Here is a 228,831-nt window from a genome sequence, read left to right on the forward strand (position 1 = left end):
AGCGGGAGACTCGACCTGTCCGGCCCCCAGGGCGCCCAGCTGCGCACGGCGATCGCGTCCGTGCACCGGATCTGCCCGGAGTTCGCCCCGGTCCAGGTGCTGCGCCGCAGCGGACGCTCGGTGCTGCTGGTCGGCACGACCGGCCGCAGCACGGCGGTCGCCAAGTGTTTACTCGACCACTCCCCCGTGTGGGCCGAGCAGATCCGGCACGAAATAGCCGCGTACCGCACGTTCGTCCGGCACCGCCCTCCGGTACGGGCGCCGAGACTGATCGCGGCGGACCCGGACAACTGCACACTGGTGATCGAGCGGATGCCGGGGCGGGTGGCGGCACTCCAGCTGCACCCCACCGAGGCCCCGCCGCGGGCGGACGTCCGGGCGGCACTCGGCGCGGTCTGCCGGCTCAATGCCTGGCGGCCGCCGGCGGGGACGTTCGACGCCCCGCTGGACTACGCCGCCCGTATCTCCCGCTACCACGAGCTGGGTCTGCTCACCGACCGGGACATGGGCGACCTCCAGAAGCTGCTGCACGGCATCGCGGCCACCGCGGGCCGGCAGGGCATGGGCCAGTTCTGTCACGGCGACGCCCTCCTGTCGAACATCCTTCTCTCACCGGCCGGTCCAGTGCTGGTGGACTGGGAGCACGCGGGTTGGTATCTGCCGGGCTACGACCTGGCGACACTGTGGTCGGCGCTGGGCGACGCGCCGGTGGCGCGCCGTCAGATCAGCCAGATCGCCCAGTCGGCGGGCCCGGCCTCGCGTGACGCCTTCCTGGTGAACCTGATGCTGGTCCTGACCCGCGAGATCCGCACCTACGAGACGGCCGTGCAGCGTTCGATGCACGACGTCGCCGCGACGGCCCCGGGAGCCCATCCGGGTGGCGCGCCGTCCGGCGAGGAACAGCGCCTGCTGCTGCGACGGCTGCACGACGACTGCCAGCTGGCCCGCCGGGCCGTACGCGCGGCGGTCGGCACTCGCTGAGGGGACGGGGGTCCGCGGTTGCGCCTGAACGGCGGCGCGCCGCGGACCCCCGGGGTGCGTCAGCGGTGTCTTGACGAGGGAAATCTCCTGTCTGTGGGCATGATTGACGGGTTGTCGGAAAGCCGGTGACAGTTGGTTCCTGTCCGGCCCCGCATCGCCCCGCCCGCTCGTCCCAGGAGGCCGCATTGCGAAAACCCGTCACTCCCCCCGGACCTGGCAGACACACCCGTAGAGCCGCAGGCGCCATGGCGTCGGCGGCTCTGCTGCTCCCGTTGCTCGGCGCGGCCTCCCCGGCCGAGGCCACGGATCCCTCGACTTCCCGAGCTGCCGAAGCGACCAGCCTCCGGCGGGCCTTCGCCGCCGCGGCCGCCGAGTACCACGTGCCGCGGAGCCTGCTGCTGGGCGTCTCCTACCTCCAGTCCCGCTGGGACACGCACGGCGGAGCGCCCAGCGTGACCGGCGGCTACGGGCCGATGCACCTCACCGACGCCCGTACGGCGCTCGCCGAGGCCCCGCACCACAGCCAGGGCGCGGAGGACGCCCGCGGCGACTCCGCCCGCCCGGCCCGTGTCCCGGAGACGCGGCTCCCGGCCGGCGACGAGATCCCGGCCCGGCTGCGGACGCTGCCGAGGGCGGCGGAGCTGACCGGCCTCAGCGCCGAGGAGCTGCGCACGGACCCCGCGGCCAACATCGCGGGCGGCGCCGCGCTCCTCGCCGCCGCGCAGCGGAGCCTGGGCGAGCCGCTGAGCGCCGACCCGGCGGACTGGTACGGCGCGGTGGCGCGCTTCTCGGGCGCGGACGACAGCGCGACGGCCGCCACCTACGCCGACGACGTGTACGACGTGCTCCGCACCGGCGCGGAGCGCACCACGGACGCCGGTGGGCCGGTCGCCCTGGCCGCCGTGCCGGGTCTGGCCCCGCGGACCGCCCAGCTACGGGAGACCGGCCTGCGCACGGCCTCCACGACTGGCACCGAGTGCCCGACGACGGTGTCCTGCGAGTGGATCCCGGCGCCGTACGAACAGTTCGGCGACAACGACTACGGCAACCACGACCTCGGCGGTCGGCCTGTCGCGCCGAGCATCAAGTACATCGTCGTGCACGACACCGAGGGCGGCTGGGAGGGGGTGCTGAACATGGTCCAGGACCCCACCTATGTGTCCTGGAGCTACACCCTGCGCTCCACCGACGGGCATGTCGCCCAGCATGTGAAGGCCAAGGACGTGGCCTGGCACGCGGGCAACTGGTACGTCAACGCCAAGTCGATCGGCCTGGAGCACGAGGGCTTCCTCGCCCAGCCGGACTCCTGGTACACGGAGGCGATGTACCGGTCGTCGGCGCGGCTGGTGAAGTACCTGGCCGCGCGGTACGGCATCCCGCTGGACCGGCAGCACGTCCTGGGCCACGACAACGTGCCCGGGCCGACCACCGCGACCGTCTCCGGGATGCACACCGACCCGGGCCCCTACTGGGACTGGCGGCACTACTTCGAACTGCTGGACCGGCCCTTCGCGGCGACGGCCCGCAGGAGCGGCGGCGGTCTGGTGACGATCCGGCCGGACTACCTCGCCAACCAGCCGGTGTACACGGACTGCGTCACCAAGGGCCGGCCGTGCGCGGCCCATGGTTCCGGCGCGGTGCGGCTGTACTCCGACCACGACGAGAAGTCGGCCCTGATCAAGGACATCGGCCAGGGCTCGGCCCCGACCACGGGCGTGAACGACATCTCCTCGCGGGTGTCCACCGGCCAGCAGTACGCGGTCGCCGACCAGTGGGGTGACTGGACGGCGATCTGGTACCTGGGCCAGAAGGCGTGGTTCCACAACCCGAAGGACCAGCCGACGGCGGTACCCGCGGCGGGCCAGGTGATCACTCCGAAGGACGGCCGCGACAGCGTTCCGGTCTACGGCCGCGCCTACCCGGAGGCGTCGGCCTACCCGGCGGGCGTCCCGGCCCAGGCGGTGTCACCGCTGCCGTACACCCTGCCGAAGGGCCAGAAGTACGTCGTCGGTGACAAGGTGCCGGGCGAGTACTACTACGCGGTCACCTTCGCCACCGGCTCGCACCAGGTCGTGATCGGCGAGGACCAGTACTACGAGATCCAGTACGGCCACCGGGTGGCGTTCGTGCGGGCCGCGGACGTGAAGCTGGTGTCGTCCACGTCGTAGGCGCGCCTCAGCCCTGCTGGAACAGCTCCGCCGGGAGCGGTTTCAGCAGGGCGTACAGATCGTCGGTGATGGGGCGGTCCCAGGCGGCGATGGTCACCAGGACGTTGTCGCTGCGGTCGAACTGCACACAGGAGATCCGGCCCTCGGAGAGCTTGAGGCGGCGCACGATCAGGAGGTTGTCGCCCTGCATCACCGGCATGTCCTCGGTGCCGACGACGGTCACCTCCTCGTCGTTCTCCAGCGCGAGCAGGAGCTGGGCGACCTCGAAGGGGACCTCCCCCTCCTCCACCTCACGGGCCGGGGAGCCCTCGGGAAGATTGCCGATGATCATCGCGGGGCCACGACCGCCGAAGAGGTCGTAGCGCAGGAAGACGCCCTGGCAGCTGCCGTCGGGGGCGGGCAGCAGCCCGGCGCCCAGATTGCCGGGCCAGTCGCCCGGATCCATGGCCAGGACGTCGAAGTCGGGCCCGGCGGGAGTGGCGCTGCGGCGGCGGAGGAACGACATGCCGCCATGGTACGTGGACAGCGCCGTCCGGCGACCGCCGGGAGGGACGCGGTTCGTCGTCCCGGGGCCGTCACTCCCCGGGTGGTGGCGGCCGACGTCGCCTGCCCGCCCGGGCCCCGCCCGTCCCCCCGTCCGGGCAGGCTCCCGGTGCCGGCCGTCCGGCCGACCCCGGTCTCAGGTCAGGTCGAACTCCCCCTCCCGCGCCCCCGACACGAACGCGCCCCACTCGGCGGGCGTGAAGATCAGGGAAGGGCTCTGGGGGCTGCCACTGTTGCGCATCGCGATGAATCCCTCGACGAAGGCGATCTGGACATCCCCCCGCCCCCGGCTGCTGGACTGCCACTCGGCGTTGCTGAGGTCCAGCTCCGGCTTGTCCCAGCCCGTGAGCGGCTGCTGCTGGATGGTGCTCTCGGCCACGTCCGTGCTCCTCCCGGTTCGTCGTCCGCGGGCCAGCCTAGCGATCGGTTCCGGAGCCCGACAGAGCACGTGAGGGGGACCTTTCAGGACTCCGGTGGCCGCGCTCCCACGAGCCACATGGAGAAGAACTGCGAGCCACCGCCATAGGCGTGCCCGAGGACCTTCCCGGCCCGCTCCACCTGGTGCTCCCCGGCCTGGCCGCGCACCTGGAGCGCCGCCTCCGCGAAGCGGATCATGCCGGAGGCGCCGATGGGGTTGGTGGACAGGACACCGCCCGACATGTTGACGGGCAGGTCGCCGTCGAGCTCCGTCACCCCGGCCTCGGTCAGCTTCCAGCCCTCGCCCTCGTCGGCGAAGCCGAGGTTCTCCAGCCACATGGGCTCGTACCAGGAGAACGGTACGTACATCTCGACGGCGTCGATGTCCCGGCGCGGGTCGGTGACGCCGGCCTGCCGGTAGACGTCGGCGGCGCAGTCCTGGCCGGCCCGCGGCGACACGGCGTCCTTGCCGGCGAACAGGGTCGGTTCGCTGCGCATCGCGCCGCCGAGCATCCAGGCGGGCGGCCGGGGCGCACGGGCGGCTCCGGCCCGGTCGGTGAGGATCATCGCGCAGGCGCCGTCGGAGGAGGGGCAGGTCTCCGAGTAGCGGATCGGGTCCCAGAGCATGGGCGAGGCCTGGACCTTCTCCAGCGTGATGTCGTGCTCGTGGAGGTGGGCGTAGGGGTTCTTCAGCGCGTTGCGCCGGTCCTTGTACGCCACCAGTGAGCCGACGGTGTCGGGGGCGCCGCTGCGCCGCATGTAGGCCCGCACATGTGGCGCGAAGAATCCGCCGGCCCCGGCGAGCAGGGGCTGCTGGAAGGGGATCGGCAGGGAGAGGCCCCACATGGCGTTGGACTCGGACTGTTTCTCGAAGGCGAGGGTCAGCACGGTGCCGTGGACGCGGGCCGCGACGAGATTGGCGGCGACGAGGGCCGTGGACCCGCCGACGGACCCGGCCGTGTGCACCCGGAGCATCGGCTTGCCGACCGCGCCGAGCGCGTCGGCGAGGTAGAGCTCGGGCATCATGACGCCCTCGAAGAAGTCGGGGGCCTTGCCGATGACGACGGCGTCGATGTCGGCCCACGTCAACTCGGCGTCCTCGAGGGCGCGTAGGGCGGCCTCGCGGACGAGCCCCGCGATCGACACGTCCCGGCGGGCCGCGACGTGTTTGGTCTGGCCGATCCCGACGACGGCCACGGGCTCCTTGCTCATCGCGGTTCCCCTTCGAGTACGGCGACCAGGTTCTGCTGGAGACACGGGCCGGAGGTGGCGTGGGCGAGGGCGCGGTCGGACTCGCCCCGGTGGATACGGGCGGCGGCCTCGCCGACGCGGACGAGGCCGGCGGCCATCATCGGGTTGGCGGCGAGGGCACCGCCGGACAGGTTCACCCGCACGCTGTCGTCGAGCCGCAGCGCCTTGCGCAGGACGACCTCCTGCGAGCTGAACGGAGCGTGCAGCTCGGCGGTGTCGACGGGCCGTTCGAAGGCCCCGGCCCGTTCGGCGGCCAGGCGGGTGGAGGGCGAATCGGTCAGGTCGCGCACGCCGAGCGCGTGGGCCTCGATCCGGTGGTCGATGCCCCGGATCCAGGCGGGCCGGGAGCACAGCTCGCGGGCCCGCGCCCCGGCCGCGAGGATCACGGCGGCGGCGCCGTCGCCGACGGGCGGGCAGTCGCCGGTGCGCAGCGGCCGTACGACGTAATCCCCCTGGGGGAGCGAACCACGGAGCTGAGCACGGGAGTTGAGGGTCGCGACGCGGCGGCTGCGGACACCGATCGCGGCGAGGGCGCTCTCGTCGGTGTCGCCCGCGTCGATCAGGGCCTGCGCCTGGAGGGCGGCGAGGGCGACGGAGTCGGGCCACAGCGGGGCGACGTAGTACGGGTCGAGCTGACGGGTGAGCACGTCGCGCAGGGAGCCGGGCGAGGACTTGCCGTAGGAGTAGACGAGTGCGGTGTCGGCGTCGCCGGTGAGCAGCTTGGTCCACGCCTCGTACAGCGCCCAGGCGCCGTCCATCTCGACATGGGACTCCGAGATGGGCGGCCAGGCACCGACGCCGTCGAGCGCGAGGGTGAAGGAGAAGGCCCGGCCGGCGAGGTAGTCGCTGGAGCCGGAGCAGGTGAAGCCGATGTCGGCGGTCTTCAGGCCGGTCCGGTCCAGGACGCTGTGCAGGACCGGCATGAGCATCTCGACCTCGGAGAGCTCGTCGGTGGTGCGCAGGACGTCGGTCTGCGCGAAGGCCACCACCGCGATGTCCCGGGTCATAGCAGCTCCTTGTAGGCGTCGTAGTCCGCGTCGGGTTCGCCGGTCGGCCGGTAGTGGTCGGGGTAGCGGGCTCCGTCCGTCCACACGGGTTCGACGCGCAGACCCATGCGCACCTGGTCGTAGGGAATGCCGCCGATGCGGGCGTGCAGCGCGAGGTCGGCGCCGTCGAGGGCGATGTGGGCGTAGACGTAGGGCACCTCGATGTCGAGGTTCTTCGCCTTGATGTTGACGATGCAGAAGGTGGTGACGGTCCCGCGCGGTCCGACCTCGACCTGCTCGGCGGTCGGGACGCCGCAGGTGGGGCAGGCTCCGCGCGGCGGGACGTACACCTTGCGGCAGGACGGGCAGCGCTCGCCGACGGTCCTGCGGTCGACGAGGGAGTTGATGTAGGCGGTCTGGGCGCGGCCGGGCGAGTAGGTGTAGTCGAGCCGCGCGGCGGCGACGATGCCGCCGACCGGGTCAGCGAACTCGCCGGTGCTGCCCGTGAGTTCGGCCGGTTCGCCGTCGTACGGCTCGAAGCAGGCGATGTCGGTGATGGCGCCGGTGCGTTCCCCGGCCCAGCGGATCCGGACGCGCATTCCGGTGTGGACGGCGTCGGGGCCGGGGGCGTCGAGGGCGTGCAGGAGGGCGGTGTCGGCGCCGTCGAGGCGGACCAGGACCCAGGCGAAGGGGGTGGTGAGGGGCTGCCCGCGGCGGGGCGCGTGGTTCCAGGCCCAGGTGGTGACCGTGCCGGTGGAGCCGACCTCGACCAGGTCGCGCAGGTCGTCGGCGGTGACCGGGTCGTACTCGACGGGCGGGACGAGGGTGCGGCCGTCGGTGGTCGTCACCCCGAGAACGACCCGCTCACGCAGGCCTGTGAGAAAGGCACTCTGGACGGGCCCGAGAGACCGGGTGAACGGAAACTCGACAACAAGCGGAGCTTTGAGAACTTCGGGCATCGGGGCTGCCTCCTCGGGAAGCCGACGTCAAGGGGGGCGCCCCGCAAGGGGCGCGGGGAACTGCGCGACCAGCCATGACGGCCCCGCAGACCGCGAACGACATGCACCACCCGCTCACCCGGCGGAGCGTCACGCACGCTTGTAGACCGGCGCCCGCTTCTCCGTAAAGGCACGCGCGCCTTCCTTCGCGTCGTCGGTGTCGAAGACCGGCCAGCCCCGGGCGAGTTCCGCGGCGAGGCCATCGGTCTCGGTGAGATCGGCGGCCTCGTACACCGACGCCTTGACGGCTTCGACGGCCAACGGCCCGCAGGCGTTGACGCGTTCGGCGATCTCCAGGGCCCGCTCCAGGGCGGTGCCGTCGGGGACGACATGCCCGATCAGGCCGATGGCCGCGGCCTCCCGTGCGCTGTACGACCGGCCGGTGAGCAGCATCTCCAGAGCGTGGGTGCGCGGGATCTGGCGTGGCAGCCGGACCGTCGAGCCGCCGATCGGGAAGAGGCCGCGTTTCACCTCGAAGAGGCCGAAGGTGGCGGACTCGCCCGCGACGCGGATGTCGGTGCCCTGGAGCATCTCGGTGCCGCCCGCCACGCAGTACCCCTCGACGGCGGCGATCACCGGCTTGCGGGGGCGGTGGTGGCGGAGCATCGCCTTCCAGTGCAGGTCGGGGTCGGCCTTGAGCCGGTCGCGGTGCCGCTCGCCCTCCATGCCGCGGCCGGCCAGGGCCTTGAGGTCCATGCCGGCGCAGAAGGAACCGCCCGCGCCGGTGAAGACGATCGAGCGGACCGAGTCGTCCGCGTCGGCCTCGAGCCAGCCGTCGTACAGGCCGACGAGCATGGCGATCGAGAGCGCGTTCCTGGCCTCCGGTCTGTTGAGCGTGAGCACGAGTGTGGCGCCTTCGCGGCGCACGGTGAGGTGTTCGGTGCCGCCCATCGCAGGTCTCCCCTCGGAAAGAACGAGAACAGGTTGCAGGAGGCGTGATGGCACTTCAAGGGTTTTCTGACAGTCAGTCAGATTTATTGGCGCGAGCCCTTCCCACTTGCCGCCCCCTTTGCTCAGATGACCGACGAACCGTCGGAGAACCAGGCCCCCCGGTCAGGAGGAGCGGTGGAGTACAACCTTGCCGACCTGTTCGAGTCGGTCGTCGACGTGGCGGCGGACCGTGAGGCGCTCGTGTACGTCGACCACCCCGGCACGGGCGCGGAACGCCGTCTGACGTACGCGGAGCTGGACGCGGCGGCCAACCGCGTCGGCCACCACCTCCTCGACAGCGGGATCCGCCCCGGCGAGCACCTCGGCCTGCATCTGTACAACGGCGTCGAGTACCTCCAGACGGTGCTCGGCTGCCTCAAGGCGCGGATCGTGCCGGTCAACGTCAACTACCGCTATGTGGAGGAGGAGTTGGTCTACCTCTACCGGGACGCGGATCTGGTGGCGCTCGTCTTCGACGCGGAGTTCACGGACCGGGTGGCGGCGGCGCTGCCGCAGACGCCGGCGCTGCGGCACCTGATCCGGGTGGGCCCGCCGGGCGAGGGCATCACCTCCTTCACGGACGCCGAGGCGAGCGGCTCCCCCGCGCGCGGGTTCCCGGACCGCTCGGGCGACGACCAGTTCATCATCTACACCGGCGGCACGACAGGCCTGCCCAAGGGGGTGATGTGGCGTCAGGAGGATCTGTTCTTCTCGGGGCTGGGCGGCGGCTCACCCACCGGTGAACCGGTGAAGAAGCCGGAGGAGATCGCCGAGCGGGTCGCGGCCGGCGGTACGGGGATCACCTTCTTCCCCACCCCGCCGCTGATGCACGGCACCTCCACCCTCACCGCCTTCATCGGCTTCAATTTCGGTCAACGCGTCGTGATCCACCGCAAGTTCGTGCCCGAGGAAGTACTGAGGACGATCGAGAAGGAGAAGGTCACCAGCATCTCCCTGGTGGGCGACGCGATGCTGCGGCCGTTGATCGACGCGCTCGAAGGCCCCCTGAGGGGCACGGACTGTTCGTCGGTGTTCAGCGTGTCCTCGTCCGGCGCGATCATGTCGGACACGGTCCGCCGCCAGTTCCGGGCGCTGATGCCGAACGCGATGCTGCTGAACAACTTCGGCTCCTCGGAGTCCGGGTTCAACGGCACGGCGACGGAGGACTCGGGGCCCGAGCGCGGCTTCCGGGTCCGCGTCAACTCCCGTACACAGGTGGTCGATCCCGCCACCCACGAGCCGGTCGCCGCGGGCGAGGTCGGGCGGGTCGCCCAGCGCGGTCATGTGCCGCTCGGCTACTACAACGACCCGGCGAAGACGGCCGAGACCTTCTTCCGCAAGGACGGCGAACGCTGGGTGCTGCTCGGCGACATGGCGACCGTCGACGAGGAGGGCGTGGTCGTGGTCCTCGGGCGCGGCTCGCAGTGCATCAACACCGGGGGCGAGAAGGTGTACCCCGAGGAGGTCGAACAGGCGCTGAAGTCTCATCCGGACGTGTACGACGCCCTGGTGGCCGGGGTGCCGGACCCGACGTGGGGCAACCATGTGGCGGCGGTCGTGCAGGTGCGCAGCGGCGCCGCGCGGCCCTCGCTGGACGACATCCAGCGTCATTGCCGCTCCCGGCTCGCCGGCTACAAGATCCCGCGTCAGCTGGTGGTCGCGGAGTCCATCCGCCGCTCGCCGAGCGGGAAGGCGGACTACCGGTGGGCGCGCGAGGTGGCGGTCGCCGAGGACCGCTGACCCGGCGGGGCGTCAGCTGCGGGGCGTCAGCCCCAGGGCGTGACCGTCAGCCGGATGCTGGCCCCCTCCCCCAGGATCGGCGCCGCCGTCGCGGGGAGGGGGATGTGGGCCAGCCAGACGCCGCTGCGGGGGTCTTCGTCGCCGCACGGCGTGCCGGTGGGCCGGTGCTCCCAGATGGCGCCGGGGAGGTCCGAGTTCCAGACGGCCCAGACACCAGGGCCCGGCTCGGCGGAGCCGACGTCGACGACGAGGATGTCGGCGAAGTCCGCGGTCTGTTCGAGGTGGTCGGTGAAGCGCAGGATTCCGTCCCGCTCCCGCAGGGACAGGATCCGCAGGTGCAGCGCGTAGCGCAGCGTGGGGGTCTCCGGGGGCCGGGGCGCCTTGCTGTTGAGGAACGTCGTCGCCAGCGGGACGGGCTCGGCGGCCGTGCCGTCGCCGTGCGGCTCCGGCAGCTGGATCGGGCACCAGTGGGCGGACAGCTGTTCGTGCATCACGCTGGGCAGCCCGCGCACGGCCAGCCGCACCTCGGCCTGCCAGCTGGTGCCGCGGCTCTCGCGGGGCAGCCGGAGGCCGACCAGTTCGGCCTGGACCCGCAGGTCGCCGAAGAGGAAGCGCTGGAGGTTCTGGTAGCCCTCCTCGGAGTTGACGAGTCCGTAGCGCCCGCTGTGACTGCGGTGGACGAACGCCCGGTGCGCGTGGGGCACCTGGGCGTTGTCGATCTGCACCAGCCCGTCGCTGCGGGCGCCGACGGCACGCGCGGACAAGCCGTGGGCGACGTCGTAGTCGGTGGGATCCGTGCCCACCAGGCAGAAGACCCGGTGCGGCGGGAATCCGCCCTCGGGAATCTCCCGCGGGTCCCAGTTCTCCGGCGGGCCGTCGTCCTCCCGCAGGGAGTCGGGCGTGAGGTACTCGTACATGCGCCGGGGGGCGAAGACGTCGGCGCCACTGATGCCGGTGGCGGCCATCAGCCGCTCGACGAGACCGAACCCGACATCGAAGGCGATGCCTCCGTGCGGGGTGCCGTAGGTGAAGAACCTGTCCACGTGGTCCGCCGGGTCCTCACCCAGCTCGGGGAGGATCTTCTGGACCAGACAGCGGCAGACGAGGCCGCCCATGGAGTGGGCCACGAGGTGGACCCGCGGCGCGCCGCTCTTCTCCTTGAGCCTCCTGACGAGGCGGAGCAGATCCTCGGCCGCGTCCTCGAGGCGGAACTTCCTGGGGCTCGTGCTCCAGGTGCTCGCCGAGGCGTCGTAGAAGCGGTGGATCCAGATGCTGTCGGACGGGATCTCGTCGTGCGTGTCCAGGTACGTCTCCTGGCCGCCCTGCACCAGGATCCGGTACCCCTCGTCGAGATGCAGCCGCAGCAACGGGCTCTCGAACTGGTGGAACGCCGGCTTGTCGTCCGGTCCGACGCGCACATGCGTCGATCCCTCGTTGAAGCCGTAGAAGGGGTCCTGGACGACGTTGTTGATTCCCGAGGTGTCGCCCGCGAATCCCCTCACGTACACGATGGGGAGCTTCGGCTGGTCGGGCATGGCCCACTCCGCGGCTCGAGTTCGCTGGTGGAGGCACACTCAGTTTAGGCGGGCGGCACCGAACCGGCGACCGGTGTGCCGGCGAGGAAGGCGGCGGCGCGTCCGGCGAACCACTCCGGGTCGTCCAGCCACGGGTAGTGGCCGGCACCTGGCTGTACGGCGAACTCGGCGTTCGGGAAGGCGTCGGCGAGGAGCCGGGCGAGTTCGGGGCGCGGCCCGCCGTCCACCTCTCCGGCGAGCACCAGTACCGGGGCGGCCAGGTCCGCGAGGGCGGCCCGCAGGGCGGGCGGGTCGAAGGCCTCCGGGTCCAGGAACGCCTTCTCCGCCTCGGAGTTGGTCTGCTCGTCCGCGGCGGCGTCGTGGGCGCGGGCGGCTGCGTCCCACCGGCCGTGGAAGAAGGCGCCGACGACCTCCCAGTCGGGATCGTCCCCGCCCGCGAGCCACGCCTCGAACGCCGGGTACGCCGCTGCGAACCAGGGTTCGTCCGTGCGCAGCCGAGCCGCCGTCAGCCGGTCCTCGGCCGTGGCCGGCCGACCCAGGGCCCACGGCGTGGCGGTGATCAGCGCGAGCCGCGACACCCGGTGCGGGTACCTGGCCGCGTACAGCAGCGCGAGGCTGCCGCCCGCGGAGTGGGCGAGCACGTCGATCCGCTCATGTCCCAGATGGACGCGCAGCGCCTCGACGTCGTCCACCTGCCGGTCGCAGCGGTACGTCGCCGGGTCCGCCGGGACGGCGGAGTCGCCGGTGCCGCGCAGGTCGAGGAGGACAAGGCGGCGGTGGGCGGCGAGACCGCCCAGGTCGCCGAGGTAGGCGGAGGCGCGCATGGGGCCGCCGGGCAGTACGACGAGCGGCTCGCCCTCGCCCCGTACGTGGTAGGCGAGCTCGGTCCCGTCCGGGGCGGTGAAGGTCGGCATGCCCCGATCCTCGACGCGGGCCGGACCGGTCCGCAACGGAGTTCTCCGGGCGAAAGTCACGGCCGCCCTCTTGCCTGCGGCCGGCCGGCCTGGATTACTGATCCCGAGGAAGATCTACCGAATGATCGGTCGTCCGTATTGGCATGGTTCGAAGGCCGTGCCGGCATGGTTCGACGAGGGTGACGAGGGAGAGAGTCCGATGGCGGATGCGAGGAACCTGCTGGACGAGGGCGAGCGCCTCGACGCGGATGCCCTGCGCGCTCTGCAATTGGAGCGGCTGCGGGCCTCGCTGCGCCACGCGTACGCCAACGTGCCCTTCTACCGCGAGTCCTTCGACAAGGCGGGCGTCCACCCCGACGACTGCCGCGGCCTCGGCGACCTGTCCCGCTTCCCCTTCACCACCAAGGCCGACCTGCGCGAGCACTACCCGTACGGGATGTTCGCCGTCCCCCGGGACCGGGTCCGCCGCATCCACGCCTCCAGCGGCACCACCGGCCGCCCCACGATCGTCGGCTACACGGAGGCCGACCTGTCCCTGTGGGCGGACCTGGTGGCCCGTTCGATCCGCGCGGCGGGCGGCCGGCCCGGGGACACGGTCCATGTGGCCTACGGCTACGGCCTGTTCACCGGTGGCCTCGGCGCCCACTACGGCGCCGAACGCCTCGGCTGTACGGTGATCCCCGCGTCCGGCGGCATGACGTCCCGTCAGGTGCAGCTGATCCAGGACCTCGAGCCCCGGATCATCATGGTGACCCCCTCCTACATGCTCACGCTGCTCGACGAGTTCGAACGCCAGGGTGTCGACCCGCGCTCCACCTCACTGCGCGTGGGTGTGTTCGGCGCCGAGCCGTGGACGGAACGGATGCGTCAGGAGATCGAGGGCCGGTTCGCGATCGACGCCGTCGACATATACGGGCTGTCGGAGGTGATCGGCCCCGGGGTCGCGCAGGAGTGCGTGGAGACGAAGGACGGCCTGCACATCTGGGAGGACCACTTCTATCCCGAGATCGTCGACCCGATCACCGGCGAGGTCCTGCCGGAGGGCGAGGAGGGCGAGCTGGTCTTCACCTCGCTCACCAAGGAGGCGATGCCGGTCGTCCGTTACCGCACCCGGGACCTGACCCGGCTGCTGCCGGGCACGGCACGCGTCTTCCGGCGGATGCGGAAGGTGACCGGGCGCAGCGACGACATGGTCATCCTGCGCGGGGTGAACCTCTTCCCCACCCAGATCGAGGAGATCGTGCTGCGCACCCCGGGCGTGGCACCCCACTTCCAGCTCCGGCTGACCCGCGAGGGCCGCCTCGACGCCCTCACGGTCCGCGCGGAGGCCCGCCCCGACGCGACCCCCGAGGACCGCGACACGGCCGCGCACACCATCGCGGCGGCCGTGAAGGACGGGATCGGTGTTTCGGTCGCCGTCGAGATCGTCGACCCGGAGTCGCTGGAACGGTCGGTGGGCAAGATCAGACGGATCGCGGACCTGCGGGAGTCATGACGCGAACCGTTCGCGCAGCTCCCGCTTGAGGATCTTGCCGCTGGCGTTGCGCGGCAGTTCCTCCACGAACAGCACCCGCTTCGGCGCCTTGAAGTGAGGAAGGTTCTCGCGGGCGTGGGCGACGAGTTCCTCCTCGGTGACCTCGCCGCGCGGGACGACCACGGCCGTGATCACCTCGATCCACTTCTCGTCGGGCAGGCCGATCACGGCGGCCTCGGCGACGGCGTCGTGGGTGTACAGCGCGTCCTCGACCTGGCGGGAAGCGACCAGTACCCCACCGGAGTTGATGACGTCCTTCACCCGGTCGACGATCGTGAAGTAGCCGTGGGCGTCGCGCACGGCGAGGTCGCCGGAGTGGAACCAGCCGTCGCGGAAGGCGGCGGCGGTCTCCTCCGGCTTGTCCCAGTAGCCCTCGCACAACTGCGGGGACCGGTAGACGATTTCGCCGGCCGTGCCGTCGGGCACGTCCTTGCCGTTCTCGTCGACGACCCGGGCGTCCACGAACAGGACCTGGCGCCCGCAGGAGTCCAGCCGGCCCTTGTGCTCGTCGGGGGCGAGGACGGTGGCGAGCGGACCGATCTCGCTCTGCCCGAAGCAGTTGTAGAAACCCAACTTGGGGAGACGTTCCCGCAGCCGCTCCAGCACGGGCACCGGCATGATCGACGCCCCGTAGTACGCCTTGCGCAGCCCGCTCAGGTCGCGGGTGCCGAAGTCGGGGCGGTTGGCCAGGCCGATCCAGACGGTCGGCGGGGCGAAGAGGCTGTCGACGCGGTCCGCCTCGATCAGGTCGAAGAGAAGGTCGCCGTCGGGCGCGTCCAGGACGATGTTCGTCGCGCCGACCGCGAGGTACGGCAGCAGGAACACGTGCAGCTGCGCCGAGTGGTACAGCGGGAGCGAGTGCGCGGGGCGGTCGCCGGCGCTGAGGTCGAGGGCGGTGATCGCGCTCAGGTACTCGTGCACCAGGGCGCGGTGGGTCATCATCGCGCCCTTGGGCAGCGCCGTGGTGCCCGAGGTGTAGAGCAGCTGCACCAGGTCCTCGGAGCGCGGCTCGGGACCGTCGTACGCGGGAGTCGCGGGCAGCCGGGCGAGGAGTGAGTCGTCCGCGTCCCGCAGTGCCAGCGTCCGGGTGCCGGCGGGGAGCCGGCCGGCCAGGTCCGGGTCGGTGAGGACCAGCGCGCTGCCCGACTGGCGGACGATGTACGCCAGGTCCTCGCCGGTCAGGTTCTGGTTGACGGGGACGTGCACCAGGCCCGCGCGGGCGCAGGCGAGGAACGCGATGAGGTAGGCGTCGGAGTTGTGGCCGTAGGCGCCGACCCGGTCGCCGGGGGCGAGACCCTCGCCGAGCAGGACACTCGCCGCGCGCGAGACGGCCTCGTCGAGTTCCTCGTAGGTCCAGGTGCGGTCGCGGTACTCCACCGCGACGCGTGCCGGGGTGCGGCGGGCGCTGCGCCGCAGCACCCCGTCGACCGTGCTGCCATGTCCGGGCGTCATGACTCATGATCCTCGGGCGGCGGCCGGGGCGGGTCAAGTCGCCGGCGGCCCGGGATGCCGGTCGGGCCGTCGTGGTGGCGCCCCTCCGGTGAAGGGGCGCCACCCGTGTCGCCCGGGGCCCCGCTCACACGGGACGCGTCCGTCCCTCCCAGTACGGCTCCCGGAGCCGCCGCTTGTAGAGCTTGCCGTTGGGGTCGCGGGGCATCTCGGTGATGAAGTCGATGCTCCTGGGGCGCTTGTAGCCGGCCAGCCGTTCGGCGCAGTGGTCGAGGAGGGCGGCCGCGAGGTCGGGTCCGGGTACGCGGCCGGGGGCCGGTTCGACCACGGCCTTCACCTGCTCGCCCCAGTCGTCGTGCGGGATGCCGAAGGCGGCGGCGTCGGCGACGGCGGGGTGGGCGAGCAGCGCGGACTCGATCTCGGCGGGGTAGATGTTGACGCCGCCCGAGATGATCAGGTCGATCTTGCGGTCGCGGAGGAAGAGGTAGCCGTCCTCGTCGAGCACGCCGAGGTCGCCGACGGTGAAGAAGTCGCCGATGCGGTTCTTCCTCGTCTTGTCGTCGTCCTTGTGGTAGGCGAAGCCACCGGTCGTCATCTTCATGTAGACCGTGCCGAGTTCGCCGGGCGGCAGGCGGTTGCCGTCGTCGTCGAAGATCGCCAGTTCGCTGATGGGCCAGGCCCTGCCGACCGTGCCGGGCTTCTTCAGCCAGTCCTCGGCCGTGGCGAAGGCGCCGCCGCCCTCGCTGGCCGCGTAGTACTCCTCCACGCAGGTGCCCCACCAGTCGATCATCGCCCGCTTCACATGGTCGGGGCAGGGCGCGGCACCGTGGATGGCGTGCCGCATGGACGACACGTCGTAGCGCGCCCGGACGTCCGCCGGGAGGGCCAGCAGCCGGTGGAACTGGGTCGGGACCATATGGGTGTGGGTGCACCGGTGGGTGTCGATGAGACGGAGCATCTCCTCGGGCGTCCACTTGTCCATCAGGACCAGTGGGTGGCCGATGTGCAGGGACGCGCCCGCGAACTGGAGCACCGCCGTGTGGTAGAGCGGCGAGCAGACGAGATGCACGTTGTCGTCGAACGGCCGGACGCCGAAGATGCCGAGGAATCCGCCGAGGTACGCCTCCTCTGGCAGCTTGCCGGGCAGCGGGCGCCGGATGCCGCGTGGGCGGCCCGTCGTGCCCGAGGTGTAGTTCATGACCCAGCCGAGGGTGCGGTCGGCGGGCGGCGACTCCGGTTGTCCGTCGAGGAGTTCGGCGTACGGCCGGAAGCCCTCGACCTCGCCGACGGCGTACCGGTGGGTGGCGGGGAGACCGGCCTCGTCGGCGGCCCGGCGCGCCTGGTCGGCGAACCGCTCGTGGGCGAGGAGGACCTTGGCGCCGGAGTCGGAGACGATCCAGGCGATCTCGGGGCCCACCAGGTGGTGGTTGACGGGGACGAGGTAGAAGCCGGCCTGGGTGGCGGCGAGATGGGCGGTGAAGAACTCGGCCGAGTTGGGCAGGACGACGGCGAAGGCGTCACCGCGCTCCAGACCGGCGGCGCGCAGTCCGTGCACGAGCCGGTTGGCGGCGGCGTGCAGGCGTCCGGCGCTCCATTCCGCTCCGTCCGGCGCGATCAGGACCGTGCGGTCGGGATCCTGGGCCGCCTGGGCCCAGAAGCCCGCGGGGGGTGTGCTGGTCATGTGCCGCTCCTTCCGGCGATGCGGTTGACGCGGTCCACGGCCCGCTCGAAGCCGCGGGTGAGGTCGTCGAAGACGGCCTGGACGCTGCGGACGTCGTTCATCCGGCCGACGATCTGGCCGACGGGCGTGCCGAGCAGGGGGTCGACCTCGTACTTCTGGATGCGCGAGACGGCCTCGGCGACGAGCAGGCCTTGGAGCGGCATGGGAAGGGTGCCGGGCCCGTCGTCGGCGTCCCAGGCGTCGGTCCATTCGGTACGCAGCTGGCGTGCGGGTTTCCCGGTGAGGGCGCGGGAGCGGACCGTGTCGCCGGAGCCGGCCGCGAGGAGTTTGCGGGTGAGGGCGGACGAGTGGAGGTCGGCCTCGGCGGTGGTCAGCCAGACCGATCCGAGCCACACGCCCTGGGCGCCCAGCGCGAGGGCGGCGGCGACCTGCTGTCCGCTGCCGATGCCGCCGGCAGCGAGGACCGGCAGCGGGTCGACGGCCTCGACGACCTCGGGGGTGAGCACCATGGAGGCGATCTCGCCGGTGTGGCCGCCCGCCTCGTAGCCCTGGGCGACGACGATGTCGATGCCGCCGTCCTGGTGTTTGCGGGCGTGCCGGGCGCTCCCGGCGAGGGCGGCGACGAGCACGCCCTGTTCGTGGGCGCGGGCGACGATGTCGGCGGGCGGGGAGCCGAGGGCGTTGGCCAGCAGCCGGATCGGGTAGTCGAAGGCGACGTCGAGCTGGCTGCGGGCGACCTGTTCCATCCAGCCGGTGATCCGCCATCCGGACGCCTCGCCCTCGGCCAGTTCGGGCACCCCGTACTTGGCGAGGGTCTCCCGCACGAACTGCCGGTGCGCGGCGGGGATCATCGCCTCGACGTCCGCCTCCGTGACGCCTTCGACCTTCTTCGCGGGCATGACGACGTCGAGTCCGTACGGCTTGCCGTCGACGTGCGCCTCGATCCAGTCGAGGTCGCGTTTGAGGTCGTCGGGCGCGGTGTAGCGGACCGCGCCGAGCACGCCGAAGCCGCCGGCGCGGCTGATGGCCGCGGCGACGGCGGGGAACGGCGTGAAGCCGAAGACGGCGTGCTCGACTCCCAGTTGATTGCTCAGCTCCGTCTGCATGGGCGCAGGATGCCGCAGCCGGTGCGACGACGGAAGCCTCTTTCTGATACTCCGTCAGATTTGCTGTCCTCAGCCGGGCACGGTCATCCGCTGGGTGCCCACGACCGACAGCAGCCGCAGCGCCTCCTCGGACGGCGAGCCCGGGGCGGCCGTGTAGATGACCACCCGCTGGTCCCGGTCGGTGATGTCCAGGACATCGCAGTTCACGGTGACGAGTCCGACGAGGGGGTGGTCGAAGGTCTTGCACAGCGTGGGCCGCGCGGCCACGTCGTGGGCCGCCCACAACGCGGCGAACTCGGCGCTGCCGGCGAGGAGTTCGTCGATCAGCGCGGTCAGTTCGGGGTCGCCCGGGTAGCGGGCGGCGGCGCCGCGCAGGTGCTGGGCCGCGGTCCGGGCGAACTCGTCGGCGTCGGACACGCTGTACAGCCTCGTACCGCCGCGCCAGGGCTCCAGGAAGGCCCGCCGGACGAGGTTGCGGTCCCGCCGCGGCAGGGCGGAGAAGTCCTCCATGAGGGCGGCGGCCAGAGCGTTCCAGGCGATGACCTCATAGGTCGCCGACATGACGATCGCCGCCGCCTGCGGCAGCCGGTGCAGCAGGTCGACGATGCTCTGCCGCACCTCGCGCGAGGGGCCGGGCGGGGGTCCGGGCGGTGTGCCCGCGAGGTGGTGGAGGTGGTCGCGCTCGGCGTCCGACAGCCGCAGGGCGCGGGCTATCTGGGCCAGCACCTCGCGGGACGGGTGCGGGGCGCGGGCCTGCTCCAGGCGGGTGTAGTACTCGGTCGAGATGAACGCCAGCTGGGCCACCTCCTCGCGGCGCAGCCCCGGGGTGCGCCGGCGCGAGCCGGCGGGCAGCCCCACGTCGGCAGGGGTGATGCGCTCGCGTCGGCCGCGCAGGAAGGCGGCCAGTTCTCGTCGGTCCACGTCCCCAGTGTGCGCGGACCACCGTGCGCCCAGCCAGGTACCGGCTGTGCCTGGATGGGCGGCGCGGCCGGGCGCAGGCTCGTCGGCATGACCCACAACACAACGACCAGCACTTCTTCCCACCCGGCCTCGGGCCTGCTCGCCGACAAGGTCGCCTTCGTCAGCGGCGCCGGTCGCGGCATCGGCGCCGCCGCGGCACGGCTGTTCGCCCGGGAAGGCGCCCGGGTACTCCTCGCGGCCCGCACGGAGACCCAGCTCAAGGCGGTGACCGAGGAGATCCGGGCGGCCGGCGGCACCGCGGAGTACGTGCGCTGCGACGTGGCCGAACCGGCGAGCGTCCGCGCCGCCGTCGACCGGACCGTGGAGCTGTACGGCAGGCTCGACGTCGCCTTCAACAACGCGGCGACCATCCAGCAGCCCGGCCCCATGGACCAGCTGCCGGAGACCGACTTCGACCACGTGCTCGCCGTCAACCTCAAGGGACCCTGGCTCGCGATGCAGGCGCAGATCGCCGCGATCCGCGCCACCTCCGGGACCGGCGCCATCGTGAACACCTCCAGCGTCGGCAGCCTGATGGCCAACCCGGCGCTGCCCGTGTACGGCGCGGCGAAGCGGGCGCTGAACAGCCTCACCGCGTCGGCCGCCGCCACCTACGGCCCCGAGGGCATCCGCGTCAACGCGATCGCGCCCGGTACGACGCTGACGGAGATGATCGACGCCTGGGAGGCGGACACCCCCGGTATCGTCGATCACCTCAACGCCCTGACCCCGCTGGGCCGCGCCGCCGCCCCGGACGAGGTCGCCCAGGCCGCGGCCTGGCTGCTGAGCGACCGGGCGTCCTACGTCACGGGCACGGTCCTGCGGGTCGACGGCGGCATGCGGGCCTGACCCGGGAGCCCCTCAGCCGCCGGCCGGCTGCTCCAGGACCGCCATCGCCGCGTTGTGTCCCGGCACCCCGCTGACCCCTCCCCCGCGCACCGCGCCCGCGCCGCACAGCAGCACGTTGGCGTGCCGGGTCTCCACGCCCCAGCGGCCGGCCCCCTCCTGGGCGTACGGCCAGGCCAGGTCGCGGTGGAAGATGTTGCCGCCGGGCAGCCCGAGGTCGCGTTCCAGGTCCAGCGGGGTCCTCGCCTCGATACAGGGGCGGCCGTCGGCGTCGGTGGCCAGGCAGTCGGCGAGCGGCTCGGCGAGGTGGGCCTCGAGCTGGGCGAGGGTCGCCCTCAGGAGCTCCTCGCGCACGGCGTCGTTGTCTTGCTCGAAGAGCCGGGCGGGTGTGTGCAGACCGAACAGGGTCAGCGTCTGGTAGCCCCGCGCCACGAGATCCGGCCCCAGGATGGTGGGGTCGGTCAGGGAGTGGCAGTAGATCTCGGAGGGCGGGGCGGCGGGCAGTTCACCGGCGGCCGCCTGGGCGTGGGCGGCGGCGAGCTGCTCGTAGCCCTCGGCGATGTGGAAGGTGCCGGCGAACGCCTCACGCGGGTCGACGGAGCTGTCCCGCAGCCTGGGCAGGCGCTTGAGCAGCATGTTCACCTTGAGCTGGGCGCCCTCGGCGGGGGTGGGCGGCTCGTCGCCGGTGAGGGCCGCGAGCGCCTGCGGGGAGGCGTTCACCAGGACGTGCCGGGCGGTGGCGACGCCCTCGCCGTCGGCGGTGCGATAGGTGACCTCCGCCGTACGGCCGTCCGCGTCGATGCGTACGGCCTCGTGCCCGGTGGCCAGGACGGCGCCCGCCTCCCGGGCGGCGGTGGCGAGGGCGTCGGTCAGGGCGCCCATCCCGCCCACGGGTACGTCCCAGGCGCCGGTGCCGCCGCCGATCACGTGGTAGAGGAAGCAGCGGTTCTGCTTCAGGGAGGGGTCGTGGGCGTCGGCGAAGGTCCCGATGAGGGCGTCCGTCAGGACCACACCCCGCACCAGGTCGTCCGTGAAGCGCTGCTCGACGGCGACGCCGACGGGCTCCTCGAACAGGGTCCGCCAGGCCTCCTCGTCGTCGACGCGACGGCGCAGTTCGTCCCGGGTGGGCAGCGGTTCGGTGAGGGTGGGGAAGACCCGCCGGGCGAGGCGCCCGGTCATGCCGTAGAAGCGCTCCCAGGCCGCGTATTCGCGCTCGCCGCCGGTCAGCCGTGCGAACGCCTCCCGGGTGCGTTCCTCGCCGCCGCCGACGAGCAGTCCGGTGGGCTGCCCGCCGCGCTCCACGGGGGTGTACGAGGAGATGGTGCGGCCCTGGACCCGGAAGTCCAGCCCCAGGTCCCGCACGATCTTCTGCGGCAGCAGGCTGACCAGGTACGAGTAGCGGGACAGCCGGGCGTCCACGCCGGTGAACGGGCGGGTGGAGACGGCGGCGCCGCCGGTGTGGTCGAGCCGTTCCAGGACCAGCACGGACCGGCCGGCCCGGGCCAGATAGGCGGCGGCGACCAGGCCGTTGTGGCCGCCTCCGACGATGACGACGTCATGGGCGCGGTGTCCCCGGTGATCGTCGTGTCCCTCGTGTCCCTCGTGTTCAGGCATGGTTCTTCGTAACACGAGCCGATCAAGGTCGGCCAGGGGTGGTCACGGCCGCTCACGGCCGGCGCAGCCGGACCGCCAGGAAGGTCGGCGTGCGGTGTGTCTTGTCGTACCTGCGGGAATCGACCGCCCGCGCCTCCTCCGTGGCCCGCGGCTCCACCAGCCGCTCCAGGACGTACCCGGCCCGCAGCAGTTCCCCGAGGAAGGTCTCCAGCGTCATCCGCCGGTAGCTGAGGGCGTGCCCGTTGCCGAAGGGCAGGGTGACCCGGTCCTCCGTGAAATAGGAGCCTCCGCAGTACTGCCAGTCGCCGGTGGGGTGGGTGGTGGACACGAGCAGGGTGCCGCCCGGCCGCAGCACGCGCCGGATCTCGGCGAGCAGCCGCTCCCGGTCCTCGACGTGGTGATAGACCAGCGCCAGCACCGCCAGGTCGAAGACCCCGTCCGCCAGAAAGGTGAGCGGCTCCTCCAGGTCGTGGTGGTGCAGGTCGGCCCGGTCGCCGAGCCGCTCCCGCGCCACGCGCAGCAGGCTCTCGCTGCCGTCCACGCCGACGACCGTCGCCGCGCCCCGCTCCAGCAGCTCGGCGGCGTAGTGCCCCGCCCCGCAGCCGAGGTCCAGCACCCGCAGCCCGCCGACGTCACCCGCGAGCCCCAGCATGGCCGGACGGTCGGTGTAGCTGTTGTAGACGCTCCTCGTGACCTGGGCGGCGAACTCCTCGCCCATCTCTCCGTGATACGCGGTCTCGGCTCCCATACGATCATGATGGCCTCAAGTGCGCCGCACCGCGCCCGTGTTGGACCCGAGGGGGAACGCATGACCACCGAGCCCGAGCCCGGACCCGAGCCCCGCGGGACAGCCGCGCCCGTCCCGCGGCCGCCCGTACGGCAGACGGTCCTCAACGTCGTCGGCGTGCACCTCCATCTGGAGCGCGACGGCAAAATCCTGCTCGGCCTGCGCCACCCCGACTCGCCCTTCGCGCCCCTGCACCACCACTTCCTGGCCGGTCACTGCGAGCAGGAGTCCGCCGTCGCCTGTCTGATCCGCGAGGCCCGGGAGGAGGCCGGCCTGGAGATCGCGGCGGCGGACGTCCAACTGGCTCATGTCGTCCATGTCGTCGACTCGCCCGGCGGCCGACCGCGTATCCAGCTCGTCTTCCGCGCCGCGCGGTGGCGGGGCGAGCCGCGGCTGCTGGAGCCGGACAAGTGTCTCGGCTGGAACTGGTGGCCCCTGGACGCGCTGCCGGAGCCGATGGTCGGGTACGCGCGGGCGGCGGTCGCCGGGATCCGCGCCGGGCGGCTGTACACGGAGCTGGGCTGGGCCTGAGGAGACCTACGCTCCGCCGGCCGCCCGCTGCTGCTGGAGCACCGCCACCCTCCGGTACAGCTCGACCGCTTCCTGGCCCCGGCCGAGCCGCTCCAGGCAGTGGGCCTCGTCGTTGCGGCCGGCGAGCGTGTCGGGGTGGTCGGCGCCCAGCACGTGCTCGCGGGCCGCGGCCACCCGCCGGTACTCGGTCAGGGCGTCGGTCCAGCGGCCCAGCCAGCCCAGGCCGACGGCGACCTCCCGGCGGCTGACCAGCGTGTCGGGGTGGTCGGCGCCGAGCACGCGCTCACGGATGGCGCACACGTCCCGGGACTCGGCGAGAGCCTCCTCCCAGCGGCCCAGCCGGCCGAGATTGACGCCGAGACCGTGGCGGGCCCGCAGGGTCTCGGGGTGCGCGGGGCCGTGGATGCGGGTGCGGTCGTCCACAAGGTCGCGGTAGAGCTGGAGCGCCTCCGCGCTGCGCCCGAGGCGGCCGAGGCTTATGCCGGTCTCGTAGCGGGCGGCGAGGGTGTCGGGGTGGTCGGGACCGAGGGCCTGCGCGCGGGCCGCGGCGACCTCGCGGTAGGTCTGGAGAGCCTCCGGCCAGCGGCCCAACTGACCTAGCGCGTAGGCGACTTCGTAGCGGGTGACCAGCGTGTCCGGATGGGCGGAGCCCAGGACGCGGGCGCGGGCGACGGCCACCTCGCTCGCCATCCGGTAGGACTCCTCCAGACGGCCGAGCCTGCTGAGGTTGAAGGCGAGGTTGTGGCGGCAGCGCAGGGTGTCGGGGTGGTCGGCGCCCGCCGTGCGCACCCGGGCGGCGAGGACCGAGCTGTACACCTGGTGGGCGTCGAAGTGACGGCCCAGCCGGCCGAGCACGTAGGCCATCTCCTGCCGGGTGGCGAGCGTGTCGGCGTGGTCGGCGCCGAGCACCCGGGTACGTGCGGCGGCCACGTGCTGGTACTCGCGCAGCGCGTCGGCGGCGCGGCCGGTGCGGCTCAGGGTGAAGGCGACCTCGTAGCGGCTGGCGAGCGTCTCGGGGTGGTCCGCGCCGAGCAGGTGCGCGCGTTCGGCGGCGACGGCGCGGTGCACCTCCCCGGCCTCCGCCCAGCGGCCGAGCCGCCCCAGGCTGAGGCCGGCGCTGTGCCGTCCGGCGAGCGCGGTGAGCGCCTGCGGGGACGGCGTGTCCGGGGCAGGCGGGGCGGGGACCGCGCCGAGCGCCGGCCGGGGGATCCACTCGCCGGTCAGGGCCGCCCCGGCGTCCGGCGGCGTGACCCGCAGTCCGGCGCCGGTGGCCTTGTGACCGGTGGTCATGCCCTGCGTCCAGGACGGCAGCCGCGACTCGCGGCCGGCGGGCTCGGACGGCCGCGGTTCGGGCCGGGGCGTCACCAGGGTCGGCACGTACCCGGGCGGCGTGGTGCGGCCTGCGGCGATGCGCCGGACGATGTCCCGGGCATCCTGGGGACGCTGGTCGGGCCGTTTCGCCAGCAGGTCCAGGATGATCCGGTCGAGGTGGTCGGGCAGGTCGGGGCGGAGTTCGCGCGGCGGCCGGGGCGGGGTGTCCCGGTGGCCGACGAGGATCGCCCAGGGGTCCTCCAGGTCGAACGGCGGGGCCCCGGTGGCGATCTCGTACAGCACGCAGCCCAGCGAGTAGAGGTCGCTGCGCCGGTCGACCTCCTCCCCGCCGATCTGCTCCGGCGACATGTAGTGCGGGGTGCCCATGGCGATGCCGGTGCCGGTGAGACGGGAGGTGAACCCGATGTCGTGGCCGAGGCGGGCGATGCCGAAGTCGCAGATCTTCACCGTGCCGTCGGCGAGCCGCACGATGTTCGCGGGTTTCAGGTCGCGGTGCACGATGCCCTGCCGGTGCGTGTAGGCGAGGGCCGCGGCGACCTGGTCGGCGATCTCCACGACGTCGGAGACGGGCAGCGGCCGGCGCTCGTTGTCGTCCAGCAACTGGCACAGGTTGCTGCCGTCGAGCAGCTCCATGACCAGGAAGAGGACACCGTCGCTGTCGCCGAAGTCGTGGACGACCGTCACCCCGCGGTGCTGGAGCGCGGCCGCGACGCGGCCCTCACGCCGGAACCGTTCCCGCAGGACGCGCCCGGAGGACGGGTCGTGGTGCGGGGCGATCGGTTTGAGGCACTTCACGGCCACCTGCCGACCGAGGGACTCGTCACGGGCCCGCCACACCTCGCCCATGCCACCGCGCCCGATCCGGTCCAGCAGCCGGTACCGGCCCTGGATCAGCCTGCTCTCCGCCATAGTGTGCCGCCGCCCCCGTTGCTTTCCGGCCCTCCCCTGGCTGGTCCAGTATGGCGGCCTATCGCCCGACTTTGAACGGGGCCGGGCGAGCTTCGGGGCCGAGCCTCGCCATGGCCCGCAGGACGTGTTCGGGCGGGAGTTGCCACCGCAGACGTGCGGGAACGCAGCGCAGCAAGGTACCCATGGCACGCAACTCCCTGGTGACGGTGGCGGGTTCCGGGGCCCGTCTGCCGTACAGCTGATGGGCGTACGGCGGCAGGGAGGCGTACGCCAGGTGCGCCACCCGCCGCCACAGCAGGGCGCGCGCCGGGACGAGCAGGGGGTGGACGGGCGGCCGCCGCAGGAAGTCGTCCACCTCGTGCGCCTCCGACCCGGCGGCGAGTTCGGGGCGCAGCTTCTCGAAGTACGCGTCCATTGCGGTCCGGTCGGCGGGTACCGCGTCGGGGTCGAGCCCCACCAGTCGGGCGCTGACGCGGTGTTCCGCGAGGTAGCGGTCGGCGGCGGCGTCGGTCAGGGGACAGCCGGAGCGGCGCAGGACGTGCAGGTAGGAGTCGATCTCGGCGCAGTGCACCCACAGCAGCAGCGCGGGTTCGTCGACGCCGTACCGCTCCCCCGTGTCCGGATCGGTCGCGGACAGCATGCGATGGATCTTGCGGACCCGGGCGCCGGCCTTCTCGGCGGCCTCGGCGGTGCCGTACGTCGTGGTCCCGACGAAGTCGGCGGTGCGCATCAGCCGGCTCCAGGCGTCGCGCCGGAAGTCGGAGTTCTGCATGACCCCGCGCACGGCACGCGGGTGGAGCGCCTGGAGGTAGAGCGCACGGACCCCGGCGACCCACATCATCGGATCACCGTGGAGCTGCCAGGTCACGCTCGTGGGGCCGAACAGCCCCGGGTCGGCCTTCATACCGGCAGTATGACCACGAGTTCGGGTTCGTCGCACAGGGAAACCGAACGGGGAGTCGCGCGGTGCAGGGTCACCCGGCCGGCTCATCACCGGGCCGGGTGAGATCCGGCGGGTCAGCCGGTCAGCGACCGGATCGTCTCGGCGGTACCGGACGGAACCATGTGGTCCCACGGCAGAGAATTCCGCCATCGCCGACGCACCTCCGTGCCGGTGACGAGTTTCTCCGTTCTCTGCCAGAGCACCAGGACGTCATAGCCGGCGGCTTCGGCCAGAGCCTGTTTCTCACGCCCCCAGGCGTCATAGACGGTGAGTGCCACGAGGTCGCACGGGCCGAGTGAGGATCGCAGCGTGGTGGGGGATCGCAGATCGCAGGGCACGATGCGTGGACGAAGGTGCGGAGTCAGCCGCGCCAGGCTGGTCGAAATCATCGCGGAGCGCTGCTCGTAGGTGAACGGGTTCGCCTCGTCGCTGGAGCGTTTCGGGTCGGTGCCCGTGTGCCGGGTCCGCTCCGCCGAAGGATTGGTGATGCCGACGGTGAGACGGGCGCTGTGCCGACCGGCCTCCGTCAGGTACTCGAAGTGGCCCCAGTGAAAGGGCTGAAAACGTCCCATGACGGCGACCTCCGGCACCAGGCCTCCTATTCCGCCACTGCCAGAGCGAAGAGCCAGTCGACATTGCCGGACGAGCGCGGCTCGACGGCCTCTTCCATCTGAACGATGGAGAAGGAGTGCCGTTCCAGCAGTTGCCTGAGAAGGGTGGGGGTGAACAGCTGGAAGAACCTTCCGCCGAGGCCTTCCCCCGTATCGATGACGTTCACCCCGGAGCCGGCCTTGACCAGCACGTAGAGCACTCCGCCGGGGGCGAGGACGCGCCGGAACCCGGCCACGGCCGCGTCCGCTCCCAGCCCGTGCGACACCAGGGGCAGATGGTGGAGCGTGGCGTGGTTGCGGATGCAGTGGAAGCAGCCGTCCTCGATCCCGCCGAGGTCACGCATGTCCGTGACCAACACGCCATCCGGGCCGATGCGTCCTTCGTCCTGGGCACGGCGCAGATACTCCACGAAACCGTCGGCGTTCTCCAGGGCGACAGCCTCGATGTCGGGTTCACCGGCGAAGCGCAACACGTCCCGCCCGTAGCCCGCCCCCACGTCGAGCAGCCGCCACTGCGGCGCTGCCCCGAGCGAGAGGCTTCCGTCGGCGATCCTCGAACGCACCCGTTCCAAGAGCGTCGTGGTCAGATATTCGTCCCATTTCCAGGGCTGGGCCTCGCGTGCTTGCTCGTAGGACGCGCTCTGCTCGGTGTACGCCGCCGCGGTCGCCCTGACGACTTCGTCAACGGCCGCGGACACGACGTCTCTTGTGAGAACGCCGGGGTCGGCCTGGTCCTGCTCGATCACCCGCATGGCGTCCTGGAGATTGCCCATAGGTCTCTCTCTTTCTGTCTGGCTCAGGTTTGGGCTCGTGAGAGTGCCGCCGCACCCAGTGCAGCCGACAAGCTGACATCACCAGCCGGGTCGACAAGCGTGACGCCGGAAGGAAGCAAGGCAAGTTCGTGCCGTACGAGTCCCGTGAACATCTGACGGTAGGGCAGTTGGCGAAGGTTCCTGCCGCTCAACACCAGGTCGGCCGGCGACCAGAGAGTGCTCACCAGGTGCGCCAGCTCCGCGACGGTACGGGCTGCCGACCGGGCCAGCCTCATCGCCACAGGGTGCCGGCGCACAGCCGCGAGGCAGTAATCCTTGTAGTCGGCCTGCGGCAGGTCGGCGAGCCGCCTGTAGGCCTCCGTCACACTGGCGGCCCCCAGGGCGTCACGTGCCGTGCCGTGGAGCCCGGTCATGGGATGGGCAAGACACTCGGGCGGAGGACTCGCGGGCAGGCACTTGGCCAACTGCATGGGCAGGGCCGACACCTGGTGGGTTCCCAGGGCCAGTCCGGAAGCGAACGACGTACCGAGTTTGAGAGCGAGCAGTGAGCGGCCCTCCCCGGGGGGCCGGGCGAGGGCCTCGGCGGCCGCGACCCCCTCGCCGTCGTTCCAACTGTGAACCGGGCATCCGAGGGCCTTGGTCAAAGCGCTGTCGAGTTCGCCCGCATCCAGCAGGTCGAAGACTTCGCCTCCGCCTTCCGTCAGGATCGACATCGCACGCAGACCGATCGACGTGCGGGGTGCCGACCATGCGATGCCCACGCCTCGGACACCGTGGGAGAGTTCGTCGCCGGTCAGCAGTTCGACGAACGACCGGAGCGAGATTCCGGACAGTGCGGACCCCTGCCCCGTGCCCAGCCTCGTCTCCCGGCTGCCGACCACCGTGCCGCCGCAGACGCGGACCAGTCTGAGGTAGTGCCCGCCGACGTTGATCCCGAGCAGGGGATCAGGACCTGCTTCCCCTTCGAGCGGGCTGAATCGGTGCACGGGCATGGCCACGGTGCTCGGCACACCCTCGCTCAGCCTGACGGGTACACCCGATGCCCGGTACCACCAGTCGCGCCAGCTGCCCGTGGGATCCGCCCGCTCGAGAGCGGCACTCACCGGGTCCCGCCTTGACGCCGGGTTGATCACGATCTCCCCGGAGCCCTGCACATTGACCAGGTTCACCAGGCCCCTGGCGGCGTCCGCCGCGGTTCCGTCGACGGTGAGAGACGCGTAGCGTCCCGTCATCCGCTGTCCTGTCGCTTCCACATCGCGTCCTAGGGAACGGCTTGGAATGTTTCGGTGTGACCCCACAGGTAGTCGAATGACGCCTTCAGCATGTGGTAGCCGTGGGACCCGGAACGGAAAAGGATCATCGGCAGTCGAACCGGTGCCTCCGGCGCCAAGATATTCGGGGAGAAGAACGCGACACTGGGGAATATGACGACGGTGCAGTAGGGCGCCGGCATAAAGCGACGAAGAGTGATGTAAGGCCCTGAGGTCGCGCATACGTTGAGCACCGTGGCGATGGTGGATTCCGCGTCCCGCTCAGTCTGAGGCTTCTGCCCAGCGGCGAGATTCGGCTCCTCGATCGACGTCCTCTCCCACACTGCCGGACTGTCTGACCGTTCGATCAGCGCCCGCATATGGACAGCGCCGTTCGCGTTCCGCAACATGCGCTCGATGTCCCGGTAGAAGGGACCCAGCGGATTGAAGAACACTCGCAGGGTCGGCCCCATGATGCATATCTCGCCGCTCTGATGCGAAAGGAATTCCTCGGAAAGTCTTTTCTGAGCGTTGTCCTGGTTCGAGTTGGATTCGCGGTCCTTGTACACCCGGGTGATTCCTGCATCCGACAGTTCGTTGAAGAGGCGCCATACCTCGTCCCCGAGCCACCGCTCTTTCAGCTTGTCGTACGCGAAGGAGACCAGGATGGGGAAAAGCACCGCAGAGCCCAGTGACTGGAGTGTCACGGAGACGGTGGTCCACACCACACCCTCCGTGGCAACGGAAATGGCGACACCGACCGTGAACACGAGGAGACCCGCGACGGCACCGATGACGAGAATCCGGCGGGGAGGAGCTCCTGCACTCATGCGTTGCCCACCTTCGGCGCTGTCGAAGCGATCACCTGTTCACGCCCTCACTCGGACGGCTCCGGGCCTTCCCGATGTCACTGTCCCGATGACCGCCGCGAACTGCCGTGCCTTCGAGCACGCTTCGAGGAATCGCGCCGCGACTTCTGGAGCCGCGGCGAGCAACAGCCCCCCGGACGTCTGCGGATCGCTCATGAGGAAACGCATGGCCAACGGCGTTCGCCCCCAGTCGATCTCCTTTTCCAGCTCGAAGTAGTTGCGCTCCGCGCTGTTCGGGACCACGCCGTGCTCCTCCAGCAGCCGCTCCGCCGCGGGCAGGGCGGGAACGCGGTACAGATCGATGTCGGCGGCGTGCCCTGACGCGCTGAGCATGTTGTGCAGATGCCCGGTGAGGCCGTAGCCGGTGACATCGGTGGCGGCCCGCACGCCGGCCGACACGGCCAGTTCGGCGGATGTCCGGTTCGATGACGCCATGACCGCTTCCGCGGCCGAAGCCGTCTCCGGCCCGACCACCCCTGCCTTCACCGCCGCCATGACGATTCCCGTGCCGAGCGGTTTCGTCAGGATGAGTAATTGCCCGGGCTGTGCGTTGCGAATCAACATCACCTCTCCGGGTCTCGCCGTGCCGACGACGGCGAGCCCGAACAGCGGCATGCTGGAAGTGATCGTGTGTCCCCCGAGAAGCACCGCCGACGCCTCGGAAAGAGCATCGACGGCAGACCGGGTGAGCGCCACCATCTGCGCCTTGCCGACACCCTCAGGCCACCCGAGGACACTCAGGGCGACAAGAGGGGTCGCCCCCATGGCAAATATGTCGGAGAGGGCATTCAGGGCCGCGATACGACCCCAGGTGGCGGCATCGGCAGACACCGGCGTCCCGAAATCCACGGTGACCGCCAGCAGCCGGTCCGGCGCTATTTCGTACAGGGCGGCGTCATCACGGGATCGGCCGTCGGTATGCACACGGCGCGTCGAATTGAGCGTTCCGACCATGTCGTCCACAGCGGACATGAAACCGCTCAGCTTGCGCATGGGTACCTTGCAGCCGCACCCCGCTGCGGGCGAAAGCCCCAGTAAATCGGCTGCCCTTGCGTCAGTCACCGCACCCCCGCCTGCCCACCCGATCCTGCACGCCCCCGACCTGCAACCCGGCTGGGACAGGATGGCACACCGATGACCTCCGGCGTAAGAAGTCGTAAAAAGCCGACTCTGTCCGCATCAAGATCGCATCGATGGCCCGACTTTGTCAGTGGGCTCTGTGCCTCGGCTCGCGCGTGAATCGCCCTTCCAGGGCGTTGCTGATCCCGTGGGGCCGAATCGCTCGGAGCCGTGCGTGGCCTTCGGGACGCGCATCCCCGGCACCGATCAACGCGCCTGAACCACACGCCTCAGAATGCTGCCCGTCTTCTTCCGAATACCGACGACGATGTGCCTGCCGACCGTCTCTCTTCGGGCCACCTGAGAGTCCTCGTCGAGGCAAGCAGGTGACACCCTGCTCGCCGACAGGGGCCAGGACCATCCGGCCCCTCGCGAGCAGATCCACCGCTCACCACCGCCGCGTTCACGCGCGACCAGGCGAACATGGCCGCCGCGTTCCGACGCATGAACGTCTCCCCTGACTTGTCAAGAGCCCTGGCCCAGCGATCCCTTGGCTTCGACCGTGCCGGCGGCCACCACCACGCCAGACAGCACGTGCCCTCACCCCAGTGCCCATACGGAATCGAGCATGTCCCCGCTCCCGTGCCGGAAACCTGCATCACAGCGCACTTCGGCGATCCGACGTCCCAGGAGAGTTCGTAACAAGATCTTGTTGAGGTGCCTGCCCTGGTCTGGCGTAACCGATGTGATGATCCGGCCGTTTGCGTCGTGTGACGACGGCGACCCCAGTCCGTCCTGGGCGGCAAGGCGTACGACTCATACGCTGTGCGCCGTGAACTTCGGCGCCGCCGGATCCTGCCGGTGATCTCCCGCAGGGGCGCCCCGAACATCAAGGGCCTGGGCTTTGCACCAGTTCAAGAGCCTGGCCGTGCGGTGGGCGACGCCTCGACCTCCACAATGCCTTCGTCTCGCCGGGCTGCGGCCTCATCTGCCGGCGACAGCTCAAGAAGGCTGCCGACCATGATCGCAGAAGCCCCCGTGGCGGCAAGTACGCCGGAGCACCCTCTACGCGCTCGCTCGCTACTCACCTGTCTCGTGCTCCGAACGATCCATGGCCGGCGGCTCGTTGTAAGTGATCACGATCGGCGCGTTTGCCTCGGCCCGTACGCGGTCCGACGCCGTCGCGATCTCCTCGTAGGTCCATTCCCTGTGCAGGCGCTCCCCGTGGGCATCGGTGATGTCGATGACCACGCTGGTCCACTCCTCGGCGGGCTGTTCGGGGACGAGTCCCAGCTCGTACGTAGCGTCCTGGAGGAGGGACTCGGTGACACGTATGCCGGTGAGTCTCTCGGCCAGAGCAAGGACGGCCGCCTTCGGGTCGACGTCCGGGGCGCTCTCGTCATGCTCCCCCTCGGAGGTCAGAGGGAAGCCGACTTCCCGCAGCAGGGGGACCAGTTCATCGGGGGTGTTGCCGTCGCGCGACGAGGGGCCCTCGAACGTCGTACGGAGCTCACCGTCCTCGAACCAGTGGAAGAGGTGGATGGGCTTGCCGCCGTTGGTCGAGTGCGCCACGACCCGGCCGCCCTTCGACAAGGTCTCCACGTACGGCGCCGCAATCCCCAGGCCACCGTCGAAGCCGAGGACGAGTGTCCAGTCGCCGTTCTCGCCCGGAGCGCTGAAGGCGCCCGCGACGTAGGACTCGTCCCAGTAGTCGTAATCCACCTCGGCGCGGTGAGCGTCGTCCGCCTCGATCAGCCCGGCCGTTCCCTCCCCAGTGCCGCGTGGTTCCGCCTCCATCGCGCGCAGCACCTCGCACGGGGTCCGCCCCCGTATCAATGTCAGGGTGTATCCGCTCTCCATCATGTGGCGGAAGAGCGGCGAGGTGCGAATCCAGGCGTAGTCGTGCGCGGTCACCAAGTTCATACGGCGCAGTGTGCCTGATGCCTCTGACAACGCCCGGTGCAAGCCGGTTCTTACAGCTGGAGGCACTACGAGCAGTTCTCGCGTCCGACATCGTGTCCGCGTCACAGGCACGCGAGCAGCTCTGCGCCGCGGTGCAAGCCATGGTGAGAAGGTCCGCAGACCCGACGTCAGGCCTTCCGGATCCGGTCGGCGATCTCCGGCCTCGCCGCGAAACCGGCCGCCTTGTACGTGGCGACGCCGCCGACGTTGGAGCTCGGCGTGCACACGCGCACGCTTGACGAGCCCACCTCCCGCAGTGCGGCCGCCCCGGCGACGGTGATCGCCCGGCCATAGCCGCGGCCGCGGTGGTCCGCATGGACGCCCATCGGCTCGACCAGTCCTGGTTTCCCCGGGCCGGCCGACCAGACCGTCACCACCGCCGCGGGGTTGCCCTGGTCGTCGTAAGCACCCAGGCAGCGGGCGTCGGCGTAAAACGGTGCCGCGGACATCTTGTGCCGGTACTCGCGCGTGGGCTTCGTGGTGTCGAACGCGGACCGCAGGACGTCGGCAAAGTCCTGTGCCTGCTCCAGGCCGATCTCCTTGATCCGCACGCCGGGGTCCTCCACCGCTTCGGCGAGGTCGCGGAAGAGCGGCGTCCACGGCTCGTCGACGCCCCAGCCCTCCTTGGTCAACAGGTCGTGGAGCAGCAGGCCCTGCGGCGCCTCGATGCACACCGCTCCTTCCGGCAGCACGCCGCGCTCAGGCAGCGAGAAGTCCTCGACGAGTCGCCGCGCCAAGTCCTCGTCCTGGAACGAGTCGGGAGCGACCGTCATCCGCACCACCGTCGGAGAATCCAGCATCCCGACAGCGAGGATCCGTCCGTCCCGGCTCCAGGTCCGGACCACCGCGGCCGTCTCGGCCGTTCCGAACCGGTAGTTCCAGCCGATGTCCCCGGGATGCAGCTGCATCGGCGCTTCGTCATGCTGCCACTCCCGCAGCGCCGCAATAGCCTCGCGCACCCCGTCGGCCGTCGGCGTACTCAGCACAATCGTCATAGCCGGGATCTGACACCCCGTCTCGGTGGCGTTCAACCGATTAACCGACCAGGCGCTTCAGGGTGATGAGGGCGGGAGGTCGATGGCGAGTCCGGTCCCGGCGAGGAAGCCGTCGAGGACGTCAGGGCGGTACTGGAGGCGCTTGAGTCGGTTGCGCACGAGCGCGGCGAGTCGGTCGAGGGCGACGCCGGCGAGGTTCGCGAGGCTGTGTTTCACGTGGGCCCACAGGTACTCGACCGCGTTCAGCTCGGGTGCGTAGGCGGGCAGGGTGAACACCGTCAGCCAGCTGCGTGCGTCGATCAGGTCGCGCATCTTGTGGGAGATGTGGGTGTTCAGGCGGTCCCACACGAGCACGATCGGCGCGCCCTGACCAGTTGGTGCACGCCGTCGACGAGGGCGACGCAGTCGCGCTCGGACAAGCTGCGGCGCTCGACCTTGCGTCCGGTGTGGCGTCGCAGCCGGTGGCACAGCCGGGTCCGCGAGCCCGGACGCATCGCGATCAGCCCGGCGACCGAGACCCGCCCGGAGCCGCGGCCGTTCACTTTCACGACCCGGGGTGATGCCGCGCCGTCCCCAGGTACGTCCGGTCGGCGGCCTGCGGGTGAACCCCACCTCGTCCTCGAAGCAGATCCAGCCGCCGCAGGCCGCCCGGGTGGTTCTACCTCCGCCCATGTCACCTCCTTCCAGGAGGTGACGGCCTCCTCGTCGCATTCCGCGGGCCTGCGGACCGGGACCTGCGGCGTGAACCCGATCCGGCGCATCAGCCTCGTCGCACCCAGGACGCTGTAGGAGACGTGAAACTTCCTGCCGATCAGCGTCACCACCCGCGCCCCAGTCCACACCTGGTCCTGGTCCCAGCCGTGCGCGGCCGGCCCCTGCTCCAGGTAGCCGGCCGGCTTCTCCCGACACTGCGGCGACAGCGTGCGGCGCTGCCCGCTCGCGCCCCGGGAGGCCAACGCCTCGGCCCCGCCTTCCCGCCAAGCCTGCTGCCACTGGTAGGCAGACTTCGAGCTGACCCGCAACTGGCGGGCGACCTCTGGCGGGACGACCCCTTCCGCATAGCGCATACCAACGAAGTGCCGCGCAAATCACCGTCAGTCAGCCGCACAACCCAGCCAACCACCTCGAAGCCGAAGTCAGTAACCCATTTTCTGTGCTCGTCTCCTCGGTGGGGTCGCCAGACGAAGCGACCAGATGCCCCCTGGCAGTGAGCTCGATGGCGCCGGTCGCCTCGCCGGAATCTTCCCCCCTTTTCCCGAGCGCGGCAAAACATTGTCGGCATCCAAGCGGCGCGCACGCCATAAGGCAGGCGGGCACCGGGAGCGCAATTGGCGATATACGGAACGACGGAATGCATGATGCGCCCTACGGTCAGCCGTCATGGATTCAGTCACAGGGCCATGGCTTGCCAAGTAAGTCAAGACTTACCTTTAGGGAACTTTGACCGTATGGTGTGGCTCGAATCGAAGGAGCCTCCTGTTGTCGAAAATGAATGATCCCGCTGTGCGTGCGGTTGAATCGGAGCGGGATTATGTGTCCTCCTTATATGAGTTGCTCACCGAGCGGCTTTCCGAGGCGCGAGTACACCGAGCGAGCGTACTGAAAGCCCCGGCGGAAAACGCCGGTGAGGCATACGAGAGAGAAATCGCCGCCGAGCGTCTGGCCAAGGAAATCGGCCGGCTGGAGGGTGCCGAAAAGGGGCTGGTCTTCGGGCGCATCGACCGGACGGATGGCACGGCCCTGCGCATCGGGCGGATCGGACTGCATACGGAGGAGGACGACCTGCCTCTGCTCGTGGACTGGCGCGCGAACGCGGCGCGGCCCTTCTACGAGGCGACACCGGTCCACCCGATGGACCTGCGGCGGCGCCGGCACCTGCGCCTCGAGGAGCGCACGGTCATCTCGGTGAGCGACGAACTGCTGGACGGGACCGCCCCGACCGACGAGGACGTCGTGGGGGACGGCCCGTTGACCGAGGCTTTGTCGGCACGGCGTACGGGCAGGATGCACGCGGCCGTCGCGACGCTCCAGGCCGAGCAGGACGAGATCGTCCGCTCCGCCCACCGCGGGGTGACCGTGGTGCAGGGCGGGCCCGGCACCGGCAAGACGGTGGTCGCCCTGCACCGGGCGGCCTATGTCCTGTACGCGTTCCCGCGCGCCGCGGAGGAGGGCGTCCTGGTGGTGGGCCCGAACGCCCGGTTCCTCGACTACATCTCCCAGGTCCTTCCCTCACTCGGAGAGAACGACGTCGTTCTGGCGACCTGCCGGGAACTGGCCGGAGTGTCCACGGACACGGTGGACCCGTTCGATACGGCACGCCTCAAGGGCAGCTCCGACCTCGCCGACGCCTTGGCCGGCCTGCTGCGCGTCCACCAAGCCCCCGCCGGTGACTTCACCGTGCGGGTCGGACGGGAACTGGTTCACCTGTCCGGCGAGGAAGTCGCCACGGCACGCGACGCCGCCGTGGCAGCCGCACCGGGGCACAACCCCGCGCGCCAGGTGTTCAGGGAGCTCTTGGTCGACGCCGTCACCGACGCGATACAACGGGACATGGGCGACCTCCTGGAGCAGATCGACGCCGATGCCGAAAGGATGACGGGCATCAACCTCGACCGGTTCACGGGAGCCGCCCAGCGCCGTGCCGAAGGTGCGGCCGACTCGGGTCCGGTCCACGAGCTGGACCTGGACGCCATCCGAGCCGATCTCCTCGACGACGCCGGCGTCGACCGAGCGGTCGAGGTGTTGTGGCCGCGGCTGGTACCCGGTGACCTCGTGAAGGCGCTCCTGACGAACGCCGACGCTCTCGCCGAGCACCTGCCCCGCCTGACCGCGCAGGAGCGGTCCCTTCTCCTGCGCGGTCCGGACGACCCGTGGACCGATGCCGATGTGCCGTTGCTGGACGAGGCGGCGAGCCTGGTCCACGGCTCCCCCGAGCGGACGTACGGGCACGTCGTCGTCGACGAGGCGCAGGAACTGACCGCCATGCAGTGGCGGATGATCGTCCGCCGCTGCCCGGCAAGGGCGATGACGCTGGTGGGTGACTTCGCCCAGGCAGGCCCGGTCACGACAGCATGCGACTGGAAGGAAGCACTGAGCCCTAACGTCGGACCGCGGTTCAAACTGCACCACCTGACCGTCAGCTACCGCACCACGCAGGAGATCCTGGAGAGCGTCCGGGACCTGCTCACGCGGATCGCTCCGGACCAGAAGCCCACACGGTCACTGCGAAGCGGTGAGAGCCCTCGCACCGTGACCACATCTCCGGACGGGTTGGTCACCGCCGTCGTTCAGGAACTCCGCGCCCAGAGCACCGCGCAGCCGGGCGAGCTGCTGGGAGTGATCTGCGCGGACACCAGGGTGCGCGAGCTGACGGCCCAGGGCATCGCTCACCACGCACGCGTCGTGCCGGCGTCCGAAGCACGCGGCCTGGAATTCGACGGGGTGGTCGTCATGAACCCCGAGGAAATCATCACGGCCCGCCCCGGTGGGGAAAGGGACTTGTACGTAGCCCTGACCCGGGCCACCAAGCGCCTCTGCACAGTCACCGTCCAGCCCGCCTGACGACTTGGCGCCCGCGTCGTCGCCGCGGGCGCACGCGGCGCGGTACAGACACCGGCCGGCGCGCAGGGCTGCTCGCCGCCTCACCGGATCCTTGGCCCACCACCGAGATCACCTGCTGATCGTAATATTACGTATGTCAGGCCATGGATTAGTCTGGAGTGCGAGGCAACGGCCTTACGGAGCGAATGGAGGAAGCTCGTGGTGCGTTACGCCAAGGAGCACAAGCAGGTGACGCGGCAGCGCATCATCGAGAAAGCCGGCCAGCGATTCAAGCAGGACGGCATCGACGGCTCGGGCGTCTCCGTGCTGATGTCGGATGCAGGGCTCACCAACGGAGCCTTCTACGCCCACTTCGCATCCAAGGACGATCTCGTCGCCCATGTCGTGGCCGCCGAACTGCGCACGCAGGTCGCGAAGTACGACACCCTCCGGCCCGGCCGCCCGGGACTCGAGGACCTTGTTCGCGAGTACCTGTCTCCCGAGCATCGGGACCACCCCGGCCTCGGATGCCCCTCCGCCGCCCTGCTCGACGAGATCGGCCGCTGCGAGGACGGGACCAGGCAGGCCTACAGCGACGGCGCGCGGGCCATCCTGGAGGAGATCTCCGCCCGCCTGACACCCGAGGACCCGCGGTCCGCTCAGGCCAAGGCCATCGGGCTGTTCACCATGCTGGTGGGGACGATGCAGCTGTCCCGCGCCCTGTCCGACCAGAAGCGCGCCGATGAGGTCCTTGAGCTGGGGATCGAGAACGCTCTCGCGTTCATGGGGTGAGACGGAAGGCGAGGTCGCATCAGTGAACGGGTACCTCGAACCGCTCACCCAAAAGGCGCCACGGCCCTGAGGCGCCACCCTCGGCCCAGACTACGACCGCACCACACGCCTTTTACCGCTCGAGGAATTCGAGAGCCGTCTCCACGAACTGCCCGTGGAACTGGAAGATGCCGCCATGGCCGGCGTCGGGGTAGAGGACCAACTCGCCGTTCGGCACTCGCCGCGCCAGGTCGACCGAGTTCCGGGTCGGAACCATCCTGTCGCTCTCGCCGTTTGCGACGAGCACCGGCTGGTGGATGACCGAGAGGTCGTGGGGCCGCTCCAGCCCCCAACGGTGAATGGCCTTGAGCTGAGCGCCGTACGACGTGAGAGAGATCGCCTTGTCCCTGCCTTGGGTGCGCTCCTTCAGGCGGGCCAGGAACGCCTTCCCGGCCCGACGCCCATTGGCGGTACGGGTGAAGAAGAGGAACTGCTTCGGGTCCTGAAAGGTGAGCAGCCCCCGAACGGTGTCGAGATGGGACAACCGGGTCACGTCCTTGATGCCCTCGCCCCCCGCCGGACCGGTACCCGTGAGGATCAGCTTGCGGACGAGGTCCGGATCGGTCTGCGCGATCACCTGGGCGATCATGCCGCCCATCGAGAAGCCGTGGAGATCGACGTACTCGAGCCCGAGCGCCCGGATGAACGTGACGGCGTCCTTCGCCATCGCCTGGACGGTGCGCGGCGTCGAACCGCTGGAAGCACCGACACCCCTGTTGTCGAAGGTGACGACATGACGCTTGGCGGCGATGCCGTCGACGACCCGGGGGTCCCAGTTGTCGAGAACCGCGGCGAGGTGGGTGAGGAAGACCACCGGGACGCCGGACCGGGGACCGAGCTCGCGGTAGGCGAAGGTCACCCCGTCGGCGGTGATGGTGCGGGTCGGTGCGTTCTTGTACGACGTCACGACGTCGCCTCGTACTTCCTGTGAGTCATTCACGGTCGTGCCCTTCGGCGCGGGGGTGTTCCCCTGGCGTCTCCCGGCTGCGGATGCAGTCTGCGGGGGTCGACGGTCAAAGGCCGCGGACATCGGAACCCTGAGCGGTCGAGCCTCTCAGCATCACGTCGACCATTGAAGTATGACCGTAATTCTATTAGACCGCAAGCCTGCGAGTTCCAGAGATGACGTCTTCGTCGGAGTCGACTCTTCAGGAACCTTCACGACCGCTCGATGTCCGGGCGCACCGTGCCCGACCTGTCGCGCCAGACCTCGGTGCATGACGGCACCAAACATGAGCGAAGGGTGCGTGGGCGACCCGCCTCGAGGCGTCGAGATCCCAGAGGAATCCGGCGCCCTCGGGACAGCGACGTATCGGAGGGCGAAGAAGGAAGGCCCTGGCGGAAGCAGACCGTCGCGCACGCCACGGGCGATGGGGGCGGGCCCGTTGGCGCGCTCCCCGCGCTATGCCGTCGGCGACGATACGGCGGAGCACCGACACGGCCGGCCGCCGGTTCGGGAGACCACGTCGGCGGCCCGGCGCTCATTTCGTACGCGGGCCGAACAGGCCAGTCAGGTCGGGGGTCGGACATCTCCGCGAGGTCCCGGCGGGGACACGGAGTCGGCCACCAGGTCCCGTGGCGGTGACGTTCGCCCATCGCGCGAGCGCCGCCTCACACAAGCCGTGAGGCGGCGCCGCCACGATGCCTCGGCCCCGCCGCCGCCCCGCGTTGCGGGGGCGGCGGCGGGGCCGGTGCGGTCAGGCGGCGAGGAAGTCGGCCACCTGCCTGGTGAAGGCCTTGGCGTACTGGAACAGGAACGCGTGGCCGGCACCGGTGTAGAGCACGAGAGTGGCGTTGTCGAGGTGCTGGACCGCGACATAGGAGTTGTGGGCGGGGATCATCACGTCGTGCAGGCCGTTGGCGTAGAGGACGGGCTGCTTGATCGCCTCCAGTTCCGCCACCACCTCGTCGAAGGGCGCCGCCAGAAGGGTGGCCGCCGCGGTGAGCATGCCCTGGGCCGCCGCCTCGGAGACCGCGGGGCCGCCTGCGGCGAGCCGGGTCGCGACGTGGTCGAAGTGCTCGCGCCCGGAGGCGCGGGCCGTCTCCGTCTCGGGGTAGAACAGGTAGAGCATGTCCTCCAGGTCGGCATCGGGCTTGGCCATGATGCCCAGGACCTTCTCACTGAAGGGCGGAGCGTCGGGCACCCAGCCGGCCGGGCCGCTGCCCGCCACGACGACCTTGCGCACCAGCTCGGGGCGCCGCACGGCCACCCGCTGGGCCACGATGCCACCCAGGGACCAGCCGAGCAGGTCGGCCTGCGAGAGGCCGAGTGCGTCGATGAACTCGATGGCGCCCTGGGCGAATCCCTCGAGGGAGTCACGCGGCTCGCCGTCGGTGTAGCCGACGCCGACGTTGTCGAACACGATCACGTCGTGGTCGGCGGCCAGGTAGTCCAGGAACTCCGGGTCCCACCAGTCGATGGTGCCGCGGAAGCGGTTCAGCAGGACCAGCGGGACACCGCCCTGCGGACCCATCCGCCGGTAGGTGAACCGCGCGGAGGGGCCCTCGACGATGAGGTCCTCGGCCTTGTCTGCCAGATAGGTGCTCATGATGTCCTTTTCCTCTTGACGGGTGCGCGTGACATCTCGCGGGTCTGCTCGCGCGGCACACCGCAGACGTGCCGGAACGGCGGGACGGAGTTCTCTTCGCCGGCGCCCGATGCACTGCACCGGCACTGTCGACCAGGTCACACAGCGGCGGGTGCCGACCCATGCCTGCCGGCTCGTTCCGATCACCCCGGCATCCGCCTCGCCGAGCACTGAGGCGGCGCTGGCCGGGGGCAATTGAATTACATTCATAATACTATGCACGGAGACGATGGACCGCAAGCGAGCCCTCACAGCCGGCCGCACTCCGCGACGCGCAATGAACCCCCGAGCGAGGGGACACGGCGCCACCCGGCACGGCGCCTCGCCGCCGAACGGGCAGCCGTCGGTGCCTCGAATCTATTAAAGTACGATCGCAATACAATATGACGAGGGCGCCCGGCAAGAGCAAGCAGCCCCTCCGACGAGCAAAGGAGCGCGCGGTGCGCTACGGGAAAGAGCACAAGCAGGCGACCCGGCAGCGGATCATCGAGGCGGCCGGACGCCGGTTCAAGCGGGACGGCATCGACGGCTCGGGCATCTCAACCCTCATGACGGACGCGGGGCTGACCAACGGCGCCTTCTACACCCACTTCACATCCAAGGACGACCTCGTCGCCACCGCAATCGCCGACCAATTGCAGGCGCAGAACGCGAGCATCGTCGCGCAGGCGGCACCCGGCCGCGCAGGACTTGAGCAGATCGTGCGCCGGTATCTGTCCGCCCAGCATCGCGACAGCTCCGACGACGGCTGCCCCTCCGCCGCCCTGCTCGACGAAATCCGGCGCTGCACAGACCCGACCAAGCAGGCTTACACCGACGGCGTACTGATGGTCATCGACGGCATCGCCGCCCGCCTGACACCCGACGATCCCCTCTCGGTCCGCACCAAGGCGCTCGGCGCCTACGCCATGATGGCCGGGACACTCCAGCTCTCCCGAGCCCTCACCGACCGGCAGCTTGCCGACGAACTGCTCGAACAGGGCATCCACAACGCCTTCGCCCTGCTGGGCGTGGAACACGGGCACTCCGGACCCGCGATGTGACACACCCGCACCCCCTTGCGGTCCACCGACCCGGCACATGACATTACGATCATAATCTCAAAGGTTGCGACGTCCGGCCGACACCCAGGGAAGCCCTGGATGCCCAGGAATCCCGCGATGCACATCACCCCCGTCCACTTGCGGACGAGACACGGAGACGACGATGAGGGCCTTCACGGTAGAGCACTACGGCGACAAGGCCGGCGTGCGGGCCGGTGAGGTGCCGGACCCGGAGGTGGGCGCGGACGACGTGCTGGTCCGGATCCATGCCGCGAGCGTCAACCCGCTCGACCGCATGATCCGGGACGGGGAGCTGAAGGCGATCCTGCCGTACCGGCTCCCGGTCGTCCTGGGCAACGACCTCGCCGGAATCGTGGTCGAAGTAGGCGCGGCCGTCACGCGCTTCGCGGTGGGCGACGAGGTCTTCGCGCGGCCCGACAAGGACCGGATCGGCACCTTCGCCGAACTCATCGCGGTGCACCAGCGCCGCCCAAGGTCGTCCTGCACCGCGGCCGGCGACGACATCGGTTCCCATGAACACGCAGTTGCGAGCTTCCAGCGATGAGGCGGCGGCCACCGGGTCGGCCGTACGGACCACGGCGTTGCTCTCGCCGGTCAACGGAGCGTTGGTCGCTGTCAGCTCGTGCGCCTCGACCACCCGGCAGTCCGCCGGCACCGCGTCCCCGGCTTCCAGCACCACCATGTCGCTTCGTCCCAGCCTGGCAGACGCACGTTGTCGGGCTGCCGCGTGCGGCGACAGGCGGAGCGACACCGCGGGGGATCAGTGCCGCTCCTGCTCACCCGGTGCGATGAATCGTCCATGCGGCTGACGGCGGTGATGGCCCCACCTCCTGGGGCCGAACGCCCCCGAGCATGTCAGCGGCTGTCGCTCCCTTCCGTCGCGGGCAGGGCGGCCCTGCCGGCCTCCAGCCGCGCCACCGGGACACGGAACGGGGAGCAGGAGACGTAGTCCAGGCCCGCCGCATGGAAGAAGTGCACGGACTCGGGGTCGCCGCCGTGTTCGCCGCAGACGCCGATCTTCAGGTCGGGGCGTGCGGCGCGGCCCTCGTCGACCGCGATCCGGATGAGTCGGCCCACTCCGTCGCGGTCGAGGGTCTCGAAGGGGGAGGTGGCGAAGATGCCCTTGTCGAGGTAGGCGGAGAAGAACGCGGCCTCGACGTCGTCGCGGGAGAAGCCCCACGTGGTCTGCGTCAGGTCGTTCGTGCCGAAGGAGAAGAACTCGGCCTCCTCGGCGATCCGGCCCGCGGTGAGCGCCGCCCGGGGAAGTTCGATCATGGTGCCGACGGGGCAGTGCAGGGGCACGCCCGTCTCGGCGGTGACCTCGGCGAGCACCCGCTCCACCTCCTCGCGGGCGAGCCTGAGTTCCTCGACCGCGCCGACCAGCGGCACCATGATCTCGGCCTCGGGGGAGCCCCCTGCCCTCATTCGTGCCACGACCGCCTCGGCGATCGCCCGTACCTGCATGGCGACCAGTCCAGGCACCACCAGGCCCAGCCGCACGCCCCGCAGACCGAGCATCGGGTTCTCCTCGTGCATGCGGTTCACCGCGTCGAGCAACTCGACGTCGTGCGGGTCCGGTTGCTCGCCGCGGGCCTCGGCTGCGGCGATCCGTACGGCGAGTTCGGTGTGGTCGGGGAGGAACTCGTGCAGCGGCGGGTCGAGCAGGCGGATGGTCACGGGCAGGCCGTCCATGGCCTCCAGGATGCCGGCGAAGTCCTGCCGCTGAAGTGGGAGAAGAGCGTTCAGCGCCTGGTCGCGTTCGGCGTCGGTGCGGGCCAGGATCATCCGCTCGACCAGCTTGCGCCGCTCGCCGAGGAACATGTGCTCGGTACGGCACAGACCGATGCCCTGCGCGCCGAAGCGGCGGGCGCGGGCCGCGTCCTCGGGGGTGTCGGCGTTCGCCCGGACCTCCAGCCGCCGTACGGAGTCGGCGTGCTGGAGGGCGCGGGCCACCCCGGCCACCACGCTGTCGGACTCTTCGCCGGTCTCCAGGTAGCGCATGGCGGCGGAGGCGACCAGCGGGACTTCACCCGCGTACACGGCGCCGACGGAGCCGTCCACCGAGATGACCGTGCCCTGCTCGACGACGGTGCCGTCGGGGGTGGTGAACCGCCGGGCCTCGGTGTGCACGGTGAGTTCCTCCGCGCCGCAGACGCACACCTTGCCCATGCCGCGGGCGACGACGGCCGCGTGGCTCGTCTTGCCGCCCCGGCTGGTCAGCACGGCTTCGGCGGCCACCATGCCGGGCAGGTCGTCCGGGGTGGTCTCCTGGCGGACGAGCACCACCTTCTCGCCGGCCGCGGCACGCCGTACGGCCTCGGCGGAGTCGAACACCGCCGCGCCGACCGCCGCACCCGGGGAGGCCGGAAGCCCGTGGGCGAGCGCGTCGCCGGTGACGGCGGTGTCGAAGCGGGGGAACATCAGCCGGGCGAGGCCGTCCCCGCCGACCCGGGCCAGTGCTTCCTCCGGCGTGATCTGCCCTTCGTCCACCAGTTCGGCGGCGATGGCGAACGCGGCTTCGGCGGTCCGCTTGCCGACCCGGGTCTGGAGCATCCACAGCGTGCCGCGCTCGATCGTGAACTCGATGTCGCAGAGGTCGCGGTAGTGGCGCTCCAGGGTCCCCATGTGGTCGAGCAGCCGCCGGTACGAGTCCGCGTCCAGCCGCTCGAGATCGGCCAGCGGCACGGTGTTGCGGATGCCGGCGACGACGTCCTCGCCCTGGGCGTTGGAGAGGTAGTCGCCGTAGAGGCCGGGCCGCCCGGTGGCGGGGTCGCGGGTGAAGGCGACACCGCTGCCGGAGTCGGTGCCCCGGTTGCCGTACACCATGCGCTGTACGGTGACGGCGGTGCCCAGGTCGTCGGGGATGTGCTCGCGCCGGCGGTACAGCCGGGCCCGTTCGCCGTTCCAGGAACGGAAGACCGCGAGGATCGCCAGGCGCAGTTGCTCGGCGGGGGACTGGGGGAACTCCTGTCCCGTCTGGTCGTGGATCAGCCGCTTGTACGTCTCGACGAGCCAGGCGAGGTCGTTCGCGTCGAGGTGCAGGTCGTCAGGGGCTTCGCGGGTTTCCTTGAGCAGGGTCATGGCCTCGTCGAACAGGGCCGAGTCGACCCCCATGACCGTACTGCCGAACATCTGAACGAGTCGGCGGTAGGAGTCCCAGGCGAAGCGGTCGCTGCCGGACGCCTTGGCCAGTCCGAGGACGGATTCGTCGTTGAGGCCGATGTCCAGGACGGTCTCCATCATGCCGGGCATGGAGAACCGTGCTCCGGACCGGACGGACACCAGCAGCGGATCGTCACGCTGGCCCAGCAGGCGCCCGGCGGACTTCTCCAGGACGGAGAGGTGCCGGGACACCTCCTGCAGCATGCCCTCCGGTTCCGAGCCGCTCGCCAGGAAGGCCCGACACGCCTCGGTGGTCACGGTGAAGCCCGACGGGACCGGCAGGCCCAGCCGGGTCATCTCGGCCAGGTTGGCCCCCTTGCCGCCGAGCAGGTCGGCCATGTCACGGCCGCCGTCTGTGAACTCGTACACGTAACGGACCATGACGCCGGTCTCCTCGCTGTGTCTGCGGACTCGGTACGACTACAGCGTCCGGCGGGGATCGGCGGCGGGGACAGGTGCTGTCCGTCCCGTCCGGTGGGCCGACCGGCCCCCTTTGCACGACAGGGTCCGGCCTGTGGCGGGCACGCCGACGGGCGTGGCGACTCGGCCGGTTCCGCTTACACCCCGGACTGGCGACCGTTACCGTGGCACATGGTCGGACCAGTGGGTGTCCGTTCGGTGAGCGGACTTGGAGGAACACAGGTGGGAAGCCCCGGGGAAGCCCGTGTACGGCTGCCTCAGCTCAGGCTGGACGAGCTGCTGGAGGAGTTGCAAGCACGGCTGGACGCCGCGCGAGGCACTCGGGACCGGGTGCACAGCCTGCTGGAGGCCGTGCTCTCGGTCGGCCGGGAGCTAAACCTTGAGCAGGCCCTCCACAGCATTGTCGAAGCGGCTGCGGTGCTCGTCGACGCGGAGTACGCCGCGCTGGGCGTGATCGGTCCTGACGGCAAGCGGTTGTCGGCCTTCCACACCATCGGGGTCACCGAGGAGCAGATCGCCGCGATCGGCCCCTACCCCGAGGGACACGGCATCCTCGGAGAGCTGATCCGCCACCCGGAGCCTCTTCGGCTCGCGAAGATCTCCGAGCACCCGGCCTCGTACGGCTTCCCGCCCCACCACCCGCCGATGAACACCTTCCTCGGCGTCCCGATCCGGGTCCGCGACCAGGTGTTCGGCAACCTGTACCTGACCGAGAAGCGCGGCGGTGGGCAGTTCGACGAGGAGGACATCTCCGTCACGCTCACCCTGGCCGTCGCGGCCGGCGTCGCCATCGACAACGCCCGGCTGTACGCCGAGTCCCGGCTGCGCGAGCGCTGGCTTCGGGCGAACGCCGAGATCACCCACAGCCTGATGGCGGGTGGTGGGCGCACCGAGGTCCTTCGCCTGATCGCCGAGCGGGCGGGCGAGATCACCGAGGCGGCGCTGGCGGCGGTCGCCCTGCCCATGGAGGACACCGGGTCGCTCGGCGTCGAGATCGCCGTCGGACTGGACGCCGACGCGCACCGGGGGCTCGTCCTGTCGATGGACAGGAGCCTGATGGGACTTGCCTTCTCCGGAGCGGCTCCGGTCACCAGCGAAGACGTCGCCCACGATGAGCGGATCTCCCTGGAGCCTCCGCGCTTCGGGGGGCTGGGCCCCGCCGTGGCCATGCCCATCGGTACCGGCGACGCGGGTGTGCGTGGTGTGGTGCTGCTGGCGCGGGAAGCCGGCCGGCCGGTGTTCACCACGACGGAGACCGAGACCTTGCAGGTATTCGCCGCGCAGGCCGCCGTCGCGATGGAGCTGGCGGAGCGCCGTCAGGACGCCGAGCAGATCGCCGTGCTCACGGACCGCGACCGCATCGCACGCGACCTGCACGACCTCGCGATCCAGCGGCTCTTCGCCACCGGCATGACGCTGCAGAGCGCGGGCCGCTTCATCGAACATCCCGAGGCTTCCGAGCGCGTGGCGCGGGCTGTCGACGACCTCGACGAGACCATCAAGATCATCCGCTCGACGATCTTCGGCCTCCGCACCCGCGAGGGAGCCGACGGCACCGGACTGCGGGCCCGCGCGATGCGGGTCGTGGGGGAGGCGGCGCCGGTCCTGGCCTTCGCCCCCAGTGTGCGGATGGAGGGCCTGCTGGACACCGATGTGCCGAAGGAGGTCGCCGATCATGTCGTGGCGGTCCTCTCCGAGGCTCTGACCAACATCGCGCGTCACGCCCGTGCCGACCGGGCCGAGGTGGTCCTCACGACCGACGGGCGCGAGGTGCGGTTGTCGATCACGGACAACGGCGTCGGCATTCCGCCCGAGGGCCGCCGCAGCGGACTGCGGAACATGGCGGAGCGGGCCGAGCAGCTGGGTGGTCGCCTCGAACTGGCGAAACCTTCCGGCGGTGGCACCTCGCTGATGTGGCGGGCACCGGTGCAGGAAGGTTAGGCGTCCGTCCCACACCGCTGCGGCGCGACGCCGTAGGGCGCCGATCGCTCGACGAGGTACGTCACAGCAGGTCACTCCGCTCCGAGGCGTGCGGAGAGGTGGCAGCGGACGTCGACGACGCCCTCGACGGCCCGCGCCAGGCGTTCGGCCACCGGTACCAACCGCGGGCCGTCCACCCATCCCGTGAGGGTCACGACGCCCTCGGCCACCTCGACCCGGATGTGGTCGGCGGACAGCGGGAACAGGCGGTCGACGACCTCATGGCGCACCTCCTCGGTGAGCTCCTCGTCATTGCGCAGGAACACCTTGAGCAGATCCGAGCGGCTGACGACGCCCTGGAGCATGCCCTCGTCGTCGATCACCGGCAGCCGCTTGACGCCGCGCCGGGCCATGATGCGGGCCGCCTCGGCCAGAGTGGTGGTGCCGTGCACGGTGATCGCCGGGCTGCTCATCAGTTCCTCGGCAGTCACCGCGCCGGCCTTGGCCAGGTCGGACAGCCTCCGCTGCTGGGTGAACCGGTCCGGATCGCTGTCCCGGAACTCTTCCTTCGGCAGCAGATCCGCCTCCGAGACGACGCCGATCACCCGGCCCTCGCCCTCGAGCACGGGGAGGGCGCTGACCTTCCAACGCTCCATGAGCTGGACGATGTCCTTGAACAACGCGTCGCGGCCGACGGCGATGACGGCGCGTGTCATCACGTCGCTCACGACGTGCGGGCTGCTGTTCATGGTCTCCTCCTCGAAGGGTCGGATGAGGCCAGGAGACGCGGGCCGAGCCGCAGCTGCGCCCCGCGTCCTCGCGCGTGGCCGCCTGCCCGGGCTCGGCGTCGTCCCTGCCTCGCTCGCGTCGCGCACGCCGACCGCTGGGACGATCCGGCTGCCGTTCGGTGTTCAGGACCATCGGCAGACCCGGTCTCCGGCGCACTCGGTCTCCGGCGCCGGATGTCCGGGCCAGGTCCAGAAGGCGCCGCGAACACAGGACGGGAAGGGCGTCACCCGCTTCTCGCGGATCCTGATTGCGCGGTGCACGACCGCCGTCGATCGCTTCTCCGCGTCTGTGTCGCGCCCCTCCCGTCGTCTCCACCACACCACGGAGGGCCGCCCGGCCACCAGGGCCGATCGGCCCCGAACGATCTCCTGGAGTTGCTCGTCGGGGGAACAGGGCGATGACGGGCCGGACCTGGGAGTACGAAGGCTACGGCCCGGCGGACGAACGCCCGCGGGAGTCGCTGTGCACGCTGGGCAACGGATACTTCGCCACTCGCGGGGCGTTGCCGGAGTGCACGGCGGACGACGTGCACTACCCCGGCACCTACGTCGCCGGCTGCTACGACCGGTTCACCACGGACGTCGCGGGACGCCGGGTGGAGAACGAGGACATGGTCAACCTCCCGAACTGGCTGCCCCTGCGGTACCGCCTCGCCGGGCAGCAGTGGCTCGGCCCCGACACGGCCGAGGTCCTCCACCACCGGCAGGTGCTGCATCTGGACTCCGGACTGCTGGAGCGCAGTACGCGGTACACGTTCGGCGAGGGCCGGTCGCTCACCGTCCGGCAGCAACGTCTCGTACACATGGCAGACCCCCATCTGGCCTGTCTGCGCACCGACTTCAGGGCCGAGGGCTTCTCCGGAGACCTCGAGGTCGAGGCGGCTCTGGACGGCGGAGTCGCCAACGCGGGGGTACCGCGCTACCGGGAACTGGACGGCCACCACCTGACCCACGTGCACACGGGTACCGCCGCGCCGGACACCGTGTGGTTGCGCTGCCGGACCCGCACCTCCGACGTCCGGATCGGCATGGCGGCCCGGCTGACCGCCGAAGCGCCCGTCGTCACCGCCCGGCACAAGGGACCGCGCGCCGGTCGGCGAGTGCGCGTGAGTCTGCTGCCGGACCCGTACGGTCACCGTCGTCAAGACCGTCGCTCTGCACACCTCCCGGGACCCCGCGATCAGTGACCCGCTGGACGCCGCGATCCAACGGGTGGGCGCGGCACCCGCCTTCGACGAGTTGCTCGAAGCACACCTGACCGCCTGGGACCAGCTGTGGCGGAGGGCGGAGCTGGACGTCCCCGGCGAGGCGTACCGCGGCCATGCCTCAGCGTCGGTGAGGCACCGGGCCCGGCCCTGAGTGCTCAGGAGCCGAGGTCCACTCCGTACAACGTGTGTCCGCCGACGAGTTCACGCCCCCGGACCAGCTCCGGGTCGATGCGGACGAAGACCTCCCGCGGCGCGGGCACCCAGGACCGCGGCCCCGCGCTCAGGAGCCGCGTGTGCTCGGCCGGGTCGGTGATCAGGGTGGCGGTGCCGGTGACCACGACGCTCCAGCCGGAGTGGGCGGCGGCATCGACCGCGTCGGCCTCGAAGGCGACCACCGCCCCGTCGATCGCGCCCACCAGCTCCGACGTCGCGGAGGTTCGCAGCAGGATCGCGTCGTCGCCGTCCAGACAGAAGTTGACGGGCAGCACTGCGGGCAGCGCCTGCCGGGTGTGGACGATACGCCCCACGGGGACCGTGCCCAGCAGGCGTACGCACTCCTGTCGGTCGAGTTCGCGGAATCCGTCGTTGGCGTACATCTGCCTTCTCTTCTCTCGCATCTGATGACGCGCACCCGATGAGGGGGCGCACCGCCGCGTCCATGGTCGGACCGCACGGCACGCCGTGGCCAGGGGCCATCGGTCCCGGGCCGCCCTGAGAAGGGCCCGGTTCAGACGGTGATCCGGCGCCCGGTGACGGAGTACGGATCGATCCGCACCCACATGTCGCGCCGGCCGCCCGCCCATGGTGTGCTGTGCGCCCGTGCCGCGAGGCGGTTCGCTTCGTGGACGTCCGTCACCAGGCGCGCGCGTCCCCGCACCAGTACGCTCCAGCCCTGGCTGAACGCCGCGTCGATGCGGTCGATCTCGAAGGCCACCGAGCAGCCGGCCGCCAGCGCCGGCGTCGCACCGCGGGCGGTCCTGAAGACGATCGTGCCGTCGATGACGCTGTAGTTGACGGGGACGATCACCGGCCCGGATGCCGTGGGCACCGCGAGCCTTCCCACACCGTGGGTCGAGAGCAGGTCACCGCACTCGGTCCTGCTCAGCTCGGTGAATTGTGGATCATGCCCGGCCTGTCCGGGTCCGGGGGGCAGATCGGCGTCGCCTCCGGTGAGCGCCGAGAGCGTGGTCTCCAGAGCAGCCGCCAGCTTGAGCAGTGCGGCTCGGCTCGGGGCGGCGTCGGAATGCTGCTCCAGGTGACGCAGATAGCCGGGGTCCATGTCCGCTCGGGCGGCCGTCTCCTCGTGTGTCAGTCCGAGTTGGAGTCGGCGTGCGGCGAGTCGGCGACCCAGGTCACCCGAAGGGAGCCGCTCCGTCGCACTCGCGTGTGTCTGTTCGGCCATGGCTCGTCACGTCCTCTCGTCAGGCCGCCGGGACGGCAACTTCCTCGTGCGGCTGTTCGCCGAGCACCACCTTGAGCGCGCCGGTGTCGGCGGCCCGGGCGAAGACGTCGTACGCCTCCTCCATGCGGTCCAGCGGGAAGGTGTGGGTGACCAGCTGTGCGGTGGGCAGTCGGCCGGCGGCGGCCATGCGCAGCAGGGTCGGGGTGGAGTGGGTGTCCACCAGGCCCGTGGTGATCGTGACGTTCTTGATCCACAGGTCTTCCAGGTGGAGCGTGGCGGGCTTGCCGTGGACTCCGACGTTGGCCACGTGACCGCCGGGGCGCACCATCCGCGTGCAGAGCTCGAAGCTCTCCGGCACGCCGACCGCCTCGATGACGACGTCGGCGCCGAGCCCGTCGGTGAGGTCGGCGATCAGCTGCTCGGGGTCCTCGCGCGCGTCGGCCACGGCGTCGGCGCCGAGCCGCCGGGCCGCTTCCAGCCGGGACGCGGCCAGGTCGACGGCGACGATCCGCTCGGGCGCGAACAGTCGCGCCGTGATGATCGCCGCGAGGCCGATGGGGCCCGCTCCGACGACGGCGACGGTGTCGCCCGGGCGTACGTGGCCGTTCAGGACGCCCACCTCGTACGACGTCGGGAAGATGTCCGCCAGCAGGACGGCATCCTTGTTCTGCACCGCGCTGGGCAGGGCGTGCACGGACAGATCGGCGTAGGGGACGCGGACGTACTCGGCCTGAGTGCCGTCGATCAGGTGGCCGAGGATCCAGCCCCCGCCGCCCCGGCACTGGCCGTAGGCGCTCTCGCGGCAGAAGCGGCAGCGCCCGCAGGCACTGATGCAGGAGACCAGCACACGGTCGCCCGGACGGACGGTCCGGACGTCGCCGCCGACCTCCACGATCTCGCCGACGGCCTCATGCCCCAGGACCGTGCCCGGGCGCACCTCGGGGACGTCGCCTTTGAGGATGTGCAGGTCCGTGCCGCAGATGGTGACGGCGTCGACCCGCACGATGGCGTCGGTGGGCTCCTTGACGGCCGGGTCCGGGACGTCCTGCCATGCGGACTGCCCGGGACCGTGGAAGACAAAGCCTTTCATGACCTTCCTCACCCTCGTCGGTCTCGTGCGTTGCGGAGCCGGGAGGAGCGGTGGTGGTCGCCGCCCCCTGCGGACCCGGCGTCGACTTGAGCGCCGGGATCGCCCCGCGGGTCCAGCCTGTCCGGTGCGGAGGTGCGACGCTTGGGCCGTCCGGCCCCCATGGCCTGCCGAACGGGTCCACCAGCGGTCGGCGGCCCGCGGTCACGCCCCTACTCCCGCGTCAGCTCGCGGGCCACGCCCGCCGCCCACGTCTCGATCGCGTCGAAGTTGCGGAAGTCGCCGCCCTTTCCGGAGCGGAGGATCATCCCGGCCACACGCCCCTTCGCGCCTTCCTCGAGACAGCCGCCGAAGGTGACGTGCTCCCGGACGGACACGCGTGTCATCGCCCGCCTCACACCGCGCACGGGCGGGATGTCCCGTTCCGATGCCGATGCGTCCAGCGGACCGCTGCTGAAGAACCAGACCGGTCGCTCCGCGAGAAGACGGCGGTGGCGGCGGACGAACCGGCGTGCGTCTTTCTGCCAGCGCCCGGCGTACAGCCCGCCGCCGACCACCACGGCGTCGTACGACGCCACGCTCGGCACGGCGCCTGCCGGCAGTGCGTCGACCGTCAGCCCTTCCTTCCGCAGTACCCCGGCGACCGCTTCGGCGATCTGCGCTGTCGATCCGTTCGTGGATCCGTAGGTGACCAGCACGGTGTCGGTCATGGTGATACGCCTCCTCTCACAGCCGGCCCGGCCGGTCGTCGGCCGCGCCGTGCAACGCCTGCGCCGCGTCGGGACCTGGCAACGGCGATCTCCCTCCTCAGCGCAGTCGGCGCAGGTAGGGGTCCTGGGGGCGGCGCGGCAGAAGTCGCACCCGCGCGTCGAGCACGGTGACACCGCCGGGCGCCGCCAGAACCGGGTTGAAGTCGACCTCGGCGAGCTGCGGAAGGTCGGAGGCCATCCGGGACAACCGCTGGAGCAGCTGTTCCAGCTCCTCCAGGTCGACGGGGGCGCTTCCGTTCGCGCCCAGCAGCAGCGGGGCACAGCGTGGCGAGGTGATCAGTTCGTGCACGTCGCGGTCGGTGAGCGGGGCGAGGCGGGCCGCGTGATCGGCGAGCACCTGCGTCGCGGTACCGCCGAGCCCGAACAGGACGAGCGGGCCGAAGACCTCGTCCTGGACGACGCCCGCGAACAGCTCTGTGCCGCGAGCGGCGAGCGGCTGTAGGACCACTCCGGTCATCAGTCCGTCGAAGCGGGTCGCCAGGTCACGGAAGGCCGATCGCACCTGGGAGTCGCCGCGCAGGTCGAGGTGGACGGCGTGCTGTGCGCTCTTGTGGACGAGTCCGGGCCACTGGGCCTTCATGACCACCCGGCCGTCGAGCCCGTGCAGCCGCTCGGCGGCCAGGACGGCCTCGTCCTCGGTCTCGGCCCATGCCCAGGGGATCTGCGGAATGCAGTAGCAGGCGAGCAGGTCGGCGCAGGCGCGGGGGTCGAGCCAGCCGCCGTCGGGTGTCAGCGCGAGGTACTCCTCGACGACCGTTCGGGCCCGCACGGTCTCGACGTCGTCGAGGACCGGGACCACACCGGCGGGCCTGGCCAGCCAGGCGGCCCGGTCGGCGGCGCGGGCGAGGGCACGGGCCGCGGCCTGCGGTTCGGCGTAGGAGGGGATCGTGCCGCCGTCGGCGGCGGGCAGCAGTCTGATGGACCGGTCCTGCTCCAGGCGTACGGCGAGCACGGGCATCGCCCGCCGGCCGGGAGCGGCGGTGACGGCCCGCACCAGGTCGTCACCGGTGGCCACCGCGACCGCCGTCGGGACGAGGGCGACGACGACGGCGTCGATACCGGTGCACCGGGTCAGACGGTCGACGCATGCGGTCAGCTGTTGCTCGGACACGGCGGCGGTGGCGTCGACGGGGTTGCCGATGGCGGCGCCGTCCGGCAGCACGCCGAGCAGTTCCTCGACCATGGCGGGGGTGAACGGGGGAAGGGCCAGCCCCGCCTCCGCGCAGGCGTCGGCGGCCAGCACTCCCGCGCCGCCCGCGTTGGTGACGATCGCGACGCGGGTGCCTTCCGGCAGCGGCTGGGAGTGCAGCAGGGCCGCGGTTTCGAGGAGCTCGCCGACCGAGCGGGTCGCGGTGATGCCGGCCTGGGTGAACAGCGCGCCGCGGGTCATGGTGCGGGTGGCGGCGGCAGCGGTGTGCGAGGCGGCCGCTCGGCGCCCCGCGTCCGTGCGTCCGGTGTCGACGGTGAGCACCGGGATGCGACGCGTGACGCGGCGGGCGGTACGGGAGAAGGCGCGCGGGTTGCCGAAGGACTCCAGGTGCAGCAGGGCGAGGTCGGTGCGGCCGTCGCTCTCCCACCACTGGAGCAGGTCGTTGCCGCTGACGTCGAACTTGTCGCCGAGCGAGACGAAGGACGAGACTCCGATGCCCAGCCGGGAGAGCCCGTCGAGCAGGGCGATGCCGACGCCTCCGGACTGCACGGCGACACCGGCCGTCCCGGGTCGGGGGTGTTCGGCGGCGAAGGTGGCGTCGAGGCTCAGCTCGGGGTCCGTGTTGGCGACACCGAGGCAGTTGGGTCCGACGAGCCGCATGCCGTAGGTGCGGCAGGCGTCCAGCAGGGACCGCGCCTGGGTGCGGTCGAGTCCGGCGGTGACGACGACGAGCGCACGCACCCCGGCCCGGCCGCACTCGTCGGCGACGGCCGGGACCGCGCCGGCCGGCACTGCCACGATGACGAGGTCGGGGGTCTTGGGCAGGGCCGCGACGGACGGGTGGGACGGCACACCGAGCACCGAGGTGACGCGGGGGTTCACGGCGAAGAGCCGCCGGGTGAAGCCGCCCTGGTGCAGATGGTGGAGGATCGCCCGGCCCACCGATCCCGGCGTGCGTCCGGCACCGACGACGGCGACGGCGTCCGGGCGCAGCAACGGCAGGAGGCTGGCCACGTCGGCGGCGCGGCCCCTGGCCTCGACGGCCGACAGGTAGGTGTCGTCCTGGTCGAGGTGGACGGTGCAGCGCACCTCCGGTCCCTCGAAGCGGCGGGAGGTGCGCAGGCCGAGGTCGGCGAAGAGACGGAGCACCTCGTGGTTCTCGCTCAGCGCGTCGGCCGTGAAGGTGGTGATGCCCTCGGCGTGCGCCGCCGAGACGAGGTGCTCGACGAGCAGGGTGCCCACGCCCCGGTGGTGCAGACCGTCGGCGACGGCGATGGACACCTCGGCGTCGTCCTTCTCCCCGGCGGTGTCGTACTCGGCGAGGCCGATCACCCGGCCGTCCGCCTCGGCCAGCAGGGCCCGGTAGCCCGGGCGGGTCGGGGCGCAGGCCCGGTCGGCGGCCGTGGCGGCCGACCGTCGGCTCGCCGAGAAGAACCGCAGGCGGAGGCTGTCCGCCGACATCTCCTCGTAGAACCCTTGCAGCTGGTCGTGGTCACTCGGCCGCACGGGCCGTATGCGCACGGTGGTGCCGTCGGCGAGCAGGGCGTGGACCGTGGGCCGGTCGATCAGGTCGTCCGTCATCGCAGGTCTCCTCCATGGCTCTCGACACTTCGATCGTCCGGCAGACCGGAGGGCGGTCCCATGGGCTGTCCGGGGCGGAACTGGGGGCCGATCGGCCCCCCGTTCCGCTGATGGTCCCGGGGCGGGCGGCGTCGTCGGGCCGGGTCAGGCCGTCCAGGTCCAGTCGGCGACCTCGGGCAGGTCGGTGCCGTGCTCCCGGATCCAGGCCTGGTGACGGGTGCGGGCGTCGGCCATCCGCTGGCGTACCGCGGCGGCCCGCACGGCGAGGCCGGGGACGCGGTCGATGACGTCCATGACGAGGCGGTAGCGGTCGAGGTCGTTGCGGACGACCATGTCGAACGGCGTCGTCGTCGTGCCGGACTCCTTGTAGCCGCGCACGTGAAGGTTCCTGTGCCCGGTGCGGCGGTAGGCGAGGCGGTGGATCAGCCAGGGGTAGCCGTGGTAGGCGAAGATCACCGGCTTGTCCTGGGTGAACAGTCCGTCGTACTCGAAGTCGCTCATCCCGTGCGGGTGTTCCTCGCGCGGGAGGAGCCGGGTCATGTCGACGACGTTGACCACGCGCACGGCCAGGTCGGGCAGATGCCGGCGGAGCAGCTGCGCGGCGGCCAGCACCTCCAGGGTGGGCACGTCGCCCGCGCAGGCGAGGACCACGTCGGGTTCGCGGGTGCCGTTGTCGGTGCCGGCCCACTCCCAGATGCCGGCCCCGCGGGCGCAGTGGGCCCGGGCGGCGTCCATGGAGAGCCAGTCGAAGCAGGGCTGCTTGCCCGCCACGATGACGTTGACGTAGTCGCGGCTGCGCAGGGCGTGGTCCGCGACCGACAGGAGCGTGTTGGCGTCCGGCGGGAGGTAGACGCGGACGACCTCGGGGCTCTTGTTGAGGACGTGGTCGACGAAGCCGGGGTCCTGGTGCGAGAAGCCGTTGTGGTCCTGGCGCCAGACGTGCGAGGTGAGCAGGTAGTTGAGGGAGGCGATGGGCGCGCGCCAGGGCAACTCCCTTGCCGTCTTGAGCCACTTGATGTGCTGGTTGACCATCGAGTCGACGATGTGCACGAACGCCTCGTAGCAGGAGAACAGGCCGTGCCGGCCGGTCAGGAGATAGCCCTCCAGCCAGCCCTGGCAGGTGTGTTCGGAGAGGATCTCCATCACCCGGCCGTGGCGTTCGAGGTGCTCGTCGACCGGCAGGTGTTCGGCCTGCCAGGCCTTTCCGCTGACGTCGAAGACGGCCTGAAGCCGGTTGGACGCGGTCTCGTCCGGGCCGACGAGGCGGAAGTCCCGTCGCTCGCCGGTGTCCTGCATCACCCGGGCGAGGAGGTCGCCGAGAACGCGGGTCGGTTCGTGCAGGGTGGTGCCCGGCTTGTCGACGGGTACGGCGAAGTCGTCGAGCGGTGGGACGGGCAGGTCGCGCACGAGCAGGCCGCCGTTGGCGTGCGGGGTGGCGCCGAGCCGCTGGGCGCCGTCCGGGACACAGGCGAGGACGTCGGCGGTGGGACGGCCGTCGGGCCCGAAGAGTTCCCGGGGTCGGTACGAGCGCAGCCACGCCTCCAGCTGCCGCAGGTGCTCCGGATTCTCACGGACCCCGGACAGGGGCACCTGGTGGGCGCGCCAGGTGCCTTCGACGGGTTCGCCGTCCACCACGGCCGGTCCGGTCCAGCCCTTCGGGGTGCGCAGCACGATCATGGGCCAGTGCACGCGCTCGGTGACACCGTCCTCGCGGGCGGTGCGCTGCATGACGGCGATGCGGTCGAGTGCGTCGTCCATCGCTGCGGCCATGGCCCGGTGTACCTGGGCCGGGTCGTCGCCGGTCACGTGCAGGGGCTCGTGGCCGTAGCCGCGCAGCAGCTCGTCGAGTTCGGCCTCCGGGATGCGCGAGAGCACCGTCGGGTTGGCGATCTTGTAGCCGTTGAGGTGCAGGATCGGCAGGACCGCGCCGTCGTGGACGGGGTCGAGGAACTTGTTGGAGTGCCAGGCGGCGGCCAGCGGCCCGGTCTCCGCCTCGCCGTCGCCGATCACGCAGGCGACGAGGAGGTCCGGGTTGTCGAAGGCTGCGCCGTAGGCGTGGGCCAGCGAGTAGCCGAGCTCGCCGCCCTCGTGGATCGAGCCGGGGGTCTCCGGGGCGACATGGCTGGGCACGCCACCGGGGAACGAGAACTGGCGGAACAGCCGGGCCATGCCGTCCTCGTCGCGCGTCACGTCCGGGTAGGTCTCGGTGTAGCTGCCCTCCAGCCAGGAGTTGGCGAGGATCGAGGGACCGCCGTGGCCCGGACCCCATACGCACAGCGCGTCGAGCCCTCGGGTCTTGATCACCCGGTTGAGGTGCGTGTGGACGAGGTTGAGACCGGGCGAGGTGCCCCAGTGCCCGAGCAGCCGCGGCTTGATGTGCTCGGGTCGCAGCGGCTCCCGCAGCAGCGGGTTCGCCATCAGGTAGATCTGTCCGGCGGCCAGGTAGTTGGCGGCGCGCCAGTGTGCGTCCAGAGTGCGCAGCTCTTCGTCGGTGGGTGCGGTGGCGTCCTGGTGCCGGACGGTGGACATGGTGACTCCGAAGGCGTCGAGTGGTCGGTCGGGTCGCTGGGCGCTCACGCCTGCTCGGGCACGATCGCGACAGGGCAGGCGGCGTGGTGCAGGACTCCGTGGGCGACACGCCCGAGCTGGAGCCCGAGGTGCCCGGGGTTGCGCCGGGCACCGACCACCAGCAGGCCGGCGTCGCGCGAGGCGTCGAGCAGGACTCTGCGGGCGGGTCCCTCGACGGTGCGTCGGTGCAGTTCGACGTCCGTCGGGGCGTCCTTCAGGGCCTCTTCCAGAGCTTCGGCGGCGTGTTCCTCGTGCAGTCGCGCCGGCTCGCCGGCGAGGAGAGGGTGGTCCACGCTCTCGTGTGCGGGGCACCGCCACGCGCGCACGGCGTCCAGGGGTGCGGCGCGCAGCCTCGCCTCCTGGAAGGCGAAGCCCGTCGCCGCGGAGTCCTTCCCCGTCTCCCCCACGCCGAGCACGACGCGCCCCCGCGACTCCGCGCCCACCCGGTTGTCGTGGCTGCCGCGCAGCACGATCACCGGGCAGTCCGCGTGTGCGGCCACGGTGAGGCTGACGGACCCGAGCAGCATCTCGACGAGGCCGCTGCGGCCCCGGGTGCCGAGCACCAGCGCGGAGGCATTGCGCCCTTCCCGCACCAGCGCGTACTCCGGCTCCTCGGGCAGCACGTCCGCGGAGACCTTCAGGCCCGGTCGACGGCGGAGGGCACGCCGCGCGGCGGCCCCCACGATGTCGTCCGCCCTCACCTCCTCCGACGGCTTGCCGACGTCCGAAGCGAGTGCGCTGCCCTCATAGCGCTCCCAGAGGGAGGCGTACACCACCTTCAGCGCCACGGCGCGCAGAGCTGCTTCGTCGGCCGCCCAGTCGACGGCGCGCAGGCTCGGCTCGGAGCCGTCCACACCGACGACCAGGGGCAGTCCCACCGTGTTCACCGCTGCGCTCCGAGGTCGAAGACGATGCGTGCCTTGACCTGGCCGCGCAGTACCTCGTCGATGGACTCGTTCACCGAGGCCAGAGGTCGGGTCTCGTAGATGACCTTCGTGCGGCCGGCCGCGTGCAGCTGGAAGACCTCGGCGAGGTCCTGCCGGGTGCCGACGATCGAGCCGATCACCGAGGTGCCGTTGAGAACGGTGTCGAAGATGGGCACGCGGACCGTGCCGTGCGCGGGCAGGGCCACCATGACCAGCTTGCCGCCGCGCCGCAGCCCGGAGTTGACGGCTTCGAAGGCCGCGTCGTTCACCGCGAGCGCGATGGCGGTGTGGGCGCCGCCGTGCCGCTTGAGCACCTCGCCGACGTCCTCCTTGCGGGCGTCGATGACGATGTCCGCGCCGAGTTCCGCGGCCAGCCGGAGCTTCTCGTCGGTGACGTCGATCGCGGCGACCGTGGCGCCCGCGATCTTCGCGTACTGCACGGCCAGGTGGCCGAGCCCGCCGATCCCGGAGATCGCGACGAGCTGAGCGGGCCTGACGTCGGCGACCTTCAGCGCCTTGTACGTCGTCACGCCCGCGCAGGTCAGCGGGGCGGCTTCCAGGGCGCTGATCCCGTCGGGTACGGGCTGGGCGAAGTCGGCCCAGGCGAGCATCTTCTCGGCGTAGCCGCCGTCGCAGCCGTAGCCGGTGTTGATCTGCTGCTCGCACAGGGTCTCCCAGCCGGACAGACAGTGCTCGCACCGCCCGCAGGCCCTGCCGAGCCAGGGCACGGCGACGCGCTGCCCGACGGCGAGATGGGTGACGCCTTCGCCGAGCGCCTCCACCAGGCCGACACCCTCGTGCCCGGGAACGAACGGCGGGTTCGGCTTGACCGGCCAGTCGCCGTGGGCCGCGTGGATGTCGGTGTGGCACAGCCCGGACGCCTCCACCCGGACGCGGACCTGGCCGGGGCCGGGCTCCGGGTCGGGGCGCTCCTCGATGACCAGTGGCTCGCCGAACGCGCGTACGACCGCTGCCTTCATGGGTCTCTTCTCCTCAGGGTGAATCAGCTGTGCGGGACGACGGCGACGGGGGCGGTGGAGTGGTGCAGGATCGCGTGGGTGACGTGCCCGACGTGGGCGCCGAAGGAGCTGTGGCGAATGCGCCGGCCCACGACGACCAGGGATGCGTGACGGGAGGCCTCCACGACGTGGATCGCGGGGCTGCCGTAGCGGGACTGCTCGACGACCTCCACGTCCGGGAACTTCTTCCGCCAGGGGGCCACGGCCTCGGCCAGCGCCTCGGCATCACTCAGGGCCAGTGCCTCGTGCAGTGCGGGGTTGGCTGGTGTGCCGTACGCGTAGTAGGGCGGCGGGTTCCAGCCGTGGACGACCCTCAGGGACGTCGCGCGGCGCCTGGCGGCGTCGAAGGCGAACTCGATCAGCGTCTCGTCCGGGTGCTCGACGTCGAGTCCGAGCACCACCGGCCGGAACGGGGTCGCGGTGGAGGGAACGCCTGCCGGGTCCGGCTCGTGCTCGTCGGCGGCCTGCTCCAGCGCCCGCACCAGCACCACGGGGCGGTCCGTGTGGGCGACGACGGACAAGCCGACCGAGCCGACCATGAACCCGCCGATCCCGCCGAAACCACGAGAGCCCAGGACAAGCAGTTCGGCACTCTTCGCCACCTCGGCCAGCGCATGGCCCGGGTGTCCGGAGAGCTGCTCCCTGATCACCTCGACGCCCGGGTGCCGCAGACCGATGCCCTCGGCTGCCTCGCGGGGAATCCGCTCGGTCCAGTGCTGCTGGGTCTCCGCCCCGAGGAGCGGGGCCTCGGCCATGGGCTCCGGCACCGGCTCCCAGACGTGGACGATCTTCAGGGGCAGGTCGCGCAGCTTTGCTTCGCGAGCCGCCCATTCGGCGGCTGCCCGGCTCTCCTGCGAGCCGTCGAGACCTACGGTGATGGTGCGGAGCATGATCTCCACCTCCTGGGGCGAGGGATCCGATTCCAGCGTCGTCTTAGGGGGGTTCGTTGTGCAGGGGCCACTGGTCCCGGATCGGGACCGGACGGCCCAGGAGAGGGCTCGGCGCGGCGGGCCGGGGCCGGGTGACGGGCCCACCGCGCCGCCTGCGTTCAGCGCAGCCAGCCGTGGTCACGCACGATCGGCAGCCGGGCCCAGAGCCGACCCGCGCCGAGGGTGTCGCCGGCCGCGGTGGCGGCCAGGACGATCAGGGCGACGGCGTAGATCAGGTGGTAGTCGGCGAACGGGTTCGTCGACATGCTCAGCGAGCCGTCCGAGATGTGCCGCGCGGGCGGCCACTCGGCGACCCACATAAGGATCATCATCGCGGTCCCGGCGACGGCGGCGATCCGCAGCGCGACACCGAGGACAAGCGCGAGGCCGATCCCGAGCAGACCGAGCATGAACAGCCAGTTCGCCCACGGGTCGCCGGCCCAGGAGTGGAAGGTGGACTCCATCGGCCCGACGGCGACGGAGCCGAGGAAGCCCTTCGTCGGCGATCCGCCGTCGATCCAGCCCTTGCCGGACGGAGTCGCGTAGCCGAGGCCGAAGGTCTTGTCGAGGAAGGCCCACAGGAAGACGAACCCGGTGAGCAGGCGCAGGGAGGCGAGGACGTAGGCCCGCACGGTGTGCGTGCCGGTGTCTGACGACACTGCCGACTCGGCGGACTCGGATGCGGTGGCGGCCGGGTTCCCGCGCAGTGACGGCAGGTGGAAGCCGGTGCTCCGGTGCGGGTGCTCGTGCACGGACATGGTGGGTTTCCCTTCGAAGACGGTCGGGTCGTTGTCTGACGTGACTCACTCTGGTCCTGTGCACCGGACGGCGCCGGATGCCGAAGGTCCGCGACCATGGGGCTGAACGGCCCTGTCTTGAGGGGCTGTTGGGCATCGACACGGCACGCCCGACACACGGAGTGCGCCGGGGCCTCGGGCACCTCTCCTCGACGAACCGTGCCGCGAACTCGCCCGGCACGAAGTCGTGTTCGCCCTCACCCGTGTGACGCAGCGCCTGCGGGACGACTCGGACGCACACGGCCTGCCTGACGGAGTCAGCGGGCGGGGACTGATCTTCCCTGCCCCGCCCACTGCCGTGGACGCGTACCGGAGGTGGCGCGGCGAGCGGTGGACACCCGGCCCCGGGGTCAGTCGTGCGGCACCACCGCGACCGGTGCGGAGGCGTGTTGCAGCACGGCGTGTGTCACCGGGCCGACGCGGCCGCCGACCGCCGCACGGCGGTTCTTGCGGCCGACGACGACGAGCGCCGCGTCCCGCGAGGCGTGCACGAGATGACGGCCGGCGCCACCGATCACGGCCTGCTCATGCAGTTTGACCCCGGGGAACCTGTCCTTCCACGGCCGCAGGACGTCGCTCAGCCCGTTCCGTGTTTCCTCGGCCAGCTCTTCGTTGAGTCCCGCGTCCACGGCGGCGGCGTAGCCGTAGACGGCGGCCGGGTTCCAGCCATGGACCACGCGCAGACCGGCCGCGCGCTGCTGAGCGGCCCTGAAGGCGAACTCGATGACGGTATCGCTCGGCTGTTCCAGGTCCAGCCCCAGCACCACGTCACGGTACGGAGTGGTGGTCGCCCCGGCGCCCGCGGCGTCCGGCAGGTGCTCGTCCGCTGCGTGCTCAGTGGCCCGAACGAGGACGACGGGTCGTACGGTACGCGCCACGACGGCCTGTGCCACGGAGCCGACCAGGAACCCGGCGACGGTACCCAGGCCCCGGGACCCCAGGACCAGCAGATCGCTGTCCGCGGCGGCGGCCAGCAGTGCGGGGACGGCCTGGTCTCCGGTGAGCCGGCTGGTGATCAGCAGACCGGGGTGGCGCCGTGCGAGCCGGGACTCGGCCTTGCGCAGCAGATCCGCGGCCCACTCGTGTTGCCCGTCGATCGCGCCGAGCGACGGAACGCCACCGAACGGCGCGTAGGGAGGGGGCGGGTCCTCGGCATGAACGAGGTGCAGGAGCGCCTCTCGCTGTACCGCTTCCCGAGCCGCCCAGTCTGCGGCGGCGAGACTTGCGGGCGAGCCGTCGAGACCGACGGTGATGGTGGGCATGTGCGGACCTCCTTGGGGGATGCACCGTAAGTCTCCGAGCCCCGTGATCCGAGGCAGAAGAGGCCGGAGGGTCCCTCCTGAGGGCCGACCGGCCCACGAGAGGGGCGAACGCCCCGCGTCCACAGGGTGGCGGCGGGGTCGCGCGGAGAGGCGGGTGCCGGCTCACACCGCCCGCACCCCGTGCTCGCGGAACTGTGCACGGACCCGCTGGACGAGGTCCCGGTCGGGCGTCGGGGTGTCCTTGAGCGGGAAGGGGATCCCGAGGGCCTCGTACTTGTGGCTGCCGAGATTGTGGAAGGGCAGGACGTCGACCCGGTCGACGTTGCCCAGCCCGGCCAGGAACGCGCCCAGGCCGTCGACGGCGGTCTCGTCGTCGGTCCAGCCGGGGACCAGGACGTAACGGATCCACACGGGGACGCCGAGCCGGTCCAGGCGAGTGGCGAAGTTGAGGGTGGGGGCCAGCTCACCGCCGGTCAGCTTGCGATACGTGCCGATGTCGAAGGACTTGATGTCCAGGAGCACCAGGTCGGTGTCGGCGAGGAGCGTGTCGTCGGCACGGACGCCGAGAAAGCCGGAGGTGTCGAGGGCGGTGTGCAGCCCGAGTTCCTTGCAGCGATGGAGCACGGCAGCGGTGAAGGCGGACTGGAGAAGGGGCTCGCCACCGGTGAGAGTGACTCCGCCGCCTGCCGTCGTGACGAAGGCCCGGTACTTCTCGATCTCGGCCATCACCTCCTCCACCGTGGTCTCCCGGCCGTCGCGCATGTGCCAGGTGTCGGGGTTGGCGCAGTACAGGCAGCGCAACGAGCAGCCGCTGACGAAGAGCACGAACCGGGTCCCGGGACCGTCCACGCCGGTGGAGAGGTCCCAGGAGTGGATCCGGCCCTTGATCATCGTGCTCACAGCGAACCGTGGAAGGTGCGGCTGATCACGTCGAGCTGCTGTTCACGGGTCAGCCGGACGAAGTTGACGGCGTATCCGGAGACCCGGACCGTCAGCTCCGGATACTTCTCCGGGTGCTCCATTGCGTCCTCCAGGGTCGCCCGGTCCAGGACGTTGACGTTCATGTGGAAGCCGCCAGAGGACATGTACGCGTCCAGGATCCCGGCCAGGTGATCCGCGCGCTCGTCCGGGTCGTGCCCCAGGCCTTCCGGAGTGATCGTCGTGGTCAGCGAGATCCCGTCCCGCGCCTGTTCGTACGGCAGCTTGGCGACGGAGAGGGCGGAGGCGGCCACGCCATGGCGGTCGCGCCCGTTCATCGGGTTGGCGCCGGGCGCGAAGGGCGCGCCGGCCCTCCGGCCGTCGGGGGTGTTGCCGGTGTGCTTGCCGTAGACGACGTTCGAGGTGATGGTCAGTACCGACTGGGTGTGTTCGGCGTCCCGGTAGGTGGGGTGCTTGCGGACCTTGGCCATGAAGGACTCCACGAGGCCGACGGCGATGCTGTCGGCGCGGTCGTCGTTGTTGCCGTAGGCCGGGAACTCCCCCTCGGTGCGGAAATCGACGGCGAGACCGGTGGCGTCGCGGAACACCTTCACCCGCGCGTGCTTGACGGCGGACAGGCTGTCGGCGGCGACCGAGAGTCCGGCGATCCCGCAGGCCATGAACCGGTGCACCGGATGATCGTGCAGGGCCATCTCGATGCGCTCGTAGGCGTACTTGTCGTGCATGAAGTGGATGACGTTGAGGGTGTTGACGTATGTCTCCGCCAGCCAGTCCAGGACGCGGTCGTAAGCCGCCGACAGCTCGGCGAAGTCCAGGTACTCACCCGTCAGCGCAGGTGCCTCGGGGGCGACCTGTTCGCCGGTCATCTCGTCCCGGCCGCCGTTGACGGCGTACAGCAGTGCCTTGGCGAGGTTGACCCGCGCCCCGAAGAACTGCATCTGCTTGCCGACGGCCATCGCCGAGACACAGCAGGCGATCGCGGTGTCGTCGCCCGTGCGCGGGCGCATGAGGTCGTCGGACTCGTACTGGATCGCGCTGGTGTCGATGGAGACCTGGGCGCAGAACTTCTTGAAGCCGGCGGGGAGTCGCGGCGACCACAGCACGGTCAGATTGGGCTCGGGGGCCGGACCGAGGTTGTACAGGGTCTGAAGGAAACGGAAGGAGGTGCGGGTGACCAGCGTGCGGCCGTCGTCGCCGATGCCGCCGATGGACTCCGTCACCCAGGTGGGGTCGCCGGAGAACAGCGCGTCGTACTCGGGGGTGCGCAGGAACCGCACGATCCGCAGCTTGATCACGAAGTCGTCGATCAGTTCCTGGGCACGCGTCTCGTCGATGAGCCCCGCGACCAGGTCCCGCTGGAGGTAGACGTCCAGGAAGGTGGAGGTGCGGCCCAGCGACATGGCGGCGCCGTTCTGCTCCTTCACCGCGGCCAGGAAGCCGAGGTAGAGCCATTGCACGGCCTCGTGGGCGGTGGCGGCGGGGCGGGAGACGTCGCAGCCGTAGGTGGCCGCCATCTCCGCCAGTTCCCTCAACGCCCTCATCTGCTCGGCGAGTTCCTCGCGATCACGGATGACGTCCGAGGTGGAGGGCTGTGTGTCCAGCAGGGCCTTCTCGGCCTGCTTGGCCTCGATCAGCCGGTCGGTGCCGTACAGGGCGACCCGCCGGTAGTCGCCGATGATCCGGCCACGGCCGTAGGCGTCCGGCAGGCCGGTGATGATGCCCACCTTGCGTGCGGTGCGCATTTCGGGAGTGTAGGCGTCGAAGACACCGTCGTTGTGGGTCTTGCGGTAGGTGCCGAAGACCCGGGTGACAAAGGGATCTGCCTGGTAGCCGTACGCCTTCAGCCCGTTCTCGACCATCCGCAGGCCGCCGTTGGGCATGATGGCCCGCCGCAGCGGGGCATCGGTCTGGAGGCCGACGATCAGCTCGCGGTCACGGTCGATGAAGCCCGGCCGGTGCGAGGTGATCGTGGACGGATTACCCGGGTCGGCATCGAGGATGCCCCGGCGCCGCTCCTCGGGAAACAAGGAGCTCACCTTCTCCCACACCGCGCGCGTGCGCTCGGTGTGGCCGGCCAGGAAGGCCGCGTCACCCTCGTACGGCGTGTAGTTCGCCTGGATGAAGTCGCGGACGTCCATCCGCTCGCGCCAGCCTGCGCCGGCGAAGTCCCGCCACGCCTGCGGCGTCCGGGGTCCAGCCGTCACCGTTACCGTCATCGCCGGTCTCTCCTCGGTCCGCACGGTTGCTCCTTCTGTACTGCCGATCCTTCTCGTCGGCCCCGGCTGCCGGGAGGGTCCGTCGGCACACCTGCGGGCGGCCACCGGCCCCTCACACCCGGGCCGATCGGCCCTTCGTCTCAGCCCGCTGCCATCTCGGGGCGGACGAGCGTGCCCGATCGGCCGTGGACGATCTCGTACGCCGCGTCCAGGGCGCCGATCGCGGCCAGTCCCCCCGTGCGTTCCACGAACCGGGCGCACGCCTCGGCCTTGGGGCCCATCGAGCCTTCGGGAAGGCTCCTTCGCCGCAGCTCGGCAGGGGTTGCGTCGAGTACGGGCTGCTGGGCCGGTGTGCCGTAGTCCTCGTACACGCAGGGGACGTCGGTGAGGACGAGCAGGAAGTCGGCCTTGAGGTCCTCGGCGAGCAGCGCGGCCGTGAGGTCCTTGTCCACGACGGCCTCGACCCCGGTCAGCGCCCCGGTGACCTTGTCGGCGGTGACGGGAACGCCTCCCCCGCCGGCGCAGATCACCAGAGCTCCGCCGTTCAGCAGTTCGTGGACCGTGTCGGTCTCCAGGATCCGTTCCGGTACCGGGGAGGGCACCACGCGGCGCCAGCCGCCGGTGTCCCGGGCGATGTGCCAGCCCCGCTTGCGTGCCAGGGACCGAGCCGCCTCCCGGGAGTAGGTCTGTCCCACGAATTTCGTGGGTCGTGCGAAGGCCGGATCGTCGGCCCGTACGAGGGTGTGGGTGACGAGCGTGGCGATCCGGCGGCCGGGCAGGGCGTCGTGCAGGGTGCAGGCCAGCAGGGAGCCGATCATCCCCTGGGTCTGGGCGCCGAGCAGGTGCAGCGGATAGGGGGCGCTGAGGGCGGGGTCGGACGCGCTTTCCATGGCGAGCAGGCCGATCTGGGGGCCGTTGCCGTGGGTGAGGACGACCTCGTGCTCGTGTGCCAGAGCCGCCAGGGCGGTGGCCACCCGGTCGATGTTCGCCTGCTGGACGGCGGCGTCGGGGCGCTCGCCGCGGTGGAGCAGGGCGTTGCCGCCGAGGGCGACGACGATACGCATGGCTTCAGCCCTCCAGGGTGGCCACAAGCACGGCCTTGATGGTGTGCAGCCGGTTCTCGGCCTGGTCGAAGACGATCGACGCGGGCGAGGAGAAGACGTCGTCGGTGACTTCCAGTCCGTCCAGGCCGTAGGCGTCGAAGAGGTCCTGCCCGAGGCGGGTACGGCGGTCGTGCAGGGCCGGCAGGCAGTGCATGAACTTCACGTCCGGGTTGCCGGTGGCGGCCAGCGTCTTGTCGTTGACCTGGTACGGCAGCAGCAGCTTGATCCGCTCCCGCCAGGTCTCGGCGGGCTCGCCCATGGAGACCCAGACGTCGGTGTGCAGGAAGTCGGCGCCGCGAACGCCGTCTCGACGTCCTCGGTGAGGGTGATCCGGGCGCCGCTGCGCTCGGCGAGTTCTCGGCACCTGGTCACCAGCGCCGGGTCCGGCCAGAGGCGGGCGGGCGCGGCGATCCGTACATCCATGCCGAGCAGGGCGCCCATGGACAGCAGGGAGTTGCCCATGTTGTTGCGGGCGTCGCCGAGGTAGCAGTAGCCGATGTCAGGCACCGGCTTGAGGCTGTGTTCGCGCATGGTGAGGACGTCGCACAGGCTCTGGGTGGGGTGCGCGGTGTCGGTCAGGCCGTTGTAGACCGGGACCCCGGAGTGGGCGGCCAACTCGGTGACCAGCGAGTGGGCCGAGCCCCGGTACTCGATGGCGTCGAACATACGACCGAGCACACGGGCGGTGTCGGCGATGGACTCCTTGACGCCGACATGGGTGTCGCGGGGGCCCAGGTAGGTGGTGGCGACGCCCTGATCGGCGGCGGCGACCTCGAAGGCACAACGGGTGCGGGTGGAGGTCTTCTCGAAGATCAGCGCAAGGTGCCTGCCGGTGAGCCGGGGCCGCTCGGTACCGGCACGCCTGGCCGCCTTGAGGTCGGCTGCGAGGTCGAGGAGATGGTGGATCTCGCGGGCGGTGAAGTCGAGTTCGCTCAGACAGGAGCGGCCTCGGAGGTCGACGGTCATGGTGGAATCCCTCCCTGGGGCGGTCGGTCGCGGGTCAGGCGACCGGGTCGCGCTCGATGGGGCAGCTCATGCAGCGCGGGCCACCGCGTCCTCGGCCGAGTTCGGCGCCGGCGATCGTGACGATCTCGATGCCCTGCTTGCGCAGATAGGTGTTGGTGGTGACGTTGCGCTCGTAGCCGACGATCACGCCGGGAGCGAGGGCGAGGAAGTTGCTGCCGTCGTCCCACTGCTCGCGCTCGGCGTTGCGGATGTCCTGCGGGGCGGAGAACATCCGGACCTTGTCGAGGTCGAGTGCCGCGGCGAGTGCGGTGGCGAGGTCCGAGTTCGGCGCGACCTCGAAGCCGCACTCCCGCGTGTCGCTCGGGGTGAGCGTCCAGGAGCGCAGCGAGTCGGCGAGGCCCGGATAGACGACGAAGGTGTCGCGGTCGACCATCGTCAGCACGGTGTCGAGGTGCATGTACGCCCGTGTGGCGGGGAGTTGGACGGCGACCAGCCGGTTTGCCGTGCCGTCGGCGAAAAGCCGGGCGGCGAGGTTCTCCACGGCCTGGGCGGTGGTCCGCTCTCCCATGCCGACCATGACCGCCCCGCCCCCGAGGACATGGACGTCACCGCCTTCCAGCGTGCCCACGGGGCCGTCGAGAAGCGGTACGGGCGCTGCGTCGGCGAACATCGGGTGGAACCGGTAGATGGCTTCGGCGTGCAGGCTCTCGCGACGGCGGGCGGGCTTGGCCATGGGATTGACCGAGAGCCGGTCGTAGACCCAGCAGGAGTTGTCGCGCGGAAAGAGGTGGTTGGGCAGCGGGGCGAGCGCGAAGTCCTCGGCGTCGAGCGCGTTCCAGACCAGGCTGTGCGGGCTGGCCAGCGGCAGATCGCTCTTGAGCAGCCCGCCGATGAGGTGTCCGGCGAGGGTGTCGCCGTCGAGTTCGGCGCACAACTCGCGGACCGGGTCGAACAGGGCAGGTCCGACGGTGGCGGGGGTGATCACTTGGTCGAGCAGCCAGTCGCGGGCCTCGGGAAGGTCGAGGGTCCGGGCGAGCAGGTCGGCGAAGTAGTGGACCTTCGTTCCGTGGTCGCGCAGCACCTGGGCGAAGGCGTCGTGCTCCTCGCGGGCTCGCTTGGCCCACAGGATGTCGTCGAAGAGGAGAGCGTCGACATTGCGCGGGGTCAGTCGGGAGAGTTCGATGCCGGGGCGGTGCAGGATCACCTGGCGCAGCGAGCCGACCTCGGAGTCGACGTGGAACGTGTTCATGGCGTGGGTTCCTCTGTCGGGAGGTGGGGTGGTCATTCCTGGTGAGGGTGATCACTCGTGGTGAGGCTGGACGTTGCGCTTACGCAGGGAACCGGTGCCGCTGCCGCGCGGGCGCGCCCGGGGCGGTGTCGGCGTCTTGGGCGCCCGCTCCTCCCGGGGAACGCGGGCGGCGGGAATCGGCAGGTCGGTACCGCCGTAGACGCCCTCGCCCCGCTTCAGCCAGACGTAGACCGGAACTCCGAGCAGCAGCACGAACAGCCCGTAGTAGACGGTCTGGTAGCCGCTGCCCTGGATCGACCAGTAGGAGAAGACGAGTGCCAGACCGGCGACGGTGACATCGCGAGCCAGGCGCCGGGGGCCGACGCTCTCCCGGCCGCGCACCAGGAGCCAGTACAGCTGGGCGGCGGCGGAGAACAGGTACGGGATCACCGCAGTCAGCACGCTCAGCAGCACGATCTTCGTGAAGACGTCCTCGAAGCGCGAGTAGCTGAACACCGTGATCAACGAGGCCAGCACGGTCGAGGCGACGATACCGAACGCCGGGACACCGCTCTGCCCGCGAAGCCTGGCGAAGGAGCCGGGAAAGAGACCGTCGCGGGCGGCGGCGTACGGCATCTCGGCGCACAGCATGGTCCAGCCGTTCAGGGCGCCGATGCCGGAGATGACGGCGGCGACAGCCACGACGTCCCCGGCCCAGGTACCGCCGAAGATGTTGTTCGCGGAGTCGGTGAACGGCGCGGAGGTGGCGCCGAGCTCACCGTGCGAGACGGTGCCGAACACGGCGAGGGTGCCGAGGATGTAGAGGACGGCGCACAGGAGGGTGCCGTACACGGTGGCACGGGGCACGTTCCGCTCCGGATCGCGCACCCGGCCGGCGACCACGGAGGCGGCCTCCAGGCCGAGGTAGCTGAACAGGGCGATGGCGGCCGCTGCCGAGATCGCGCCGACGGCGGACCGACCGCCGGCGTTGAAGGTGCCGAAGTTGTCCGGGTCGATGAACAGCAGCCCGACGGTGGCCATGAAGACGAGCGGGACGAACTTCAGCACGGTCGTGACCACCTGGAACGCGCCCATGTTGCGGACGCCGGTGAGGTTGATCGCGGCCGCGGTCCAGAGTCCGCCGAGGGCGAGCCCCATGGAGATCCACGTCTTGTGGCCCGTGTTGACGAACACCTCGACGTAACCGACCCATGCCACGGCGATGGCCGCGTTCCCGGCCCAGGCGGTGATCCAGTACGACCACGCGTTGAGGAATCCGGCGAACTCCCCGAACGCCTCGCGGGCATAGACGTACGGCCCGCCGCTCGCCGGCGCCCTCTTCGACAGGGCTCCGAAGGTCAGTGCCAGCGCCAGCGCGCCCAGCGTCACGACGACGAACGCCACCAGGGAGATCGGTCCGTACGGTGCCAGGGCGGCAGGCAGGGCGAAGATCCCCGTGCCGATGATGGTGCCGATCACGAGCGAGGACGCGGCGGGCAGACCGAGTGACGGTCCCGGCGCCGCTCGCTCCCCTGTCCTGGTGGTCCTGGGCATGGCTGTGCTCCTTGTGCGGTTCGGTGCGGATGGGTCGATCCGTGAACGATCTTTCTGCGCCGTGCCGGGCGCAGGCAGCGGCCACACGGCCCGAAGCGGTGCCGAGAGTCCCGGGCCGCGAGGGCCGACCGGCCCGGGGTGGCCCGAAGGTCCCGGCCAAGGGACCGGGTGGCCCCTGCCCTGCTCAGGGGCTTATCGCACACGCTGGCCGTGGAACGTCGTACAGCCCTCGCGGAGGCACGCCATGAGCCCTTCCCCCACCCCCACCATGCTTCGCTCCCTGACCGCAGAACACCGCGAGCGGTTGATGCGGTTCGCCCGGGAGGTGTCCATTCCCCAGGGAACCCGCCTGTTCGAGGAGGGATCGCGCGCCGATCGGTTCTGGATCATCCGCACCGGCAGGATCGACCTCGACATGCGCGTCCCCGGCCGACGCCCCGCCGTGATCGAGAACCTCGGCCACAACGAACTGGTCGGCTGGTCCTGGCTCTTCCCGCCGCACGCGTGGCACCTGGGCGCCGAGGCGACAACACCGGTCAGGGCCTACGAGTTCGACGGCGCGGCGGTCCGTTCCCTGTGCCAGGACGACGCCGCCCTGGGCCGGGACGTCTCCCAGTGGGTGGGGCAGGTCCTTGCCCACCGGCTCCGTTCGGCCAGGACGCATCTGCTGGACCTGTACGCCCCGTACGGCGCCGGCAGCTCCGTCTGACCCCGCCGGCTCCCGGACGAGGAACGAAGGAGTGACCATGCACGGCACCCCGCACATCGTCAGCGATGTCATGACCCACACGGTCGCCGCGGTCGGCCGCGGGGCGGCCTTCAAGGAGATCGTCCAGCTGATGCAGGAGTGGAAGATCAGCGCCCTGCCCGTGATCGAGGGCGAGGGCCGGGTCGTCGGCGTGGTCTCCGAGGCGGATCTGCTGCCCAAGGAGGAGTTCCGCGACGGCGATCCCGACCGCTATACGCAGCTGCGGCGTCTCAAGGACCTGGAGAAGGCGGGTGCGCTCACCGCTGAGCAGCTGATGACATCCCCTGCCCTCACCGTCCACGCGGACGCCACCCTCGCACAGGCGGCTCGCACCATGGCGCGCGCGAAGGTCAAGCGGCTGCCCGTGGTCGACGCCCTGGGCATGCTCGAGGGCGTCGTCAGCCGCGCCGACCTGCTCAAGGTCTTCCTGCGCGACGACGAGGAGATCGCCGAGGAGGTACGGCGCGAGGTCGTGTCCTACCTCTTCCCCCCACCGAAGTCGGCCGTGCTCGTAAGCGTGCGGGACGGGGTCGTACAGCTCACCGGCCGCGTCCGGGACACCGCACTGGTGCCGGTGGCAGCACGTCTGGCCCGTGCCGTCGAGGGCGTGGTGGACGTGGAATTCGACCTCGCTCCCCACGGAGGGCCGCCCGAGCCGGAGGAAGCCGCCGCGCCGCGGTGACGCTCACCGGCGGAGTCCACTGCCCTCGCCCATCTGGGCGCGATCGGTGGCTCGCCGTCCCCCTTCGTGCACCACCGCGAGCAGGCGCCTCATGACTGCCGCCGTGATCAGGGCGACCTGACCGCGAGCGACACCCCCACTGTGCCCGCGGCCCGCAAGGAACGGGCTGCCGTCGGTGCAGGCTTCGCCCGCCACCAGACGCGGGGAACCGCGCACGCCCCGCCGAGAAACCCGTCGTGCCGAGGTCACGCGAGGTCGAGGACCTCCCCCACCGCGCGCCGAGGCGTGACCGGCCCGCGCGGGCCGTAGCCGAGTCGCAGCACCATCTGTACCTGGCCTGTGCCCTCTCCGGGGTCTCGGGCCAGCAGGCGCAGGTCGCGGGTCTCCAGCGCGTGAGAGGTCAGGGAGGTGGCCAGGCCGGCCAGGGTGGCCTCCAACAGGACGCGTTCCAGTGCCTGCCCCGCGCGCAGCCAGTCGTCGGAGCCGTCGCCGGGGGTGCTGAGCAGGGCCAGGTGCGGGGTGTGTTCGAAGGTGGTGGTGCCACGGTCGGCCACGCGCCGACGGCCGGCGAAGTCCCGTACGGGAGCCTTGCCGTCCCGCTTGAGGGGACCGAAGGCGTACTCCGGGACGCCGTCGACGGCGATGTCCGCTTCCGGCCCGAGCCGCGTCCAGCGCACCAGGTCCTCGTCGGAGCCGGGGTCCATGACGTCGCGGCTCTCGGCGTCGCGGACGAGGTCGAGAACGGTCTCGGTGTGCCAGGGGCCGGGGAACAACAGCTCGGCGCCTTCGCGTGCCGCGGCCTCGCACAGGGTGGCCTGCACGTCTTCCGGGACGGCCTTGTCCGCGAACGGGTGGCGGCTCGTGTGCCGTTGCTGGATCCCCGGGTGCAGCCGCACCAGGTCGTCGTCCCCAAGACGCCCGACAGGGTCGAGCAGACGTACGGCCGCAAGCAGCGTCGGGTCCTGCGGATCGGGCGACAGTGCTGTCTCCGCGACGAGGTCCGCATGCGCGGCGGCGACGCGGAGGTTGAACAGCGCCGCCCCGCAGCCGATGTGCAACGCCCGGTTGCCGGGGTCCGAGCGGGGCATGGCCCGCTCGAGATCCGCGTACAACAGCATGAGGCGTTCACCGGTCACGAAGCGGAACCGCCACGGCTGCGCGTTGTGCATGGACGGCGCCGCCGTGGCCTCGGCCACCAGCTTCGCAACCGTCTTGTCGTCGAGTCGGGATGCCATGGCATCCTCCTCACACGCTCGGGATACGCGGCGAGTCCGGCCCGTCGGTCGTGACGGGCGGGGCGCCGCACACGCGGGCTTCTTCGAAGCGGTGTGCGTTCCCGCCGGCCGACGCCCGGCGGGAACGCGCAGCTCTGTACAGGTGTGCCCTACCTCCATTCACCACGTCCGAACACAGGACGCAAGGCCAGGTCGCCCCTGGCCCCCGCATGTCCGGAGAGGTCATCGCGTGCGACCAGGCTCGTCAGCTCTGCGAAAGCCGGGCCGCGACGTACTCCGTGAGGTCCAGCAGCCGGTTGGTGTAACCCCACTCGTTGTCGTACCAGCCGAAGATCTTGACCAGGTCACCGTGTGCCTGGGTCAGCGGGGCGTCCAGGACGCACGAGGCGGGATCGCCCACGACGTCCCGGGAGACGATCGGGGCGTCGGACACCCGCAGGATGCCCTTGAGCGGTCCGTCGGCGGCCTCACGGAAGGTGGCATTGACCTCGTCCGCGGTCACGGGCCGCTCCAGGACCACACTCAGGTCGGTCAGCGAGCCGTCCTCGACCGGCACCCGCACGGCGATGCCGTCCAGGGTCCCGGCCAGCTCCGGCAGCACCAGACCGACGGCACGCGCGGCCCCGGTGCTGGTGGGAATGATGTTGACGGCGGCGCTGCGGCCACGGCGCAGGTCCTTGTGCGGGCCGTCCAGGACCACCTGGTCGTTGGTGTAGCCGTGGATGGTGGTCATCAGGCCCTTGACCAGGCCGAAGTGCTCGTCGATGACCTTCACCATGGGCGCCACGCAGTTGGTGGTGCAGGAGGCGTTGGAGACCACGTGGTGGCGCTCCGGGTCGTACGTGCCTTCGTTGACGCCGATCACCACGGTGGCGTCGACGTCCTTGCCCGGCACCGACAGCAGTACCTTGCGGGCGCCGGCCTTCAGATGCAGTCCCGCCTGCTCGCGGGTACGGAACCGGCCGGTGGACTCGATGACGACATCGACTCCGGCGTCACCCCAGGCCAGAGCTGCCGGGTCGCGCTCGGCGGTCACGGCGATCCGGTGCCCGTCGACCGTGAGCGAGGTGTCGTCGTGCTCGACCACGCGGTGCAGCCGGCCGTACGTAGAGTCGAACTCCAGCAGATGGGCCAGCGCCGCCGGCGAGGTGAGGTCGTTGACCGCGACGACCTCGACCGATGTGCCGGCCGAGGTCTCCGCGCGCTCCAGCACGCAGCGCAGGTAGTTGCGTCCGATGCGGCCGAAGCCGTTGATGCCGACGCGCACGCTCATGTCCGTCATCCTCCCGATGAGTACCGTCCGCTGATGTCCGGGTGCGCTGCCATCCTGACGGCCGGGAAGGGGATCCGGCTTGGGCCGCACGGGGCTGGGAGGAGGGCCGTTCGGCCCGGTGGAGCCGGCGTGCGGACGGGCTCAGCGGCCTTGCTGCCTGAGCCGGTCCTGGGCCTGGGTGGCGATGACGGCCGCCTGGATGCGGCGCTCCACGCCGAGTTTGGCCAGCAGCCGTGAGATGTGGTTCTTGACCGTCTTCTCCGCGAGGTAGAGCCGCTGACCGATCTGCCGGTTGGTCAGTCCCTCACCGATGAGGGCCAGGATCTCCCGCTCCCGGTCCGTCAGGCCCGGGATGGCGTCGGGCTCCGGCTCCGGCTCCGGGCCCTGGCGCAGGCGGGCCATCAGCCTGGCGGTGGCGCTGGGGTCGAGCAGGGACTGGCCGGCGGCCACGGTACGGACCGCCGAAACCAGGTCCGATCCCTGGATCTGCTTCAGGACGTATCCGGAGGCGCCGGCCATGATGGAGTCGAGCAGTGCCTCCTCGTCGTCGAACGAGGTCAGCATCAGACAGGCCAGCTCCGGCATGCGCGACCGCAGCTCCCGGCAGACGGTCACACCGTCGCCGTCCGGCAGGCGGACGTCGAGCACCGCCACCTGCGGGCGCAGCGCGGGGACACGCACCAGTGCCTGTTCCACGGTGCCCGCCTCACCGACCACGTCAATGTCCGGCTCGTCGTTCAGCAGGTCGCGCACCCCGCGGCGTACCACCTCGTGGTCGTCCAGCAGGAAGACCTGGATCGGATCGTCGGGTCCGGGCCGCTTGCCGTCCGCCATCGAATGCTCCTCGTTCTGCGCCGTCTCGTACCTGCGCCTCGTACCTGCGCCGGAAGACGCCCACCGCGTGCCCCGGTCCCTGCCTACCGTAGATCGTGCGCGTTCCAGGGCCGAAGGGCCAGGGCCGGTCGGCCCTACACTGCTGCGGACCGTCGAACTCCGGTGTCGAGCAAGGCCCTCGCCGCGTTGCTCGGACCACCCGTGGGCGGCGGGAGATCGTCGACGATCTCCCTTCCTGCGCGCCCCTGCGCCCGATCGCGCGCATCCCGAAGCGGCGGATTGCGCAGGTGACAGGGCCGGATTCCTGGAGTCGGGGCATTCGGTCCCGGCTTCGGGACGGTTGGCCCCTGCCCCGGCGGCTCGTCGTGCCGGACGCTGGATTCGTACCGGGGGCCGGTTCCCCGGGACGGCCCGTAGGGACATCGACGGCCGGCGGCCGACACAGCCCGTGCGCTCCGGCCCCGGTGCGTCCACGGACGACCTGCCGCACAGGGCTTCCGGCCTGTGGGCGTCCGGGCACAACACCGTCCGCCGCGCTTGTCTCGCGGATGGTCGATGGAAGGAGTGGCGTGATGACCCGCATCGTCGGCGAGGTGATGACCAGCGAGGTCGTCGAAGCGCGCCGGGAGACACCCTTCAAGGACGTGGCACGCCTGCTGGACCGGCACCGCATCAGCGGCGTGCCCGTGGTGGACGACGACGACAAGGTCCTCGGGGTCATCTCCGAAACCGACCTGATCCGCCATCAGGCGGCGCGGCCCCCTCACGGCCGCGTCCGGCGTGGCCGCGAGTCCGCGCGCGGCGCCACCCCTGACGCGACGGCCGCGGCCCGGGCCACGACCGCGGGCGAGCTGATGTCGACGCCCGCCATCTCCGTGCACCCCGAACAGCGCGTCGCGGACGCCGCACGCATCATGGAACGCCGCCACGTGGACCGGCTTCCCGTGGTGGACGAGGAGGACCGGCTGATCGGCATCGCCACCCGACGGGACCTGTTGCGCGTCTTCCTGCGCACGGACGAGGAGATCGGCCGGGAAGTGCTCGAGGACGTGCTGACGCGGGCCATGTGCGTGCCGCCCCACACGGTGGACGTCTCGGTCCGGGACGGCATGGTCACCTTGCGGGGTCGGCTGGAGCAGCGCAGCGGCATCCCCCTCGCCATCCAGCTGACGTGGCGGGTGGACGGAGTGGTGGGCGTCGTGAACAACCTCACGTCCCGCGTCGACGACACCCGTCCGCCCGAGCGGCACACGGGCGGGATCGCGCACCCCTGGCCGCTCTGACAAGCGGCTCGCACCGCGCAGCGTTCCACAGGGAGTAAGGGCCACTCGGCCCGCGCATTCGGGGCCGGTCAGGCACCCGCCGGGAACCGGGAGGACCTGCTCGGGGCAGCGCTGCCGACGAGACGCTGCTGACGGAGCGGCACCGGTCATCCACGGCGCCGCTCTCGTACGGCCGCCGGAAAGTGCGGCCTCACCTCTCGACGACGGAGGCACACCCATGACCCGCCACGACGACCGCACCGCGACCAGGGCCACCGCCGAGGCGCCGTCGGACACCGTCATCGCCGTTGACCAGCTCGTCACCAACGGACTCAAGGCCTTGGCCGACTACGAGGCCCTGGACCAGGAGCAGGTCGACCACATCGTCAAGAAGGCGTCGGTCGCCGCTCTGGACCAGCACACCGCGCTGGCCCGCCTCGCGGTGGAGGAGACCGGACGGGGCGTCTTCGAGGACAAGGCGGCCAAGAACATGTTCGCCTGCGAGCACGTCACCCACAGCATGGCTCCCATGAAGACCGTGGGCGTCATCGCCCGCGACGACATCGAGGACATGGTCGAGGTGGCGGAACCGGTCGGCGTGGTGTGCGCGGTCACTCCCGTCACCAACCCGACCTCCACCACGATCTTCAAGGCGCTGATGGCGCTGAAGACCCGCAACCCCGTCGTGTTCGCCTTCCATCCCTCCGCCCAGCGCTGCAGCGCGCAGGCGGCCCGCGTCGTGCGCGACGCCGCCCTCGCCGCGGGAGCGCCCGAGCACTGCATCCAGTGGATCAAGGCTCCGTCCGTCGAGGCGACCGGCACTCTGATGCGCCACCCGGGCGTCTCGCTGATACTCGCCACGGGCGGCAACGCCATGGTCAGGGCGGCCTACTCGGCGGGCAAGCCCGCCCTGGGGGTCGGCGCCGGCAACGTCCCCGCGTACGTCCACAAGAGCGCCAGGCTGCGCCGCGCCGTCAACGACCTGGTGCTGTCCAAGTCCTTCGACAACGGCATGATCTGCGCCTCCGAGCAGGCCGTCATCCTGGACGACGAGATCTACGACCCGGCGCTCGCCGAGTTCCGCACGCTGCACGCCCACCTGGCGACCGCCGAGGAGAAGGCGAAGCTGGAGACCTTCTTGTTCCCTGCGGGCACCGCGGGTGCGGGCTGTGAGCCCAAGGTCAACGCCGCCGCCGTGGGCCGGAGTCCCGAGTGGATCGCGGAGCGCGCGGGTTTCCGGGTGCCCGCCGACACGTCGCTCATCCTGGTCGAGACGGACCGGGTCGGCCCGGAGGAGCCGCTGACCCGGGAGAAGCTCTGCCCGGTGCTCGCCGTCCTGCGCGCCCGTTCGGAACGGCAGGGCTTCGACCTGGCCGCGGACATGGTCGCCTTCCACGGCCAGGGCCACAGCGCCGTCATCCACACCGAGGACCGCGCGCTGGCGGAGGCGTACGGGAAGCGGATGAAGACCGTGCGGATCATCGTGAACGCGCCGTCCTCGCAGGGTGCGATCGGCGGCATCTACAACGGCCTGCTGCCGTCGCTGACGCTGGGCTGCGGCTCCTGGGGCAGCACGTCGGTGTCCAACAACGTGTCCGCCGCGCAACTGTTGAACGTCAAGCGGGTCGGCACCCGCCGCAACAACCTGCAGTGGTTCAAGGTGCCGCCGAAGATCTACTTCGAGCCGCAGGCGATCCGGTACCTGGCGTCCATGCCGGACGTGCACCGGGTCACGGTCGTCACCGACGCGACGATGACCCGCCTCGGCTTCGTCGACCGCGTCACGCGCGTGCTCCAGCGGCGCCACGAGCCGGTGACCGTCCAGATCATCGACAACGTCGAACGCGAGCCGAGCATCGACTCCGTGCAGCGCGGCGCCCGGCTGATGCGTGACTTCCGGCCGGACACGATCATCGCGCTGGGCGGCGGCTCGCCGATGGACGCGGCCAAGGTGATGTGGTTGCTGTACGAGCAGCCGGACATCGATTTCGCGGACATGCGGCAGAAGTTCTCCGACATCCGCAAGCGGGCCTTCCGCTTCCCCGTCCTCGGTCGTCTGGCCCGTCTCGTGTGCGTGCCCACCACTTCCGGCACCGGCGCCGAGGTCACCCCCTTCGCCGTCATCTCCGACCCGGCGACCGGCAAGAAGTACCCGCTCGCCGATTACGCGCTCACGCCGAGCGTGGCCATAGTCGACCCCCTGCTCACCACCGGGCTGCCCCCGGCGCTGGCGGCGGACAGCGGCTTCGACGCCCTCACCCACGCCATCGAGGCGTATGTGTCCGTCTACGCCAACGACTTCACCGACGGCCTCGCCCTGCACGCGATTCGGCTGATCTTCGGCCACATCGAGGCCGCCGTGAACGACCGGACGGACAGCCCGCAGGCGCGCGAGAAGATGCACAACGCCGGCACCATCGCGGGCATGGCCTTCGGAAACGCCTTCCTCGGCATCGTCCACGCCATGTCCCACACCCTCGGCGCCACGTTCCACATCGCGCACGGCAGGACCAACGCCGTCCTGCTCCCCCTCGTCATCCGCTACAACGGCACCGTTCCGACCAAGCTCACGGGCTGGCCCAAGTACGAGAGCTACCGCGCTCCCGAACGCTTCCAGGACATCGCCCGCACCCTGGGCCTGCCGGCCGGCACCCCGGCCGAGGGCGTCGAATCCCTTGCCCGCGCCGTGGAGCGTCTGCGCGACGCCGTGGGCATCGAACCGTCGTTCCAGTCCCTCGGCATCGACGAGAGGACCTTCCTCGACGCATTGCCCCAACAGGCCATGAACGCCTACGAAGACCAGTGCGCTCCCGCCAACCCGCGGATGCCCATGCTCGACGACATGCAGGGGATCATGCGAGCCGCCTTCCACGGGCCGACAGGCACACCCGAACAGTAGATCCGGCGGTGCCTGCCACGCGAGGAGCCGTGCCGTGCCGTTCCGCCGTGCCGTGCCGTGCCGGGAGCCCGGGGACAAGTCCATTCGGCCATGCCCAGCTCCCGGCACGGCGCCCTCGCAGCTCGTCCGCCGGTCCTCCGCCTCCGCCTCGCAGTCTCTGCGGAGGCAGACAGGGGCCGCCACGATGATCCCGGTCGGTCCCGGCATCTCGGGAGGGCGTCCGCCATGGCCGCCGCGCCCCTCGCCCCTCATCTCGCGCATGACCGCGCTCCGAAGGACAGCGCCCCTCTTGACCGCCCCTCCCGGGAACCGGCCCTGAGGAACCGGTCGAGCACGGCCGGGCAGCCGAACCCCGCGATCACGCCCCGTGCCGCCCGCGAGTTCTCACGCGGGCGGCACGGGGCGACGGGTGTCCTGTCGCGGCTCGCGGGCCGGCAGGCCGCCGACACATCTTGGTCGGTGCGTCGCGTGCCCGACGCGATCGTCGGACACGCGACGTGTCCCGGAGACGGGAACGCACCATGGAGGCGGGCGGCCGGACAGTCGGACGACACGCTCACGTCGTCGGCACCAGCACCACGGGACAGTGGGAGTTGCAGCAGGACGTGCGCGACCGGGCCCAGCTGAAGGCCGAACCGACCCGCACGGCGGGCGCGCGCCGATGACCACGACACCGGCCTCCCGCGTACCGGCCAGCAGGGCCTGTGCCGGACCGGTGCGCACCGTGCGGCTGTCGACCTCGATGGTCGGGTGCGCCTCCCGCAGCCGAGCGATGCCGAACCGCGGAACAGCCTCCTCCGCTCGGCTCTGCCTCGCCTGACGCTCCCGGCCGGGGCTGGTCGCGGCCACCAGCGACGGTAATTCGGGTGCGGTGTGGCGGTGTGTCGAGGAATGCAGGACGCGCAGCCTCACGCCGCGCCGCGCCGCCTCCTCGAACGCGTACACGGCAGCCGCTTCGGCGTCGCTCTCCAGTCCGAGCAGCACTCCACGCCCCTCACCGCAGGGGTGATCCCCTCCGACGACCAACAGCGGGCCTCGCACGTGCGCGGCCAGGCGCCGGCTCACCGAGCGTGCCAGAACGCCGACGACACCGCCGAACCCCCGGGCGCCCACGACGGTGGTCCGCTTCCTCGCTCTCCTTCGTCAGCGCCGGCACGACGCCGCCCTCCACGGCCTTGGTCTCCAGTGTCCAGGCCGAAACGCCATGGCTGGGTGTTGTGGATCGACGGTGCGGCGAGGGGTCTCGGGATTCATGGCGTCCAGGCGGGTGTTGTGCATGATGCCCTTCTAACGCGTGGGCGTAGGACGGGGGTTCTGTCCCACCAGCGTGTGCGCCCGGCCACGGCCCCGTCAGAGGCCGTGGTCCTCGCGCCGGGCCCGAAGAGGCCACACCCGACCCAGCGACCGGGGCACCGCGACATCGCCGCAGCTCTCCTCCTCCGATCACCTCGGTGCCGACACGGAAGGCGGACCCCCGCCCGGCGTGAGTCCGAGGCAAGGACGGGCCGGTCGGTGACGGTCCACCGGCCGGGCCTTCGTCTGCCCTTCGTATGCCCTCTGCCCTCGTCCTCGAACGGCCGGCCGGCCCCGCCGCATGGGCCATACGGACCCAGCCGGTGACCATCGGCCCACTGACCGCCGTCGCGGCACGGACGAGAGTGGCCGTGCGGTTCCCGATCAGCTGGACAGAACAAGGAGTTGTGCGGTGGCCAAGGCGTATCTGGTGGGCAGCGGCATCGCCGCGCTCGCCGCGGCGACGTTCCTCATCCGCGACGGCGGTTTCGACGGATCCGACATCCACCTCTACGAGGAGCAGCGGAACATCGGCGGGAGCCTGGACGCGGGTGGCACGGCGGAGACGGGTTACACGATGCGCGGCGGGCGGATGTTCGAGGCCGAGTTCCGCTGCACGTACGACCTGCTGTCCGGCATCCCCTCCCTCGACGACCCCTCGGTGTCGGTGACCCAGGAGACCCTGGCCGGGCACGAGGACTTCGCCTGGGACGACATCAGCCGTCTCGTCGACGGAGAGGGAAAGATCGTCGACGTCCGCTCGATGGGGTTCTCCGAGCGGGACCGGATAGACCTGGTCAGGTGTCTGGCGACCCCTGAAGGACATCTGGACGGCAAGCGGATCACCGACTGCTTCGGCGAACACTTCTTCACCACGAACTTCTGGTTCATGTGGTGCACCACGTTCGCCTTCCAGCCCTGGCACAGCGCGATCGAGTTCCGCCGCTACCTCAGGCGCTTCGTCCACCTCTTCCCCGAGTTCGCCTCCATGTCAGGGATCCAGCGGACCCGTTACAACCAGTACGACTCCATCGTGCTGCCGCTGACGACCTGGCTGCGCGAGCGCGGCGTCACCTTCCACACCGGCTGCAGTGTCACCGACCTCGGGTTCACACCCGGTCCTCGGAGTGGCACCGTGCAGACCGTCCACCTCACCCGTGGCGGCCACGACGAGAAGATCACCGTCGCTCCCGGGGACCTGGTCCTGGTCACGAACGGCTCCATGACCGATGCCTCCAGCCTCGGCTCACACAGCGCGGCGCCCCCACCGGCGCCCCATCGCTCCGATGCCTGGCTGCTGTGGCACCGGCTTGCCCGGGGGCGTGAGGACTTCGGCAACCCCGCCGCCTTCGACAAGCACGTCAAGGAGTCCCGCTGGGAGTCGTTCACCGTCACGACCAAGGATCCCGCTTTCCTCCAGGCGTTGGAGGAGTTCACGGGCCGGGACACGGGCAAGGCCGGCTTGATGACGTTCACCGATTCCAACTGGCTGCTCACCATCGTCGCCCAGCGCCAGCCCGTCTACCGCCACCAGCCCGACGGGGTCTCGGTCTGGTGGGGTTACGGCCTCTTCCCCGGCCGCGCGGGCAACCACACGCCCAAACCGATGACGATGTGCTCCGGCCGGGAGATCCTGGAAGAAGTGTTGCGCCACCTGCGGTTCGACGAGGCACTCACGGCCCGCGTCCTGGCCACCTCCACCGTCGTGCCCTGCGTGATGCCGTACATCACCAGCCAGTTCCTGGCCCGTCGGCGCGACGACCGTCCCAAGGTCGTTCCCGAGGGATCGGTCAACCTCGCCTTCATCGGGCAGTTCGCCGAGGTGCCCGACGACGTCGTCTTCACCGTCGAGTACTCCGTACGCACCGCCTGGACGGCGGTGTCCCGACTCCTCGGCCTCGAAAAGCAACCACCCGCGGTCTACAAGGGCCACCACGATCCCCACGTCCTCGCCGGAGCTCTGGAGACCATGCACCGCCGGTAGCCAGGAGCGCGGTCCGACCGCCACCGGACGGTGAGCCGCTCGACCGGCTGACGAAGTCGAGGCGGGGATTCCGGGGCCGAAGGCGGAGAAGAGCCGGCACAGCACGCTGGTGTTCTTCAAGGTGCCGAGCACTGCTGTGTACAGCTCGGGGCAGCGGCCGAGCAGGGTGAACACCCGGTCTCCGCGGCCGACGCCGAGTGACCGCAGAACGTTCGCGAAACGCGCCGTACGTCGGGCCGGTTCCGCGTACATGACGGTGGAGACGGAGTCGTCCCGAGCGACGCAGCGCAGGGCGACCTTGTCCGCGTGGGCGGACGCCGCGTGCAGGTCGACCGCCTCGTGGGCCATGTCGAGACGGGGTGGGACGACCGATGTGATCCAAGATCTCACCCACGGCCTCGTGGCCAAGGACCGTCCCCGGTTTCACCTCGGGGAGGTCTCCGCGCAGGATGTGCAGATCACTGCCGCAGACGGTGGTGGCGTCGACGCGCACAATCGCGTCGGTCGCCTCCTCAATCGCGGGGTCCGGGGCGGTGTCCCAGGAGATGTGCCCGGGCCGTGATAGACGAGCGCTCGCACGGTACTCACTCCTCGTTCCCCCACCTCCACGGTCACCCCGGCGGAACACCCTGACAACACGGACCCGGGTCGTCGTGCGTGTCCCGTCAGTCCGGTTCCATGTAGGGGCGGCGGAAGACCGGGGCCTGGCCTGTGCCCCAGGGGCGTACGGTTGCCAGCGCCCTGGCGACCGCGGACTCCAACGGGCCGCTGGTGTCGACGGCGACGGCCTCGGGCCACGCGGGTTCCCCGGCCGCCATGGCGGTGGCGATGTCGAGGTCGGCGTCGGACGGGCCGGGGGCGCGCGTGCTCAGGCGGGCCGCTGACACGTCGTCCGGGACGTGGCAGTGCAGGGCGACCAGGTCGGCGCTGGTGCGTTCGGCCACGCGCTGTGCCGCTTCACGCTGTGCGGTGTCGGACCAGGTGGCGTCCAGAACGACGGACTCGCCGGCGGACAGCAGGGCGGCCGCCCGGTCGAGGAGGGTGGCGTAGGTCCTGGCGGTCCATTCCGGTGTGTACAGGCCTTCGCCGTAGCCGGCCGCCGCGGACTGCTCCGCGGGAATGCCCGCCAGTTCCTTGCGGACGCGGTCACTGCTGAGCAGGGTGACCCCCAGCCGGTCGGCCAGCGCACCGGAGAGGGTGGACTTCCCGCTGCCCGGCAGCCCGCCGACGACGGTCAGGCCGACAGCGGAGGTGCGCAGGTGACGCAGCGTCGTCGAGACCAGCCGTCGTGACGCCACCTCCGCGCCCGGCGCACCCTGGCGGGCCTGGATCAGGGAGACCTTGGCGCGGACGAACGCGCGGTAGGCGACGTAGTGGTGCCACAGCGACGCGGGAGCGCGGTCGCCGGAGTATTCGCCGTACCGCGCGAGGAAGTACGCGGCGGCCTCCGGGGCCCCCAGGTGTTCCAGATCCATGGCGAGGAAGGCCGCGTCGTCCAAGCCGTCGACGTAGCGCAGCCGGTCGTCGAACTCCAGACAGTCGAGGATGCGAGGGCCGTCGTCGAGGCAGAAGACGTCCTCGGCGAGCAGGTCACCGTGGCCGTCGACCACCCGCCCCTGCTGGATGCGGGAGGCGAACAACCGCTCGCGGCCTGCGAGATAGCGGCGCACCAGTTGCTCCGTCTCCGTCATCCCCTCGGGCACGGAGCCGTCGTCGGCCATCACGTGGATCTGCGCGAAGCTGGCCTCCCAGCGCGACGACAGGGCGTCCCGCGTGCCCTGCTCGTCCACCTCCGGACCACGGGGCGCCTCCGCGTGCCACGCGGCGAGGTGCCGGGCTACGGCCCGCAGGACGTCGTCCAGGGCGACGCCCTCTCGGACCAAGCGGGAGAGACGCCGGTCCGCGGGCATGCGGCGCATCACCACAAGTGGTTCGGGCGCCTCCGTGTCGGGACTGCTGAACTCGCCCAGGCCCAGATAGACGTCGGGGGCGAAGCGGCGGTTGAGAGCGATCTCGCGTTCGCACGCGTGCCGGCGCGCCGCCCGCGTGGTGTAGTCCAGGAAACCCAGGTCCACCGGCTTCTTGACCTTGTAGGCGCGGTCCCCGGCGAAGAACACGATCGCGGTATGGGTCTCGCACACCTCCGCGCGCGGGGGCGGTGGCCCGTGGTGGCCGGGCTCAGTCATGAGGGACGACGGCGACGGGGCAGCGCCCGTGATGGATGGCCGCGTGGGCGATCGGACCCAGGTGGGGTGCCACACCGTGCCGGTGTGCCCGCCGGCCGACGACCAGCAGCGCCGCGCCTTCGGCGGCCTGCACGACGGCCTTGGCGGGGCTTGCGAGACGGATGCTGTCGGCCACGTCGACCCGCGGGTACTTCTCGCGCCAGGGGCCGAGCGCCTTGCTCAACTCCCTCTGCGCGTCCCGCGTCATCTCGTCCGTGGCGGCGTGGTCAACCCCCCAGGGCACGCGCGCGTGAAGCGGCACGCTCCGGCCGTGCACGGCCACCAGCGGAACGTCCCTGGCCGCGGCGGTGTGGAACGCGAAGTCGAGCAGGTCGTCGGAGGATCCGTTCAGTTTCAGGGCCACGGCCACGCGGCCCGCAGGGGCCGGAGGTGTTCCCTCCACCCGGGTTTCGGCGCGGACCAGTACCACCGGCCGCTCCGCCCGGGCCACGACGGGCATGCTGACGTCGCCCAGGAAGTAGCTCTCGACGGGCTCCAGCCCCCGCGAGCCGAGCACCACCAGCTCGGACTCCGACGCCGCCTGGAGCAGGGCCTCCTGAGCGTCGTCGGCCACCAGGCTCCCGACAATGGTCAGGCCCGGGTGGCGGGCTTGGAGTTCGGCCCGCGCGGTGTGCACGAGACGCTTCGCCCAATAGTTCTGATCGACCTCGGAGTGGGCATGGGCGGGTTCCGGCGCGAGCAGGGGCCACGCGTGCAGCAGGCGCAGCGTGAGCCGGCGCTTCTCGGCCTCTTCGGCGGCCCAGCGGGCGGCGGCGAGGCTTTCGGGTGAGCCGTCGAGGCCCACGGTGATGACTGGCTGCATGGCGGCGGCCTCCGTCTCGTACGAAGCTGGATACGACGGTGGGTGACGGTGAACGAGTCCGATGGGTGCATGCTCCGGACGTCGCCGACATGCCGAGGCGCGGTGCTTCTCTCCTTCGAGGAGTACCCCAATCCCCTCTCCGGCGCATGTGGAGCCGTGGAGGGGAGGCCGGTCACGTGGCACCCGCCACGAGAGGAGACAGGTGCGGTGGCGATTCCCTGGTGGTCGGCATCGACGGGTCCGAAGCCAGTCTGGAGGCGATGGACTGGGCCGCCGACGAGGCAGTCCGGCACAGCGTGCCGCTCCACCTCGTGCACGCGGCGGCCGGTGACCGCGAGCCGTCCGACGTGATCAGTGCCGCCTCGGAACGCGCCAGGGGAAGAGCTCCCAGGGCGCAGCTGTCGAGCGAGGTGCTGCACGAGGACGCCGCCGCTGCCCTCGTCGACAGGGGACGCAACGCGTTCGCGCTGGTGCTCGGGTCCAGAGGTCTGGGAGACCTCGCCGAAATGCTCCTGGGCGCGGTCAGCCTGGCCGTGGCGGCACGAGCGGACTGCCCGGTGGTCGTGGTGCGAGGTGCCGCTGAGCACAGGGACGGCCAGTTCGGGAACATCGTCGTCGGTGTCGAGGAGGGGGAGGGCATCGGCACGGCTTTGCAGTTCGCTCTGCGGGAGGCTCAGGTGCGGAGCTGCCGGCTGACGGCGGTGCACGCCTGGAATCCGTCATCCAGAGCTCTCACCACGCGGCCGGCTCCGTCGTAGTACGCCATGGAGGCCCATCGGCGCCCGCCGTCACAGGTCCTCGACGGGGCCCTGCGCGGCCTTGCGGAGCGGTATCGCGACGCCCGGGTGAGCTCCAGGGTGATCGAGGGCCCGGCCCGCCGAGCGCTGCTGGACGCGGCGTCGGAAGCGGACCTGCTGGTCGTCGGCGCCCGCAGGCGCCCCGTCGGCACGATGGCTCACTCCTTCGTGGAGGCGTTCGCCTCGGAGGAGGAGGCGTTCCGCGTCTTCGCCCGGTGCCATCCCGGCCCGGTGACCCTGCTGGTGGACACCTACGACACGGAGGAAGGCGTCCGTGTCGCGGCACGCGTCCTGCGGGACCTGGACCGCGGGCCCGGCTCCGCCGTGCGGCTGGACAGCGGCGACCTCGGGGAACTGGCGGTACGGGCCCGGTCGATCCTTGACGACGCGGGGCTGCCGGACGTGCGGATCGTCGCCAGTGGTGGTCTCGACGAGTACGCCGTGGACGACCTCGTGCGCTCCGGGGCACCGATCGACACGTACGCCGTGGGCACCCGTGTCGGCGTGTCGGCCGACGCACCGTACCTGGACTCCGCGTACAAGCTGGTCGAGCCCGACGGCCACCCGGTGATGAAGCTCTCATCGGCGAAGGTGACGGCACCCGGCCGCAAACAGGTCTTCCGCCGCCCCGGCTGCGCCGACGAACGAACCCCGTCCGGATCGCATCGGCCCGTACCGAGGTGAGGAGGAAAGCGATGCCACATACGTTGGAATGGACGGTTCGTCTTCATCTGTTCGAGGACGACGCGGGAACGACGAAGGCACATCTGACCCTGGACACCGGCACCACAGAACTCACCGGTCACGGGACCGCGCACTGCCATCCGGCGGACTCGAACGTGCCGGAGATCGGTGACGAACTGGCAACGGGCCGGGCCATGAACGACCTGGCCAGGCAACTACTGAAGACCGCAGAGCGCGACATCAAGGGCATGGGCGCACCGCAGCCACACGGCGGGGAGGTCGCCGGGTGGCCCACGTGACCGACGGCGATCCCCAAGTCAGAAGTCGAGGGACCAGCCATGACACCTCCCGCGCACGGCACAGCAGAGGTGGGCTTCCGGCAGCCCTGCGGGAACTGTAGTCAGTCGGCGCAGCCTCCCAGGCTGATCGGTCCCGTGCGGCTGCCCGTCGCGCGTGGCACGTTGGATACAGCACCATTCTGCGGAGAGGGCGGACGTCATGCGAGCTCACCTCGGCGACCAACTCGTCATCGAACGCACGACGACCGGCGCCGCCAAGCGCGACGGCGAGATCGTCGGACTCCATCACGAGGACGGAACGCCTCCTTACGACGTGCGCTGGTCGGACACGGACGAAGTGACGCTCGTGTTCCCCGGGCCCGACGCACACATCCGCCATCTCGAGCACGGCCGGCCCGAGAGCACCGGCACCCCCTCCGGCCCCGACACGGCCGAGGCGGAGGCCATGCCGGCCAGGGCCCCCGGCCCCGGTGACATCGGCCGACGCGTGGCCGTCGAACGCCACCGACAGCGGCTCAGCCGCGAGGAGACGGCCCGCCGCGCCCGAATGTCCCCCGGATACCTGGAGTACCTGGAGGAGCGGCCTGCCGACCCGAGTGTGGCGACCCTCATCAGGCTGGCCGACGCACTGGGCACCACGGTCACCACGCTGCGCGGCGGAGGAATGGATCTGCCACCCGGCCAAGGACAGGCACTGCTGCATCCTGAACTGCGGGACCTCGGCCCGGAGGAATGCCGCACGTTGCTCTCCACCCACGGCGTGGGGCGCATCGCGGTGTCGGCGTCCGACGGCCGCCCGGCGGTCGTACCGGTCAACTACGAGGTCGTCGATGACGCGATCGTCTTCCGGACCGCGCCGGACTCCACGCCCGCGGCAGCCGTCGGAACCGAGGTCGCCTTCGAGGTCGATCACATGGACGAGGCCCTGAGTCAGGGCTGGAGTGTCCTCGCCGTCGGCCCCGCGAGCGTCGTGACGGAGCCTGACTCCGTGCGCAGGCTCACCGAACACGCCCACACCACGCCATGGCCGGGTGGTGAACGCGAGATGTGGGTGTCGATCCGGCCCGCGCACCTCACGGGCCGCCGCATCACTCCAGCCGATGGATGACCAGGCAGTCGCGGGCCGGGCCAGTGAAGAGCGCTTCCGTCCCGACTGCTGTTATCTCTGGCAGAGCCGTGCTTTCCCTGTTGAACCTGAGGGCCGCCGTCGCCCACGCGGGCTGGCACCCGGAAACCCTGCTGCTGCCCGACCTCGCCGACCGGGCCACTCCTTGCGAGCGTGCGGTTGGCCGGCCGTACGAACGGTGTGAGCGGCCTCGGCGCGCTGTATCCGGCGATCCGCCAACGGCACAGCAGCCGCTACCCGTTCGAGGAGAGACAGATCCCCGAGGTCGTGCGGGCGGCGCTCGCCGCGAGTGCTCGCGTCGAGGGAGCGGCACTGGCGTTTCCCGACTCATGGCATCTGTGGGAAGTACTGGAACTGGTTCAGGAAGCCGAGGCCCGCAACATCACCGACCGCGGCAGCGACCAGGACCTGGCCCGGTGGACGCGTATCGACGCCCCGTCGGTGAGCACCGCCGACGACGGAGTCCCGCACTACGCCTTCGGACCGCGCAAGCGCGGGGGCAAGGCGCCCATGCGCGACTTCGCCGGCCGCCGGCACGCGGCGGGTCGTTACGCGGCGGACTTCGAGCAGAACCCTCAGCTGGCTCTCGTCAGCACGGATCACGACCGCCCGGAGGACTGGCTCCGCGCCGGCCAGGCGATGGAACGCTCCTGCTGCTGGCCACCCACGAGGGCCTCGCCAGCTCCTTCGTGACCCAGCCTCTCGAATGGAAGGACCTGCGCTGGCCTTTGCGTGACCCGATGGCCGGGACCGGCTACACACAGGTCCTGCTGCGCCTGGGCTGCGGCCCCAACGGTCCCGGCACGCCGCGCCGCCCTGTGTCGGAGGTACTCGACATCGAAGCCTGACCCTGGACTGTCCACGTCCGGGGTTCACACCCGGACGTGGGGGCGGACCGTGACCCCGGGAGTGGTCATGTGCTCCTGGGCGCTCACCGCCCTCTCCTCGGCTAGCTGTATTGACCCGCAGGGTTGTTGACACGGCTGATGGGTGGTTGGCCGTCGAGTGCGGTGTGGCACCGGTGGTAGTTGTAGGTGTGGAGGAAGTCCGCCAGGGCTTCGGTGCGTTCGGCGTTGCTGGAGTACGGGCGCACGTATGCCCATTCGTCGAGCAGGGTGCGATTTAGGTGCTCCACCTTGCCGTTCGTCTGCGGGCGATAGGGGCGCGTGCCCTTATGGACGATGTCGGCGGCGCTGAGAGTCTGGCCGAACAGCGGGATCTGTAGCAGGAGCCGTTGTCGGTAAGGACGCGCTCGACGGTGATGCCGTGCTCGGCGAAGAAGATATTCGCACGCTGCTAGAAAGAGGCCGCGGTCTCTTTGCGTTCGTCGGTCAGAACCTCGCTGCACGCGAGCCGGGAGTGATCGTCGCCGGCTGTGTGGACGAACCTGTAGCCGATCACGGGACTGCCGCCCCTACGCGCGTCGGTTGTGGCCTGCCGATTGCCGGCGGCCTGCTGGCGGGGCATGATCCGATGTCCGCCGCCGTCGGGAATGTTGCCGAGCTTCTTGATGTCGACGTGGACCAGTTCGCCGGGACGTGATCGTTCGTAGCGTCGGACGATCTGACCGGTGGGTCCAGCCGACCCCTGACGACGCCGGTCCATCCAGCGCGCGGTCATACAACCCCGGATCGCCTTCGGCTCGCCGGCGCCGTACCCATTTGTGGGCCGTGGTGCGGGAGACGCCCATTTCTTCGGCGACGTGGGCGATGGGGCTGCCAGCGCGGACCCCATCGACCAGGAGCCGTCTGCCGTGGATGGTCAGCCGGGCATGGGGATGGGGCATGGGAAACCTCTGGGATGGTGTGGAGTCTGGGCTTGTGCCCGAGGCCGCCGATCTGGTGATCGACGTCCTCGGGCGACAGAGGACGAGCCTTTGTGGGCGGCGAGCCAGGCCGGGCTGTCTGCGCGCCCCACTGGATCTATTCGGCCCAGGCACGCTCCAGCTGAGTACGGAACGTGGCGGGCTTTCGCCCGATCAGCTCGGCCAGCGTCGAGTCGACGGCGGTGAACTCGCCATTCCGCGACGCGGCGAAGATGCTCAGCATCAGGTCGGCGATCGGGACCGGGGCGCCGTGCGCCAGGACCTGCTCTCGGAAGACGTCGTCGGGGACGACGGTGCGGGTGAAGGGCCGTCCGGTGGCCTCGGACGCGATCTCGGCGATGGTGTCGAAGTCGAGCGCCGCCGGGCCTGTGAGCGGCGGGGTGGGCCCCTCGAAGCGGGCCTCCTCGGCGAGGATCACCGCAGTGGCCTCGGCGAGGTCGTCGTGGGCGGTCCAGGCGACGGGGCCGTCGGCAGGGAGGGCGATGTCGCCGGTGTGGCGGGTGGGCTCCAGGAACTGCAGGGCGCTGGAGGCGTAGAAGCCGTTGCGCAGCGCGGTCCAGGGCAGGCCGGTGGCGTGCAGCAGGTCCTCGGTCTGGGCGTGGTCCCGGCATGCCTGGAAGCGGGCGTCGTGGGCGGCGCCCATCTGGCTGGTGTAGAGGATGCGGCCGACGCCGGCCTGCACGGCGGCGTCGATGGCGGCGCGGTGGCCGCTGACGCATTCCTGGCCTGTGCGGTCGAGGGAGACGAGGAGCAGTTGCTCGGCGCCCTCGAAGGAGTGTACGAGCGAGGTGGGGTCGTCGAAGCTGCCCTGCCGGACGCGGACGCCGCGGTCGGCGAGGTCCTGGGCCTTGGCGGGGTCGCGGACGCTGATGCCGACGCGGTTGGCGGGGGCGCGCTCCAGGAGGCGCTCGACGGTGCGGCGGCCGAGCTTTCCGGTGGCTCCGGTGACGATGATCATTGAGCTCTCCGTAAACTGTTTCCGACGGAATCACAGTAACGGTAACACTGGAAATTTCCGATGGAACCAGATTCTCGGTACCATCGATTCATGGCTACGCGCGACTCAACCGACAGCCCTCGGCGCCGCATCGTCCAGGCCGCCGTCGAGCTGCTGGAGAACGGCGGCCCTGACGCGGTGAGCACCCGCGCGGTCGCGGCCGCGGCCGGAATGCAGCCGCCGGCGATCTACCGCCTCTTCGGCGATAAGGAGGGGCTTCTTGAAGCCGTCGTCGAGCACGGCTACGCGCAGTTCCTGGAGAGAAAGCGCGCGCAGCTCGACCCCGCCCCACAGGACCCGGTGGAGGAGCTTCGCCGGGGCTGGGACATGGTGGTCGAGTTCGGGGTCTCCAGCCCCGAGCTGTTCGCGGTGATGAACCGGGCCGTCGGCCGGGGACCGGACGCAGCACACCGCGCGGGCTTGGAGATCCTCCATGGGCGGGTGCGTCGACTGGCGGCCGGGGGGTGGCTGCGGGTCGACGAGGAGCTGGCCGCCCAGATCATCCAGGCAACCGGCCAGGGCGCGGTCACCACCTGGCACTCCACCCCTGCGGACCGCCGCAATCCGGCGCTGTTGACCGTCCTGCGCGAGTCCATGGTCGCGGCTGTTACTCGCGCCGAGCCGGTGGTCCCCGCCTCGGAGTCCGGTCCCCCCGCGGCGGCCCGCGCGCTGCGCGCCGCCCTCCCCGACGGTGCCGATGTCCTCAGCGACGCCGAGCAGCGCCTGCTGCGTGAGTGGCTCACGCGCCTGGCGGCGGACGGTGGCGCGCCACATGCCTGATCACGCGTCAGGCGCCCTCGTGCAGGTTGAACCTCCCGAGGAGAGATCGTGCGATGAAGCGGCGTCCACGGGATGAGACGGTGGGCGACCACGCGACTCCGGCTGGCTTCCCCTTGCCCATAACGTGCCGCCAACCTTGATCACGCCGACTGTTAACAACGCTCGTGGTCAAGACACATCACATGTCCAGGTCCTTGAGGAGCGCGTCGGGTGGTTGGTCGGGCCGTACGTCTCCAGCGTTGTCGCGACCTGGCGCACCGCAACCCGCCGACGGCCACCCGATCCGAGCGCCCGCCCGTATGTCGCGGCGGCGCGCGGGGGGTGCGACGGTATTCACAGGGGGTCTGTCAGCAACGGGACGGAAGGCGGTGCCCCCGATGGAACTCCCGCTGGTCGTGGGCGTCGACGGATCGGAATCCAGCCTGCTGGCGGTCGACTGGGCGGCGGACGAAGCCGCACGCCACGGACTGTCGCTGCGGCTCGTCCATGCCTCCCTCTGGGAGCGTTACGAAAGAGTCAGGCCCTCCTTCAGCACCGATCGCCCCGCCGGAGAGGTCATGGCGCAGGACATCGTCGCCTCCTGCGCGGAACGCGCCCGGCTTCGCGACCCCGACGTGAAGGTGTCCGCCGACGTAGTGGCCGCCGATGCGGTCTCCACGCTGCTGCGGGCCGGGTCCGAGGCGTTCGCCCTGGCCACGGGCGCACGTGGGCGCGGCGAGGTCGCCGGGCTGCTGCTGGGGTCGGTCAGCCTCACGGTGGCGGCTCATGCCATGTGCCCGGTCGTCGTCGTCCGAGGCGAGGAGCGCAACCTCCGGGGGTCCCTCGGCCGGGTCGTGGTGGGAGTCGGCGCTGTGACCGGCGGCACGGGTGCCGTACGGTTCGCCGCCCGCGAGGCCGAGGCGCGGGGCTGCGCCCTGACCGCCGTACGGGCCTGGCGCAGTCCGGACCACGCGCCGGGCTCCCCTCCCGCGGAGTCCGTCCCGGGTGACCCCCGGCTCGCGACGGACACCGCGGGGACGCCCGAGGAGCAAGTCTCGGCTCACCTCGACGACGCGCTGCGCGAGGTCGTACGGGAGCACCCCGAGGTCGAGGTCAGCCGGCGCGCGGTCGAGGGCCCCGCCCACCGTGTCCTGCTGGAGGCATCGGCCGATGCCGACCTGATCGTCGTCGGCGCTCAGCGCCGGCACGGGCACTTCGGTCTGCAACTCGGCAGCGTCGCCCACGCGCTGCTGCACCACTCCGCCTGCCCGGTCGCCGTCGTCCCTCACCTGGTCTGAGGTCGCCGTACGGGCCCGGCTCCCCCGACTTCCGAACTGAGGAGGGCCACGGATGGCGGAGTGGACGTGGGAGTGGAAGGGGTACGACCCCGCTGCCGAACAGCTGCGGGAGTCGCTCTGCACGCTCGGCAACGGCTACTTCGCCACACGAGGTGCGGTGCCCGAGTGCCGGGCGGGCCTGGTGCACTACCCGGGAACCTACGCGGCCGGATGCTACAACCGCCCGGAGTCGACGGTTGCGGGACGACAGGTGGTGAACGAGGACCTGGTCAACCTGCCGAACTGGCTGCTCCTGCGGTTCCGCCTGCGCCGCGCCGAGGGTGCGTGGGGCCCCTGGTTCTCCCCTCATCCGCGCACCCTCCTGGACCACCGGCACACCCTGGATCTGCGCCACGCCACGCTCACCCGCGCCTTCCGCCACCGGGACGAGAAGGCAGGTGTGGTCGCTGTCGAGCAGACCCGCCTGGTGCACATGGAAGATCCTCATCTGGCCGCGCTGCGGACGGTCTTCACCGCCGAGGACTGGTCGGGAGATGTCGAAATCGAGTCCTGCCTCGACGGTGAGGTACACAACGGCAATGTGCACCGTTACCGTGCCCTCAACCACCACCAGCTGACCCAGGTGCGGACCGGGGCGCGGGAGCCCAGCACGGTCTGGCTGACATGCCGGACCAGCACCTCCGACATCGGTGTCGCCATGGCCGCCCGGACGGTCGTCGCCGACCTGCCACCGGCCTCGTCGGAGCTCCGCCCAGGCCGCCACCGTGCCGTCCACCGCCTGGTGGTCCCGCTCGCTCCCGGCCGTCCCGTCGCCGTGGAGAAGACCGTGGCGGTCCACACCTCACGCGACACGGCGATCAGCGATCCTCTCGGGGCGGCGGTCGACCGGGTGTCCTCGGCCGCGGACTTCGCGGGCCTGCTGAACTCCCATGTCGCGGCCTGGGAGCGGTTGTGGCGGCGCGCGGAGATCCAGGTACCCGGTCAGTCCGGGCGAGTCCTGCGCTTCCACCTCTTCCACCTCCTACAGACGCTGTCCCCGCACACCGCGGACCTGGACGTGGGCGTCCCGGCCCGGGGTCTGCACGGCGAGGCGTACCGCGGCCACGTCTTCTGGGACGAGCTGTTCGTCGTGCCGTACCTCAACCTGCACTTCCCGGAGGTCTCCCGGGCCCTGCTGAACTACCGGTACCGACGCCTCCCCCGGGCCTGCCGGGCCGCCGCCGCGATCGGCCGGGCCGGGGCGATGTACCCCTGGCAGAGCGGCAGCGACGGCCGCGAGGAGACCCAGCAGTGGCACCTCAACCCCCGCTCGGGCCGCTGGCTGCCGGACCACTCCCATCTCCAGCACCACGTGGGCTCGGCGATCGCGTACAACGTGTGGCAGTACTGCGAGGCCACCGGTGACACCGAGTTCCTGCACACCAGAGGTGCGGACATGCTGCTGCAGATAGCCCGCTTCTGGGCGGACCTCGCGGTCTTCGACCCCGCGACGGAGCGCTACCACATCCGCGGAGTCGTCGGCCCCGACGAGTACCACGACGCCTACCCGGGCGCCGCTCAGCCAGGGCTGGAGGACAACGCGTACACCAACGTCACCGCCGCCTGGGTGCTCGGCCGCGCCCTGGATCTACTGCGGCGCCTTCCCGTCTGGCGCCGGGAGGAGCTGCGCGATCGCATCCGGCTGGACGACGACGAACTTCCGAAGTGGGAGGAGATCTCCCGACGGTTGTGGGTGCCGTTCCACCGTGGCGTGATCAGCCAGTTCGAGGGCTACGACGATCTGGCCGAGCTGGACTGGGACGCCTACCGAACGCGCTACGACGGCATCCGGCGGCTGGACCGGATCCTGGAGGCCGAGGGCGACACGGTCAACCGCTATAAGGCGTCCAAGCAGGCCGACGTCCTCATGCTCGGCTACCTGTTCTCACCCGGCGAGCTGCGGCAGCTGTTCAGGCGTCTCGGCTACGACCTGGACGACGAGGTCTGGCGCGGGACCGTCGACTATTACCTCCGGCGCACCAGCCACGGCTCCACACTCAGCGGCCTCGTCCACGGCCTGGTCCTCGCCAAGGCCAGACGAGCCGAGGCATGGCAGTACGTCCAGGAGGCCCTGGAGGCAGACATCGCCGACATACAGGGCGGCACAACTGGCGAAGGCATTCATCTCGGGGCCATGGCCGGAACCCTCGACCTGGTCCAGCGCGGCCTGACCGGACTGGAGACGCGCGAGGACGCGCTGTGGCTGGACCCCGTGCCTCTTCCCGCACTCTCCGAGTACGGATTCTCGCTGCGCTATCGCGGCCACTGGGGGGTGCGCATACGGCGCCTGAGCGGGCGGCTGGAGATCGGCGTGCCCGACTCGGAGGAGTCAGCGATCCGCGTGGTGCTGGCGGACCGGGCCGTGACCGTGGCACCTGGGGAGACCTGCACGCTCGTACTGTCGGCGGATGATCCGAGCGAATGAGCGTGGCGTCGGCGCATCCGCACCGTCACGCGCCGCACACGGCCTAGGCTTGGCCCGGGCTCCGCAGCGGGTTTCCGTTTCATGCCAGAGCGCCGTGGGAGACGCGGATGAAGTGGTTGGTCTCGCTGGTCGGTGTCGGACTCGTCATGGTGACCCTGCGGGACCTTTTCCACACCCTCTGGCACCCCACGCGCCACGGTGGTCTGAGCCGCCTCGTGATGACGGCACTGTGGCGCCTTGCCCGGCGTTTCCGTCCGCCCGGCCGCGTGGTCGGGCTCGTCGGGCCGCTGGCCATGGTCACGGTCGTGAGCATGTGGGCCGTCACCGTCGTCCTCGGCTGGGCGATCGTCTACTGGCCCCACATGCCCGGGGCGTTCACCTTCGCCCCCGGTTCCCAGGCGGCGCAGGAACCGGCGCTACTCGACTCCGTGTATCTGTCGCTCGTCACGGTGGCCACCCTGGGGCTGGGTGACATCGCACCCGACGAGGGCTGGCTCCGTCTGGTCTCACCGCTCGAAGCCCTCATCGGTTTCGCCCTCCTGACGGCCACCGTCTCCTGGGTGCTGGAGATCTATCCGGCGCTGACCCGCAGGAGGGTCCTGGCCGTCCGACTGGCTCTGCTGCGCGACGCCGAGCCCACAACGCGGCAGATCGACTGCACCGCAGGAGCACTGCTGCTGGACAGCCTGGCCACCGACGTCTCACGCGTCCGCATCGACTTCACCCAGTACGCCGAGGCGTACTACTTCCACGACGGGGAGGACCACTCGTCGCTGGCGGCCATGGTCGGCTACGCCGCCGTACTCGCCCAGCGCGGGCAGGCGGCGGAACGGCCGGAGGTGCGACTGGCCGGCGCGCTGCTCGCAGGCGCGTTGAAAGACCTCGCCGCCATCCTCGACCAACGTTTCCTCCATACGGGCGGCCCGCCGACGGAAGTGTTCGCCGCTTACGCCGCCGACCACGGCCGCGACGGCGCTCAGCCGTGAACGAGCAAGGGTGGCAATCCGAGAAACGGGGTTCCGTCCTCAAGGGGCGGCCAGTCAAAGGGACGGGAGCGGTTATGGCACCCAGCACGCAGAGCCGTCCGGGCACACCTCAGCGACGGCCGTGAACCGCCGCGGTGACAGCCAGCGGCCCGCTGCCGAGGCAAGCCGACGCTCGGAGGCGACTCCCGCGACAGGTCTGTCGTCGGAGGAGGCCGCAAGGCGTCTGACGCGCCATGGGCCCAACGAGATCCCCTCGGAACTGCGGACCCCGGTGTGGCGGCGGGTGCTGCAGCAACTGCGTGACCCGCTGATCCTCGTCCTGCTCGTGGCGGCCGCCCTGACGGTCGCCACCGGCGATCTCTCCGACGCCTCCGTCATCCTGCTCGTGATCACCGTGAACACCGTGGTCGGCGTCGTGCAGGAGGTGCGGGCGGAAGAGGCGGTACTGGCCCTGTCCGCCATGAGCGCCCCGGCCGCCAGGGTCGTGCGAGACGGTGAGGAACTCTCCGTCCCGGCATCCGAGGTGGTTCCGGGCGACCTGGTCCTGGTGGCCGAGGGGGACATCGTCCCTGCGGACGGAGAGGTGCTCGCTGCGACGTTGCTGCCGGCGGACGAGTCGTCGTCGACAGGTGAGTCCGCTCCGGTGGAGAAGGCCCCCAACAGTGGCGGGACGAAGGGGGTGCTGTCGGCTGGGACGGTCATCGTTCGGGGCCGCGGACGGGTCGTCGTGACCGCCACCGGTGCCGACAGCGCCCTCGGCCGGATCGCCGCGCTCATGGGCGCCGCGCCCGGTCTCACCCCGTTGCAGCACCGGTTGGCGAACTTCGGCCGTACTCTCGCGATGGTCACCGTCGCACTGTGCGCGGTCGTGCTCGCCCTCGCGCTGGTGCGCGGACAGCCCGCGGAGCTGATGATCGTAGCGGCGATCAGTCTTGCCGTCGCTGCCGTTCCGGAGTCCCTCCCGGCCGTGGTGACGCTCGCTCTCGCTCTACCGTGCGGGTCTGCGCCGGCATCGGGTGGCACGGCAGGCCCTACACCGAAGAGGTGGTCCTCGCCGACCTCGATCTCAGCGGCGACTCCGGCCGCTCCGGCGCCCAGGTGTTCGCGGGTCGTCAAGGACTGCTGTTCCTCTTCCCGCTCGGAGAGCAGGCCGCCTGGCGGCTGCTGGCCACACGGGCGTCCGCCGGCGGGTCCGGACTGGACTTCGGCCAGCTCGGAACCGCCGTCCCGCATACCGATCTGCAGCGACTTCTGAGCGACGTCGGGCTGGACGCCCGGATCGAGCGCCTCGCGTGGTCCGCGCGGGTGCCCCTCCAGTGCAGCCTCGCCGCACGATTCCGCCGCGGGCGGCTCTTCCTCGCGGGGGACGCGGCTCACAACTGTTCACCGGCCACCGGCCAGGGCATGAACGCCGGCATCCAGGACGCGGTGAATCTCGGCTGGAAGCTCGGCTTTGCGGCGAACTGTTCCGGAGGCGAGGCCGCGGGCGGGCTCGGTGCCGAAGTGCTGCTCGACTCCTACGACACGGAGCGCCGGCCGGCCACCCACCGACGGCTGATCCTCACGCACACGGTGTTCTGGGCAGAGGCATCGACCGGCCGGATCCCCTCGTGGCTGCGCGCGGTGGCCGCTCCGCGCGCAGCCCCGGCCGTGCCGATCCTCCTGGACCGGCGACGGCTGGTCGCCGAAGGCATCCGCTTCATCTCCCAACTGCGGGTGAACTACGGGCACAGCGCCCTGTCGGTGGAGGGAAGACCGCGCCTGCATGGTGCACCTCGCCCGGGAGACCGCCTACCGGACGCGACCGTCAGCGTCGGGGGGCCTCCACAACGGTTGCACGGGCTGCTCGCCGGTGCGGGCGTGCACGTGCTGCTACAGCGCGACGCCGCCCCGCCGCCGGACGCGGTGCTCGGTCCCCAAGTCACTGTCCTCCGGCTGAGGAACAGCCCCGGCCGCGGTCTGATCGCGGTCCGCCCGGACGGGCATGTCGACTTCCGGTGCGGAACCACCGACGCGGCCGGGCTGAGCAACTGGCTCTCACTGATCGGCGCATCGGCATCACCATCAAGCCGACCGTGAACGCCGCGAAAACGTCCGATGCCACGACGTGTCGGACATGGGCCCGATGGGAAAGCCCGCCCTGAAAGGCTCAGTTCAGCGGCGTTCTGCCCCTGAGTAGCCCCCGAGCCTGAGGTCATGAGGAGCCCGACAACCTGTGACTCTCCCGGTTGCCCGGCCTCCTTCGAGAGCGACGGTGGAAGAAGGTGGCCGAGGCGGCCATGCGAGCACTCGTCTACCACGGCCCCGGACTGACGTCCTGGGACCCGGTCACGGATCCAGTCGAAGCCCCGCCCGACGTGATCGTACGCGTCGACGCCATAACCATCTGCGGCGCTCACCTACGCATCCGGCGCGGAACCCTACCCGAGGTCCTCGGAAACCTGATCAACGGAACACAGGCCGACGTCGTACAAGTGCCCTTCGCCGAAAACTCCTCCACCGGCGGCCCGGTGCCCTGACGCTGGAGGACGCAGTACTGCCCGCCGAGATCCTCCTCACCGCCTACGAAGTCGGAGTACGGAACGGACACGTGGGCCCCGACGACACCGTCGTCGTGGTGGGCGCCGGTCCCGTGGGCTGTTGCTGGGGCTCGCTGGTGTTGAGTTATGCAACTGGAATGGGACTTGAAGCTGCGGGATGTGTATCGATCCAGGACAACCCCCCTAGGTCGAGTCGTCGGCGTGCACGCGTGACGGCGACGTATGCGAGGCGGGCGTCAGTGTCGTTGACGGGTTCCGGGATGGGACGGCCCTCGGCGTCGTGCTGGTCGGTGTCCTTGGGAGGTGGGAAGTCGTCGCCGATCCGGACGGTTGCCCATTCATGCCCCTTGGCCTTGTGGGCTGTGGACACGGTCACGTCAGCATGGTCCTCGTCGGTGAGTTCGTCGAGTGCGGCCAGGATGGCGTCGGGGCCGTGCGTATCGACGAGGTCGACGAAGGGCTGGAGGTCGCCTCCTGCCGGATCGTAGGTCACGTAGTCCTGTACTTCGCCCCAGGAGGCGAAGAGGACGAGTTCGGGGTGGCTGGTGCGGCGTCCTTCCTTGAGGTCGCGAGCTGCGAGCGCCAGCGAGGCGAGCGTGTGCCCGCCGCGAGCCAGGGCGACGCGGCGCCCTTCGGAGAGGAGGCGCATGACTTCGGCCATGGCGCCGATGTTGGCGCGGCACAGCACTGCATCCGGGTTGGCCACGTCTCCGACCTCGGTAGGGATGGTCTCGCTTCCGGTCAGGCGGATGGGTGCCTCCGCAAGTTCGAGCCAGCGGTTGGCTTGTTCGGCAAGGAGAGGGCCGAAGCGGAAGGACGCTGTTGGGCGTGCCCGACCAACTGCTTGTAGTCATCTTCCTGTTCACACCGGCGTTGTGACAGCAAGAGGGCGATGAAGGCGCCCGCCTCGTCCGTGCTGATGCGCGGCAGCGACAGCGGGAGTTGAACGATCTTCTCCAGGTAACGGAGCGCGAACTGCTCTCCGCGGCCCGTGGCGTCAAGGCTGACGGCGATGGACTCCCGCACCATCTCCTGATCAGCCGCCAGGACGAACGCCACCTTCTTGACGGACAGGAACAGCTTGATGGCCTCCAGAGTGGCCATCACTGCGTCCGGCAGGCACCGGTCGAGATCGTCCACCAGAACAACCAGACGCTTTAGGGGCGCCAAGTCCTGGAGCAGCTTGGCGAACTCACTGCGGAATCCCGCCAGGCTCTTGGCGTCCTCCCTAGACCGGGGCGTGAACGCTTTGACGAGCTCTTCGGTTTGTGCCACCAGTCGGCCGCGGGCCACGCTGGCCGCGACACGTGACCAACTGATGCGCTCCAGCAATCCTTTGACGGAATCCCCGAGGTCTTCGTCCGGGTAGGCGGTCAGCAGATCCTGCAGGACCTCACCGATGACAGCGCCGCGCACGTCGAACTGGTCGTCGAACTCCCACGGATCGAGCCGGATCACGCGGTACCCGGATTCCTGGTCCAGCGCTTCATGCAGGAGGCCGAGGACGGTGGATTTCCCCCCGCCCCAGGGAGCGTTGATTCCGATGGTCACGGGGTCCAAAGACGGCGAATGCAGGGCAGCCACAACGGTGTCGACGATCGAGGTGAATCCCAGAAGATCAACGGTCGTCGGATTGTCGTCCCACAGCTGCAATTCGCTCATCAGGTGCCCCCCGGCAGGCCGATCCGCGCGCTCACCGCTTCACCTCGCCGCCGGTCGGGTCTCAGCGACCCTCTCAGGAGGCAACGCAGCGCTACCCCGGTAGCCGCCGAGGTGATCGAGTACATGCAAAAGAATTCGGTGCCAGCATCACCGCCGCCTTCTGCAACAAAGCCATGCGTATCACAGCACTGCCGTGACCTCAGGATGCGACACACCACCCGGCGTGCCGACGTTGTGATCAGCCCTGACGACGCCGCCCCACCCAGCCGGCCAGACGACGTGCGCCTGGCCGCGCCCGAACAGCCCCGCACCGGCGCCCCCGGGTACGAAGCGCTCGTGTCGGCGCACCCAGCGAGGCCGACCTTGGCCGCGGCCACCTATTCCGCTTACATCGACGACGAAGTCTCTACGCGGCGCAACTCGGCAGGTTTTGTGACCAGAACCTGCCGCTTGGCGCCTCTGCGGCCTCCAACATCGCCGAGGGGACACATACACACCACTTCAGCGCGATAAGCCGTCCACCGAGAGCAGCAGATCAGAGTCGGTGGCGCACACGGAGAGACTCGGCGCCGATCAGACCGAGCCGCCATCGCCAGTGCCAACTATCCCTCTTTTGTGCCAACTAAAAATCCTCGTCACAAGCAGGCTAACGCCGTACCCGTGGCATCCCCAGGCCGATCCACGAGATGATCTCCCGCTGGATCTCGTTGTTGCCGCCGCCGAAGGTGAAGATCACGGCGGAACGGTAGCCGCGTTCGAGTTCGCCATGCAGGACGGCGCCCGCCGAGCCCTCCTGGAGTGCGGCGGGGGCGGCGACGACCTCCATCAGCCAGGCGTAGGCGTCCCGGCGGGCCTCCGAGCCGTAGACCTTGACGGCGGAGGCGTCCTGTGGGGTGAGGGTGCCGTTCTGGAGGGCGCCGACCATCTGCCAGTTGAGGAGCTTGAGCGCGTCGAGCTTCACATGGGTCTGGGCGAGCCGTCGGCGCACCCAGGGCAGGTCGACCACCCGGCGGCCGTCGGCGAGTTTGGTCTCCGTCGCCCAGCGCTGCACGTCGTGCAGGGCGCGGATGGCCATCGTGCCGTGCGCGGCGAGGGTCACCCGCTCGTGGTTGAGCTGGTTGGTGATCAGCCGCCAGCCCTGGTTCTCGGCGCCGACGCGCCGGGAGACGGGGACGCGCACGTTCTCGTAGTAGCTGGCGGTGGTGTCGTGGGAGGCGAGGGTGCGGATGACCGTGCAGGAGTATCCGGGGTCATCGGTCGGCACGAGGAGCATGGTGATGCCCTTGTGCGGCGGGGCCTCGGGGTCGGTGCGCACCGCGAGCCACACCCAGTCGGCGGTGTCGCCGTTGGTCGTCCAGATCTTCTGCCCGTTGACGACGTACGTGTCGCCGTCGCGCACCGCGCGCGTCTTGAGCGCGGCGAGGTCGGTGCCCGCGTCGGGTTCGCTGTAGCCGATCGCGAAGTCGATCTCACCGGCGAGGATCTTCGGCAGGAAGTACGCCTTCTGCTCGTCGGTGCCGTACCGCATGATCGTCGGCCCGACCGTGTTCAGGGCCATCAGCGGCAGCGGCACGCCGGCCTGGGCGGCCTCGTCGAAGAAGACGAACTGCTCGATCGGGGTGAGGCCGCGGCCGCCGTACTCCTCGGGCCAGCCGACGCCGAGCCAGCCGTCCGCGCCGAGCCGACGGATCGTCTTGCGGTAGAAGCGTTTCGCGGCGACCGGGTCGATGTGCCGGGCGTAGGCGTTGTGCGGCACCAACTCGGCGAAGTAGGCGCGCAGTTCGGTGCGCAGCCGCAGTTGCTCGGGCGTGTGGTCGAGGTGCACGGCGCCTCCTGGCTCCCCAAGGCCGGTCCTGACGGCGCACACGGTAGAACGTGTTTCAGAAATTGGGAATGGCGGGGGCTCTTTTCCCTCAGGTCCCGGGCGCCCTGGTGTCAGGCCAGCGTCCCGATGAACTCCGTGCAGGCCTTGGCGCAGGCACGGCAGGCGGCGGCGCCGTCCTCGGCTCCCGGGTGCTTGTCGAAGACGTGGGCGGTCTCCAGGCACACGGTCCGACACCACTCCAGCTGGGCGCGGATGCCGGCCTCGTCCAGGCGGTTGTCCTCGGACAGCACGCGACAGGTCGCGTCGCACACCTCCGCGCACATGATGCCCTTGCGGCGCAGCAGCGCCTGATCGTCGGTCCCGTCCGGATCCACGAGGCTCGCGCGCAGCGCACTGGCCCGCGCGCACTCGGTGCACGCCTGGGCGCAGGCGAAGCGGTCCTCCAGGAATCGGAAGAGCTCCTGTTGCGATGTCTGGTACGTCTGAGATGTCGTCGAAGTCACCCCGGACGGGTAGCCGGGCAGCGCGGCACGAAACCCGTGGAACGGGCCGGAGGCGGCGCCGATCGCCGCGCGCGAGCTGCCGTCGACGGAGGGTCACGAGCCCGGTGTGGCGGGTTCATGCCCTCTTTGGTGGGTATTCGCCTGATATGACTACCGCAAGCGTTCAGCTGGCCGCCGCGAGCGGCCTGCTCAGCCTCGTGCTGTTCGTGGTCGCGCTGGCCGTCCTGGCCGTGCTGGGCGGCAGCTTCTGGCTGGGCACGCGTGTGAAGTCGCGCGAGCCGGCCCGGCCGCGCCCCGAGGAACAGCCGCACCTCCCGCCGGGCGGCGCGGTCCACGAGGTCCGGGAGAACCGGGAACCCGACGAGGTGCCTCGGACGCCGAAGGGCGGCCGTCCCCTCACGCCGTACGAACTGACCAACATGCAGACCCGGTCGAGCGGGGACAAGACACGGCCGCGCTGGAGCCGCGGCAGCAGTGGCTCGTTCGGCGGGGGCGGCATCGGATCCCACTGACCCGGACCGGCGCGGCGAGCGAAGGGCGACCGCGGCCGGTCGGCAGCAGGCCGCACGGGAGGAGTCGAGCGGGGCGGGCCGTCACGGTCGTGACGGCCCGCCCCGCTGCACCCCTGACGGCCCGTCCCACCGCGCCCCCGGGTGCCTCGGTCAGGCGCCCACGTAATCCGCGAGGTGCTCGCCGGTGAGGGTGGAGCGGGCGGCGACGAGATCGGCGGGGGTGCCCTCGAAGACGATCCGGCCGCCGTCGTGACCGGCGCCGGGACCGAGGTCGATGATCCAGTCTGCGTGGGCCATCACCGCCGGATGGTGCTCGACGACGATGACCGACTTGCCGGCGTCGACGAGCCGGTCGAGCAGGCCGAGCAGCTGCTCGACGTCGGCGAGGTGCAGGCCGGTGGTCGGCTCGTCGAGCACGTAGACACCGCCCTTCTCGCCCATGTGGGTGGCCAGCTTCAGCCGTTGCCGCTCGCCGCCGGACAGCGTGGTGAGCGGCTGGCCGAGGCTGAGGTAGCCGAGCCCGACGTCGGCGAGCCGGCCCAGGATCCGGTGCGCGGCCGGCGTGCTCGCCTCACCGGCGCCGAAGAACTCCTCGGCCTCGCTCACCGACATCGCGAGCACCTCGCTGATGTCGCGGCCGCCGAGGTGGTACTCGAGGACCGCGGCCTGGTACCGCTTCCCCTCGCACTCCTCGCAGGTGGTGGCCACTCCCGCCATCATCGCCAGGTCGGTGTAGACGACGCCGGCGCCGTTGCACGTCGGGCAGGCGCCCTCGGAGTTGGCGCTGAACAGCGCCGGCTTCACGCCGTTGACCTTCGCGAACGCCTTGCGGATCGGGTCGAGCAGTCCGGTGTACGTCGCCGGGTTGCTGCGTCGGGAGCCGCGGATCGCGCCCTGGTCGACCGAGACCACGCCCTCGCCGGCCGGGATCGACCCGTGCACGAGTGAGCTCTTGCCGGAGCCCGCCACGCCGGTGACCACGCAGAGCACCCCGAGCGGGATGCCGACGTCGACATTGCGCAGGTTGTGCGCCGTCGCGCCGCGGACCTCCAGCGTGCCGGTGGGCTTGCGCACGGTCTCCTTGACGGCGGCCCGGTCGTCGAGATGGCGGCCGGTGATGGTGTCGCCGGACCGCAGCCCCTCGACGGTGCCCTCGAAACAGACGGTGCCGCCCGCCGTGCCGGCCCCGGGGCCGAGATCGACGACATGGTCGGCGATCGCGATGGTCTGCGGCTTGTGCTCCACGACGAGCACCGTGTTGCCCTTGTCCCGCAGCCGCAGCAGCAGGTCGTTCATCCGGCTGATGTCGTGCGGGTGCAGGCCCGTGGTCGGCTCGTCGAAGACGTAGGTGACATCGGTGAGCGAGGAGCCGAGGTGGCGGATCATCTTGACGCGCTGCGCCTCGCCGCCGGACAGCGTGCCCGACGGCCGGTCGAGCGAGAGGTAGCCGAGGCCGATCTCCACGAACGACTCGAGGGTGTGCTGGAGCGCGGTGAGCAGCGGCGCCACCGACGGCTCGTCGAGGCCCCGGACCCACTCGGCCAGGTCGCTGATCTGCATCGCGCAGGCGTCGGCGATGCTGACCTTCTCGATCTTCGACGACCGCGCGCCTTCGCTGAGCCGGGTGCCGTCGCACTCGGGGCAGACGGTGAACGTCATCGCCCGCTCCACGAACGCCCGGATGTGCGGCTGGAGTGCCTCGATGTCCTTGGCCAGCATCGACTTCTGGATCTTCGGGATCAGACCCTCGTACGTCAGGTTGATGCCGTCGACCTTGATCTTCGTCGGCTCCTTGTGCAGGAGGTCGTGCAACTCCTTCTTGGTGAACCTGCGGATCGGCTTGTCCGGGTCGAAGAATCCGCAGCCGCCGAAGATACGGCCGTACCAGCCGTCCATGCTGTAGCCGGGGATGGTGAGCGCGCCCTCGTTGAGCGACTTGCTGTCGTCGTAGAGCTGGGTGAGGTCGATGTCGGAGACCGTGCCGCGGCCCTCGCAGCGGACACACATACCGCCGGTGCGGGAGTAGGTCGCCTTCACCGTCTTCTTGGTGCCGCGCTCGACGGTGATCCCGCCGCTCGCCCGGACCGAGGCGGTGTTGAAGGAGTACGCGGTGGGCGGGCCGATGTGCGGCCGGCCGAGCCTGCTGAAGAGGATGCGCAGCATCGCGTTGGCGTCGGTGGCGGTGCCGACGGTGGAGCGGGGGTCGGAGCCCATCCGCTGCTGGTCGACGATGATCGCGGTCGTCAGCCCTTCGAGCACGTCGACCTCGGGCCGCGCCAGCGTCGGCATGAAGCCCTGTACGAACGCGCTGTAGGTCTCGTTGATCAGCCGCTGCGACTCCGCGGCGATCGTGTCGAACACCAGTGAGCTCTTGCCCGAGCCGGAGACGCCGGTGAACACCGTCAGCCGGCGCTTCGGGATCTCGATGCTGACGTCCTTGAGGTTGTTCTCGCTGGCGCCGTGCACGCGGATCAGACCGTGACTGTCGGCGATGTGCTGCGCAGGCGGCGGGTCCGTCTTCTTGGCCATGCTCATCGTCTCTCCATCTGCTGTCCGGGACCGCCTTCGCGGGCTGGGCGTCGCCTGGCTCGATCTGACCGACGCAACGCTAGCTCCGACCCGATGGCCGGCGCTTCTCGAATACTGATCGGTTCGGTCGCGTTCAGGTTCGGACAGGGGGCGGACAGTAAGCGACAACGCGGGGCGCGGGCGGGCCGGAGGCGCTGAGATGGCCTGATTCGTCGTGCGGGATGAGGTGGAAGATGGCCGACGTGATGCGGGCGGAACCAGCGCGGCGCGCGGGCACGGGGGCAGGCGCGGGAGCGGACACCGCGAAACGGAAGGTGAAGCAGAAGGCTCAGCAGAAACGGTGCGGCTGCGGGGCGCCCCCGTCGGAGGGCGCGGTCGGCGGGGCCGAGGAAAGGTTCCGCGGACTGCTGGAGGCGGCGCCGGACGCCATGGTCATCGTCGACGACTCCGGCATCATCAGGCTCGTCAACGCCCAGACCGAGGCCCTGTTCGGGCACGGCCGCGAGGAACTGCTCGGCCAGCCGGTCGAGCTGCTCATCCCGCACCGGTTCCACGGTCAGCACACCGCGCACCGCAGCGGCTACACGGCCAACCGACAGGTGCGTCCGATGGGCGCCGGGCTCGAACTGCACGGGCTGCGCAAGAACGGCACGGAGTTCCCCGTCGAGATCAGCCTGAGCCCGCTGGAGACGGCGGACGGGCTCCTGGTGTCGGCGGCCGTGCGCGACGTCAGCGAGCGCAAGGCGGCCGAGGCGCGCATCAACGAGCTCGCCGCGCTCGTGGAGTCGTCGCAGGACGCGATCCTCGCGCACACCCTCGACGGATACATCACCTACTGGAACGCGGCCGCGCAGCGCCTGTACGGCTACACGGCCGATGAGGCCATCGGCCGGCACGTCTCGCTGCTGGCCCCGCCGGAGCTGCGGGGCGAGATCCGCGAGCTGCTCCGGCGGCTGCGGCACGCCGAGAAGGTCGAGCACTACGAGACGCTGCGGATGACCAGCACCGGGGCACTGCGCGACGTGGACGTCACGCTGTGGCCGACCCGGGACACCCACGGCACCGTGGTCGGGGCGTGCGCGATCGTGCGGGACATCAGCGACCGCAAGCGCGCGGAGGCCGAGCTCACGGCCCTGTACGAACAGCAGCGGCACATCGCCCTGACGCTCCAGCGCAGTCTGATGGGCACTCCGCCCGCCCTGCCCGGTCTGGCCACCGCGAGCCGCTACCGGCCCGCCACCCAGGGCGCCGGTGTGGGCGGCGACTGGTTCGACCTGATCCCGCTGGGCGCCGACCGGGTGGGTGTGCTGATAGGCGATGTGATGGGCCGCGGGCTGGAAGCGGCCGCCGTGATGGGCCAGTTGCGGTCGGCCGCGCACGCGCTGGCCAAGACCGGTATGCAGCCGCGGCAGTTGATGCGGGCACTGGACACCTGCGTCGCCGACCTCGATGTGCCCGACCAGCTCGTCACCTGCTGCTACCTGGTGATCGCCCCGGACGCGGGCACGGTGACGGTGTGTTCGGCGGGACATCTGCCGGTGCTGGTCGCCGGGGTGGGCGAGGGCATCAACGCCCTGCCCAGTCCGGTCAACGCACCGCTCGGCGTGGGCGACATCCTGTACGAGCAGTCCAGTTCGGAGATACCGCCCGGAGCCACCCTGGTGCTCTACACGGACGGCCTGATCGAGACACCGGGCAGCGACATCGAGGTACGGATCGGTGAACTGACCGTACTGCTGGACAAGTTGTTCGTCGGAACACCCTGTCTGGAGGCCGCGGCGGACCATGTCCTCGCGGGTCTGCTGCCGGACGCCGACGGCCACAACGACGACGTCACGCTGCTGCTCGCGCAGCTGCCGGCCGCTCCACTGGCCGCCGTCACCACCCACTTCCCGGCCGCCCCGGCCTCCGTCCCGGAGGGGCGGGCCTTTCTGCACAAGGCGCTGACCTCGTGGAACTGTGCGGACCGGGCCGACGACGCGCTTCTGCTGCTGTCGGAGACCCTGACGAACGCCGTGCAGCACTCCGAGGGCCCGATCGCCCTGCATCTGCACCGCACCGCCACCGACCTCACGGTCGAGGTCAGCGACCCCAGCCCGCAGCTCCCCCAGCCGCGGGTGGCGGTCGAGGACGCGGAGTCGGGCCGCGGCCTGATCCTGGTCCGTGCCCTCGCCGCCGGCTGGGGGGTGCGGCCGACGGACGAGGGCAAGACGACCTGGTTCACGCTGAAGCTGTGAGCCCCCGGGGCGGGCCGCCGAAGGCCGGCGCGAAGGCGTCCAGGTGCGCCTGGACGTACGGCACGGCCACCGCCCGGAGTTCCAGCTCGCCGTCGACGAAGGCGGGCTGGACGTTGACCTCGAAGACGACCCCGCCGTTCTCCACGGCCAGGTCGACACCGGCGAAGGGGAGCCCGACCGACGCGGTGGCCGCGACGGCGAGTTCGGCGAGCCGGGGCTGGAGGTCCTGCGGGGCGATATGGACGGCGGTGGCGCCCTGGCAGGTGTTGCACGGGGTGTCGGTCTCCGGCTGGAGGTGCTCGCGGGCGTGCACGACGCGGTCGCCCAGGACGAAGACCCGGAACTGGTGACGCCGGCCGTCGGCGGTGATGTTGCCGGCGTCGCGGGAGAGCAGCCAGTCGGTGCCGCGCTCGGCGTAGTAGGCGGCGGCGAGCTCCAGTTGGGCGGGGGTGGTGACATGGAAGGTGTCGTTGCCGCCGGTGCCGACGACGGGCCGGGCCCAGGTGTCGCGGCCGAGCCGGTCGAACGTGTCGGCGGCCTCCCGCGGGGAGGGCCGGGACAGCACGGCGGTCTCCATCTGGGCGACCCCGTCCCGGACGAAGCGTTCGACGGTGAGGTTCTTCTCGGTCGCGGTCCGCCAGGCGTCGGGTCCGGCGGCCAGGGTCACCACGTCGTGGCTCTCCAGGAGCTCCTGGAAGCCGGCGAGGGCCCGCCGGTGGTGCGGCGGGATCTCGTACAGCAGTACGACGTCGGGTACGAAGTCCAGCCGCTCCTCGGGCACCTGGAGCCGTAACCGGCCTCCGTCGCGGACGCCCCGGCCGGTTCCGCCGGTCGCGAAGTGCCGGGAGTCGACCCGGACGGGCGGGGCGCCGGTGAGCAGTTCCACGGCGTCGGCGAGGTACTCACGGCAGCCTTCGGGCGAGGTGGGGTCGGCGATCAGGGCGATGCACGGTCGGGACACAGCGGCCTCCAGCGGCTCTCGACGCGCGCTCGTACCGCGGACGGGCCCTCACACGGCACGAGCGGTGTCACGGATGGTGTCTGTCGCGCGGGTGGTCGTCGCACCCTTCACCCTGGGAGCCGCTCCGGTGCGCGGAGCCGTGCCCGGGCCCGGACGCGTGCCGTGCAGGGGACGAGGACGACTGGTGACCACGGGGGGTGGGACTCGCCCCGCCGGATCCGCGTGCAGGGCTGGCCGACCACTGTAAGCACCGGGCGGGACGCCGTACCAGGGCGCACGACGGCCATCCCGCTGCCCCTCCCTCTGCGCCGTCCGCCCCGGTCCGTGCGCCCTGTCCGGTCGCCGGTGAGCTGCCGTCTCACCCGTCCCAGATCCAGTCGGTGACCTCGGGAAGGTCGGTGCCGTGGGCGCGGATCCAGTCGTGGTGGCGCAGTCGCACGTCCTCCATCCGCTGCCGTACGGCCGCGGCGCGCACGGCGAGGCCGGGGACGCGGTCGATGACGTCCATGACGAGGCGGTAGCGGTCGAGGTCGTTGCGGACGACCATGTCGAACGGCGTGGTCGTGGTGCCGAACTCCTTGTAGCCGCGCACATGCAGGTGCTTGTGGCCGGTGCGGCGGTAGGCGAGGCGGTGGATCAGCCACGGGTAGCCGTGGTAGGCGAAGACGACCGGCTTGTCGGCGGTGAACAAGCCGTCGTACTCGAAGTCGCCCATGCCGTGCGGGTGTTCGCCGCTCGGCAGCAACCGGGCGATATCGACGACGTTCACGACCCGGACGGCGAGTTCCGGCAGTTCGCGGCGCAGCAACTGGGCGGCGGCCAGCACCTCCTGGGTGGGGACGTCGCCCGCGCAGGCGAGAACCACGTCGGGTTCGCGGGTGCCGTTCTCGGTGCCGGCCCAGTCCCAGACGCCGGCGCCGCGGGCGCAGTGGGCACGGGCCTCGTCCATGCCCAGCCAGTCGAAACAGGGCTGCTTCCCGGCCACGATCACATTGACGTAGTCGCGGCTGCGCAGGGCATGGTCGGCCACCGACAGCAGTGTGTTGGCGTCCGGCGGCAGATAGACCCGTACGACCTCGGGGCTCTTGTTGAGGATGTGGTCGACGAAGCCGGGGTCCTGGTGGGAGAAGCCGTTGTGGTCCTGGCGCCAGACGTGCGAGGTGAGCAGGTAGTTGAGAGAGGCGACGGGTGCGCGCCAAGGCAGTTTCCGGGTGACGCGCAGCCACTTGATGTGCTGGTTGACCATCGAGTCGACGATGTGCGCGAACGCCTCGTAGCAGGAGAACAGGCCGTGCCGCCCGGTCAGCAGATAACCCTCCAGCCAGCCCTGGCAGGTGTGTTCCGAGAGGATCTCCATCACCCGCCCGTGCCGGTCGAGGTTCTCGTCGACCTGGAGGGTCTGCGCCTGCCAGGCCTTGCCGCTGGCGGCGTAGACGGCCTGGAGTCGGTTGGAGGCGGTCTCGTCGGGGCCGACCAGACGGAAGTCGCGCCGGCCGGCGGTGGAGCGCATGACGTCCTCGAGCAACCCGCCCAGCACCGCGGTGGGTTCATGCCGGGTGCCGCCCGGCTTGTCGACCGGGACGGCGTGCGACTCCAGGTCGGGCAGGGGGAGTTCACGAAGCAGCAGCCCGCCGTTGGCGTGCGGGGTGGCGCCGAGGCGGCGGGTGCCTTCGGGAATCCAGGCGAGGACGTCCAGGCGGGGGGCACCATGGGCGTCGAAGAGTTCCTCGGGCCGGTAGGAGCGCAGCCAGGCCTCCAGCTGGCGCAGGTGTTCTGGGTTGTCGCGGACGGCGGACAGCGGCACCTGGTGGGCGCGCCAGGTGCCCTCGACGGGCAGCCCGTCGACGTGGGCGGGGCCGGTCCAGCCCTTCGGGGTGCGCAGCACGATCACCGGCCAGCGGGGGCGCTCGCCGGAGCCGTCCTCGCGGGCGGCGCGCTGGAGGGCGGCGATGCGGTCCAGGGCGGTGTCCATGGCCTGGGCCATCGCGCGGTGGACGGCGTTCGGCTCGTCGCCGGTGACATGGATCGGATCGTGGCCGTAGCCGCGCAGCAGCTCGTCGAGCTCGGCTTCGGGGATCCGGGCCGGCACCGTGGGGTTGGCGATCTTGTATCCGTTGAGGTGCAGGATCGGCAGGACCGCTCCGTCGTGGACGGGGTCGAGGAACTTGTTGGAGTGCCAGGAGGCGGCCAGTGGCCCCGTCTCGGACTCGCCGTCGCCGATCACGCAGGCGACGAGGAGGTCCGGGTTGTCGAAGGCGGCGCCGTAGGCGTGCGAGAGCGAGTAGCCGAGTTCGCCGCCCTCGTGGATCGAGCCGGGCGTCTCCGGGGCGACATGGCTGGGGATGCCGCCCGGGAAGGAGAACTGCCGGAACAGCCGGTCCATGCCGGCCGCGTCGCGGGTGACGTCCGGATAGGTCTCGGTGTAGGTGCCCTCCAGCCAGGAGTTGGCGACGACCGCGGGACCGCCGTGGCCCGGTCCCCACACGCACAGGGCGTGCAGGTCACGGGCGCGGATGACGCGGTTGAGGTGGGTGTACACGAGGTTCAGCCCCGGCGAGGTCCCCCAGTGGCCCAGCAGCCTCGGCTTCACGTGCTCGGGCCGCAGCGGCTCGCTGAGGAGCGGGTTGGCCATGAGGTAGATCTGGCCGACGGAGAGGTAGTTCGCGGCGCGCCAGTGGGCGTGCAGGGTCCTGAGCTCGTCGTCGGTGAGCCGGGCGGATGTCGCTTGCGGGTGGACGGACATCTCGGGTTCCTTCCGGATCGGGTCGCTGGGAGGTACGTGCCCGTACCTCCCCACCCTCTCCGGCCGCCGGGTACCCGACTGGGGCGAGCTACCCATACGGGCGAGCGAAGCCGTCCGTATGAGGGGCGCGCCCTGGGCCGTGTCCGCAAAGTCCCGCCTGGCCGGCCCTAGGAACCCGAGCGCGCCCGGTCGGCGTCGAGGCCGTCGACATGGGCCACGTTCCGCCGGTCCTCGGCGTCCCCGCCGGCCTCGGCGGCGAACCAGGCGTCGAGGATCTCCTTGAGCAGCGGCTCGGACGTCAGACGGAGGCTGAGGGCGAGGACGTTGGCGTCGTTCCAGCGGCGGGCGCCGTCGGCGGTGTAGGCGTCGGCGCACAGGGCGGCCCGGACGCCGGGCACCTTGTTCGCGGCGATCGACGCGCCGGTGCCGGTCCAGCAGCACACCACCGCCTGCTCCGAGGTCCCGTCGGCCACGTCCCCGGCCGCCGCCGCCGAGCACACCGCCCATCGGGGGTCGTCGCCGGGCCGCAGCGCGCCGTGCGGCACCACGTCGTGCCCTCGGCCGCGCAGTTCCGCGACGAGGGCGCGGGCCACTGGTTCGTCCATGTCCGAGGAAACGGAGATCCGCATGCCGGAGAGCCTACTGAGGAAAGGGCGCGGCGGCACGGGCCGGCGTCCGCCCGGCCGCACGGCGAGCGCGCACCCGGCGAGCACGAGGGACGCCCGCGCGGTGGCGGGGCCGAGCGGGACCCTCGGCACACCCGCCGTGCCGCCGCCCCGCCGCGCCGCCCCGCCCGGGCCTCATTGCCGGGGCCGGGGGCGACTTCCCGCCGTTCGGGGAGTTCGTCGTCGTGCTGTGCCGAAACGGACCGGCACCGGCCCTGCACGGATATGGACGCCGCCGTCGACGCTGACCTAGGGTGCCGAGGGGAAAGCGCTTTCTAGCATGGTCATGCCACCGTCGTAGATGTCACCGCCCAGTCCAGGAGCGTCGATGCCGCCCACCGCACCGCAGGACCCCTCGCAGCCGTGGAGCCGAAAGGCGTTCCTGCGGGGCATGACGGCCGCCGGGCTGGCCCCGCTGCTGCCCGCGGTGCTCCCGACGGCCGCGCATGCCGCGGCGGCGTCCGGCCGTCCCGGTTTCGACCTGGTACGGGACGGCGTCGCGGTCGACGTGTTCGTGGACGCCGCCGACGACCCCGCCGTGATCCGCGCGGCCGGCGACCTCCAGGCCGACGTGGAGCGGGTCTGCGGCGTACGGCCCGGATTACGGCACACCCTGGCGGAACGGTCCACGGCACTGGTCCTGGTAGGCACCCTCGGCGCGAGCCCCGTCATCGACCGGCTCGCGGCGCAGGGCCGGCTGGACGTCCGGCGGGTGAAGGGTCGCTGGGAGGCCTCCGTGACCCAGGTGGTGGAGCGCCCGGCGCCCGGCGTGGACCGCGCGCTGGTGATCGCGGGCAGCGACCGGCGCGGCACGGTCTACGGGATCTACGACACGTCGGAACGCATAGGCGTCTCACCCTGGTACTGGTGGGCCGACGTACCCGTGGAACAGCGTGACACCGTCACCGTGCCCGCGGGCCCCTTCGAACGGCGCGAACCGTCGGTCCGTTACCGGGGTGTCTTCATCAACGACGAGCAGAACCTGACCACTTGGTCGCAGCGCACGCAGGAGACGGACAAGAACATCGGCCCGAGGACGTACCAGCGTCTCTTCGAGCTGCTGCTGCGGCTGAAGGCCAACTACCTGTGGCCGGCCATGCACCCGTACTCCGACTTCTTCAACAAGTACCGGGAGAACCCCGAACTCGCCGAGCGCTACGGCATCGTCGTCGGCTCCAGCCACCCGGAGGCCCTGCTGCGCAACGGCGTGCACGAGTGGGCGCCGTGGGCCGAGGAGCACCGCGGCGCCGACGGCGGCCTGCCGGTGTACGACTACACGGTGAACCCCGCCGTCATCTCCGACTACTGGAGAGCCCGGGCCCGGGAGAACGCGGCGTACGAGAGCAGTTGGACCATCGGCATGCGCGGCCTGCACGACACCGCGCTGGAGACGAAGCACGCCACCACGATCCCGGAGAAGGTCGTGGTGATGAACGACATCATCGCCGACCAGCGCCGGATCCTGGCCGAGGAGGTCGGCGCGGCGGCGCAGCCGCAGATCTTCATCCCGTACAAGGAGGTCCTGGACCTGTACAACGCGGGCGTCCAGGTCCCGGACGACGTCACGCTGATCTGGCCGGACGACAACCACGGCAACATGCGCCAGCTGCCGGACGACGCGGAACGCGCCCGGTCCGGCGGCAACGGGATCTACTACCACCTCTCCTACTGGGGCCGTCCGCGCAGCTACCTGTGGCTGGACACCACGCAGCTCGCCAAGGTCTGGCAGGAGCTGCGCCGGGTGTACGAGCACGGCGTGGACCGGATGTGGATCTTCAACGTCGGCGACCTCAAGTCGATCGAGACCGGACTGTCCTTCTCCCTGGACATGGCCTGGGACGTGGACCGATGGCACGCCGACGACGTCGGGGCTTTCCTCGCGGAGTGGTACGGACGGCAGTTCGGGCTCCGGCACGCCCAGGAGATCGCCTCGATCCGCACCGAGTACTACCGGCTCGCGGCGGAGCGCCGCCCGGAGTTCATCGACCGGAACATGTTCTCCGTGGTTCACCACGGGGACGAGGCGGGACGCCGCATGGCCGCGTACGACCGTCTGCTGGACCGGACCGTGGCGCTGGGGGCGGAACTCCCCGCGGCGTACCGGGACGCCTACTACGAGCTCGTCCAATACCCCGTGCACGGGGCGTACTTGATGAACCTCAAGTACTACTGGGCGGACCGTAACGCTCTCGCGGTACGTCAGGGCCGTGGGGCCGGAGCCAACGTCTTCGCGGACCTCGCCGAAGCGGCGCACACCCAGGAGGCGGCGCTCACCAAGCGGTACAACACGGAGGTGGCGGGCGGGAAGTGGGACGGCTACATCAACCCGTACCCCTCGCAGATCCCCAAGGCGCCGGGTCGCCCTGCCGTCACCAGGGTCACCCGGCAGGAGACCTCGGGTCTGGGGGTCGCCTCCGAGGGGAACGAGATCGGCACGCAGCGGCCGCTGGCCTTCTCCGCCACCACCCGGGACCGGCGCTTCGTCGATGTCTTCAACACCGGTTTCCTCGCGGTCGACTGGGTCGCGGAGGCAGAACACCCCTGGGTCCGCCTGAGTTCGGCGGGCGGCACCCTCACCGAACAGACCCGGGTGTGGGTCGAGATCGACTGGGCGCGGACACCCGAGGGCACGCACGACGTCACGGTCGCCGTCACGGGTGGCGCGCAGCGTTTCGAGGTGCCCCTGAAGGTCGTCAACGACGGGGAGCGGGCGCGTCGGCGTGCCCGCGGGTTCGTCGAGGCCAACGGCTACGTCTCGATCGACGCCGTGCACACCGAGCGCCGGGTGGCGCGCGGCCGGGCCCGCTGGCGGACCGTGCGCGGGCTCGGACGCCGTACCGCCGCCGTGGAGGCGGTGCCGTCCACGGCGGCCCCGATCACCTCCGACTTCGTCGCCCACGCACCGGAGTTGAGGTACCGGGTGCGGTTCGGCAGCACTGGTTCCTTCCCCGTGACCGTCTTCCGGCTGCCCTCGCTCGACGAGCGCGGCGCGCGGCGGCTGGCGCTCGCCCTCGACGACCAGCCGCCCACCGTCCTGTCCGGGCAGTCCGTCGCCACCGGCAACCGCGGCGACGCCTGGGCGCGCAACGTGGAGGAGGGCATCGAGAAACTGACCGCGACCGTCACGGTCACCGAGCCCGGCGACCATGTCCTCCGGGTGTTCATGGTCGACCCGGGGATCGCCGTGGACCAGATCGTCGTCGACACCGGCGGACTGCCGGCCGCCGCCTATCTCGCACCCCCGGAGAGCTACCACCCGGTGTTCAACCCCGAGCCGGACACCGGGACGGGCCTGGACGCGCCGAGCCGGTAGCCGAGCCGGCAGTCCCACGCCATGGGCACGCCACGGCGGGGCACTACCGGCACGGGTGGGAACCGATGGGCCTCGGGGGCGGGTCCAGGCGGGCGGGGGTGGGGGCCGTCGCGGGCGAGAGGTTGGGCGCGTTGTGGTCGAGGCCACGGCCGGGGTGGGGGCTCGGGCATGTCGGTCGGTGGGGGGCGCGGGCTACCGTTCGGGGAGCTCACCGTTTTGCCCGCCGCACACCTCGGACGGCTCCGTGCTCGCAGATCTCTCCCCCGTCATCGCCGCCACCACCGAATGGCTGACCCGCGCCTACCCGGCGAGCGGCGGTGCGCTCGCCTCCGCCCTGTGCGAGGCGCAGGCCCGTCAGGCGGTGACCGTCGCGGCCTGGCTGCGCTATCCGACCGCCACGGACGCCGCGCTGGTCGGCATGGTGGGCCCGGGCGGCTCGGCCCGGCTGGACCGGATCAGCGGCGCTGACGCGGACGCCGGCCGGGACCCGGACGACTCGGCCTGGCGAAGCTGGGTGGACGAGGTCGTGGCGAGCTGGGCGGCCTGTCTGCTCACCGATCCGGCACTCGCCGCGGGCGCGGTGGCCGGGCTCGCCGGGGGCGACCACACCCGTGGGACGGCGCCGGACTTCCGGCGCCTGGTCACACCCGACCACCGCGACCGGCAGGCGGCGGCGCTGCTGCGCCACCCCGACCTCCTCGCCCCCGTGGCCGACCTCCACCACACACAACTCCTCAGCCGCCTCGGCCGGGGCCAGGCGCTCATCGCCTGACGGCCACCCGGGGCCGGCTCAGCCGGCCTTGCCGCGGCCTGTCAGCGCGTCGCGCATGCGGTCGATCATCCCGACACCCGGGGCCAGCATCTTGTTGGCCGGGGGCTTGTCCGGGGCGGTCGGGTGCGGACGCGTCGGGGCCGTCTTCTTCGCCTTGCGGACCTTGTCGCCCAGGTCGTCGAGGGTGTCCGCCGGACACACCGCGCGCAGCCTCGGGAACAGGTTCTGCTCCTCGTCGGCCAGGTGATCGCGGATCTCCCGCATCAGCATGCCGACGAGCCGGTCGAACTCGGGATCGTCCGCCTCGCAGCCCTCCAGGTCCTTCATGATCTGTTCGGCCCGCGCGTGGTCCGCGAGTTCCTTGTCGGCCAGGGCCTCGCCGCCGGGGACGTGCTCGCGCACCGCCGGGTAGAGATACGCCTCCTCGGCCACCGAATGCCGGACCAGCTCCATCGTGGCCTGGTCCGCGTACAGCTTGCGGTCCTTGGCGCCGGGCGGCAGCGCCTCGATCCGGCCGAAGAACTCCTCGACCTCGCGGTGATCGGTCACCAGCTCGTCGATCACGTTCCCACCATGACCCATGTCCCACACCTCCAGCCTGGCACGACGGCTCCGGATCGGACCCGCCACGCCCCGAGTGCCCCCCATAGGCGGGCCGACACGGCAACCTCCCGGCCGGGGGAGGCGGCACGGAGCGGCTCCCGCTCCCACGATCTGAGAAGGTCACCTCTCCATCGCGGTACAGGTGCCTTAGCGCTTGGTCGGCCCGGAAAAGTAAATTACAGTCACCAATTCCCTCACCCCATTCCGACTACTTTACGTACAGTCATGAATATACATTGACCGGCTCTCCTCGGTCGCCTGCAAGGGAATGCGCCTCCAGTCCGGGCCGGACCGGAGGCGCATTCTTGGGGACCCGAGGCAGATTCACACCTCGGACGGCAGCTTCTTGGTGAACGACGGCTTCGGGGCGGTCTAGGAGTACCCCATGGCCTTCTGGAATTCCTCCAGCGCCTTGAAGGCTGCGCAGGCCGCCTTGGCCTCATTGCTCACGACTCCCGCCGCGCAGACTCCCTTTTGGACCAAGTCCCATATCTGGTCTCCGACGCCGTACCTGTACCAGCGCAGGTTGACCCCCGACGGGCGCCAACCGTTGACGAAATAGTCCTTCTCCACGGTATTGAAGAGCATCGCGTTCTTGACCGGCGACGGACCGATGGTCTTTCCAGCCTTGCCGCCGCGCACCTTCCACTGGCAGGTCGTTTTATCCAGCTTCTTCGACCAGCCCAGGTTGATGCCGCGCCCAAGGTCCCGCTTCTTGTAGACCATGTACTCCTTGACCGAAGTGTTGTAGAGAGCGAGTCGCTGGTCGTACTGGATCGGACTGGAAGTCCCCTTGCTACCGCACTTCACAAACTTCCACTGGTGCTTGGCGGAACTGCTCCACTTGAGGGAGATCCCTGACCCGAAGCCCCACCAACGCTTTCCGTAGTAGAGGTGCTCCTTCTCGCTCTGGCTGTAGAGCGAGAACGGCACGTTCGTCTCGGCTGCACCGGAGAATCGCAGGGTCCACTGCGCGGTGGCCTTCGCGACCGACTGCGGGAGCGGCGGCGGCGCCTGTGCCGCAGATGCCTGGACCTGCGATACCGCCGTTGTCACCATGAGCGTCCCGAGGACACTCGCAATGGCACGACGTGACATGGCTCTGGACATGTTGAACTCCTCGCGAAATCGAGAGGTTTTGCCGAATCGGCAGGGTTGCCGAATTCGCTGAACCAACCATCCGCGAGGAAGCAGGCGAGCGGTAGTCGCGTAATCCCGTCTCTTGACATCCTTGCCTTTTGTTTCCTCTCAGACATCCTCAGCCTCGGCCTTTCGTGATTGGCCGTCAGCTCTTGCCTGGTCAGCCGGGCTTCGGAAGGGTTGCGAGTCGCAGAAGCGCTTCGGTGAGCTGCCGGATTCTGGTAGCCGGTCAGAAGCAGCACCGGCCCCTTGCCGGTCAAGTCCAACGACCTCTCCAACACGGGGAAAATCTCCAGCAGTTGAGCCCGAGGACGATGGGTCTGCCGGGCGGTCGAAGACGAGGTGCAGGCGCCGGGCGGTCAGGGTGCGCGAGTCGACGGCACCATTCGTGAATGCCCGAGGTCAGGATCCGCCGCCTGCCATGCCCGTTCGGGCAGAGCGGCAGGAGCCTGTCCCCTGCCGCTCTCCCTGGTCGACGTGCTGCGCTGGTGCTCGGTGGACCGCACCTGTACGCACCGGCCGCCGGCATCGCCCACGCCCTCAGGGGTCATCGTCGGCGGGGCAAGACGAACGGCGTCCAGTGGCGAGCTTGCCTCCGGGCGTACACACGATTGGCAGGCCGCCGGGCCCGACAACGTGCCAAGCCTCGTAGTCGGTATGGGGATCGACGGTGAGATCTCCACGAAGTGGCCGGTTCGCCACCTTGAGCAGATGATGGAAGACGGAGGCGGCGCGGGGAATGCGCGAATTACTCACGCTAATAATTCTGCGGAGGCGAGCTCTCCGTTGATATGCAATAGAGCAGCTGGAAGCACACCTCACGACTGAGCGAGATGGTTTACATGAAAGGAAAATTCTTCCGGCGATACATTCTGGCAATTCCCCTGCTGGCAGTGCCGCTGGCTCTTGTCAGTCCAGGGTCGGCCGCCGCCGTTCCCACTCGGAAAGTCTGTGGCAGTTGGACCTCGGTTCCCGGTGCATCGGTCCAGGCGCAAGCGTGCCTGGAACATATGGTAGGCGTGAATCCGCAGGTCAATAAGGCTGGCTCCTGGCTCCGGGTCGTCACATATGCTCGCTACACCGGCGGCAAGGATGACGGATTGCACGGCATGGTAGTGACGACGTATATCTACCGCACATGGGTAGGTGGAGGAAATTTGTATGTCTCTGGCCCAGGTGGGGGTTATGACATGAAGGACTCGTACTCCTCGACGTGGCAGCCGCGCAAAAATTTTCCCAGAGCTGCCGTACGGGCAAGGGTTCTCCTCCACCTCAATGGTTCAGATACTAAAATCACTGTCTACTCAAAGTTCATGAGGGCCGGGGGCTGAGCTTTTGGCTTTCGGTAATCCGGCGACGACCCGCTCCACCGAGCCCGTTCTACTCCCGTCGGCCGTTTTCCGTGTCACTGCCGTCGCCCTCGCGCAGTAGAGCCTGGAGTTTCCCCCGGACCGCGCTCCGGACCTCTGCGGCGTCGGCCCCTGTTGCCGATATCGATGCGCCGTTCGGAAGCGTGATCGTAATGGAGTCCGGGGTGCAGGAAACCGACTCGCTCGTGCGGAACGGGCCAAGGCTGATCTCGGTCGTCCTGGTGGTCGCCGTGTACCCCGCCGGTACTCCTGTCTGCGAGATCCCCGTGCCGGCGAACCAGTCGAGCAGTCCGCGGGCCACGGTTTGGAGCACGCCCTCGTGCTGCGCAGGCGGGGTGGTGACCGAGAGGAGGGCGGCCCGAACGGCGAACGGCTGCGGCTCGCGGGAACCAGCGGGCGCACTCCCGGGCTGTGGCACTTGAAGGCCGGTGAGGCGAGGAAAGGGGTTGCGCCTCGGAGTGCACTCGGAGCACTGGCAAGGTGAATGAATCCCTCACCAGGGCACGACGCCTCACCATCGCTCTCCTACCTGCCCAGACCTCCACGGGCCGCTCGCATGCCTCCCCCTCGTCCCTCCGAACACGTCAAGCCGCCTCGGCGCACTGACAGCGGCGCCCCGGAGCGCGCCTCCAGCTCACCGAATCGCGGCCGCTCGAAACCAGCCGTCCCACCCTCCACCCACTCCACCGGTCGGCGTCTGGTAGCCGACCAGGATTTCGGGGATGCTGGGTTTGACGGGCCACAACATCGTTCTCCACCGCCGTAGCCGCTGCCGACCGGCCCGAACCGCCAAGATCGTTAACTGGTCCAACTCGATCTGACCTGCGAAAATAGAGGTCAGGGAGTCATCTACTAGTCTCACCTGGAGGTATCCGTGAAGATGTTGATCAACGTTCCGGAGACCGTGGTCGCGGACGCGCTGCACGGAATGGCGGCCGCCCATCCCGAGCTGACCGTCGACGTCGAGAACCGGGTGATCGTGCGGCGGGACGCTCCGGTGGCCGGGAAGGTGGCGCTGGTGTCCGGCGGCGGCTCGGGGCACGAGCCGCTGCACGGTGGGTTCGTCGGGCCCGGAATGCTCTCGGCGGCCTGCCCGGGTGAGGTGTTCACCTCGCCGGTGCCGGATCAGATGGTGCGCGCCGCGGCGGCCGTGGACAGCGGGGCAGGTGTGCTGTTCATCGTCAAGAACTACACGGGCGATGTGCTCAACTTCGACATGGCGGCCGAGCTGGCCGAGGACGAGGGCATCCAGATCGCGAAGGTCCTGATCAACGACGACGTCGCCGTGACCGACAGTCTCTACACGGCCGGGCGGCGCGGCACGGGCGCGACGCTGTTCGTGGAGAAGATCGCGGGGGCGGCGGCCGAGGAAGGGCAGCCGCTGGAGCGGGTCGAGGCGCTCGCCCGGCAGGTCAACGAGAACTCCCGCAGCTTCGGCGTGGCGCTCACCGCGTGCACCACACCGGCCAAGGGCAGCCCGACCTTCGATCTGCCGGCCGGCGAGCTGGAGCTGGGCGTCGGCATCCACGGGGAGCCCGGCCGGGAGCGGCGGGCGATGATGACCTCCGGCGAGATCGCCGACTTCGCGATCCACGCGATCCTGGACGACATGACGCCCCGCAATCCCGTCCTCCTCCTGGTCAACGGCATGGGCGCGACACCCCTGCTGGAGCTGTACGGCTTCAACGCCGAGGTGCACCGCCTGCTGGCCCAGCGCGGGGTGGTGGTCGCCCGTACGCTCGTGGGCAACTACGTGACGTCCCTCGACATGGCCGGCGCCTCGGTGACCCTGTGCCAGGTGGACGAGGAGCTGCTGCGGCTGTGGGACGCGCCGGTGAAGACCCCCGGGCTGCGCTGGGGTGTGTGAGGAAGGGACAGGGACAGGCGCTCCGACCGTACCGATCATGCAAGGAGATCCAGTGCTCGACGCCGACTTCTTCCGCCGTTGGATGACCGCGACCGCCGCGTCCGTCGACCGCGAGGCGGACCGGCTCACGGCCCTCGACTCACCCATCGGGGACGCGGATCACGGCAGCAACCTCCGCCGTGGCTTCACCGCGGTGAACGCGGCGCTGGAGAAGGAGGCACCCGAGACGCCGGGCGCTGTCCTGGTGCTCGCGGGACGCCAGCTGATCTCGACGGTCGGCGGGGCCTCGGGGCCCCTGTACGGCACGCTGCTGCGCCGGACCGGGAAGGCACTCGGGGACGCCGCCGAGGTGGACGAGGAGCGGCTCGCCGAGGCGCTGCGTGCCGGGGTGGACGCGGTGATGCAGCTCGGCGGTGCCGCGCCCGGCGACAAGACCATGATCGACGCACTGGTGCCGGCCGTCGACGCCCTCCCCGACGGTTTCGGCGCCGCCCGGGCCGCCGCCGAGCAGGGCGCCGAGGCGACGACGCCGCTCCAGGCCCGCAAGGGCCGGGCCAGCTATCTCGGCGAGCGCAGCATCGGGCACCAGGATCCGGGCGCCACCTCGGCGGCACTGCTCATCGCCGCCCTCGCCGACACCGGCGCCGACGCGGGCGGGGAGTGAGGCACCGGTGAGCGACGAGAAACTGGTGGGCATCGTGCTGGTGTCGCACAGCGCGGAGGTCGCGTCGGCGGTGGCCGAGCTGGCGCTGGGCCTGGTGGGCGGCGGTCCGGCCGTGCCGGTCGCCGCTGCGGGCGGTACGGAGGGCGGCGGGCTGGGCACGAGCGCCGAGCTGATCACCGCCGCTGCCGCCTCCGTGGACCGGGGCGCCGGGGTCGCGGTCCTCGCCGATCTGGGCAGCGCCGTCCTCACGGTCAAGGCACTGCTCGCGGAGGGCGACGAACTGCCCGACACCGCACGGCTGGTGGACGCCCCGTTCGTCGAGGGCGCGGTGGCCGCGGTGGTGACGGCGGCGACCGGTGCCGACCTCGACTCGGTGGAGGCGGCGGCCGCGGAGGCGTACGGCTACCGGAAGGTGTGACGCGGCTCGCTCACCCACAAGGCGCGGGGCGCGACGAACCGTCACACCCGCCCGGTCACCTCACGGGTGAGGTCGCCCCGCACGCCGGACGGTCACTCGGCCACCCACCCCGACGCTCCGGCCATCGATGGCCGGAGCGTCGGGCCGACGGCCCTCGGCGCGGCCACCGCACGGGCTCCGGACGTGGACTCCTGCCGCCCGCGGGGCGCGACAGGAGGGGCGGCCCGGCCTGCACGGCCGGGCCGCCCTTCACCTACGCGCTCCCCTCGTCCTCTTAGCCCTCTTCGTCCCCCTCGTCCGTCTCATCCGTCTCGTCCGTCCCGGCGTCCAGGCCCTCATCAGCCTCCGAGTCGCCCGTGTCGTCCGACGATGCCGCCTGAGCCTCGCCCTCCGCCGCCGCCCGGCCCTCCTCCGGCTCTTCGGCGGCGGTTCTGCCCTCACCCTTGGCGGCTGCGCGGCCTTCGCTTCCGGCTCCCGTCCGCCGTGCCGCGCCGCCCTCGCCCTGCGGCGGTGCCACGAGCCCGCCCGGCGCCCATTCGTCCGCGTCCTCCTCCGGCGGACGGGGCTGCTCCTTGGTGCCGCGTACGAAGAGCCGCGCCAGCCGCTCCCCCACCTCCGCCGCCGAGGCGTGGCTCTCGATGGGGGTAGCCCGGGAGTCCTTGAAGACGATGTACGTGACGCCGGAGGGGGTGCCGCCGCCGCGCGGGTCGGGACGGATGCCGAGCGCCTTGGCGGTGGCGTACGACGCCTCGCCGATGATTTCGCTCGGTCCCGTGTCGCCGACGACCGCGTACTGCACCCGGTCCTGGTAGACGACGGCCGCGACCGACCCCCCGCGCACCCCGTGGTCACGGTAGTCCCAGATGCCGCTCACCCCCGGCACCACGATGTAGGGCAGCGTCTCAGCACTCAGATAGCGGCCGTCGGACTGCTGATAAGCGGTCGTGTCGGAGAACAGCGGGTCGGTGCCGCTGTTGCACTCCGGGCCCGGGCGGCCGTCGCAGTCGATGTCCATGTCGGCCGTCCAGAACACCGCCTCATCGGTGCCACAGACCGGGATCGTGGCCGGAGCGCCCTCGTCCGCGCGGTAGCGGCCGCGCGAGACGGTGGTGCAGTCGCGGACCCGGGACAGCAGGTCGGCGGCGCGGACTGAGCCTTCTTTCCGGGGCGCCGACGCCCCGAGGGCACCCGGGGACGGGTGCGGGGCGGCGGGTGCGGTGGTCGGGGCCAGCAGGGCAAGGCCGGCCGCGGCCAGCGTCAGCGACTGGACGCGCACGATACGGACCCTCTCGTGGGGGCATTGACGGACACGCGGAACAATCTGGTGTCGATCACGCCCCGGGGCCACCCCGAGGGGGCCGTACGGAGCACGAGGAGCATCCTCGGGGAGCCCGACGGTGCGACAGAGGGCCGGGGGCCCGGACGCCGTTTCGGCTCCGGGCCCCGGGCCACTTTGCCGGCGCGGGATCAGCGACGACAGCGGCCCGCGCCACCGGCTTGAACTCACCGGTGCTCAGGGTGAGTTCAGCCGTGAGGAACTTCAGCATACGTAACGTCCGGAAGCGGTCGCCGAGGGCGGCCCCGCACATCCGCCCTCTTGATGTGTGCGCACCACCACGCCATATTGGTCCGGACCATTGCCGCCGTGCCGGGCCGGGAGGCGAAGCCGTGCGACGCGTTGTGCTGTGGGTTGTGGTGTGCGGCCTGGTGGCGGCCCTGTGCTGCGGGTGCGCGGGCGGGAGCGGGGGCGGCGACGACGGACGGGCGCCGGGCGCCCCGACCGGGGTCACCGCGGAGGCCGGGAGCGCGACGAGCGTGCACGTCATGTGGAACGCCGTCGCCGCGGACCCCGCGGTCAGCGCCTACGAGGTGTACCGCGGAACCGACAAGGTCCAGGAGGTGCCCGGCTCCTCGCACATGCTGGACGTCGTCCGCCTCGCGCCGTCGACCACGTACGTCTTCACCGTGCGGGCCCGCGACGGCGACGGGCGGCTCGGTCCGCGCAGCCGGGAGGTGCGGGCCACGACACCGGCGGCCGCCGCGGCGGACCGCTCGCCGCCGACCCCGCCGGGCGCGGTGACCGGCCGGGCGGCCGGGAGCCGGGCCGTCCAGCTCTCCTGGACGGCGTCTACGGACGACCGGAAGGTGGTGTCCTACGACGTCTACCAGGGCGGCGTGCGGATCCACAGCGTCGGCGGGGGCCAGACGGCGACGGTCGTCACGGGACTGCGCCCCGGGGCGCGCTACTCGTTCACCGTCCGGGCCCGGGACGCGGCCGACAACGTCTCGCCCGCCGGTGCGCCCGTGCGCCTGACCACCGCGCCGGGTGACGACGAGGGGGCGGAGACCGCGCCGACCGACTTCCGGGCGAGCTCCCACCTCGCCGACGGGTCGTACTACCTCGACCTGTCGTGGGTGCCGCCCCGGGTGGACGGTGTCGTCACGGAGTACCAGATCCAGCTCGACGGGCGGCCGGCCACCTCTCTGGTGTGGGGCGGGACCCCGCCCCGGGGAAGGGCGACGTACAGCTTCTACGTGGGGCGGGAGGCAGGGGCCGGACACCGGGTGCGACTGCGGGCCCGGCTGCCGGACGGCACCTGGGGCGCGTTCTCGGCGGAGCGGACGGTGACGACGGCGCGGCGGTGAGAGTCCGTGCCGACGGGGCCGCCGACCGGGCCACGGCTCGGGGCCGCGGCCCAGCCGCCCGTCGGGCCGCCACTCGCGCCGCGGGGCGCGGCCACAAGCCAGGCGCCCATCGAGCCACCCCTCGCGCCGCAGGTCGCGCCGTGGCCGGGCCACAGGTCGCGCCGTGGCCGGGCCGTGGCCGGGCCACCGACCGGGCCACGGCTCAGGCCCGCGGCCCAGCCGCCCGACGGGCCGCCACTCGCGCCGCGGGGCGCGGCCACAAGCCAGGCGCCCATCGAGCCACCCCTCGCGCCGCAGGTCGCGCCACAGGTCGCGCCACGGCCGGGCCACCGACCGGGCCATGAGTCGGGGCCGCGGCCCAGCCGCCCGTCGGGCCGCCACTCGCGCCGCAGGTCGCGCCACGGCCGGGCCGCCGGCCGGGCCAGGGCTCGTGGCCACGACCCACCCGCCCATCGAGCCACCGCTCGCGCCGCGGGGCGGGCCACGGCCGGGGCGCCGGTCGGGGCGGTCCTCCGGGCACGGTCGGCCGCAGGTCGAGGAGGTGGTCGGCATGGGCCGTCCGAAGGAATCCGTCACCTGGCCGGTGGCCGTCCGCATGCGGGGCGGGGCCGGGGCGCGTTGGCTGCCCGTGAGGCAGCACGGGCGTACCCGACCTTCGGCGGCGCAAGGGATGTACCGCCAACCGTGCCGCCGCCGGAGGACATCCGATGCGCACTTCCCGTTTCCTCGTCCGCTCAGGGCTGACCGTGGCAGCCGCCGCCGCTCTGCCGCTCACCCTCACCGCCCAGCCGGCCGTGGCCCGGGTTTCGGGCATCTCCGTGAGCACGACCGGCTCCACGGTGTCGGTCGTGACCAGCGCCTGCGCCCAGATCAACGGCAGCTGGGGCACGGCGGCGCTGCTCGGCAGCGCCCAGGCGAGTTTCGCCCAGGGGCGCCAGGTCGCCCTGTCCGGGACCGCCGCCGGCCAGTCCGCCGCCTGGTCCGGCGTCTCCCCGGGCACGTACACCGTGGTCGTCATGTGCTCCAACGGCAGCACCGCGGGCACCCAGTCGGTGATCGTCTCGACCCCGGCCCCGAGGGTCACGGCGACCCCCACGGCCTCGCCCTCGCGGGGCGTCATGGGAGGCCTCGGCGGCGCGGCCCGCGACTACGGCCCCATCGCCATGGGGGTGGGCGGGGCACTGGTGGGGACGGGCGTCATCGCGGCGGCCTGGTTCCTGCGCCGGCGCTCGAAGCCGTACCGGCTCTAAGCGGTCCCTTCCCCCACCACGGGCAGTTCCTCGAGGGCCTCGGTGAGCCACTGCGTCCAGAAGGTCTCCAGCTCGATGCCCGCGCGCAGGACCAGGTGCTGAAGCCTGGCCTGCGCGCTGTCGTCGCCGGGCGGGAAGTCGCGTTTCTCGATCTCCTCGTACTCGGCCAACTGCCGCCGGTGCAGGTCGAGATGGCGGCGCAGGTCGGCCTCGAGGCCCGCGGTGCCGACGACCGCCGCGGCGCGCAGCCGCAGCAGCATGGCGTCGCGGTGCGGCTTCGGGTCCTGGGCGGCCGCCGTCCACCGGGCGAGTTCGGCGCGTCCCGTGGGCAGCACCTCGTAGGCCTTCTTCTGCCCGCGGGCAGGCGCCTGGGTCGGCAGGGCCCGGATGTGCCCCTCGGACTCCAGTTTTCCCAGCTCGCGATAGATCTGCTGGTGCGTGGCCGACCAGAAGTAGCCGATCGACCGGTCGAACCGGCGGGTCAGATCCAGCCCCGACGAGGGCCTCTCGAGCAGGGCGGTGAGGATCGCGTGCGGGAGTGACATGCAGTCATCCTAGGGAGGCGCCGGCCGGGTCCTACAGCGCCGCCGCCAGTTCCGTGCCCTGCTGGATGGCGCGCTTGGCGTCGAGTTCGGCGGCGACGTCGGCACCCCCGATGAGATGCACGTTTCCGCCGTCGGCGACCAGCGCCTCGTACAGGTCCCGGCGCGGGTCCTGACCCGTGCACAGCACGATGGTGTCGACCTCCAGGAGCGTGCTCTGCTCACCGACGGTGAGGTGCAGCCCGGCGTCGTCGATCCGGTCGTAGCGCACCCCGGGGACCATCGTGACGCCCCGGTGCTTGAGCTCGGTGCGGTGGATCCAGCCGGTGGTCTTGCCGAGGCCCGCGCCGACCTTGCCGGTCTTGCGCTGGAGGAGATGGACCGTGCGCGGCGGGGCGGGGCGCTCGGGGGCGGTGAGACCGCCGGGGCCCTGGTAGTCCATGTCTACGCCCCACTGGCGGAAGTAGGCCGCCGGGTCCTCGCTCGCCTTGTCGCCGCCGTCGGTGAGGAACTCGGCGACGTCGAAGCCGATGCCGCCCGCGCCGAGGATCGCGACGCGGTCGCCGACGGGCGCGCCGTCGCGCAGGACGTCGAGATAGCCGACGACGCTCGGGTGGTCGACGCCGGGGATGTCGGGGGTGCGGGGGCTGACGCCGGTGGCGACGACGACCTCGTCGTAGTGGGCCAGGTCCTCCGCGGCGACGTGCGTGTCGAGCCGTACGTCCACGCCGTGCGCGTCGAGCTGGTGGCGGAAGTAGCGCAGCGTCTCGTCGAACTCCTGCTTGCCGGGGACCTTGCGGGCCACGTTGAGCTGGCCGCCGACCTCGCTCGCGGCGTCGAAGAGAGTGACGTCATGGCCGCGTTCGGCCGCCGAGACCGCGCAGGCGAGTCCGGCCGGGCCGGCGCCCACCACCGCGACCCGCTTGCGCAGCCGGGTCGGGGCGAGGACCAGCTCGGTCTCGTGGCAGGCGCGCGGATTGACCAGGCAGGAGGTGATCTTTCCGCTGAAGGTGTGGTCGAGGCAGGCCTGGTTGCAGCCGATGCAGGTGTTGATGGCCTCGGGCCGACCGGCCGCGGCCTTGGCCACGAACTCGGGGTCGGCGAGCATCGGACGGGCCATCGACACCATGTCCGCGCAGCCGTCGGCGAGCAGTTCCTCGGCGAGTTCGGGGGTGTTGATGCGGTTGGTGGTGACGAGCGGGACGGAGACCGCGCCCATGAGCTTCTTCGTCACCCAGGTGTAGGCGCCGCGCGGCACGGAGGTGGCGATGGTGGGGATGCGCGCCTCGTGCCAGCCGATGCCGGTGTTGATGATGGTGGCGCCGGCCGACTCGACGGCCTTCGCGAGGGTGACGACCTCGTCGAGGGTCGAGCCGCCGGGCACCAGGTCCAGCATGGACAGCCGGTAGATGACGATGAAGTCCTCGCCGACCGCCTCGCGCACCCGCCGGACGATCTCGACGGGGAACCGCATCCGGTTCTCGTACGAGCCGCCCCAGCGGTCGGTGCGGTGGTTGGTCGGGGCGGCGATGAACTCGTTGATGAGGTAGCCCTCGGAGCCCATGATCTCGACGCCGTCGTAGCCGGCCCGCCGCGCGAGGCGGGCGGCGCGGACGTAGTCGTCGATCGTGCGCTCGACGTCGGCGTCGGTCAGCTCGCGGGGCGGGAAGGGGCTGATCGGCGCCTGGAGCGGGCTGGGGGCGACCAGGTCCTGGTGGTAGGCGTACCGGCCGAAGTGCAGGATCTGCATCGCGATGCGGCCGCCCTCGCGGTGCACGGCGTCGGTGATCTCCCGGTGCTGCTCGGCCTCCGCCTCCGTGGTGAGCTTCGCGCCCCCCTCGTAGGGCCGGCCCTCGTCGTTGGGGGCGATGCCGCCGGTGACGATGAGGCCCACTCCTCCGCGTGCCCGGGCGGCGTAGAACGCGGCCATGCGCTCGAAGCCGCGCTCGGCCTCCTCGAGGCCTACGTGCATCGAGCCCATCAGGACGCGGTTGGGCAGCGTGGTGAAGCCCAGGTCGAGCGGGCTCAGCAGGTGCGGGTAACGGCTCATGACAGCCCTCCGTGCGCGGTGTCTTCCCTCCAGTTCTAGAGGACCGCGCACGGTTTATGCAACTAGTTGCACAACAGCATCGGCGTCATGTGCCGCAGGTCACCGGCGTCGCCGGCTCACCGGCTCTCCAGCAGGACGTGCAGCTCCCGCTCCTGGTCCCCGGAGGCCGAGGAGAGGTCGCGCACCGCGAAGACCGAGTCGAGCGTCGTGCGGAGCCGCTCGATCGCCCAGTAGCTGCCCTGCGCGTCCGCCTCCACGGAGGAGGAGAGCCGGGCCGGGCGGGCGCAGTCGTGCGTCTCGGTCACCTCGAAGGTGCCGAGCCACACCATCGGGCGGCTTTCGTGCAGCTGCTGCGGCGCCTCGTCGGTGCCGCGGTCCGACTCGAAGCACTCGTTCAGCGTGTCGAACACGATCCGGGCGTCCTCCTTGCTGCATCCGCTGATCTCGACGGAGACGGACTCCTCGTGCGGTCGTTCGCGATCCATCGTGATCGCTCCTCTCGTGGGATGTGACGCGGAGGTGCGGGTTCCCCGCGAACCGCGCCACATCCCCAGAAAAGCACCACTTTCCGAGTGGGACCAGCGACAGGAGCGGCGCCGGAGGCCCGATCGACCCCGGTCAGCTCCGGGTGAAGCGGTAGGTCTTGCTGTCGGTCAGCACACAGAACCCGGGCGATACGACGATCACCCGCAGGGTGCCGGAACGGCGGTCGTAGTCGATGCCCTCGGCCTCGAACGTGCCCGAGCAGGAGCTGCGCAGCGGAAGCTGGCGCAGGGCGGTGACGTGGCCGGTGACGTCGGAGGTGCCGTTCGGTTCGGCGGACAGGTCGATCTGGAGGAGGGGCTTGGTGATGCCGAAGAGGGTGCCCGCCGGGTCGTCCGAGGCGCACAGCAGGGTGGTCGGACCGGTGAAGTCGCAGCCCTGGACATCGCGCACGGCGTGGTCGAGGCGGACGGTCGACACCTGCGGCAGGTTCGCGGAGGGCGAGGTGGCCGAGTTGGCGCCCGGGGTCGGGAAGACGAGGAACCGGGTCATGGTGCCCCACTCGCCGGACAGCATCCACTGGCTGTTCGGGGTGATCGCCGCCCAGGAGTTGTTCAGGGCCTCACCTGAGCCGAGCGCGTGGACGTACTCCGACCAGGCGCCGCCCGGTGCCTGCACGCGGTACATCTTCGCGTTGTTCGAGTCGCTCTGGTACGGCTCGACGTAGTAGCCGTCGTAGGAGGCGTCGGGGTCGCCGACGTGGTTCCAGCCCCGGGTGGAGACGGAGAAGGGGATGGTGCCGATGCCGGTGTAGCGGTTGGCGCTGCCCGCCGGGACCTCGACCGACGTCAGGCCCTGGCTCTCGGTCAGCGGGTCGGCGCGGTCGGAGCCGACCTCGGTCCAGGTGTCGGCGGCCGCGGCGGGCGGGGCCGCGGAGAGGACGGCGACCGTTGACACGGCCAGCGCCAGGAAGGCGGCGCGGGCGGTGCCGGCCGTGGTGCGACGGCGGCGGGCAGGACGCAGGGGCATGGGACTCCTCGTCGAGGGGGGTGGGCGCGCTCGGCGGACAGTCTGGCCCGGCATGATGGTCATGTACAGACCAATTCCATGGACACGTGCGGGCCTTGAGGAGAACGGCGCGCGACGCCGTACTGGAGGAGCATGAAGAAGCGCGCCCAAGGCGTGGGAGAAAAGGGTTGAGCACGGTAGAACAGGGGAGTCGGCACGGGGGACGGCGTGCCGCGTCGATATGCGGAGGCGGTGCGTGGCATGAACGGAGCCGGATCGTCCGCGGCTGAGGGCGGTGGCCCTACCGGGCCCAGCGGCCTGCTGGACGTGCTCAACGTGGCCTCTGTGGTGCTCGACACCCAGGGGCGCATAGCCCTGTGGAGCCCTCAGGCCGAGGAGCTGTTCGGATACTCGGCCAATGAGGCGCTGGGGCGGTACGCGGCCCATGTGATGGTCCACGAACGGCACGTCGACCTGGTCGTGCAGCTGTTCGCCGACGTCATGGCCACCGGCGAGAGCTGGGCGGGGGCGTTCCCGATCCGGCGCAAGGACGGCACCACCCGGTTGGTGGAGTTCCGCAACATGCGCCTCATGGACGACCGGGGCGACGTCTACGCCCTGGGTCTCGCCACCGACCGGACGACGGTGCGCCGACTGGAGCGGGACCTGGCGCTGTCGACGCGCATGGTCGCGCAGTCCCCCAACGGCCTCGCCGTCCTGGACACCGACCTGCGGTACGTCTCGGTCAACCCGGCACTGGAGCGGATCAACGGCGTTCCGGCCGCGGATCACCTCGGCCGGACCATACACGAGGTGCTGCCCCGGCTGGACGCGGAAGCCGTGGAGGCGGCGGCGCGCCAGGTGCTGCGGACCGGGGAGCCGCTCGTCGACCGGTCCACGGTCGGCCGCACCCCCGCCGACCCGGACGAGGACCACGTCTGGTCACTCTCGCTGTACCGCCTGGAGGACGCCCGCGGCACCGTGCTGGGCGTGGCCGTCTCGGTCGTCGACGTCACCGACCGGCACCGGGCGGCCGTCGAGGCCGAGGCGGCGCGCCGCCGGCTGGCGCTGATCGCGGACGCCTCCGCCCGGATCGGCACCACCCTGGACCTGGAGCGCACCGCCTTCGAACTGGCCGACGTCGCCGTGCCGGAACTGGCGGACGTGGCCGCGGTGGATCTGCTCGACGCGGTGATGTCGGGCCGCCGCACCAGCCTCGGGCCCGCCGAATCGGCCGTGATCCGCGCCCTCGCGGTGCGCGCCACCGACGAGCCGGACGCCCTGCGGGCCGCCGACCAGCCCGGCCAGGTGGCCCGTTACGCGCCCGACCGGCTCGTCACCGAGTGCGTACGCTCGGGCCGGCCGGTCATGGTGGCCCAGGTCAAGGACGAGGACCTCGGGCGCATAGCCCACTCCCCTGAGGCGGCCGCCCTGCTGGCGCGGGCCGGTGTGCACTCCTATCTGGCCGTGCCGCTCATCGCGCGGGGCGAGGTGCTGGGCGCCCTCGACCTCAAACGGACCCGCAATCCGCTGCCGTTCGGCCATGACGACCTGCTGCTCGCGCGCGAGCTGGCGGCCCGGGCGGCCGTCCAGATCGACAACGCCCGCTGGTACCAGAGCGCCCGCACCACCGCGCTCACCCTCCAGCGCAGCCTGCTGCCGAGCCATCCGCCCGTCACCGGCGGCCTCGAGGTCGCCTCCCGCTACCAGCCCGCGGGCGCCACCACCGAGGTCGGCGGCGACTGGTTCGACGTCATCCCGCTCCCGGACGGCAAGACGGCGCTCGTCGTCGGTGACGTGATGGGCAGCGGTATCGACGCCGCCGCCACGATGGGCCGGCTGCGCACCGCGACGACCACGCTGGCCTCCCTCGACCTCGACCCGACCGTCCTCCTGGAACACCTGGACCGGATCACCCAGGGCCTGGACCACTCCATCGCCACCTGCGTGTACGCGGTGCACGACCCCCGGCTGGGGAGATGCCGGATCGCCAACGCCGGCCATCTGCCGCCGGTGCACATCCGCCCGGGCCGTCCGCCGGAGCTGCTCGACCTGCCCACGGGCGCGCCGCTGGGCGTGGGCGGGGTGCCGTTCTCCACCACCGACATCGACTTCGCCCCAGGCGACCAGCTCGTGCTGTACACGGACGGCCTGGTCGAGACCCGCACCCACTCGCTCGACGAACGTCTGGAGGCGCTGCTGGCGCTGCTCGACGATCCCGCGCGGCCCCTGGAGGAGGTGTGCGACCTGCTGCTGAGCGCGTTGCACCACCCCGCCAACCACGACGACGTGGCGCTGCTGGTGGCGCGTGCGCGGGCCGGGGAGTGAGCGGCGCCGCCCGTCCGATTCACAGGCTCTTGTTATCGCTTCCTTACTGCGCAACTCGGACAATCACCGTAAGGCGTGGCAGTGGTGCCGCCGTCGTGGCCGAGGAGAGTGAGCCGTGATGCAGGAGCCGGACAGGCCCGAGGGGCCGGAAGAGGTCGAACTGCTCTCGGGACCGGTGGACGGGGAACGGGACCGTGCGGACCTGCGCACGCTGTGGCGGCGCCGGTCGACCCGCGGGCGGGCGGTGATCGCGGCCACCACCGTCGCCGTCCTGGCACTCGGCGGCACCGTGGCGTACGCGGCGACCTCCGGGGACTCCGGTGGCGGCTCGCCGTCCGCGTCCTCCTCCGAGGGGCCCGGTGGACGGCACGGCCACGGCGGCCCGTGGTTCGGCCTCGGCGGGGACGCGGCGCACGGTGAGGCGACCGTCAAGGACCCCGACACCGGCGACTGGGTCGTCCGCGTCTGGCAGCGGGGCACCGTGGCGAAGGTGGCCGACGACCAGGTCACCGTCAAGAGCGAGGACGGCGCCTCGTGGACGTGGACGGTGGGTGCGGACGCGACCGTGTCCGCCGACGGCACCTCCGGCTCCGGGGCCGACGCGCTGAAGAAGGGCGACACCGTCCACGTCGTCGGCTCCCGTTCCGGTGACACCAACACCGCCGACCGCGTCCTGTCCGGCACCTTCGACGAACGTGGCCCGGGCGACCGGCGCGGCGACTCCCCGGGGCACGGCCCGTGGAACCGTGAGGACGACCGCTCCCCCGGCCCCACGGGCAGCGGAGCGGCTACCTGACCCTGGTGCCGACGACCACGTGGGCGTACAGCTCCTCGTCGTCCGCCAGACGCACCGTCAGACCGCTGCGGGCGAACGCCTCGACAGCGGCCGGGGCCTGGCGCTCGCTGGTCTCGACGAGGAGACAGCCGCCGGGGGCGAGCCAGTGCGGCGCCTCGGCGACGACCCGGCGCAGCACGTCCAGCCCGTCACCGCCGCCGTCGAGGGCGGTGAGCGGCTCGTGGTCCCGGGCCTCCGCCGGCAGCAGGGGGACCTCGCCGCTGGGTACGTAGGGCACGTTCGCCGCCAAGATGTCTATCCGGCCCCGCAGTTGTCCGGGAAGCGCCGCGAACAGGTCGCCGACATAGGCGTGTCCGCCGTGGTCGGCGATGTTGCGCCGGGCGCAGCTCACCGCCGCCGCGTCGATGTCCGCGGCGTGCAGCTCGACCTGTCCGAGGGACGCGGCGAGGGCGGCGCCGACCGCGCCCGAGCCGCAGCACAGGTCGACGACGACGGAGGCGTGCGGCACCGCGGCGAGGGCCTGGTCGACGAGGAACTCGGTACGGCGGCGGGGCACGAAGACGCCCGGCTCGACGGTGACGCGCAGCCCGTGGAACTCGGCCCAGCCGACGACGTGTTCGAGGGGCAGGCCCCCCGCGCGGCGGGCCGCCATGGCCGCGGCCTCGTCCGGCGTGCGGGCCGCGCCGAGGATCAACTCCGCCTCCTCCTCGGCGAACACACACCCGGCACCCCGCAGAACGGCGACCAGGACGTCACGGGGCGAAGAAGGGGAGGAGGAAGGCGAGAAAGCAGAGGGAGAGGAAGGGCAAGAAGGAGAGGACGAGGAAGCGGGAGAACGAGGGGGCATGAAGCCGAGATGCCTTTCGGAAGCCGAAGGGCGCTCTCACGGTCGCCTACCGGCGGCGATCCACGCTGTCACAAGAGGAGAGCACCCGACCTGACACTGCGGTAATGGGTCTCACCTCCTCGGTCTCGCGCGACTGGGAACCTCCGCAGCCGGACGGCCACCCTACCCCAGAGATCGGATGCCGTTCCTGGCGCGGGGCCCCTCGCCACTCAAGTTGTACTATGCAACCAGGCTAGTGAGGGAGGACCGGTGGAAGCAGCCGAGGCCGTGGAGACGATCCAGCGGGAGATGACGAGCTTCGCCCGGCGGGCCCGTGCCTCGGCGGGCCGACTGCACCCCGAGCTGTCGCTGGTGTCGTACACGCTCCTCGGCCACCTGGAGGAGAGCGGCGGCTGCCGGGCCACCGACCTCGCCGCGCACTACGCCCTGGACAAGTCCACGGTCAGCCGCCAGGTCGGCGCCCTGGAACGCGCCGCGCTGATCGAGCGACGCCAGGACCCCGAGGACCACCGCGTCCAGGTCCTGCACCTCACCGACGCGGGCCGCCGCATCCTCGCCCAGGTCACCGAGAGCCGACGTACGGCCTTCCAAGAACGGCTGGCGCAGTGGCCGCAGGCGGACCTGGAGCGGTTCGCGGAGTACCTGGTGCGCTACAACGCGTGGCGTGGGCCCGCCGCCGGGAGCGACCTGCCTCCCCCGGCGGTCCCGTGACCCCCCGGCCGGCCCGCTACGCCACCGGGACCGATTCCCGCCCCTCCCCCAGCCGCTCCGGCACCCGTGCCGCCAGGAACGCCGTTCTGCGGCGCAGCCGGAAGCCCAGGGACTCGTAGAGGCGGATGGCGTTCGTGTTGCCGGCACTGGTGTGCAGGAAGGGCGTCTCGCCGCGTTCGCGGATGCCGTGGGCGACGGCCAGGATCAGCCGGGTCGCCAGGCCCTCGCCCCGGAAGGCGGGGTCGGTGCAGACCGCGCTGATCTCGGTCCAGCCCGGCGGATGCAGGCGCTCGCCGGCCAGCGCGATCAGGGCGCCGTCCCGTCGTATGCCCAGGTAGGTGCCCAGTTCGATGGTCCGGGCCTCGAACGGCCCCGGCTGGGTGCGGGCGATCAGGTCGAGGATCTCGGGTACGTCGGCGGGACCGAGCCGGACCGCCTCGGGTTCGGGTGCGGCGGCCAGCCCGTCGTCGACGAACTGCACGCCCTCGATCTGGAGGGTGAGCTCCCACCCGGCCGGGAGCTCACCGCGGAAGCCCGGCAGCGGGACCTCCGCGCCGGGACCGGCGAGCGCCGCGAGATCCGCCCAGTCGTCCGCGTCCGGCTCGTCCGGCAGCGCCAGCCAGGGCGACACGTCGACGGGGTAGCGCAGCACCCGGCCCCGCCGTTCGGCGAAGTGGGCGTGCGGACCGGTGAGGGAGGCGAGGGCGGGGTTGTCGAGGACGTGCCCAGGCTCGGTGGTGCTCATGCGTCCGCTCCGATCTCCAGGACGACCTTGCCCCGGGCGTGGCCGCTCTCGACCTCGCGCAGTGCCTCGCCCGCCCGCTCCAGCGGGAACGTGAGGGTGACATACGGGTTCAGGTCGCCGCGTACGACCAGGTCCGCCACCGCCCGCAGAACGGCCGCGTCGCGGGCGCGCGCCACCCGGGCGCCGCCCAGCCGCTCGACCTCCTCGGCCGGGGCTCCGGCGGTGATCAGCCGGGAGCGGTCCCGCACCAGGCCGGCCGCCTCGTGCAGCACCTCGCCGCCGACGAGGTCGTAGACGCCGTCGACGCCGTCCGGGGCGGCCAGGCGCACGCCTTCCCCCCAGTCCGGGCCGGACGGGACGTGCACGACGCCCAGCGACTCGAGGAAGTCCTTCTTGCCCTCGCTCGCGACGCCCACGACCCGCAGTCCGCGGGCGCCGGCGATCTGCGCGACGGCGACACCGACTCCACCGCCCGCGCCGGTCACGAGCAGCGTCGCCCCGGCCGGCAGGTCGAGCTGGTGCACACCGTCGTAGGCGGTCGCCGCGGCCACCGGGAGGGTCGCGGCATCGGTGAACGACAGCTCGGCGGGCTTGTGCGCGGTGATGCCGGCGGCCAGCAGCGCGTACTCGGCGTAGCCGCCCGCGACGGCGGTGCCGAACACCTCGTCGCCGGGCGCGAACCCGGTGACTCCCTCGCCGGTCTCCTCGACAACGCCGGCCACCTCGTTGCCCAGGACCGAGGGGAACGCCCGCTCACCGCTCTCGCCGGGGCGCCGGTAGCCCGTGCGCTGCTTCCAGTCGACGGGGTTCACACCCGCCGCGCGCACCGCGACGAGCACCTCGCCGGGCCCGGGCCGTGGGCGGTCCAGGTCGACGAGGGCCTCGGTCTCCGGGCCGCCGTACCGGGTGAAGACGTACGCCTTCGGCATTGCTCCCACTCTCCTTCGCTGGCACCGGACCGCTGGACCGCTGGATCCGGAACGACACGTGCAAGAGCCGGGGCGCGGTGGCTATTCCCCCGTCGCGGGACTGTTCATACGGGCTTAATGATCGGCGGGCGGACCGGGTGCGGAGCACGGCTGACATGCACGTACGGTTGTCTGAGTGAACAACCGCCGTCCTCCCGCTGGAATCGCATGAACGTCACCCGAGGCTTCACCGGCCGCCCCCGTGTCCACCACCCGGGACTGCCACCCGGCCAGTACGACGCGGGCGACGACTGGCCCGTGCTGTCCGCCGAGGTCACGCCCGACCTCGCGCCCGCGGACTGGACCTTCCGCGTCGACGGGCTGGTGGGGGCGCCCCGCACCTGGGACTGGGACGAGGCGCACGCGCTGCCGGGGTCCGCGTACGAGGGTGACATCCACTGTGTGACCAGCTGGTCCAAGTTCGGGGTGCGGTTCGGGGGCGTGTCCCTGGACGCGTTCCTCGCGGCCGTCCGGCCCGACGCGTCCGCGACCCACGCCGTCGCGTACTCGCACACCGGCTACACCACCAACCTGCCCCTGTCCGACCTGACCGGCGGACGGGCGTGGATCGCCTGGGAGTACGACGGGAAGCCCCTCGCGGCCGAGCACGGCGGTCCGGCGCGGCTGCTGGTGCCGCACCTGTACTTCTGGAAGAGCGCCAAGTGGATCGCGGGCCTGCGGCTCCTCGACCACGACGAGCCGGGCTTCTGGGAGCAGAACGGCTACCACGCGCGGGGCAACCCGTGGGAGGAGCAGAGGTACGCAGGTGACTGAGACCTTCACTCCCCCGACCCGGTTCGCGGTGCCCGGCCGGATCGCCGTGAGCAACCGGGCCGCCGCCCTGTGGCAGACGGCGACGCTCACCGAGATCCGCCGCGAGACCCCGCAGGCGGCCACCTTCCGGTTCGCGGTGCCGGCCTGGGCGGGGCATCTGCCCGGCCAGCACCTGATGCTGCGGCTGACCGCCGACGACGGCTACACCGCCCAACGGCACTACTCGATCGCCTCCGCGCCCGACGACGACGGGCACGTCGAGCTGACCCTGGACCATGTGGACGGCGGCGAGGTCTCGGGCTGGTTCCACACCCGGGCCGAGCCGGGTGACGAGGTCCAGGTGCGGGGTCCGCTCAGCGGCTTCTTCGCCTGGCCCGGCGACCGGCCCGCGCTGCTGATCGGCGCCGGCTCCGGGGTCGTCCCGCTGATGTCGATGGTCCGCCACCACCGGGCGCGCGGCCTCGACGTGCCGCTGCGGCTGCTGGTGTCCGCGCGCGGCCCCGAAGAGCTGATCTACGCGCGGGAGTACGGCGCCGAGACGACGCCCGTGTTCACGCGGAGCGCGCCGGAGGGCGTGCCCGTGGGGCGGCTCGCGGCATGTCACCTCGCTCCGCTGCTCGCCGAGGAACCGGCGGGCGGCTGGGAGGCGTACGTGTGCGGCTCCAACGCGTTCGCCGAGCACGCCTCGCGGCTGCTGGTCCAGGCGGGGCAGCCGGTCGACCGCATCCGGATCGAGCGCTTCGGCTGACCTGTCCGGCCGCCCACCGGGCCGCTCCCTCCCCACCCGTCCCCGGCGTCCCCGGCTGTCGAGGGGCCGACGTGAACGATGCGTGAAACGATGTACTCCGAACGGAGTATGACGCTCATGTGGGCACTCGTACGCGTGACGGCGAGGAGGTCGACATGCGAGGCCGGGTGCGTGGCTGGCGCCGGCGGGGCAATCCGCTGCGGCGCCGGTCGGATGTGCTGGAGGCGTGGACGGCGCTGGTCGTCGCCGTGCTGCTGCTGGTCGCCGTGCCGCTGGCCGGGGCACTCGCCGGCCGGTGGGGCCATGCAGACGCCCAGGCGGTCGCGGACCGGCTGCGGGCCGAACGCCACCGTGTACGGGTCGAGGTCGTCGGCCACATACCCGAGACCGTGCCCTCGGTCGAGGGCGTCAGGCAGCAGACGTTCCGGGTGACCGTGCGGTGGACCCCGCCGGGTGAACACGCGCGGACGGCCACCGCCCGGGTCCCGGCGGGCACGCGCACGGGCGAGGTGGTGGACGTGTGGTTCGACACGCGGGGCCGGAGCGTCGCACCGCCGCCGACCGACACGCTGGTGTGGCAGCACGCCTTCACCATGGGTGTGTGCGCGGCCGGGGGTACCGCCGCCGTGGTGCTGCTGGGGCACGTCGTGATCCGCCGGGTGGCGATGCGGCACCGGCTGGGCGAGTGGGAGCGGGAGTGGGCCCGCACGGAACCCCAGTGGACCCGCCGCAGGCCCGCCTGAAGCTCCTGACCAGGGTCTGGCGGGGCCTCACGGTGCCCACGTACGGTGTGATCATTCGTATGGGCACTTAACAAAAGGCGGTCCTTCATGCCCCTGTTCGACCTGGCCGACGAGGAGCTCCGCGCCTACCGCAGCGCGTCCATCGAGCCCGAGGACTTCGACGCGTTCTGGTCCAAGACCCTCCAGGAGGCCCGCGAGCACGACCTGGACGCCCGCTTCGAGCCGGTCGACACGGGCCTGACCACGGTGGAGGTGTACGACGTGACCTTCGCCGGGTTCGGCGGGCACCCCGTCAAGGGCTGGCTGACGCTGCCCGCCGGGACCGGGGAACCGCTGCCCCTGGTCGTGGAGTTCGTCGGCTACGGCGGTGGCCGCGGGCTGCCGCACGAGCACCTGCTGTGGGCGTCGACGGGCCGCGCGCACTTCATCATGGACACCCGCGGCCAGGGCAGCGCCTGGGGCGGTGGCGGCGGCACCGCGGACCCGGTGGGCGGTGCGCCCTCGTACCCCGGTTTCATGACGCGGGGCATCGACGCCCCGGAGAACTACTACTACCGCCGGGTGTTCACGGACGCGGTGCGCGCGGTCGAGGCGGCCCGCTCCCACCCGCTGACCGACGCGGCACGGACCGTGGCGATCGGCGGGAGCCAGGGCGGCGGCATCACGATCGCCGTGGGCGGTCTGGTACCGGATCTCGCGGGCATCGCCCCGGACGTGCCGTTCCTGTGCGACTTCCCCCGCGCGGCGATACTGACGGACCGTCACCCCTACCGCGAGATCGGCCTGTTCCTCAAGACACACCGCGGCCGCGCCCAGGACGTCCTGGGCACCCTGGCGTACTTCGACGGTGTGCACTTCGCGTCCCGGGGCTCGGCCCCCGCGCTGTTCTCGGCCGCCCTGGAGGACCAGACCTGCCCGCCGTCGACCGTGTACGCCGCGTTCAACGCGTGGGCGCACGAGGACAAGGAGATCGAGGTGTACGACTTCAACGACCATGAGGGCGGCGGCCCTTACCAGGAGGCGGCCAAGTTGCGCTGGCTGCGGTCGTACGTCTGAAGGCCGGCGGATGGACACGCGTGCCGCCGCCGAGCGGTTCGTAGGGGTGTGGGAGCGGGCCTGGGCGTCGCACGACGTGGCGGCGCTGCTGGAGCTGTACGCCGAGGGCTGCGTCCACCGGTCGATGCCGTTCCGTGCACCGCACCGGGGGCGGGCCGAGCTGGAGGCCTATCTGCGCTGGTCTTTCGCGGCGGAGCGGGTGACCGACGTGCGGTTCTCGCCCCCGGTCGTGGGCGCGGACCGGGTCGCGGTGGCGGAGTTCCGGGTGCTGTCCGAGGAGGACGGGGCGCCCGGCACGCTGGCCGGCTGTGTCCTCGTCCGGTTCGACGAGGGCGGGCTGGCGGTCGAGTCACGGGACTACTGGCACACGGCGGAGGGCCACCAGGAACCGGCGGGGCGGACGTTTCTTCTGTGACCCGGCACCCGTCCGGCACACTTCCGTCCAGTCCGACCAGTCGGTACGTTCGGGGTGCCCGGGCCGCAGCGTAGCGGTCCGGGGTTCCGGCGGACCACGGAGGCCCCATGTCCGAGCACGTGCCACAGATCCACGGCCATTGCGACCCTCGGTTCGCGGCGGTGCGCGCGGCCTTCGAGGAGAACTTCCGGGACCGGGGCGAGCTGGGCGCCGCGGTGAGCGTCACGGTCGACGGCGTGCCGGTGGCCGATCTGTGGGGCGGCTGGGCCGACCCGGCACGCACGCGCGCATGGGAGCGGGACACGGTGGTCAACGTGTGGTCCACGTCGAAGGGGCCGACGGCGCTGTGTGCGCACATCCTCGCCGACCGGGGGCTGCTCGACCTCGACGCTCCGGTGGCCGCGTACTGGCCGGAGTTCGGCGCGGCGGGCAAGGAGCGCGTCCCGGTCCGGCAGCTGCTGTCCCACCGGGCGGGCCTGGCCGGGCTGCGCGAGCCGCACTCGCTCGAGCAGCTCTACGACTGGGAGCTCACCACCGCGCGCCTCGCGGCCACGGAGCCCTGGTGGGAGCCGGGCACCCGGTCCGGCTATCACGCGTTCACCTACGGATTCCTGGTCGGGGAGCTGGTACGCCGGGTGTCGGGGCTGTTGCCGGGGGCGTTCCTGGAGCGGGAGGTGACCGGTCCGCTGGGCGTCGACTTCACGATCGGGCTGCCGGAGAAGGAGGCCGGGCGGGCGGCCGAGCTGGTGCATCCGCCGGTCGCCTCGTCCAGCGAACAGGCCGCGATCCTCAGCCAGTTGGCACCGGCGGCCATCGCCGCCCTGACCAATCCGGTGGTGGGCGCGAGCGAGGCCAACTCGTCGCGGTGGCGGGCCGCGGAGATCCCGGCGGCGAACGGCCACGGCACCGCGCGGGCGGTGGCCGCGCTCTACGGGATCTTCGCCGGCCGGGGTGTGTACGGCGGCCGGCGCGTTCTCTCCCCCGAGGCCGCCGAGCGGGTGCGCGAGGGACAGGGCACCTGCCGGGACCTGGTGCTGGGGGCGGGGTTCGCGCACGAGACGGAGATCGGGCTCGGGCTGTGGCTCAGCGGCCCGAACGGATCGTACGGACCCAACCCACGCGCTTTCGGACACGACGGCTTCGGCGGCTCGTGCGGGCTCACCGACCCGGAGGCGGGGGTGTCGCTGGGGTACGTGATGAACCGTATGGGGCCGCACATCGCCGACGACCCGCGGAAGACGGCGTTGGTGGACGCCCTGTACAGCGCGCTCTGAGCGCCGGCGCGGCGCGGGCGTGGTGCAGGTGCGGGGCGGTCCGGTTTCGGCCGATCGGGCGGCCTGCCCTTCCCTGCTGGTTTAGACCAATGCTAGATCTGGTGGCGCACCGAGTCCGCACGACCACGGCACGTCACCTACAGGAGGCGCGCGGCATGGCCCGCAGCACCACCCCCACCACCCCTCACGTCCACCCGTCCGCCGACGACCGGCCGCTGTACCGGCGGATCGCCACGGAACTGCTCGGCGAGCTGCGCGACGGCACCATCACGCCCGGCGAACGACTGCCGGCCGAGCGGCAGTTGGCCGGGCACTTCGGCGTCAGCAGGCAGACCGTACGGCAGGCCCTGGAGGTCCTGCGGAGCGAGGGGCTGGTCGAGACCGACCGGCGGGGCAGCCACGCCGCCCTGCCGGTCGGGCCGCTCGGGACGCCGTCGTTCCTCGCCTTCCCCGTGGGCGCGCGGCCCGCGGACGATCCGTCGGCGGTGGCCCGCGCCGCCGTCAGCTGGGAGACGCCCCCGCCCGAGCACGCCGAGGCGCTCGGGCTCGCCCCGCACCGGCCGACGCTGGTGCACCGCTACGAGTCCGCCCGCGCCGACGGACGGGGTCTGCGTACGGCCGTCACGTCCTTCTCCGCGGTGGCCCTGGCCGAGGTGGAGGAACTGGCCCGCTATCGCGACCGCGCCGACTCGAACGCCTCCCCGGAGCTCCGGCGGGCCTACGACTGGATGCGCCGGGCGGGCCTGACCCTGCACCACCGGGACTGCATCACGCACCTCGACGACGACCCGTCGATGCGGGTCACGCGGCGTGTGCACGACCAGTACGCGCGCCCGCTGGAGATCACCGACCTGGTGGTGGACACCCGGCGGGAGGCGCTGGTCTACGCGTTCACGCTGCCCGCTGCCGGGTGATCCCGCCCGGACCGGCTCAGCGGTCCGTCCGGCGCGCCTCGACCATCCGGACCCGTGGACTTCCGTCGCTCCTCGTCCCGAACTCGGGCAGGGCGCGGAGGTCCACGCGGAACCCGGCGCGCTCCAGTTCGCGCCGCACCTCACCGAGCCGGAAGGCGCGGTAGTACATCACGAACGGCGGTCGCCACAGGGCGTTGCGCACCCGCATCACGGCGTCGAAGCCGAGGAGCATCCAGAACGCCGGTGAGGACCGCCTCGGCGGGGCCAGGACGGGGAACGCGAAGCATCCGCCCGGCCGCAGCGCGGTCCGCACCTGGGCGAACAGGCCCGGCAGCTCGCGGGGCAGGAAGTGCCCGAACGCGCCGAAGCTGACGACGAGGTCGAAGGCGGCGGTGAACGGCAGGGCGCGGGCGTCCGCGCGCACCCAGGACACCCGGGGGCTCGCCGGACGGGTCCGCCGGCGCGCCTGCGCCAGCATGCCGGCGCTGAAGTCGACGCCCGTCACACTCCCCCGGCACACCGTCGCCAGGACCTCCACCCCCGCACCCGTGCCACAGCACAGGTCGAGGCCGTCCTCGTACGGGCCGGACTCCTTCAGGGCCGAGGCGACCGCGTCCAGGACGGCGTCCGGGGTACGGAAGGGTGTGTGGTCGAACTTCGGCGCGAGGAGGTCGTAGCCGTGCTCGACGGACGACAGCGCCTGGACGGCGAGTTCGCGCAGGGTGGGGCCTTCGGGACTGAACATCCGTGTCAGCCTACGGCCGTCCGCCGCTTCAGGAGCAGCAGGGCGCGTTCGCACCAGGCCAGGTTGGTCTCCTCGAAGGCGATGCCGGCCATCAACGTCAGATAGGGGCCGATCCGGTCGGCCTCGGTCAGGTACGCGTCCTCGGTGCGCCCGTCGAGGAGGCGGTCGCGCACCCGCCGGTAGCGGTCGAGCTTGGCGCGGGACCAGGTCATGCGCTCCTCGACCAGCCCGCGGGTCACCTCGGGGTCCACGCCGTCCATCGCCTGGATCCTGATGAGGAGTTCGTCGCGGATGGCGGTGGGCCGCCGCGGCGGGGTGGCGGCGAAGGTGTCCAGGTCCGCGCGGCCGGCCTCGGTGAGGGTGAACATCCGTTTGTTCGGCCGGCGTTCCTGCTGCACCACCCGTGCCTCGATCAGGCCGTCCTGCGCGAGGCGCTCCAGTTCGCGGTAGAGCTGCTGCGGGGTCGCGGGCCAGAAGTTCGCGAGGGAGACGTCGAAGACCTTCGACAGTTCGTAGCCCGAGGCCTCGCCCTCCAGGAGGGCGGCCAGGACGGCGTACTTGAGGGACATATGGACACGGTAGCAGGAGGTGATTATTCTCATCGGCACCTACTCAACAAATTTACTACTCACGCTATGAGGTGATCCGATGCGCGCGTTCCGTGAGGCGGTCGAGGCCGGCGATCTCGAGGCCGTCGAAGCGCTGCTGGCCGAGGACGTGGTGTTCACCAGTCCGGTCGTGTTCAAGCCGTACCCGGGCAAGGCGATCACCGCGTCGATCCTGCGGGGGGTGACGCGGGTCTTCGAGGACTTCCGCTACGAGCGGGAACTCGACGGGGGCGACGGGCGTGACCACGCGCTGGTGTTCAGGGCCCGGGTGGGCGAGCGGGAGCTGACCGGCTGCGACTTCATCCATCTGAACGAGGAGGGGCTCATCGACGAACTCACGGTCATGGTGCGCCCGTTGTCGGGCGCCCAGGCTCTCGCGGCGGCGATGGGGGCGCAGTTCGATCAGATCCTGAAGGAGGCGGAGGCCCGGTCGGCCTCCGCCTCCTGACGTCAGGCCACGCGGCGCACGGCGGGGTGATGGCGATCACAAACGCGCTGGACGCGCCGGAGGCCGACCGCTGAGGCGCATGCCCGCGTGCCGGCCGCCGTGCCGTGCGACCCGTGCCCTGGCCGGGCCTCAACCCCTGAGGTCCTCCAGGGTCGTCCTCGTGTCCGTCTTCAGGTAGCCCGTGACCTCTTCGAGCGTCGGCGGGTCCGTGTCTTCGTCGTACGAGGAGTAGTAGGCGCTGTAACTCATCGTGTACGTCACCCAGCCGTCCCGCACCGCGAGCGTGGCGTAGAGGGATCCGCTCGACGAGCCGGACGTGGTGTCGTCACTGACGAGATAGGCCTCGTCGCCTATGCCCGTGATGGCCTCCACGTCGTAACCCGAGTGGCTGTCGGCGTAGTTCTTCCAGGCCGCGCTGAACTCCGGTCCGGGGTCGGTCTTCTTGTGCAGGTCCAGCTGGGAGTACAGGTAGGCGTCCGCGTAGCTGGACGTGGATTTCTTCAGGCTGATGCTGCACAGGCTCTCGTCGAGCGCGTCGTCCTGGAGCTTGTTGTGGGTCGGGGAGCTGTCGTTGTCCGGGTACTCCTCCTTGAAGGACGAGTAGTCCGTGGAGTTGCACAGGTTCGACGGCGCCGAGTAGCCGCGCAGGTCCGGATCGTCTTCGGCGCCGATCAGGAAGACGCCGGCCGCCCAGGCGGCGGACGCCAGCACCGCGCCGACGGCGGCCCACAGGACGGCCTTCCCCGCGCCACCGCCGCCGCTTGCCGGCGGCGGGCCGACCACGGGGTACGGCCCCTGTTGGAGGTACGGGTTGACCGGCTGGGGCTGAGCGGGCTGCCCGACCAGGGTCGGCTGGGCGTAGACGCTCGGCTGGCCGGCCTGGGTCGCGGGGGCCGCCGGCGGGAAACCCAACGGCCCGCCGGGGGCCGGCGACTGCGGATTCGGATAGGGATACGCGCTCGGCTGGGCCGGCGCCTCGGACGGCTGCTCCGGCTGCTGCGGGGGCTGAGGCGGCGTGGACATGACGTGAAGATAAGACAGAAATGGTGGTCAAGTCCTCTGCCGTCACGGATCGTTACCCTCTGGGGACATCTGCGATAGAACCCGGAAGAGGCCGGGACACTCGCCCGGCCTCTCCTGTGTGTGCTGTCGGTCCGGCTCTCTTGTACGGACCACTTGTCCGGCCGGGGGCCGGTGCCTAGACGGTCGCCGTCTGCACCTGAGCGCCGACCGTCGCCTGCGCGGTGTTCTTCCGCACCAGCAACAGCGTGACCAGCGCGCCCAGCAGCGATGCGCAGCCGCAGATCACCACGCCGACGGCCATTCCGTGACCGAGGGCGGTCTGGGCCGCCGCGCGGGCGCCGTCGCTGCCGGCGTTGACGACCGCGAGCGGTCCCGCGGCCGCCTCCATCCCGGCGTCGGCTCCGCTCAGCCTGCCCACCAGCGCGGCGGACGCGGCGCTCATGGCGACGGTGCTGATGACGGCGGGGCCGAGGCCCTGGCCGAACTCGCGCACCAGGCTGGTCGCACCGCTGGCCATGCCGGTCATGTTGAGCGGTACGGCGTTCACGGCGGCGGAGGTGAGCGAGGAGACCACGCAGATGAAGCCGATGCCGAGCAGCAGCACCGGGCCGATGAAGGCGGCGAGGGAGGTGGTGGCGATGGGCAGGGCGGCGATCCAGAACTGGCCGGCGGCCATCGGCAGCAGGCCGCCCATGAGCAGCCAGCGGGGTTCGACCCGGGTGAGCATCCGGCTCAGCACGGGCGCCAGGAGCAGCGGGACGAGCTGGAGGATCACGAACGGCATACCGGCCCGCAGCGCGCTGAGGTGCATGACGGCGCCGAGGCGGATGGAGACGCAGTATGCGGTGCCGATGAAGCCGAACATGCCGGCCAGCGCGACCACGGCGGCGGCCGCGAACGACGGGATCCTCAGCAGGTCGAGATGGAACATCGGCGACTCGGCGCGCTGCTCCACGACGACGAAGGCAACGAGCGACACCGCGGCGAGGGCCAGCGAGCCGACGATGGCCGGGCTGCTCCAGCCGCGCTCGCCGCCCTCGATGATGCCCCAGAGCAGCGCGGTGAGGCCGACGGCGACGGTGATCTGGCCGGGCCAGTCGAGGGCGCGGCCCTCGGGTGCCTTCGAGTCGGTGACGAGGACCCGGCTGGTGACGGCGACGGCCAGACCGAGGACGACCGAGGGCACGAACGCCCAGCGGAAGTCGGCGACCGTGGCGAGCACACCGGAGGACAGCGGTCCCGCGGCCGAGGCGAGGGAGATGCTGAGCGCCCAGGTGGACACGGCGTTGGCCCGGTCCTTAGGCCGAGATTCCGGTCTCGATCCACTCTTTCGCACCCGCCTCGGTGGACAGGTCCACGGGGGCGTGGGAGCGCATGACTCCCCCGGCCTTCTCCACGAGTTCGACGGTTTCCGCGGCGCCGTCGCCGTCGAGGTCGCAGCCGAATACACTCGCCCCTTCCGCCGCGAACAGCAGCGCCGCCGCACGTCCTATTCCGGCTCCCGTGCCGCTGATGAAGGCGATTTTCCCCGCCAGTCGACCCATGATTGCCCAAGTCCCTTGTTCATGCCGCCCAAGTGCGGTGGTGGCAGCGTAGGGAGAGCCTTTCGCCGGAACAAGAAATGCGTCGGCCCGGGGGCATCGGGGGTTCGTATGGCTGGTATGCGGGGGCGACGGACGGCAGGGTCGTGGCAGGGCCGCGCAGCATCTCCGCGTCGCCCTTCGGCCGGGTGGCCGTGCCGTGGGGAACAACCGCCGCCATGGGCGCGTTGACGCCATCGGGACCGACCGGCGTGCTACAGTGCCGGTAGCACTTGTGTACGCCTCCTTTGTGGGCGCCGGTGCAAGTTCCCTTCAGTTCGCCGTATCGCCCGTCGTTTCCGACCGGTGCAGCGGCTTTCCCGCACCACCTCACCGACGGTTCGGTTCTGCCGTGGCCGAGGTGCTGTTCCCGCCGCCCGAGGCGCGCCGTGCGCCCTCCCTTCGCGGCTGCCCCCCCCATCTCCGCATGCCTCATGCCTTCCGTCCGTGAAAGGACAGACCACCATGACCACCACTCTCGAACACCCCCCTGTACAACAGCAGCCTCCGGCCCGGGTCGCCGCCGGTGTCCTCGACATCGACGCGAGCGGGAAGGGGCAGTTGCGCCCCGCGGACTGCCTGCCCACGCCCGCCGACCTCCAGGTCCCGGCGGCGCTGATCCGCCGTCACGGCCTGCGCAAGGGCGACCTCGTCGAAGGGGTGCGCGGTACCCAGCGCGCACTCACCGAGGTCGCCCGCGTCAACGGCCGTACGCCCGAGGAGCTGCGCGCTCGCCGGCACTTCCGCGATCTCACACCCGTCCACCCGTACGAGCGGCTCCGCCTGGAACACCCGGCGGCCGGCCTCGCCGGACGGGTCACGGATCTCGTCGCGCCGATCGGCAAGGGCCAGCGCGGACTGATCGTGGCCCCGCCGAAGTCGGGCAAGACCGTACTGCTCCAGCAGATCGCCGCCGCCGTCGCCGGCAACCACCCCGGGGCGCGGCTGATGGTCGTCCTCCTCGACGAACGGCCCGAGGAGGTCACCGACATGCGGCGCTCCGTGCGCGGCGAGGTGTACGCCTCGACGTTCGACCGGGCGCCCAAGCAGCACATCGCGCTGGCCGAACTCGTCATCGAGCGGGCCAAGCGGCTCGTCGAGGCGGGCGAGGACGTCGTGATCCTCCTCGACTCGCTCACCCGGCTGTGCCGGGCCCACAACAACGCGGCCGCCGCCGGGGGCCGCACCCTCAGCGGCGGTGTCGACGCGACCGCGCTGATCGGCCCCAAGCGGTTCTTCGGCGCCGCGCGGGCGGCCGAGGAGGGCGGCTCGCTCACCGTCCTCGCCACCGCCCTGGTCGAAACGGGCTCCCGCGCCGACGACTTCTACTTCGAGGAGCTGAAGAGCACCGGCAACATGGAGCTCCGCCTCGACCGCGAACCGGCCTCCCGTCGGGTCTTCCCGGCCGTCGACATCAACGGCTCCGGCACCCGGCGCGAGGAACTCCTCTACTCCCCCGGTGAGTTGACCGCCGTACGCGGTCTGCGCCGGGCCCTTCAGACCCGGGACGGCCAGGCGAACCTGGAGACGCTCCTGGAGCGGATGCGCGAGACCCCGGACAACACGGCCTTTCTGCGCCGCATCCAGCCGACCCTGCCCGCCGCATAGGGCGAACGTGCGGCATCCGGGTGCACGCACCCACGTGTCCGGCACGGGCAGCGCGGGGAACGCCGGGTTCATTCCTAGGTTGTTCGTATGACGATCGGATTCTCTTCCCGGGTCGCTGCGACGGCCTGCGCGTTCTGTGTGGCGGGCGTCCTCGCCCTCGGCCCCGCCGTGGCCGCCGCCCCGGCCGGCGCGGACCCCGGAACGCCCGGGGGACCCGGTGAACCAGGTGGTCCAGGCGGCCCAGGCGGCCCAGGCGGCCCAGGCGGCCCACAGGTGACCGTGCCCCGGCCGTCCGTGCTCTACCGCTCCGGGACGCAGGTCAGACCCCATCGTGGCGCCCCCGAGGTCCCCGACGTCTCGGCGCTGTCCTGGGTGGTCTCCGACGCGCAGACGGGTGAAGTGCTCGCCGCGTCGAACGCGCACCGCAAACTGCCCCCGGCCAGCACCCTCAAGACCCTGTTCGCCCTCACGGTGCTGCCGGTCCTGCCCGGCGAGATCCGGCACCGGGTGAGCGAGGAGGAGCTCATGGGCATCGGGCCCGGCAGCAGCCTCGTCGGAGTCGCCGAGGGACACACGTACCAGGTCGCCGACCTGTGGCGCGGAGTGTTCCTCAACTCCGGCAACGACGCCGTGCACGTACTGGCGGCCCTCAACGGCGGCTGGCACGCCACGGCCACCGGGATGCAGGCCAAGGCGCGCTCCCTGGGCGCCCTGGACACCCATGTGCTGTCGCCCGACGGATACGACACTCCGGGCCAGGTGTCCTCGGCCTACGACCTGGCGGTGTTCGGGCGGGCGGGGCTGCGCAACGCGGACTTCGCGCGGTACTGCGGCACCGCGGAGGCGGACTTCCCCGCGGACGGGGACTGGTCGTACGAGATCGCCAACACCAACCGGCTACTGACCGGGGCGGACGGTGTCGAGCCGTACCCGGGGCTGATCGGGATCAAGAACGGCTACACCAGCAACGCCGGCAACACCCTGGTCGCCGCCGCCCGTCAGGGCGGACGCACCCTCGTCGTGACGGTGATGAACCCTCAGGCGGGCGGCGGGTTCGAGGTCTACGAAGAGGCGCGCGAGCTGCTGGACTGGGGGTTCGCGGCCGCCGGGCGGGTCGATCCGGTGGGCTCGCTGGACGCGCTGCGGGTCCGCCCCCGTCCTCAGCCGGGACCCGGGCCGGGCCCGGAGCCCGAGCCGGTGCCCACCGCGGCCTCGGCCTCGGCCGGAGCCACGGTCGCCGTCGCCGTCGCTGTCGCCGACCCTCCCGGCTGGCCGGAGGCGGCGCTGATCGCGGGCGCCGCCGCGCTGGGCGGGGCAGCCGTGGCGCTCGTGCTGCGGCTCGTCTGCCGCCGCCCCGCGGGGAGATGACCGACGGGCAGCCACACCAGCAGGCCGAGCGTGATCCAGGTGTAGGTGTTGCTGCCGAGGAAGCCGTCGACGCCGGACGCGTCGTCGAACCACAGCCACACCACGCTGGTGCACAGCACCGCGTACAGGGCGCCCGCGACGCTTGGCCGCCCCGCGCGGATCAGCACCGCGAAGGACGGCAGCAGCCACACCAGGTGGTGCACCCATGTCACGGGGCTGACCAGACAGGCGGTGAGGCCGGTGAGGGCGAAGGCCGCATGCCAGTCCCCCGCCGCGACCGCCCGCCGGGCCCGCCACGCCCACCAGCCCAGCGCCGCCAGGACCAGCACCGCCCAGACCGCCCGGCTCTCCACGCCCAGCCGTGCCAGGACACCCTGGAGCGACTGGTTGGAGACGTAGTCGAGCCGGCCCACCCGGGTCGTGTCCCACAGGGCCCGCGTCCAGTAGAAGCGCGAGGCGTCCGGGGCGACCAGGGCCGCGAGCGCGGTGGCGGCCGCCGCCACGGCCGTCGCCACCGCCGCCGCCCGCCACCGGCGGGCGACCAGCAGCAGGCCGATGAACAGCGCGGGCGTGAGCTTGACGGCCGCCGCCAGGCCGATGCCGACCCCGGCCCAGCGGGTCCGCCCGGACGCCAACAGCCCGGCGTCGGCGAGCACCAGGGCCAGCAGCAAGAGGTTGACCTGGCCGAAGCTGAAGGTGTCGCGCAGCGGTTCGAACACCGCGAGAGCGCAGGCGGCGAGGCCGGCTCCGTACCAGCCGTACCGCCGCCACCGGGGTCCGACGCACACCCGCACCGCGAACGCCAGCGCCGCCAGGTTGAGCAGCAGGGCGGTCACGATCGCGGTGCGCAGCCCGACCAGCGCCATGGGCAGCATGACGACGGCCGCGAACGGGGGGTAGGTGAAGCCGTACGGAGTGCCCGGCACCCGGTAGTCGTAGACCCGGCCGCCGTCGTGGATCCAGCTGTTGACGGTGCCGTAGTAGACGCGCAGGTCGAACCAGTCGCGCAGCAGCGGCACCGTCGCGGTGAAGACGGTGACGACGGCGGCGAGCGCGAGGAGCAGCAGCAGGCGGCCGCGGTCGGTGCGGGGCGGTTTCACCCCCCGGAACTCACGGGGTCTCACGCCGTACGTCCCAGGGCGGTCGGTGCCTGTGCCGCGAGGTGGGCCTGCCACAGGACGACCACGGCGAGCGCGCCGCCGGAGACCGCCAGGACCAGGCGGCCCGTGTCGGCGGGGCCCCCGTCGGGCAGGACGGCGAGGGCGAGGACGCCCGCCACGGCCGCCGTCCGGTGGCGTATCAGGGTGTCCGGGGCCGCCGCGGCGATGAGGAACAGACCCCACAGCGCGTACCAGGGGCGGATCGCCGGGCCGAACGCGGCCACCGTGGCAAGACTCAGGCCGAGCGCGTACACCGGGCGCAGACGGAGCCGCCACCATATGACGACGAGGGCGACGGCGGTGACCGCGAGGCCCAGGAAGTGCCAGACGGGCACCGCCAAGGGCGCCAGGTCGCTGCCCAGGCCCTCCAGCAGAGCGCGGGTGGCACGGCCCAGCAGGCTGGTGAGCGCCCAGTTGTGCGCGGAGACGGGCGTGTCCAGGGCGGCTATCCAGCCGTAGCCGGTGCCCGCGACGGCGGTCGCCACGACCGTGGTGGCGGCGGCCGCGGCCCCCGTGCTCAGCAGGGTCCGGACCGGGCGCCGGCCCGCGCGCAGTGACAGGACCACGATCGCGACGAGGCCCAGCGCTGCGGGCGCCTTGACCAGAGCGGCCAGGGTGACCAGGACGGCCCCGAGCACCGGGCGCCGGCCGAGCGCGGCCACCAGCCCGACGCCGAGCAGGCCCAGCATGATCGCGTCGTTGTGGGCGCCGGCCACCAGATGCAGCAGCACCAGCGGATTCAGCGCGCCGAGCCAGAGCGCGGCGGCCGGGTCGGCTCCGCTGTGCCGGGCGAGACGGGGCAGGGCGGCCGTCATCAGCGCCACCCCCGCCAGCGCGACGCACCGCATGCCGAGAAGCCCGGCGGAGAGGGCGCCCCGGGTGAGTCCGGACAGGGCGGCGGCGACGGCGAGGAAGACCGGGCCGTACGGGGCCGCGGTGTTCCGCCACAGCGGGGCGACCTCGTCGGCGAGCGGACCGCCGAGCCGGGCCGGACCGTGCGCGTAGACGTCGAGGTGCGCGTCCACCATGGCGCCCTGCGCCAGATAGCTGTACACGTCCCGGCTGAACAGCGGCGGCGCGATCAGCAGTGGCGCCGCCCAGACGGCGAGGACCAGGACGAGGGCGCGGGGGGTCGGCGGATCCGCGCCGCGCACCAGCGTGCCCAGCAGGATCCAGGCCGCGGTCAGCAGCACCAGCCCGAAGTACACGCCGACCAGGCCGAGCACGGCGTGCACCGAGGACGGGGCCAGGAGCTCCCGGGCGGGCAGCGCGCCGGCCGTCTCGCCGCCGAGCGCGAGACAGGCCGTTCCGGCCAGGCCCAGAGCCTGGCAGCGACGGAGATCGATGGGGAAAGCCTTGGCCAGCACTCTGTCATGGTGTCCACCCCGGGTGACCGCGGGGCGACATCGCGCCTTCCTGGCGGCGGCCTGCGCGTGACCGACGTGTGAGTCGAGCGCCGTGGCGATGCGCTCGGCGGCCCCGGACCGTCCCCCTGTCCGAACCGGGGGCTCAGAACACCGACAGGCCGGTCAGGGTCGTGAACCGGTCCAGGGCTGCCACTCCCGCCACCGAGTTGCCTCGTTCGTCCAGCCCCGGGCTCCACACGCACAGCGTGCAGCGGCCCGGTACGACGGCGATGATGCCGCCGCCCACGCCGCTCTTGCCGGGCAGGCCGACCCGGTAGGCGAAGTCGCCGGCCGCGTCGTAGGTGCCGCAGGTCAGCATCACCGCGTTGACCTGCTTGGCCTGGCTGCCGGTGAGCAGCCGGGTGCCGTCGGCGCGAACGCCGTGGCGGGCGAGGAAGCCGGTGGCCAGGGCGAGGTCGGCGCAGGAGGCGGTGAGGGAGCACTGCCGGAAGTACTGGTCGAGGAGGACCGGCACCGGGTTGTCGATGTTGCCGTAGGACGCCATGAAGTGGGCGAGCGCGGCGTTGCGGTCGCCGTGCGCGGCCTCGGAGGCGGCGATCTCCTCGTCGAAGCCGAGCGTGGGATTGCCGCTCTCCGCGCGCAGGAAGCCGAGGAGTTCGGTCGCCGCGTCCCCCGTACGGGTCTGGAGCCGATCGGTGACGACCAGCGCGCCCGCGTTGATGAAGGGGTTGCGCGGGATGCCGTTCTCGTACTCCAGCTGGATCAGGGAGTTGAAGGGGTTGCCCGAGGGCTCGCGGCCCACGTGCTCCCAGAGTTCGTCGCCCTCGCGGGCCAGGTCCAGGGCGAGGGTGAAGACCTTGGTGAGGGACTGCGTGGAGAACGGCTCCCGCCAGTCCCCCACGCCGTACACCGTGCCGTCCGGCTCCGCGACGGCCATACCGAAGCGGCGCGGGTCGCAGGCCGCGAGCGCCGGGATGTAGTCGGCGGGGCGGCCCCGGCCCGGGGTGCGTTCCATCTCCTCGGCGATGCGGTCCAGGACCGGCTGGAAGGCACGGGACGACGTCGTTGTCATGATCACTATTGTGCCTCCGTACCGGTCCTGGCGCGTCGTCGCAGGTGAAGGGTGTCGAACGAGGGGTGTCAGACGAGGGGTGCTCCGCTGCCCGCCAAGACCTCGGGGCGCAGCAGGTCGGCGAGTCGCTCGGCGGGCAACAGGCCCTTCTCCAGGACGAGTTCGGCGACGCCGCGGCCGGTGGCGAGAGCCTCCTTGGCGATGTCGGTGGCCGCCGTGTACCCGATGTGCGGGTTGAGGGCGGTGACCAGGCCGATGGAGTTCTCGACGCTCGCGCGCAGCGCCTCGGTGTTGGCGGTGATGCCGTCCACGCAGCGCTCGGCGAGGGTGAGGCAGGCGGCGCGCAGGTGGGTGATGGACTCCGACAGGGAGTGCAGGATGATCGGCTCGAAGGCGTTGAGCTGGAGCTGTCCGGCCTCGGCGGCCATGGTGATGGTGACGTCGTTGCCGATCACCTCGAAGGCGACCTGGTTGACGACCTCGGGGATCACCGGGTTGACCTTGCCCGGCATGATGGACGAACCGGCCTGCACCGGCGGCAGGTTGATCTCGCCGAGGCCGGCGCGCGGCCCGGAGGACAGCAGCCGCAGATCGTTGCAGCTCTTGGAGAGCTTGACCGCGACGCGCTTGAGCACGCCGGACATCTGGACGAACGCGCCGCAGTCCTGGGTGGCCTCGACCAGGTTGGCCGCGGTGACCAGCGGCAGCCCGGTGATCTCGGCGAGGTGGCGGCGGGCCGACTCCGCGTAGCCGGCGGGGGCGTTGAGGCCCGTGCCGATCGCCGTGGCACCCAGATTGATCTCATGGATCAACTGCACGGCCTCGTCAAGACGGTTGCGGTCCTCGTCAATCATGACGGCATAGGCCGAGAACTCTTGACCGAGCGTCATCGGTACCGCGTCCTGCAACTGTGTACGGCCCATCTTGAGCACATCGCGGAACTCGACGGCCTTGCGGGCGAAGGCGTCCTGGAGGACGGCCATGGCCTTGAGCAGGCCGCGCACGGCGAAGACGGTCGCGACCTTGACCGCGGTGGGGTAGACGTCGTTCGTCGACTGGCCGAGGTTGACGTCCTCGTTGGGGTGCAGGTGCCGGTACTCGCCCTTCGCGTGGCCGAGCAGTTCCAGCGCGCGGTTGGCGACGACCTCGTTGGCGTTCATGTTGGTCGAGGTGCCCGCGCCGCCCTGGACGACGTCGACGACGAACTGCTCGTGCAGCTTCCCCGCACGGATCTCACGGCAGGCGGCGACGATGGCGGCCGCCTTGTCCGGCGCGAGCAGGCCGAGCTCCTCGTTGGCGAGGGCGGCGGCCTCCTTGACGGCGGCGAGGGCGTCGATGAGATGCGGGTAGGCGGAGATCGGCGTCCCGGTGATGGGGAAGTTCTCCGTGGCGCGCAGGGTGTGGACGCCCCAGTACGCGTCGGCCGGGACGTCCCGGTCTCCGAGCAGGTCGTGTTCGCTGCGGGTGACGGCGGCGGTCATGAGGGTGCGGCCTCTTTCCGAGGGTGAGGGTCGAGTGGAGCGGGTGTCGTCCGGTGGGCAGGCGGCCGGCTCGGGCGGTACGGGGTGACGCCCGCCCGAGCCGGTCGATGCACCGGCCCGGCGATGACCGGACCGGTGATTCAGGGTCGGCCGCGCGAGGCGACCGGGTTCCGGCACGCTGCCCGACCGCGTCGCACGCGGACACACGGCGTGCCGGTGCCCGGCGCACGGCGTACCGGCGCACGGCGTACCGACGGCCGACCGCCCGTCGGTCACCGGCCCGTCGGTCACTGGCCTGTGGGCCCGGCGCCGACGCACGGCGAACGCCGGGTGGTCGTACGGGTCGAACGCCGGCGGGTGACCACCGGGCATCCGGCCGTGTGCCGGGCCGGTCCGAGAGCGGACACCGCGACGGCCGACGCGCCCCCGGCGGCCGGGGGTGGTGGTGCGGCGCCCGCCCGCAAGGTGTCGTGGGCGACGGCCACGCCCACCGGCCGCCCGGCGGACCGGCACACGACGGACCCGCCGGGTGCGGCGGTGCCGTACGCACCCCGGGCGGCCGGTCGGGTGACCGGAGGGACTGTGCGCGGCCGCATCGGTCGTCCGTGTCCGTCAGGCGCAGGCGCGCACGGTGACCGGGTCCAGCGCGCGGACCGGGCGGACGCAGCCGACCGGTTCGCCGCCGCCGAGGAGGGGTTCGCCCGCGAACTCGGTGAGCAGGGCGGGGTCGACACCGGCGCGGACGAGGGCGGCCGCGGTGACCGGGACGCGGGCGCGGTTCGCGCCGTCGGAGATCTTGACGGCGACGGCTCGGCCGTCCGGGAGCGCGGCGACCTCGACGCCCTCGAAGCCGTCCTTCGCCAGCAGGCCGGGGACGGCCCGCATCAGCGCGGCCACGTCCCGGCCGGAGCCGGAGGCCATCTCGGCGTGCTCGCGCATCGCGTCGGCCACCCGCGCCTCGGGAGTGCCGGGCGCGGAGGCGGTGACGCGGGCGGCGGCCCGGGCGAGGCCGTGCAGGGAGACCGAGAACAGGGGGGCGCCGCACCCGTCGACGGTGACCCGGGCGATCCGCTGTCCGGTGAGGTCCTCGACGATCTCGGCGATCGCCTGCTGGAGCGGGTGCCCGGGGTCGAGGTAGTCGTCCAGGGACCAGCCGTTGAGCCTGCACGTGTAGAGCATGGCCGCGTGCTTGCCGGAGCAGTTCTGGGCCAGTCGGGAGGGCGCGCGGCCCTCCCGTATCCACGCGTCGCGGACCGCCGGGTCGTACGGCAGGTCGGTGACGTTGCGCAGGTCGTCCTCCGAGACGCCCGCCAGCTCGAGGATCCGCCGGGTCCCGGCGAGGTGGCGTTCCTCGCCGGAGTGGCTGGCGGCGGCGAGCGAGAGCAGCTCGCCGTCGAGCGGGAGCCCGGCCCGGACCATGGCGACGGCCTGGACGGGCTTGAGCGCCGAGCGCGGGTAGAAGGCGGCCTCGACGTCGCCGAGCTGGAGCTCGACCTCGCCGCGTGCGCCGAGGACGACGACGGAGCCGTAGTGGATGCCCTCGGTCACCCCGCCGCGGACGAGGTGGGCGACGGGGGTGTGGAGGGGTTCGCGGATCGCGGGGGCGTCGGCGAGGGAACTGCTGTACATCACTGCCTGCATCACTGGTGGGTGGTCGGCGGCCGGCGCCGGGGTCACGCGTCGGCCTTGGACGAGGTGCGCGCGAGGTTGCGGCGGATGGCGTACCACCCGGCGACCAGCGCCCCGACGATCAGCGGCAGGCACAGCACTGTGGTGCGTCCGGCGCCGCCGTCGGCGTACATGAGGACCAGGACCGAGGCGAGGAAGAACAACGTCACGAGTTCGGTCCAGGGGGAGCCCGGCAGCCGGTAGTCGGGCCGGGTCAGCTCGCCCTTCTGGGTCTTCTGCCAGAAGAGCAGGTGACAGATCATGATCATGCCCCAGGTGGAGAGGATGCCGATCGCCGCGAAGTTCAGCACGATCTCGAAGGCGTCCGCCGGGACCACGAAGTTGAGGCCGACACCCAGCACACAGATACCGCTGGTGAGCAGGATGCCGCCGTACGGGACCTGGCTGCGGCTCATCACACCGGTGAACTTCGGCGCGGAGCCGGACATCGCCATGGAGCGCAGGATGCGGCCGGTGGAGTACAGGCCGGAGTTGAGGGAGGACATGGCCGCGGTGAGGACGACGAGGTTCATCACGCCGCCCGCCGCGGGGATGCCGATGTTGGAGAGGACCGTCACGAAGGGGCTCTCGCCGGACGTGTACTTGTTCCACGGGAGCAGCATCGATAGCAGGACCACCGAGCCGACGTAGAACACACCCACGCGCCACATGATCGAGTTGATCGCCTTCGGCATGATCTTCTCGGGGTTCTCGGTCTCACCGGCGGCGACGCCGACCAGCTCGACGGAGGCGTAGGCGAAGACGACGCCCTGGATGATCAGCAGCATGGGCAGCAGGCCGCTGGGGAACACGCCGCCGTTGTCGGTGATGAGGGACGGGCCGGGGGTGGCGCCGTCCACCGGGTGCTGGGTGACCAGCAGGAAGATGCCGATACACATGAAGATCACCAGCGCGCTTACCTTGACGATGGCGAACCAGAACTCCAGTTCGCCGAAGATCTTCACCGAGATCAGGTTCACGGTGAGGACCACGGCCAGGGCGATGAGCGCGATCACCCACTGGGGTATGTCGGAGAACATGCCCCAGTAGTGGGTGTAGGTGGCCACCGCGGTGATGTCGGCGATGCCGGTGGTGGCCCAGTTCAGGAAGTACATCCAGCCGGCCGTGTACGCGCCCTTCTCGCCCATGAACTCGCGGGCGTAGGACACGAAGGCGCCGGAGGAGGGCCGGTACAGGACGAGTTCACCGAGGGCGCGCACCACGAGGAAGGCGAAGATTCCGCAGACCGCGTAGGCGATGAAGAGGGAGGGGCCGGCATCGGCGAGCCGCCCGCCGGCGCCGAGGAAGAGCCCGGTGCCGATGGCGCCGCCGATGGCGATCATGTTGACGTGGCGGGACTTCAGCGACTTGCTGTAGCCCTCGTCGCCGGCGTCGACGTGACGGGTCGAGGGGCGCGTCTCGTCTTTGAGGTGCTGGTCGCTCACGCCGCGGGTCCGCCTTCCAGGGGAGTGTCCGTGCGCGGGGCGCGCACGATGTCGGTGAGGGTCGTCTCGACGCGGTCGAGGTGGTGGCTCATGGCCTCCACCGCGTCGGGCTCGGAACCGTCGATCAGCGCCTCGACGATCGCCCGGTGCTCGCGGTTGGACTGCTCGCGCCGTCCGCCCAGCTCGTTGAGGAAGGCCGACTGACGCGCCAGTGCGTCCCGGATCTCCTCGATGACCCGGCGGAACACCGGGTTCTGGGCGGCCTCGGCGACGGCCAGGTGGAAGAGGGTGTCCATCGCGACCCACGCGGTGGTGTCCGTCTCCCGCTCCATGCGGTCGAGCAGATGCGCCAGGTGGTCCAGGTTCTCCGGGGTGCGGCGCAGCGCCGCGTACCCGGCGACCGGGACCTCGACGTGCCGGCGCACCTCGAGCAGGTCGCTGGCCGCGTAGTCGCCGAAGGTGGGGTCCTCCACGGTGTTCGCGATCACAAAGGTGCCTTTGCCCGTCTTGGCGACGGTCAGGCCCATCGTCTGGAGGGCGCGCAGGGCTTCCCGCAGGACGGGCCGGGACACCTCGAGGGTGCGGCAGAGCTCCGCCTCGGAGGGGAGCTTGTCGCCGATGGCGTACCGGCCGCGCTCGATGGCGCCGCGGAGGTGGGTGAGTACCGCTTCCATCGCGCTGACGCGACGCGGCCCCGCACCACCTGTCTGGCTGTCTGACAGGTTCACGGAAGTGATACTCCGGGTGACCTGCCACCGCTGTCAAGACGCGCCTTGAAACAGAAAATTCAGGGGGCGGGGAGCCTGAAAGGCATCTTCCCGCCCCCTGAGGGGATTCCCTGAGCGGCTGCCGACCGGCTGCCGACCGGCTGCCGACCGGCTGCCGGGGCCGGTCAGCTGTCGAGGACCCCGGTCGCCAGCAGGCCGAACAGCGCCACGCCGACGACTAGCCGGTAGACGACGAACGCGTTGAAGGAGTGCTTGGCGACGAACTTCAGCAGCCAGGCGATGGAGGCGTAGGCGACCACGAAGGAGACCGCCGTGCCGACGGCCAGGGGCGCCGCGCCGGCCCCCGTACCCAGGGCGTCCTTCAGCTCGTAGATGCCGGCGCCGGTCAGGGCGGGGATGCCGAGGAAGAACGACAGGCGGGTGGCGGCCACCCGGTCCAGGTCGAGCATGAGCGCGGTGGACATGGTGGCGCCGGAGCGGGAGAAGCCGGGGAAGAGCAGCGCGAGGATCTGGGAGCTGCCGACCAGCATCGCGTCCTTGAACGAGGTGTCGTCCTCGCCGCGCTTGTGGCGGCCCATCTGGTCGGCCGCCCACATCACGCCGCTGCCGACGATCAGCGAGCCCGCGACCACCCACAGGGAGGCGAGCGGCCCCTCGATGAGCGGCTTGGCGGCGAGGCCCACGACGACGATCGGGATCGTCGCGTAGATCACCCACCAGGCGAACTTGTAGTCGTGGTGGTGACGCTCCTCACGGCTGCGCAGCCCGCGGAACCAGGCCGAGACGATCCGCACGATGTCCTTGCGGAAGTACACGAGCACGGCGGCGATCGCCCCGACCTGGATGACGGCCGAGAACCCGACGACGGCGTCGTCGTCGACCTTGATGCCCATCAGGCCCTCGGTGATCTTCAGATGGCCGGTGGAGGAGACGGGGAGGAACTCGGTCACTCCCTCGACGGCTCCGAGGACGACGGCTTGGCCGACGGAGATGGCGCTCATGGAATCCAGTTCTGAGGAGACGAATCGGTCGACAGCGTTGTAGACGCTCCGGTGTCGTACACAGTCCTACCAGGCGCGGAGCCGGCCGGACCGCCTACGACCACGCCCACTGGCCTATCGCGGCACCGGCGAACGCGGCCCCGAGACCCACCACCACGCTCGCGACGGCGTTGACGGCGGCGTAGACGCCCGCGCCGGTCTCGGTCAGCCGCAGTGTCTCGTACGAGAACGTGGAGTACGTCGTCAACGCCCCGCAGAAACCCGTTCCCAGGAACAACCGCAGGTCGGGACCGACGGCGGTGGCGCCGGTCAGGACACCGAGGATCAGGCAGCCGCTGATGTTGACGACGAAGGTGCCCCAGGGGAAGAGCGAGTCGCGCCGGGCCTGCACCGCGCGGTCGGTCAGGTAGCGGAGCGGGGCGCCGATCATGCCGCCGGCGACGACCACCAGCCAGTTCACAACGACTTCTTACCCTTCATGTCCGGATCGCCCTGGTTCTCAGCCCGGTTCCCGCTCCGGCTCCCGCCTCGGCCGACGTACCGGATGACCTCGCAGGGATCGAGGGTCACCATGCCCTCCGTGACCAGCTCGTCGAGCTCGGGCAGGAAGGCCCGCACCCGCTCCTCGGTGTCCACGACGACGATCGCGACCGGCAGGTCCTCACTGAGCGAGAGCAGCCGGGAGGTGTGGATCAGCGAGGAGGCGCCGAAGCCCTCGATGCCGCGGAAGACGCTGGCGCCGGCGAGACCGGCCGCGTGTGCGCGGTGCACGATCTCCGTGTAGAGGGGCTTGCGGTGCCAGGTGTCGTTCTCGCCGACGAAGACGGTCAGCCGCAGGGCACTGCCGGTCAGTCTCGTCATCGCTGCCTCCACAGGAGAACGCGGCGGGTGGCCGTGGCCGCCAGCCAGACCGCGAGGAGCGCCGCGCACAGGGTCGCGGCCAGGTAGGCCAGGGCCGTGCCGGGACGGTCCTCCTCGAACAGCTTCCGGATGTCGACGGCGTACGTCGAGAAGGTGGTGAACCCGCCCAGCACACCGGTGCCGAAGAACGGCCGCACGAGCCGGTGGGTGGTGACCGCCTCGGTGATCACCACCAGGAAGACCCCGATCACCGCGCAGCCGACGACGTTCACCCAGAAGGTCGTCCAGGGGAACCCGCCGGTCGGCGTGGGCCACCACAGGGAGGCCGCGTAGCGGGCGGCGGCACCGATCCCGCCGCCGACGGCCACGACGGCGACCACCGGGAGCCGACCCGTCCCGGTGGCCCTCCGTGCCGCGCCGGTGCGGAGGCTCTCGGCCTCCGGAGCTGTCATGTCGTACGTCTCCTGCCCGGGCCGGGACCGTCCCGCCTCATCGGAGTGATCACGACCGGGCACCAGCGTAACGCCGGCTCACTTGGTCACGGGCGCCTCGCAGACCGCGATGCCGCGCTCCCAGAGGCTGCCCAGAACCAGTCGGCCGCGGGTCTCGCAGACGCTGGTGACCATGCGGAACCCGGAGCGGCGGTGGGTGAGGTGGTGGACGATCCGGCCGTCGTCGTCGACCGCCAGCACCCCTGCCGTGCCCGACGGGCGGTACGGCGCGTTCACGGCGAGGCGGGCGGCGCGGCGGCGTACGGCGGGGCCGGCGCGGTGCAGGAGGTCGAGCGGCGGGACGCGCGGGCCGGCCAGTGCCACCCAGACCGGGCCGTCGGGCGCGCCGCGCCACAGGTTGTCCGGGAACCCCGGCAGCTGCTCGACGAGGGGCTCGGCCCGGCCCGCCCGGGGGCCGGTGAGCTGGTAGCGGGTGAGTCGACGGGCGCCGGTCTCGGCCACGATCAGGAAGGAGTCGTCGGCGCCGCGCGCGAGGCCGTTGGCGAACTGGAGCCCCTCCAGGACGACTTCGGCCTCACGGGCGCCGGGTTCGATGCGCAACAGGCGTCCGGTGCCGGTGTGTTCGACGAGGTCGCCCATCCAGTCCCGTAAGGGATGGACCTGGCTGGACACGGTGAAGTAGACGGTGCCGTCGGGCAGCGCGACGACGTTGCTACAGAAGCGCAGCCGCTCCCCCGCCACCGACTCGGTCAGGACGCGGACGTTTCCGGTGCCGCCGTCCGGGTCGACGCGCAGCAGCGCGCCGTCGGCGCAGCACACCAACAGGTCGCCGTCCGGGAGGAGTTCGAGGCCGAGCGGCCGGCCGCCGATCTCGGCGATGTGCTCGACCCGGGCCGCGGGCGGGTCGTCCAGACCGTCGACACGCAGAATCCGCCCGTCCGACACCCCGGTCAGTACCCGCCCTCTGGGGTCGGCGACGACGTCTTCGGGGCCGTGCCCGGGGAGAGTGATGTACCTGAGGGGGACGAGAGGCGTCCGACGGTCCATATGGGCCGCCCTTCCTTGAGGAGGCGGCCATCCTCGCAGGCGGGCATGGCGTCGACAGGTCGTGGCCGTGGTCTTTTGCCGGGCCTTTCCGGAGGGTGAACCCTCCGTCCCCTGGCGCCTCTTCCCGAAGTCCTCTACCACTCCTTCTCGAACATCCGCGCCACTTCGGCGATGCGCATCTCGTCGCGCCGGTAGTAGGTGCGGCGCCTGATCCGCTTGGCGCGCAGCAGACCGATGCCGGCGAGCAGGCTGAGGTGGGTGCCGGCCACCTGCCGGCGCACGCCCAGTTTCGCCGCGACGACGTCCGCCGTGACGCCGTCCTCGACGAGGTCGCCGTGCCGCTGTGGCGGGAAGTGCCGGGCCGGCTCCTTCAGCCACTCCAGGATTTCCAGTCGCCTCTCACTCACGGGAGTCCTCAGCATCCTCGTCCCCTCCGTCCCTGCGGCCGGCGCTCCCCCGGTACCGCGTCTCCCCACTGTTCCGCAGCCGGGGCCGCCGCGTCCCGCACTCCGCGAGCCTTGGCCTGGATCGAACACCTTTGCCACACATGGGTGTTCGGTCGAACTGCCGGGAGACGGGCGGGGGCCCGGCCGCGCGGTGCGGCCGGGCCCCCGCTTCGGGAGAGAAGGGCGGATCAGCGGTGGCTGAACCACGACATGGAGGACAGGGCCTTGTCGTCGTAGCCGAACAGGGCCTGGTTCTCCCAGCCGTTGCCGGAGGTGGCGTCGGTCGGGTCCCAGCCGTTGCCGGTGACGGCGGTCCAGGTGGACTCCCAGTAGAAGACGCCGAGTCCGCGGCCGTTCGGGACGGCCTCCACGATGCTCGCCACGTCGTTCATCCACCGGGTCTGGCCGGCGACGGAGGCCGGATAGCCGGACACCAGCTCGCTCGAGAGGTCGATGATGTTCTCGTGCGAGTCCTCGCTGTCCAGCCGGAAGGGGTACGCCGTCTCGGCGACGAAGACCGGCTTGGAGTACCGGGAGGCGGCGTCGTCGAGGGTGGTCTGGAAGTCGGCGAGGGTGCCGTGCCAGTACCCGTAGTACGACAGGCCGATGACGTCGAACTTCACCCCGTTGGAGACGGCGTTGTCGAACCACCAGCGGGTGCCGGCCAGGTCACCGCCCTTGGCGAGGTGCAGCGCCACGGTCGTACCGGAGTTGACCGCCTTGACGGCGTCGTAGCCGGAGTTGAGCAGTCCGGCGAGCTGCGACCAGTTGTCGGTGGAGCCCGTGGACCACAGCATGCCGCCGTTGATCTCGTTGCCCACCTGCACCATGTCCGCTGTGGTGCCCTGTGCCTTCAGGGCGTTGAGGACGTCGTAGGTGTGGTTGTAGACGTCCGTCTTCAGCTGACTGTACGAGTGCCCGGCCCACGCGGCGGGCACGATCTGCGCCCCCGGGTCGGCCCAGATGTCCGAGTAGTGGAAGTCCACCAGGAGCTTCGTGCCCTGCGCCTTGATGCGCTTGGCCGCCGCCAGGACCCGCGCCTTGTTGTTGTAGCCGTCGGCGGGGTTCACCCAGACCTTCACGCGCGCGTAGTTCTGCCCGGCGTTCTTCAGGACGGTGAGCGCGTCCTGGGTGGTGCCGGAGCTGTTCTTGTAGACGCCGCCGAGGGCTTCGCTCTTGATGAGCGACGACACGTCCGAGCCCTTGATGGACAGGCCGGTGGAGCCCGACGCGAAGGTCAGGTCGTCGACGTTGATCCAGTTCCCGGCGTTGGCGTCGGAGTTGATGCTGATGGTGCACTGGTTGTTCGTCACCGCGATGGAGGTGACGATGCGGATCCAGCCGCTGGACGAGACCGGGATGGCGGTGCGCTGCTCGGCGCTGCCGCAGTTCTTCAACGCGATGTACGCGGAGTTCTGGCCGCCGCCGGAGCGCACCCAGGCGGTGAGCTTGTAGTTCCCGTTGGTGAGCCCGGACAGGTACTGGTACGTCTCGACCTTGTAGGCGGAGGCCGAGTAGTGCGAGAGGCGGTAACTGCCCGCGTGACCACCGGACTCGGTGAAGGAGGCGGAGTTCTGCCCGGCCGCCGAGTACGTCGACCAGCCGGACGGTGTCGCGGTGCCGGCGCCGTCGGTCTCGAAGCCGGCGTTGGTGAGGGTGGTGGCCGCCTGCGCGGTCTGCGCGGGCAGGACCGTGAGGGCGAGCCCGGCGGCGAGCGGCAGCAGCAGGGTTCTGAGCGTGCGTCTGGGATGGAACATCGTCGTCCGTCGTCCCTTCGACGTGATGGATGGGGATTCCCTCGTGCGGTGAGGGACCCCCTTCGCCCGCGGCTCGCGGCTCCACGGGCGAAGGGGGAGTCGGCTCAGCCGTCGAGTCGCACGACCCGTACGGCTCCCGCCGGGACCGCGAGGCGGCCGGCGGCTCGTTCGCCCGTCAGCAGTTCGGTGCCGGAGGTCTCCAGCGGCACCTTGGCGTCGGTCGCGGTGTGGTTGATCGCGAAGAGGTAGCTGCCCGTCTCGCCGGAGCGGCGCACGACCTCCACGTCGTGCGGCAGATCGGCACGCGGGGCGATCGCCGCGTCCTCGGCGGCCCGGCCGAGCAGCGCGTCCAGGCCCTCCTGGCCGAGGCGGGTGGAGACGTACCAGGCGGTGCCCTCGCCGAGCTGGTGCCGGGTGACGGCGGGGTGGCCCGCGGTGAGGCCGTCGGCGTAGGTCCAGACGGTCTCGGCGCCGCGCGGCACCACGAACTCCGTCCACACGTCGCCGACGAGCTCGCCGCCCTCGGGGCCGGTGACGCGCACGCTCTCGCCCTGGAGCAGCGGCGAGAACTCCTCGACCGTCAGGCCCAGTACGTCGCGGAGCGCGCCGGGGTAGGCGCCCTCGTGGACGGCGTCGTGCTCGTCGACGATGCCGGAGAAGTACGACACGACCAGGGTGCCGCCGTTGGCGACGTACTCCTTGAGGTTGTTCCCGGCCGCCTCCGTCATCAGATACAGGGCGGGCACCACGACCAGCGGGTACGGCGAGAGGTCGGCCTCGGGGTGGGCGAAGTCGACGGTGAGGTGGCGGTCGTAGAGGGCCTCGTAGAAGGCGTCGGCGCGTTCGCGCGGGTCGGCGTCCTCGCTGGGCCGCCAGTCGAGGTTCTGCGCCCACCAGGAGTGCCAGTCCCACAGGACCGCCACGTCGGCCTCGGTGCGGGTGCCGCGGATCGTGCCGAGCGAGTCGAGGGAGGCGCCGAGTTCGACGACCTCGCGCCACACACGGGTGTCGGTGCCGCCGTGCGGGACCATCGACGAGTGGAACTTCTCGGCGCCGCGCCGGGACTGCCGCCACTGGAAGAACATGGCGCCCTCGGAACCGCGGGCCACGTGGCCGAGGGAGTTGCGGGCCATCTGGCCGGGGGCCTTGGCGGGGTTGCGCGGCTGCCAGTTGACACCCGAGGTGGAGTGCTCCAGGAGGATCCAGGGGGCGCCGCCGGCGACGGAGCGGGTGAGGTCGGCGGCCATCGCGAGGTTGACGTGGGTGCGGCGGCCGTCGGTGATCAGGTAGTGGTCGTTGGTGACGAGGTCGACCTCACGGCCCCAGGCCCAGTAGTCGACCGAGTCGCACTGGCTGAGGGCGGTCATGAAGTTGGTCGTCACCGGGACGCCGGGCGCGAGGCGGTGCAGGATGTCCCGCTCCGCACGGAAGTTCTCGCGCATGGTGGCGTCGGCGAACCGCTTGTAGTCCAGCGCCTGCCCCGGGTTCCCGACGGTCGGGGTGGCGCGCGGCGGGTTGACGTCCTCGAAGCTCGCGTAGCGCTGGCCCCAGAAGGCGGTGCCCCAGGCCGCGTTGACCGCGTCGACCGTGCCGTACGTCGTCTCCAGCCAGCGGCGGAAGTGGGCGGCGCAGGAGTCGCAGTAGCAGGCGGAGACGGGCACGCCGTACTCGTTGTGCACGTGCCACATCGCCAGCGCCGGGTGGTCGCCGTAGCGCTCGGCGAGGCGCGTGGTGATGTTCGCCGCGGCGGCGCGGTAGTCCGCGTTGCTGTGACATATCGCGGCGCGCGAGCCGAACTCGTAGCGCACGCCCTCGGGGGTCACGGGCAGCGCGTCGGGATGGTCGCGGTAGAACCAGACCGGCGGCGCCACCGTGGGTGTGCCCAGGTCGACGCGGATGCCGTTGTCGTGCAGCAGGCCGATGACGCGGTCCAGCCAGCCGAAGTCGTACTCCCCCGGTGACGGCTCCAGCAGAGCCCAGGAGAAGATCCCGACACTCACCATGGTGACGCCGGCCTCGCGCATCAGGCGGACGTCGTCCTGCCAGACGCTTTCCGGCCACTGCTCGGGGTTGTAGTCCCCACCGAAGGCGAGCCTGGTGAGGCCCTTGGGGTTGGTCTCCGGCATGGATGTCTCCCGTTTAATCGATCATTTGGGAACGTGCACACACAGCGGCGGCGTTCGGAGCCCAACATAACCGCACAGCAACAACCATTGACAAGTGTCCGGGATGTTTCTCTACTGTGAACGCTCACAGACAGCATGGCAGCTCCTCGCGACGGGCGGGGAGCCCGCTCATGCGATCGCATGGCAGGTTTTCGCACCGGGCGAGAACCCAGGTCAGGGGAGAGATCCATGCCCAACACGAAGCGCCGGCGGCTCTTTGTCAGAGGTGCTGCTGCCACCATCGCCGTCGCCCTCGGCGCCACCGCACTCGCCGCCTGCGGCTCGTCCGACGAGGACAGCGCCGAGTCCGGTCCGGTCTCGCTCACGTACTGGACGTGGACGCCCGGCATGGACAAGGTCGTGGACCTGTGGAACAAGGGCCAGGGCAAGAAGGACCAGATCACCGTCACGGTGAAGAAGCAGGCGTCCGGCGACACGCTGGTCACCAAGATCCTCACCGCGCACAAGGCCGGCAAGGCCCCCGACCTGGTCCAGGCCGAGTACCAGGCACTGCCGACGCTGGTCAGCAATGACGCGCTGGCGGACATAGCGAAGAACGTCGGCGACGCGAAGAGCAAGTTCGCCGACGGTGTCTGGCAGCAGACGACGCTCGGCACGGACGCCGTCTACGCGGTGCCGCAGGACATCGGCCCGATGATGTTCTACTACCGCGCGGACCTCTTCAAGAAGTACGGCCTGACGGTCCCGACGACCTGGGAGCAGTTCGCGGCGACCGCCCGCGCGCTGAAGGAGAAGGCTCCGGAGACGGACCTCACGACCTTCTCCGCCAACGACTCCGGTCTCTTCGCGGGCCTCGCCCAGCAGGCCGGCGCCAAGTGGTGGACCACCTCCGGCGACAAGTGGAACGTCGGCATCAACGACGCGGCCACCAAGAAGGTCGCCGACTTCTGGGGCGGCCTCGTCAAGGAGGGCGCCATCGACAACCAGCCGATGTACACCCCGGCCTGGAACAAGGCGCTCAACACCGGCAAGCAGATCGCCTGGGTCTCCGCCGTGTGGGCCCCGGGCACCCTGACCACCGCCGCGCCCGACACCAAAGGCAAGTGGGCCATGGCCCCGCTCCCCCAGTGGTCGAACAGCGAGAACGTCACCGGCAGCTGGGGCGGATCCTCCACGGCCGTGACCACGGACTCGAAGCACAAGGAGGCCGCCGCCAAGTTCGCCGCCTGGCTGAACACCGACGGCGACGCCCTCAACGCCCTGGCCAAGGAGAGCGGCATCTACCCGGCCTCCACCTCCGCCCAGCTCAGCGGCGCCTTCACCACCCCGCCGGACTACTTCTCGAACCAGGCGGACTTCTACACCACGGCCGCCAAGATCGCGAAGACCACGGCGCCGTCGGCCTGGGGCCCGAACGTGAACGTCGCCTACACGACCTTCAAGGACGCGTTCGGCGCCGCCGCGAAGGACAAGTCGGACTTCTCCGCCGCCCTGGACAAGATGCAGGCGGACACGGTCGCCGACCTCAAGAAGCAGGGCTTCGAGGTCTCCGAGTGACCATCGCACGCCGGAAGCCGTACGGGGTCAAGGGGGCCCCGTACGCTTTCCTCCTCCCCGCGACGATCCTCTTCGCCCTGTTCTTCGCACTGCCCATCGGGTACGCGATGTGGCTCAGCTTCCGCAAGGTGCACGTCTCCGGCCTCGGCCTGGGTTCGGGTGCGCGCAAGGAGGTCTGGGCCGGCCTCGAGAACTACACCGACGCCTTCACCGACAGCGAGCTGCTCGACGGCGCGCTGCGCGTCCTCGGCTACGGCTGCATCGTCGTCCCGGTGATGCTGGGCCTGGCGCTGCTGTTCGCGCTGATGCTCGACTCCGAGAAGGTGCGGCTCACCTCGTTCACCCGGCTCGCGATCTTCCTGCCGTACGCCATCCCCGGCGTGGTGGCGGCGCTGCTGTGGGGCTTCCTCTACCTGCCCGACGTCAGCCCGTTCTACTTCGTGCTGGAGAAGCTGGGCATGCCGCAGCCGGACCTGCTGGACGGCGGTCCGCTGTACGTAGCCCTGTCGAACATCGCGGTCTGGGGCGGCACCGGCTTCAACATGATCGTCATCTACACCTCCCTCCAGGCCATCCCGGCCGAGGTGTACGAGGCGGCGAAGCTGGACGGCGCCACCCCGACGCAGATCGCGCTGAGGATCAAGATCCCGATGGTGGCACCCTCGCTGGTGCTGACCTTCTTCTTCTCGATCATCGCCACGCTCCAGGTCTTCAACGAGCCGACCACCCTCAAGCCGCTCACCAACTCCGTGTCCACGACCTGGAGTCCGCTGATGAAGGTGTACCGGGACGCGTTCGGCACCGGGGACATCTACCAGGCGGCCGCCGAGGCCGTGATCATCGCCTTCGCCACGCTGGTGCTGTCCTTCGGCTTCCTGCGGGCCGCGAACCGTCGCAACAAGCAGGAGGCAGCACGATGAGTTCTCTTGCCGTCCAGAAGGCCTCCTCGGCCGCCGGCGCCACGGGCACCGCCCAAAGCCGTCCGCCGCTGCGCGGCCGGATCGCACTGGTGCCGACGATCACACTGCTGCTGGGAGCGATCTACTGCCTGCTCCCGGTGGCCTGGGTGGTGATCGCGTCCACGAAGTCCGGCAGCGAGCTGTTCTCCACGTTCACCTTCCTGCCGGGCAGCGGCTTCACCGACAATCTGCACGACCTCAACGCCTACCGCGACGGCATCTACTGGCAGTGGATGACCAACTCCGCCCTGTACGCCGTTCTCGGCGCGCTGCTGTCGACGTGTGTGTCGGCGTTCAGCGGCTACGCGTTGGCGACGTACCGCTTCCGGGGCCGCGAGACGCTGTTCAACGTCCTGCTCGCGGGCGTGCTGATGCCGCCGATCATCCTCGCCATCCCCCAGTACCTGCTCATGGCGAAGGCGGACCTGACGGACTCCTACTGGTCCGTGCTGCTGCCGCAGATCCTCTCCCCGTACGGCGTCTACCTCTCGCGCATCTACGCGGCCGCGGCCGTGCCGAGCGACGTGGTGGAGGCCGGCCGGATGGACGGGGCGAGCGAGTGGCGGATCTTCACCAGGGTCGCGCTGCCGATGATGGTGCCCGGCATGGTGACGGTGTTCCTGTTCCAGTTCGTGGCGATCTGGAACAACTTCCTGCTGCCGTACATCATGCTCAGCGACGACGAGAAGTTCCCGATCACGCTCGGCCTGTTCACGCTCCTCGAACAGGGCGCCAACACCCCGGCGCTCTACACGCTGGTGATCACCGGCGCGTTCCTGGCGGTGATCCCGCTGGTGGCGCTGTTCCTGGTCATTCAGCGGTTCTGGAGCCTGGATCTGCTGTCCGGAGCCGTAAAGTCATGACCATGAACAATGGTGCGGGGGGCCGGCGCAGACCGCCGACCATCCACGACGTGGCGCGGGAGGCGGGAGTCTCGCGGGGCACGGTCTCGCGCGTGCTCAACGGTGGACACTACGTCAGCCCTTCCGCGGCCGAGGCGGTCAACGCCGCCATCCGCAGGACGGGTTACGTCGTGAACCGGCACGCCCGTTCCCTGATCACCGGCCGCTCCGACTCGGTGGGCTTTCTGTTGACCGAGCCCCAGGAGCGGTTCTTCGAGGACCCCAACTTCAATGTCCTGCTCCGCGGCTGCACACAGGCGCTGGCCGCGCACGACATCCCCCTGCTGCTGATGCTGGCCGGGACCGAGGACGAGCGGCGGCGCATCACGCGGTACATCACCGCCGGGCATGTCGACGGGGTGCTGCTGGTCTCCAGCCACTCCGGGGACCCGATCGCCACGGAGCTGCGCGAGGCGGGCGTCCCGCTGGTCGCGTGCGGCAAGCCGATCGGGATCGGGTCCAAGGTGAGTTACGTGGCCGCCGACGACCGCGACGGTGCCCGGGACATGGTGCGCCATCTGCTGGCGCAGGGCCGTCGGCGGGTCGGCGTGGTCACCGGCCCGCTGGACACCCCCGGTGGTGTGGAGCGGCTCGCCGGCTACCGCGAGGTGCTCGCCGAGGCGGACGTCGACTACGACGAGCGGATCGTCGTCTCCGGTGACTACAGCCGGGCCAGCGGTGAGGCGGGCGCCGAGCGGCTGCTGGCGCAGGCACCGGACCTCGACGCGGTGTTCGTCGCGTCCGACCTGATGGCGCAGGGCGTGCTGACGGCGCTGCACCGGGCGGGCCGGCGGGTGCCCGAGGACGTCGCCGTGGGTGGTTTCGACGATTCCCCGGCGGCGACCGCGGCCAGCCCCTCCCTCACCACCATCCGTCAGCCCTGGGACCGGATCAGCAACGAGATGGTCCGGGTGCTGCTCGCCCAGATAGGGGGCGAGGATCCGGCGGCGGTGATCCTTCCGACGGAGCTGGTGAAGCGGGAGTCGACGTAGCGGACCGGGCGGTGCGCGCCGAACCGGTCAGGATCGGAGAAGCCGTCAGCCGCTCCCCGGCCTAGCGTGAGTAGTGCGGGAACACGGACCCGTTCCCGCCTACCGCACGTCACCGAGGAGAACGCCATGAGCGCCGGCATGCAGACGATCATCTACCCCGTCAAGGACCTCGGCCGGGCGAAGGCCCTGTTCAGCGCGCTGCTGGAGGTCGAGCCGTACGCCGACGAGCCCTACTACGTCGGTTTCAAGGCCGCCGGGCAGGACGTCGGTCTCGACCCGAACGGACACGCCAAGGGCATGACCGGACCGGTTCCGTACTGGCATGTCACGGACCTGCGCGAGCGGCTCGCGGCGTTGGTGGCGGCGGGGGCGGAGCTGCTTCAGGACGCGCAGGACGTCGGCGGTGGCCGGCTGATCGCCTTCGTGAAGGACGCGGACGGCAACCTGGTGGGGCTGCTCCAGGATCCGGCCGCCTGAGGCGCCCGCGGAACCGCTTGCACCCGCACTAGTTGCACACTCAATGAATCGCCGTTTTGGTGTTACCGTGCGGGTATGGCAGCGAAGACGGCCGGGGCGGGCCTCGAGGATCGGTGGCGGGACATCCTGTCGGTGCACGCGCGCACGATGTGCGAGATCGATCGCGCGCTGCACCCGCACGGCCTCGGAGCGAGCGACTTCGAAGTGCTGGACATCCTCGCCGCCGAGGCGCCCCGGGAGGGCGACCACTGCCGGGTGCAGAACCTGGTCGGACGGGTGCACCTCAGCCAGAGCGCGCTGTCCCGCCTCATCGGCCGCCTGGAGAAGGAAGGCCTGGTGGAGCGTTCCGTCTGCGTGGAGGACCGGCGCGGGGTGTGGGTCGCCCTCACCCGCAAGGGCCGCGACCTGCACACCGAGGTACTGCCGCTCCAGCGGGCGGTACTGGGCCGGATGCTGGCCGAGTCCTAGGTCGTGTCCGCAAAGTCAGGGGAGCCAGAGTCGTAGGCAGGCGAGGGTGACCAGGGCCTGGTAGTGGCGGGCGCGTTTGTCGTAGCGGGTGGCCAGGGCTTTGTTGTGCTTGAGCCTGTTGAAGCAGCGTTCGACGACGTTGCGCCGGCGGTAGGCCGCGCGGTTGAGCCGGCACCGGCTCTCGCCTCGCCGGATACGGCCGTTGATCTGGTCGATCCGCTCGGGGATGGCGGCCTTGATGCCTCGTCGGCGGAGATAGGTGCGGATCTTCGTGGACGAGTAGCCCTTGTCGGCGGCCACCAGTTCCGGCCGGGTGCGAGGACGGCCCGGCCCGCACCGCTCGATGCGGATGCGGGCCATGACCTGCTCGAACTGGGTGCAGTCGTTGACGTTGCCAGCGGTGAGGGTGAAGGCCAGGGGTCGTCCCCGGCCGTCGCAGGCGAGGTGGATCTTCGTGGTCAGTCCGCCGCGGGACCGGCCGATCGCCTCGCCCGGCCAGGGCCCCCTTTTCGGGCCCCGGCGGCATGCTGGTGGGCCCGCACGGTCGTGGAGTCGATGCATACGATCGACCAGTCGACGGCTCCCACGGCGTCGGAGTGCTGTTGGACGTGGGCGAGCAGGCGGTCCCAGGTGCCGTCCGCCGACCAGCGGCGAAAGCGTTCGTAGACGGTCTTCCACGGCCCATAGCGCTCGGGCAGATCCCGCCAGGCCGCGCCGGTGGACAGCTTCCACCAGATCCCGTTCACCACTTGGCGGCGGTCCCGCACCGGCCGGCCCATCCGGGGAGGGGCCAGCAACGGTTCGATCACCGCCCACGACTCATCGCTCAGCTCATGACGACGCACCATGAACCGACCAACGAGCAAGCGACTTTGCGGACACGCCCTAGGGCGTGTCTGACAATTCGCGTCGGATCAGCGCGCGGCGTCTGGTGCGGTGCATCGCAAGGCGGAGGATCGCCCGCGTACTGGATGTACTCGGGTGATCCGACAACGCGGCGAGGTGCCGTGCCAGGCGTCGCGCGCCCGGCGGGAATTGTCAGACACGCCCTAGGCCTCCCGGCTCCCCCGGGAGGCGGGGGAGCCCCGATCCGGGGAAGCGTCCGTGGGTCAGCGGGCCAGCAGGGTGCGGACTCCTTCCGAGGTGAGCGTCAGCGGATGGTCGCCGGCCGCGTCGATGGACAGGGACAGCTCACCGGTCGGCCACTGCGCGGCGAGCGCGCCGAGGGGCACGAGTCGGTAGCGGGCGACCTCGGGCAGCAGGTCCGCCATCTCCGGTTCGGAGGTGAACACCGGCACCACGGGCGCACCACCGGGCTGTTCGAGGACGGGCAGCGCGACCGTGGCCGGGTTGGTGACGTCCTCGTCGATGGCGTCGTCGGGCACGGGCACGAGAACGTCGCAGTGCGCGAGCGTGTCCAGTGCGGCGGTGTTCTCGGTGTCCCGGGCCAGCGCGTCCAGCGCCAGCGCGGCGGGGTTGTTGATGCGGTCGTGCGCGGGTGTCTCCATGACGGTCTCCCCTGGTAGCGGCCGGTAGCGGCGGTCCGGCCACGCGTACCCGACCGGCAGGCGCTCAATCCCCCGTCGGCGGTCGGGCGGCCTACCACCACATGCCCAGCACAAATCCGGGTGATCCGTGCGATCCGTGTGATCCATGGGGAGGCGGCCCGGGGTCCGCCCGGAACGGGTTCCCGGCCGACCCGGAGACGCTCCGACGCCGGCGCCGGCCGCGTGGAAGCCCTCACTCCGCACCTGCCGCTGGACCATCATCCGGCGCTTCGACCACACGTGTCGCCACCCGTGCCTACGTCACGCGCTCGCCGCCAGGTGCTCTGCGGGGCGACGCGGACCGGGCGGCAGACCCTTCACGAGGTCGACGCGGGTCCCCGGGCGAGGCAGGGCCTAGGAGGGGTGTCGGCGGGCCGACTCGTTCTCCTGGGCCATGCGCCTGAGCGCCATCAGCGCGGGCTCCAGGAGGACGGTCAGCAGCAGCGCGCGTTCGGCGGCCTCCAACGGGTCGGTGAGGTCGTCGAGTTGGTCGAGATCGAGGATCGCGGTGCGCTCGGCCAGATGCGCGTACGGCAGCAGGGTGCGCCGGTCCAGCGGGACGCCGAGGGAGCGCAGCGAGGACAGGGTCTCGGCAAGGGTGGCCCGGGCGGGCGCCGACTCGTGCACGTCCCAGCCCAACTCCTCGACCAGCGCACTCACTTCGGCCGCCTCCGGCGCTTCCTCGGCGGGCTCGTCGTCCACCCGGAGCGAGCCCAGGGCGAGACCGAGCAGGCGGTGGGTGTCGCCGGTGTGCTCCGCGAGGGCGTCCAGCACCTCTCGGGTGGTGCTGACGGAGAGTCCCCGTACGCCGGTCAGGGCGCGGATCAGGCGGAGTCGGCGCAGGTGCTGGTCGTCGTACTCGGCCTGGGTCGCCGCCGTCTGCCGGCCGGGCCGGAGCAGGCCCTCGCGGAGGTAGTACTTGATCGTCGTCACGGAGACGCCACTGCGGCGGCTCAGTTCGGAGATGCGCATGCGGTTCGGCTCCGGTTCCTGCGGTTCGGTTTCGGTTCGGCGCTGCCCTTGAAAACTGGATACCTCTACTGTCTAACATAGATAGTAGAGGTATCCAATATCCCTTCGCGTCGCCGAGAGAAGGCAACAGCCATGCCCACCCTGCGCTGGACCACCGTCAACACCCCCGCTCCGGACACCGAGGCGTTCGTCATGACCTCCCGGTTCGAGGTGCGCTCACTCAAGGACGTGCCCCGTTTCTTCGCGCAGTCCCTCAGCGCCTGGAAGCAGGTCTCCGGCGCGCCCGGCGCCTACGGGGCCTCACTGATCGCCCAGCCGCTGAAGCGCACCTTCTGGACCCTGTCGGCCTGGGAGGACAAGGCCGCGCTGTACGCGTACGCGCGGACCGAACCGCACAAGTCGATCATGCAGGGGCTGCGACCCACGACGAAGGGCTCGGTCTTCACGTTCTGGGAGGTACCGGCGGCCGACCTGCCCATCGACTGGACCGACGCCCGACGGCGGCTCGCCGACCAGGAACGGACCGGCGCCTGAAACCCCTCCCCGGAAGCCGCCCCCCTGGGGTGCACAGCTGAGCGCAGCCCCGCTTGAATGATCGAATGACCGGAGGGTTAGCATATGAGCGCCACCTAGCTCGAAAGATAGGCCCGTGACGCTCAACGACGATTCGTTCACCAACTGGAAGAACCGCGAGGAGATCGCGGAGTCGATGATCCCGATGATCGGGAAGCTGCACCGCGAGCGGGACGTGACCGTCCTGCTGCACAGCCGCTCCCTGGTGAACAGGTCGGTGGTCAGCATCCTCAAGACCCACCGGTTCGCCCGCCAGATCGCGGGCGAGGAGCTCTCGGTCACCGAGACGCTGCCCTTCCTGGAAGCCCTCACCGCGCTCGACCTCGGCCCGTCGCAGATCGACCTCGGCATGCTCGCCGCGACCTACCGGGCCGACGACCGGGGTCTGTCGGTGGCGGAGTTCACCGCCGAGGCCGTGGCCGGCGCCACCGGCGCGAACAAGATCGACCGGCGCGAGCCGCGTGATGTCGTCCTGTACGGCTTCGGCCGCATCGGCCGGCTCGTCGCCCGCCTGCTCATCGAGAAGTCCGGCTCCGGCAACGGCCTGCGACTGCGCGCCATCGTGGTGCGCGGCGGCGGCGAGCAGGATCTCGTCAAGCGCGCGTCCCTGCTGCGCCGCGACTCGGTGCACGGCCAGTTCCAGGGCACGATCACGGTCGACGAGGCCAACAACAAGATCATCGCCAATGGCAACGAGATCACGGTGATCTACGCCGACGACCCGAGCCAGGTCGACTACACGCAGTACGGCGTCCGCAACGCCATCCTCATCGACAACACCGGCAAGTGGCGCGACCGCGAGGGCCTCTCCAAGCACCTGCGGCCCGGCATCGACAAGGTCGTGCTGACCGCGCCCGGCAAGGGCGATGTGCCGAACATCGTGCACGGCGTCAACCACGACACGATCAAGCCGGACGAGCAGATCCTGTCCTGCGCCTCCTGCACCACCAACGCGATCGTCCCGCCGCTGAAGGCGATGGCCGACGAGTACGGCGTGCTGCGCGGCCACGTGGAGACCGTCCACTCGTTCACCAACGACCAGAACCTGCTGGACAACTACCACAAGGCCGACCGTCGCGGCCGTTCGGCGCCGCTGAACATGGTCATCACCGAGACCGGCGCCGCCTCCGCCGTCGCCAAGGCGCTGCCCGACCTCAAGGCGCCGATCACCGGCAGCTCGATCCGCGTGCCGGTGCCGGACGTCTCGATCGCGATCCTCAGCCTGCGGCTCGGCCGGGAGACGACCCGCGAGGAGGTCCTCGAACACCTCCGCGAGGTGTCACTGACCTCGCCGCTCAAGCGCCAGATCGACTTCACCACGGCGCCGGACGCGGTCTCGATGGACTTCATCGGCTCGCGCCACTCCTCGATCATCGACGCCGGCGCCACCAAGGTCGACGGCGACAACGCGATCCTCTACCTCTGGTACGACAACGAGTTCGGCTACTCCTGCCAGGTCGTCCGGGTCGTCCAGCACGTCTCCGGGGTGGAGTACCCGACGTACCCGGCGACGGGCGTCTGAGACCGACGACGGAGAGAAGGAGTGGGGCGCCCTGGGCCGAGGGCGCCCCACTCCCGTGTGTCAGGCCGACGTCTCCGGGCGGTCGGCCTCGGCCCAGTGGGTGTGGAAGGCGCCGGGGCGGTCGGTGCGCTGGTAGGTGTGGGCGCCGAAGTAGTCGCGCTGGCCCTGGAGAAGGGCGGCGGGCAGGCGCTCCGCGCGCAGGGTGTCGTAGTGGGCGAGCGCGGCCGAGAAGGCGGGCACGGGGATGCCACGGCGGGCGGCGGAGGCCACGGTCTCCCGCCAGGGCACCTGCGCGTCCGTGATCTCCATGGCGAACTCCATCTCGCCGAGCAGACTGACCAGGTCCGGGTCGGCGGCGTACGCGGCACGGATGCGGTCGAGGAACGTGGCGCGGATGATGCAGCCGCCGCGCCAGATCCGGGCGACCGATCCCAGGTCGATCTTCCAGCCGAACTCGCCGGCCGCGTCCTGGATCATCTTCCAGCCCTGGTCGTAGGCGATGACCTTCGAGGCGTACAGGGCGTGCTCGACCTGTGAGGTGAAGCGGGTGGCCTCGGTGCGGCTGAGCGGGGGCGTGGTGCCGCCGGGGAGGCCGGCGTAGGCGGCGCGCAGTGCGCTCTGGCCGGAGGCGGCGCGCGCGAAGGTGGCCTGGGCGATGGCGGTGACCGGGGAGCCCAGGTCCAGGGCGGTCTGCACGGTCCAGCGGCCGGTGCCCTTCTGACCGGCGGCGTCGGCGACGATGTCGACGAACGCCAGGCCGGTGGTGGCGTCGGTGTGGGCGAGGACCTCGGCGGTGATCTCGATGAGGTAGGACCCGAGCCGGCCCTCGTTCCAGGTGCGGAAGATGTCGGCGATCTCCGTCGGGGTGTAGCCGGCGACCTGGCGCAGCAGGTCGTACGCCTCGGCGATGAGCTGCATGTCGGCGTACTCGATGCCGTTGTGCACCATCTTGACGAAGTGCCCGGCGCCGTCGGTGCCGATGTGCGTGGCACAGGGCTCGCCGCCGACCTTCGCGCTGATGGACTCGAACATCGGGCCGAGGACGTCGTACGACTCGGTCGAGCCGCCCACCATCACGGCCGGCCCGTTCAGCGCGCCCTCCTCGCCACCGGAGACGCCGGCGCCGACGAAGTGGAGACCGCGCTCGCGCAGGGACTCCTCGCGGCGGCGGGTGTCGGCGTAGTGGGCGTTGCCACCGTCGATGATCATGTCGCCGGGCTCCAGGAGCGGGGCGAACTCGTCGATGACCGCGTCGGTGACCGCGCCCGCCTGCACCATGATCATCAGCCGGCGGGGGCGTTCGAGCGCGGCCACGAAGTCCGCGGCCGACTCGGCGGGGACGAACGCGCCCTCGTGGCCGAACTCCTCGACGAGCGCGCGGGTGCGACCGGCGGAACGGTTGTGGACGGCGACGGTGTAGCCGTTGCGGGCGAAGTTGCGCGCGAGGTTGCGGCCCATCACGCCGAGGCCGGTGACGCCGATGGCGGCGGTTGCGTTCACGAGGTACGTCCCTAGGATCGGTGGCGTGGTCGGAGGGGCGGGCGGCCCCCCGGTACCCCCAGGTACGGACCGTCGGCCGGTTCTTCTCGATCCGTCACCGATTCCTTGCGGCGATCGGCGATTCCGTGAGCCGGTCAGGACCGGTCGAGCCACCCGGACACCGCCGGGCCGGCCGGGTCGCCCGACCCGCTACCGGCGTCGCCAGGGCAGCCCCGCGGGGTCGGCCTCGGTGTTCTCGGCCCGGACCAGGGCCTCGCTGATGGCCTCGCCGATGTCCGCGAACTGGCGCACCTGCTCGGGGGTGAGGGCGTCGAACACCGCTCGGCGTACGGCCTCCACGTGCCCCGGGGCGATCTCCTCCAGCAGGGACCTGCCCTGGTCGGTGAGGAAGGCGAGCTGGCCCCGGCCGTCGGCGGGGTCCTCCCGGCGGTCCACGAGACCGACCTCGCGCAGCCGGTTCACCGCGTGGGTGAGCCGACTGCGGGTGATCTTCAGACGCTGGGCGAGCTCGGACATGCCGAGGGTGCTTTCCGGGGCCGCGGAGAGGGAGGCCAGCACGCTGTAGTCGGCGTGTGTCATACCCGCGTCGCGGCGCAGCTGCCGGTTGAGATGGTCGGCGAGCAGGGTGGAGAAGTCGATGTAGGCCAGCCAGGCTCGTTGTTCGTCAGCGTTGAGCCAGCGGGGCGTCGTGGACATGGGCACACCCTACGGGGTGGGCCCATGTCCGCCCGAAGAGCCGAAACGTCTGGACCAGCGGGAATGGCTGGACCGGACCCGGATCTCCTTCGGGGTGGTGAGCAGACCGTTCACCATGTGGCCGGCGCGGCCGCGGGGCGGCCGGTCAAGTGGTGGCGCAGGCGCCGCCGTTGAGCGTGAACGCGGTCGGTGCGGTGTTGGTCGCGCCCTTGCTGCCGATGAAGCCGACGGTGACCGAACCGCCGGCGGGGACGGTGGACGTGTACGAGGCGGGGGCGACGCTCACCGAGCCGCCGCTCTGGGTGGCGGTCCCGCCCCACATGTTGGTGACGGTCTGGCCGTCGGCGAAGGCGAAGGCGAGCTTCCAGCCGGTGATGGCGGTGGTACCGGTGTTGCGCAGGGTGATGTCACCCTGGAAGCCGCCGGGCCACTCCCCCACGACGCGGTAGCCGACGGAGCAGGCCACGGCGGGCGCGCTGCCGGTGGTGACGTTCACCGAGGCGGAGCGGGCGGAACGGTTCCCGGCGGCGTCCCGGGCGTAGACGGCGAAGGTGTACGCGGTGTTCGCGGTGAGGCCGGTCACGGTGGCGGAGTTGGTGGTCGAGGCGGCGACACCGGTCTCGGTGGTGCCGTTGATCCGTACGACGTCATAGCCGGCGACACCGACGTTGTCCGTGGCGGCCGTCCAGGTGAGCGTCGCGGAGGTGGCCGTCACTGTGGCGGCGGTCGGGGTGCCCGGGGTGGTCGGGGCCTGGGTGTCGCCCGGGGTGCCGCCACCGAAGATCGTGGCCTCCTCGGCGGTCCGGGCGATGCCGTTGACGCCGTTGAAGATGCGCTGGCCCCATGAACTGAGCTGCGCGGGATCGAAGTTGAGCGTCAGGTCGAGGATCGGATCGGTGTTTCCACTCCAGGACCAGGCGAGGTAGCCCAGGTCGAGCTGCTGGGCGGTGGCCATCATGGTGTCCTCGTCGGGGTCGCCCCACTGGTCGGCGGGGCCGCCGAACTCGCCGATGAGGATCGGGAGTCGGGCGTCGACGAAGGCGTTCAGATAGTCGGTGATCTCCGCCGCGGTGTCGAAGACGCTGTACATGTGGATCGAGAAGATCAGGTTGCCGGTGGTGTCGGCGGCGTACACGGACTGGGCGTTGGCGCGCATGACGCCCTGCCAGTCCTGACCCCAGTTGGGCGCGTCCACCATGATCGTGTGCTGGAATCCGGCGTTGCGCAGCTTCTTGATCGCGGCGATGGTCGGATCGGTCCAGCCCGCCGGATCGGTGTTGCCCCAGGGCTCGTTGCCGATGTTGACGATGATGTAGTTCTCCTGGCCGGCCAGTACGTCCTTCAGGCCGATCCAGTAGTCGGCCGCCTGGTCGAGCGTGCCGGCGGCGGTGTCCTCGCCGTACCCGGTGGTGTCGTGCACCTCCAGTACGCAGATGAGCCGGTTGGCCTTGCACTGCGCTACGACGGTCGCCACGTCCGACGCGCTGTTCGCGCTCCAGCGGTGGCCGTCGGCGAGGACGACGCGCACCGCGTTGGCGCCCATCGCCTTGATGTCGGCGAGGGACTGCTGCGTCCTGCCCGGATACCAGGTGTGGGCGTGGTTCACGCCGCGCATGACGAAGTCGTTCCCGTTGCTCTCGACCAGCCGGCCGTCGCTGATGTGCAGGCCGGTGGCGAGGGCGTCGGGCGATCGGGTCTGGGCCTGGGCGGCGGCCGGGCACAGGGCGCCGACGAGGACCAGACCGAGGAGGGCCGCGAGTCTGGTCAGCAGCGTGCCCAGCGGGTGCGCCCGCGACGCGCTTCGGGTCGTCCTCCTTGCCGTGCGCATGGCCGTACGCATCGCCGTACGCATGGCCCTGCGCATTGCCGTGCCTCTCTCCGTGCTTGCCTTCGTGCTTGTCTTCGTGCTCCTTGCCGTGCTCGTTGTCGTGCTCCTTGTTGTTCTCACTGCGACTCCAGAAGTGAGGCCACGAGACTCGGGCGGCAGAGGGGGTGGGGGGTGTGGGGGATGGCATGTGGGAGCGCTCCCATGAAGCCACTGCGTCAAGTACACGTCAAGACCTCGCGCAGGGTCCCGCCGGAAGAGGGAAGGCTCTCGAGCCCTGCGGCGGGACCCATGAACGCGTATCGCTGGGAATCAAGCACGCAATACCCCCCTACTGTCGACAGAAATGCGTTCTGGGCGCAACCCACCTCTTGACCAGCCCCTAGTGTCGACACTAGGAAGGAAGGGAGCGCCGCTTCGCGTCGCGTACGACTGCCGAGACCGCCTTGCGAAAGGGGTCCATGTGACCGCCAGACTCTCCGGGAAAGTCGCCCTCGTCACCGGCGCCGGCGCCGGGATCGGCCAGGGCTGCGCGCTGCTCTTCGCCGAGCAGGGCGCGACCGTCGTCGGCTGCGACATCGACCCGGCCGCGGCCGAGCGGACCCGCAAGGCGGCCGCCGACCGGGGGCTGGCCGTCGAGGTCCTCGCCCCGCTCGACATGACCGTCCCCGCCGACGCCCGTCGCTTCGCCGACGAGGCGGGCGAGCGCCACGGCCGGATCGACGTCCTGGTGACGGCGGGGGCCATCGCCCCGTACATGGCCACGGCCGCCGAGATGGACTTCGGCACACAGTGGTCGCCGACCCTGCGCGGCGAGGTGGACGTGGTCTTCCTGCCCGTACAGGCCGTGTGGCCGCACATGGTGGCCTCGGGGGGCGGCTCGATCGTCAACTTCGCCTCGGTGAACGCCTTCCGGGGCAGCGGGACCTTCGGGATGGTCGCGCACTGCGCGGGCAAGTCGGCCGTGCTCGGACTGACCCGTCAACTCGCCGTCGAGGGAGGCCCGTCGGGAATCCGCGCCAACACCATCTCGCCCGGCATGGTGCGGACGCCCGCGACCGAGTCCGCCGGGGCCCACGAAGGCGCGGCCCGGGAGGCACTGCTGGCCCGGATCCCGCTGGGCCGGGTCGGGACGCCCGAGGACATCGCCTGGTGCGCGGTCTATCTGGCGTCGGAGGAGTCGGCCTGGGTGACGGGCGGCAACTTCCCCGTCGACGGCGGAGTGCTGGCCAAGTGAGGTGTGTTCAGGGGGCGTCGCGGCGGGCGTTACGAAGCGGCGCGGCGGCCGCGTACGGGCTTGCGTCCGCGTGCCGCGCCGTCCTGCTCCAACTGCTCCTCCACGGCCCGCTGCGCCCGTACGGTCGCCCCCGCGATCAGGGCGGAGGCCAGCTCCCCGTCACGCTCCTCGCAGGCCTGGAGCAGCCGTTCCTGGTCGTCGACGCTGTGCGCGAGCCGGCCGGCTCGGGTCAGGCTGAGGTGCCGCAGCATCAGTGTGCGCAGGGCCAGCGAGTCCAGGATCTGCTTCAGCGTGGGGTTGCCGACGATCTCGGTCATCCGCTCCTGGAGCAGCACGTGGTTCCAGAAGTACCCGTCCACGTCACCGTCGTCGGCGAGCTTGCGCATCCGTTCGACCCGGGTGCGCAGCTCGGCCAGCTCCTCGTCGTCGGCCCGCTCCACCAGCAGGCCCGCGAGCATCGACAGGAGGTTCTTGCGCACCTGGTAGATGTCCCGGATGTCCTGCGGGGTCGGCGCGGCCACCCGGGGGCGGCGGCGCGCCTTCATCTCGACCAGGCCCTCCTGTTCGAGGAGCATCAGTGCCTCGCGGACGGGCGTACGGCTGGTCTCGAACCGGCGTGACAGATCGACGCTGTTGAGGTCCTGACCGGGCTCCAGTCGACCCTCGATGATGCCCGCGCCGACCCATTCGGCGATCTGCGCGACCAGCGGTTCACGCCGGTCCCGCAGCCGCAGGAGGCGCTCCAGCACGAGGTGCGTGTCCTGATCGGTCATGCGGCACTTCTCCCTGCCTGTCCGGGCTCACAGCCGATGCAACGGTGTCGACACTATCTCACCCCAGGGTGGTCTACACCGGAGATCCGCCGCTTGCTGTCGACAGACAGGTCCAATACCGCAGTTCGACCCAGAAGTGAACAGAAACGTCGGCAAAAAGGTCGGCAGAAAAGCCACCAGAAACGTCGACGTAAAAGTTGACGAAACGTCGACGTAGACCCGGTCACCGGAGAAACGAGGAGACATGAAGCGAGTACGCACGAGTCCATCGGCCCTCACCAGACGTTCCGTGGTGGGCGGCGCGCTGGCGGCGATCGCGGCGACGGGCGTCACCCAGGGTACGGCCGAGGCCGGCGCCGCCTCCGCCGGGGAGCCGGGGAAGCCGTGGGAGCCGGTGCCGGTGCCCGCCCAGGTTCCGGTGAGCGAGTACCAGGTGCCGGTGTCCGGGGGCGGCAGCCTGTGGTGCTGGGACACCGGGGGTGACGGGGAGGCCGTGGTACTGCTGCACCCCGGCTCGGGCAGCGGCGAGAGCTGGCCGTACCAGCAACCGGTGCTGACCGCGGCGGGGTTCCGGGTCGTCGGGTACTCACGGCGTGGCGCGTACGGGTCGGTGGCCGGCACCAGGGCCGATGCCGACACCGCCTCCGGCGACCTGGACACGCTCGCCGACGTGTTGGGCCTGGGCCGCTTCCATCTCTCGGGTTCGGCGGCGGGCGGCCCGGTGGCGATCGACTACGCCCTGTCGTACGGGGACCGGCTGCGCAGCCTCACCGTCTCCGGGAGTGTCATGGGCGTCCAGGACGCGGAGTACGCGGAGCTGACCGCCGCGCTCCAGCCCGACCCGTTCGGCGACATGCCGGTCGACTTCAAGGAGCTCGGCCCCTCGTACCGGGGCGGCGACCGGAACGGGGTGGCGGCCTGGCTGGAGATCCACGAACGCGCCAGGACCTCCGACGCCTTCGCACAGTCCCTCGCGAACACGATCACCTGGTCGGCCCTGGAGACCCTCGCCCTGCCCGTGCAGCTCGTCACCGGAGACGCGGACCTGTACAGCCCGCCGTCCGTCATGCGCCTCAACGCCGGTCATCTGCGGGAAGTCGAGACGCATGTCGTCCGCGAGGCGGGCCACAACCCGCACTGGGAGCAGCCGGCCGTGTGGAACCGGCTACTGATCGACTTCCTCCGGCGGCACCGCGGTGGTCGCCCCTAGGGGCGGCTCCTGGACGTCGAGCGCGACCAGGAAGCGGGACACCATGTTGTACGCGGCCACGGTCGCCGTCAGTTCCACCAGTTCGACGTCGGTGAAGTGGGCGCGGAGGGCGTCGAACGTCCCCTCGCAGACATGGACGTCGCGGGTCATCGCATCGGTGTAGGCGATGACCCGTCGACGGCGCTCGTCGAAGTCCGGTCTCTCGCGGCGCAGTTCGGCCAGGTCGGCGTCGCTCAGCCCGGCCGCCCGCGCCTCCGGCTCGTGTGCCGTCCACTCGTACCCGGCGCGGTTGAGCACGGCGATCCGCAGGATCACCAGCTCCCGTATGTCCGGTGGGAGCCGCAGGCGTCCCCGGATCGCGCCGAGCAGGCTGTTCCAGCCGTCGGCGAGCTGTGGACTGTGCAGCAGCATCCGGTCGAGGGGGCGCAGCGCACCGCCCCTGCGGGCGCGGACGCGGTGGGCGATCCCACCGGTGCCTTCGGTGTCGGGGAGCCTGGCCACGCGGGGTCCTTTCGTGGGGTGGCGGAAGCTACAGAGGCCGGGGGCAGCGGGCCAACAGCCGCATGGCCTCGAGCCGTTCGACGGTGCCCGCCCGCACGGAGTCCCCGAAGACCATCGCCTCGGTGCCGGTGAAGGCCGACCACCGCGGCAGCGCTCCCCCGTTCGGGTCGCCCGTCCCGACGAAGCGGGCCCAGGCGTCCGCCATGGTGCGCGCCAGCTCCCGGTCGGTCCCGGTCCACGGCCAGGGCCGGCAGTCCAAGGTGTCGAGGGCGTAGGGGAGTTCGGCGGTGTGATGGACGCCGTACGCCGGGAGCCCGTCGCGCGGTGGCGCCAGGTCCAGGCCGTCCGGCAGCGGAGGGGTCCGGGTGAAGCGGTACATCCAGGTCGGCGCCGTCTCCCGATGTGCCACGGCCCACCGCCACACCGGGTGGGTGAAGCGGCTCTCGCCGGTGAACAGCCGTGCGGTGCGCCGGGCTTCCGCCATGTCCCGTACGGGATACAGCTCGTCCGTGCCGGGCTCCACCGGGAGCCTGCGCAGGACGTCGGGGGTGGCGTACACCGAGCCCTCGTCGGAGTTGCTGCCCACCAGCAGCGGTACGCGGTGCTGCCGGCCGGCGTCGAAGACCTCGTCGGTCGGCCGGGTCAGGATCCGCCCGTCGACGACGGGCCCGAAGTGGCCCCGGAGCACGAGCTCCGATCCGTCGAGCCGCCGCAGTCCGTCGATGTTCGGGTCGCCGAACCCCGCCGCCCAGCGCAGCCCCTGCTTCTGGGCGGCGGCCTGGTCCGCGAGCGGCCCCTCGGCGCGTCCGACCCCGGAGGCGCTCTGCCCCACGGCCGCGTGGAACAGGGGCCGGGCGGCTTCCGAGGCCATGAGGTGGCAGATGTGGGCGGCGCCGGCCGAGTTCCCCGCGAGGGTCACCCGGTCGGGGTCGCCGCCGAAGGCCGCGATGTTCTCCCTGACCCAGGTCAGGGCGGCGACGATGTCCTGGAGCCCGTAGTTGCCGGACGCGCCCAGGTCGTCCTCGGCGGCCAGTTCGGGGTGGGCGAGGAAGCCGAGCGCGCCGAGCCGGTGGTTCAGGGTCACCACGACGAGGCCCCGGCCGGCCATCGCGCGGCCGTCGTGGATCTCCTGGCCGCCGTGGCCGTAGCGGTTGCCGCCGCCGTGGATCCAGACCATGACCGGCAGTCCGGCGGCGCGTGCCGGGTCGGGTGTCCACACGTTGAGGTAGAGGCAGTCCTCGCTCATCACCAGCGCCCGCCGGTCGGCGAAGTTCGTGTGGTACATGATCGAGTCGCTGGGCGGCTGCGGCTGGAGGGGCGCGGGCCCGAAGGCGTACGCCCGCCGCTCGCCGTCCCAGCGGGCGACGGGCCGGGGCGGCCGCCAGCGCAGACCGCCGACGGGGGGTTCGGCGAACGGGATGCCCCGGAACACCGCCACGCCCTCGTCCCACTCCCCCGCGAGCCGTCCGGCGGTCGTACGGGCCCCGATCACGCCGGGGCCTTGTGCAGCTTGCCGTCCTTCATGATCGCCCGTAGCCGGTCACGGTCCTGGAGGATGCCGATCTCCGCCAGTGGATCACCGTCGACGAGGACGAGGTCGGCGAGGAATCCCTCCCGGATCAGGCCGAGTTCGTCCGCCATTCCCATGATCTGCCCGCCGTGGCGGGTCGCCGCGCGCAGCGTCTCGGCAGGGGTGAGGCCGAACCAGTCGACGAACAGTTCGAGGTCGCGGAGGTTGCGGCCGACCGGGTTCCACGCGAAGCCGTAGTCGCCGCCGGGGACGACGCGGATGCCGCGCCGGACGAGTTCCGGCACGACCTCGCGTACGGCATCGGCGGTGGCCTGGACCTCCATGCCCGGCTCGGGTTCGCTGCCGGCCTCGTGCAGATTGGCGTGGACGATGCCCGGGGTCGGGGCGACGAAGACCCGGTCACGGGCCGCTTCGAGCAGGTCGAGGGCCTCCTCGTCGGCGAAGGTGCAGTGGTAGACGGCGCGGACGCCGTGCCGTACGGCCATCTTGATCGACTCGGCGGCGTGCGCGTGCGCGGTGAGCCACACGCCGTGCTGCTGCGCGGCCTGCGCGGCGGCGGCGACCTCCTCCCCGGTGAACTGCACGATCCGGGAGGTCCCCTGGACGACCGCGCTCTCCCCGGAGAGCGACAACTTCACGATGTCGACGCCGAGTTCGGCCATGTCGGTGACGAACCGGGCCACCGAGTCCGGGTCGGAGGCCCGTCCCTCCACTCCCGGGAAGTCGTAGACGCCGGGTTCGACCATGCCCGCGCTGCCCTCCCAGGACGCGGCCCTCAGTCGCGGTCCGGGCATCCAGCCCTCGGCGAAGGCCTTGCGGGCGGCGATCTCCGTACCCGGGAGCCGGTTGCCGCCGGAGTAGGCGCTGGTGATGCCGTGGTCGAGCAGCACACGTCCGGCGTGCGCCACGAGCAGCGCCTTCTCCTCGACGGGCTCGTCCCGGCGCGGGGAGCGGTGTTCGACGGTGGAGCCGAAGCCCAGGTGGGCGTGGGCGTCGACCAGCCCGGGAAGCAGGGTGCCGCCGCCTCCGTCGATCACACGGGCTGCCGCCCGCCGGTCGCGCTTGAGCCGGTCGGTGACCGCCGTGATGCGGTTGCCCTCGACGAGGACCTCGGCCGGGAACGGATCCCGTCCGGTGCCGTCGAAGACCTGGACGTCGGTGAAGAGCGTCGGGTTCATGGCGTGGCCCTCCGGAAGCGGTGCCGCATCTCGCCGACTCCCCCGATACGGCTCACGAGTTCGTCGTCGGGCGTCAGGAAGCGCTGCGGGACGCGGCGGTTGCCGACGCCGGCCGGGGTGCCGGTGAAGATGAGGTCCCCGGGCAGCAGGGTGCAGAACTCGCTGAGATGCGCCACCAGTTGCGGTACCGGGAAGATCATGCCGGCCGTGCGGTCGTGCTGGACGGTCTCTCCGTTGAGTTCGCAGGTCAGTTCCAGGTCGTCGGGGTCGTCGAGTTCGTCGAGGCTCACCAGCGCGGGGCCCACCGGGCCGAACCCCGGGTGCGATTTGGCGAGCGAGAACTGGGCGGGTCGGCCCGCGAGTTGGGCGATCCGCTCCGACAGGTCCTGGCCGACGGTGAGCGCCACGACCGGCTCCCAGCCCTTCTCGACCGGTACCCGGCGGGCCTCACGGCCGATGACGGCGACCAGCTCCACCTCCCAGTCGACATGGCCGTTCGGCAGATCCACGGTCGTGCGCGGGCCGGTGAGGCAGGTCGGGAACTTGGTGAAGACCAGCGGCGCGTCGGGCTCCTCGTATCCCGCCTCCGCGGTGTGCGGGCGGTAGTTGAGGGCGACGGCGAAGATCTGCCGGGGTGCGGGGACGGGGGCCTCCAGTTCGCCCTCGTCGTAGGGGCGCCCCCCTGTGGCACCCCTGGACCAGTCGAGCAGGTCGTCCCAGCGCGCGAAGAGGTCCCCGGCGTACTCGGCGGGGACGTCGACGGCCCCGCTGTCGGTCAACAGCACTGGCCGTCCGGCGAGTTGTGCGATTCTCATCGGTTCACACCCAGTGTTCGGCGGGCGGTTCTTCGGTGCCGTACGCGTCGGACCAGCTCACGACCCGGTTGCGCAGGACACCCAGGCCCTCGATCTCCGCCTCGACGACGTCGCCGGGCCTGAGGTAGTTCGCGGAGGGGTCCTCGGTGCTCGCGGCGACACCCGCGACGGTGCCCGTGGTGATGAGATCGCCCGCGCTGTAGACCTGCGGGGAGTGGTAGGCGACCAGTTGCGGGATGGACACCGACATCCGGGAGGTGTGGGACTTCTGACGGACGTCTCCGTTGACCCGCAGCTCCATGTCGAGGTCGTGCGGGTCGTCGATCTCGTCCGCGGTGACGATGTACGGGCCGATCGGGCAGAAGGTCTCGATGGCCTTGGAGAAGGAGAAGACCCCGGACTCCATCTCCCTGCGCTGGATGTCGCGGGCGGTGATGTCGTTGAAGACCAGATAGCCGGCGATGTGCTCGGCGGCCTGCTCGGCGGAGAAGAACCGGCCCGGCTTCCCTATGACGACGGCGAGTTCGAGTTCGTAGTCGAGCTCTCGGGTGAGGTTCGCCGGGTACACGATCGGCTCTTCGGGTCCGATGATGGCGTCGACGTTCTGGAAGAACACGATGCCCTTGTTCACCGGGTGCGACCAGTCCACCCGGACCAGGTCCTCGTGGTGTTCGCGGAAGTTGCCGGCCGTGTGGAAGAACTTCCTGGGCTCGATCGGCGCGCGCAGCCGGACGTCGGCCAGGGCGAACGTGCGCCCCGTCTCGCCCACTTGCCCCTCGCGCTCGAAGAACACCCGCGTGGAGGGCACGTCAAGACCCACGACGGTCTCGCCGTCCAGCCGCCCCACCAGAGCCTCCTCCGGCCCCGCGTCGAACGTCACCAGTTTCATCGACCCTCCCTAACTGTCGACACTCACCCTGCCCAGCGGGGCAATATCCGTCAAGAGGCGTGCGAAGTGTGGACACAAATCGCGGGCGTGGCTTACGGTCCGGGCATGCGGACAACGTGGGACTTCGCGGGTACCCGCGCCCTGGTCGCCGGTGGCGGCGGAATCGGCGCGACGGTGGCCCGGGCGCTTGCCGAGGCGTATGCGGACGTGGTCGTGCTCGACGTGGACAAGGACCGGCTCGAGGACACCGTCCGGGACGGCGTGACCGGCGTCGTCGCCGACCTCACCTCTCCCGCCGCCTGCCGTACGGCCGTCGCGGAGGCGGTCCGGCTCCTGGGCGGACTCGACGTGTTCGTGCACGCGGTCGGCGTCAACGACCGCAGACCCGTGCTGGAGACGCCCGACGAGGTGTGGGAGCGGCTGCTCGCCGTCAACCTCTCCAGCGCGTTCTGGCTGGGCCGGGCCGCGGGGGCCGTGATGGTGCCGAACGGCTACGGACGCGTCGTGTACCTGTCCTCCGTCTCGGGTCTGCTCGCCCACCGGGACCATGCGCCGTACGCGGCGACCAAGGGCGGAGTGAACCAGCTGATGCGGGTGATGGCGCGCGAGTGGGCGGCCGCCGGGGTCACCGTCAACGCGGTCGCACCCGGCTACACCGAGACCGACCTGACGCGCGCCTACCTGGCGAAGCCGGGCATGCGCGCGTCGATGGAGTCGCTGGTGCCCGCCGGACGCCTCGGCCGGCCCGAGGACCTGACCGGGCCCGTCCTCTTCCTCGCGTCCGCCGAGTCCGCGTTCGTCACCGGGCAGGTGCTGTACGCGGACGGCGGCCGGACCCTCGTATGAACCCCGACCCCGGCCCCGATCTCAGCGAACGGGCTTTCACGAACGGAGACCGTATGACTCTGACTCCCGTCCTCGGGCGTTTCACCGGCAAGACCGTCCTCGTCACCGGCGCGGGCACCGGATTCGGCGCCGAGATCGCCGTACGGGCCGCGCGCGAGGGCGCCGACGTCGCCGTGCACTACCGGAGCTCGCGGGCCGGCGCGGAGGCGACGGCCGAGCGGGTCACGGCACTCGGCCGCAAGGCCCTCGTCGTCCAGGCGGACATCGCCGGGCACGACCGGATCGAGCGCCTCGCCGACGAGGTGTGGGCGCACTTCGGCCGGCTCGACGTGGCGGTCAACAACGTGGGGGACGTGGCGCGCGAGCAGATGTCGTGGCGGGACCTCACCGAGGAGTCCGTCGACCACGTTCTCGCCGTCGACGTCAAGGGCACCCTGCTGTGCACACACGAGTTCGGGGCGCGGATGCTGGAACAGGACGGCGGGGGCGCCATCGTCAACATCGGTTCGACGGTGGTGGTGCGGGGCAGTGCTCGGGCACCGCAGTACGCGGCGGCCAAGTACGGCATCATCGGGCTGACCAAGTCCTATGCGCACGCCTTCGCGCCGAAGGTGCGGGTGAACGTGTTCGCGCCCGGGTTCATCGAGACCGCTGCCACCCTGGGGCGGCAGGACTGGCAGAGCGGGCGTGGGGACGCGCTGCGCGCGGCGACGCCGATGGGACGGATCCCGGGGCCGGAGGAGCTGGCGGGGGCGGCCCTCTTCCTGGCGACCGAGGACGCGCAGCACATCACGGGCGGCTTCCTGGTCGCGGACGGCGGCTACAACATGATCGGCGCGTAGCACCCGGCACCCGCACCCGCCCCACCACCGCCACCACCGCCACGGCACACACACTCCGGCCCCCGGGACCTGGTTCGCATCCACCCGGGGGCCGGTTCATGCGCCGGTCATGCCACCGTCAGCGTCAGCGCTCCGGTGTACGAGCCGCCCGCCCTGAGCTCGGTGGCCGTGCCGTCGACCGTCAGGGTCACCGTCCTGCCGGACGGCGCCGTGACGGCGGCGTCGGACGCGAGGGTCAGGGCACTCAGGTACGAGGTCCCGGTGACCGTCCATGTCGAGCCGCTGCCCAGCGTCACGAGGACGCCGTTGTTGACGACCGCGCTCGGGGTGTTGGTGACCTCGCTGATCTCCCGGTACGTGGCCGAGGTGATGGTGGAGACGGCGTGCTCGGCGGTACCGGCGGACAGGGTGCCCGTCACGGTGGACCGGGTGAAGGTGAGGTTCAGGTTCTGGCCCTGGAGGTTCCCGGTGCCGCCGCCCCACACCGAGTTGTAGAAGTCGCCCGTCAGCTCGATGTCGGTGAAGGACGCCTTGGCGTCGGTGGACTGGGCGCTGGTGGTCACCCAGCTCGACGACCTGACCGGCGAGCCGGTGGGCTCGGTGTAGGTGCCGGTCGTCTCGGTCTTCCACGGTTTGCCCGACACCGACACACTGCTGGGCCGGTCGGTGTCCATCAGCTGGAAGATCACGCCGTTGCCCGCGTTGATCGTGGCGCCCTCGGAACCGTCCACGGTGACGCTGCCCGCGACGGCCTTGCACATGAACGCGGTCTCGCCGGTGTTCACCTGGGTGCCACCGTCGATCGTGACGGACCCGGCCGCGTACCAGAGCACCATGAAACGGCCCGCGCCCACGACGCTCGACTTCACCGGAAGCCTGCTCAACTCGGTGGCCGTGAGGCCCAGTTCCAGTGACTCGTTGAGGGCGGCGACCGCTTCCTCGGTGCTGTCGCCGTAATGGGCCGAGGCGCCCCAGTGGATGAGGGCGTAGTCACCGACGTCGAAGGTGCAGCCGAGGAAGTGCTCGGTGACGTTGCCGATCGCGTACGAGCCGTAGCCCTGGCCCCCGGTGTTGGCGATCGTGCTGTTGATGGCGGTGAGGGTGCAGTAGCTGCCGCCGTCGACGGACAGGGCCCCCCACTTCTCCGAGGAGATCGTGGAGTTGATGTACGAGGCCCGTGTGCCGGCGCCGAGCAGGTTGGTGGTGCGTACGTTGCCGGACAGGCCGAGCATCCACGGCACGGTGATCATGTAGCGGGTGTCGCCGGTTCCCGCGGTGGGGTACTCGTCGGGGACCGTGCCGTCGGCGCAGTGCAGGGTGGAGTTCTTGACGACGACGTTGGCGGTGGCGTCGGCGATGACCGCGGTGCGGACCACGCCCTCGTTCTTGATGGTGGCGCCGTCCAGCACCAGGGTGGTGCCCGCCCCGGTGCCGACGACGGAGGCTCCGTAGCCGATGAAGTCGCAGCGGCCGTTCCCGGAGAAGGCGATCCTGGGCCGGGTGAGGGTGTAGGTGCCGCCGCCGGTGACGTACACGCCGTTGTAGGCCTCGCCGTCGGACAGCAGCCTGATGCCGCTCGCCGAGGTGTCGGTGACGGTGCCGCCCAGGACCCCCGAGGGCACGGACCTGGCCTCGTCGACCCCGTCGGCGTCCACGTACAGGGCGTGCCGGAAGGGGAAGGTGAGGTCGCTGTAGGCGACCTCGTCGGCCTCGGCGACGGCGAGGACGACCGTGCCCCGGTAGGTGGCGGCGGCGATCGCGGTGGCCACGCCGCCGTAGCCGTCGGTGAGTTCGGCGAGTGCGCTGCCCGTCTCGACTCCGTTGACCGTCAGCGTGAGGCTGTAGCCGTCCGGGACGGTGATGGCGCCGCCCTCGGCGATGGTGAGGATGTTGGCGGTGGTGGTCGCCGTCAGCTCCAGGGTCTCGCCGGCGGCCACCGTGATGCGCTTGCCCGCCCTGGTGGTCGCCGCGCGGGCGGCGACCGGTGCGGTGAGGGTGGGGGCCATGGCGGCGGCCACGGCCACGAGGAGTGCGCGGGGGCGAGCCCGGTAGGTGATCTCGGGGCCTGTCCTGCTGATGCGTGTCACAGTGAACTCCCTTGTTCTCAGTGGGTTTTGGGCAGGCCCGACCGACGGGTGGCATCAGCCGGGTGCTGGGATGAGTGGGGTGCGGCGGCTGGTCCCCGCCGGCGTCAGACCGTGCGGTCGATCAGCTCGATGAGGTTCCCGTACGGGTCGGCCACGAACGCCATCCGGGCGCCGGGCCGCGGCGCGGGGCGCGGGCTCATCCGGACGCCCGCGCCCGCGGCGACGAGCCGCGCGAACTCCGCGTCGACCTCGTCCGGGGTGTCCACGGCGAGACAGAGGTGGCCGTAACCGAGCCGGCCCGCCGCCTGGACCGGACCGTCCGCCACGAGTCCGGGTTCGGCGTCGGGGCGGTGCAGCAACTCGATCCGGTAGCCGCTGGCATGACGGAGCATCACGCCCCGGAGTCCGGTGCCGGGCACGGCGAAGGTGCGCTCCACGGTCAGCCGCAGCGCCGCGCTGTACCAGGCGACACCGGCCTCCAGATCGGGGACGGAGATGCCCAGGTGGTCGAAGCTCGCGGTCACTGGCGGGCCGCCTCCGGACCGATCGGGACCTTCTCACCGCGGATCAGCGCCAGCACCCGGGTGCGCAGCTCGGCGAACCGGGGATCGGCCCGGGTCGTCAGCTGGTCGCGGTCGGTGCCGAGCGGGACGGCGAGGGTGTCCAGAACGGCCGTCGGCCGTCCGCCGAGCACGATGACACGGTCGCCGAGATAGACGGCCTCGTCGATGTCGTGGGTGACCACGACCACGGTGATGCCCAGCTGCCGGCGCAGTCGCAGGGTCAGGTCCTCCAGGTCGAAGCGGGACTGCGCGTCGACCGAGCCGAACGGCTCGTCCATGAGCAGCACCGGGGCGTCGTACGCCAGTCCCCTCGCGATGGCGACCCGCTGCTGCATCCCGCCGGAGAGCTGCCAGGGGTATTTGTCGCCGACGTCGGGGAGGCCGACGGCGTCCAGGCACTCGAGGGCGCGCCCTCTGCGTACGGCCTTCTTCACGCCCCGGCCCTGGAGCGGGAAGGCGACGTTGTCCCATACGCGCAGCCACGGCAGCAGCGAACCCCGGTAGTCCTGGGAGACCACCGCGATGTCGGCGTGCGGCTCGGTCAACCGCTGCTGTCCGTACCGCACTTCACCGGAGGTGGGCCGGGCCAGTCCGGCCAGGCAGCGAAGGAGCGTGGTCTTGCCGGCGCCGGACGGGCCGACCACGCACACCGCCTCCTCCGGGTCCACGCGCAGGGACAGGCCTTCGAGGACCCGGTGCTCCTGCGGCCCCGTACCGAAGCTCAGGCAGAGATCCTCGACGTGCAGGCTCGATCCGCGTGTCATACGACGACTCCGTTGCTCTTGACGCTCTCGGTGGGAATCGGCCGCGGGGCACGGGCCCGGGGCGCGCGCTCGTGGTACCAGCCCAGGAGGCGGTGCTCGACGAGCAGGAGCAGCACGCTGAGGGCGTAGCCGAGGATCCCGATCAGGATGGTGCCGGCCCAGGTCTCGGCGACATGGAAGCTGGATCCGCTCTGGAGGATGAAGTTGCCGAGTCCGACGGGCGATCCGTAGATCTCGCTGACCACCATGAGGACGACGGCGACGGAGAGGGCGACCCGGATGCCCGCGAGGATCTGCGGCAGCGCGCCGGGCAGGACGACCCGGCGCAGTCTGAGCGTCCAGGGGATGCGGTAGCCGCGGGCGGTCTCGTGCACGGCCGGGCTGATGTCCCGCACCCCGCTGACCGTGTTGAGGAGGATCGGCCACACCGATCCCAGGAAGATGAGGAAGATCTTCGGTCCGGAGCCGATGCCCAGGGTGAGGATGATGACGGGCACGAAGCCCACGGTCGGGGTGGCGCGGGCGAAGTCGAGCAGCGGGCCCGTCGCCAGCCGTAGGACGCGTATCTCGCCGATGACGAGCCCGGCACCCACCCCCGCCACGGTGGCGAGGGCCAGCCCGGCCATGATGTTGCGCAGGCTGAACAGCAGGTCCTCGACGAGGGAGCCGTGCAGCAGCTCGTGCCACAGCGCGCCGAGGACCTCGGTCAGCGGTGGGAAGTAGAAGCTGGCGCTGCCCTCGGTCGACACCAGCAGGATCAGGAACACCAGGGCGGGCAGCCACAGTTGGCGCAGGATCGGTTTCCAGGGCACGCGGCTACTCCTCTCCCGCCCGGGCCGGCGGGCGCCGGCGCAGCAGGCGGTGCTCGGCGAACTGCGCGAGCAGCGTGATCGTGTACCCGATGGCCCCGGCGGTCAGGATGTACGCGTAGGCCCGGGCGGACGCACCCGCCTGCTGCGACTCCATGATCATGTGTCCGATGCCGGGGAGCGTGGTGAGCACCTCGACACCGATGGACACCAGGACCGAGGTGGTCGCCGCCAGCCGCAGGCCCGTCATGATCGAGGGCGCCGCGGCGGGCAGGACCACCCGGCGCATGCGCAGCAGCCGCGGGATGCGGTAGCCGTGCGCCATCTCGCGTACGGCCTGTGACACGCCGCGCGCTCCGTACTGTGCCTGGAGCAGCACCGGGAAGACGCAGGCGATGAAGACGACCGTCGCCTTCATGCCCGGGGTGGAGCCGAGCACCAGCAGGAACACCGGCAGCAGAGCGATGACCGGGAAGGAGCGCAGCATTTCCACGAGCAGCCGGGAGGACTCCTCGGCCGCCTCGTACATCCCGGTCACCAGGCCGACCGGGATGCCCACGGCGATCGCCGCGACGAGGCCCACGACCGCGCCGCGCAGGGTCTCCGCCACGGCCTGCCAGAAGGCACCGCCGGCGAGGAGGTCCCCGAGCGCCACGGTCACGGCGCGCGGCCCGGGAAGCGCGGTCGGACTCACCACCCCCGCGGCGGCGACGATCGCCCACAGCGCCGACACGCATGCGAAGGCGCCGAGCTGAAGCAGTCGGACCTTGACCATCGCCGCCTACTCCCCGGCCGTGGTCGGTGCCTGGTCCCAGTAGAGCGCGTCGTCCTTCGGCTCGTTGTCGAGCAGGTCGAACTCGTGCATCTTCGTGATGACCGTGCGCATGACCGTGGTGTCGAGGGTCTTGTCGTAGTGGTTGATGTCGTGCGCGTCGATGAAGGCGGCGGGCACCTGGGTGTACTTCTTGTCGATCGCCTTGACCGCCGCGGGGTGTTCGTTGGCGTAGGTGATGGCCTTGGCGACCGCGTCGATGAACTTCTTCGCCGTGTCGCCGTTGGACGACAGGTACTTCTGGCCGGCGAACAGCAGGCCCTGGACCATGCCAGGCACGTCGTTCATGCCGTTGCCTATGGAACGCAGTCCGCTGTCGAGACCGGCGAAGTAGAAGGGGCCGAAGGAGAAGACGGCGTCGGTCTTGCCGGAGGTGGCGGCGTCGGTGAGCGAGGTGGTGGGCAGCGCGACGAACTTGACCTTCCCGGGGTCGCCGCCGGCCTTCTGCACCAGGTACTCGCAGATGAACTGGATGGTGCCGCCGAGCGCGGAAATGCCGACGGTCTTCCCTTCCAGATCGGCGAAGGACTCGATCGGACTGTCCTTCTTCACCAGCAGTCCGTCGGTGGGGTCGGTCTCCGTCGTCGCCGACTGGAGTCCGGTCACGATCCTGAGGGGCATGTCCTGGGCGGCGCCCTTGAGGAAGCCGGAGCTGTCCGTCATCGCGAACTGCGCCTCGCCGTTGAGGACGGACGGCGCGTTCTGCGAGGTGTCCTGGGCGCCGGCCTTGATGGTGACGTCGAGACCCGCGTCCTCGAAGTAGCCCTGCTGCTCGGCGATGTAGAGGGGTTCGAAGATCGCGCCGTTGGAGCGCAGGACGGTGATCTTCACCTTGCCGTCGGAGGTGGTGGCGGTGGCGGACTCGCCGCCGCAGCCGGTGGCGGTGAGGGATCCGGTGACGGCGAGGGCGGTCAGGACGATGAGGGTACGACGCCGCGGGTTTCTCGAAGTCTCCATGAAACGGCTCTCCTTGAGCTTCCTGAGTACGAACTAGTGCGTCCGCGCGGGTCCCGCGGCGGCGTAGGCGGTCGTGGATTCCTGGGGGGTCATGTAGGTGCGGAAGAGACCTTGCGGGTCGTACGCGGCCCGGATCTCCTCCAGACGTGCGGAGTTGGCCGGGCTGAGTCCGTGGTCGAAGCGGTCGGCGAGGTTGTTGTCGGAGAACTGGAGGCCCTTCGACAGGTGCTGGAGGCCGGCGAGCCGGCCGTGCGCCCATTGCTCGTGGGCGAGGTCCTCGGCGGGGTCGGTCCAGCCCGCGTTGGGCGAGAGGTAGACCTTGGCCTGGCTGGACCAACAGGCGTCGGCGCGCTCGGGATGACGGCTCCACAGCATCCACAGCACATGGCTGGTGGTGTCCGGGACGGAGTCGAACAGCGGCCGGGCGGCGTCGAGGATCTTCTCCACCGGTTCGTCGGTCCAGATCCCGTCGAGCGCCCAGCGCATACCGGCCGGGGTCATGCGGTCGGCGTGGTCGTAGAGCTCCGCCATGGTGGTCTCCCGGGCGACCACCGCGCGGATCGCCCGGTCACGGAAGGGCGCCTCCTCCAGCGGGGCGAGGAGGTCGTCGTCCGTCTCGCAGAAGGCGGTGGCGGTGACGGAGACCGTCTGCCGGCCCAGTCCCGGCGCGAACCCGACCTTCGCCGAGAACTCGACGGCCGGCGAGAGACGTTCGAGCATGTTGTACGACCAGGCCAGCACCTCGTCGCGCAGGTCGAGTGGATAGCTGTGCACGGTCCGCAGGATGCGGCGCGGCAGGTCGTGCAGGGCAAAATGGAAACGGGTGACGACGCCGAAGAAGCCGGGGCCGCTGCCGCGGGCCGCCCACATGAGGTCGGGGTGGGTGGCATCGGTGGCGTGCACGAGGGTGCCGTCGGCGAGGACGACGTCGATCGCCACGATGCTCAGACAGGCCGGGCCGAGCCGGCGTGAGTTCCAGCCGTAGCCGCCGCCCAGGACGAAACCGCCGATGCCGACGGTGGACGCGTGTCCGGTGGGGAAGAACAAGCCGTGTGGAGCGAGCTGTTCGAGGAGGGCGGGTCCCGTGACCGAGGGCCGTACGGCGGCTGTCCGCGACACGGGGTCGGCCTCGATGTCCCGCAGGCGCGAGAGGTCGAGCAGCATGCCGCCGCCGCGCACCCCGTTGCCCACCCAACTGTGCCCGCCGGAGCGGATGCCGATGGCCAGCCCCTCGCTGCGGGCGAGCCGTACGGCGGCCACGACGTCCTGCTCGCTGTGGGCGAGCACGATGACGTCCGGGTACCGGTCGGGCTTGCGTTCGTTCCAGACGGCGTCGAGACGGGCGCGTTCGTACGCCTCGTCGCCACGCCGGAGCACGTTGTGCCGGGACAGCTGAACCATGACCGTTCTCCTCACACGGGGCCCGCATCGGGACCCTACTGTCGACACTTTGCCCCTTCAAGGGATGTGACAGCGAAATACCTGCCATCTCTGGCGACACTAGTGGGCTGTTGGGAAGTCGAAGAGTTCGGCCGGGTTGTCCACCATCAGCCGTTGGAGGTGCGCGGGGTCGGGGGCGATGCTCCCGACCAGGTCGACGAGCAGGCCGTCGTCGGGGGCGTCCGAGGCGATGTTGACGTGCGGGTAGTCGGTCCCCCACACGACGCGCTCCGGGGCGTACGCCACCAGGGAGGCGGCCAGCGAGACCGCGTCGGCGTAGGGCGGGCCCTGCCGGGAGATCCGGTCGACACCGCTGACCTTGACCCACACCTGCCCGCTGTCGAGCAGCGCGCGCAGGCTGCGCAGGGCGGGCCCGTCGCGCCCCTCGGCGAGGTCCACCCGGCCGATGTGGTCGATCACCGTCCTGCCGGGCAGGGTGCGGACGAGCCCCTCGAGGGCGGCGATCTCCTCACCCCGGACATGGAGCTGGACCGCCCAGTCGAGTCCGTCGACGCGTTCGAGCACGGTGTCGATCTCGGCGCGGGTGGGCGGAGTGCGCAGATGGGGCAGGAAGTTGAGCCGGAAGGCCCGCACGCCGGCCCGGTGCAGCTCCTCGACCTCGCCCCGCGCCGTCGCCTCGCCGATCAGGGCGACTCCGCGCAGCCTGCCGTCGCCGGAGCTCAGCGCGTCCAGCAGGACGGAGTGGTCGTGGCCGTGACAGGACGACTGGACGATCACCGCCCGGTCGAGCCCCAAGTGGGCGTGCAGGGAGCGGACTTGGTCCTTCGGGGCGTCCAGGGGCGTGAAGGTGCGATCCGGCGCGTAGGGGAAGACGTCGGCGGGACCGAGGACATGGCAGTGGGCGTCGCAGCTGTCCGGCGGAAGTACCAGGGACGGGATGCGCGGGGCGGGGTGCGGGGGCGGGCAACCGGGCGAGGGCGCCCACCGCGTCGGGTGGACGGCGGGTTCAGTCACAGCGTGCCGTCATTCCGCCGTCGACGACGATCTCCGTGCCGGTGACGAACCGGGCCTCGTCGCAGGCGAGGAAGAGCGCCGCATAGGCCGTGTCGCGGCCGTCGCCCATGAAGCCGAGCGGAATCCGGGCCTGCCGCTGGGCCAGCAGTCTCGCCACGTCGCCACCCGCGCGCTGGCCGGCGAGCCGGGCCTCGACCATCGGGGTGTGCAACTGCCCCGGCACGACGGTGTTGACCCGGATGCCGTCCGGCGCGTACTCCACGGCGCTGACCCGGGACAGCTGGATCACCGCGGCCTTGGCGGCCGCGTAGCCCACCTGGGCGGCGCCGGTCCAGCGCAGTCCGGACGCCGAGGCGGTGTTGACGATGGAGCCTCCGCCGCCGCGCCGCATGATCGGCACGACGTACTTGCAGGCCAGGAAGGCACTGGTGAGATTGGTGCGCAGCTGGCTGTCCCAGTCCTCCAGACCGAGGTCGACCGCGCCTCCGGGCCGGGAGCCGCCGACATTGTTGACGAGGACGTCGATCCGCCCCGCGAGGCTCTCGCACCGAGCGAAGTAGTCCCGGACGGCGGCCGGTTCGGTGACGTCCAGCACGGCCGTGTGCGCGCTGCCGCCCTCGTCCCGGATCTGCCGCGCGGTGACCTCCAGGGCCTCCTCGTCCCGGTCGGCCAGGTGCACGGTGGCCCCCTCCCGGGCGAAGACCACGGCGGTGGCACGGCCGTTGCCCCAGCCGGGGCCGACGCTTCCGGCGCCGCCGATGACGGCGATGCGGCCCGCCAGGCGGCCGAGCCGTCGGTCGGGCACGTCTTGGGTCACGGGGATCTCCCTCGGTCGGTGGGCGGGACTGTCGACAGTTCTAGCCATGTGTCGACAGAAAGTAAACATCCAGGGCTCCAGATGACAGCAGATGTAGAACTATTGCCAATAGTGTCGACACAGAGCTTGGATGAGGGGAGCAACCGCACCGAGGAGGCCCATGGACAAGCCGCCCGTGTTCACACCGGACGAGATCGCCCGCTTCCGGGCCGAGTTGGCGACGCGGCGCGCACCCGGCGCGTACGAGCCCGGGCGCTGGTCGGTCAGTCCGCTCAACCGGCGTACCGAGGTGACCGGCTCACTGCCGACGACGGTCAGACTGCGGGACGCCACACTGCGTTCGGTCGAGACACTGCCCGGCGTCGTGGCTCCTGCGGAGGCGAAGACGGCGTTCCTGCGGCGGCTCGTCGCCTGCGGGGTACCGGAGGTCGTCACGGCGGGGCTCGGCGGACGGGACGCCACCGCGCTGAAGACCGAGGTGGAGCTGGTCAAGGGCGAGAACCCGGACTGCCGGGTGGTGTGCCCGCTGATGCGCTCGCCCGACGACATCGACCGGGCGGCCGCGGCGGGTTACGACGCCGTCCAGGTCTGGGTGCAGGGCTTCGGCGAGACCTCGCTGATCTACCAGGCCCCGGTGTACGGCCGGTCGTGGCGCGGTGAGCAGTGGCGCGCTCCGGACACCCCGCGCGACCGGTCCGCCGTACTGGCCCGCGCGGCGCGGCTGGTCGCGCACGCGCGCGATCGCGGCCTCGACGTGATCGTGCCGCTGCTGATGGTCTCGTACGCCACCGAGGAGACCCACGAGGAGTCCGTCGCCGTCCTCGCCGGGGCCGGAGCGGGTGAACTCACCCTGTTCGACGGCCCGGGCGCGATGAGCCCCGAGGCGTTCGCGCATCTCGTCCGGCTCACGAAGGCCCGCGCGCCCCAGGTCGAGGTCGGGCTGCACCCGCACAACACCTTCGGCCTCGCGGTCGGTTGCGCGGTGGCCGCGGTCCGGGCCGGCGCCACCGCCGTCGAACTGTCGGTCAACGGCTACTGCGGCGGTCCCGGCAACGCCGACCTGGCGGCGACCGCGCTCGCGTTCGAGGCGCTGTACGGCGTCCGCACCGGTGTCAGGACCGAAGCCCTGACCGAACTGGCCCGCGTCGGAGCCGAACTGACGAACTATCACCCCGCCTGGAACCATCCGGTGACCGGCACCCACGCCTTCTGCTGGGGCGGTATGGACCTCATCACCCAGGAGACGGAGATCGACCCGCTCCTCCACAACTGCCTCGAACCGGCCACCGTGGGCAACGCCCGCAGGATCCCCTTCACCCCGGACAGCGGGCCGTACACCCTGGCCGACAAGCTGACGGCCCTGGGCGTGGAGCCGACCCCGGCCCAGGTGGACGAGGTGCTCACCCGGGCCCGGGAGTTGATGGCACGCGAGGGCCGGCTCCTGACGGACGGCGAGCTGGCCGGGCTGGCGGCATCGGTCGCGGAGGAAGTGCGTTGAGCGCCCGGCTGCGACCGCTCGCCCCGGCCGAACTCGACGCCGGACAACGGGCGTTGTACGCGGAGATCACCGGCGGACCGCGCGCCGCGGGGCCGCAGCACTTCGCGCTCACCGACGACGACGGATGCCTGCGGGGACCGTTCAACGCGATGCTGCTGAGCCCCGGCGTGGGACGCGCGCTCCAGGACCTGGGAGCCGCGGTCCGCTATCGCTCCGGGCTCGGCCCGCGGCTGCGGGAGACCGCGATCCTCGTGGTCGCCCAGGCCTGGGACAGCGCCTTCGAACGTCACGCGCACGAACCCGTCGGCGCCGCCGCCGGACTGACGGACGACGAACTGCTGGCCCTGCGCGAGGGGCGTGACCCCGGCCTGTCCGATCCCGTCGAGCGGGCCGCCTGGACCTTCACCCGCGCGCTCCTCGACCGGTCCGGAGCACTCGATGAGTTCGCGTACGAAGCGGCCCGCGCCGCCCTGGGAGAACGCACCCTCTTCGAACTGTCCACACTGGTGGGCTACTACAGCACCCTGGCCCTCCAGCTACGACTCTTCGACGCCCCGGCCTGACGGCGGTTTCCCCGGATTTCATCGAGTGGGTCCGATACGGAACTCCGCGCCGAAGTCCTTGGATTCACTTGGCCATGGGGTGACGAGCATGTGTGGGTATTGTATCCGCCGGTCATTCGGTGACGGCGTATCAGCCTTTCGGTACTGATTCGATCCGCCGTCGCTCCCGAGGGCGGCTTGCGGCGATATCTGCGGTGCAGTAACTACGTGAACCATGAACCTGTTCACCCGCGGCGCATCCTCACGACGCCCGGCTCCCCCCACAGCTCCGCAACGCCCCGCCGACTCGCCCTCCGCTCCCACCGCCGGCCTGCCGAATCCCGCCCTCGCGGCGCTGACCGGCGACTGGATGATCGACCCGGCGCACAGCCGTATCGGCTTCTCCGTCCGGCACGCCCTGGTGACCACCGTGCGCGGGGCTTTCACGGAGTACCAGAGCCGGCTCTACTTCGACGGCCGCAACCCGGCCCGTTCACGGGCCGAGATCCTGTTGTCCACCGCGAGCGTCGACACCGGCGTGGAGCAACGCGACGCGCATTTGGTCGGCCGTGACTTCCTGGACGCCGCGACCTATCCGCGTATGCGTTTCACCAGCACCGCCGTACAACTCGCGGGCCCCGAGGTCTACCGCATGACCGGCGACCTCACCATCAAAGAGACCACTCGTCCCGTAGCCCTTGAACTCACCTACATAGGACATGTCACCGACCCTTTCGGCTATGAACGGGCCGGTTTCGACGGCACCACCACCATCAACCGTTCCGAATGGGGCCTGACGTACAACGCGCGACTGGCCGAGGGCGGCGCCATGGTGAGTGAGAAGGTGCGCCTCCAGTTCGACATCGCCGCCATTCGCACCACTCCCGTGGGCTGACCGGCGCGCGGTGAAGTCAGCGCAGCGCCCCCTTGGTGGCGTCGGCGATGAAACCACGGGCGAAGAAAGTGAACACCAGCACCAGCGGGATGACCGACAACAGCACTCCGGCCATCACCATGCTGTAGTCGGTGGAGTGTCCGGCGTACAGCTGGGCCAGCGCCACCTGGAGGGTGAGACGGTCCGGGTTGACCAGCATCACCAACGGCAGGATGTAGTCGTTCCAGGCGGCGATGAAGGTGTAGATGCCGAGGAACGCCAGCGCCGGGCGGACGCACGGCAGCACCACGTGCCAGTACAGCCGGAAGAACCCGGCGCCCTCGATGCGGGCGGCGTCCAGCAGTTCGTCGGGAACGCTGGTGGAGGTGTACTGGCGCATCCAGAAGATGCCGAAGGCGTTGGCGGCGGCGGGCACGACGAGCGCCTTGAGCGTGCCCAGCCAGCCCAGTTGGACCATGATCTCGTACTGCGGGATGATCGCCAGCTGGGTCGGCAGGATGTACATCGACAGCAGCACGCCGAACAGGAACTTCTTGCCGGGGAAGTCGTACTTGGCGAAGGCGAAGGCGGCCAACGAGTCGAAGAACAGCACCAGCACCGTCGTACAGACCGCGACGATCACCGTGTTGGACAGCGAACTGAAGAAGGCCATCTTGTCGAACAGGTGCTGGATGTTGGTCAGCAGGTGGTCGCCGAACCACAGCTTCGGCGGGTAGCGGTAGATGTCCTGCGAGGTGTTCGTCGCCATGACGACGATCCAGTAGAATGGGAACACCGAGATGACGACACCGGTCATCAGGACGACATGGACGCTGAGTCCCCGCAGGCGTTTACGGTTCTGGCTGTTCACGACCGTCGCTCCTTACGCTGCACCAGGCGCCAGTTGATGCCGACGATGAGCAGGATCAGCAGGAAGAAGGCCCAGACGATCGCGGCCCCGTAACCGAAGTCGTTGTTGTCGAAGGCCTGGTGGTAGAAGTACAGCAAGGTGGTCAGACCCGCCTGGCCCGGTCCACCGGAGTTGGGGTTGGTGGCCGCCTCGCTGCCGAACAGCACCTGCGGTTCGGTGAAGCTCTGTAGGCCGGTCACCGTGGAGATCACCACGGTGAACAGGATGATGGGCCGCAGCAGCGGGATCGTGATGGAGCGGAAGATCCGCACCGGTCCGGCGCCGTCCATCCTGGCTGCCTCATAGAGCTCCGAGGGGATCGCCTGAAGGCCGGCCAGGTAGATGATGGCGTTGTATCCGGTCCACTGCCAGGTCATCAGCGCCGAGATCACCAGCTTGATCGTCCACTCGTTGCTCATCCAGGGCACGGCCGACAGATGCAGCGCCCGCAGAATCGCGTTGATCAGGCCGAAGTTGTTGCTGAAGATCGCTCCGAAGAAGATCGCGATGGCTACCAGCGAGGTGATGCTGGGAATGAACAGGGCGACCCGGTAGAAGGCCGTGAGACGTTTGGTGGAGTTCACCAGCACCGCGAGCACCAGTGCCATGAAGAGCATCGGCACGGTCGACAGCACCCAGATGACCAGGGTGTTGCGGACGGACAGCCAGAACACCGGGTCGTCCCAGAGGAAGCGGAACTGCTGGAACCCGACGAAGTGCATGTCCCCGATGCCGTCCCACTTCTGGAAGGCCAGGAACACGGTGTAGAGCACCGGGAAGAGCATGAAGACGGAGAAGATCAAGTAGTACGGCGAGATGGCCAGGTACTGCGGCCAGTACCCGGCGACCCTTCGGCGCGGCCCGCGCCGGGCCCCGGCGGACACCGGCCTGATCCGGGGGGCGCGCCGCTCCGGACCGCGGACACGGTCCGGAGCGTGCCGCCCGGTGGATCCGGTGTCGGTTCCGGAGGTCGGTCCGGTGGGCGCCGGGCCGGCTACCGGGCTTGACGACATGTCACTTCACTCCCTGCCGCTGGGCGATCTGCTTGGCCTGGGCGACCGCGTCCTTCCAGGCCTCGTCGGGGTCCTTGCCCTTGGCCTCGATGCTGGTCAGCTCGCTGTAGAAGGGGGCGGAGACCGCCGCGTCGGCAGGTGCCTCGTAGGCCGCGGGGATCTTCTCGGCCGCCGGGCCGAATATCTCGATGGTCTTCTGGCCGCCGAAGAAGGCGTCGCCGCCGGTCAGCGCCGGCAGCTTGTACGCGGCCGGCGCGGTCGGGAACAGAGCCGCGTCGGTGAAACCGCGGGCCTGGTTCTCCGGACCGAGGATCCAGCTGATGATCTTGAAGGCCTCTTCGGGGTTTCCGCTCGTCGCGGGGATGGCCAGGAAGGACCCGCCCAGGTTCGACGGCCCGCCGGGCAGGCTCGCCACCCGCCACTTGCCCTTGGTGCCAGGAGCCGCGTTGCTGATGTCCAACGCGTGCCAGGCGGCGCCGATCTCGGTGCCCAGGGTGCCGCCGCTGATGGCCGCGTTCCAGGTGTTGTCGTTGATCTTGGCGTCGATGCCGAGGGTGTAGGGCTTCACGGCGGTGGTCCAGGCGGCCCGGATGTGGTCCTGGTCGCCGATGAACTTGCCGTCCTCGTCGATGAACCGCTGGGTGCCCTGGCCGACGACCATGGTGAAGACGGAGCCGATGTTGTTGACGAGGAAGGTCTTGGGCACGGCCTTGTGCAGCTCGACGCCGGCCTTGAAGTAGTCGTCCCAGGTGGCGAGTTGCGCGGAGACCTCGGTGGGATCGGTGGGCAGGCCCGCCTGCGCGAAGAGGTCCTCGCGGTAGAAGGTGGCGCACGGGCCGATGTCGATCGGGAAGCCGATGAGTTTGCCGTCCTGCGTGGTGGCCTGCTTCAGCTTCCACGACAGGTACTGCGGGACCAGCTTGTCCGCGCCGACCGTCTTCAGGTCGACGAAGCGGTCCGCGTTGGGCAGGAACGAGGCGATGTCCTCGCCCTTGATGCCGGTGATGTCCGGGGCGGACTGCGCGGCCCGCAGACCGGTGAGCAGCTTGGTCTTGAAGTCACCGCCGACCACGGAGGTCTTGAGGCTGATGTCGGAGAAGTGCTTCTTGGCGTCCGCGACGACCTTGTCGCTCAGCCCTCCGGACCAGTACCAGAGGGTCAGGTTCTTGCTGTCCTTGGCACCGCTCGACCCGGATCCGCCGCCGCACGCTGCGGTGGCGCCGGCGGCGGCGGCCGTCAGTACGGCGGCCTGAAGGAACCGTCTGCGGGAAAGGTCCACGATCTTCTCCTGGGTTTCGGCGAGTTCGACGTGTCCGGCATGTCCGACAGGACCTGTGCGAGTCAGGGCCGCGCAGGGGGCGCGGCGGGAGGCCGGGTGGCTGAAGAGCATCGGCGTGAGGGGGAACCCTTCAGCCACCCGGGGTATGTGACCTGGTCCTCTCAGACGGTGCCGACGCGTCGTGGCGGCGGAATATGCCGTTCATCCGCTTCGGCCGACCGGAGTGGGGTCCGGGCCTGGCTCCGAATTACGCAAGAGAGTGCACCCGGTGCGCGGCTTTGACAAGAGTCAAGCGCAGATCGAGACATCTCTGCGCGACTTTGCTTGAGTTTGACGCGTTGGCGAGTATGGTCTGCCGCATGCTCGCTGACCGAAGACATCAGCTGATCCTGCGCGCCCTGCGCGCGGACGGGCCCACCACCGTGGCCGCCCTGGCCGAGAAGGTCGGGGCGAGCCAGGCCACGATCCGGCGCGATCTCGCGCAACTGGAGGACGAGGGACTGCTCAAGCGGGTCTACGGCGGTGCCGCCCCGGTCATGGGTGAGGACGATCCGTTCGCCGACGTGGCCGGCGTCCGGGTCGAGGCGAAGGACGCCCTGGCCGCCTGGTGCGCGGACCTCGTCCGGGACGGCGAGACCGTGCTGCTCGACATCGGCACCACGGCCCACCGGGTGGCCCGCCATCTGCACGGGCGGTCCCTGACCGTGATCACCAGCAACCTGGCCGTCTACGAGGAACTCCAGGACGACAAGGCCGTTCAGCTGATCCTTCTGGGCGGCGTGGTCCGACGCGACTACCGGTCCCTGGTCGGCTTCCTCACCGAGGACAACCTGCGCCAGGTCCACGCCGACCGGCTCTTCCTCGGCACCAGCGGAGTCCGCCCGGACGGACAGGTGCTGGACACCACCGCCGTCGAGGTGCCCGTCAAGAGAGCCATGATCGCCGCCAGCGCCCAGGTGGTCCTGGTGGCGGACGCGGGCAAGTTCCCCGGCACCGGAATGGCCCGGGTGTGCGGCCCGGAGGATCTCGACATGGTGGTGACCAACGCGCCCGGGGACGAGAAGAGCTGCAATCGGCTGCGCGAGGCGGGAGTCGAGGTGGTCGAGGTAGGAGACTGACGATCCCGGGCGGCCGGGGCTTCCGGGGCCCGCCGGCCTACCGGGCGGAGGAGGGTGCTGCGACGCACCACCGAGCGCGTCGACTCGAAATCGCCTCGAACACCAACTCCTCTTTTTCGCAAGGACGTTGCGATAGTCTCGCGCTGAACGACATCAGTCGCGCACATCGCACATGTCACGCGAGAGACCGGAATCCCCATGTCTGACCCCCATCACAGCCGGTCCCACGCGCTCGCCTACGCGGCGGCAGGCATGGAACCGCCGCCCCCGGCACCGCTGCGGAAGAGCGACCCCGTGCGGGTCGGCCCGTATGTGCTCGTGTCGGTGCTCGGCAGTGGCGGGATGGGCCGGGTCTATCTCGGCCGGAACACAGAGGGCGGGCCGGGGCCGGCCGCAGTCAAGGTGATCCGGCCCGAGTACGCGGAGGACCCGCGGTTCCGGAAACGCTTCGCGCGGGAGGTCGACGCGCTGGGCAGCGTCCAGGGAGCACACACCGTACGGCTGATGGGCAGCGGCAGCGACGACGAGCTGCTGTGGGTGGCCACCGAGTACATACCGGGGCCCACGCTCGAGGACGCCGTCGAGCGGCGTGGGCCGCTGGACGCGGCGGCGGCCTGGCGGCTGATGGCCGACCTGGGCCGGGCGATCGAGGCCATGTGGCGGGCGGGGATCGTGCATCGCGACCTCAAGCCGTCCAATGTGATCCTGGCGGCCGACGGCGCCCGGGTCATCGACTTCGGCATCGTCCAGGCCGCCGACGGCACCTCCATCACCACGACCGGCCAGAACGTGGGCACGATCGCCTTCATGTCCCCGGAGCAGGTACGGGGCCAGGAGGTGACCGCCGCGTCCGATGTCTTCACCCTGGCCTCCACGCTGACGTACGCGGTCGCGGGCGAGGCTCCCTTCGGCGAGGGGACCGGCGTCGACGTGCTGCACCGGGTCGCCTTCGACCCGCCGCGCGAGGACATCCTCGACAAGGTGGCGGCCGTCGACGCCGAGCTGGCCTCGTTCGTTCGCCTGTGTCTGGACAAGGACGCCGAGCTGAGACCGGCACCGGACGTGGTGTTCAGGACCGCCATCGGACACCAGCTGTCGGCGCCCGCCGCCGACCCGCGCCGGTCCATGTCGTTACCCGCGGCCAACGCGTTCCCCGCCCTTGGCGCGCAGCCCGCTTCCGCCGCGCGAGCCGGTACCGCCCCGGTCGGTGCGCCCTCCCCCGGCGATCCGCCCTCGGCGCAGCACCTTGAACCGCCCGCCGCCGTACCCGCCACGACCGCTGCGCGCGGCCGTCGGCGCAGGAACATCGTGCCCGCCGCGGCCGTGGCCGCGCTGGTCACCGGCGGCCTCACCGTGGCGCTGCTGTACCCGGACGACGCCCCCGCGACGGCCGAACCGGCGCCGGCGGCCACGCCGGCCGTGACCGATCCCTCGGCGTCGAAGCCCAGTGCCTCGTCGAAGGTGACGTCCCCCACCCCCACGGCCTCCAGGGCCGACGGCGCACCGACCATGCCTCCCGGGACTACGGCCACCCAGGATGCCGGGACGCTGGACCTCCGGGCCGCCGAGTGCCTCGCGGAGATCGTCTCGGGCTCCAGCGGGAAATGCGTCGCCGCCCTTCAGCGCCTCCTCGCGGGCTACGGCCTGGACGTCGCGACGGACGGTCGTTTCGAGGCGCGGACCCTCGCCGCGGTCAAAGCCTTCCAGACCGAGGCCGGCCTCACCGCCGACGGGAAGGTCGACAAGAAGACCAGGGCACTTCTGTACAGCAGACCCGGCGGCGCCGTCCGCACCGGCACGGTCACGGTGACCGAGTCCGTGAACACCGTCGACGTGGCGAGGTGCCTCGACGCCGACACCGGCACCGCGAACAGCGAGGACCAGACGGTCCAGGTGTGGGAGTGCACGGGCGCGTCCCAGCAGCAGTGGGCGCTGTACCCGGTGCCGGGCCAGGCCTCGCAGTACATCGTCGTCAACCAGGGCAATCGCCGCTGCCTGGACGCCGACGCCGCCGGTGCCGGCCACAACGGCCACGGGATCCACAGCACCCGGTGCAACGGGCTGGCCGCGCAGCGGTGGCGGCTGGGTACCTCCGCCGTGTCCGGTGTCCGGACCCTGGTCAGCGTTCCGGACGGCTTCTGTCTGGACGCGGAGGCCGCCGGATCCGGCCAGGACGGTCAGCGGGTCCAGGCGTGGAGCTGCGCGGGCAGCACCAACCAGGCGTGGAAATGGGGCTGACGGCACGGAGCGGTCACCTCGGGCACTTCGCCGTCAGCGACCTCACCAGGGGCACCTTCCAGTACGCGGGCACGCCGGACTCGTATCCGGTTCCCGACACACCCGGCGAGTTCGCACGGTGAGCGCGGCACCATCCCGTACGGCCCCCTGGGCACCTCGAAGCACTACTCGTGACGTCCAGGCAAGCCAGTGGGACGATCGTCGACCACGGGGTTCCGGTGAAGGTGACCGGGCTGTCGTGGGGGGATCACCCGTGGGGTGACAACGATTTCACGATCGGCGCCGGGTGGGACTGGTTCAGCGTCCACCTCACCGACGGCAGGCAGTACATGCTGTATTTCGTGCGCGACACGTCCGGGGAGATCGTCGAGACCATCGGAACCCATCCACCCGAGCGGCCGGACCCCGAACCTGTGCCCCTCGAGACTGAGCACGACCGACACCGCCTCATGGACCAGTCCGACAACGGGGATCACCTACGGCTCCGGGTGGCAGGTGACCGTGCCCGGCGGCCGCTTGACCGTCACACCTGACCTGGTCGACCAGGAGCTGAATCTGCTGTCCCCCGTGGGCGCCGTCCACTGGGAGGGATCGGTCAGCGTGCGCGGTGAGATCGCCGGCTCACCCGTGACCGGCATCGGCTACACCGAGATCCACCCGCCGCGGCCGACCTGACCGGAACCCGTCCCGGCCGGGAGAGCGGGCCATGCCTCTCCCGGCCGTCCGGTGGAGCTCCGCCGGGTGCGCCCCGAGCGGGGCCCTATCAGCCCGCTTCCGTCAGGGCCGTCCGCGCGGCGGCGAGGATCTCCTCGGAGAGGGGCGAGTCCTTGGTGGCCCGGGCCAGGACGAGTGCGCCGAGCATCGTGCACAGTCGGGCGATGCCGTCCTCGTCATCGGTGGCGAGCCACTCGGCGAAATCGCCCACTCCCTCGGTGTAGACGCGATGCGCCCCGTCGGCGCCGGGTTCACGGGCCATGTCGTGCGCGAGCGCGGCGGTGGGACAGCCCTCCGCCGGGTTGTCGCGGTGCTCGACGGACAGATAGGCGTCGATCAGCGCCCGCTGGGCGGCGGCGCGCTGTCCGGTGCCCTGCTCGAGGGCGGCCGCGCGGCGCTGGGCCAGTTCACCGAAGGCATGGGCGGTGGCTTCGTCGATGAGCGCGTCCTTGGACGCGAACTGCTTGTAGAAGCCGCCGTGGGTCAGCCCGGACGCCTTCATCAGGTCGGCGACGCTGATGTGCGTGCCCTGCTCGCGGAACAGCCGGGAGGCGGTTCGCACGACCCGCTCACGGTTCTCCCGCGCCTGCGCCTGTGACACACGACCCATCGACGCTCCTCAGTTGAATGTCGGTTGCAATCTATTCTATGCTCAGTTTAGATTGCGAACGTAATCTAACAGCGGCCCCCTCGCCCGGGGTCCACAGCACTGGGAGCGGACATGGAACTCAAGGACGCCGTCGTAGTGGTCACCGGCGCCAACCGCGGACTGGGACGCGAGCTGGCCACCCAGCTCCTGGAGCGTGGCGCGAAGGTGTACGCGGCAGCGCGCCGCCCGGAGACCGTCGACCTGGCCGGCGCGACCCCGCTCCGCCTGGACGTCACGGACGAGGAGTCCATCCTGTCCGCGGCCCGCGTGGCCTCCGACGCGACGCTGCTGGTGAACAACGCGGGCATCTCCACCGGCACACCTCTCATCGCCGGCGGCCTGGACGCGGTGCGACTGGAGATGGCGACGAACTTCTTCGGGCCGCTCGCCGTGACCCGCGCCTTCGCCCCGGTCATCGAGCGCAACGGCGGCGGCGCCGTGCTCAACGTCCTGTCCGTGCTCTCCTGGCTGCACCCGGCCGGCCTCGGCTCCTACGCGGCAGCCAAGGCGGCCGCATGGGCGCTGACCAACGCGAGCCGGGAGGAGCTGGCGCCCCGCGGCATCACCGTGTCCGCCCTGCACGTCGGCTACATGGACACCGACATGGCCGCCGCCGTGCCCGCCGACCAGAAGGCCGCCCCCGCCGATGTCGCCGCCCAGGCGCTCATCGGCCTCGAGAAGGGCCTGCCCGAGATCCTCGCCGACGAGACCACGCGGTACGTCAAGCAGGGACTGGCCGCGGCGCCGAGCGCGGCATGAGGCAGTCTCGCCGGACGGCCCGGTCCCGCACGGAGCCGGGTCAGTCCTGAGGGCGAGGCACCGGGAAGAGCAGGCAGCTGCTGGTGGCGTGGGCGAGGAGACGGTCCGTCGCGTCGAACAACTGCGCCTGGGCGAGGGCGGTTCGACGGCCGCCGCTGACCACCGTGCCGACGGCACGGACGGTGCCCGTGTCAGCGGTGATCCGCCGCAGGAACTTCACCGTCAGGTCGAGCGAGGTGTAGGCCATGCCCTGCGGAAGGGTGGACTGGACGGCGCACCCCGCCGCCGAGTCGAGCAGGGTGGCGAAGATGCCGCCGTGGACACTGCCGATCGGGTTGTAGTGCTCCTCGCCGGGCGTCAGGGAGAACACGGCCCTGCCGGGCGCCACCTCGTCCAGGGTGAAGTCGAGGGCGTAGCTGACGGGCGGTGCCGGCAGCCGTCCCGCCTGAAGCTCGCGCAGGAAGTCGAGACCGCCCATGCGTCCGGCGGCGTCCGCCAGGATCGCCGGATCTTCCCACTGATACGTACGTGTTCGTCCCACAGCCGAGCGCCTCCATCTGGCTTTTTCAAGTGAAGCTAGCCTCCCCCTCGCCTGACTGTCAATGACGAAGCCAGGGCTCTACGATGGCGGGATGGAGTGGCTTGAGGCGAGCACGGAGAACTGCCCCGTCCAGCGCACGCTCGACGTGGTCGGAGAGAAATGGACGTTGCTGATCCTGCGCGACGCAGTCAACGGAGTCCGCCGCTTCGACGACTTCCACCGCCATATCGGCCTGTCGGAGGCCGTCCTCAGCGACCGCCTCCGGAAGCTGACCGCGGCCGGCATCCTGAGGACCGTCCCCTACCAGGAGCCGGGCAGCCGCCCCCGCAACGAGTACCGCCTCACCCGCAAGGGCTGGGACCTGTGGCCCGTCCTGATGGCACTGAGCCAGTGGGGCGAGGCGTACACCCTCGACTCCGAGGGCCCCGTACTGGACGTGCGCCACACCGACTGCGGCGCTCCGCTCCGCGTCGTCGTCGAGTGCTCCGCGGAGCACTCCGCCCTCGGCCCCGGGGAGGTCACCGCCCGGCCGGGACCGGGCGCCCGACCCCGCTCGTGAGCGTGACGTCGTACGCCTCCGGGTCGAACTCGGCCAGCCGGCGGCGCATCCGGCCCGTCGACCAGGGCCAGCTGAAGCTGTTGCGGCCGTTGCCGTCGAGGTAGTAGCTCGAGCATCCACCCGAGTTGTACACGGTGGGCGGAAGGGCCTGCTGTACCTCGGCGTTGAAGGCGGCCTGGACTTCGGGACGGACGTCCATGCCGGCCCAGCCGGCCGAGCGGAAGTGCCGCACCGCGCCCGCCAGATACTCCAGTTGGGCTTCGAGGACCATGAAGGCCGAGGAGTGCCCGGTGCCGAGATGCGGCCCGAGGAGGATGAACGCGTTGGGAAATCCGCTGACGGTGGTACCCAGATAGGCGTCCGGGCTGCCCTTCCAGTGCTCGCCCAGGCGGACGCCGTCGGCGTCGAACACCCGCTGGGCGATGGGCATGTCCAGGATGTGGAAGCCCGTGCCCAGGATGATCGTGTCGACGTCGGCGCCGGTGCCGTCCGCGCCGACGACCCGGTTGCCCCGGACGGCCTCGACCGCCGTGGCGTGGACGGTGACGTTGGGCCGGGTCAGTGCCGGGTAGTACGTGTTCGACAGCAGCAGCCGTTTGCAGCCGAGCGTGTAGTCGGGTGTCAGCGCCCGGCGCAGCCGTGGGTCCTTCACCGTGGCTTTGAGGTGGAGGGTGCCCACCTTCTGCACCGCCCGCAGGATTGCCGGATGCCGGAACCCGAGGCCCAGGGTCTCCATCGCCGCGTACTCCGCGCTCCGCAGGGCCCGTTGTGCGGCCGGAAAGCGTCGCAGGAGCCGGCGTTCGGCCCCCGGCACATGGTGGTCGGGCTTGGGAAGCACCCACTGCGCGGTCCGCTGGAACAGGTCCAGCCGAGCCACCCGCGACTGGATGGCGGGCACGAACTGCACAGCCGACGCGCCGCTGCCGACGACGGCCACCCGCGCGCCCGCCAGTTCGTGGTCGTGCCGCCAGCGCGAGGAGTGGAAGACCTCACCGGAGAAATCCGCGAGCCCGGGTATCTCGGGAATCAACGGCTCATGCCAGGGCCCTGCGGCCGAGATGAGGAAGCGCGCCGAGTAGCGGTCGCGGCTGGTCTCGACGTGCCAGCGCGCCTCGGCCGCGTGCCATTGCGCGCGGACGACCTCGGTGCCGAAGCGGATGAGCGGGGTGATCCCGTACGCGGCCGCCGTGCGGTGCAGATAGGCGCGGATCTCGGGCTGGGCCGCGAAGGCCCGCGTCCACCCGGGGTTGGGCGCGAAGGAGTAGGAGTACAGGGCGGAGGGGACGTCGCAGGCGCAGCCCGGGTAGGTGTTGTCCCGCCAGGTGCCGCCGAGTTCGTCGGCCTTCTCGATGAGGACGAGGTCGCGCAGACCGGCTTCCCGCAGCTTGACCGCCGCTCCGATGCCGGACAGGCCGCTGCCGATGATCAGCGCCTCCACCTCGTGGGTCTCGCGCGTGACGGTCGCGGTGGTGCCGTCGGTTCGGGACATGTCAGGCTCCTGTACGCGGGCGGGGAGACGGCACGGGCTCTGTCAGGCGATCACGGACCGTCGCCCGCGTCGTGCGGAGAGAGGTCTCCAGCACTGCCGGGCGGCGGCGCGGCTCCATGAAGTTGCCGCCCATCGCGGCCAGGTCGGCGGCCGTGGGCTCGATGCGGATCACGCGGGTACCGGCGGCGCTCAGCGCGGCGCACTCGGCGCTCAGGATGCGGGTCATGACACGGCGCAGTACCGCTTCGGCTCGGCCGAGTCCGCTGCGGCGCCCGGGAGTCAGCGAACTCATCGGCGCCACGACGTACACCTCGTCCAGCCCGCACGGCACCAGCAGGTCGGCCGAGGTCGGGGAGCTGATGCCGCCGTCCGCGTAGCGTCGGCCTCCGATACGCACCGGCGGAAACCAGCCCGGGACCGCCCAGGACGCGCGCAGCGCGTCCCGCAGGGCGACCGGCGGGATGTCGGGATGCCCGAAGGGCGTGCGTCGGCCCGTGTCGAGGTCGGTCGCCACCAGCCAGGTCGCGGGATGTGCCACCCACTTTCCGTCCGGTGCCAGGAAGTCGGCGGCGGCCGCCAGCCAGGTGGCGTCGCCCCGGCCCCGAGGCAACAGGCCGGACAGACCGGTCAGCGCGGGCAGGGCGCCGCCCAGCGCCCGGCGGGCGAGTCGTGGGGATCCGAGGAGGGCCGCCGGTCGTGGCGGTACGCCTCGGGGCGGTGTCGCGAAGTGGCGCGCCAGTTCGGGGCGGGAGTCCTCGCTCCCGAGCTGTGCGGCCAGCAGATCCCGCACACCGATGCCGCTCCCCAGCATGGCGGCCACCTCGGCCCCTGCCGAGGTGCCCACCAGGATGTCCGCGTCGCGCGGATCCCAGCGCAGGGCCTCCTGGAGCGAGTGCAGGGCGCCGATCGTCCAGGCCGCGCCGAGCGTTCCGCCGCAGCCCAGCACCAGCCCTCGGGAAGGTGTCGCTCGCCTGTCGGTCGTGGTCAATGCAGTCTCCGCCCCTTTGCGATACCGACGAGATCCGGATACTAGCGGTATCCGAAATCGGCGAACAGGCCCTGCGGGGATAGGATCCGAGAGCCTCTGAACTTCGCGGGACAGCCGCACAGGACGGACAAGGGAACGGAAACATGGCCCGCCTCAGCCGCGCCGAGAGCCAGGAACGCACTCGTGAACGGCTCGTCACCACCGCGCGGGAGCTGTTCCTGCGCAACGGCTACGCCGCCACTTCCCTCACCGACGTCGCGGAAGCGGCCGGTTTCTCCAAGGGAGCCGTCTACTCGAACTTCCGCAACAAGGACTATCTGTGCCTCGCCGCCATCGACGACATCCGCGCCGAGCAGCTGCGGCTGCTGACGGACTCCGTCACCGGCGACGACCGGTTCGACGTCCGCCTCGCGGCCTTCTCCGCCTGGGGCGAAGCGCATATCGGCGACGAGGCGTGGACCACGCTCGAGGTCGAGTTCCTCACGCGCGCCCGTCATGACGACGAGCTACGGCGTGAGATCACGGCGCGCGCCACAGCCGTCCGCGAAGTGCTGGCTCAGCTCCTCGAAGCGCTCGCCGCGGAACTGGGGGCCGGCTTGGCCATGCCCGCCGACCAGGCCGCGATGACCCTGCTCAGTCTGGGCATCGGCCTGGGCATCCAGCGGGTGGCCGACCCGTCGGTCCCCACCGCGGTGCTCACGGACACGCTGCGTCTCGTTCTGAACCTGAAGCCCTGACGCCGCGACGCCCTCACGGGGCGCCGGGCGCCCGGCCTAGCCGGGACTGGTGAAGCGGGACCGCCACAGGTCGCGGAGCAACGCGATCTCGGCCATGTGGTGGATGAACTCGAGATTGGCCGACGTCAGCACACCGATGTACGGGTAGTCGCGGTCGTTGCTGTACGGGTACTGCGAGAACCCGACCGTGTCGAGCTGCTCGTCGGTGATGCCGGCGACGCTGTCCCGCCAGCGATCGATCACCGCCCAGAACCGCTCCAGGGTCAGGGCGGCGGAGGGCGTGAAGTCGACCATCAGCTTCGGGTCCTGCCGCCGTTCACCGAAGGTCCACTCCCATGCGCCCGCGAACTCGAAGTGCAGGTGTCCCAGCCGCCACGCGATCGTCGTGATCGGCGTCGCGTCGGGCTCCGGGGCGCCGGTGTGGGCGAGGATCTGCTCCACCCGCTCGACGCTCACGCTCCAGTCCTCGGCGATCTTGGCGACGGTCATGCCGTCGGCGGCCTGCCGGGCGACCTCGGCGTACTCGTTCGCCGGGATGTCCGCGGCGCCCAGGTCGAGCACCCACTCCCCCGGCCCGAACGCCCTGGGCGTAGCCGCTTCGCTCCGGCGCCGCAGCGACCAGCAACCGGGCACCGGCTCCCACAGATACTCCTCGTCGCCGAGCCCCGTCAGCCGCACTTGGGCCATCTCCCTGGCCTGGTCGAACTGGTCGAGCAGTGGACCCAGACGGTCGGGCCGCGCGCCCTCGGTCTCCATGCGTGGCTCCCCTCGCGGTCGCGCCTCGTAACTCACTGCGCTCAGGCGGAAGTTAACGGCTCACCTCACGGGGCGCCACCGATTTCCCCGCCCCCCGGAACGGCATGTGGTGTAGCCGGCTACACCATGGGTTCGGGAGGCCGGTCCCTCGTGGCGGCGAGCGCGGGACGGGATCGTGGAGGTCAGAGATCGAAAGAACCACACGCCCCCGGCCTGAAGGAAAACTCCCGTGAAGTCGTTCGTCGCCACCGTGAAGTCGTTCGTCGCCAACCTGCTGCTCTGGTCGTTCTTCGTGGGCGGCCTCGTGGCGAGCACCGCCTCCGGTGCCGTTCTCGACGGCACGGAGAAGAACGTGGCCACCTACGCCGGTATCGCCCTCTCGTTGCTGGCGGGCTCGCGCATCGCGAAGAAGCCGAAGATCAAGGCGTTCCTGTCGAAGTCGTCCACGCTCTGGTTCCTGTTCCTGTTCAACGGCGGGGTGGCCGCGTTCTGCTACCTGACCATGGACGGTGTGAAGGGCGTGGCGACCGCCGCAGCTATGGGGCTGGTGTCGCTGGGCGCGGCCGGCGGCCTCGTCGGCAACCTCCGCAAGCCGACCGCGCACCACCTCAAGCCGACCGCGGACCGGACCGGGGCCTGATCACCGGCGTCATCCTCTTCCGGCGCGACGCGCCCAGGGGCGCGCCTGCTGGTCGAGGGGTTCGATGCCGGGTTCAATACACCGGCGTCACCCACCCACACCGACCTGACGGAAGTGATGTCAGCATGACCGGATCACCCCGACCGACCCTGGTGGTCACCGGAGCCACGGGCCGAATCGGCGGTCGCGTCGCCCGCCGCCTTGCCGCGCGGGGAGTGGCCCAGCGGATGCTGGTCCGCAGCCTCGAGCGGGCGCCGAAACTGCCCGACGCCACACCGGTCCAGGGCGGTTACGGCGACCACGACGCCGTCGTCCGCGGCCTGGACGGCGCGAAGACCGTGTTCATGGTGTCCGCCTCGGAGAGCCCCGACCGGCTCGACCAGCACAAGACCTTCGTGGACGCCGCGGCGGAGGCGGGCGTCGAGCACCTCGTGTACCTCTCCTTCTTCGGTGCCGCGCCCGACGCCACCTTCACCCTCGCCCGCGACCACTTCCACACCGAGGAACACATCCGTGCGCGCGGCCTGTCGTACACGTTCCTGCGCGACAACCTCTACGCGGAGTTCGTCCCCGAAGTGGCCGGTGAGGACGGCGTCATCCGCGGTCCGGCCGGGCACGGACGTGCCGCGTTCGTCTCACAGGACGACGTCGCCGACGCCGCCACCGCCGTGCTGACCCGGCCGGCCGAGCACGCCGACAGCGTGTACGACCTGACCGGGCCCGACTCGCTGACCTTCGCGGAGTGCGCGGTGATCCTGTCCGAGACACAGGGCCGCGCCGTCACCTATCAGCCCGAGACGGTCGAGGAGGCGTACGCCTCCCGTGCCTCCTACGGCGCCCCGGACTGGCAGGTCGACGCCTGGGTGTCGACCTACACGGCCGTCGCCGCCGGTGAGCTCGACGGGGTCAGCGAGGCCGTGCCCCGCCTCACCGGCCACCCCGCCACCCCGCTCGCCGACGTGATCCGCGCGAGCGGGGGCTGAGCCGAAGCGATGCCACTTGTTGTCACTTTTTGACCATCTGAAGTCGTCAAAAGGTGACGTCAACCCTTCCAGGTCGGCCTAGTTTGAACACATCACCCCCGCACAGCCGCCGACAAGGAAGACAGTCATGAGCAACGCCAAGAACACGGTCCTCCAGGCCGCCACCGAACTGTTCGGCGACAAGGACCCCTCCGCCGTGGACCGCTGGGTCGCCGCCGACTACACCCAGCACAGCTCCCTCGCGGCCGACGGTCCGGAGGCGCTGCGCGGGCTGGTCGCCGGCCTCGGCCCCGACTTCCGCTACGAGGGCGCCCGGGTCATCGCCGACGGCGACCTGGTCGCCCTGCACGGCACCTACCACGGCTTCGGCCCCGACCCGCTCGTCGGCTTCGACGTCTTCCGGGTCGCCGACGGCAGGCTCGCCGAGCACTGGGACGCCCTGACCCCGTACGTCAAGGACACCGTCTCGGGCCGCTCCCAGACCGACGGTCCCACCGAGGCCACCGACGCCGACCGGACCGACGCCAACCGCGCCCTGGTGATCGAGTTCGCGGAGAAGGTGCTCGTCGGCGCCGACTACTCGGTCCTGACCGACTACATCTCCACCGAGACGTACCACCAGCACAACACCGAGGCCGCCGACGGGCTGGACGGCTTCGGCGCGGCCGCCGCACGGTGGGCCGAGCAGGGCAAGAACCTCGTCTACACCAAGGTCCACCGGGTCATCGCCGAGGGTGATCTCGTCCTGACGCAGTCCGAGGGCGAGTTCGGGGTGCCGGTCGCCTACTACGACCTCTTCCGCGTCGCCGACGGAAAGATCGTCGAGCACTGGGACGTCATCGCCCCCGTCCCGGCCGAACTCCCCCACGCCAACGGCCTGTTCTGACGGCGGTCCACACCGACTGCCGGCATGGGCGCACCGTCGCGCTCATCCCGGCCCGGGATCCTCGGCGCGGCCGCGGACCACGTTGCGGAAGTCGATCGGGGACTGGCCGACCCGGTGCAGGAAGTACTTGCTGAACTGGGACGGATCGGCGAAGCCGAGCTGATCGGCGACCTGGGCCGCGGTCCGGTCGCTGTGCGCGAGCAGCCGCTTGGCCTCCAGGACGACCCGTCGGTCCACGAACTCCTTGGCGCTGAGCCCGGCAGCGGTCAGCGTGGCCCGGGCGAGTGTGCGCGTGGAGTAGCCGAGCATGCGGGCGTAGTCCTCCACTCGGCGGGTCCGCGTGAAGTGCCGCTCGACCGCGTCCCTGAACCGTAGGTAGTTCTCGTCCGGCTCCGGGGCGGGACCGGCGACCGGGACCGTGAGGTGGGCCAGACGCAGCACGAGGACCGCCAGGAGATGGCGGAGGGCGGCCAGATGGACGTCCAGAGGCAGGTGGCCGAGTGCGCGGAACTCGCGACTCAGGTGCTCCACCGCGAGGTTCAGCGCCTCGGCGTCCTCGGCGACGGGGGTACTGACGACGGGAGCGTGCGGGTCGTCGACGCGGGCCGCGGTCGCGGTGGCCGCGTCGAGGAAGTCCTGCCGGAACAAGATCAGGGTGCCCTCGGCCCTGGTGAGGTCGCCCCACTGCTGCACCTGTCCGGGACGCACCCACAACCAGGAGCCCGGCCGCAGGACATGACCGGCGAAGTCCACCGTGTGCCGGAGGACTCCCGACGTCAGGGCGAGCAGATGGTGGAAGTCGGGGCGCTGCGGCTGGGTGAGGCTGCGCTCCGGTACCCGCCCCCGCAGGTCGGCCAGCGACATGACCTCGACGCCGGCGGGTGTCCCGGCCGGCGCGGCGAACGGGACCTCGGGGATCTCCCGCGAGGAACCCTGTCGGCTTTTGGCCATCATCAGTCGGGAGTGTATCCCGATGACACCTTCAGTTCCTCGTACGTTGGAGTTTACTGCTGGTACAGAGCAACCCGAGTGGCAGAAAAAGACAAGGCCACGAATGTCGACGCGCTGTTCGTCCGCAACAGCTGCTGCGCGACGGACCACGCCTTCACCCCCCAGGGCGACTCCGGCCGTCTCCGGTGCACCGTGCCCCGCACGCCGAAGACCTGGTCCAGCAAGCCGTCCTCGATGCGGTCCTCGCGGCGTACGCCAGTTCGGAGATGCGGCTCAGGCGTCCCGGTACAGGTCCCGGACCTGCGGAAGTTGCTGGAAGCCGGCCGACTTGTAGGTGGCGACCGCGCCCACATTCGAGCTCGCGGTCAGACGAGCGCGCTCGACGAGCCGAGCTCCCGGAGTGCGGTCGCCGCTGCGACGGTGATCGCCATGCCGTAGCCGTGACCGCGATGTTCCCGGTGCACGCCCATCGGCTCGAGCAACCCGGGCCTGCCCCGACCGGCCGACCACACCGTCACCGCCGCCACCGCGTTGCCCTGATCGTCGTACGCGACCAGACACCGGGCGTCGGCGTACGGCGGTCCGGCCACCATCGCGTGCCGGCGCTCGTCCGTGAAGGTCGACCTGTCGAACGATGCGCGCTGTACGGCAGCCCGCGCTTGCGCCTGCTTCGGCCCGGTGACCTCGATCCGCACGCCCGGGTCCTTGACCGGCTGCGTGAGGTCGCGGCGTAGCGGCTTCCACGGCTCGTCGGCCTTCCAGCCGTCCTCGAACGGCGTCGGCGCCCCGACGTACTGCCACTCCCGCGGCACGCCCACAGCCTCGCTCAGCCCGTCGACTCCCGGTGCTTCAGGGGCGAGGCCGGGCGGCGGTGTCGAGGTAGAAGGCGTCGATGCTCTGGACGGCCTGCTCGAATTCATCCAGGTTGACGGGTTTGGTCACGTAGGCGTTGGCGTGGCTGCTGTAGGCGTCGGTCACGTCGCCGGGGGCGGTGGACGTGGTCAGGACGACGACGGGGATCGTCTGGAGGTCTTCATCGGTCTTGAGGACCTTCAGCAGCTCGCGGCCGTTCATGCGCGGCATGTTCAGGTCGAGGACGATGAGGTCCGGCCGCGGGTTGCCCGGGGTGCGCAGGTGTTCCAGAGCGGCGACTCCGTCGGTGACCTGGACCAGGTTGCGCGCTCCACGCTCGGAGAGGGCTTCCTCGATGAGCATCGCGTCGGCGACGTCGTCCTCGACGAGCAGGACGTCGAAGGGGCGGGCAGGGGTGGTCATCATCGGATGCTCCGTGGGTGTCTCGTCAGAGTGGTGAAAGAGCCCCGGCCAGCGGCGCCGGGCGCCTTGGCGGGTCAGGCCGCAGGCGGCGCCGAGCTGCGGGTAGCCCGCTCCCGCGCGGGCGGCAGCCACGGCTGCTTCCCGCTGGAGCCGTTCGGCGGCCTGCTGGAGTTGATTCAGCAGATGGAGCAGGGCCAGGGCCTGTGCCGGGTCGTCCGGTGCCGGGTGCGGGGGGCCTTCCAGCAGCCGGTGGGCGAGGCGCTGGGCAAGGTTGCCGACCGCGGCGTCCGCGATGACGGCCGTCTCCTGCGAGGTGGTCCGCAGATCGAAGTTCTTGCCTGGCATGCCTGGCACTCTATGGTCCGGGAGCAGTTCGCGACAACAAGCGTTGTCGCCGTCTAGAGTGTGCTGACCGTTGCCTTCGGGCAAATGTTCGCAGCGAGGAGTCCACAGAATGACCGGCAGTGAGAGACCGCCGCGTACGTGGTGGCTTTCCACGTGGACGACCCGGCGGTGGCTCCAGGTGGGGGCGGCCGTGTCCTTGGCGGTGCTGGCTCTCCTCGGTGTCACAGGAGCGTGGGTCCTGGCACGTACCGAGTCGATCAGCAGGGACCTCGTGGACGTGCGGTCTCCCGCGCTGACCACCGCGATCCGGCTGGAGTCGGCCCTTCTCGACCAGGAGACCGGAATCCGCGGCTACGGGATCACCGGCACGGTGGACTTCATCACCCCCTATCAGGAGGGCCTCGCCGAGCAGAAGACGAGCATCGCGCAACTCACCGAGCTGCTCGCCGACGACCGGGCCGGCCTGGACGACCTGAAGACCGTGCAGGACGCGGTGGACAAGTGGCAGGAGAGGATCGCGCGGCCGATCGCCGCCGCGCCGACCGGCTCGCCCTCACCACTGGCCACCGAACGGGCGGCGGAGGGCAAGAAGGCCTTCGACGATGTACGTGCCGCGCTGACCGCGCAGCAGGAACGGCTGCGCGCGGACCGTGTCCGGGCGAGGGACGACCTGATGGCCACGATGGCCCTGCGGAACGTGGTGTTCGGCGCCGCCGCGATACTCATCGTCGTCCTCACCGCTTTCGTCTTCGAAGGACTGCGCCGCGGCATCACCCGGCCGCTGGACCAGCTCGGCGCGGACGCCCGCACCATCGCCGACGGCGACTTCGACCACCCCATCTCCCCGACCGGCCCCGCCGACCTGCGTCGCCTCAGCGGTGAGATCGAGTTCATGCGCCGCCGTCTCGTACGGGAACTGGCCTTCAGCGAAGAGGCCCGTCAGCGTCTCGACGCGCAGGCCGCGGACCTTCAGCGCTCCAACGCGGAGTTGGAGCAGTTCGCGTATGTCGCCTCCCACGACCTCCAGGAGCCGCTGCGCAAGGTCTCCAGCTTCACCCAGCTCCTCCAGCGGCGCTACGGAGGGCAACTCGACACCCGGGCCGACCAGTACATCGCCTTCGCGGTCGACGGGGCGAACCGCATGCAGGTCCTCATCAACGACCTGCTCGACTTCTCCCGGGTCGGACGGATGCACAACACCCACCAGAGCGTCGACCTGGACAAGGTGATGGAGCGGACCCTGTCCGCGCTGAGCGTCGGCATCGAAGAGGCCGGAGCGACGGTCACCCACGATCCGCTGCCGACCCTGGTCGCCGACCCCACCCAGATGGGCATGCTCTGGCAGAACCTGATCGGCAATGCCGTCAAGTTCCGCCGCCCCGGCGAAGCTCCGGAGATCCATGTCACGGCGGCCCGGGAAGACGAACTGTGGCGGTTCACCGTCACCGACAACGGCATCGGCATCGCACCGGAGTACGCCGACAAGGTCTTCGTGATCTTCCAACGGCTGCACACCAAGGACGCCTACTCCGGCAGCGGCATCGGCCTCGCGATGTGCAAGAAGATCGTCGAATTCCACGGCGGCACCATCGGCGTCGACACCGACCACCAGGACGGCACCCGCATCGCCTTCACCCTGGCATCCGAGCCGCCCGCGAGCCCCGGCCCGTCCACCCTGCCGGAGGCCGACCGCTCCGGCACCGAGCAGACACGATGACCACAGCGATGACAGCCGGCCCCGATGCGGCGTCCGAAGAGCCGATGTACCGCATCCTTCTGATCGAGGACGACAAGGGCGACGCCCTGCTCGTCGAGGAGCTCCTGTACGACACGGGGCTGCGGTTCGAGCTGAGGACCCGCACCACGCTGGCCGAGGCCCGCACCGAACTGGCCGACGCCCCGATCGACTGCGTCCTCCTCGACCTGCACCTGCCCGACGTATCGGGCATCGACGCGGTCGCCGCCGTGCGGGGCCTGGCCCCGCACACCGCGGTCATCGTCCTGACCGGGCTGGCCGAGGCCCAGGCGGGCCCCGACGCCATGGCCGCCGGGGCTCAGGACTACCTCGTCAAGGGCAAGGTCGAAGCGGACCTGCTGCACCGGACGGTGCGCTACGCCGTCTACCGAAGCCAGACCGAGCGCGCGAGCGCCGAAGCCCAGGCCACCCGGCTGCGGGCGGAGGAGAACGCCCGCCTGGAACGCGGTCTGCTGCCCCAGCCGATGCTCGACACCTCCACCGTGCGAGTGACCTCCCGCTACCTGCCCGGCGCCGCGATGGCCCTGCTCGGCGGGGACTTCCTCGACGTGGTGGAGGGAGACGACGGACTGCTGCACGCCGTCGTCGGCGACGTCAGCGGACACGGCCCCGACGCCGCCGCACTCGGTGTCTGCCTGCGCATCGCCTGGCGTTCCCTCGTGCTCGGCGGACACCGCGGCGAGGACCTGCTGCATCTGATGGAACGCATCCTGATCGCCGAACGCGGCAGCCAGCAGCTGTTCGCCACCTGCACCCTCCTCACCCTCGACCAGGACGCCGCCACCGCCACCCTCCACCTCGCCGGCCATCACGAGCCCCTCCTCACCACGGCCGAGGGAACCCGGGAACTGGCCGCCGCACACGGCATCGCGCTGGGCATCGTTCCCGGGTTGCGCAGCTGGCCCTCCACCGTCGTACCGCTCCCGACCACGGGGGCCGTGACCCTCTACACCGACGGCCTCACCGAAGGGCACAACGGGGCGACGAACGAACGGCTCGGCGTCGAAGGACTGCTCGCGCTGATCGGGAACCTGCCGTCGGCGGACCCGGCCACCCACGTCGACCTGCTCATCAAGGAAACCCACGAGCTGAACGCCGGACGCCACTCCGACGACCTCGCCGTGCTCCGCCTGGACTGGGGCAACCGCCCCACCCACCCGTGAAACCCTCCTGAACGGCAGCCCAGCCGGACGATGGAGGAACTCAGCGGACTCGGTCGTAGACGAGGGCCAACGTGCCGTGCTCGCCCGCGGTCTGGCTGACGAGCGTCCACTGCCTCGCGGGCAGACCGTCGTCGAAGAGACGCGGACCGCCGCCGAGGAAGACCGGAAAGATCGTGAGCGCCAGCCGGTCCACCTCGTCGGCCGCCAGCAGCGCCTTGACGACGCTCGCGCTGGACAGCACGAGAATGTCGCCGCCTTCGGTGGCCCTGAGGTCCGCGACCACCTCGGCGGTCGGCTTGTCGACGATCGTCGTGCGCTCCCACGGCGCCTCGTCGAGGGTGGAGGAGAGGACCACCTTGTCGGTGTCGACGAGCCACTTCGCGAAGCCCTCGTCGCGCGGGTCGGCACCCTCCATGCCGATGACGGTGGGCCAGAAGCCGAGGAATCCCTCGGCGTTGACCCGCCCGAGCAGGGCCGTCGTCGCCGGCTCCCAGAGGCTGGTCAGGTGGTCGCGGGCGACGTCGGTCACGGCGTACGGCATCACCCAGCCCATGTCCACGGGGTTGTCCGGCGCGGCGTAGTGGCCGTCGAGGGAGAGCGCCATGTTGGTGACGACTCGACGACCGGCGATCTGCTCTGTCATTTCGCGCTCCTTGTGTCGGGGCTGCCGGGGCTGCCGGGGCTGTCGGGGCTGTCGGGGCCGCCTGTTCTGTTTGCGCCGTTTGTGCTGTCGGTGTCGTGCGAGTTCGCGTCCGCGTCCGCGTCCGCAGCGAAGGTTGCCGCGAGCTTGTCGAGGCTCTGGCCGAAGCCGATCTCGATGCCTGCGATGAAGTCCGCGGACTCGACGGTGCTGTCGGTCATTCGCCAGTGGACGTCGAGGTCCGCGCCCGTGTCGGTGGGCCGCAGGTCCATGTCGACGTGAGCGGTGAAGGCAGGGCTGCCGTCGGGAAGCAGCGGGGAGAGGCGGTAGGCGAGGTGCTCGCCGGGGCGTACGTCGACGACGACTCCCTCCGCGCGCCCGGCGACCAGGTCGGAGTCGTCGGTGTCCTCGGCGTCGCGGTACTCCTGGACGATCCGCCCACCGGGCCGTGCCTCGAAGACGAGCTCGGAGACGCGGAGGTCTTCGGGGGTCCACCAGCGCGCGAGCAGGACGGCCTCGGTCAGGTGGCGCCAGACGAGCTCCGGTCGTTCCGTCAGCGACCGGTGGAACGTGAAGGAGCGGCCGTCGGCCCACCCCGGCTCCCGCGCGGCGAGCCGCTCTGCGTGGAGGCTGCGCCCGTAGCGGTCGTGAGTCGCGTGCGGGCCGCTGACCTGGTCCGCGGTGTCGGCGAGTCGGCTGAGCGCGGCCGCCAGGTCGCGGAGGGGCCCGGGCCTGAGTGCGTAGATGCGGCGCTGACCGGTGCGCTGGGAGGTCACGACGCCGGCGCGCTCCAGGGTCTGGAGGTGCTTGGTCGTCTGAGGTTGGCGTGCATCGGCGAGCCGAGCGAGAACGCCGACCGGGCGGGGCCGCTCGGCCAGCAGACTCACGAGCCGCCAGCGGACCGGGTCGGCCAGTGCGGCGAGGAGTGCGTCCATGGCGGTAAGTATTCCCGAAGACGAATATTCGCGTCAAGGAATATATCCGCGAGTGCCGCCGGGCAGCCGTCGCAGCTTCGGCGATGGATCCCGAGTGGCTTCACGACCTCCACATGACCCACGCCCTTCTGCCCGCGCCCTGCCACACGGCCCGGTCCGCCAGGGAACGCGGCGTGGGTAAGCACATCGCGCCTGCCTACCCGGCCGGACCGGAGAACCTCACCGGCCTGGACGCGCCTGCCTCCCTCGACGCCTGGAGCAACATCCACCGGGCCCTCCCGCCGGTGCTGCGCAGCCGCAGGATCCTGCACACCACGCACGACGATCCCGCCCGCCGCAGCGCCCTGCGTGCCCCGGACGGCAGGCGCCTCATTCCGCTCCACCCCGTCACGGTCGACGAGGCGGACCTGCGCGCCCTCGCCCGCGTGCGCCGCGTAGTCCGCGCCGGGGCGAAGGCCGCTCCCTCGGTGCTGGTGACCCGCCATGCAGGCGGCTCGGCGGACATCGAGGGCGTGGCGAGCCCCCGCGACTGTCGCGGCACGGTCGACCGGACCCTGGCGGTCCTGACCCTGACCCCCGACGAGGACGTCGAGACGCCGGCCTCGGCTCTCGCCCCCGAGCACATCGACGCGGGGACGCGCGCCGCATCGACCTGTCGGCCCAGGAACACGCGGCCTACGAGCGCTTCGCGGACCGACTCGCGGCGGCGGCCATGACGGGCCAGTTCCCGGGCGATCGGGCGGTGTTCAGGAATCGGTACTGACCCCACCACCTCGCCGTACGGCCAGCGGCCCACGACGCCGCCGAGCGTGGCCTCGTCCACCACCCGCCCTGGCAGCACACCGGGTCCGGCGGCGCTGCTGCGGTGCGTCCCGCCGTGACCCTGAGTCGGGAGCGGTCAGTTCGGGGAGGACGGGGTGAGCACCACGAAGTCGGCGTCGGACCGATCGAGGCAGACGGCCAGCCGGCCGACGCCCTCCGCGTCCGTCGGTCCCATCTGCACGCTGCCGCCGTTCCCGGTGACCGCGGCGACGGCGGCGTCGCAGTCGGCGACGGCGAACACCGGGTGCCAGTACGCCCGCCCGCCCGCCAGGGCGAGGTCCTCCTCGCGGACCTCCATCAGGCCGCCCTGCATCCGTTCCTCGGGGAGCCCGGCCGGGGTGATGAGGGTGTACGTGCCCCCGCCGCCCGGCATTTCCATCTCGCCGAACCGCCAGCCGAAGACCGCGCCGTAGAACTCCTTCGCGGCCGCGGCGTCACTCGTGTACAGCTCGGTCCAGGACAGCGAACCCGGCACGTCGGCCAGCTCGAAGCCCGCGTTCTTCCCTGGCTGCCAGACCGCGAACTGGCCGCCCGACGGGTCGGTGTACTGCGCCATCCGCCCCCACTCACCGAGGTCTCTCGGGGGCACCCGGACCACGCCGCCCGCGCCCTCCACCGCCTGGGTGGTGGCATCCGCGTCGGTGACGCAGTAGTAGATCATCCAGGCCGAGCGAGCCCCGTCCTCGGACAGCTTGCCCAGCCCGGCGACGGTCTTGCCGTCCTGCTGGAACATCCCGCCCTCCATGTCCCCGCCCTCGCCCTCGCCCCCGCCCATGGACTCGTAGTCCCAGCCGAGCACCGAGCCGTAGAAGGCCGCGGCGGCGCGGACATCGGGCGCACCGAGGTCCAGCCAGCAGGGGGAGCCGGGAGTGAGGTCGGTCGTGATCACGGCTGTTCCCTTCGCAGGTCCTGTGTCA

Annotated in this window: 193 protein-coding genes and 19 pseudogenes (1 of these 212 running past the window's edge); 81 read left to right on the top strand and 131 right to left on the bottom strand. The window is 71.0% G+C overall.

The annotated features are described in order from the left end of the window. Both G9272_RS04445 and G9272_RS04450 read left to right on the top strand, forming a co-directional pair. Positions 1-981, top strand: the 3' portion of a protein-coding gene (locus tag G9272_RS04445; protein ID WP_171395309.1) for an aminoglycoside phosphotransferase family protein. The gene continues 159 nt to the left of window position 1, outside the view; 981 of the gene's 1,140 nt are visible here — the last part of the coding sequence; its start codon lies off the left edge, out of view; the stop codon is at positions 979-981. A 245-nt stretch (positions 982-1,226) separates the two neighbouring features. Beyond that, positions 1,227-3,149 carry an N-acetylmuramoyl-L-alanine amidase gene (locus G9272_RS04450; protein WP_171395310.1) on the top strand — a complete coding sequence of 641 codons (1,923 nt, stop codon included), beginning with the start codon at positions 1,227-1,229 and terminating at the stop codon, positions 3,147-3,149. Positions 3,150-3,156: 7 nt separating this feature from the next. Here the strand turns inward: G9272_RS04450 and G9272_RS04455 are convergent, their stop codons facing one another. The 6 genes from G9272_RS04455 to G9272_RS04480 all read right to left on the bottom strand — a co-directional run bounded on the left by G9272_RS04455 (position 3,157) and on the right by G9272_RS04480 (position 8,235). Then, complete coding sequence (locus G9272_RS04455; protein WP_062646030.1) at positions 3,157-3,654, bottom strand: hypothetical protein; 498 nt, start codon at positions 3,652-3,654, stop codon at positions 3,157-3,159. Between the two features lie 174 nt (positions 3,655-3,828). Beyond that, entirely contained in the window at positions 3,829-4,071 is a 243-nt protein-coding gene (locus G9272_RS04460; RefSeq protein WP_020126126.1) for a DUF397 domain-containing protein, read from the bottom strand. Positions 4,072-4,154: 83 nt separating this feature from the next. Continuing rightward, a complete protein-coding gene (locus tag G9272_RS04465) occupies positions 4,155-5,321 on the bottom strand; it encodes a thiolase domain-containing protein (protein ID WP_171395311.1) in 1,167 nt (388 codons plus the stop codon). Further along, positions 5,318-6,367 carry a thiolase domain-containing protein gene (locus G9272_RS04470; protein ID WP_171395312.1) on the bottom strand — a complete coding sequence of 350 codons (1,050 nt, stop codon included), beginning with the start codon at positions 6,365-6,367 and terminating at the stop codon, positions 5,318-5,320. The genes G9272_RS04465 and G9272_RS04470 overlap by 4 nt, the downstream gene beginning before the upstream one ends. Further along, a complete protein-coding gene (locus G9272_RS04475) occupies positions 6,364-7,305 on the bottom strand; it encodes a Zn-ribbon domain-containing OB-fold protein (protein WP_171395313.1) in 942 nt (313 codons plus the stop codon). Before G9272_RS04475 ends, G9272_RS04470 begins: the two co-directional genes overlap by 4 nt. Positions 7,306-7,434: 129 nt before the next feature. Then, entirely contained in the window at positions 7,435-8,235 is an 801-nt protein-coding gene (locus G9272_RS04480) for a crotonase/enoyl-CoA hydratase family protein (protein ID WP_171395314.1), read from the bottom strand. A gap of 174 nt (positions 8,236-8,409) precedes the next feature. On the opposite strand from G9272_RS04480, the gene G9272_RS04485 reads away from it, so the two are divergent. Continuing rightward, the gene (locus G9272_RS04485; RefSeq protein WP_171395315.1) at positions 8,410-10,014 is read left to right on the top strand and encodes an acyl-CoA synthetase; all 1,605 of its coding nucleotides are present in this window, start codon (positions 8,410-8,412) and stop codon (positions 10,012-10,014) included. A 26-nt stretch (positions 10,015-10,040) separates the two neighbouring features. On the opposite strand, the gene G9272_RS04490 is transcribed toward G9272_RS04485, so the two are convergent. Both G9272_RS04490 and G9272_RS04495 read right to left on the bottom strand, forming a co-directional pair. After that, a complete protein-coding gene (locus tag G9272_RS04490) occupies positions 10,041-11,549 on the bottom strand; it encodes an esterase/lipase family protein (protein WP_171395316.1) in 1,509 nt (502 codons plus the stop codon). Between the two features lie 44 nt (positions 11,550-11,593). Next, positions 11,594-12,463: an alpha/beta fold hydrolase gene (locus tag G9272_RS04495; RefSeq protein WP_171395317.1), complete on the bottom strand. Its 870-nt coding sequence runs from the start codon at positions 12,461-12,463 to the stop codon at positions 11,594-11,596. Between the two features lie 199 nt (positions 12,464-12,662). Between G9272_RS04495 and paaK the strand changes: the two genes are divergently transcribed. Beyond that, on the top strand, positions 12,663-13,958 hold the full coding sequence (gene paaK / locus G9272_RS04500; protein ID WP_171395318.1) for a phenylacetate--CoA ligase PaaK: 1,296 nt from the start codon (positions 12,663-12,665) through the stop codon (positions 13,956-13,958). On the opposite strand, the gene G9272_RS04505 is transcribed toward paaK, so the two are convergent. From G9272_RS04505 to G9272_RS04520, 4 genes are all read right to left on the bottom strand, one after another. Beyond that, positions 13,953-15,449, bottom strand: a complete 1,497-nt coding sequence (locus G9272_RS04505) for an acyl-CoA synthetase (RefSeq protein ID WP_171395319.1) — start codon at positions 15,447-15,449, stop codon at positions 13,953-13,955. The genes paaK and G9272_RS04505 overlap by 6 nt on opposite strands. Positions 15,450-15,573: 124 nt before the next feature. Beyond that, positions 15,574-17,127, bottom strand: coding sequence for an acyl-CoA synthetase (locus G9272_RS04510; protein WP_171395320.1), 1,554 nt, complete (start codon positions 17,125-17,127; stop codon positions 15,574-15,576). Continuing rightward, positions 17,124-18,233: an NAD(P)H-dependent flavin oxidoreductase gene (locus G9272_RS04515; protein ID WP_171395321.1), complete on the bottom strand. Its 1,110-nt coding sequence runs from the start codon at positions 18,231-18,233 to the stop codon at positions 17,124-17,126. The genes G9272_RS04510 and G9272_RS04515 overlap by 4 nt, the downstream gene beginning before the upstream one ends. A gap of 69 nt (positions 18,234-18,302) precedes the next feature. Continuing rightward, complete coding sequence (locus G9272_RS04520) at positions 18,303-19,154, bottom strand: helix-turn-helix transcriptional regulator (protein ID WP_171395322.1); 852 nt, start codon at positions 19,152-19,154, stop codon at positions 18,303-18,305. A gap of 54 nt (positions 19,155-19,208) precedes the next feature. Here G9272_RS04520 and G9272_RS04525 point away from each other — a divergent pair, with 54 nt between their 5' ends. Further along, complete coding sequence (locus tag G9272_RS04525) at positions 19,209-20,042, top strand: SDR family NAD(P)-dependent oxidoreductase (protein ID WP_216377876.1); 834 nt, start codon at positions 19,209-19,211, stop codon at positions 20,040-20,042. Between the two features lie 12 nt (positions 20,043-20,054). Here G9272_RS04525 and G9272_RS04530 read toward each other — a convergent pair whose 3' ends face one another. Further along, a complete protein-coding gene (locus G9272_RS04530) occupies positions 20,055-21,653 on the bottom strand; it encodes a phytoene desaturase family protein (protein ID WP_171395324.1) in 1,599 nt (532 codons plus the stop codon). A gap of 52 nt (positions 21,654-21,705) precedes the next feature. Continuing rightward, complete coding sequence (locus tag G9272_RS04535; protein ID WP_171395325.1) at positions 21,706-22,401, bottom strand: class I SAM-dependent methyltransferase; 696 nt, start codon at positions 22,399-22,401, stop codon at positions 21,706-21,708. A 60-nt stretch (positions 22,402-22,461) separates the two neighbouring features. Between G9272_RS04535 and G9272_RS04540 the strand changes: the two genes are divergently transcribed. Next, positions 22,462-22,971 carry an NUDIX hydrolase gene (locus G9272_RS04540; RefSeq protein WP_171395326.1) on the top strand — a complete coding sequence of 170 codons (510 nt, stop codon included), beginning with the start codon at positions 22,462-22,464 and terminating at the stop codon, positions 22,969-22,971. A gap of 6 nt (positions 22,972-22,977) precedes the next feature. Here G9272_RS04540 and G9272_RS04545 read toward each other — a convergent pair whose 3' ends face one another. The 11 genes and pseudogenes from G9272_RS04545 to G9272_RS04595 form a co-directional block, all read right to left on the bottom strand. Next, positions 22,978-25,212, bottom strand: a complete 2,235-nt coding sequence (locus tag G9272_RS04545) for a serine/threonine-protein kinase (RefSeq protein WP_171395327.1) — start codon at positions 25,210-25,212, stop codon at positions 22,978-22,980. 58 nt (positions 25,213-25,270) lie between these two features. Continuing rightward, positions 25,271-26,116 carry an oxygenase MpaB family protein gene (locus G9272_RS04550; protein ID WP_171395328.1) on the bottom strand — a complete coding sequence of 282 codons (846 nt, stop codon included), beginning with the start codon at positions 26,114-26,116 and terminating at the stop codon, positions 25,271-25,273. Between the two features lie 113 nt (positions 26,117-26,229). Further along, positions 26,230-26,727, bottom strand: a complete 498-nt coding sequence (locus G9272_RS04555; RefSeq protein ID WP_171395329.1) for an adenylyltransferase/cytidyltransferase family protein — start codon at positions 26,725-26,727, stop codon at positions 26,230-26,232. A gap of 26 nt (positions 26,728-26,753) precedes the next feature. Continuing rightward, positions 26,754-27,539 carry a class I SAM-dependent methyltransferase gene (locus G9272_RS04560; RefSeq protein WP_171395330.1) on the bottom strand — a complete coding sequence of 262 codons (786 nt, stop codon included), beginning with the start codon at positions 27,537-27,539 and terminating at the stop codon, positions 26,754-26,756. A 23-nt stretch (positions 27,540-27,562) separates the two neighbouring features. Next, positions 27,563-28,708, bottom strand: coding sequence for an ROK family protein (locus G9272_RS04565; RefSeq protein ID WP_171395331.1), 1,146 nt, complete (start codon positions 28,706-28,708; stop codon positions 27,563-27,565). Positions 28,709-28,800: 92 nt separating this feature from the next. Further along, positions 28,801-29,619, bottom strand: coding sequence for a hypothetical protein (locus tag G9272_RS04570; protein WP_171395332.1), 819 nt, complete (start codon positions 29,617-29,619; stop codon positions 28,801-28,803). 39 nt (positions 29,620-29,658) lie between these two features. Continuing rightward, on the bottom strand, positions 29,659-30,720 hold the full coding sequence (gene selD, locus G9272_RS04575) for a selenide, water dikinase SelD (RefSeq protein WP_301272117.1): 1,062 nt from the start codon (positions 30,718-30,720) through the stop codon (positions 29,659-29,661). A 1,077-nt stretch (positions 30,721-31,797) separates the two neighbouring features. After that, positions 31,798-32,640: a DUF6461 domain-containing protein gene (locus tag G9272_RS04580; RefSeq protein WP_171395334.1), complete on the bottom strand. Its 843-nt coding sequence runs from the start codon at positions 32,638-32,640 to the stop codon at positions 31,798-31,800. Between the two features lie 167 nt (positions 32,641-32,807). Continuing rightward, positions 32,808-33,674 carry a GNAT family N-acetyltransferase gene (locus tag G9272_RS04585; RefSeq protein ID WP_171401837.1) on the bottom strand — a complete coding sequence of 289 codons (867 nt, stop codon included), beginning with the start codon at positions 33,672-33,674 and terminating at the stop codon, positions 32,808-32,810. Positions 33,675-33,731: 57 nt separating this feature from the next. Further along, complete coding sequence (locus G9272_RS04590; protein ID WP_437184252.1) at positions 33,732-34,385, bottom strand: transposase; 654 nt, start codon at positions 34,383-34,385, stop codon at positions 33,732-33,734. Positions 34,386-34,411: 26 nt separating this feature from the next. Beyond that, positions 34,412-34,741: pseudogene (locus G9272_RS04595) on the bottom strand (winged helix-turn-helix domain-containing protein); the annotation flags it as partial. Positions 34,742-35,207: 466 nt separating this feature from the next. Between G9272_RS04595 and G9272_RS04600 the strand changes: the two are divergent. Next, positions 35,208-37,235 (top strand): HelD family protein, encoded by a 2,028-nt coding sequence (locus tag G9272_RS04600; protein WP_171395336.1) that lies wholly within the window; start codon positions 35,208-35,210, stop codon positions 37,233-37,235. Between the two features lie 198 nt (positions 37,236-37,433). Continuing rightward, positions 37,434-38,006, top strand: a complete 573-nt coding sequence (locus tag G9272_RS04605) for a TetR/AcrR family transcriptional regulator (protein ID WP_171395337.1) — start codon at positions 37,434-37,436, stop codon at positions 38,004-38,006. 112 nt (positions 38,007-38,118) lie between these two features. On the opposite strand, the gene G9272_RS04610 is transcribed toward G9272_RS04605, so the two are convergent. Both G9272_RS04610 and G9272_RS04615 read right to left on the bottom strand, forming a co-directional pair. Then, positions 38,119-38,952: an alpha/beta fold hydrolase gene (locus G9272_RS04610; protein ID WP_253267704.1), complete on the bottom strand. Its 834-nt coding sequence runs from the start codon at positions 38,950-38,952 to the stop codon at positions 38,119-38,121. Positions 38,953-39,742: 790 nt separating this feature from the next. Next, positions 39,743-40,594, bottom strand: a complete 852-nt coding sequence (locus tag G9272_RS04615; RefSeq protein ID WP_171395339.1) for an alpha/beta fold hydrolase — start codon at positions 40,592-40,594, stop codon at positions 39,743-39,745. Between the two features lie 479 nt (positions 40,595-41,073). On the opposite strand from G9272_RS04615, the gene G9272_RS04620 reads away from it, so the two are divergent. Both G9272_RS04620 and G9272_RS04625 read left to right on the top strand, forming a co-directional pair. Beyond that, positions 41,074-41,676, top strand: coding sequence for a TetR/AcrR family transcriptional regulator (locus tag G9272_RS04620; protein ID WP_253267705.1), 603 nt, complete (start codon positions 41,074-41,076; stop codon positions 41,674-41,676). A gap of 163 nt (positions 41,677-41,839) precedes the next feature. Continuing rightward, positions 41,840-42,160: pseudogene (locus tag G9272_RS04625) on the top strand (alcohol dehydrogenase catalytic domain-containing protein); the annotation flags it as partial. 78 nt (positions 42,161-42,238) lie between these two features. Here G9272_RS04625 and G9272_RS04630 read toward each other — a convergent pair. After that, positions 42,239-42,379 (bottom strand): annotated as a pseudogene (locus G9272_RS04630) (hypothetical protein); the annotation flags it as partial. 173 nt (positions 42,380-42,552) lie between these two features. Continuing rightward, entirely contained in the window at positions 42,553-45,240 is a 2,688-nt protein-coding gene (gene ppdK / locus G9272_RS04635; RefSeq protein WP_171395341.1) for a pyruvate, phosphate dikinase, read from the bottom strand. Positions 45,241-45,501: 261 nt separating this feature from the next. Between ppdK and G9272_RS04640 the strand changes: the two genes are divergently transcribed. Beyond that, positions 45,502-47,220 carry a GAF domain-containing sensor histidine kinase gene (locus G9272_RS04640; protein WP_171395342.1) on the top strand — a complete coding sequence of 573 codons (1,719 nt, stop codon included), beginning with the start codon at positions 45,502-45,504 and terminating at the stop codon, positions 47,218-47,220. A 71-nt stretch (positions 47,221-47,291) separates the two neighbouring features. Here the strand turns inward: G9272_RS04640 and G9272_RS04645 are convergent, their stop codons facing one another. After that, the gene (locus G9272_RS04645; protein WP_171395343.1) at positions 47,292-47,948 is read right to left on the bottom strand and encodes a CBS domain-containing protein; all 657 of its coding nucleotides are present in this window, start codon (positions 47,946-47,948) and stop codon (positions 47,292-47,294) included. 437 nt (positions 47,949-48,385) lie between these two features. Here G9272_RS04645 and G9272_RS04650 point away from each other — a divergent pair. Beyond that, positions 48,386-49,304, top strand: a pseudogene (locus G9272_RS04650) (glycoside hydrolase family 65 protein); the annotation flags it as partial. Positions 49,305-49,350: 46 nt separating this feature from the next. On the opposite strand, the gene G9272_RS04655 reads toward G9272_RS04650, so the two are convergent. The 17 genes and pseudogenes from G9272_RS04655 to G9272_RS04735 all read right to left on the bottom strand — a co-directional run bounded on the left by G9272_RS04655 (position 49,351) and on the right by G9272_RS04735 (position 70,617). Beyond that, entirely contained in the window at positions 49,351-49,791 is a 441-nt protein-coding gene (locus tag G9272_RS04655) for a pyridoxamine 5'-phosphate oxidase family protein (protein ID WP_142267602.1), read from the bottom strand. 131 nt (positions 49,792-49,922) lie between these two features. After that, the gene (locus G9272_RS04660; protein ID WP_171395344.1) at positions 49,923-50,597 is read right to left on the bottom strand and encodes a helix-turn-helix domain-containing protein; all 675 of its coding nucleotides are present in this window, start codon (positions 50,595-50,597) and stop codon (positions 49,923-49,925) included. A gap of 19 nt (positions 50,598-50,616) precedes the next feature. After that, positions 50,617-51,687: a zinc-dependent alcohol dehydrogenase family protein gene (locus G9272_RS04665; RefSeq protein ID WP_171395345.1), complete on the bottom strand. Its 1,071-nt coding sequence runs from the start codon at positions 51,685-51,687 to the stop codon at positions 50,617-50,619. 209 nt (positions 51,688-51,896) lie between these two features. After that, positions 51,897-52,394: a flavodoxin domain-containing protein gene (locus G9272_RS04670; protein WP_171395346.1), complete on the bottom strand. Its 498-nt coding sequence runs from the start codon at positions 52,392-52,394 to the stop codon at positions 51,897-51,899. A gap of 97 nt (positions 52,395-52,491) precedes the next feature. Further along, complete coding sequence (locus tag G9272_RS04675) at positions 52,492-55,185, bottom strand: bifunctional acetate--CoA ligase family protein/GNAT family N-acetyltransferase (protein WP_171395347.1); 2,694 nt, start codon at positions 55,183-55,185, stop codon at positions 52,492-52,494. 144 nt (positions 55,186-55,329) lie between these two features. Further along, complete coding sequence (locus G9272_RS04680; RefSeq protein ID WP_171395348.1) at positions 55,330-57,714, bottom strand: phosphoketolase family protein; 2,385 nt, start codon at positions 57,712-57,714, stop codon at positions 55,330-55,332. 44 nt (positions 57,715-57,758) lie between these two features. Continuing rightward, positions 57,759-58,640: a universal stress protein gene (locus tag G9272_RS04685; protein ID WP_171395349.1), complete on the bottom strand. Its 882-nt coding sequence runs from the start codon at positions 58,638-58,640 to the stop codon at positions 57,759-57,761. Beyond that, positions 58,637-59,659, bottom strand: a complete 1,023-nt coding sequence (gene adhP, locus G9272_RS04690) for an alcohol dehydrogenase AdhP (RefSeq protein ID WP_171395350.1) — start codon at positions 59,657-59,659, stop codon at positions 58,637-58,639. Before adhP ends, G9272_RS04685 begins: the two co-directional genes overlap by 4 nt. 23 nt (positions 59,660-59,682) lie before the next feature. Continuing rightward, complete coding sequence (locus G9272_RS04695) at positions 59,683-60,588, bottom strand: universal stress protein (protein ID WP_171395351.1); 906 nt, start codon at positions 60,586-60,588, stop codon at positions 59,683-59,685. 158 nt (positions 60,589-60,746) lie between these two features. Then, entirely contained in the window at positions 60,747-61,385 is a 639-nt protein-coding gene (locus G9272_RS04700; RefSeq protein WP_171395352.1) for a DoxX family membrane protein, read from the bottom strand. Between the two features lie 389 nt (positions 61,386-61,774). Beyond that, on the bottom strand, positions 61,775-62,686 hold the full coding sequence (locus G9272_RS04705) for a universal stress protein (protein WP_171395353.1): 912 nt from the start codon (positions 62,684-62,686) through the stop codon (positions 61,775-61,777). 162 nt (positions 62,687-62,848) lie between these two features. Beyond that, the gene (gene pflA, locus G9272_RS04710; protein ID WP_171401838.1) at positions 62,849-63,577 is read right to left on the bottom strand and encodes a pyruvate formate-lyase-activating protein; all 729 of its coding nucleotides are present in this window, start codon (positions 63,575-63,577) and stop codon (positions 62,849-62,851) included. Between the two features lie 5 nt (positions 63,578-63,582). Then, the gene (gene pflB / locus G9272_RS04715) at positions 63,583-65,841 is read right to left on the bottom strand and encodes a formate C-acetyltransferase (protein ID WP_171401839.1); all 2,259 of its coding nucleotides are present in this window, start codon (positions 65,839-65,841) and stop codon (positions 63,583-63,585) included. Positions 65,842-65,981: 140 nt separating this feature from the next. Beyond that, complete coding sequence (locus tag G9272_RS04720; protein WP_171395354.1) at positions 65,982-66,905, bottom strand: carbamate kinase; 924 nt, start codon at positions 66,903-66,905, stop codon at positions 65,982-65,984. A 4-nt stretch (positions 66,906-66,909) separates the two neighbouring features. Next, a pseudogene (gene argF, locus G9272_RS04725) lies at positions 66,910-67,910 on the bottom strand (ornithine carbamoyltransferase). 34 nt (positions 67,911-67,944) lie between these two features. After that, entirely contained in the window at positions 67,945-69,159 is a 1,215-nt protein-coding gene (locus G9272_RS04730; RefSeq protein WP_171395355.1) for an arginine deiminase, read from the bottom strand. A gap of 51 nt (positions 69,160-69,210) precedes the next feature. Further along, positions 69,211-70,617, bottom strand: a complete 1,407-nt coding sequence (locus G9272_RS04735) for an amino acid permease (protein ID WP_253268168.1) — start codon at positions 70,615-70,617, stop codon at positions 69,211-69,213. 319 nt (positions 70,618-70,936) lie between these two features. On the opposite strand from G9272_RS04735, the gene G9272_RS04740 reads away from it, so the two are divergent. Both G9272_RS04740 and G9272_RS04745 read left to right on the top strand, forming a co-directional pair. Further along, the gene (locus G9272_RS04740) at positions 70,937-71,401 is read left to right on the top strand and encodes a cyclic nucleotide-binding domain-containing protein (RefSeq protein ID WP_171395356.1); all 465 of its coding nucleotides are present in this window, start codon (positions 70,937-70,939) and stop codon (positions 71,399-71,401) included. A gap of 37 nt (positions 71,402-71,438) precedes the next feature. Continuing rightward, the gene (locus tag G9272_RS04745) at positions 71,439-72,122 is read left to right on the top strand and encodes a CBS domain-containing protein (protein WP_171395357.1); all 684 of its coding nucleotides are present in this window, start codon (positions 71,439-71,441) and stop codon (positions 72,120-72,122) included. A gap of 245 nt (positions 72,123-72,367) precedes the next feature. Here G9272_RS04745 and G9272_RS04750 read toward each other — a convergent pair whose 3' ends face one another. The 3 genes from G9272_RS04750 to G9272_RS04760 all read right to left on the bottom strand — a co-directional run bounded on the left by G9272_RS04750 (position 72,368) and on the right by G9272_RS04760 (position 75,464). Beyond that, positions 72,368-73,357 (bottom strand): Acg family FMN-binding oxidoreductase, encoded by a 990-nt coding sequence (locus tag G9272_RS04750; RefSeq protein WP_171395358.1) that lies wholly within the window; start codon positions 73,355-73,357, stop codon positions 72,368-72,370. 244 nt (positions 73,358-73,601) lie between these two features. Continuing rightward, positions 73,602-74,630, bottom strand: coding sequence for a type I glyceraldehyde-3-phosphate dehydrogenase (gene gap, locus G9272_RS04755; protein WP_171395359.1), 1,029 nt, complete (start codon positions 74,628-74,630; stop codon positions 73,602-73,604). Between the two features lie 141 nt (positions 74,631-74,771). Then, positions 74,772-75,464, bottom strand: a complete 693-nt coding sequence (locus tag G9272_RS04760) for a response regulator (RefSeq protein WP_171395360.1) — start codon at positions 75,462-75,464, stop codon at positions 74,772-74,774. Positions 75,465-76,036: 572 nt separating this feature from the next. Here G9272_RS04760 and G9272_RS04765 point away from each other — a divergent pair. From G9272_RS04765 to G9272_RS46370, 3 genes are all read left to right on the top strand, one after another. Next, on the top strand, positions 76,037-76,747 hold the full coding sequence (locus G9272_RS04765; RefSeq protein ID WP_171395361.1) for a CBS domain-containing protein: 711 nt from the start codon (positions 76,037-76,039) through the stop codon (positions 76,745-76,747). Between the two features lie 217 nt (positions 76,748-76,964). After that, positions 76,965-79,625: a bifunctional acetaldehyde-CoA/alcohol dehydrogenase gene (gene adhE, locus G9272_RS04770; protein ID WP_171395362.1), complete on the top strand. Its 2,661-nt coding sequence runs from the start codon at positions 76,965-76,967 to the stop codon at positions 79,623-79,625. A gap of 497 nt (positions 79,626-80,122) precedes the next feature. Further along, on the top strand, positions 80,123-80,290 hold the full coding sequence (locus G9272_RS46370; RefSeq protein ID WP_437184392.1) for a hypothetical protein: 168 nt from the start codon (positions 80,123-80,125) through the stop codon (positions 80,288-80,290). A gap of 46 nt (positions 80,291-80,336) precedes the next feature. Here the strand turns inward: G9272_RS46370 and G9272_RS46375 are convergent. Further along, positions 80,337-80,738: pseudogene (locus G9272_RS46375) on the bottom strand (universal stress protein); the annotation flags it as partial. 592 nt (positions 80,739-81,330) lie between these two features. Between G9272_RS46375 and G9272_RS04780 the strand changes: the two are divergent. After that, a complete protein-coding gene (locus tag G9272_RS04780; protein WP_171395363.1) occupies positions 81,331-82,902 on the top strand; it encodes an oleate hydratase in 1,572 nt (523 codons plus the stop codon). A 135-nt stretch (positions 82,903-83,037) separates the two neighbouring features. On the opposite strand, the pseudogene G9272_RS04785 reads toward G9272_RS04780, so the two are convergent. The 4 genes and pseudogenes from G9272_RS04785 to G9272_RS04800 form a co-directional block, all read right to left on the bottom strand. Further along, a pseudogene (locus G9272_RS04785) lies at positions 83,038-83,250 on the bottom strand (AMP-binding protein); the annotation flags it as partial. A gap of 16 nt (positions 83,251-83,266) precedes the next feature. Continuing rightward, a pseudogene (locus G9272_RS04790) lies at positions 83,267-83,481 on the bottom strand (alcohol dehydrogenase catalytic domain-containing protein); the annotation flags it as partial. A gap of 86 nt (positions 83,482-83,567) precedes the next feature. Next, entirely contained in the window at positions 83,568-85,088 is a 1,521-nt protein-coding gene (locus G9272_RS04795) for an AAA family ATPase (RefSeq protein WP_253267706.1), read from the bottom strand. After that, positions 85,081-85,950, bottom strand: coding sequence for a universal stress protein (locus tag G9272_RS04800; protein ID WP_171395364.1), 870 nt, complete (start codon positions 85,948-85,950; stop codon positions 85,081-85,083). Before G9272_RS04800 ends, G9272_RS04795 begins: the two co-directional genes overlap by 8 nt. A gap of 260 nt (positions 85,951-86,210) precedes the next feature. Between G9272_RS04800 and G9272_RS45085 the strand changes: the two are divergent. The 6 genes and pseudogenes from G9272_RS45085 to G9272_RS44690 all read left to right on the top strand — a co-directional run. Continuing rightward, positions 86,211-86,888 (top strand): annotated as a pseudogene (locus G9272_RS45085) (universal stress protein); the annotation flags it as partial. Between the two features lie 3 nt (positions 86,889-86,891). Beyond that, positions 86,892-87,407 (top strand): annotated as a pseudogene (locus tag G9272_RS45090) (nicotinate phosphoribosyltransferase); the annotation flags it as partial. Between the two features lie 35 nt (positions 87,408-87,442). Then, positions 87,443-87,730, top strand: coding sequence for a DUF1876 domain-containing protein (locus G9272_RS04815; RefSeq protein WP_171395365.1), 288 nt, complete (start codon positions 87,443-87,445; stop codon positions 87,728-87,730). Positions 87,731-87,929: 199 nt separating this feature from the next. After that, positions 87,930-88,838: a DUF1918 domain-containing protein gene (locus G9272_RS04820; RefSeq protein WP_171395366.1), complete on the top strand. Its 909-nt coding sequence runs from the start codon at positions 87,930-87,932 to the stop codon at positions 88,836-88,838. Between the two features lie 198 nt (positions 88,839-89,036). Beyond that, on the top strand, positions 89,037-89,549 hold the full coding sequence (locus G9272_RS44685) for a hypothetical protein (protein WP_216377801.1): 513 nt from the start codon (positions 89,037-89,039) through the stop codon (positions 89,547-89,549). Further along, positions 89,546-89,704, top strand: coding sequence for a hypothetical protein (locus G9272_RS44690; RefSeq protein WP_216377802.1), 159 nt, complete (start codon positions 89,546-89,548; stop codon positions 89,702-89,704). Before G9272_RS44685 ends, G9272_RS44690 begins: the two co-directional genes overlap by 4 nt. Before the next feature lie 101 nt (positions 89,705-89,805). Here the strand turns inward: G9272_RS44690 and G9272_RS04830 are convergent. Together G9272_RS04830 and G9272_RS04835 are read right to left on the bottom strand one after the other, a co-directional pair. After that, a pseudogene (locus G9272_RS04830) lies at positions 89,806-90,642 on the bottom strand (integrase core domain-containing protein). 136 nt (positions 90,643-90,778) lie between these two features. Next, positions 90,779-91,639 (bottom strand): SDR family oxidoreductase, encoded by an 861-nt coding sequence (locus G9272_RS04835; protein WP_171395367.1) that lies wholly within the window; start codon positions 91,637-91,639, stop codon positions 90,779-90,781. Between the two features lie 90 nt (positions 91,640-91,729). Here G9272_RS04835 and G9272_RS04840 point away from each other — a divergent pair, with 90 nt between their 5' ends. The 7 genes and pseudogenes from G9272_RS04840 to G9272_RS04870 form a co-directional block, all read left to right on the top strand. Then, positions 91,730-92,458, top strand: coding sequence for a TetR/AcrR family transcriptional regulator (locus G9272_RS04840; RefSeq protein WP_171395368.1), 729 nt, complete (start codon positions 91,730-91,732; stop codon positions 92,456-92,458). 377 nt (positions 92,459-92,835) lie between these two features. Further along, a complete protein-coding gene (locus G9272_RS04845; protein WP_171395369.1) occupies positions 92,836-93,735 on the top strand; it encodes a universal stress protein in 900 nt (299 codons plus the stop codon). Positions 93,736-93,787: 52 nt separating this feature from the next. Next, complete coding sequence (locus tag G9272_RS04850) at positions 93,788-96,199, top strand: glycoside hydrolase family 65 protein (protein ID WP_171395370.1); 2,412 nt, start codon at positions 93,788-93,790, stop codon at positions 96,197-96,199. Positions 96,200-96,306: 107 nt separating this feature from the next. Further along, on the top strand, positions 96,307-97,185 hold the full coding sequence (locus G9272_RS04855; protein WP_171395371.1) for a potassium channel family protein: 879 nt from the start codon (positions 96,307-96,309) through the stop codon (positions 97,183-97,185). A gap of 121 nt (positions 97,186-97,306) precedes the next feature. Beyond that, positions 97,307-98,119: pseudogene (locus G9272_RS04860) on the top strand (HAD-IC family P-type ATPase); the annotation flags it as partial. A gap of 110 nt (positions 98,120-98,229) precedes the next feature. Beyond that, positions 98,230-99,264, top strand: a complete 1,035-nt coding sequence (locus G9272_RS04865; protein ID WP_301272119.1) for an FAD-dependent monooxygenase — start codon at positions 98,230-98,232, stop codon at positions 99,262-99,264. 200 nt (positions 99,265-99,464) lie between these two features. Beyond that, positions 99,465-99,823 (top strand): annotated as a pseudogene (locus G9272_RS04870) (alcohol dehydrogenase); the annotation flags it as partial. Positions 99,824-99,849: 26 nt separating this feature from the next. Here the strand turns inward: G9272_RS04870 and G9272_RS04875 are convergent. The 4 genes and pseudogenes from G9272_RS04875 to G9272_RS04890 all read right to left on the bottom strand — a co-directional run. Beyond that, positions 99,850-100,548: pseudogene (locus tag G9272_RS04875) on the bottom strand (3'-5' exonuclease); the annotation flags it as partial. Continuing rightward, positions 100,467-101,387, bottom strand: coding sequence for a KAP family P-loop NTPase fold protein (locus G9272_RS04880; RefSeq protein ID WP_171395373.1), 921 nt, complete (start codon positions 101,385-101,387; stop codon positions 100,467-100,469). The pseudogene G9272_RS04875 and the gene G9272_RS04880, both read right to left, overlap by 82 nt. Before the next feature lie 646 nt (positions 101,388-102,033). Continuing rightward, positions 102,034-103,212 carry an acyl-CoA dehydrogenase family protein gene (locus G9272_RS04885; RefSeq protein WP_171395374.1) on the bottom strand — a complete coding sequence of 393 codons (1,179 nt, stop codon included), beginning with the start codon at positions 103,210-103,212 and terminating at the stop codon, positions 102,034-102,036. A gap of 110 nt (positions 103,213-103,322) precedes the next feature. Beyond that, positions 103,323-103,715, bottom strand: coding sequence for a ferredoxin (locus tag G9272_RS04890; RefSeq protein ID WP_171395375.1), 393 nt, complete (start codon positions 103,713-103,715; stop codon positions 103,323-103,325). Between the two features lie 146 nt (positions 103,716-103,861). Here G9272_RS04890 and G9272_RS04895 point away from each other — a divergent pair, with 146 nt between their 5' ends. After that, the gene (locus G9272_RS04895; protein WP_171395376.1) at positions 103,862-104,227 is read left to right on the top strand and encodes a DUF6479 family protein; all 366 of its coding nucleotides are present in this window, start codon (positions 103,862-103,864) and stop codon (positions 104,225-104,227) included. Positions 104,228-104,377: 150 nt separating this feature from the next. Here the strand turns inward: G9272_RS04895 and G9272_RS04900 are convergent, their stop codons facing one another. Next, on the bottom strand, positions 104,378-106,762 hold the full coding sequence (locus tag G9272_RS04900) for an ATP-binding cassette domain-containing protein (protein ID WP_171395377.1): 2,385 nt from the start codon (positions 106,760-106,762) through the stop codon (positions 104,378-104,380). 227 nt (positions 106,763-106,989) lie between these two features. Here G9272_RS04900 and G9272_RS04905 point away from each other — a divergent pair, with 227 nt between their 5' ends. Next, entirely contained in the window at positions 106,990-108,993 is a 2,004-nt protein-coding gene (locus tag G9272_RS04905; RefSeq protein WP_253267707.1) for a PAS domain S-box protein, read from the top strand. Here G9272_RS04905 and G9272_RS04910 read toward each other — a convergent pair. The 3 genes from G9272_RS04910 to G9272_RS04920 all read right to left on the bottom strand — a co-directional run bounded on the left by G9272_RS04910 (position 108,977) and on the right by G9272_RS04920 (position 113,326). After that, positions 108,977-109,954, bottom strand: a complete 978-nt coding sequence (locus G9272_RS04910) for an ATP-grasp domain-containing protein (RefSeq protein WP_171395378.1) — start codon at positions 109,952-109,954, stop codon at positions 108,977-108,979. The two genes, G9272_RS04905 and G9272_RS04910, sit on opposite strands and share 17 nt — an antisense overlap. A gap of 358 nt (positions 109,955-110,312) precedes the next feature. Next, positions 110,313-112,697, bottom strand: coding sequence for a phosphoketolase family protein (locus G9272_RS04915; protein ID WP_171395379.1), 2,385 nt, complete (start codon positions 112,695-112,697; stop codon positions 110,313-110,315). A 167-nt stretch (positions 112,698-112,864) separates the two neighbouring features. Beyond that, positions 112,865-113,326 (bottom strand): RpiB/LacA/LacB family sugar-phosphate isomerase, encoded by a 462-nt coding sequence (locus G9272_RS04920; protein ID WP_171395380.1) that lies wholly within the window; start codon positions 113,324-113,326, stop codon positions 112,865-112,867. Positions 113,327-113,753: 427 nt separating this feature from the next. Between G9272_RS04920 and G9272_RS04925 the strand changes: the two genes are divergently transcribed. Together G9272_RS04925 and G9272_RS04930 are read left to right on the top strand one after the other, a co-directional pair. Next, positions 113,754-116,675, top strand: coding sequence for a glycosyl hydrolase 115 family protein (locus G9272_RS04925; RefSeq protein ID WP_171401843.1), 2,922 nt, complete (start codon positions 113,754-113,756; stop codon positions 116,673-116,675). A 244-nt stretch (positions 116,676-116,919) separates the two neighbouring features. After that, positions 116,920-117,447: a hypothetical protein gene (locus tag G9272_RS04930; protein WP_171395381.1), complete on the top strand. Its 528-nt coding sequence runs from the start codon at positions 116,920-116,922 to the stop codon at positions 117,445-117,447. Between the two features lie 18 nt (positions 117,448-117,465). Here the strand turns inward: G9272_RS04930 and G9272_RS04935 are convergent, their stop codons facing one another. The 3 genes from G9272_RS04935 to G9272_RS46120 form a co-directional block, all read right to left on the bottom strand. Next, positions 117,466-118,029, bottom strand: coding sequence for a hemerythrin domain-containing protein (locus tag G9272_RS04935; protein ID WP_171395382.1), 564 nt, complete (start codon positions 118,027-118,029; stop codon positions 117,466-117,468). Between the two features lie 393 nt (positions 118,030-118,422). Further along, a complete protein-coding gene (locus tag G9272_RS04940; RefSeq protein ID WP_171395383.1) occupies positions 118,423-119,160 on the bottom strand; it encodes a hypothetical protein in 738 nt (245 codons plus the stop codon). A gap of 570 nt (positions 119,161-119,730) precedes the next feature. Continuing rightward, a complete protein-coding gene (locus G9272_RS46120) occupies positions 119,731-120,012 on the bottom strand; it encodes a DUF6188 family protein (RefSeq protein ID WP_367398543.1) in 282 nt (93 codons plus the stop codon). A 1,422-nt stretch (positions 120,013-121,434) separates the two neighbouring features. Between G9272_RS46120 and dhaK the strand changes: the two genes are divergently transcribed. From dhaK to G9272_RS04955, 3 genes are read left to right on the top strand one after another with little or no spacing between them, the layout of a single operon-like run. Continuing rightward, positions 121,435-122,427 (top strand): dihydroxyacetone kinase subunit DhaK, encoded by a 993-nt coding sequence (gene dhaK / locus G9272_RS04945; RefSeq protein ID WP_171395384.1) that lies wholly within the window; start codon positions 121,435-121,437, stop codon positions 122,425-122,427. A 52-nt stretch (positions 122,428-122,479) separates the two neighbouring features. After that, positions 122,480-123,091: a dihydroxyacetone kinase subunit DhaL gene (gene dhaL / locus G9272_RS04950; RefSeq protein WP_171401844.1), complete on the top strand. Its 612-nt coding sequence runs from the start codon at positions 122,480-122,482 to the stop codon at positions 123,089-123,091. Positions 123,092-123,098: 7 nt separating this feature from the next. Then, complete coding sequence (locus G9272_RS04955) at positions 123,099-123,509, top strand: PTS-dependent dihydroxyacetone kinase phosphotransferase subunit DhaM (RefSeq protein ID WP_171395385.1); 411 nt, start codon at positions 123,099-123,101, stop codon at positions 123,507-123,509. A 577-nt stretch (positions 123,510-124,086) separates the two neighbouring features. On the opposite strand, the pseudogene G9272_RS04960 reads toward G9272_RS04955, so the two are convergent. After that, positions 124,087-124,785 (bottom strand): annotated as a pseudogene (locus G9272_RS04960) (glycoside hydrolase family 75 protein); the annotation flags it as partial. Positions 124,786-125,177: 392 nt separating this feature from the next. Here G9272_RS04960 and G9272_RS04965 point away from each other — a divergent pair. Both G9272_RS04965 and G9272_RS04970 read left to right on the top strand, forming a co-directional pair. Next, the gene (locus G9272_RS04965; RefSeq protein ID WP_171395386.1) at positions 125,178-126,155 is read left to right on the top strand and encodes a fibronectin type III domain-containing protein; all 978 of its coding nucleotides are present in this window, start codon (positions 125,178-125,180) and stop codon (positions 126,153-126,155) included. A 707-nt stretch (positions 126,156-126,862) separates the two neighbouring features. Further along, complete coding sequence (locus G9272_RS04970; RefSeq protein WP_171395387.1) at positions 126,863-127,405, top strand: hypothetical protein; 543 nt, start codon at positions 126,863-126,865, stop codon at positions 127,403-127,405. On the opposite strand, the gene G9272_RS04975 is transcribed toward G9272_RS04970, so the two are convergent. The 4 genes from G9272_RS04975 to G9272_RS04990 form a co-directional block, all read right to left on the bottom strand. Then, positions 127,402-127,950: a PadR family transcriptional regulator gene (locus G9272_RS04975; RefSeq protein ID WP_171395388.1), complete on the bottom strand. Its 549-nt coding sequence runs from the start codon at positions 127,948-127,950 to the stop codon at positions 127,402-127,404. The two genes, G9272_RS04970 and G9272_RS04975, sit on opposite strands and share 4 nt — an antisense overlap. 31 nt (positions 127,951-127,981) lie before the next feature. Beyond that, positions 127,982-129,997: an NADPH-dependent 2,4-dienoyl-CoA reductase gene (locus G9272_RS04980; protein WP_171395389.1), complete on the bottom strand. Its 2,016-nt coding sequence runs from the start codon at positions 129,995-129,997 to the stop codon at positions 127,982-127,984. A 116-nt stretch (positions 129,998-130,113) separates the two neighbouring features. Next, positions 130,114-130,482 carry a hypothetical protein gene (locus G9272_RS04985; protein WP_171395390.1) on the bottom strand — a complete coding sequence of 123 codons (369 nt, stop codon included), beginning with the start codon at positions 130,480-130,482 and terminating at the stop codon, positions 130,114-130,116. Between the two features lie 133 nt (positions 130,483-130,615). Next, positions 130,616-131,509, bottom strand: a complete 894-nt coding sequence (locus G9272_RS04990) for a hypothetical protein (protein WP_171395391.1) — start codon at positions 131,507-131,509, stop codon at positions 130,616-130,618. Positions 131,510-131,749: 240 nt separating this feature from the next. Here G9272_RS04990 and G9272_RS04995 point away from each other — a divergent pair, with 240 nt between their 5' ends. Then, the gene (locus G9272_RS04995; protein WP_171395392.1) at positions 131,750-133,816 is read left to right on the top strand and encodes a SpoIIE family protein phosphatase; all 2,067 of its coding nucleotides are present in this window, start codon (positions 131,750-131,752) and stop codon (positions 133,814-133,816) included. Between the two features lie 118 nt (positions 133,817-133,934). Next, complete coding sequence (locus G9272_RS05000; RefSeq protein WP_171395393.1) at positions 133,935-134,612, top strand: hypothetical protein; 678 nt, start codon at positions 133,935-133,937, stop codon at positions 134,610-134,612. Here the strand turns inward: G9272_RS05000 and G9272_RS05005 are convergent. Beyond that, positions 134,605-135,459: a putative protein N(5)-glutamine methyltransferase gene (locus tag G9272_RS05005; RefSeq protein WP_253267708.1), complete on the bottom strand. Its 855-nt coding sequence runs from the start codon at positions 135,457-135,459 to the stop codon at positions 134,605-134,607. The genes G9272_RS05000 and G9272_RS05005 overlap by 8 nt on opposite strands. 249 nt (positions 135,460-135,708) lie before the next feature. Here G9272_RS05005 and G9272_RS05010 point away from each other — a divergent pair, with 249 nt between their 5' ends. Further along, positions 135,709-136,170: a MarR family winged helix-turn-helix transcriptional regulator gene (locus G9272_RS05010; RefSeq protein WP_171395394.1), complete on the top strand. Its 462-nt coding sequence runs from the start codon at positions 135,709-135,711 to the stop codon at positions 136,168-136,170. Positions 136,171-136,186: 16 nt separating this feature from the next. Here G9272_RS05010 and G9272_RS05015 read toward each other — a convergent pair whose 3' ends face one another. Next, positions 136,187-136,915, bottom strand: coding sequence for a GNAT family N-acetyltransferase (locus G9272_RS05015; RefSeq protein ID WP_171395395.1), 729 nt, complete (start codon positions 136,913-136,915; stop codon positions 136,187-136,189). After that, complete coding sequence (locus tag G9272_RS05020) at positions 136,912-137,844, bottom strand: NADP-dependent oxidoreductase (RefSeq protein WP_171395396.1); 933 nt, start codon at positions 137,842-137,844, stop codon at positions 136,912-136,914. The genes G9272_RS05015 and G9272_RS05020 overlap by 4 nt, the downstream gene beginning before the upstream one ends. Before the next feature lie 207 nt (positions 137,845-138,051). Here G9272_RS05020 and G9272_RS05025 point away from each other — a divergent pair, with 207 nt between their 5' ends. The 7 genes from G9272_RS05025 (at position 138,052) to G9272_RS05055 (ending at position 143,807) form a co-directional block, all read left to right on the top strand. Next, positions 138,052-138,657 (top strand): sulfite oxidase-like oxidoreductase, encoded by a 606-nt coding sequence (locus G9272_RS05025; RefSeq protein WP_171395397.1) that lies wholly within the window; start codon positions 138,052-138,054, stop codon positions 138,655-138,657. Beyond that, positions 138,650-139,405 (top strand): ferredoxin reductase, encoded by a 756-nt coding sequence (locus G9272_RS05030; RefSeq protein ID WP_171395398.1) that lies wholly within the window; start codon positions 138,650-138,652, stop codon positions 139,403-139,405. Before G9272_RS05025 ends, G9272_RS05030 begins: the two co-directional genes overlap by 8 nt. 155 nt (positions 139,406-139,560) lie before the next feature. Then, positions 139,561-140,148, top strand: coding sequence for an Rv1733c family protein (locus G9272_RS05035; RefSeq protein ID WP_171401846.1), 588 nt, complete (start codon positions 139,561-139,563; stop codon positions 140,146-140,148). A gap of 87 nt (positions 140,149-140,235) precedes the next feature. Then, positions 140,236-141,204 carry an acetylxylan esterase gene (locus G9272_RS05040; protein ID WP_171395399.1) on the top strand — a complete coding sequence of 323 codons (969 nt, stop codon included), beginning with the start codon at positions 140,236-140,238 and terminating at the stop codon, positions 141,202-141,204. Between the two features lie 10 nt (positions 141,205-141,214). After that, on the top strand, positions 141,215-141,619 hold the full coding sequence (locus G9272_RS05045; RefSeq protein ID WP_171395400.1) for a nuclear transport factor 2 family protein: 405 nt from the start codon (positions 141,215-141,217) through the stop codon (positions 141,617-141,619). A 107-nt stretch (positions 141,620-141,726) separates the two neighbouring features. Further along, entirely contained in the window at positions 141,727-142,893 is a 1,167-nt protein-coding gene (locus G9272_RS05050) for a serine hydrolase domain-containing protein (protein ID WP_171395401.1), read from the top strand. A 155-nt stretch (positions 142,894-143,048) separates the two neighbouring features. After that, entirely contained in the window at positions 143,049-143,807 is a 759-nt protein-coding gene (locus G9272_RS05055) for a GntR family transcriptional regulator (protein WP_171395402.1), read from the top strand. A 16-nt stretch (positions 143,808-143,823) separates the two neighbouring features. Here G9272_RS05055 and G9272_RS05060 read toward each other — a convergent pair whose 3' ends face one another. Next, positions 143,824-144,552, bottom strand: coding sequence for a class I SAM-dependent methyltransferase (locus G9272_RS05060; RefSeq protein WP_171395403.1), 729 nt, complete (start codon positions 144,550-144,552; stop codon positions 143,824-143,826). A 5-nt stretch (positions 144,553-144,557) separates the two neighbouring features. Continuing rightward, positions 144,558-145,121 (bottom strand): PadR family transcriptional regulator, encoded by a 564-nt coding sequence (locus tag G9272_RS05065; protein ID WP_171395404.1) that lies wholly within the window; start codon positions 145,119-145,121, stop codon positions 144,558-144,560. A gap of 79 nt (positions 145,122-145,200) precedes the next feature. Here G9272_RS05065 and G9272_RS05070 point away from each other — a divergent pair, with 79 nt between their 5' ends. Then, entirely contained in the window at positions 145,201-145,608 is a 408-nt protein-coding gene (locus G9272_RS05070) for a nuclear transport factor 2 family protein (protein ID WP_171395405.1), read from the top strand. Positions 145,609-145,737: 129 nt separating this feature from the next. Here G9272_RS05070 and G9272_RS05075 read toward each other — a convergent pair whose 3' ends face one another. The 3 genes from G9272_RS05075 to G9272_RS05085 form a co-directional block, all read right to left on the bottom strand. Beyond that, positions 145,738-146,631 (bottom strand): hypothetical protein, encoded by an 894-nt coding sequence (locus G9272_RS05075; protein ID WP_171395406.1) that lies wholly within the window; start codon positions 146,629-146,631, stop codon positions 145,738-145,740. Positions 146,632-146,806: 175 nt separating this feature from the next. After that, positions 146,807-147,913 (bottom strand): MFS transporter, encoded by a 1,107-nt coding sequence (locus G9272_RS05080; RefSeq protein WP_253267709.1) that lies wholly within the window; start codon positions 147,911-147,913, stop codon positions 146,807-146,809. Between the two features lie 16 nt (positions 147,914-147,929). Beyond that, entirely contained in the window at positions 147,930-148,175 is a 246-nt protein-coding gene (locus G9272_RS05085) for an SDR family NAD(P)-dependent oxidoreductase (protein WP_171395407.1), read from the bottom strand. Between the two features lie 501 nt (positions 148,176-148,676). On the opposite strand from G9272_RS05085, the gene rho reads away from it, so the two are divergent. Then, positions 148,677-149,819 carry a transcription termination factor Rho gene (gene rho / locus G9272_RS05090; protein WP_171395408.1) on the top strand — a complete coding sequence of 381 codons (1,143 nt, stop codon included), beginning with the start codon at positions 148,677-148,679 and terminating at the stop codon, positions 149,817-149,819. A gap of 87 nt (positions 149,820-149,906) precedes the next feature. Then, positions 149,907-151,187, top strand: coding sequence for a D-alanyl-D-alanine carboxypeptidase family protein (locus tag G9272_RS05095; RefSeq protein WP_253267710.1), 1,281 nt, complete (start codon positions 149,907-149,909; stop codon positions 151,185-151,187). A 272-nt stretch (positions 151,188-151,459) separates the two neighbouring features. On the opposite strand, the pseudogene G9272_RS46380 reads toward G9272_RS05095, so the two are convergent. From G9272_RS46380 to G9272_RS05170, 15 genes and pseudogenes are all read right to left on the bottom strand, one after another. After that, positions 151,460-152,062, bottom strand: a pseudogene (locus tag G9272_RS46380) (glycosyltransferase family 87 protein); the annotation flags it as partial. A 245-nt stretch (positions 152,063-152,307) separates the two neighbouring features. Further along, positions 152,308-153,714, bottom strand: coding sequence for a polyprenol phosphomannose-dependent alpha 1,6 mannosyltransferase MptB (mptB, locus tag G9272_RS05105; RefSeq protein WP_171395409.1), 1,407 nt, complete (start codon positions 153,712-153,714; stop codon positions 152,308-152,310). 142 nt (positions 153,715-153,856) lie between these two features. Next, the gene (locus tag G9272_RS05110) at positions 153,857-154,786 is read right to left on the bottom strand and encodes a glutaminase (protein ID WP_171395410.1); all 930 of its coding nucleotides are present in this window, start codon (positions 154,784-154,786) and stop codon (positions 153,857-153,859) included. A gap of 68 nt (positions 154,787-154,854) precedes the next feature. Continuing rightward, positions 154,855-156,267, bottom strand: coding sequence for an aspartate ammonia-lyase (gene aspA / locus G9272_RS05115; protein ID WP_171395411.1), 1,413 nt, complete (start codon positions 156,265-156,267; stop codon positions 154,855-154,857). Between the two features lie 612 nt (positions 156,268-156,879). After that, on the bottom strand, positions 156,880-157,896 hold the full coding sequence (locus G9272_RS05120) for an asparaginase (protein ID WP_171401847.1): 1,017 nt from the start codon (positions 157,894-157,896) through the stop codon (positions 156,880-156,882). Positions 157,897-157,940: 44 nt separating this feature from the next. Next, positions 157,941-159,380, bottom strand: a complete 1,440-nt coding sequence (locus G9272_RS05125; protein WP_171395412.1) for an amino acid permease — start codon at positions 159,378-159,380, stop codon at positions 157,941-157,943. Continuing rightward, positions 159,377-160,054 carry a FadR/GntR family transcriptional regulator gene (locus G9272_RS05130; protein WP_020126059.1) on the bottom strand — a complete coding sequence of 226 codons (678 nt, stop codon included), beginning with the start codon at positions 160,052-160,054 and terminating at the stop codon, positions 159,377-159,379. The genes G9272_RS05125 and G9272_RS05130 overlap by 4 nt, the downstream gene beginning before the upstream one ends. Positions 160,055-160,272: 218 nt before the next feature. Beyond that, positions 160,273-161,109, bottom strand: a complete 837-nt coding sequence (locus G9272_RS05135) for an undecaprenyl-diphosphate phosphatase (RefSeq protein WP_171395413.1) — start codon at positions 161,107-161,109, stop codon at positions 160,273-160,275. Positions 161,110-161,203: 94 nt separating this feature from the next. Beyond that, entirely contained in the window at positions 161,204-161,569 is a 366-nt protein-coding gene (crcB, locus tag G9272_RS05140) for a fluoride efflux transporter CrcB (RefSeq protein WP_171395414.1), read from the bottom strand. Continuing rightward, positions 161,566-161,970, bottom strand: a complete 405-nt coding sequence (locus G9272_RS05145; protein ID WP_171395415.1) for a DUF190 domain-containing protein — start codon at positions 161,968-161,970, stop codon at positions 161,566-161,568. The genes crcB (G9272_RS05140) and G9272_RS05145 overlap by 4 nt, the downstream gene beginning before the upstream one ends. Next, the gene (gene crcB / locus G9272_RS05150) at positions 161,967-162,422 is read right to left on the bottom strand and encodes a fluoride efflux transporter CrcB (RefSeq protein ID WP_171395416.1); all 456 of its coding nucleotides are present in this window, start codon (positions 162,420-162,422) and stop codon (positions 161,967-161,969) included. The genes G9272_RS05145 and crcB (G9272_RS05150) overlap by 4 nt, the downstream gene beginning before the upstream one ends. A gap of 78 nt (positions 162,423-162,500) precedes the next feature. Further along, the gene (locus G9272_RS05155; RefSeq protein WP_171395417.1) at positions 162,501-163,469 is read right to left on the bottom strand and encodes an SMP-30/gluconolactonase/LRE family protein; all 969 of its coding nucleotides are present in this window, start codon (positions 163,467-163,469) and stop codon (positions 162,501-162,503) included. A gap of 134 nt (positions 163,470-163,603) precedes the next feature. Then, on the bottom strand, positions 163,604-163,891 hold the full coding sequence (locus G9272_RS05160) for an ArsR family transcriptional regulator (protein WP_171395418.1): 288 nt from the start codon (positions 163,889-163,891) through the stop codon (positions 163,604-163,606). A 212-nt stretch (positions 163,892-164,103) separates the two neighbouring features. Continuing rightward, positions 164,104-165,672 carry a glycoside hydrolase family 53 protein gene (locus G9272_RS05165; RefSeq protein ID WP_171395419.1) on the bottom strand — a complete coding sequence of 523 codons (1,569 nt, stop codon included), beginning with the start codon at positions 165,670-165,672 and terminating at the stop codon, positions 164,104-164,106. Positions 165,673-165,776: 104 nt separating this feature from the next. Continuing rightward, a complete protein-coding gene (locus G9272_RS05170; RefSeq protein WP_171395420.1) occupies positions 165,777-167,798 on the bottom strand; it encodes a beta-galactosidase in 2,022 nt (673 codons plus the stop codon). Positions 167,799-168,026: 228 nt separating this feature from the next. Here G9272_RS05170 and G9272_RS05175 point away from each other — a divergent pair, with 228 nt between their 5' ends. The 6 genes from G9272_RS05175 (at position 168,027) to G9272_RS05200 (ending at position 173,153) form a co-directional block, all read left to right on the top strand. Then, positions 168,027-169,355: an ABC transporter substrate-binding protein gene (locus tag G9272_RS05175; protein ID WP_171395421.1), complete on the top strand. Its 1,329-nt coding sequence runs from the start codon at positions 168,027-168,029 to the stop codon at positions 169,353-169,355. After that, positions 169,352-170,275, top strand: a complete 924-nt coding sequence (locus G9272_RS05180) for a carbohydrate ABC transporter permease (protein WP_171395422.1) — start codon at positions 169,352-169,354, stop codon at positions 170,273-170,275. The genes G9272_RS05175 and G9272_RS05180 overlap by 4 nt, the downstream gene beginning before the upstream one ends. Further along, positions 170,272-171,177 carry a carbohydrate ABC transporter permease gene (locus G9272_RS05185; RefSeq protein WP_171395423.1) on the top strand — a complete coding sequence of 302 codons (906 nt, stop codon included), beginning with the start codon at positions 170,272-170,274 and terminating at the stop codon, positions 171,175-171,177. The genes G9272_RS05180 and G9272_RS05185 overlap by 4 nt, the downstream gene beginning before the upstream one ends. After that, complete coding sequence (locus tag G9272_RS05190; protein ID WP_171395424.1) at positions 171,174-172,208, top strand: LacI family DNA-binding transcriptional regulator; 1,035 nt, start codon at positions 171,174-171,176, stop codon at positions 172,206-172,208. Before G9272_RS05185 ends, G9272_RS05190 begins: the two co-directional genes overlap by 4 nt. A 126-nt stretch (positions 172,209-172,334) precedes the next feature. Further along, on the top strand, positions 172,335-172,685 hold the full coding sequence (locus G9272_RS05195) for a VOC family protein (RefSeq protein WP_171395425.1): 351 nt from the start codon (positions 172,335-172,337) through the stop codon (positions 172,683-172,685). 75 nt (positions 172,686-172,760) lie between these two features. After that, positions 172,761-173,153 carry a MarR family winged helix-turn-helix transcriptional regulator gene (locus G9272_RS05200; protein ID WP_171395426.1) on the top strand — a complete coding sequence of 131 codons (393 nt, stop codon included), beginning with the start codon at positions 172,761-172,763 and terminating at the stop codon, positions 173,151-173,153. A 15-nt stretch (positions 173,154-173,168) separates the two neighbouring features. Here G9272_RS05200 and G9272_RS05205 read toward each other — a convergent pair. From G9272_RS05205 to G9272_RS05215, 3 genes and pseudogenes are all read right to left on the bottom strand, one after another. Continuing rightward, positions 173,169-174,001, bottom strand: a pseudogene (locus tag G9272_RS05205) (IS5 family transposase). A 261-nt stretch (positions 174,002-174,262) separates the two neighbouring features. After that, positions 174,263-174,661, bottom strand: a complete 399-nt coding sequence (locus G9272_RS05210) for an SseB family protein (RefSeq protein ID WP_171395427.1) — start codon at positions 174,659-174,661, stop codon at positions 174,263-174,265. Positions 174,662-175,054: 393 nt separating this feature from the next. Next, positions 175,055-175,672 carry a MerR family transcriptional regulator gene (locus G9272_RS05215; protein ID WP_171395428.1) on the bottom strand — a complete coding sequence of 206 codons (618 nt, stop codon included), beginning with the start codon at positions 175,670-175,672 and terminating at the stop codon, positions 175,055-175,057. A 132-nt stretch (positions 175,673-175,804) separates the two neighbouring features. Here G9272_RS05215 and G9272_RS05220 point away from each other — a divergent pair, with 132 nt between their 5' ends. Both G9272_RS05220 and G9272_RS05225 read left to right on the top strand, forming a co-directional pair. After that, the gene (locus G9272_RS05220; protein ID WP_171395429.1) at positions 175,805-176,206 is read left to right on the top strand and encodes a DUF3291 domain-containing protein; all 402 of its coding nucleotides are present in this window, start codon (positions 175,805-175,807) and stop codon (positions 176,204-176,206) included. Between the two features lie 115 nt (positions 176,207-176,321). Beyond that, complete coding sequence (locus G9272_RS05225) at positions 176,322-177,767, top strand: glyceraldehyde-3-phosphate dehydrogenase (protein WP_171395430.1); 1,446 nt, start codon at positions 176,322-176,324, stop codon at positions 177,765-177,767. Between the two features lie 60 nt (positions 177,768-177,827). Here the strand turns inward: G9272_RS05225 and gndA are convergent, their stop codons facing one another. The 3 genes from gndA to G9272_RS05240 all read right to left on the bottom strand — a co-directional run bounded on the left by gndA (position 177,828) and on the right by G9272_RS05240 (position 181,791). After that, complete coding sequence (gene gndA, locus G9272_RS05230) at positions 177,828-179,267, bottom strand: NADP-dependent phosphogluconate dehydrogenase (RefSeq protein WP_171395431.1); 1,440 nt, start codon at positions 179,265-179,267, stop codon at positions 177,828-177,830. A 189-nt stretch (positions 179,268-179,456) separates the two neighbouring features. Then, positions 179,457-179,963 (bottom strand): MarR family winged helix-turn-helix transcriptional regulator, encoded by a 507-nt coding sequence (locus G9272_RS05235; protein WP_171395432.1) that lies wholly within the window; start codon positions 179,961-179,963, stop codon positions 179,457-179,459. A 145-nt stretch (positions 179,964-180,108) separates the two neighbouring features. Continuing rightward, entirely contained in the window at positions 180,109-181,791 is a 1,683-nt protein-coding gene (locus G9272_RS05240) for a cellulase family glycosylhydrolase (protein ID WP_171401848.1), read from the bottom strand. Between the two features lie 460 nt (positions 181,792-182,251). Between G9272_RS05240 and G9272_RS05245 the strand changes: the two genes are divergently transcribed. Then, positions 182,252-183,025 (top strand): SDR family NAD(P)-dependent oxidoreductase, encoded by a 774-nt coding sequence (locus G9272_RS05245; protein WP_216377803.1) that lies wholly within the window; start codon positions 182,252-182,254, stop codon positions 183,023-183,025. Positions 183,026-183,054: 29 nt separating this feature from the next. On the opposite strand, the gene G9272_RS05250 is transcribed toward G9272_RS05245, so the two are convergent. After that, a complete protein-coding gene (locus G9272_RS05250) occupies positions 183,055-183,798 on the bottom strand; it encodes a GntR family transcriptional regulator (protein ID WP_171395434.1) in 744 nt (247 codons plus the stop codon). Positions 183,799-184,042: 244 nt separating this feature from the next. Here G9272_RS05250 and G9272_RS05255 point away from each other — a divergent pair, with 244 nt between their 5' ends. Beyond that, a complete protein-coding gene (locus G9272_RS05255; RefSeq protein ID WP_171395435.1) occupies positions 184,043-185,008 on the top strand; it encodes an alpha/beta fold hydrolase in 966 nt (321 codons plus the stop codon). On the opposite strand, the gene G9272_RS05260 is transcribed toward G9272_RS05255, so the two are convergent. From G9272_RS05260 to G9272_RS05280, 5 genes are read right to left on the bottom strand one after another with little or no spacing between them, the layout of a single operon-like run. Further along, positions 184,964-185,509, bottom strand: coding sequence for a carboxymuconolactone decarboxylase family protein (locus tag G9272_RS05260; RefSeq protein WP_216377804.1), 546 nt, complete (start codon positions 185,507-185,509; stop codon positions 184,964-184,966). The two genes, G9272_RS05255 and G9272_RS05260, sit on opposite strands and share 45 nt — an antisense overlap. A 28-nt stretch (positions 185,510-185,537) precedes the next feature. Then, complete coding sequence (locus G9272_RS05265; protein ID WP_171395436.1) at positions 185,538-187,001, bottom strand: carboxylesterase/lipase family protein; 1,464 nt, start codon at positions 186,999-187,001, stop codon at positions 185,538-185,540. Continuing rightward, positions 186,998-188,218, bottom strand: a complete 1,221-nt coding sequence (locus G9272_RS05270) for an amidohydrolase family protein (protein WP_171395437.1) — start codon at positions 188,216-188,218, stop codon at positions 186,998-187,000. Before G9272_RS05270 ends, G9272_RS05265 begins: the two co-directional genes overlap by 4 nt. Beyond that, complete coding sequence (locus G9272_RS05275) at positions 188,215-189,033, bottom strand: fumarylacetoacetate hydrolase family protein (protein WP_171395438.1); 819 nt, start codon at positions 189,031-189,033, stop codon at positions 188,215-188,217. The genes G9272_RS05270 and G9272_RS05275 overlap by 4 nt, the downstream gene beginning before the upstream one ends. A 4-nt stretch (positions 189,034-189,037) precedes the next feature. Continuing rightward, positions 189,038-189,922 carry a fumarylacetoacetate hydrolase family protein gene (locus G9272_RS05280; RefSeq protein WP_171395439.1) on the bottom strand — a complete coding sequence of 295 codons (885 nt, stop codon included), beginning with the start codon at positions 189,920-189,922 and terminating at the stop codon, positions 189,038-189,040. Between the two features lie 105 nt (positions 189,923-190,027). On the opposite strand from G9272_RS05280, the gene G9272_RS05285 reads away from it, so the two are divergent. After that, positions 190,028-190,768, top strand: a complete 741-nt coding sequence (locus G9272_RS05285) for an SDR family NAD(P)-dependent oxidoreductase (RefSeq protein WP_171395440.1) — start codon at positions 190,028-190,030, stop codon at positions 190,766-190,768. Between the two features lie 53 nt (positions 190,769-190,821). Then, the gene (locus G9272_RS05290; RefSeq protein ID WP_171395441.1) at positions 190,822-191,610 is read left to right on the top strand and encodes an SDR family NAD(P)-dependent oxidoreductase; all 789 of its coding nucleotides are present in this window, start codon (positions 190,822-190,824) and stop codon (positions 191,608-191,610) included. Positions 191,611-191,717: 107 nt separating this feature from the next. Here G9272_RS05290 and G9272_RS05295 read toward each other — a convergent pair whose 3' ends face one another. The 9 genes from G9272_RS05295 to G9272_RS05335 form a co-directional block, all read right to left on the bottom strand. Beyond that, entirely contained in the window at positions 191,718-193,697 is a 1,980-nt protein-coding gene (locus G9272_RS05295; RefSeq protein WP_253267711.1) for a hypothetical protein, read from the bottom strand. Between the two features lie 104 nt (positions 193,698-193,801). Then, positions 193,802-194,221 (bottom strand): VOC family protein, encoded by a 420-nt coding sequence (locus G9272_RS05300; protein WP_171395442.1) that lies wholly within the window; start codon positions 194,219-194,221, stop codon positions 193,802-193,804. Continuing rightward, complete coding sequence (locus G9272_RS05305; RefSeq protein ID WP_171395443.1) at positions 194,218-195,024, bottom strand: ABC transporter ATP-binding protein; 807 nt, start codon at positions 195,022-195,024, stop codon at positions 194,218-194,220. The genes G9272_RS05300 and G9272_RS05305 overlap by 4 nt, the downstream gene beginning before the upstream one ends. Next, a complete protein-coding gene (locus G9272_RS05310) occupies positions 195,021-195,836 on the bottom strand; it encodes an ABC transporter permease (protein ID WP_171395444.1) in 816 nt (271 codons plus the stop codon). Before G9272_RS05310 ends, G9272_RS05305 begins: the two co-directional genes overlap by 4 nt. Before the next feature lie 4 nt (positions 195,837-195,840). Next, complete coding sequence (locus tag G9272_RS05315; RefSeq protein ID WP_171395445.1) at positions 195,841-196,608, bottom strand: ABC transporter permease; 768 nt, start codon at positions 196,606-196,608, stop codon at positions 195,841-195,843. Positions 196,609-196,614: 6 nt separating this feature from the next. Continuing rightward, positions 196,615-197,622, bottom strand: a complete 1,008-nt coding sequence (locus G9272_RS05320; protein ID WP_171395446.1) for an ABC transporter substrate-binding protein — start codon at positions 197,620-197,622, stop codon at positions 196,615-196,617. A gap of 33 nt (positions 197,623-197,655) precedes the next feature. Further along, on the bottom strand, positions 197,656-199,023 hold the full coding sequence (locus G9272_RS05325) for an FAD-binding oxidoreductase (RefSeq protein ID WP_171395447.1): 1,368 nt from the start codon (positions 199,021-199,023) through the stop codon (positions 197,656-197,658). Positions 199,024-199,122: 99 nt separating this feature from the next. Continuing rightward, positions 199,123-200,037 (bottom strand): amidohydrolase family protein, encoded by a 915-nt coding sequence (locus tag G9272_RS05330; protein WP_171395448.1) that lies wholly within the window; start codon positions 200,035-200,037, stop codon positions 199,123-199,125. After that, complete coding sequence (locus G9272_RS05335; protein WP_216377805.1) at positions 200,030-200,854, bottom strand: SDR family NAD(P)-dependent oxidoreductase; 825 nt, start codon at positions 200,852-200,854, stop codon at positions 200,030-200,032. Before G9272_RS05335 ends, G9272_RS05330 begins: the two co-directional genes overlap by 8 nt. Before the next feature lie 160 nt (positions 200,855-201,014). On the opposite strand from G9272_RS05335, the gene G9272_RS05340 reads away from it, so the two are divergent. From G9272_RS05340 to G9272_RS05350, 3 genes are all read left to right on the top strand, one after another. Next, positions 201,015-202,352: a hypothetical protein gene (locus G9272_RS05340; RefSeq protein WP_171395450.1), complete on the top strand. Its 1,338-nt coding sequence runs from the start codon at positions 201,015-201,017 to the stop codon at positions 202,350-202,352. Further along, positions 202,349-202,915, top strand: a complete 567-nt coding sequence (locus tag G9272_RS05345; protein WP_171395451.1) for a carboxymuconolactone decarboxylase family protein — start codon at positions 202,349-202,351, stop codon at positions 202,913-202,915. Before G9272_RS05340 ends, G9272_RS05345 begins: the two co-directional genes overlap by 4 nt. Before the next feature lie 214 nt (positions 202,916-203,129). Beyond that, a complete protein-coding gene (locus G9272_RS05350) occupies positions 203,130-203,789 on the top strand; it encodes a YceI family protein (RefSeq protein ID WP_171395452.1) in 660 nt (219 codons plus the stop codon). Positions 203,790-203,805: 16 nt separating this feature from the next. On the opposite strand, the gene G9272_RS05355 is transcribed toward G9272_RS05350, so the two are convergent. From G9272_RS05355 to G9272_RS05365, 3 genes are all read right to left on the bottom strand, one after another. After that, complete coding sequence (locus G9272_RS05355) at positions 203,806-204,585, bottom strand: carbohydrate ABC transporter permease (protein ID WP_171401851.1); 780 nt, start codon at positions 204,583-204,585, stop codon at positions 203,806-203,808. A 50-nt stretch (positions 204,586-204,635) separates the two neighbouring features. Next, entirely contained in the window at positions 204,636-205,562 is a 927-nt protein-coding gene (locus tag G9272_RS05360) for a carbohydrate ABC transporter permease (RefSeq protein ID WP_253267712.1), read from the bottom strand. A 130-nt stretch (positions 205,563-205,692) separates the two neighbouring features. Next, complete coding sequence (locus G9272_RS05365) at positions 205,693-206,970, bottom strand: extracellular solute-binding protein (protein ID WP_171395454.1); 1,278 nt, start codon at positions 206,968-206,970, stop codon at positions 205,693-205,695. Positions 206,971-207,329: 359 nt separating this feature from the next. Here G9272_RS05365 and G9272_RS05370 point away from each other — a divergent pair, with 359 nt between their 5' ends. The 4 genes and pseudogenes from G9272_RS05370 to G9272_RS45110 all read left to right on the top strand — a co-directional run bounded on the left by G9272_RS05370 (position 207,330) and on the right by G9272_RS45110 (position 211,001). Further along, positions 207,330-208,088 carry a DeoR/GlpR family DNA-binding transcription regulator gene (locus G9272_RS05370; protein ID WP_171395455.1) on the top strand — a complete coding sequence of 253 codons (759 nt, stop codon included), beginning with the start codon at positions 207,330-207,332 and terminating at the stop codon, positions 208,086-208,088. Positions 208,089-208,286: 198 nt separating this feature from the next. After that, positions 208,287-210,326 (top strand): protein kinase domain-containing protein, encoded by a 2,040-nt coding sequence (locus G9272_RS05375; protein WP_253267713.1) that lies wholly within the window; start codon positions 208,287-208,289, stop codon positions 210,324-210,326. Continuing rightward, complete coding sequence (locus tag G9272_RS45880; protein ID WP_301272120.1) at positions 210,317-210,448, top strand: hypothetical protein; 132 nt, start codon at positions 210,317-210,319, stop codon at positions 210,446-210,448. The genes G9272_RS05375 and G9272_RS45880 overlap by 10 nt, the downstream gene beginning before the upstream one ends. 207 nt (positions 210,449-210,655) lie before the next feature. Beyond that, positions 210,656-211,001, top strand: a pseudogene (locus G9272_RS45110) (lipocalin family protein). 88 nt (positions 211,002-211,089) lie between these two features. Here the strand turns inward: G9272_RS45110 and G9272_RS05390 are convergent. Continuing rightward, positions 211,090-211,650: a TetR/AcrR family transcriptional regulator gene (locus G9272_RS05390; RefSeq protein WP_171395457.1), complete on the bottom strand. Its 561-nt coding sequence runs from the start codon at positions 211,648-211,650 to the stop codon at positions 211,090-211,092. A 111-nt stretch (positions 211,651-211,761) separates the two neighbouring features. Between G9272_RS05390 and G9272_RS05395 the strand changes: the two genes are divergently transcribed. Next, complete coding sequence (locus G9272_RS05395) at positions 211,762-212,448, top strand: SDR family oxidoreductase (RefSeq protein ID WP_171395458.1); 687 nt, start codon at positions 211,762-211,764, stop codon at positions 212,446-212,448. A 40-nt stretch (positions 212,449-212,488) separates the two neighbouring features. Here G9272_RS05395 and G9272_RS05400 read toward each other — a convergent pair whose 3' ends face one another. Beyond that, complete coding sequence (locus G9272_RS05400; protein ID WP_171395459.1) at positions 212,489-212,989, bottom strand: PaaI family thioesterase; 501 nt, start codon at positions 212,987-212,989, stop codon at positions 212,489-212,491. Between the two features lie 91 nt (positions 212,990-213,080). Here G9272_RS05400 and G9272_RS05405 point away from each other — a divergent pair, with 91 nt between their 5' ends. Further along, the gene (locus tag G9272_RS05405; RefSeq protein WP_171395460.1) at positions 213,081-213,548 is read left to right on the top strand and encodes a winged helix-turn-helix transcriptional regulator; all 468 of its coding nucleotides are present in this window, start codon (positions 213,081-213,083) and stop codon (positions 213,546-213,548) included. Here the strand turns inward: G9272_RS05405 and G9272_RS05410 are convergent. After that, positions 213,508-215,037 carry a flavin-containing monooxygenase gene (locus tag G9272_RS05410; RefSeq protein WP_171395461.1) on the bottom strand — a complete coding sequence of 510 codons (1,530 nt, stop codon included), beginning with the start codon at positions 215,035-215,037 and terminating at the stop codon, positions 213,508-213,510. The genes G9272_RS05405 and G9272_RS05410 overlap by 41 nt on opposite strands. 1 nt (position 215,038) lies before the next feature. Beyond that, on the bottom strand, positions 215,039-216,025 hold the full coding sequence (locus G9272_RS05415; protein ID WP_171395462.1) for a patatin-like phospholipase family protein: 987 nt from the start codon (positions 216,023-216,025) through the stop codon (positions 215,039-215,041). 143 nt (positions 216,026-216,168) lie between these two features. On the opposite strand from G9272_RS05415, the gene G9272_RS05420 reads away from it, so the two are divergent. Further along, the gene (locus G9272_RS05420) at positions 216,169-216,762 is read left to right on the top strand and encodes a TetR/AcrR family transcriptional regulator (RefSeq protein WP_171395463.1); all 594 of its coding nucleotides are present in this window, start codon (positions 216,169-216,171) and stop codon (positions 216,760-216,762) included. Between the two features lie 36 nt (positions 216,763-216,798). Here the strand turns inward: G9272_RS05420 and G9272_RS05425 are convergent, their stop codons facing one another. Beyond that, positions 216,799-217,518, bottom strand: a complete 720-nt coding sequence (locus G9272_RS05425) for a DinB family protein (protein WP_171395464.1) — start codon at positions 217,516-217,518, stop codon at positions 216,799-216,801. 229 nt (positions 217,519-217,747) lie between these two features. On the opposite strand from G9272_RS05425, the gene G9272_RS05430 reads away from it, so the two are divergent. The 3 genes from G9272_RS05430 (at position 217,748) to G9272_RS05440 (ending at position 220,027) form a co-directional block, all read left to right on the top strand. Beyond that, positions 217,748-218,158: a hypothetical protein gene (locus G9272_RS05430; RefSeq protein ID WP_171395465.1), complete on the top strand. Its 411-nt coding sequence runs from the start codon at positions 217,748-217,750 to the stop codon at positions 218,156-218,158. 125 nt (positions 218,159-218,283) lie between these two features. Beyond that, entirely contained in the window at positions 218,284-219,141 is an 858-nt protein-coding gene (locus tag G9272_RS05435; RefSeq protein ID WP_171395466.1) for an SDR family oxidoreductase, read from the top strand. A gap of 127 nt (positions 219,142-219,268) precedes the next feature. Then, the gene (locus G9272_RS05440) at positions 219,269-220,027 is read left to right on the top strand and encodes a nuclear transport factor 2 family protein (protein ID WP_171395467.1); all 759 of its coding nucleotides are present in this window, start codon (positions 219,269-219,271) and stop codon (positions 220,025-220,027) included. Positions 220,028-220,069: 42 nt separating this feature from the next. Here the strand turns inward: G9272_RS05440 and G9272_RS05445 are convergent, their stop codons facing one another. From G9272_RS05445 to G9272_RS05455, 3 genes and pseudogenes are all read right to left on the bottom strand, one after another. Beyond that, positions 220,070-220,981: a helix-turn-helix domain-containing protein gene (locus G9272_RS05445; protein WP_171395468.1), complete on the bottom strand. Its 912-nt coding sequence runs from the start codon at positions 220,979-220,981 to the stop codon at positions 220,070-220,072. A gap of 270 nt (positions 220,982-221,251) precedes the next feature. After that, positions 221,252-221,748, bottom strand: a pseudogene (locus G9272_RS05450) (GNAT family N-acetyltransferase); the annotation flags it as partial. 79 nt (positions 221,749-221,827) lie between these two features. Then, entirely contained in the window at positions 221,828-222,598 is a 771-nt protein-coding gene (locus G9272_RS05455; RefSeq protein WP_171395469.1) for a response regulator, read from the bottom strand. A 109-nt stretch (positions 222,599-222,707) separates the two neighbouring features. Between G9272_RS05455 and G9272_RS05460 the strand changes: the two genes are divergently transcribed. After that, entirely contained in the window at positions 222,708-224,315 is a 1,608-nt protein-coding gene (locus G9272_RS05460) for a sensor histidine kinase (RefSeq protein ID WP_171395470.1), read from the top strand. Continuing rightward, entirely contained in the window at positions 224,312-225,517 is a 1,206-nt protein-coding gene (locus G9272_RS05465) for a PP2C family protein-serine/threonine phosphatase (RefSeq protein WP_253267714.1), read from the top strand. Before G9272_RS05460 ends, G9272_RS05465 begins: the two co-directional genes overlap by 4 nt. Before the next feature lie 40 nt (positions 225,518-225,557). Here the strand turns inward: G9272_RS05465 and G9272_RS05470 are convergent, their stop codons facing one another. Together G9272_RS05470 and G9272_RS05475 are read right to left on the bottom strand one after the other, a co-directional pair. Then, complete coding sequence (locus G9272_RS05470; protein ID WP_171395471.1) at positions 225,558-226,160, bottom strand: dihydrofolate reductase family protein; 603 nt, start codon at positions 226,158-226,160, stop codon at positions 225,558-225,560. Then, positions 226,157-227,092, bottom strand: a complete 936-nt coding sequence (locus G9272_RS05475; protein ID WP_171395472.1) for a metalloregulator ArsR/SmtB family transcription factor — start codon at positions 227,090-227,092, stop codon at positions 226,157-226,159. Before G9272_RS05475 ends, G9272_RS05470 begins: the two co-directional genes overlap by 4 nt. A 173-nt stretch (positions 227,093-227,265) precedes the next feature. Between G9272_RS05475 and G9272_RS05480 the strand changes: the two genes are divergently transcribed. Then, entirely contained in the window at positions 227,266-227,808 is a 543-nt protein-coding gene (locus G9272_RS05480; protein ID WP_171395473.1) for a hypothetical protein, read from the top strand. 182 nt (positions 227,809-227,990) lie between these two features. On the opposite strand, the gene G9272_RS05485 is transcribed toward G9272_RS05480, so the two are convergent. After that, positions 227,991-228,803 carry a VOC family protein gene (locus G9272_RS05485; protein WP_171395474.1) on the bottom strand — a complete coding sequence of 271 codons (813 nt, stop codon included), beginning with the start codon at positions 228,801-228,803 and terminating at the stop codon, positions 227,991-227,993. Between the last annotated feature and the right edge of the window lie 28 nt (positions 228,804-228,831).

The organism is Streptomyces asoensis, from assembly GCF_013085465.1.
Lineage (GTDB): Bacteria > Actinomycetota > Actinomycetes > Streptomycetales > Streptomycetaceae > Streptomyces > Streptomyces cacaoi_A.

What these genes read in the sequence shown, in the direction of transcription:
- G9272_RS04450 (WP_171395310.1), top strand. Translation starts at nt 1,227, where the DNA reads ATGGCGTCGGCGGCTCTGCTGCTCCCGTTGCTCGGCGCGGCCTCCCCG.
- G9272_RS04455 (WP_062646030.1), bottom strand. Translation starts at nt 3,654, where the DNA reads ATGTCGTTCCTCCGCCGCCGCAGCGCCACTCCCGCCGGGCCCGACTTC.
- G9272_RS04465 (WP_171395311.1), bottom strand. Translation starts at nt 5,321, where the DNA reads ATGAGCAAGGAGCCCGTGGCCGTCGTCGGGATCGGCCAGACCAAACAC.
- G9272_RS04470 (WP_171395312.1), bottom strand. Translation starts at nt 6,367, where the DNA reads ATGACCCGGGACATCGCGGTGGTGGCCTTCGCGCAGACCGACGTCCTG.
- G9272_RS04475 (WP_171395313.1), bottom strand. Translation starts at nt 7,305, where the DNA reads ATGCCCGAAGTTCTCAAAGCTCCGCTTGTTGTCGAGTTTCCGTTCACC.
- G9272_RS04480 (WP_171395314.1), bottom strand. Translation starts at nt 8,235, where the DNA reads ATGGGCGGCACCGAACACCTCACCGTGCGCCGCGAAGGCGCCACACTC.
- G9272_RS04490 (WP_171395316.1), bottom strand. Translation starts at nt 11,549, where the DNA reads ATGCCCGACCAGCCGAAGCTCCCCATCGTGTACGTGAGGGGATTCGCG.
- G9272_RS04495 (WP_171395317.1), bottom strand. Translation starts at nt 12,463, where the DNA reads ATGCCGACCTTCACCGCCCCGGACGGGACCGAGCTCGCCTACCACGTA.
- paaK (WP_171395318.1), top strand. Translation starts at nt 12,663, where the DNA reads ATGGCGGATGCGAGGAACCTGCTGGACGAGGGCGAGCGCCTCGACGCG.
- G9272_RS04505 (WP_171395319.1), bottom strand. Translation starts at nt 15,449, where the DNA reads ATGACGCCCGGACATGGCAGCACGGTCGACGGGGTGCTGCGGCGCAGC.
- G9272_RS04510 (WP_171395320.1), bottom strand. Translation starts at nt 17,127, where the DNA reads ATGACCAGCACACCCCCCGCGGGCTTCTGGGCCCAGGCGGCCCAGGAT.
- G9272_RS04515 (WP_171395321.1), bottom strand. Translation starts at nt 18,233, where the DNA reads ATGCAGACGGAGCTGAGCAATCAACTGGGAGTCGAGCACGCCGTCTTC.
- G9272_RS04525 (WP_216377876.1), top strand. Translation starts at nt 19,209, where the DNA reads ATGGGCGGCGCGGCCGGGCGCAGGCTCGTCGGCATGACCCACAACACA.
- G9272_RS04530 (WP_171395324.1), bottom strand. Translation starts at nt 21,653, where the DNA reads ATGCCTGAACACGAGGGACACGAGGGACACGACGATCACCGGGGACAC.
- G9272_RS04535 (WP_171395325.1), bottom strand. Translation starts at nt 22,401, where the DNA reads ATGGGAGCCGAGACCGCGTATCACGGAGAGATGGGCGAGGAGTTCGCC.
- G9272_RS04540 (WP_171395326.1), top strand. Translation starts at nt 22,462, where the DNA reads ATGACCACCGAGCCCGAGCCCGGACCCGAGCCCCGCGGGACAGCCGCG.
- G9272_RS04545 (WP_171395327.1), bottom strand. Translation starts at nt 25,212, where the DNA reads ATGGCGGAGAGCAGGCTGATCCAGGGCCGGTACCGGCTGCTGGACCGG.
- G9272_RS04550 (WP_171395328.1), bottom strand. Translation starts at nt 26,116, where the DNA reads ATGAAGGCCGACCCGGGGCTGTTCGGCCCCACGAGCGTGACCTGGCAG.
- G9272_RS04555 (WP_171395329.1), bottom strand. Translation starts at nt 26,727, where the DNA reads ATGGGACGTTTTCAGCCCTTTCACTGGGGCCACTTCGAGTACCTGACG.
- G9272_RS04560 (WP_171395330.1), bottom strand. Translation starts at nt 27,539, where the DNA reads ATGGGCAATCTCCAGGACGCCATGCGGGTGATCGAGCAGGACCAGGCC.
- G9272_RS04570 (WP_171395332.1), bottom strand. Translation starts at nt 29,619, where the DNA reads ATGAGTGCAGGAGCTCCTCCCCGCCGGATTCTCGTCATCGGTGCCGTC.
- G9272_RS04580 (WP_171395334.1), bottom strand. Translation starts at nt 32,640, where the DNA reads ATGAACTTGGTGACCGCGCACGACTACGCCTGGATTCGCACCTCGCCG.
- G9272_RS04585 (WP_171401837.1), bottom strand. Translation starts at nt 33,674, where the DNA reads ATGACGATTGTGCTGAGTACGCCGACGGCCGACGGGGTGCGCGAGGCT.
- G9272_RS04590 (WP_437184252.1), bottom strand. Translation starts at nt 34,385, where the DNA reads ATGCGACGAGGAGGCCGTCACCTCCTGGAAGGAGGTGACATGGGCGGA.
- G9272_RS04615 (WP_171395339.1), bottom strand. Translation starts at nt 40,594, where the DNA reads ATGAGCACCTATCTGGCAGACAAGGCCGAGGACCTCATCGTCGAGGGC.
- ppdK (WP_171395341.1), bottom strand. Translation starts at nt 45,240, where the DNA reads ATGGTCCGTTACGTGTACGAGTTCACAGACGGCGGCCGTGACATGGCC.
- G9272_RS04645 (WP_171395343.1), bottom strand. Translation starts at nt 47,948, where the DNA reads ATGAACAGCAGCCCGCACGTCGTGAGCGACGTGATGACACGCGCCGTC.
- G9272_RS04655 (WP_142267602.1), bottom strand. Translation starts at nt 49,791, where the DNA reads ATGTACGCCAACGACGGATTCCGCGAACTCGACCGACAGGAGTGCGTA.
- G9272_RS04660 (WP_171395344.1), bottom strand. Translation starts at nt 50,597, where the DNA reads ATGGCCGAACAGACACACGCGAGTGCGACGGAGCGGCTCCCTTCGGGT.
- G9272_RS04665 (WP_171395345.1), bottom strand. Translation starts at nt 51,687, where the DNA reads ATGAAAGGCTTTGTCTTCCACGGTCCCGGGCAGTCCGCATGGCAGGAC.
- G9272_RS04670 (WP_171395346.1), bottom strand. Translation starts at nt 52,394, where the DNA reads ATGACCGACACCGTGCTGGTCACCTACGGATCCACGAACGGATCGACA.
- G9272_RS04675 (WP_171395347.1), bottom strand. Translation starts at nt 55,185, where the DNA reads ATGACGGACGACCTGATCGACCGGCCCACGGTCCACGCCCTGCTCGCC.
- G9272_RS04680 (WP_171395348.1), bottom strand. Translation starts at nt 57,714, where the DNA reads ATGTCCACCGTCCGGCACCAGGACGCCACCGCACCCACCGACGAAGAG.
- adhP (WP_171395350.1), bottom strand. Translation starts at nt 59,659, where the DNA reads ATGAAGGCAGCGGTCGTACGCGCGTTCGGCGAGCCACTGGTCATCGAG.
- G9272_RS04695 (WP_171395351.1), bottom strand. Translation starts at nt 60,588, where the DNA reads ATGCTCCGCACCATCACCGTAGGTCTCGACGGCTCGCAGGAGAGCCGG.
- G9272_RS04700 (WP_171395352.1), bottom strand. Translation starts at nt 61,385, where the DNA reads ATGTCCGTGCACGAGCACCCGCACCGGAGCACCGGCTTCCACCTGCCG.
- G9272_RS04705 (WP_171395353.1), bottom strand. Translation starts at nt 62,686, where the DNA reads ATGCCCACCATCACCGTCGGTCTCGACGGCTCGCCCGCAAGTCTCGCC.
- pflA (WP_171401838.1), bottom strand. Translation starts at nt 63,577, where the DNA reads ATGATCAAGGGCCGGATCCACTCCTGGGACCTCTCCACCGGCGTGGAC.
- pflB (WP_171401839.1), bottom strand. Translation starts at nt 65,841, where the DNA reads ATGACGGTAACGGTGACGGCTGGACCCCGGACGCCGCAGGCGTGGCGG.
- G9272_RS04720 (WP_171395354.1), bottom strand. Translation starts at nt 66,905, where the DNA reads ATGCGTATCGTCGTCGCCCTCGGCGGCAACGCCCTGCTCCACCGCGGC.
- G9272_RS04730 (WP_171395355.1), bottom strand. Translation starts at nt 69,159, where the DNA reads ATGAACACGTTCCACGTCGACTCCGAGGTCGGCTCGCTGCGCCAGGTG.
- G9272_RS04740 (WP_171395356.1), top strand. Translation starts at nt 70,937, where the DNA reads ATGAGCCCTTCCCCCACCCCCACCATGCTTCGCTCCCTGACCGCAGAA.
- G9272_RS04745 (WP_171395357.1), top strand. Translation starts at nt 71,439, where the DNA reads ATGCACGGCACCCCGCACATCGTCAGCGATGTCATGACCCACACGGTC.
- G9272_RS04750 (WP_171395358.1), bottom strand. Translation starts at nt 73,357, where the DNA reads ATGGCATCCCGACTCGACGACAAGACGGTTGCGAAGCTGGTGGCCGAG.
- gap (WP_171395359.1), bottom strand. Translation starts at nt 74,630, where the DNA reads ATGAGCGTGCGCGTCGGCATCAACGGCTTCGGCCGCATCGGACGCAAC.
- G9272_RS04760 (WP_171395360.1), bottom strand. Translation starts at nt 75,464, where the DNA reads ATGGCGGACGGCAAGCGGCCCGGACCCGACGATCCGATCCAGGTCTTC.
- G9272_RS04765 (WP_171395361.1), top strand. Translation starts at nt 76,037, where the DNA reads ATGACCCGCATCGTCGGCGAGGTGATGACCAGCGAGGTCGTCGAAGCG.
- adhE (WP_171395362.1), top strand. Translation starts at nt 76,965, where the DNA reads ATGACCCGCCACGACGACCGCACCGCGACCAGGGCCACCGCCGAGGCG.
- G9272_RS04795 (WP_253267706.1), bottom strand. Translation starts at nt 85,088, where the DNA reads ATGACTGAGCCCGGCCACCACGGGCCACCGCCCCCGCGCGCGGAGGTG.
- G9272_RS04800 (WP_171395364.1), bottom strand. Translation starts at nt 85,950, where the DNA reads ATGCAGCCAGTCATCACCGTGGGCCTCGACGGCTCACCCGAAAGCCTC.
- G9272_RS04815 (WP_171395365.1), top strand. Translation starts at nt 87,443, where the DNA reads ATGCCACATACGTTGGAATGGACGGTTCGTCTTCATCTGTTCGAGGAC.
- G9272_RS04820 (WP_171395366.1), top strand. Translation starts at nt 87,930, where the DNA reads ATGCGAGCTCACCTCGGCGACCAACTCGTCATCGAACGCACGACGACC.
- G9272_RS04835 (WP_171395367.1), bottom strand. Translation starts at nt 91,639, where the DNA reads ATGATCATCGTCACCGGAGCCACCGGAAAGCTCGGCCGCCGCACCGTC.
- G9272_RS04840 (WP_171395368.1), top strand. Translation starts at nt 91,730, where the DNA reads ATGGCTACGCGCGACTCAACCGACAGCCCTCGGCGCCGCATCGTCCAG.
- G9272_RS04845 (WP_171395369.1), top strand. Translation starts at nt 92,836, where the DNA reads ATGGAACTCCCGCTGGTCGTGGGCGTCGACGGATCGGAATCCAGCCTG.
- G9272_RS04850 (WP_171395370.1), top strand. Translation starts at nt 93,788, where the DNA reads ATGGCGGAGTGGACGTGGGAGTGGAAGGGGTACGACCCCGCTGCCGAA.
- G9272_RS04855 (WP_171395371.1), top strand. Translation starts at nt 96,307, where the DNA reads ATGAAGTGGTTGGTCTCGCTGGTCGGTGTCGGACTCGTCATGGTGACC.
- G9272_RS04880 (WP_171395373.1), bottom strand. Translation starts at nt 101,387, where the DNA reads ATGAGCGAATTGCAGCTGTGGGACGACAATCCGACGACCGTTGATCTT.
- G9272_RS04895 (WP_171395376.1), top strand. Translation starts at nt 103,862, where the DNA reads ATGACTACCGCAAGCGTTCAGCTGGCCGCCGCGAGCGGCCTGCTCAGC.
- G9272_RS04900 (WP_171395377.1), bottom strand. Translation starts at nt 106,762, where the DNA reads ATGAGCATGGCCAAGAAGACGGACCCGCCGCCTGCGCAGCACATCGCC.
- G9272_RS04905 (WP_253267707.1), top strand. Translation starts at nt 106,990, where the DNA reads ATGGCCGACGTGATGCGGGCGGAACCAGCGCGGCGCGCGGGCACGGGG.
- G9272_RS04915 (WP_171395379.1), bottom strand. Translation starts at nt 112,697, where the DNA reads ATGTCCGTCCACCCGCAAGCGACATCCGCCCGGCTCACCGACGACGAG.
- G9272_RS04920 (WP_171395380.1), bottom strand. Translation starts at nt 113,326, where the DNA reads ATGCGGATCTCCGTTTCCTCGGACATGGACGAACCAGTGGCCCGCGCC.
- G9272_RS04925 (WP_171401843.1), top strand. Translation starts at nt 113,754, where the DNA reads ATGACGGCCGCCGGGCTGGCCCCGCTGCTGCCCGCGGTGCTCCCGACG.
- G9272_RS04935 (WP_171395382.1), bottom strand. Translation starts at nt 118,029, where the DNA reads ATGGGTCATGGTGGGAACGTGATCGACGAGCTGGTGACCGATCACCGC.
- G9272_RS04940 (WP_171395383.1), bottom strand. Translation starts at nt 119,160, where the DNA reads ATGTCCAGAGCCATGTCACGTCGTGCCATTGCGAGTGTCCTCGGGACG.
- G9272_RS04970 (WP_171395387.1), top strand. Translation starts at nt 126,863, where the DNA reads ATGCGCACTTCCCGTTTCCTCGTCCGCTCAGGGCTGACCGTGGCAGCC.
- G9272_RS04975 (WP_171395388.1), bottom strand. Translation starts at nt 127,950, where the DNA reads ATGTCACTCCCGCACGCGATCCTCACCGCCCTGCTCGAGAGGCCCTCG.
- G9272_RS04980 (WP_171395389.1), bottom strand. Translation starts at nt 129,997, where the DNA reads ATGAGCCGTTACCCGCACCTGCTGAGCCCGCTCGACCTGGGCTTCACC.
- G9272_RS04985 (WP_171395390.1), bottom strand. Translation starts at nt 130,482, where the DNA reads ATGGATCGCGAACGACCGCACGAGGAGTCCGTCTCCGTCGAGATCAGC.
- G9272_RS04990 (WP_171395391.1), bottom strand. Translation starts at nt 131,509, where the DNA reads ATGCCCCTGCGTCCTGCCCGCCGCCGTCGCACCACGGCCGGCACCGCC.
- G9272_RS04995 (WP_171395392.1), top strand. Translation starts at nt 131,750, where the DNA reads ATGAACGGAGCCGGATCGTCCGCGGCTGAGGGCGGTGGCCCTACCGGG.
- G9272_RS05000 (WP_171395393.1), top strand. Translation starts at nt 133,935, where the DNA reads ATGCAGGAGCCGGACAGGCCCGAGGGGCCGGAAGAGGTCGAACTGCTC.
- G9272_RS05005 (WP_253267708.1), bottom strand. Translation starts at nt 135,459, where the DNA reads ATGCCCCCTCGTTCTCCCGCTTCCTCGTCCTCTCCTTCTTGCCCTTCC.
- G9272_RS05015 (WP_171395395.1), bottom strand. Translation starts at nt 136,915, where the DNA reads ATGAGCACCACCGAGCCTGGGCACGTCCTCGACAACCCCGCCCTCGCC.
- G9272_RS05020 (WP_171395396.1), bottom strand. Translation starts at nt 137,844, where the DNA reads ATGCCGAAGGCGTACGTCTTCACCCGGTACGGCGGCCCGGAGACCGAG.
- G9272_RS05025 (WP_171395397.1), top strand. Translation starts at nt 138,052, where the DNA reads ATGAACGTCACCCGAGGCTTCACCGGCCGCCCCCGTGTCCACCACCCG.
- G9272_RS05035 (WP_171401846.1), top strand. Translation starts at nt 139,561, where the DNA reads ATGCGAGGCCGGGTGCGTGGCTGGCGCCGGCGGGGCAATCCGCTGCGG.
- G9272_RS05040 (WP_171395399.1), top strand. Translation starts at nt 140,236, where the DNA reads ATGCCCCTGTTCGACCTGGCCGACGAGGAGCTCCGCGCCTACCGCAGC.
- G9272_RS05045 (WP_171395400.1), top strand. Translation starts at nt 141,215, where the DNA reads ATGGACACGCGTGCCGCCGCCGAGCGGTTCGTAGGGGTGTGGGAGCGG.
- G9272_RS05050 (WP_171395401.1), top strand. Translation starts at nt 141,727, where the DNA reads ATGTCCGAGCACGTGCCACAGATCCACGGCCATTGCGACCCTCGGTTC.
- G9272_RS05055 (WP_171395402.1), top strand. Translation starts at nt 143,049, where the DNA reads ATGGCCCGCAGCACCACCCCCACCACCCCTCACGTCCACCCGTCCGCC.
- G9272_RS05060 (WP_171395403.1), bottom strand. Translation starts at nt 144,552, where the DNA reads ATGTTCAGTCCCGAAGGCCCCACCCTGCGCGAACTCGCCGTCCAGGCG.
- G9272_RS05065 (WP_171395404.1), bottom strand. Translation starts at nt 145,121, where the DNA reads ATGTCCCTCAAGTACGCCGTCCTGGCCGCCCTCCTGGAGGGCGAGGCC.
- G9272_RS05070 (WP_171395405.1), top strand. Translation starts at nt 145,201, where the DNA reads ATGCGCGCGTTCCGTGAGGCGGTCGAGGCCGGCGATCTCGAGGCCGTC.
- G9272_RS05075 (WP_171395406.1), bottom strand. Translation starts at nt 146,631, where the DNA reads ATGTCCACGCCGCCTCAGCCCCCGCAGCAGCCGGAGCAGCCGTCCGAG.
- G9272_RS05085 (WP_171395407.1), bottom strand. Translation starts at nt 148,175, where the DNA reads ATGGGTCGACTGGCGGGGAAAATCGCCTTCATCAGCGGCACGGGAGCC.
- rho (WP_171395408.1), top strand. Translation starts at nt 148,677, where the DNA reads ATGACCACCACTCTCGAACACCCCCCTGTACAACAGCAGCCTCCGGCC.
- G9272_RS05095 (WP_253267710.1), top strand. Translation starts at nt 149,907, where the DNA reads ATGACGATCGGATTCTCTTCCCGGGTCGCTGCGACGGCCTGCGCGTTC.
- G9272_RS05110 (WP_171395410.1), bottom strand. Translation starts at nt 154,786, where the DNA reads ATGACAACGACGTCGTCCCGTGCCTTCCAGCCGGTCCTGGACCGCATC.
- aspA (WP_171395411.1), bottom strand. Translation starts at nt 156,267, where the DNA reads ATGACCGCCGCCGTCACCCGCAGCGAACACGACCTGCTCGGAGACCGG.
- G9272_RS05120 (WP_171401847.1), bottom strand. Translation starts at nt 157,896, where the DNA reads ATGTACAGCAGTTCCCTCGCCGACGCCCCCGCGATCCGCGAACCCCTC.
- G9272_RS05130 (WP_020126059.1), bottom strand. Translation starts at nt 160,054, where the DNA reads ATGGAAGCGGTACTCACCCACCTCCGCGGCGCCATCGAGCGCGGCCGG.
- G9272_RS05135 (WP_171395413.1), bottom strand. Translation starts at nt 161,109, where the DNA reads ATGAGCGCCATCTCCGTCGGCCAAGCCGTCGTCCTCGGAGCCGTCGAG.
- G9272_RS05145 (WP_171395415.1), bottom strand. Translation starts at nt 161,970, where the DNA reads ATGACGAGACTGACCGGCAGTGCCCTGCGGCTGACCGTCTTCGTCGGC.
- crcB (WP_171395416.1), bottom strand. Translation starts at nt 162,422, where the DNA reads ATGACAGCTCCGGAGGCCGAGAGCCTCCGCACCGGCGCGGCACGGAGG.
- G9272_RS05155 (WP_171395417.1), bottom strand. Translation starts at nt 163,469, where the DNA reads ATGGACCGTCGGACGCCTCTCGTCCCCCTCAGGTACATCACTCTCCCC.
- G9272_RS05160 (WP_171395418.1), bottom strand. Translation starts at nt 163,891, where the DNA reads ATGCTGAGGACTCCCGTGAGTGAGAGGCGACTGGAAATCCTGGAGTGG.
- G9272_RS05165 (WP_171395419.1), bottom strand. Translation starts at nt 165,672, where the DNA reads ATGTTCCATCCCAGACGCACGCTCAGAACCCTGCTGCTGCCGCTCGCC.
- G9272_RS05170 (WP_171395420.1), bottom strand. Translation starts at nt 167,798, where the DNA reads ATGCCGGAGACCAACCCCAAGGGCCTCACCAGGCTCGCCTTCGGTGGG.
- G9272_RS05175 (WP_171395421.1), top strand. Translation starts at nt 168,027, where the DNA reads ATGCCCAACACGAAGCGCCGGCGGCTCTTTGTCAGAGGTGCTGCTGCC.
- G9272_RS05185 (WP_171395423.1), top strand. Translation starts at nt 170,272, where the DNA reads ATGAGTTCTCTTGCCGTCCAGAAGGCCTCCTCGGCCGCCGGCGCCACG.
- G9272_RS05190 (WP_171395424.1), top strand. Translation starts at nt 171,174, where the DNA reads ATGACCATGAACAATGGTGCGGGGGGCCGGCGCAGACCGCCGACCATC.
- G9272_RS05195 (WP_171395425.1), top strand. Translation starts at nt 172,335, where the DNA reads ATGAGCGCCGGCATGCAGACGATCATCTACCCCGTCAAGGACCTCGGC.
- G9272_RS05200 (WP_171395426.1), top strand. Translation starts at nt 172,761, where the DNA reads ATGGCAGCGAAGACGGCCGGGGCGGGCCTCGAGGATCGGTGGCGGGAC.
- G9272_RS05210 (WP_171395427.1), bottom strand. Translation starts at nt 174,661, where the DNA reads ATGGAGACACCCGCGCACGACCGCATCAACAACCCCGCCGCGCTGGCG.
- G9272_RS05215 (WP_171395428.1), bottom strand. Translation starts at nt 175,672, where the DNA reads ATGCGCATCTCCGAACTGAGCCGCCGCAGTGGCGTCTCCGTGACGACG.
- G9272_RS05220 (WP_171395429.1), top strand. Translation starts at nt 175,805, where the DNA reads ATGCCCACCCTGCGCTGGACCACCGTCAACACCCCCGCTCCGGACACC.
- G9272_RS05235 (WP_171395432.1), bottom strand. Translation starts at nt 179,963, where the DNA reads ATGTCCACGACGCCCCGCTGGCTCAACGCTGACGAACAACGAGCCTGG.
- G9272_RS05240 (WP_171401848.1), bottom strand. Translation starts at nt 181,791, where the DNA reads ATGCGCACGGCAAGGAGGACGACCCGAAGCGCGTCGCGGGCGCACCCG.
- G9272_RS05250 (WP_171395434.1), bottom strand. Translation starts at nt 183,798, where the DNA reads ATGACCGATCAGGACACGCACCTCGTGCTGGAGCGCCTCCTGCGGCTG.
- G9272_RS05255 (WP_171395435.1), top strand. Translation starts at nt 184,043, where the DNA reads ATGAAGCGAGTACGCACGAGTCCATCGGCCCTCACCAGACGTTCCGTG.
- G9272_RS05270 (WP_171395437.1), bottom strand. Translation starts at nt 188,218, where the DNA reads ATGAACCCGACGCTCTTCACCGACGTCCAGGTCTTCGACGGCACCGGA.
- G9272_RS05275 (WP_171395438.1), bottom strand. Translation starts at nt 189,033, where the DNA reads ATGAGAATCGCACAACTCGCCGGACGGCCAGTGCTGTTGACCGACAGC.
- G9272_RS05280 (WP_171395439.1), bottom strand. Translation starts at nt 189,922, where the DNA reads ATGAAACTGGTGACGTTCGACGCGGGGCCGGAGGAGGCTCTGGTGGGG.
- G9272_RS05285 (WP_171395440.1), top strand. Translation starts at nt 190,028, where the DNA reads ATGCGGACAACGTGGGACTTCGCGGGTACCCGCGCCCTGGTCGCCGGT.
- G9272_RS05290 (WP_171395441.1), top strand. Translation starts at nt 190,822, where the DNA reads ATGACTCTGACTCCCGTCCTCGGGCGTTTCACCGGCAAGACCGTCCTC.
- G9272_RS05305 (WP_171395443.1), bottom strand. Translation starts at nt 195,024, where the DNA reads ATGACACGCGGATCGAGCCTGCACGTCGAGGATCTCTGCCTGAGCTTC.
- G9272_RS05315 (WP_171395445.1), bottom strand. Translation starts at nt 196,608, where the DNA reads ATGGTCAAGGTCCGACTGCTTCAGCTCGGCGCCTTCGCATGCGTGTCG.
- G9272_RS05320 (WP_171395446.1), bottom strand. Translation starts at nt 197,622, where the DNA reads ATGGAGACTTCGAGAAACCCGCGGCGTCGTACCCTCATCGTCCTGACC.
- G9272_RS05325 (WP_171395447.1), bottom strand. Translation starts at nt 199,023, where the DNA reads ATGGTTCAGCTGTCCCGGCACAACGTGCTCCGGCGTGGCGACGAGGCG.
- G9272_RS05340 (WP_171395450.1), top strand. Translation starts at nt 201,015, where the DNA reads ATGGACAAGCCGCCCGTGTTCACACCGGACGAGATCGCCCGCTTCCGG.
- G9272_RS05350 (WP_171395452.1), top strand. Translation starts at nt 203,130, where the DNA reads ATGAACCTGTTCACCCGCGGCGCATCCTCACGACGCCCGGCTCCCCCC.
- G9272_RS05355 (WP_171401851.1), bottom strand. Translation starts at nt 204,585, where the DNA reads ATGACCGGTGTCGTCATCTCGGTGTTCCCATTCTACTGGATCGTCGTC.
- G9272_RS05370 (WP_171395455.1), top strand. Translation starts at nt 207,330, where the DNA reads ATGCTCGCTGACCGAAGACATCAGCTGATCCTGCGCGCCCTGCGCGCG.
- G9272_RS05375 (WP_253267713.1), top strand. Translation starts at nt 208,287, where the DNA reads ATGTCTGACCCCCATCACAGCCGGTCCCACGCGCTCGCCTACGCGGCG.
- G9272_RS45880 (WP_301272120.1), top strand. Translation starts at nt 210,317, where the DNA reads ATGGGGCTGACGGCACGGAGCGGTCACCTCGGGCACTTCGCCGTCAGC.
- G9272_RS05390 (WP_171395457.1), bottom strand. Translation starts at nt 211,650, where the DNA reads ATGGGTCGTGTGTCACAGGCGCAGGCGCGGGAGAACCGTGAGCGGGTC.
- G9272_RS05395 (WP_171395458.1), top strand. Translation starts at nt 211,762, where the DNA reads ATGGAACTCAAGGACGCCGTCGTAGTGGTCACCGGCGCCAACCGCGGA.
- G9272_RS05405 (WP_171395460.1), top strand. Translation starts at nt 213,081, where the DNA reads ATGGAGTGGCTTGAGGCGAGCACGGAGAACTGCCCCGTCCAGCGCACG.
- G9272_RS05410 (WP_171395461.1), bottom strand. Translation starts at nt 215,037, where the DNA reads ATGTCCCGAACCGACGGCACCACCGCGACCGTCACGCGCGAGACCCAC.
- G9272_RS05420 (WP_171395463.1), top strand. Translation starts at nt 216,169, where the DNA reads ATGGCCCGCCTCAGCCGCGCCGAGAGCCAGGAACGCACTCGTGAACGG.
- G9272_RS05425 (WP_171395464.1), bottom strand. Translation starts at nt 217,518, where the DNA reads ATGGAGACCGAGGGCGCGCGGCCCGACCGTCTGGGTCCACTGCTCGAC.
- G9272_RS05435 (WP_171395466.1), top strand. Translation starts at nt 218,284, where the DNA reads ATGACCGGATCACCCCGACCGACCCTGGTGGTCACCGGAGCCACGGGC.
- G9272_RS05440 (WP_171395467.1), top strand. Translation starts at nt 219,269, where the DNA reads ATGAGCAACGCCAAGAACACGGTCCTCCAGGCCGCCACCGAACTGTTC.
- G9272_RS05445 (WP_171395468.1), bottom strand. Translation starts at nt 220,981, where the DNA reads ATGATGGCCAAAAGCCGACAGGGTTCCTCGCGGGAGATCCCCGAGGTC.
- G9272_RS05455 (WP_171395469.1), bottom strand. Translation starts at nt 222,598, where the DNA reads ATGCCAGGCAAGAACTTCGATCTGCGGACCACCTCGCAGGAGACGGCC.
- G9272_RS05460 (WP_171395470.1), top strand. Translation starts at nt 222,708, where the DNA reads ATGACCGGCAGTGAGAGACCGCCGCGTACGTGGTGGCTTTCCACGTGG.
- G9272_RS05465 (WP_253267714.1), top strand. Translation starts at nt 224,312, where the DNA reads ATGACCACAGCGATGACAGCCGGCCCCGATGCGGCGTCCGAAGAGCCG.
- G9272_RS05470 (WP_171395471.1), bottom strand. Translation starts at nt 226,160, where the DNA reads ATGACAGAGCAGATCGCCGGTCGTCGAGTCGTCACCAACATGGCGCTC.
- G9272_RS05475 (WP_171395472.1), bottom strand. Translation starts at nt 227,092, where the DNA reads ATGGACGCACTCCTCGCCGCACTGGCCGACCCGGTCCGCTGGCGGCTC.